The sequence below is a fragment of the Bacillus sp. FSL W7-1354 genome (genome assembly GCF_038002405.1).
GTDB lineage: Bacteria > Bacillota > Bacilli > Bacillales > Bacillaceae > Bacillus > Bacillus paralicheniformis.
The window spans coordinates 3,086,594-3,317,279 of record NZ_JBBOCL010000001.1; the positions used below are offsets into that span (position 1 = coordinate 3,086,594).

The window sequence follows — 230,686 nt, forward strand, 5'->3', positions numbered from 1 at the left end:
ACTCGATCAGCTGTTCTAAATGCGCCATTTTGGCGGCCCGCTGAATCTCTTCATCTGTCGCATCCAGTTTTCCGTAGGCGATGTTTTCGCGGAGCGTCCCCGTAAAAAGAAACACATCCTGCTGGACGATGCCGATTTGCGAACGGAGAGAACGTTTTGTCATGTCGCGAATATCGATGCCGTCAATTGTGATAGACCCGCCGTCTATATCATAAAAACGCGGAATCAGCGAGCTGATCGTCGTTTTGCCCGCTCCCGAAGGGCCGACAAAAGCGACCGTTTCTCCGGCTGTAATTGACAGATCGACGCCTTGCAGAACAGGTTTATGTTTTTCATAGCCGAACGTCACATTCTTGAAGACGATGTTTCCTTCCAACAGCGGAACATCAATCGCATCTTTGCGGTCGACAATCTGCGGCTTTGTATCGATCAACTCCGTAAACCGCTTAAATCCTGCCATTCCTTTCGGATAAAGCTCCAAAATGGCGCTGATTTTATCAATCGGCTTAAACAACACGTTGACATAAAGAACAAACCCGACGAATTCCCCGTAGGACATATTCCCGGAAAAACTGAGCCAAGCTCCGTACACAAGCACTGCCAGAATCATCAGCCGCGTCATCAAAAAGGTCCCCGCAGTCGTGAAAGCCATCGTTTTGTAGCCTTTCAGCTTCGCCTTGCGGAACTTTTGATTGTTCTTTAAAAACCGGGAAATCTCAAAGCGTTCATTCGTAAAAGATTGAACGACGCGAACGCCTGAGACGCTGTCCTCAACCCTGGCGTTAACATCGGCAATTTCGCTGTACATCTGGCGCCAAGCGCGGTTCATCCTGATATTTGAATAAGTGATTAAAATAATCAATAACGGCACAAACAGAACAGCAACCAAGGCAAGCTTCACATTAATCGTCAGCATGATCCAAAATGCACCGAAAAAGGTCATCACGGCGATGAACAAATCCTCCGGTCCGTGATGGGCCAGCTCTCCGATATCAAACAGATCATTTGTGATGCGGCTGATGATATGTCCAGTTTTTGTATTGTCAAAGTATCGGAAAGATTGGCGCTGTACATGTTGGAAAAGCTCCTGGCGCATATCCGTTTCAATATTGATGCCGAGCTTATGCCCGAGATAATTGACAATGTATTGCAGGCCCGTGCTGAGCAAATAAATCAGTAAGAGGCCGATGCTTACCCAGACAATTTCAAGCCAGTCTCCCCCGGGAATCAGCGTATCGATGAACCACTGAACGACTAGGGGAAAAGCCAGCTCAAGCACTGCGACGATGATCGCGCTGCTGAAATCGATGAAGAACAGACGTTTATGAGGTTTATAGTATGAAAAAAAGCGGCGTATCATAAGATGATGTGCACTCCTTTTGAGAATCTTTACGAGATTGATCGTATCACAGTTTGGCATCGGAAGTGCAAAAATTTTGAAAAATAATTGAAAATTATTCTCAAGTAGACTGTTTTATAAAGAAATTCCCGTTTCTTTTGCTCCCTGTGCAACAAGCTTAGCCATTTCATTTGCACCGAAATCGCAAAAATGGGTGTCGTCCCTGGCTCCGTCCGGATAGTTGGGTTGTTCCCCCGGTTCAAGCCATAAAAACAGCTTTTTGGAAGCTTCCGGGCCCAGCGATTCAAGCAATTGACGGCTTTTGGAGGCGAGATCGATGAGCGGCACCCGAAGCTCTTCAGCAAGCTGTATCATCGCATCAGGATAGTCGCCGTGGGTATTTTTGAACCGGCCGTCGCTTTCAAATGATCTTCTCTGGACCGGTGTAATGAGGACCGGATTGGCTTTTTTTAACCGGGCGTCATCTATATACCGGCGCAAGTGCTGCTTGTAAGTCGTATATGGCTCTGTATAGCGATCATCCGGCTTTTGGTCGTTATGACCAAACTGGACAAACAAATAATCGCCGCTTTGGATCTGTGTCATGATTCGCTCCAGCCTGCCTTCTTCAATAAAGCTTTTTGAACTTCTCCCTGATGCCGCTTCATTGCGGATCAAAACACCGTCGCTTAAAAACGCGCCAATTTTCTGTCCCCAGCCTGCACGCGGCGCCCTGTCGCTATCATAATCGCAAACCGTTGAATCCCCGGCCAAAAACCACTGAACGTCTCTCATTATCCATCCCCCTCATTCCTTTTTGTTTTATATTAAAAGGCCCCTCAAAGAACCGCAACCCAACATACATATTTGCCCATTTTGTTCTTTATACGACTCCTTTTTATAAAAAAGGCTATAAATTGATAAAAAACTATCAATTTATACTAATTTTTTTTAGAAATTTATCTAAAAATATTTACTTGGATGGTAAATGGTGATAGATTAAGTAAACAAGAAAAGGAATATAGTTGATCGCGATCTCGTTTCTACCTTTTCTTGAAAATAATAGGACGTCCTCTATTTTTTAACTTTAACATTGCATTTAGGAGGAACTTATCGATGCTTAAACGAAAATTCATTCGCAAAATCAGTGTTGCTCTATTAGCTTCTGCAGCATTGTTTTCATTTATCATTCCTACCCAAGGGGCAAATGCCCAAGAGGTGAAAACAAATCATTTTAGAGGACCGATCTTTTGTCCGCCGCCATTCAAGCCGTGGCCTAAGCCGCAGCCGCCTCAAAAACCGCAGCCGGATTATCCGCAACCGGATAACCCGACTCAGAAGCCTGTGCTTGAGGCAAAAACCATTAACAGCAATAAAGAGTGGTCAACTTCTGACATCTAAATTACTTATAAACCAAACACTTTTGTGGGTTCAAGCTATGTTGAATTTCATTTTCCATACCGTTTTCATGCAAGCACAAGAGATACACTAAATGGAAAAACACTTGACTATACACAAATTTTAAATGATGGACAAACGGTCCGAGTTCCCGTCTATGCTTTAAGCTCTTCTGAGTTCAAATTAGTGATGGTTCGGAAAACGCTCCCAAATGCAGGGACTCACAGAATTACTGCTGAACTTCAACAAAATGGAAAAAACATCAACCATGCTGAAACAACTTTGGAGATTGTTCCTCGTTAAATCAATGTTCGGCCTGCCGGCATCAATTTGCCGGCAGCTGTTCTGCTGTATTTCCCTTTACATATCATGCATTTTTTAAAAGTTTTTAGAATTTTCCTCAAAAAATATTTACTTGAATGGTAAACGGTGATAGATTGATGGGGCAGGAAAAGGAATATAGTAGATGATGAACTTATTTTTTCCTTTTTCATCTTTTTTAACAACATTCATTAGGAGGGGGAAGTACATGTTAAAACGTAAATTTATCGGTAAAATGGGAGTCGGGCTATTAACTTCGGCAGCATTGTTTTCTTTCATTCTTCCGACGGAGGAAGCGAGCGCCACTTTTTTCAGAAATGCTCCGACGCTTCATGTCGAAACGGTTGACAGCAACAAAGAGTGGACAACCTCAGACATTGAAGTCACTTACAAACCGAACTCTTTTGTCGGTGCAAGCTATGTTGAATTTAACTTTCCATACCGCTTCCATGCGAACACAAGAGATTCGCTGAACGGCAGAACACTGAACTATACACAAATTTTAAATGACGGGCAAACCGTCAGAGTGCCGGTTTATGCTTTCAGCTCTTCTGCGTTCAAACTGGTCATGGTTCGGAAAACGCTGCCAAACGCAGGAACCCACAGAGTCACTGCGGAGCTGCAAAAGTTTGGACGAAACTACAACCACGCTGAAGCTACAGTTGATATCCTGCCACGCTAAAACATTTCAGCCTGCCGGCAAAAGAACCGGCAGGCTTTTTTCATTTAAGCGCTGCCCGCCGAACCAGCATGTTAAAACAAGCGAGCGCGCTGATATTGCAAAACAGAATGACGACTGCCATCGGTAAAGCTGTATGGCTTCCGCCAATACCGACGAGCGGCGCCGCGGCAGCTCCTAAAATAAACGGAAGCAGTCCTAAAAGCGCAGATGCGCTTCCGGCCGATTTTCCCTGGCTCTGCATCGCTAAGGATCCGCTGGTCGTCGTCACGATTCCGATGCAGGAAACCACGACAAACAGCGGAATTAAAATCAGAATCAGCGGTGCTTTGAAAAAGACAGAAACAAATAAAACAACGCTTGCGGTAAAAGACAGCAGCAAACCGCTCCGCAAAAGGGAAGCTTCGCCGAACCGACCGGCAAGCCTGCCCGTAATCTGGGCTGCGATAATGATGCCCAAGCCGTTTAATGCGAAACAAAAACTAAAGGCTTGCGCCGACAATTTGTAAATGTCCTGCAAAACAAACGGAGAGGCCGATATATAGCCGAACATCCCCGCTACGATCAGCCCTTGCGCCAAAGCGTATCCCATAAAAGTGCGCTGGCCGAAGAGCCTTCCAAATGATACAAACGTCTCTTTAAACCCGCCTGCCGTGCGGTTTTCCGGAGACAGCGACTCTTTCACCCCGAATATAACGGACAAAATCATCAGCAAGCCAAAAAGGCCGATAATGAAAAATACGCCGTTCCAAGTCGTCCATTTCATCAGCTGGCCGCCCGCTACCGGGGATATGATAGGCGCAATCCCGTTAACCAGCATCAAGAGCGAAAAGAACTTTGTCAATTCTGTACCAGAATATAGATCACGGGCAATCGCGCGTGATATGACAATGCCGCCTGCACCCGCTGCACCTTGAATAAAGCGCATCGCAATCAAGACCCATACAGAGGATGTCATAGCACATAAAAATGAGGCCGCGGCAAAAACGGACAGCGAAACGATCAGCGGGAGCCTTCTTCCAAGGACATCGCTGAAAGGACCGATGACAATTTGGCCGATTGCCAGCCCCAGTAAACACGATGTTAAACTGAGCTGAACGACGGAAGCATTCGTATGTAAATCAGATGCCATCTGTGGAAGGCCGGGCAAATATAAATCGATCACAACCGGACCGATTCCCGATAAAATACCCAATATGACAGCGATCCATACCCTGTTCGGCTTAGCTTTTGACTGAGCCGCAAGATCTGCCTGGCTGTTAAGCGTACCCATTGGATCACTCCTTTTTTATATTTTGAAATACGCCCTCGAAACCTTTCAATGTATTGTACACCTTAAGCTATGAAGATAACAATTAGAAAAACCGGGCAAGCCCGGCTGATTAGTAAGATTCATATCTTTTAAAAACAAAAACGGTGCACATGAACAAAAGAAGCACAATTCCCAAAGACGAAAACACCATCCAGCCGAAAGCATTATCCCATGAACCATGCATGATAAAATAGTCAGCCTGGCTTTTCGCCTTATCAGGCATCCATTCGGTAAAACGGGGAAATAAGGAACCCGCCAGTGAAACGAAGGCGATGGAACTGATGCTCATGCCGGCAATCCCCCCGATATGACGAAACAGGGCACCGAAAAACATCGTGACCGACATGACAAATACAATCCATATACTGTACACGAATAAGCTAAATAAGAACCGGTCAAATTCAACCTTTCCGAATAGAAGGTTTGTATAATAAAAAGCTAACCCGTAGCTCACAGCAAACGAAACCAATACGAGCAGCACCTGCTGAAGCCACTTGCTGCCGATATACTGCAGCGGGCTGACAGGTCTCGCCATCACTAATGAAAGGGATCCTTGGTTTCGTTCGTGGACAATGCTGCCCATCACACTGAAAACGAAAATTGCAGTACCAATCGTGCCGAACTGGGACAAGGTGCTCGCCATCACCTCTTCACTTCCCGGCTTTGGTATGTCGATCACAGCTCCCTCAGGCAAATTCCCGGCCATATCGATAATCTGAGGCATATAATACAGGGTGAGCGGCTGAATCAAGCCCAGAAGGATCAAAATGACTGGCAGCCAAAGCAGCTTTCCGTCCCTCCAGCTTTCCGTCCATTCTTTTTGAAATAACATAAAAAATGAATTCATAGCCCCATCACCTTCAAATACATATCTTCCAAGGACATCGTTTTTTGTTCAAAACGAACAATCGATACTTGCCTGCTCAAGCATTCAGCTAACAGCCGGCGGCTGTCAGACCGATCTGTTAAATAAAATTCAGCTTGTGAAGGCTTATGATACACGACTTTGCTGACATAAGGCAGGTGTTCCAGCCATCCTTCAAGGCTCTCTTCAGCTGTCAGGATATAAGATGGCTTTAAATGCCGGTTCTTCAATCTGTGAAGCGGACCGGACCATTTGACAGCCCCTTCTTTCAGCATGATCACTTGATCGCACACCTCTTCGGCATCATGCAGCACATGAGTCGAAAATAGAATTGTCATCTTCTTTTTTAATTCTTTCATCATATCAAGGACTTCGCGCCGCCCCGCCGGATCGAGCGCAGAAACAGGTTCATCCAAAATCAACAGGCTCGGCTCATGAACCAAAGCCTGCGCAAGCCCGAGCCTTTGCTTCATTCCTCCTGAAAAACCGCTGATTTTCCGGTCTTCTTCCTTTTCCAGACCGACATAGCGCAAAGCGGTTCGACTCTTTTCCAGGGCTTCACGACGTTTCATTTTAGAAAGTCTTGCAGCAAACACCATATATTCCAAAGCTGTCATCCATGAAAAAAACGCAGGATGCTGAGGCAAATATCCGATTTCCAGCCTGTTTATCGATTCCCTCCCCAAAAAGCGGATGCCTCCTGATGTAGGCGCCAATAAACCGGAAAGCATTTGCAATGTCGTCGTTTTTCCCGCTCCGTTCGGCCCGAGAAGGGCAACGCATTGCTGATATTCAAGGTCGAAGCTGACATTTCGGACAGCTTGGTGCTGCTGATACATTTTTGTTAAACCATTGACGGACAGCATCACACCCGCCTCCTCTCATATGTTTTTTTACCGATGATAAAGTAAGAGACGGGACCGACAAAACTGATCCCGAAAATGATCAAAATCCACATCCACTTTGGGCCATTCGTTTTCTCCTGTTTGATACAATTGACCAATGCGGACACTGCTAAAATGAAATACAGAACAATGAAAGGAGCGAGCAGCGCCCAAGGTATATCTGTTTCAGTCATGATGACGGCCTCCTTTTCTTATGAAACGGCCTTACAACAAATAAATAATAGAATAATAAAGGCATCGGTGTTTGGATCAAGCCCCATATGCCCCAAAACCACGCATTGGCTCCTTTTTTCTTCGCATTAAGAAATAGAAAGATACTCTGCGCAAATAAAAGCGGTGAAATGTAAAGCAGCAGCATCAATTTTTCCTGAGTCATATCAAGATTCATTTAATCAGCCTCCCCGTCAGCCGCACGCCGCCTTTTTTCTAATAGGGCGAGCGCCGGCAGAAATATAAGCGCCGCACCCTGCACCATGATAAAAACAGCCGGCACTTGAACGGAAATCGTCAAGTAAGCCGATAAAATCACCAGCGCCATGACGATAAAACAAAGCAATTCCTTTTTGAGCGCCCGCTTGCGTTCTTGCTTAAACCGCGCTAAACGCTGATTCAGTTCAAATACTTGAGGAACCGGCGGCACAAAAGTATCATCCATTCTTTCGAGTTCGCGTTTCAACTGTGTAATCGTTTCTTTTTCGTCTCGGTCGTTCACTGTCCCCACTCCTTTCGAATCTTCTTTAATCCATGATGCACGCGCGATTTGACGGTACCTTCTTTTATTTTCAGCATGTTTGCCACTTCAGAATAAGTAAACCCGTAATAGTGCCTTAACAAGATTGGCATTCTGAACTCTGGCTCAAGAGCAGCAAAAAGCTCCAAGTATTCGCTCCATTCGTGGCCGTGAAGGGCAGACTTCCATTTCATTTTTCGCAAGGCTTCCTCTCCTGCTGCTTGCGTTTTGCGGTTTTCGCGTTTTTTCCGGCGCTGATGGTCGATAAACAGCCGGGAAGCAATTGAAATCAGCCATGTTGAAAATTTCGCGTTGCCTTGAAACTGATGAAGGCTGACATACGCTTTCAGCATCGTTTCCTGGACCAAGTCCTCTGTGAGATCTGGGTTCAGCGTTAATTTCAGAACATATTGATATACAAAAGGATAGTGAAGCTGAAACAGTATCGTAAAAGCCTCATCTTCCCCGTCTTTTGCCCGTATGATCAGTTCTTTTTCATCTGCTTGATCCACTAAAACGCCTACCCCCTTTCTTTTTGTCTCTGTATCTAGGACGACGGCTGCAAGCAAACCGTTCAATTGTATTTCAATAAGATAAAAAATCATCTTGTTTTCCGAGCGGGGTTTATGATGTACTGGAATTTAAAGGGGTGTGAGTAAAAAGGGATGGAACTGCAAAAACAAATCGTCTATGAAGAAAAACAAATTTTAAGGAAAGATCATATCATCTTTTGGGGTGCCGTCTTTTGTTTCTGGTTTGCTACATACATCTATGTCCCTGTTTTCGGATTATATTTAGACAACATCGGATTTTCATATTCAGCGATAGGAATAATACTCGGAAGCTACGGCGTCACCCAGATATTACTGCGGTTTCCGTTCGGCATCCTGTCAGATGTTCTTTCGCCGCTTAGAAAACAGCTGTTGATCAGCGGCTTTGCAATGTCTCTGTTGAGCTGTTGCATATTTCTGTTGTCCGATTCGTTCATCATGGTGATCACGGCCAGGCTGCTCGCCGGTATGACTGCGGCGATGTGGGTGATGGCAACCGTTTTATACTCGCAGTATTTCACAAAAGATCAATCGTCAAAAGCGATGGGCATCCTGCAGTTTTTAACGGTTCTCCCCCAATTTGTCAGCATGGCTGTCAGCGGATACCTCGTCCATTTGTTCGGCTGGATGTTTCCGTTTTGGATCGGTGTTGCCGTTTCGTGCATCGGGCTGATTCTGTCATTTTACATTAAAGATAACGGTCCCCGCCATACGGCCAAGGAGATGGCTTTGTCAGACTATGTTAAACAGACGTTGCGTCTTCCTGATTTAAAAGCGATTACAACATTATCGTTTTTAGCCCATGCCGTGCTATTTATGACCGTGTTCGGGTTCACACCGATTTACGCGGAATCGGTCGGCATTGATGAGAAGCAGCTGATTTGGATTATGTGCGCTTTTTTTGTTCCGCAAACGCTGGCTTCCGTGTGGTGTATCTTTTACAAAGTAAAGGCCGCCGATGCACTGATATGGATATCTTATGTGATAACGGCTGTTTTCTTTTCCTTGCTGCCGTTTGCCGAGAACCTTTTCGCAGTGTGTGTGATCCACGCCGTGACAGGACTGACATTGGGGTTTATTTTTCCGCTTTTGGTCAGCAAAGTCGTCCAGCTTGGTACGCCTCAGCTCAAAATGTCTGTGATGGGTTTCTATCAATCTTTTTATGCGCTCGGTTTTTTTCTCGGACCGGTTGTGGCGGGAAAAACGGCTGAACTGTTCGGGCTGCGGGAGGTTTTTTGGTTTGCCGGGGCTTTGTCATTAGCAGGGGCAGGAGTGATGCTCGTTTCAAAGCAGTTTTCGATACGTACAAAAAGCAGGCGGGGATGATGCCTGCTTTTTGCCTTGCTCAATAAGATATTTTAGCAGAGCCGGCAGGATACCAATTGCCATTCTGCGCTTTTGCCCATCCGTAAACCATATCACCTGAATTGACCTTTTCTCTGATCAGCTCAAGCCTTTCGCTTGAGTTTGCCTCATACCTGCTTCCCGTTTTTGCCGGTATTTTCACAGATAAAATGTTGTCCTTTAATGTATCAGGCTCCTCATCAGTGCTTGTCCATGCGACTCTTTCATAATAAGTCTGATTAAACGGACTCTCCAATCCTTTAATATAAAAGCGGACTGTTTTGCCAACCACCTTGACATCTGTATAGGCCGTGCTGTAGGGATGAATCGATTCCTGAGAAATTGACTTTCCGTATGCCAAAATAGACGTTCCGCCAGCACCGCAAAGCATGATTCCCAACATGAAAACGACCGCTACCAACTTTTTCAACATGAAAACTCCTCCTTTTTTTCAACTCTTTATACATGTTTAATTTTACCATATTTTCCGTTTGCTTCTTTGTTGTGGATTTGTACATTTGTTGAATATAGGGAAATATTGGTTAAAGGGAGTAAGCGGGGATAAGCTTCTTTTGCTCGTTATTTTCTCGACAAATTGGAGCGAACACCCTAAGTCTCTTTCTGTATTCTTCTTTTTCCTCCACTGCTGAACCGATTGTCTCCATTATTCCAAAATAAAAAGGATACGCTGAAGCGCATCCATATCTTAATATCAGTTTGAATAGATAATGAAGATCCTTTAATAAGGATCTTCACTATGGCCTTTTTCTTCCGCCTGTCTCGGCGCATCTTCGGCGCCTTCTGCCCCGATCGGCTCCCGGCTGGATGTATTTTGGCTGGAAGCGTTTTTTAATCCTTCTTCGACCCTGCTGCCATATTCCTTGTCGCATTGCTTGAGCATCTCGATCATTTTCGTTTGAATTCTTTGATCGCAGGGGGCAAGTGTATTGACCAGATTCGTAATCAGCTCGTCCTTTTCCCAGTCTTCGAAATGCCTGTACGTGTCCCCGGCCTGCTTGAAATTATTCTGCCTTTCGATACTTTCGCGCACCAGATTTCCTTCGACATGCGGGGTATATTCTTTGCCGTCCTGCTTCGCTTCTTTCAGCCCGTTGATAGTTGAAGGTTCATAGTTGATGTGCGGGCTTTGATTTTTGCCTAAGTCGACCTTGTACTGCATCTGGCCGCCCCGCTGATTGGTTGCCACCCTTTTTTTCGGCGCATTGATCGGCAGCTGCAGATAGTTGGCCCCTACCCTGTATCGCTGTGTATCAGAGTAGGAAAACGTACGTCCCTGAAGCATTTTGTCATCGGAAAAATCAAGTCCGTCGACAAGAACCCCTGTTCCAAATGCCGCTTGCTCGACTTCTGTAAAGTAGTCTTCGGGATTTTTGTTTAATACCATTTTGCCGACAGGAAGCCAAGGAAATTGCTCCTCAGGCCATAGCTTCGTATCGTCAAGCGGATCAAAATTAAGTTCAGGATGCTCATCATCGCTCATGATTTGAACGAACAACTCCCACTCGGGATAGTCTCCCCGCTCAATCGCTTCGTATAAATCCTGTGTGGCGTGATTGAAGTTCTTCGCCTGAATTTCTTCCGCCTCTTTTTGCGTCAAGTTTTTTATGCCCTGCTTCGGTTCCCAGTGATACTTCACAAGGACGGCTTCTCCTTCTTGGTTTACCCATTTGTACGTGTTGACACCGGACCCCTGCATCTGCCGGTAGTTTGCCGGAATGCCCCAAGGAGAAAACAAAAATGTGATCATGTGCATGGCTTCAGGCGTGTTGGAAATGAAGTCAAAGATTCTTTCGCCATCCTGCAAATTCGTAACCGGGTCCGGCTTAAATGCATGGATTAAATCAGGAAACTTCACCGCATCGCGGATAAAGAAGATCTTCAAGTTGTTTCCGACTAGATCCCAGTTCCCGTCCTCCGTGTAAAACTTAACGGCAAATCCGCGGGGATCGCGAAGCGTTTCCGGTGAAGATATCCCGTGGGTCACCGTCGAAAAACGGACAAACACCGGGGTTCTCTTCCCTTTTTCCTGAAACAGTTTTGCTCTCGTATATTTTGAGACCGGCTCATCGCCTGCTGTTCCATAAGCTTCAAAATAGCCGTGCGCTCCGGCCCCCCTTGCATGGACGACCCGTTCGGGAACCCTCTCCCTGTCAAAGTGGCTGATCTTCTCCAAGAAATCATAGTTCTCCAATGTGGAAGGCCCCCGGTTGCCCACGGTCCTGATATGCTGATTGTTTGTGATCGGGTGGCCCTGCCGGTTCGTTAACGTCTCATCCGTCTCCATGTCAGATTTCTGCTCGTTTGAATGCTGATCCATCTCCGTACCTCCTTTATTTGGAATTAATAATAACTTATCCCAAATGAAGGGAGTTATTCAGTTTTAATATATTTAATCAACGATAATGAATTTTTCTTTATAATTATTATAAATAAATATTGTTTTTTTCTTGAGAAATGTTATCATTGTTTTGTAATTAAAATTTACGCGAGGTGATCCTTTGATGACGACAAATAAAAACAACCTAACAACCAGCTGGGGCGCTCCCGTTGGAGACAACCAAAACTCAATGACAGCTGGTTCACGCGGACCGACGCTGATTCAGGACGTCCACTTGCTCGAAAAGCTCGCCCACTTCAACAGAGAGCGTGTGCCTGAACGAGTTGTGCATGCAAAAGGCGCCGGTGCGCACGGTTACTTTGAAGTCACAAATGACGTTTCCAAATATACAAAAGCCAAATTTTTATCAGAAGTCGGAAAACGCACACCGTTATTCGTCCGTTTTTCCACTGTTGCAGGCGAAAACGGTTCAGCCGATTCCGTCCGCGACCCGCGCGGATTTGCTGTTAAATTTTATACAGAGGAAGGGAACTATGATCTCGTCGGAAACAACACACCTGTTTTCTTTATTCGCGATGCGATTAAATTCCCTGATTTCATTCATACACAAAAGCGCCATCCGGTCACACATTTGAAAAACCCGGATGCCGTATGGGATTTTTGGTCATTGTCTCCAGAGTCCCTTCACCAGGTGACCATCCTGATGTCTGACAGAGGCATTCCCGCCACTTATCGGCACATGCACGGTTTCGGTTCCCACACATTCAAATGGGTGAATGCCGAAGGAGAAGGCGTCTGGATCAAATACCACTTCAAAACAGAACAAGGCATTAAAAACCTGACCGAAGAAGTGGGGACAAAGATTGCAGGTGAAAACCCCGATTATCATACACAGGACTTGTATGAGGCGATTGAAAAAGGAGACTTCCCGGCATGGAAGCTGTACGTTCAAATCATGCCGCTGGAGGATGCGGATACGTACCGTTTTGATCCGTTCGATGTTACAAAAGTATGGTCGCAAAAAGATTATCCGCTGATTGAAGTCGGCCGCATGGTTCTAAACCGCAATCCGGAAAACTATTTCGCAGAGGTTGAACAAGCTACATTCTCCCCTGGAACATTGGTGCCCGGCATTGAACCGTCTCCCGACAAAATGCTCCAGGGACGCCTGTTCGCATATGCGGATGCGCACCGCTACCGCGTCGGCGCAAACCATAACAGCCTGCCGATCAACCGTCCGAAAGCGGACGTCCATAATTATCAAAGAGACGGACAAATGCGCTTTGATTCAAACGGCGGGGGCTCTGTCTACTATGAACCGAACAGCCTCGGAGGCCCTCAGGAATCTCCTGAAAACAAAACAACGGCTTATCCGGTGTCAGGTTCGGCGGACAGCACTTCTTACGACCATAACGACCACTACACACAGGCTGGCGATCTTTACCGCCTCTTGAGCGAAGAAGAGCGGACTCGTCTTGTCAGCAATATCGTAGGTTCGATGAAGCAGGTGACAAAAGACGAAATCAAGCTTCGGCAAATTCAGCATTTCTATAAAGCAGATCCGGAATACGGCACACGAGTTGCCGAAGGATTGGGCTTGCCCGTTCCGCAGGAAGTTTAAGGCTAAATCATTTCAATCATTCTCAATGAATATTCTCATTTTCTCAGGTACAGGCACCCGTCTTCTTAAGCATGCGGGTGCCTGACCTTAATCAAAGAACGACAGGGGATGTTACGTGTGGAAGACGAACAGCTCGTCCCTTTCTTAAAGAAGCGGGGTTTACGAATAACGGCTCAGCGCGTCCTGATTTTAAAAACGATCGCTTCTCTAGGCGGCCACCCATCGGCGGAAGACATTCACCGGGAATTGCCGTACATGAGTCTCCCGACAATCTACAGCAACTTGAAATTATTTGTGAAGCTCGGCATTTTAAAAGAGCTGTCCCACGGAGACGCAAAAAGCAAATATGAATTATTTACATCAGAGCACTATCATGTTGTCTGTAAATCATGCGGAAAAATCGCTGATCTGGACTATCCTCACCTCAAAGAGGTTGAGCATGCAGCAGCACAATTGACGAACTTTAAAGTGAACTCGCATTATTTAGGGATTTACGGAATCTGTACAACATGCCAAGAACAGCAGCAGAGGTGAAGACATATGAACCGAAAAAAAGTCGGCCTGTTAGTCATGGCATACGGAACCCCTTATCAGGAAGAAGATATCATTCCGTATTACACGCATATCCGTCATGGAAAACGGCCGTCCGATGATATGATTGAAGACTTGAAAAAACGCTACAAGCATATCGGCGGAATCTCTCCGCTCGCGGAAATTACGCTCGCTCAGGCAAAAGAGCTGGAAAAAACGTTGAACGAGCGCCAAGATGAGGTCGAATACGTGATGTATCTCGGCTTAAAACACATCTCTCCGTTTATCGAGAATGCGGTTGAACAAATGAAAAAAGACCAAATTGAAGCGGCCGTTTCCGTCGTCTTAGCTCCCCACTATTCCACCTTCAGTACCGAAGTATACAATCGGCGCGCCAAACAGGCCGCAGCAGCAATCGGCGGCCCCCGGATCGCATCGATTGACGAATGGTACCAGGAAGAAGGCTTTATTCGCTATTGGTCTGAAGAAATCGGCAGCATTTTAAACGGCATGTCTGAAAAAGAACGAAAAAAAGCGGTTCTTGTATGCTCAGCACACAGCCTGCCGGAAAAAATCAAGGAGCATGGAGATCCATACCCGGATCAACTCGAGAAAACGGCCCAACTAATCGGAGAACAACTGTCGTTTGACCAGATCGCCGTAGGCTGGCAAAGTGAGGGCAACACACCCGATCCGTGGCTTGGTCCGGATGTCCAAGACTTAACAAAAGAACTGTATCAGGAAGGCTTCCGGTCATTTATTTACGCACCGGTCGGATTTGTCTCTGACCACTTGGAAGTGCTGTATGACAACGACTATGAGTGTAAAGCGGTTACGGACGAGCTTGGCGCAAGCTATCACCGTCCGCCTATGCCGAACACCGATCCGCGCTTCATCGATACGCTTGCCGCAGTCGTTGAGCGAACATACAACAGCACAGAACAGGAGAAAGCGGGACTGTAAATCGCTCCGAAAAATGAAAAACTGAAGAAAACATGATTTAGAAGCAGAATCTATGGCTATTCATTTCCATAGATTCTTTTTTTTTGCACCATTATGATGAAAGACCTTCAACTAAATGCGCTTATTCTCAGATTCGTGTCATTTGGCATAATCACCAGCTTATGCGCAAATCCAACTCACATTATGATTATTCAGATTATTCAGAAACGTATGCTATGCTCTCTCTGATTCCAATAAAAGGGAGGGATCATCAGTGTCCATCACTTGGCATCCGCCGTAATTGTAAGCGCTTCCTATATAGCGGCGGCATGAAAAAAGAATAGGAGGAATGAATGTGAAGAAATTAATCAGCATCATCTTTATCTTTTTATTAGGGGTTATCGGGTCTTTGACAGCGGCGGTTTCGGCAGAAGCAGCTTCTTCGTTAAGCTCGGGCAAAGTAAATCCGCTTGCCGATTTCAGCTTAAAAGGCTTCGCGACACTAAACGGCGGAACAACAGGCGGAGAAGGCGGTCAGACGGTAACCGTAACAACGGGAGATCAGCTCATTGCGGCATTAAAAAATAAGAATGCAAATACGCCATTAAAAATTTATGTCAACGGCACCATTACAACCTCAAATACATCCGCATCAAAGATTGACGTCAAAGACGTGTCAAACGTATCGATTGTCGGGTCAGGGACCAAAGGCGAACTCAAAGGCATCGGCATTAAAGTATGGCGAGCCAACAACATCATCATCCGCAACTTAAAAATTCACGAAGTAGCTTCCGGCGATAAGGACGCGATCGGCATTGAAGGCCCTTCTAAAAACATTTGGGTTGATCATAACGAGCTTTACCACAGCCTGAACGTTGACAAAGATTACTATGACGGATTATTTGACGTCAAAAGAGACGCCGAATATATTACATTCTCTTGGAACTATGTGCACGATGGCTGGAAATCCATGCTGATGGGCTCATCGGACAGCGACAATTACAACCGGACGATTACATTCCACCATAACTGGTTCGAAAATCTGAATTCGCGTGTGCCGTCATTCCGTTTCGGAGAGGGCCACATTTACAACAACTATTTCAATAAGATCATCGACAGCGGAATTAATTCGAGAATGGGCGCACGTATCAAAATTGAGAACAACCTTTTTGAAAACGCCAAAGATCCGATTGTCTCTTGGTACAGCAGTTCACCAGGCTATTGGCATGTATCCAACAACAAATTTGTAAACTCCAGGGGCAGCATGCCGACTACCTCTACTACAACCTATAATCCGCCATACAGCTACTCACTCGACAATGTCGACAATGTAAAATCAATCGTCAAACAAAATGCCGGAGTTGGCAAAGTCAATCCATAAACTTTGAGGTGAAACGTTCGGAGGCATTCCGAGCGTTTCACTCATTTCCATCCTCATACGCTTTCCAAACCGTAGGCAGCAGATCGGAAAGTTCATGTGCGAGAAGCGTATGGGCCGATCTGGTCTTTGTCCATGCGTCCGCACATGCGCCATGCAGGTGGACAGCATTCAACACCGCTTCTCTCGGATTCTCATGACAGCACAGCATTCCGAGAAGCATCCCGGTTAACGTATCTCCGGTTCCTCCCTTTGCCAGCGCCCCGTTTCCCGTTACATTCCTCCAGCACTTGCCATCCGGGAAAGCAATGATCGTTTCATTGCCTTTCAATACAAGAGTAACACCGTGTTCCTCTGCATAATCTCGAGCATAACCGGCCCGGTTCGTCTCAATTTCTTGAATGGACAAGCCTGTCATTTTCGAAAATTCCCCCGGATGCGGCGTTAATATCACCGGTGCTTCCCTTTCTTGATACGTTCGTTTTGAAAGAGCACCCGCATCAAGGACAACCGGACAGTCTTTCGTCAATACATTCCGGACCGCTTGCTCAGTCATTTGCGAAGGCGGCAGCCCCGGCCCGATCGCAATCGCCCGGTAAGATTCGGCAATCTCGCTGGACGCCGCCTTTTCTAAGCCGTCCCGCCAATACGTCGCTTCAGGGAGAACGGGGACGATCAACGGAATGGCACTTCCGCACGTTCCGATGACAAGCTTTCCAAGACCGCTCCGCATCGCCCCAATTCCTGCAAGGAGGGCCGCTCCCGGCATGTCATCGCCTCCCGCGAGCAAAAGGCCGGTTCCATAAGTTCCTTTATGACTTCCATTCCCCCTTTTCGGCAATGAGCCCTTCACACAGTCTTTCGTCCATATCGGCAATTGTTCTGCAGACATCCCGGATCACACCTTTCAATACAAAGTTTAAACAAACGTTTAATTAAATACTAACTGAATATACCCTTCACCGCTCTTTAACATGCAAAATAAAAGCAGTTGATGAGCGGGCATATAAAAAAAGACAGCTTCTCGGCTTGAAGCTGTCTTTTGCGGTTTTCTACTAAGAAAGCCGGCCGACAGGCGCATCCAGACGATAAAGTCTTGAATAGCGCGGATTGTTTTCCAAAAGCTGCTGATGGCTCCCTGCCATTGCAAGCTTCCCTTTGTCTAAAAACAGAATCCGGTCGGCCGCTTCGGCTCCTGCCAAATGGTGTGTAATCCATAGAACCGTCTTTCCATCAAGCACTTGAAACATCGTTGATAGAAGCTCTTTCTCTGTTTTAGGATCAAGACCTATAGTCGGTTCATCCAATACAACGATTGGCGCATTCTGCAGCAGAATCCGCGCCAATGCAATCCGCTGACGTTCTCCGCCTGAAAAACGAATGCCCGTTTCCTGAACAGATGTATGATATCCTTCGGGAAGAGACTGAATATAATCGTGAAGCTTCACCTGGCGCGCCGCCCAATACACGTCCTCATCGCTCGCGTCAGGATTTCCGAGCCTGATATTATTCAAAACCGTCGTATCAAACAGATGCGGCTGCTGATTAAAAACGGAGACTGCGCGTGAGATTTCTCCCTGAAGAGACTGCGCAGAAATGCCGTTCAATGTAATGTTTCCTTTAGAAGGAGCGAGCGCCCCTTGTATTAACGACAAGATCGTCGATTTACCAGCGCCGCTCGGCCCGAGCAAAGCGGTCTTTTCCCCCTGCTTTAATATAAATGAAACACCGTCCAACACCGGATGGCCTTCTTCATAAGAAAAACAAACATCTTCAAAGCGAAGCGTGACATCGTCCAAACCTACAGCCTCCGCCCGTTCCTGCTGAACAGCGCCTCCAATTTCTTCCCTTTTCGGCGGCTCAAGCCCGTCCATTCTTTCTAAAGAATCCTGATACTCAGGGATTGACGCCGCTGCGTCTGAAAGCGGAAAGAAAGCTTCTGTCAAAGGAAACACAACAAGGACAAACGCTGCAATAAACACAGGAGCCAGGGCGCCTTCCGCGCTTTGTCCGCCCGCCCATATTAACATCAGAAGAACAAGTCCTGCCGCCAGGCATTGCATGGCAAAGTCCCTCCAACGACTGAAGCGCATCCGTTTCTTTTCGATCGCCAGCCATTCCTGCTCGGCCGCTTCATACGCATGGACGAAGTCATTTTGCCGGCCGCTGAACACCCAGTCGCTCACGCCCATGACCGCGTCTGTCAGCTGACGGTACAAGAGGCTTCGTCCTCTTTTCAGCACAACATTTTTCGCCCTTGTCACAAGCAGGGAAACAAGCGGAACAAGAAACACGAAAACCGCTGCATAGATCGCGATCAGCCCTGCAAAAGGCCATGAAAAAAAGCCAATAGCAGTGATGAATACGCCATATAAAAGAAGCGCCGACAGCCCGGGAAATACCGTTCTCAAATACATGTCCTGCAAATGCTCAACATCGTCGGCCAAAATGCCGAGCATATCCCCCGTCCGAAAGCGTTCACGCCATTTTAAAGCTTGAGGTTCCAGCATCCTGTAAAGCCTGACGCGCATATCGGATAAAATTTTCAAGATGATATGGTGTCCGGTCAACCGCTCAACATAGCGCGACACCGAGCGCAGAATCCCGAAGGTGCGGACCGCTACGATCGGGACATAAATCATCAAAACATTTTCCGGACGCGTAGCCGCTTTGGATATTAAATAACCGGAGGTAAACATGAGAGCTGCAGCCGAGCATGCCGTCAATCCGCCAAGCAACACGACAATGATCAAAAGCCTTATATTTTTCTTGATATAGGGTAGAATCCACCCGTCTTCATTGTTCATGATGCACCTCCAAACGACTGCGCCTGCACAAGCTCGTAATAAACGCCCCGCTTTTCAATCAATTCTTGATGTGTACCGGTTTCAGCCACCTGTCCATTCTTCAGCACGATAATTTCATCCATATCAAGCATCCAGTGAAGACGATGAGTTGCCATAAAAACCAGTTTGTCTTCAAACAATTTCAGCATCGTTTTTTTCAATTCGTATTCTGTTTCGATATCCAAGTGAGCGGTCGGCTCATCTAAAAGGAGAATCGGACGGTTGCCTAGGAAAGCCCGGGCAACGGCTGTGCGCTGCGCCTGTCCGCCGCTTAATGCCCTCCCGCCTTCACCGATCCGCTCCTCTAAGCCGGACGGAAGCTGATCAATCAGCTCCGTCAGCCCGGCGGCTCTTGCTGCCTGTTCAACTTCTTCGTCAGAAGCGCCGGGATGATAAAAACGGATATTGGCTCCGAGCGTATCCGGAAAGATATAGGGATGCTGCGGAATATACAGGAGCTGATTTTGCCAGCTGTCTGTCTGCAAATGCGTCCTCTCTTTTCCCCCGACTTTGATCACGCCGCTTTTCGTTTCCAAGAAACCGCCAAGCACATCGATAAGCGTAGATTTTCCGGCACCGCTTTCTCCGATGATTCCGATTTTTTTCTTTCCTTTAAACGATAGAGAAATGCCGGATAAAGAGAAGTTTTCCTCCTCATCATGCCGCACCTCTACATCCTTGAACTCGATTTGATCGTCGTCTGACCATCGCTCAAGATCCAAAGGCGCCTCATCCTTGAAACCGGGCGACTCCAATATCGCCTTGATCGCTTTACCGGCTTCCCGTCCGTTCAACGTAGCATGATAGTCATTGCCGACTTCCCGGACAGGGAGAAAAAACTCAGGCGCAAGAATCAGAATGGCTAGCGCCGGCTCCAGTATGATAGTGCCGTCAACAAGACCGAGACCGAGAAAAACGGCTACGGTTGCAACGGACAGCATGGTGAAAAAATCCAGTGCAAACGAAGACAGAAAGGCAATTTTAAGCGTGCCCATCGTCGCTTTCCTGTACCGTTCGCTCACATGAAAAATATTCTTCGTATGTGAACGGCTCATGCCCAGCACTTTCAATGTTTCCAGGCCGCGCAAGGAATCAGTAAAATGATTTGAAAGCATCTCATACGTCTTCCACTGGCTGTCCGCTTTTCTCTTTGCCGCATAGCCGAGAAGGATCATAAATGCGATTAAAATCGGCAGCGTAATCATTAAGACTGCAGCGGAGGATGTGTCTTTAAAAAAGACATAACAGACAACCGCCGGCGGTATAACAGCCATGCTGATCATTTTTGGCAAAAACAGCTCCAAATAGCGGCGAAACTGCGCAATTCCTTCCATCGCGAGTGTGACGACGTGACCTGTTCCTTCTTTTCTCGCCAGTCTGGGGCCGGATTGGAAAAGCTTCTCCAAAAACTTTTTCCGCAGGTCGGCCCCTGTCTTGGCGGCATAATCAAAAATCAGCCTTTGCCTGACAAGGGTCACGGCATGGCGGAATAAAAAAGCGGCGGTAAATAAGATGATCAGCGGAACAAGCGAACCGACCCGCTCGCCGTTAAAAAGGCGGGTCACCGCTTCAGCAAGCCATTCGGCCTGCATGATAATAGCTGCGCCCTGCATGCATGTCAGTACGGTGAGTGCTGCAAGAATTCGCTTCATTCCTTTATATTGCAAAAGATCTTTTCCCATTAATAAATCATTGGCTCCTTACTGCTGACCCGTTTTCGAAAAACATAGTAGCTCCAGATCTGATAGCCCAGCACGAACGGAAGCAGTGACAGCGCGACGATCGTCATCACTTTTAAAGAATAGTCTCCTGATGAAGCATTATAAACCGTTAAATCATATGCGCTTTTGACCGAGCTGATCATGACGCGCGGGAACAGCGCAGTGAAAATCGTCGCCACTGTGAGGGCGATCCCAGCCCCTGTCATAGCAAATGTCCAGCCGTCGCGTTTTTGTTTCATAAATACGATCGACAGCACATAACAAACGACAATCAGAGCCGCAAGAGGTATCGTCACATGTCCCCTGCCCGTGAACAAGTCCGTTTCAAAAATGGATAAAGCAACAAAGGCAACAAGCGCCGCCAAAACGGCGAATACAACTTTTTTAGCCAGCTGTCTTGCCCGGTCGCGCAAATCGGCTTCCGTTCTCAACGTAATAAAGATCAGGCCGTGCAGCAGGCAGAGAAGTGTAACGGTGACTCCCCCTGTTACGGAATAGACGTTCACATAGTCAGTAAAACCGGCGTGCAGATTCATATCGGCATCAATCGGCATACCGCGCAAAATACTGGTAAATAAAACACCGAACAAAAACGGGGGCAGAATGCTGCCGAAAAATACGACCCAATCCCATGTTTTCTTCCATTTTGCGGTTTCGACTTTCCCTCTAAATTCAAACGCGACTCCGCGTCCGATCAATGCAAGAAGAACAAAGACAAACGGAATGTAATATCCGCTGAACATCGTGGCATACCAGTTTGGAAAAGCCGCGAAAATCGCGCCTCCCCCAGTCAGCAGCCAGACTTCATTGGCATCCCAGAAAGGGCCGATCGTATTGATCATCACCCTCCGTTCAAGCTCGTTGCGCCCGAGAAACCGGGTCGCCATTCCGACGCCGAAATCAAAACCTTCAAGAAAGAAAAAACCGATGAACAGCACAGCGACTAATATAAACCAAAGTTCATTAAGAGATACCATGGTAAACCTCCTGATCAAACGGGTCTGTCGATACGGAATCATCATGATGGTGGTCATGGTGTGCAGCCCCTTTTTTAATCTCCCGCACAAACAAGTAGACAAGAACGAGCGCCAGTACAAGATAAATTGCTGTAAACGCGATGACGGAAAACAGCAGCATTCCTGCTGATACGTTCGGCGACACGGACTGCGCCGTTGTCAAAATACCGAACACCGTCCACGGCTGGCGTCCGATTTCAGTCATGATCCACCCCGCCGTATTTGCAATGAATGGAAAGGCGATTAAAGCCACCATCGTCCGCAAAAACCATTTGCTTGTTTCAAGTCTTTTACGGAAGCTGAGATAGAGGCCAGTCAAAGCGGCAACGATCATTAAAAGTCCTGAACCGGCCATGATTCTGAAGCTCCAGAACGTCGTTTTCACCGGCGGAATATAATTTCCTTCTCCGTATTTTTCTTCATATTGCTTTTGCAGCGTCTTCATTCCGGGCACATCGCCGCTGAATTGTTTATAAGCCAAATAGCTGAGCGCATACGGGATGCTGAGCTCTGATTTGTTTTCCTGCTTGTCCGCGTCAATGTTCGCAAGCACCGTCCAAGCTGCAGGATCACCGCTGTCATCCCAAAGCGCTTCGCTGGCAGCCATTTTCATCGGCTGGCTCTTCATCAGATGCTGGGCCTGCTCATGTCCGCTGAACGCTACGCCGATGCCGGAAACAAGCGCCACAATCATCGCGATTTGAAAGGATTTTTTAAAAAAGAGCAATTCCTGTTTTTTCAGCATTTTATACGCGCTGACACCGGCAATGAAAAACGCTCCGGTGGCAAGCGCACCGAAAATGACGTGCGGAAATTCAACCCATAGCTGCGGGTTTTTAATAATCGCAAAGAAATCGGTCATTTCCGCGCGGCCGTTTTTGATCGCGAATCCGACAGGCTCCTGCATAAACGAGTTGGCCGCTAAAATCCAAAACGCCGACATGATCGTTCCAAGCGAAACAAGCCAGATGGACAGCAAATGAATCTTCTTCGGAAGCCGATCCCAGCCAAATATCCACAAACCGATAAACGTCGATTCCATAAAGAAAGCAAGCAGCGCCTCCACCGCGAGCGGAGCGCCGAATACATCACCGACAAAGCGGGAGTACTCCGACCAGTTCATTCCGAACTGAAATTCCTGTAGAATCCCGGTGACCACACCGACTGCAAAATTAATTAAAAATAAGTGCCCCCAAAATTTAGCCATCGTTCTGTAAATGTCTTTTTTCTTTACGACGTATAGAGTTTCCATTAAAGCAACCATAAAGACAAGCCCGATTGACATCGGTACAAAAATAAAGTGAAAGATCGTTGTTGAAGCAAATTGAAATCTTGCCAAAATGAGTTCGTCCACTGTTCCAGTCTCCTCCTCTTTGTTCTAGCCGGACCGTTGCCGAATGGGCATCACCCTTGCTCAAAGTTTCACATGAATCTTATGAATATGATCACAGACAAAAGGGTGACCTTGGCCCACATTGATGTTCCGATATTATCCGGATGGTTATTTATACCTGTACTTTACCGCGAATCCCTTCTTAAATAAAGTACATATTCCCTAATTTATGGATGTCATTGTGACAATTATCCGAAGAAATTATAGCTATTTTGTGACACTGTGGTTAACAAGAACTAAATCAGCATGAGAAAAATGCCCCTCATTCCCGCGGAGTATTTTGTCATTCAACGGTTGCGATTCTCTGCGCAAAGCCTTGCGGATCAAAAGAATACCGTTATATGCAATCAAACAAATTCGGCGCTTTCCTTCAGCTTGAAAACGCCTGACGGAAAGTCCTGCTATTTTGTCCAATCTGTGAAATCTTCCCTCAGCCTTTTGCGCACGTCCTTCATCTATGCCTTCATGCAGCACCTGCTGATTACACTGCGCATTTACCTGCTTGCTGCCGTATCCCTCCCTGTCGAGCTATTTTTGAAACATCGCTCCCTCAGGCTTTTACGAATGGATGGAATATTTATTACTTAAAAATAAACAATAACGATACCCTGTTTATTCTATGAAAATCGAACCATACATTTGTTCAAACAAAATACACAAAATTTGTGAAATGTTTCACAATATCCTGCTATACTTAGTTTGTATTTATGATAGATACTTCTTACGTAAACACTTGATGGTGGTGGAAAACATGGAATCAAAATCACTTGTTCTAGTCGAAGAGCTTGCCTTAAAAAAGCAAAGCATCTTTATGCAAAGCCCGCTTCGTTATCTTTTACGAGCTATGCTGGCCAGTATGTTTATCGGGTTCGGAGTCATTGTAGCGTTTAAAACGGGGAATCTATTTTATGTTGAACATTCTCCGTTCACATATCCAATTGCAGCAATCACATTCGGGGGCGCCATCATTCTGATCGTCTATGGCGGAGGAGATTTATTTACGGGAAATACATTTTATTATACATTGGCTGCGCTTCGTAAAAAAATGCGTTGGCCCGCTGTTATCAAGCTGTGGATGTTCAGCTATGCAGGAAATTTAATGGGCGCCGTGTTTTTCGCAGGCCTCATCTTTGCGACCGGTTTATTTAAGGATCCTTCTTCCACCGGCTTTATACTTAGCGTGGCGGAACATAAAATGAATACGCCGGTGACCGAATTGTTTTTCAAAGCGATTTTGTGTAACTGGCTAGTCTGCCTTGCGTTCTTTGTTCCGATGGCGCAAAAAGGAGACGGAGCGAAAATGTTCTCTATGATGCTGTTTGTTTTTACTTTCTTTATTTCCGGTTATGAACACAGCATCGCGAACATGGCCACTTTTGCCGTCTCTCTGGTCACCGAGCATCCGGATACGATTTCGATTGCAGGCGCAATCCATAACTTGATTCCGGTAACCCTCGGGAACCTGATCGGAGGCGCGTTTATGATGGGCTTCATGTACCACTATGCAAACAAGCCGGGCGGTGAAGAAATCATCAAATAAAAAGATTGTCCATTTTTAAAGGATTCTAAATATGCGGGTTCCCTTCATAAAATCGTGGTAACTTTAAAAATGGAGGTTCAGCAGATGCAAAGTTTTCATTCGCTTTGCCAGCAGTTTGGACATATTTTAAATGGGGAGCCGCACATTGAACACGGTGTCTGTTCTGTCAGCATCAAACGGAATTTGCGCGTCACGATTCAAGGAAGGCCAAGCCGTGGAGTCGGCATGGAAGAAGTCATGTTCGAGTCGCTCGATCAAAACGGAATCGCCTTGAATATGGCCGAAGTTGCCATTTTGCCTGAAGAAATTCCGTTGTTTACAAAAAAGCTTGTCGATCAAGGCATCATCATCAGCGCTCTCCACAATCATTGGATTTTTACAAAACCGAATATTTTATATATTCATTTTCAATCTGTAGAACCGCCGTTAACATTCGCAAGAAAAACAGCTGCCGCTTTATCCGTATTGCGATAAAGCAGCAGCTGTTTTCTTTATCCGTTCATTTTTCCCATTTCTGAAAGTGCGACCCTTTCGACTGCTTTGGCCACAATCTCGTGAACATCAGGATTCAGCGGATCAGGCACAAGATCGCCTTGTTTTGTGCAGGATGCGATCGCTTCGGCGGCCGCGACCAGCATCGGGTGGCTGATCGATTCCGCTCCGGCATTTAACACGCCCCTGAAAATACCGGGGAACCCCAGCACATTGTTGACAGACCGTCCATCCGCAGCGTAGGCTGCCCCGGCCTCGAGCGCATCCTCAGGCTCAATCTCCGGCTTCGGATTGGACAGAGCCAAAATCACTTGGCCTTCCCGAACCCATTTCTTATTGATCAATCCCGGAACGCCGGTTGTCGCGACGATGATATCGCAGCTTTCCATCAATTCTTCGATGCTTTCAGCCGCATGGCCGCCATAGTTCTCTAAACGCGCCATCGCCTCAAGCGATTTATCCGTTCCGATGACACGTTTTACCCCATATGCCATAAACATTCTGCAGATCGCGACCCCTGCCGCACCCAGGCCGATTTGGCCGACATGGGCCTGCTTCAGATCGACCCCTGCACTCTTGGCGGCTGAAATGGCGGCCGCCAGTGTCACCACCGCAGTACCGTGCTGGTCGTCATGCATGACCGGAATATTCAGGTCGTTTTTCAGGCGCTCTTCGATTTCAAAACAATGCGGTGAACCGATGTCTTCAAGCAAAATACCGCTAAATCCGGGCGCAATGTTTTTAACCGTCCGCACGATTTCGTCAGGATCATTCGTATCAAGCAGAATCGGAACTCCGCTGATGTCTGCAAGCTGGTCGAAAAGCGCGGCCTTCCCTTCCATAACAGGCATTCCCGCCACAGGCCCAATGTCTCCCAAGCCTAGGATGGCCGTACCGTCCGTTACAATTGCAACCGAATTGCCGATGCCTGTATAGATATTCGCTTTTTGCGGCTCTTCTTTAATAAGCTCGCACACATTCGCGACACCCGGCGTATACACCCGCCGCAGATCAGCGAGCGAGCGAATCGGCATCTTGCTTTTCACGCGGATTTTGCCGCCTTCATGTGCAGCCAGTACGTCATCTGAAACGGTATGAAGATGGATGCCTTCTTTTAAGTTGCGGATCACTTCAAGAATCTCGGTAAGCTGTTCTTCATGCTCAACTTGAACCGTAATGTTCCGCATCGTATAATTCGGCCCCACCTTGATCGTTTCAACCTCTCCGATATCACCTCCGGCAAGGCCGATTGCCGTTGTCACCTTTCCAAGGTTTCCTGGTGCTGAAGGGATTTCCAGCATCAAATTCCGAATAATATTGTTGCCATTCATAACAGAATACCTCCATCAATTGTTTTAAAATCGGCTACTGAACCGGCGAGTCTTTTTTATCGGTGTACCAAATAAATTTACCTGTGTATCCGTACAAAACCGCAAGGCCGATTGAAACAAAGCTCATCCACATGAACGGCAGATAAGAGAAGGTTGACACGCCGAGAATCCCCGCCATATATATGCCGTTGTCTGACCACGGCACCATGCCTGACGTCATCGTACCCCCGACTTCCGCGTTTCTGGAGAGCACCCTCCGGTCAATTCCGAGCTTGTCATAGCTTTTCTCCATAATTTTCGGTGTTAAAATGAGCGAGACGTACATCGCGCAGCCGAACACATTCGCCAGGAAAGCGACGATAATCGTCGAGAACGTGACGTTGCCGGCAGAAGTCAGCTTATGCTGGAACTTGGACACGATCACTTTTAGAACGCCTAAGTGCTCTAAAAGGCCGCCAAAGCCCAGACCGAGAATGATAACGACGACCGAACCGAGCATGCCTTGAATTCCTCCGCGGTTTAAGAGCTCGTCCATAAATTTGATCCCGGTGTCGATGGAAAAGCCGTTGTATGCCGTGCCAAGTGCATCCGCAAAATTCATGCCTTGGAAGACCGCAGCCCAGATCGCCCCCAAAAGTGCGCCGATCGCGATCGTCGGCACAGACGGCTTTCTCATGGCCAAAAGAACGATAACGATAACAGCCGGAACAAGCATCCAAATATGAATATCAAACGTGTTTTGCAAAGAAGTTTTCAAAAATTCGACTTTCTGCAAATCGACATTTTTACTACCGTAAATAAATCCGGTAATGGTGAACAACACCGCCGTGATCAAATAGGCGGGAACCGACAAATACAACATCGCTCTGACATGGGTAATCACTTCGACCTTTGAAAGGGATGACGCAAGCACTGTACTATCGGAAAGCGGTGATAATTTATCTCCGAAATAGGCGCCGGACAGCACGGCTCCGGCTACAAGCGGAAGCGGTAGCCCCAGCCCTTCACCGATTGCCATCATGGCGATCCCGGCCGTTCCTACAGTACCCCAAGACGTACCTGTGGCCACAGAGGTGATCGAACAAATAATGAGCGTGGCAAGCAGGAATATGCTCGGGTGGATAAACTCAAGCCCGTAATAAATCAAAGTCGGCACAACACCGCCGGCTATCCATGTACCGATCAGAGCGCCGACGGCAATCAGGATCAATATCGCTTCGAGTCCGTTTGAAATTCCGTTTGTAATCGATTTTTGCAAATCTTCATACCGGTGCCCCAGGCGCAGACCGAGCAAAATCACTAAAAACCATGAAATAAACAATGCCAGCTGAATCGGCAGATCAAATTTGACTGTAAATGAACAAACTATCACTAAAAATGCACCTAATACACAAATGATTTCCAACATTGATGGCAACCGTGCTGTTTTCAACCTAAATCCCCCTTATTATTGAAACGCTTTCAAAATAAACTACATAAAAATAGCAATCTGCTTCAATTTTTTCTTAAAAATTTAACTAACAACGAACAGTATACCACGAAAAAGGCTGACGCGGTACCACTTCACCGCTGTTGTCCTTTCTCTTCATAAAGTTATTGAAGGAAAGCGAAAACACTCTGTGTTTCTATCCCGGTAAAATGCTTCAGAGTGTTTTCGCGTACTGTTTTTTCAGCTTAATCCCGATTTAAAAGTTCAGCCCCGGCAATCCCCGGTTTTGTCATTTCATAAGGATTCAAAATCAGATCAAGCTCTTCTTCTGTCAACACATCGTTTTGAAGACAGAGATCGCGGACGGATTGCCCTGTTAAAATCGCTTCTCTTGCAATTCTTGCAGCTGCTTCGTAGCCAAGATGCGGGTTGACCGCAGTAATGACGCCTGCGCTTTTTTCTACATATGCCTTTAAGCGTTTTTCATTCGCTTCGATTCCTGCTACACAGTGATCGGTAAACGAACGGAATCCGTTGTTCATGATGCTGATGGACTGCAGGAGATTAAAGACGAGCACTGGCTCCATCACATTCAGTTCGAGCTGTCCGGCTTCAGAAGCGAGACAAATCGTATTGTCGTTTCCGATGACTTGGAATGCGATTTGGTTGATCAGCTCGGCCATAACCGGATTGACTTTCCCCGGCATGATGGATGAACCCGGCTGTCTTGCCGGAAGAGAAATCTCAGCAAGTCCTGCACGCGGACCTGATGCCATCAACCGAAGGTCGTTGGCGATTTTCGACATGTTCATCATGCATACTTTTAATGCAGCCGAAACTTCAGTGTACGCGTCCGTATTTTGCGTCGCATCCACCAGATGGTCAGCGCCGACTAGCGGAAGACCGCTGATCTCAGCCAAGTGCTTGACAACATTTTCAATATAGCGCGGATCCGCGTTCAATCCCGTTCCAACCGCGGTAGCGCCCATATTGACTTCATACAGATGCTGACGCGATTGTTTAATCCGTTTGATGTCGCGTTCAATCACGCGGCTGTAAGCTTCAAATTCCTGCCCAAGGCGGATCGGCACTGCGTCTTGAAGATGTGTGCGGCCCATTTTAATGACGTGGTCAAAGTCGCGCGCTTTTTTCTTAAACGCGTCAAGCATGTATTCCATTGTGTCCAGCAGCTTTTCCAGCTGCTTGAGCGTTGAAATGTGAATCGCCGTCGGGAAGACGTCGTTTGTCGATTGAGACATGTTGACGTGCGTATTCGGACTCAGGTGAATATATTCGCCTTTGTTGTGGCCGAGCAGTTCAAGTGCACGGTTTCCGATGACTTCGTTCGCGTTCATATTCATTGAAGTTCCTGCGCCGCCTTGAATCGGATCAACGATGAATTGATCGTGCAGCTTTCCTTCAAGGATCTCATCAGCGGCTTGGACAATGGCATCTCCAAGGCCTTTATAAAGACGTTTTGTCTCCATGTTGGCAAGCGCGGCCGCTTTTTTCACCACTGCCAGCGCTTTGATCATTTCTTCGTGGATTTTATATCCTGTAATTGGAAAGTTCTCCGCTGCCCGCAATGTCTGAATACCGTAGTAGACATCGGCCGGAATCTTTTTTTCTCCGAGAAAATCCTTTTCCGTCCGGTATGTCATTTCAGTTTTCATTTTTTAACCCTGCTTTCTTTTTTTAGATGATGATATCGTCTGCAATTGGCGTTTCCATAATCTTTTTGACTTCAGCTTGTTGTCCGGTTTTTCCTAGTGCCCACATCAGCTTCGGAACGATCGCTTCGGTGTTCATATTCCTCGAGCGGATGATGGCATCTTGGTTTACCTTGCGGCCGACCTCGTAAATGCTCATATCCTCTCCTTCTTCAAGGCATTGTGTCGTAATAGCTACGACTACTCCGGAATCGATCAGCTCGTTCACTTTTTCTAAAATGTTTCTTTTCTCAAAAGGAATGCCGCCGCTTCCGTAGCTCTCAATCACAATACCTTTATATGAACCTTTCAGACAATCAAAAAACTCAGGCTTTAATCCGGGATGAAGCTTCACCAGACAAACATCGGTATTTAAGGAGGTATCGAGTTTCAAAGCGCCTGGCTTCACTTCGGGAACCCGTTTGTTATACTCGATCTCCTTGTCATGAATGAAAGCAACGTAAGGATAATTGATGCTTTCAAATGCATCGTAGCTTTTTGTTCTTAATTTGATCGCTCTCGTGCCTAAAATGACGCGGCCGTCAAAGACGACGTAAACTCCACCGATACCGTCGCACGCGAAGCGGACCGCATCTTTAATATTTTTTTTCGCATCCGTTTTCTTAAATGTAATCGGAACTTGGGAACCTGTAATCGCAACAGGCTTATCAATATTCTGCAGCATGTATGAAAGCGCCGCCGAGGTGTAGGCCATCGTATCGGTTCCGTGCGTGATCACAAATCCGTCGTAGCTGCTGTAATTCTCATATACAGCCTCAGCCATCATCACCCAATGTTCAGGCTGCATGTTGGTGCTGTCTATATCCATTAAAGATTGGCAATCTATCGTATAATTAGAATGGTCATCAGATAAATAGTTGAGAAGCTCTTCCGCTTTAACCCCCGGAGCCAGTCCGTTTTCGCCTTCTACTGAAGCGATGGTCCCGCCGGTGGTCAACAGCAGTAACTTTTTCATGTGCTACACCTCTTTAAGAAGTAGTTTTATACAGTATAAAGCATGTTTTGTTTTTACGAAGAAGGCTTGATACATCAGGAATGTATACGCTTTATGCGTACCTTCAATGCAATTATAGTCCTCAAATGTGAAATAATCAAGAAACTTTATTCATTTCGCGTACACTTTTGCTGATAATGTGCTATAATCACTGTGTATTAAAAGGAGCGTAAGATATGAATTTAGATCGATTAACAACACTGAGAAAAAATAAAAAATGGTCATTGCAATATACTGCCGACCGCCTCGGTATTGCGAAAAGCACTTACGCGGGCTATGAATCGGGCTACCGCCGCCCTTCTTTAGAGGCGCTTATCGAAATCGCTGATTTATTCAATACTTCCACTGATTTTTTGCTTGGCAGAGTTGACGATCCCCGGGATGAAAAGGCTAAAAACGAAGCCATTGAACTGACGGAATGGGATAAGCTCAAGCTGGCAGTCGACGGGACGCTTCTTTCCGAAGAAGAAATCAAGCAGATGGTTGCGTTTATCAAGGTCAAAAAAGAGCTGGATGCGGGGTAAAATGACAGCGGTTAACCGCATGCTGCAAGTCTTATAAAAAGAAAAAAACTTGACTGGCCTTTTTAGCCAGTCAAGTTTTTTTGCTTTTATTGATGTAAAAATTTCACACAAACCGCTTCAGGAGCAGGAACTCCGGACTGCAAAAGCGTCAGCCGGCCCGTTGTCCAGTCTCTTTCAAACAATGTCAATGTCCCTGTTTCCTGGTTGGAAGCGATTAAAAATTGCTCTGAAGGATCAATCTCAAAGTCGCGCGGCCATTCCCCTTCAGTTGATACGTGTTCAACCAGGGAAAGTTCGCCCGAATACTCGTTGATGCTGAAGACGGCGATGCTGTCGTGTCCGCGGTTTGAAGCGTATACAAATTTGCCGTCTTTAGTGACATGGATGGCGCCGCCTTGGCTTGCACCGTCAAACCCTTCCGGCAATGCCGAAATGACTTGAATCTCCCTGAATTCACCCAAATCAGGATTGTATTCCAACACGATGACTTCATTGCTCAGCTCCGTTAATACATACGCATACTTTTCCTGCGGATGGAACTCAATATGCCTCGGCCCTGACCCCGGTGCAGTTGCGTGTTTTTTCACCGCTTCAAGCCGGTCCTCTTTCAATTGATACGTAATGATATGATCCGTTCCGAGATCGACGGCTACTGCATACTTCTCATCAGGTGTGAATCCGGAATAATGGGTATGCGCTTTTTCCTGCCTCTCATGCGGTCCTGTTCCCTCATGCTGCACTTTTGCTGAAGGCTCAAGCAAGCCGCGGCTTTCATTTAAAGGGTATGCCATGATCGTCCCGTTGTGGTAATTGGCGGACAAAACATAGCGGTTATTCTGATCGACGCTGACATGGCAAGGCGATGGTCCTTTCCCGGCCTGCTGGTTGACGAAAGTCAGCTCTCCTGTGGAGCCGTCAACACGATATGCGGCAACCCCGCCATTATCGCCGTCTTTGACCACTGCATAGAGCATTTCATTGTCTTTGGCGATATTCAAATATGTCGGACTGCCCAGCTTTGCTGCCGGCTTTGGCGTGCTTAACGCCTTTTTTTCCGTATCAAGCTCAAATGTATAAATCCCTTCGCTGTCTGCTTTTGTATATGTTCCGATATAGCCTCTGTATTTTGCCATTTGATCCTCTCCTTTTTTGACAGTCGTCCATTCCTATTTTAACTCACAGAAACTGAATTATCATGATCTGGTATGCAAAAACCTTAAGCGCTCACATGAAAAAAAATTTTTTATGATATTCTTAACTTAAGAGACCTTCACTGCCGCTTTTATAATGGAATCGCTCATTTTCGGCAGCGGAGACTTGTTCATAGGAGTGTTCAAAATGACGAAAATCATGATTGTCGAGGACAGCGAAGACATTCGGAAGCTTTTATGCGATCATTTAGAAAAATACGGATACGAAACTGTTGCAGCTACTGATTTCACCTCTATCCTTGAAATGTTTCTCCAAGAGAAGCCCGATCTGATATTGCTTGACATCAATCTGCCGGCATACGACGGGTACTACTGGTGCCGGCAAATCCGCCAGCATTCGACTTGTCCGATCATTTTCATTTCAGCGAGAAGCGGAGAAATGGATCAGGTCATGGCGATTGAAAACGGCGGCGATGATTATATAGAAAAGCCTTTTTCCTATGAAGTGGTGCTCGCTAAAATTAAAGGCCAAATTCGCAGGGCATTTGGAGAATACGCCGTTAAGCAAGGAGAAAAAGTGATTGAATTTGAAGGCGTTCAGCTGTTTGTCGAACGATTTGAGCTGCGCTGCCGGGATGAGAAGCTCGAGCTTTCAAAAAAGGAAAGCAAACTCTTGGAAGTGCTGCTTGAAAGAGGAGAAAAAGTGACAAGCAGAGACCGGTTGATGGAGAAGACATGGGAAACCGATACATTTATAGATGAAAACACGTTAAATGTCTATATTACAAGGATTCGCAAAAAATTGCGAAGCATGGACGTGCCCTTCTCAGTTGAATCAGTGCGGGGCGAAGGGTATCAGCTGAGGGCGAAATCATGAAGCTGTTCCTAAAAAACCATGCCGTTCTCATTCTTCTGTTTCTTTTTCAGAGCGGATTCGTGTTTTTTTACTATTGGTTTGCCGGCATGCAGACTTTCACCCACCTTTTTTACATTCTCGGCGTTCAGCTTCTGGCGCTGGCGCTTTATCTTTCGTACAAATGGTATGAAGAACACAGAGTCTACCAGTGGCTCGGCTCAGAACAAAAAGATACAGAAATTCCTTTTTTGGGGACGGCTGAATTTTGCTCAGAGCTCTATGAAAAACATATGGAGCTGAGCCGGCTCCACCACCGCAAAATACATGAGATGGAGTCCAAGCTGGAAGACAGGGTAACCTACATGAATCAATGGGTGCATCAGGTGAAAACACCGCTTTCCGTCATCAATCTGATCATCCAGGAAGAGGACGAACCCGTTTTTAAACAAATCAAAAAAGAAGTCCAGCAGATTGAATACGGACTGGAAACACTCCTCTATTCATCAAGGCTTGACCTGTTTGAAAAGGATTTTAAAATTGAAGCCGTGTCACTTGGCGAGCTGCTTCATTCTCAGATTCAGCGCTATAAACGCTATTTTATACAGCATCGGGTCTATCCAAATAAACAGGTTCCCGCTGAAGACGCCGTTATTTACTCCGATCGCAAATGGCTCAAGTTTGCCGTTGGCCAGGTTATCACCAACGCTGTGAAGTATTCGTCAGGAAAAAGCGAACGCATCGATATGACGCTATTCCGTAATGGCGAACGCATCATCCTGGAAATCAAAGATTACGGAGTCGGAATTCCTTCACAAGATTTGAAAAGGGTATTTGAGCCTTATTACACCGGGGAAAACGGACGACGCTTTCAGGAATCAACGGGCATCGGCCTCTACCTTGTAAAAGAGATTGCGGAAAAGCTCAATCATGATGTGAGCATCGCTTCAGAAGAAGGGAAAGGAACGACTGTGCAATTTTCGTTCCTTACAAAAATGTAAGTCTTCTTTAATAAAACCGCATAGCTCATCCATATCCTCCTTGATATGATTTGTTTACACAAACAAACGTGGCAAGGAGGATTTTTTATTTGCAATCCAAGTTTATGAAAAGAATCGACACAATCGATGATACGCTTTATGCGGAATCATTTTTATGATCGACTTCAGGGCAGGCGGACCCTCAGCCATCTGATCGCCCAAATAAACGTCACTTGTTCAGCGCTTCTACATGATCTTTTCCTTTTTGTTCGTCATTATCGACGCGCTGAACAAAAAACGAGGCCCGCCATACTTTGCTTCTGCACACCGGCCATTCAGCATTCCGAATGGGCACTGGAGTGGATGTGAAGAATCGCAACATATTGGAAGCGGGCACCCCTAAAAAGCACCGCAAAAGGAGGATATCATGACAGACATGCTGATCGTTAAAAACATCAATAAAACATATAAAGGACAAGTCTCTCATCAGGCTTTAAAAGATATTTCATTCAATGTCGAGGGCAGTGAGTTCACGGCGATCATGGGGCCGTCCGGCTCCGGAAAAACGACGCTTCTCAATATCATTTCGACGATTGACCGCCCCGATTCCGGCGACATTTTGATTCGCGGAGAAAATCCGCATCATCTGAAGAGGGCCAAGCTTGCCCACTTTCGCCGCAGACAGCTCGGATTCGTATTCCAGGATTTTAATTTGCTGGATACGCTGACGATCGGTGAAAATATCATGCTGCCCTTAACGCTTGAAAATAAACCGCTTTCCGTCATGGAAGATAAACTTCAGGCGATTGCTGAAAAACTCGGCATCGAACAACTTCTGAATAAACGGACGTTTGAAGTATCCGGCGGACAAAAGCAGCGGGCGGCCATCGCAAGAGCCGTCATTCATCAGCCCGCTCTCATCCTCGCCGACGAACCGACAGGAAACCTCGATTCGAAGGCGTCAAAAGACGTAATGGAAACGATGCAGCATCTTAATGAAAACGACAATGCCACGATATTGATGGTCACGCATGACCCTGTTGCCGCAAGTTATTGCCGGCGCGTCATTTTTATTAAAGACGGAACATTATTCAACGAAATCCACCGCGGCGCCAACCGCCAAATATTTTATGAAGAGATACTGAATGTGCTGTCCATGCTGGGAGGAAACGCCAATGACCTTTCTTCAGTTCGCTTATAAAAACGTCGTCCGGAATAAAAGAGCCTACCTTGCCTTCTTTTTAAGCAGCGCGTTTTCAGTGATGGTTTTTTTCACATTTGCGATGCTTTTGTTCCACCCCGCTTTAGAGAAAGGCTACTTAAACACCATTGCAAAGCGGGGATTATCGGTGGCTGAATGGATGATTTTCGCCTTTTCCATTCTGTTTGTGCTTTATTCCGTCAACGCCTTTCTCAAGTCGAGAAGCAGGGAATTCGGGATCCTCACCATCCAGGGAATCGCTCCGGGTCAATTGAGGAAGCTGATTACCGCAGAAAACATCATCATCGGCGTGCTCTCGATCGTTACAGGGATCATCGGCGGTCTGGTTTTTGCAAAAACATTTTTTACGATCGGCGCTTATATTTTGGAAATGGACGCTTTGCCATTGTATCTGCCTTGGAAAGCGCTGGCTCTCACAGCCGCCTGCTTTCTCATGCTGTTTATTTTGCTGTCGCAATTTACGGTTTTGTTTATTAAATCAAAAACCGTTACCAAGCTGATCAAAGGCACAGGGAAAATAAAACCTGAGCCAAAACCGTCTGTTATCTTTTCGGTCATCGGCATCGGCTGCCTCGGCTCAGGCTACTGGCTCGTATTGTTCGCCGACATCCATTTTCCCCAAGCCGTCACGATCTTAATTCTGACGATCATCGGGACTTATTTCTTCTTTCGCCAAAGCAGCATTTGGCTGCTGCGGCTCTTAAAAAAACGGAAGTCATTTTATTTGCGCGGAAAAAACGTGCTTTGGGTATCCGATCTTGTCTATCGGCTGAACGATAATGCCCGTCTGTTCTTTCTCGTTTGCATCATTTCAGCCGTCGCCTTTACCGCCACTGGCACATTGGTGATTTCCAAGACTTCCATCGGAAAATTGGATTCTCAATATGAGATAGAGTACTTATTATACAGCGGGAACCAAAAGGAACAGACACACGTTAAGCTGATGGAACAAAAGTTGAAGGACGGACATTTTTCATATGAAAAGGAAGTGACAAAAGGAATTTATATGAGCTATAGCCAGGGACCCTGGGTGCTCCTGACCTCTGAAGGCGAATTCCAAAAGCACTTTAAGTCAGATTCCGGCGAACTGAAAGACGGCGAGGCGATGTATTATCCGAACGCCATCGAGGCGAAAGAAAAGCCGGAAATTCCCAAGACCTTGAACATGTTAAACAAAGATTCGAAGCCGGCAAATGAACGCCTAAAAGTGAAAGGTATTAAAAAACCGCTCATTTTGTTAAACAGCGTCGTTGTCGTAAACGGCAAAACCTTCGAAAAGCTGAAAAAACAAGGCGAATTCGTCACATTGTATGGCTATAACTACAACCGCTGGAAAGAGAGCCTTGATATGATCCAATCACTGGAAAAAGATCTTAGAGAAAAAGCTCCCAATATCCGATTTCAATTTGACGCAAAGGCCAGTACTTATTTTGAAACTGTTCAGCTTCCAAGCCTGAGTCTGTTTATCGGCCTTTTTATTGCGGTTCTCTTTTTTACGGCATCCGGAAGTTTTCTCTACTTCCGCCTGTTTACCGATCTTGAAGAAGATCAGCAGCGCTATCGGTCGCTTGCAAAAATCGGCCTGAGCGAAAAGGAAATGTCGCAGAGTGTGACGATTCAATTGGCCATCCTGTTCTTCTTTCCGTTCGCTCTTGCAGCAGTTCATACGTATTTTGCGATGAAGACGCTCGAGGCGCAGAGTCTTGGTCATTTTGCAGCTCCGGTGTTGATGACGATAGGCGGATTTCTGACCTTCCAACTATTATTCTTTATGATCATTCGAAAAAGCTATTTGAAAAAATTAAAAGGATTTTTAAGGTGATAAAACATGAAAAAAACAATTTCTCTGATTACAGCCGGTTTGGCTGTTGTATGCATTGGTGCATTTCTATTAATTCATCATGAGGTGACAGACAGGTTCAATCCACTTGTGAAGAAAGAAAGCGTGTATGTCCAAATCAACAAAGACGGAAAGCACTTGAGTCCGGGCCGCTATGAGTACACGCTGGAAGGATATAATGACACTGGGAAGGAAAAAGAAATTACATTCTCCTCCAGCGCCTCCCTTCGAAAAAACGCCTACCTAAAGGTACACGCGAAGGGAAAATACGTTGAGACATGGGAAGAAGTACAGCCCGGCGATATGCCGAGTGCAGTTCGGACCAAATTGATCAGGCAGTAAAAAAACGGCGTCTAGCCGTTTTTTGTGTTACTATAATTTTACAGATTTCCGAAACTTTTTGGCCCGTTGTTCGTAGTAAAACAGAAGTCATATTGGTTAGGAGGTTTTCATATGATTGTTGGAATGATCGGTTTTATCCTGGTGGGATTCTTCCTCTACGCCGCCATGGCGCCGTCCGACGGAAACAACAGCGGCAGCAGCTCTTCAACTTTCTTTGTCGGGGGTCCTGATTCATCCGGCGACAGCGGAAGTGATTTCGGTGGCGGCGGAGATTGTGGCGGCGGCGGTGATGGCGGCGGCTGTTAAGACCCGCGGGCTGCCTTTCCCTATCTTCTGCTCGGACCCTTAGGCTGTATGCAGTTCTTGCTGCAGTCAGCCGGGTATGTTCCAGCCATCTCACTTCATCATTCATTCACCATCTAACTCCAAATACGCCATCATCAATCCAGTTGTTTAACCAGACTTCCGATTGGGAATGATGTAAAGACAGCAGATTCCCGCTCTTCAAACGATTTAAAAGTCACAATTAATCGATTCTGTTACAAAATATATAAAACTTTGCACCTACTTGTTCGATATTAAAAGAAGACATTCACAATAAGGAGGGTTTTTTCCAGATGATTTTTTTACTGGTTTTATTGGCTCTGTTTATTTTGTATTCATTCTTTTTTGACAAGAGCAACAAAAGATCTTATACAAAAGCGGCACCGAAAAGCAGAATATTGATCCGCCAGGCAGCTGCGCCGACCGGATTTTTGAGGGTCATCGAAACCGCACCCGGGCAGCCGGTAAACCGCCGAACCTCTGAAGGTATGCGTCCAAATCTGCGGCTTGTCATGAGCCCGACGGACCAAAATGAAAAAAAATAAAGAAAGCGGCATCATGATAAATGCCGTCTTTCCTATTGTATGCTGTGTTCCACCATTCTTCCAAAGGCGTCCGGCGACATTCCCGGCGAGATGCGGACCCTGTGCAGCGCATACATCCCCTGATCCCTAGCAGCCGCCCCCGGCTCTGTCGTCACCGCCATTTGATACCCCGCCTTCTCAGCCTGTTTGAGCGTTTCGGCATTATAGCGTCCAACTGGATAACTCAGCATGGTTGTGTTCTGCTGAAGCATGCCGTCAAACAATGTTTTGGAACGAGTCATTTCACTCAGCTGCTGCTCTGGAGCAAGTCCGTTCAATTCGACATGATTGATCGTATGGCTTTCGATAGCAATACCGTGTTCGGCCATTTCTTTCATTTGGCTTTCGGTTAAATGATTTTTTCTGCCGACCGATTTACCGATCATGAAAATTGTCGCCTTCATCTCATAATCTTTCAAAATCGGGTACGCTTTTTCAAAGTTATCTGTATAACCATCATCAAACGTAATCAGCACGCATTTTTCACTCGGCATTTTGTCTTGTGTTAAGACAATATAGGCTTCTTCAGGTGTCAGTGTGTAATAGCCGTTATCCTTCAGCCATTTCATATGTCCGCGGAACTCCGCCTCCGGTACGCGCAGGCTGTTTCCTGTGGAAATGCTGTGATACATGAGAATCGGAATGCGGGCGGGGCCCTTCACTTTGATCCACTTGGAGGATGGATCATGCTCCGCCTGCTGTTTTGATTGTTTTGCCGCTTTTTGAGCCGTATTTGGTTCTGTTTTTTCCTCTCCTTTTGCTTCATGACTGGAACACCCGTACAGCATTCCCATCAACATAAGCAGCAAAATGAGCAGTTTCGTTTTTTTCACAAGTATTCCCGCTTTCTATCTATTGAATCCTTTTTAATATCGGTTTCGGAACGAGCATTTTTCACCGTTCCTGCTTTGATGATGAAAGCCAAGCTTTACGCAGTATGCTGATCCCTTCTTCAATTTCCGCTTCAGAAAGCCCCCCAAATCCCGCCATGACGATGGAAGAGCTGCTTTTATGTGGCTCAAACCAGAAATCTGATACCGGATAAACTTTCACACCGAGTTTTTCCGCTTTATGTATGAGGTCTTGTGCATGTCGGTCTGTCTTCATCAAAATATGGAGCCCCGCTTTTTCGCCGATGATTTCCATGTCATTTCCGAAATGCGTTTTAATGGCCGATATTAATGTTTTGTGCTTTTCTTGATATACTTTTTTCATTTTACGGATGTGTCTTTCGAAAAAACCTTCTTTCATAAATAAAAACATCGCTTTTTGAATGATGGGTGAAGCGGACTGGCTGTAGCGGCCAAGCGTTTCTTTAAATTCATCTGCCGGCAAACCGATGAGAATGAGGGCAATTATTGCGGCGCTTATGTGCTGATAAAAAAAACCTTTTACAGAGTTTCTCTAAAATATTCCTTTACTTCATTCTTTTGCACTCGAATATATTACCACCATTTGACTTCATTTTCTTTAAGAATGATAAAAAAATATATCTTTATTTCTGCTAAACGTAATAACCCTTCACATATATGCCACCTCAAGATTGAATCTTTTGTCGCAGACGTCCTCTGTCTCTTCTGAGACGGGAGCTGAATGTATCAACGGTTCACACAGGAAAAAAGGTCTCTGCTCCTAAATGTTTGATTTATTTTTGACGGATTGACAGCTTTTTTGTGTCGATTTTGATTCCAGTAAAAGGAGATTCGGGAATTACCACATCAAAAAAAGCCTGCACAAGGCCATTAAACAGTGTCCAGACACGTCTTTAACCAAATGAACCCGCTCTAGATCATCATGTGAAAACAGCTAGGTCTTCCTGCACGGTTGTCTGAATTTTGATTTTTTTAGTATACTTAATTTAGTTAAATAACTCAGAGCAAAGGGATAACAAAAAGGATGGGGGAAAGAAAATGGAAGCAAAACCAAAGGTACAACATATACCGATTCAAACAACGAAAGAACCGGATGAAAATTTTTTTGCAAGAGCAATGAATATTAAAATCGGCATCATTCCGCTGCCCGTATACTTGCTGCTCTTCGCTTTGATTGTGACGTTTGTCTATATGCACGATCTGAAAAGCGACATTTTAACAGCTATTGCGGTTACGGGCTTTTTCGGATTCACCTTCGCCCAAATCGGAAAGTCGCTGCCGCTTCTTCGTTCTGTCGGCGGTGCCGCTATACTTGCGACATTTATTCCTTCAGCTATCGTCTATTACCATCTCATTCCCGATGACATTATCAAATCAACAACTGAATTTACAGAAAACTCAAACTTTCTTTATTTGTTTATCTCAGCCATTGTAGTGGGAAGCATTTTAGGGATGAAAAGAGAAACGCTGGTCAGGGCGTTCATTAAAATTTTCATTCCGCTGATCGCAGGGACAATTGCCGCAGCGGCAGTCGGTCTGACAGTTGGTACAATGCTCGGCCTCGGATTTCAGCATACGCTGCTGTACATTGTGATTCCGATCATGGCCGGAGGGGTTGGCGAGGGAGCCATTCCGCTGTCCATCGGCTATTCGGAAATCATGCACATGTCACAAGGGGAAGCTTTTGCACTTGTCATTCCTTCCATTATGTTCGGAAGCTTAAGCGCTGTCATTTTGTCCGGGGTTTTAAATGTAATGGGGAAGAAAAAGCCTGAATGGACAGGCAATGGAAAAGTCGACCGTTTTGAAAGTGGGGACGCACTGCCGCTTGAAAGCCGCGACAAAGACAAAGAAAGCGTTTTTAACCTTTCCCACTTTGCATCGGGAGGCATTCTTGCCGTCTCATTATATTTGGTCGGTATGCTTTCACATGACTTGTTCGGATTTCCAGCACCCGTCATGATGCTTCTCTTGGCTGTTGCCGTGAAACTGTTTCGTTTGGCTCCGGCGAATTTGGAAAACGGCGCCTACGGCGTGTCACGCTTCTTTTCAACTGCTGTGACATATCCGCTGCTTTTTGCCATTGGCGTCTCCATGACACCGTGGGACAAGCTGATCGCTGCTTTTAATATTGCCAATATTATTACGATCGTATCTGTCGTGGTCACGATGATAGCCGTCGGCTTTTTTACAGGAAAGTGGCTGAACATGTACCCGATCGAAACCGCGATTATCAATGCCTGCCATTCAGGTCAGGGCGGAACGGGGGACATCGCCATTCTCAGCGCCGCCGAGCGCCTCGAGCTCATGCCGTTTGCTCAGGTGTCCACAAGAATCGGCGGAGCGATAACCGTTACACTGACATTGCTGCTGTTAGCCCAGTTTTATTGATGAATGAAAAAGCCTGCAGAGCAAACTGCAGGCTTTCTGTTTAGTATCTATCGTACTTTTTTCGGAACATAGTCGGGAAAGTCTGTCACAATCCCGTCCACGCCGGCCTTTAAAAGCGGAGGCACTTCATCGCGGGAGCGGACGGTCCATGGCGTAATTTTCATGCCGAACGCATGGATTCTCGGCACAAGTGTAGGATCAGCGGCAACATTTTTTAAGTTGGCGTTCACATATTTGGCATAGCCGGAAAATGCCTTGAGCTTTGCATCTGTTAAGTCCGCTGTTTTTGACGTTAAGACACCTGTCGGCATTGATGGGAGCAGCTGATGAATTTTGTATACAGAGTTGAAATCAAACGATTGTACAATGATTTTTCCGTTTTTAGGCTTATCCATTCTCCGCTCTTTCAATGCCGCTGATACTTTTTCTTCGATTCCCGGATAGCGTGCAGGTTCTTTCAATTCGATCAGCATTCCGATCTTTCCTTTATACCGGTCAAGCACTTCTTCAAATGTCGGAATGCGTTCCCCGGCGAACTGCGGCCCGAAGTAGCTGCCAGCATCAAGCTTGCGCAGCTCGGCAAGCGTCAAGTCCTTTACGGCGACCGGCAGCACTGAGCCGATGTCTGTCGTACGGTTTACAGTTGTATCATGAATGACGACAAGCTCCCCGTCCTTGGACATTTGAACATCCAGCTCGATATAATCCGCTTTCATCTGATGCGCCTTTTCAAAGGCAGCCATCGTGTTTTCCGGCGCATATCCCGAAGCACCTCTGTGCGCAATGACAGCCACTTTTTTAGGCTTCGCCGCCGGCTCTTGCGCTCCCGCGTCCGGTGCAAACAGTGCTGACCCGATAGAAACCCCGATCAATGAAGATAACATCAATTTCTTTAATAAAGCTGACACATCATCCACTCCCCTTTTGCTCTTCTCTTGCCAAAGTATAGGTTCGCACTGTTAAGATTATGTTTCAGCAGTCTTTAATTTTCATAAATTTCCTGATAAACAAAAAAAGACCCCCTCAGCAAGAGATCTTTTTTTGGATATATCAGCGCTCACAGGCAATTTTGTCTTTATCGCGGTCCAGCTTTTTATTGGCGTCATAAAGCGCTTTTGAAACATACGGCTTGTACTTCGTTTTTCCGCCTTTGTTTTTGACCGACTTCGAACGTGCGACGCCGCCTTTATAGTCTTTGTTTAAAGCTTTGCAGTTTTTGTACGTTTTTACCTTCGTTTTTGCTTCTGCCACATCGCCGGCACCCCAGGAAAAACCGATGATAAGACCGGCAGACAAAAGACCCGCTGCTATTTTTTTCATCCCGTTTGACCCCTTTCGTCTAATTCTTATGTATCTTTTACCATGATAAAATATTTTTCTTATTCACTCATGAAAAATATGACATTTTATTGAATAAAAAGTACGTATTGAACAAAGGACTTTCCACACAAAAAACCGGCCGCGTTATGCGCCGGCTTCATCAACATATTGATGTTCACAAGTCTTTTTCAAAACAGCGTGAATCTCATAGGCCAATTCCTTCGGATGGATGCACAGCATGTCTTCCAAAGGACTGTTCCAGTTCCCGTTCTTAATCAATTTCAGCGCATAATGGCCGGCCGGACTGCACTCGGGATACCACTCTATATCGAGGAGGAGGCATTCTTCCTCATGCCGCAGCTTCAAAAGATCCCGTTTGAAATCTGACCGCCAGGCCTTGCTGTCAGGCGCCAATTCATCGGGGTTTGTATCGGTTAATGAGTGATGCACAACCGTCCAGCCGGCCGGGATTCTAAGCCTCAGCAAATTGCGGGCGCCGCCAGAGGCGCGAATCCTATCTTCCAACCGTTCGACCAGCTGTTCATACGGTGTATCTGAATCTTCACTGACCAGCGTTTGATCAGCATTTAGCATCCTGATAACGTACTTCAGTTCTCCAGCATATTCAACTTGTACCATTTTACCGGAGGTTTCATTCTCCAAGGTGAAGAGCGTACGGCGGGGATCGCGAATCGGCTTTTGATACAAATGATTTTCTTTCACTGTCCAGCCGGCCGGCACCATTAAAGGATGCAATTTAAAAAAATACTGAGATTTGGTCAACGTTCTCACATCCTCTATCCTTGTTCTGTCCTCTTTCCTATCAATCTATGTGCCTGGCCGGCTTCTTAGAACAAACGGCGGACCAGCCTCACAAAAAAAAAACCGCCCGACGCTTCATAAAGCAGTCAGGCGGCTTTTCGTTTTTACTCGCCGGTTTTTTCTTTTCCGTAATGATACGTTGATGGATCAACAGGTTTGAAGTCTGAAATTTCGTGGAACCTTAACAGATCTTTATAGAGTACTTGGTCGGACAGATCCAGCTGTTCGGACACCTGTGATTTGAGGTTTTCCGTTTCCTGGTTGCCTTTGATCTCTTTTCCTGTCTTTGTATCGTATACGGTCGTATCAATCATCGTGTACTTCGGCGTTACATAGTTTCCATTTCTGAAAGCCACGGTTTCGTCGTGGTCTTTAGAAAAGAGGTCTGTACCAAAGTTGATGTATTTTTTGCTGTCAATACCTTGCAGGTGAAGAAGTGTCGGCATGACATCCATTTCGCCGCCATACGTATGATTGACTCCGCCTTTTTTGCCCGGAACGCGGATCATAAGCGGTACGCGCTGATTCATCGCGTTTTGATACGGTGTAATCTCTTTTCCTAATACTTCTTTCATCGCACGGTTGTGGTTCTCTGAGATTCCGTTGTGGTCGCCATAGATGACGATGACGGAATCATCATATAATCCCGATTTTTTCAGCTCTTTAAAGAAATCTTCAAGCGCTTCGTCAAGATAACGCGCCGTCTGGAAGTACCCGTCTACCGTTTTGTCTCCCGTCGTTCCCTTTTCAAGGGTGGCATCCTTTTCATCCAATATGAACGGATAATGGTTTGTCAGCGAGATTAAATGCGCATAGAACGGCTGTTTCAGCGATTTCAGCTTCGGAATTGATTCTTCAAAGAACGGCTTGTCTTTCAAGCCAAGGTTGACGAGATTCTCCTCTGACATGTCATATGTGCTGGCATCGAAGAATTTGTCATAGCCAATTTGTTTATACACCTGGTCGCGGTTCCAGAATGACTTGTAATCCCCGTGGAGCACGGCGCTTGTGTAGCCTTCTTTTTGGTTCAGAATCGCCGGCAGGGACTGGTACGTATTTTGCCCTTTTGTTACAAACGCGCTGCCTTCAGGCAGTCCGTAAAGGCTGTTGTCCATCATCAATTCGGCATCCGCGGTTTTACCTTGACCGGTCTGATGGAAAAAGTTATCGAAATACATCATGTCATTCTGGCCGTGCGCCAGCTTGTTCAAGAACGGCGTGACTTCTTTTCCGTTCAGCTTATAATCGATCAAAAACGTCTGGAAGCTTTCCAAATGAATCTTGATGATGTTCTTACCTTTTGCTGCGCCGAAATACTCGTCATTCGGTTTTGCATAATGCGAATTTGTATAGTTGATGACGCTCGTCAGGTCGTCGCTGCTCGCATATGCCTTTTGGCTCGCGTTTTGGGCAGCCTGAACACCATCATAGATCATGTAATTGTAAGGCCCCAAATACTTGACGATATAATTTCGGTCAAATGTTCTTGTCAAAAGCTCCGGACGGTCTGTCTCAGCAACTGCAAGGTTGATGAAAAACAGCGCCACTCCGCCGATAACGACAGTTGCAGCCCATCTTTTTTTCAGTTGTGACGCCTTCAGTTCAGGCAGCTTCACACATAATGCAATCAGAATGATCAAATCGACGAAATAGATAACGTCATGAAATGCCATGATGTCAAAAACGCCATCCGACATGTTGCCGAGGTTTCCGGCTTGTTTTAAGTTTGCAAACGTCAAAAAGTCATCAAAGAAACGGTAAAACAGGATATTTGCATATAAAGCAAACGTCATCACTGCATCAATGATGATGATCCATATCGCCGACCGACGGCCTTTAGCAAACAAAGCCAAACCGAGTGCAGCAATCGTGAAGCTGAATGGGTTGATAAACAGCAGCATGTGCTGCGTAGACCCTTTCACACCCAAATTAAACTCTAAAAAGTAGGAAGCATAGGTTTTAGCCCATACAAAAACAACAGCTAACACAAAAAAGCTTAGCTTATGAGAGAATATTTTTTTCATGATAACCTCTACCTTTTTAAACTTTTTTCAGACCGCTTTCTGTTTCAGTCAATGAAGCGTGAGGAAACGATAATATATCATTCTACTAAAAGTCTCGGCGGTTATTCAAGCACGTCCACGATGAAAATCCCCCAGCTTCCCTCACTCAAACAGTCCACGTCTGCGTAAAAAAATTCCGCATTTAAGACTACGGCCTCTAATTAAGACGAATGAATTTCCCCAAAGGTTTCAGTTATTTTCATTCATCTCGAAAATTGCTCTTTCCCGGACGATTAAATATCTTTATGAAATTCATTTAAATAAGCTTTTCTTTGCGCTTCTGTGAACCGGCCGATCCAGTCCGCACGCGCTTCCTCCGTCATATAGGGCAGAATGTATAGCTCGACCGCTTTATAAAATGCCGGTTCAGGAAGAATGTTGTACGTCGGAATCCGTACCATGCCGTTCCCGCGCGTCTCTATCAGTATATCCATAAAGAAAATGCCTTTCGGGCTGAAGCGGTGCTGCGCCATTTTAATGCTTTTAATGTCCTTGAACAATACAGATTTCTTCCCTGAGAACAGCCGCCCGCCTTCTCCCTCGATCATGCTGAAGATGATGTTTCCTTTTTTCGTGAATGCCGGAAATATCATTAGAAAAGTAATCAAACCATAGATGATCCCGAAAAGTCCGACTCCCAGGTAAAGCAATGAATATTTCGATTCGAGTTTTATTGCTTCATAAAAGAGCCACAATCCGACCAATCCGAAACCTGCCGTCCCCGCAAAAGCCCATACTCTAAAGAACATTCGGCTTTTCACATCAATTGGCTTTTTTTCTTCCTGTTCCAAAAATAATAGACCTCCTTTACTTCAGCAAGCGGATTTCTATATTAATGATATTCATGCCACAATCTACCTTACCACAGAAACCGGCTTCTGCATAAAACTTGCAGTGTGAATGATCACGTATTCGTCCAGTCAGCAGACGATCTGTCCCTTATCACGACCCGATGAATACAAAAAGGCTCCCGGCCATTTGCCGGCAGCCTTCCCCTATTTTGAAATATCAACAAATCCTTCGCCGAATACATCCCTGACATCGTGGATGATGACAAATGCTTTTTTATCTGTGCTTCTTATAATTTTCTTGAGCATGGACAGCTCTTGTTTATTAATGACAATGTATAGAATTTCTTTGGAATCGCCCGTATAGTGTCCGCGTCCCGTTAATATCGTGACGCCGCGGTCCATCAAGGTATTGACCTGCGCGGCGATCTCGTTTTTATGCTCAGAAATGATCGTGATCGCTTTTTTCGTGTTGAGCCCTTCGATAATGAAATCCATGACCTTTGTGGCGATGTACAGCATGACAATCGTAAACATCAGCTTTTCAGCACCAATGATAAAGTAGGAACTGAACACGACAACTAAATCGATCATCAGCAAGGCATAGCTGATGTTCCAGTCGAAATATTTATTGGCGATTCTCGCGAGAATCGCAGACCCGGCAGTGGTTCCGCCGACACGGATGATCATGCCGATGCCGACGCCGGCAAATACCCCGGCAAAGATCGTGCTGATGATCACTTCATCAGCCGGCACCGTCCAATCTTCAGTAACATGCAGAAAAAATGAATTGGCCGCCACCGCAATGATGGTATAAATCGTCGTTTTTTTATCCAAAAAGCGATAGCCGATAATCAGAAGAATGCCGTTCAGCACAAAGTTTGTGATGCCCGGAGACCATTCAAAAACGTAGTATAAAATCAGCGTGATCCCCGTGACGCCGCCTTCTCCCAAGTCATTCGGGATGGCGAACAGATTCACGGCTAACGCAAAGAAAAATGCGCCTATAACAATCAGGATCATATCCATTGCTTTCTTTTTCATAACTGCATCCCCTTCCTTATTCGTAGTCGATTTCCTGTAAAAAGTAAAAAAGCCCCGGAGAGAAGCTCTTTGATTAAGAGCAAAAACTCCTGGGCTTTTATCCCACCGTGTCATAACGATATTTTCGCTATGTGTTTTCTCTCGGACCAGACCAGCGCGGAACCCACTGCGGAACCCTAGAAAACCACCTTTTCTCTGTTATCAATTTGTCATCTTCAAGCATTATAAGTGAAATTTTGGGGTCTATCAACCCCTTTAACAGCCTGAAAGATTTGTTTTTTTGTAAAATAGCTTCCATCTGCCGACGATAAAACCGTCCTATAATAATAGATATACGTGTTTTGCCTGGGAGGCGCTCTTATGAACAAACAAAAACGGCAATGGCTCATCAAGCAAACCATTCTCGAACATCCGGTAGAAAATCAGGAACAGCTGGCATCCCTGCTGGAAAAACGGGGCATCGCCGTTTCGCAGTCTACCATTTCCCGCGATATTAAAGAAATGTATCTTGTGAAACAGCCCGGTGAAAACGGAAAGCTTGTCTACACGACAAATGCTTCCTTATCCATCAACCCTTCCAAAATATTAAAAGATAAAATCTCCGACGTTGTCCTTCATGTGCATCGGACGGACAACTTGATCATTATTAAAACAATGCCCGGCAACGCCCATGCCATCGGCGTCCTTCTTGATAAGCTGGGAAGCCCGGAAATGCTGGGCTGTATATGCGGGAACGATACATGCCTTGTGATTTCCCAATCGCCTGAGGCAGCCCAATCATTTTGTGATCACTTATGCTGATCCGGCCATCCGGATCAGCTTTTTTTCCCTCAAAAAAATTTTTTCAAAAAATCCCCTTTAAAAATATACACGTTTTATACGTTCTATTCTCTGCTCCTGCAAGGACTCATTTTCGATTTATCATAATTATTCATTTTTGTTTTTGCTTCATCAAAAAACATGTGAAATATATCACGTTTTCGTTGTTATCGCTTTCACATCGCGCTTTTCCTTCCTGTTTTAAGCTGTACATGTAACAAAAAGAGCTTAGGAGGCGGGATGATCATGACAACACCGATACACGTTTACTCTGAAATCGGCCCTTTGAAAACCGTCATGCTGAAGCGGCCCGGTCGGGAACTGGAAAACCTAACACCCGAATATCTGGAAAGGCTTCTCTTTGACGATATTCCCTTTTTGCCAGCGGTGCAAAAAGAGCATGACCAATTTGCAGAAACGTTAAAGAAACAGGGAGTTGAAGTTCTTTATTTAGAAAAGCTGACGGCTGAAGCCCTGGATGACGCTTTCATCCGCGAGCGGTTTATCGATGAGCTGTTAACGGAAAGCAAAGCAGATATCAACGGCGCTTACGACAGACTGAAAGAGTTCTTGCTCACCTTTGACGCCGATTCGATGGTCGAACATGTGATGAGCGGCATTCGAAAAAATGAGCTGGAACGCGAAAAGAAATCGCATCTTCATGAGCTGATGGAAGACCATTATCCATTTTATCTCGATCCGATGCCAAACCTTTACTTCACAAGAGATCCGGCGGCCGCCATCGGAAGCGGACTGACCATCAACAAAATGAAAGAGCCTGCTCGCAGGAGAGAGTCGCTGTTTATGCGCTACATTATCAATCACCACCCGCGTTTTAAAGGGCATGAGATTCCGGTTTGGCTTGACCGTGATTTCAAATTCAATATCGAAGGCGGAGATGAGCTTGTCTTAAATGAAGATACCGTAGCGATCGGGGTATCAGAACGGACAACGGCTCAGGCGATCGAGCGTCTTGTCCGGAACTTATTTCAGCGGCAGAGCCGGATTCGCCGCGTACTGGCCGTCGAAATACCGAAGAGCAGAGCCTTTATGCATTTAGATACCGTCTTCACGATGGTTGACCGAGATCAATTCACGATCCATCCCGCCATCCAGGGGCCTGAAGGAGACATGCGGATCTTCGTTCTTGAGAGAGGGGAAACGGCAGACGACATTCGTACGACTGAAGAACACAATCTGCCGGAAGTGCTAAAAAGAACGCTCGGCCTTTCAGATGTCAACTTGATCTTCTGCGGCGGCGGAGACGAAATCGCTTCAGCCAGAGAGCAGTGGAATGACGGTTCCAATACACTCGCGATCGCTCCTGGTGTCGTCGTCACCTATGACCGGAATTACATTTCTAACGAATGTTTGAGAGAACAGGGCATTAAAGTTATCGAAATCCCGAGCGGGGAGCTTTCAAGAGGACGCGGCGGCCCGCGCTGCATGAGCATGCCGCTCTATCGCGAAGATGTGAAATAGCCAAACCTAAAGAAAAAGGAGAGAGATCCATGAACCAAACGATTGATTTAAAAGGCAGAAGCTACTTAGCTGAAAAAGATTTTTCCGAAGAAGAAATCCTCTATTTGCTCGATCTCGCCCAAAAATTAAAAGAAAAAAAAGCGCAAGGCATCAAGCATCGCTATTTGGAAGGTAAAAACATCGCTTTGCTGTTTGAAAAGCCTTCTACAAGAACGCGCTGCGCTTTCACGACAGCCTGTATCGACCTCGGTGCGCATCCCGAATATTTGGGAAAAGACGACATTCAGCTCGGCAAAAAAGAATCGATCGAAGACACAGCCAAAGTTCTCGGCCGCATGTTCGACGGAATTGAATTCCGCGGATTTGAACATGAAAAAGTGATTTCCCTGGCAGAGCATTCCGGTGTGCCGGTATGGAACGGGCTGACCGATTTATGGCATCCGACGCAGATGCTTGCGGACTTTATGACAGTGAAAGAACATACGGGACGCGTAAAAGGGATCAAACTCACCTATATCGGCGACGGCCGTAACAACGTCGCAAACAGCCTGCTCATCGGCGGCGCCAAAGTCGGCATGGACGTGAGAATCTGCTCGCCTCAAGAGCTGTTCCCTGATCAAGACATCGTTAAAATGGCGGAAGCGTTCGCCGAAGAATCCGGCGGAAAAATCACCGTCACAAGCGATACAGATGAAGCCGTGTCCGGAGCCGACGTTCTGTATACGGACGTCTGGGTATCCATGGGAGAAGAAGACAAGTTCGCTGAAAGGATCAAACTGCTCAAGCCTTATCAAGTGAATATGGATCTCGTCAAGAAAACAGGAAACGATAACGTCATCTTCCTGCACTGTCTGCCTGCCTTCCACGACCTTCATACAACTTACGGACAAAACGTTTACGATCAGCACGGCCTTAAAGAAATGGAAGTGACGGACGAAGTGTTCCGCAGCAAACACTCTAAAGTGTTCGATGAAGCTGAAAACCGCATGCACACAATTAAAGCTGTCATGGCAGCGACACTCGGCGATCTTGACTGACAGGAAAAGGGGCTCATTCCCTTTTCCATTCTAAACCGAATGAGGTGACAAAAATGGCGGAAGAAAAGAAACTTGGGCTGTTTGCACTTATCGCGCTTGTCATCGGATCGATGATCGGCGGGGGCGCCTTCAACCTTGCAAGCGACATGGCTTCAGGAGCGGGGGCGGGAGCCATTTTAATCGGCTGGATCATCACCGGAGTCGGCATGATTGCCCTGGCCTTCTCTTTCCAAAACTTGACCACGAAAAGGCCTGATTTAGACGGCGGTATTTTCACTTATGCGCGGGAAGGATTCGGCCATTTTATGGGGTTTAACAGCGGCTGGGGGTACTGGTTCGCAGCCCTTCTCGGCAATGTCGCATACGGAACGCTGCTGTTCAGCGCAGTCGGATATTTCATCCCTGCGTTTGGAGACGGACAAAACGTCGCATCGATTATCGGTGCAAGCGTAATCCTCTGGTGCGTGCACTTTTTGATCCTGCGCGGGGTACAGTCCGCTGCCATGATCAACTTAATTACGACCATTTCAAAACTGGTACCGATTTTTGCTTTCATTATCGCCATTATCTTTGTGTTTCATCTTGATTTATTTACGAACGATTTCTGGGGAAAAGGGCTGTCGCTCGGTTCCATCGGGACACAGGTCAAGAGCACGATGCTGGTGACCGTCTGGGTGTTTACCGGAATTGAAGGGGCCGTCTTATTCTCAAGCCGTGCCAAAAAATCAAGCGATGTCGGCAAAGCGACTGTCATCGGCTTGATCAGTGTACTTGTGATTTACGTCATGATTACGATGCTGTCGCTCGGCGTCATGAATCAGCAAAACTTGGCCGGACTTCCGAATCCTTCAATGGCCGCGATCATGGAGCATATCGTCGGCAAATGGGGAGCTGTGCTCATCAACTTGGGATTAATCATTTCCGTATTGGGCGCCTGGCTGGCCTGGACATTATTCGCGGGCGAACTCCCGCTGATCGCGGCGCGCGAAGGGGTCTTCCCGAAATGGTTCGGCAAAGAAAATAAAAACGGCGCGCCGACAAATGCGCTGACTTTGACAAACGCCATTATCCAGCTGTTTTTGCTGACGTTTCTCATTTCGGATGCGGCCTATCAGTTTGCATTCTCCTTGGCTTCCTCGGCCATCTTGATCCCGTATCTGTTTTCCGGGCTTTATCAGCTTAAATACAGCTGGCTGCACAAAGAACCTAACCGGGGAAAGAACCTCATCATCGGGATCATCGCAAGCATTTACGGCGTCTGGCTCGTATATGCCGCAGGACTTGATTACCTGCTTTTGACCATGATTTTATACGCTCCCGGCATTCTCGTATTCCGGGCTGTCCGCAAAGGAAAAGAAGGCCCCGTCTTCAATAAGGCCGAGCTTTTGATTGCCGCCGCGATTCTTGTATTGGCTGTCATCGCCGTGATCAGGCTGGCTGCGGGAAGCATTTCAATTTAACAAAACAGAGGTGATGATCAAATGAAAAAAAGAAAAATTGTCGTCGCACTTGGCGGTAATGCCATCCAAACCGGAGATGCCAGTGCAGAAGCGCAAAAGCGCGCGCTTGAAGAAACCGCCATGTATTTGGCGGATATGATCGACAGCGGCGCCGAATTAATCGTCACGCACGGAAACGGCCCGCAGGTCGGAAACCTGATGATTCAGCAAAAAGAGGCGGATTCCCCGAAAACACCGGCCATGCCGCTTGAAACTTGTGTTTCCATGACCCAGGGAATGATCGGCTATTGGCTGCAAAATGCTCTTGACCGGGCGCTACATGCGAAAGGGAAAGGCGGACATGCGGCAACCGTCATCACCCGGGTCGCCGTCCGAGGCGATGATGAAGCATTCCGCAACCCGACAAAACCGATCGGTCCGTTTTACAGCGAAGAAGAAGCGAAAGAACTGATGAACAGCCGCAACGGCGGCCTCGTTTTTAAAGAAGACGCCGGAAGAGGCTGGCGCCGGGTCGTACCGTCTCCGGCTCCGGTATCGATCCTTGAACACGATGTTATCAATGATCTTGTCGAACACGGACATATCGTCATTGCGGCCGGCGGCGGAGGCGTTCCCGTCATTGAAAACGGCGATGCCGTCTCCGGTATTGACGCCGTCATCGACAAAGACTTTGCCGCCTGCAAACTGGCGGAACTTGTGCAGGCTGACGAACTGGTCATTCTAACAGGTGTCGACTATGTTGCCGTCGATTATTTAAAGCCGACAGAACGCGCGCTGAAACGCGTCACCACCGAAGAACTGAAAGGTTATATAAAAGAAAAGCAATTTGCAGAAGGAAGCATGCTGCCAAAAGTCAAAGCAGCCATCCAATTTGCCGAAGCCAAAAAAGGCAATAAAACGGTCATCACATCCCTGAAATTAGCCAAAGACGCTCTCCAAGGAAATGCCGGCACGATTGTCGAACAAGCCTAAAAGCAAAAGGAAGGGCTCGGGGAGGGTTCTTCCTTTTGCCAATCGTCAAAAACAAGTAAAATTTAAACTATATAGCCGCAACATAAGAAAATCGATAAGGGTGGTCCATATGAAGAACAAAGACATCGTACATCAACTGAAAAAGTTTCCTCTTCTCGCTTCCCTGAATAAAAGAGATCTGGAAGATATGAAACAGTTTATCTATTGGCGCACTTACCATAAAGGCCAGATATTATTTATGGAAGACGACCCCCGGGAACGAATGTACCTTCTTCTCGACGGCTTTATCAAACTCGAAAAATCAAACGAAGCTGGATCCATGTTTTATACCGACTATGTACGTCCTCATACCCTCTTTCCATTTGGAGGCTTGTTTCGGGATGAGCATTATCACTATGCCGCCGAAGCCTTAACAGATATTGAACTCTACTATATACCCATGAACATCTTCGAAGATCTCGTCCGGGACAACAAAAACCTGCTTTACGATATTCTCAATCATTTATCAGACATTCTTGCCCTCCACGAGGAAAGGCTGAAGCGCATTACACTCTCCCATGCACACGACAGGGTCACACAAGCCATTTACTATTTAACCGAAAGCCTCGGTCAAAAAGAAAGCAATTCAACCGTCATCAACTGTCCGATCACCGCTGCTGAAATTGCCAAAATCTCAGGGACATCCCGCGAAACCGTCAGCGCCGTCCTGAAAAAGCTCCGCTGCGAAGGCGTGATCAGTCAAATGAACAAGCAGATTATGATCAACCGGCCGGAGTATTTTATGTAGATCATATATGAGAAATCATCCCGACGACAAGCGGGATGATTCCCCCCGCCGCCTTTATTTATACCGGAATTCCTCTGTTTCAAACTGTCTGTTTTTGATGATATCCCGATAAAAGCAAGCCGATTTTTTCAGCGCCCTGCTGCGGTTGTCCTCCAATCGGATCTCAACAAGGCCGTAGCGGTTTTTAAAGGCGTTCATCGGAGAGACGTTGTCCGTGAACGCCCAAAGCATATAGCCTTTGCAGTTTGCGCCGTCTGCGATCCCTTTCATTGCCTCTCGCAAATGGGCCGAAATAAAATCGATTCTGTAGTCATCCTGAATGACACCTTCTTCATTTTTAAAACGCTCCTCATGTTCGACGCCCATCCCGTTTTCCGCAATCAGCCATTCGATATTTCCGTACTCATGTTTGAGTCTCATCGCCATATCATAGACAATTTGGGGATAGATCTCCCATCCTCTGAATGGGTTCATTTTTCTGCCGGGCAGCTCAAAGTATTCATAGTAATAAGCGGGATGAAATGGCGTTGAGTCATTCCACTGTCTTGACGGAGCTTTTACACGGCGGGGGTAATAAAGGTTAATGCCGGCAAAATCTACTGTATGCTGTTTGATGATGTCAAGCTCCGCCTCATCATGGTCAAACAGAATATCGTGTTTAACCAAGAGCTCTATCAATTCATCGGGGTAGGCGCCTTTGATGCTCGGATCCAAAAAAACCCTGTTAAAAAACAAATCATAGATGCGGGCCGCTTTTTGGTCATGAGGCGCGCTTGATCTCGCATAAGTAACCTCCGGATTCAAAATAACGCCGATTTTGGCGCCTTCCAGGCAATCGGACTTGCGGGCGTGAAAAAGCCTGACGCATTTCGCCGTCGCCAATGCCTTATTAAAATTCCATTGCATCCATTTTTTTGTGTTCTGCTCATATGGATATCGAATTGCATCAAGGAAAATCCGGGTTTGCGGGACAATCGGTTCATTAAAAGTAAACCAATATTTCACCCTGTCTCCATATCGTTCAAATACTTTTTTCGCATATGCCGCAAATAAATCTATGACATGTTTAGACCCCCACCCTCCGTATTTCTCCATTAAAACTGCGGGAATCTCATAATGCTCAAGGCAAATCATCGGTTCCACACCTGATGCAATCAGCTCATTGATGACATCGTCGATATAGCCTGCGTACACTTCGTCAACTTCTGCTGTTTCATAATCAATCAGAAAGCGGGACCAGTTAATCGATGTCCGGTAATGTGTCAAGCCGATCTCTTTCATATGATGAATATCCTCTTTATAGCGGTTATAAAAATCGGTTGCCACAGCCGGTCCGTATCCGTTATGCCATACATGCGGGTCATTCTTGTACCACATATCCAAATAAGAATCCTGTGTCGGCCGCTTCCCGGCCCACCCCTCTGTCTGCCACGCCGACGCTGCTGCGCCGAGAATAAAATCGGCGGGAATCTTCCACGTTTGTCTCGCCATTTCGTTCGCCCCTTTCAACGCCTTTACATGGAAACATTGTTTTCAGAATTTACCGTAAGGCTTCGATTCATCAACATCACAAACGGAAGATAAATAAGGGCAGAGACGATGATGCATACGATTTGTGTGACGACGGCGCCGAGGCTTCCTCCTGTCGACAGCCACGCATTGATAATCGGCGGTGTCGTCCACGGCACCATGACAACGGCTTTTCCGGCAAAGCCCGCCGCTGTCGCGATGTAACCGATCGCCCCCGTCACAAGCGGCGTCACAATAAAAGGAATCGCCATTAACGGATTCAGCATGACGGGAACCCCGAAGATCACCGGTTCATTGATATTGAAGATGCCGGGACCAAACGAAATTTTTGTAATGCTGCGCAAATCCTCCCGTTTCCCCGCGATAAAAATCGCGATCAACAGGCCGATCGTGACGCCGGATCCGCCGATGCTCATGTACACATCCCAAAACGGCATCGTAATGATATTCGGAATCGATTCGCCGGCAGCGTATGCATTCATATTGACGGTAATCGAAGCGAGCAGCAAAGGCTCCCTGATCGGCTTCACCATCTGGTTTCCGTGTATGCCGATGACCCAGAAAAACTGTGCGACAAACACTAGCAGCAAAATGCCGGGAAGGCCTTGAATCGCACCCTCAAGCGGTTTTTGCACGACATTGTACACAGCTTCATGAAGGTATACGCCCGTCAGCCGATGAAAAGCAAATCCGAAGCTGGCGATGATCGTGACCGTAATAATCGAAGGAAATAAAGTGCCGAACGAGACAGAGACATTGGCCGGCACGCTGTCCGGCATTTTAATTTTGAGCCGGTCCATGCTCGAAAGCTTGCTGAAGATTTCAACAGACACAATCGAAATAAACATCCCCAAAAACAGTGACTTCGGATCCGTAAATTCCTTGGCCAGCACATTAACCACTTCCTGCATCGAACCGTTCACTTCCAACAGCACCGTCGATGGAATGACAGAGATATAGGACATCAGCGCCATCAAGCCGGGAAAAAATGATTCATGCCCATTCAGCTTCCCGAGCTCAATCCCGATCAAAAACACTGCGCCGATCGTAATAAAGTTCAGCGTCGCATAATTGATCGAGGCCATAATCGGCTCAAGCGCAGACAAGAACCGAAAAGGCTCGAAAACCGCAAGTCCCGTCTCAGGGCTCATCACCATATTCTGCATCAGAACCGCAAACGCCCCGGCAATGATGACCGGCATCAGCGTAACAAACGCCGACTTAATGACCATGATATATTTGAAGCTTGTAATTTTAAAAGCGACCCGCTCAAACATCTCGGTCACCTTCGCCATCCTGCTCATTTACTCTCCCCCTTTTTTTGGTGGTTTGCTTTTACTTTACAATGAAAACGCTTTCTTTTTGGTGCATATTTTTTCCTTTGGGAGAGGAAATTTTTAGGTTGGGAGGCCATCAAAGCAGACAACCCGCCGTTTCACTGAAACAGCGGGTCATATATTTTACTGTGGCAATTGCACTTTGATCGGCTTGAACGGTGTAGAATAAAATGCGCTTAAATAACCAAACTCGACATCAAGCGAATATTGGTCAAGACTGAAGTTTTTCGCTCCAAATTCACCATCTAACGTAAAGTCTGAACGGAATCGTAGTTTTTCAGGATCTAGCACTTTTGTAAAATTACCTTTTACGCTGTGTCCCTCCGGCGCCTCGTCAAAGCCTTTATAAGCCGAATCAACCAGCGACATCGTTTCTAAAAAATTTTGCATGCTGTCCATATCGATCTTAGATTGATCGACATGTTTCAAATGATAGTCGACAGACAGTTTGCTGCCGTTTTGTTTCACCTGATCAACGGCAATCTGGAAATCATGACGGTCAGCGCTCAGCACGGCGGGCGTTTTTGTGAGTGGCAGCGTTTTTTCGGAATCGCCCATACTGCTGCTCGCCTCAATCTTGAGGTATTTTGTTCCTTTATTCACTTTTTCAAGGATCAGCCTTTCTTCGTGACGAACCTTGTTTCCTTTCTTTGTACTGTCTGTCGTCCTCTGCCCGCCACTCAAATAAGGGATTTCGTTTCCTTTATCATCGGTCACTTTTATAATTGATGTACGATCGTTTGGATGTTCCTCTGAATTGGATACTTCATAGTCGATGACAGTCGATTCTTTTCCGAGAATTACCGTTTTTACGGCGAGCTTATGGCCATCAGCCGATTGTGTATTGTTTTTGGTTACGTGGAGCGTTTTATACGGCAGTTTATCAACCGGAATGTCGAACTTCCATTTCCCTCTGATTCCGTTAATATCTGTGATCGTAACCGGGAGTGTCAGTTTATCGGGAATATGTTTGTCTGGATAGCCCATTTGAATGTAGCCGGTATAGCCGTCCTCTGTTTTCTTTATGTCTCCTTGAGAAGCGATCGCCCATTTGCGCTCGCCATTAAATAATGTGAAATGAATCATTCTCGCTCCATCATCCAAATCTTTTCTTGTATCACTTTTCACCTTAAACGTCATACCGATGATTCCGCCGTCAAAATAAACGCTTGTCGCCGTCACGTCTATGTTGTTGCTGGACGCTTTCTCGTTCAGTTCAGTGACAAGCTGGCCCGCCACCAAGTTTTGACCGACATAGTCATGGAATTGTTGATACGCTTTCCCAAACAGCGGGACGTCAGCCAACACGCTTTGCATCGCTGGGGAAACGAAGCCGCTGCCGAGAAGGAGCACAGCGGCCGCGCCTGAAACAAAAATGGTTCGTTTCATGGCGTGCTTCGGCCGAAACCTTTTTTCCCGCTTGGCCCGATTGATGCCTTTATCGATTGATTCGCGGATTTCTTTTGTAGGAACATTGATCTTGTTTACTTCGTTTTTGAACCATTGTTTGTCCATGCGTCTTCTCCCCCAGTCAGTAGTTGTTTTAATTCAAGCTTCGCTCTTTTCAAATAGGTCTTAACGGTTCCTTCGGGAGCATTCATCACCTCGGCGATATCATGTATCGGCAGGTCGTGATAATAAAATAGAATGATGGCGGTTTGATATTCTTTTCGCAACCGCTGAACGGCTTCAAGCATCCCCATTCTGTCGTCCGCATCCATCTCCTGCTCCTGGCCTTCATCCTGCAGCGGCCTGTCCATTAAAACCACTTTCTTTTTCTTGTCTAATAAGGCATATGCATGATGAATGAGGATTTTCGTCAGCCATGTCAAAAAGTATTCGGGATTCCTCAGCTGGGCAATCGATAAAAATGCCTTGTACGCCGTCTCCTGAACGATATCTAACGCGTCCTCCTTATTTCGCACATATATGTAAGCTGTTCTGTAAAGCTGATCGCTGTGCTTTTGAAACAGCGTTTCAAAAGCTTTGGCATTGCCTGCGACAGCTTTCTTAACTAATCTGATTTGCTTCACTGTTGCGCCTCCTTCAAACATTAGAGAAGAGAATGGATGAGAAAAGTTTCAAAAGGACGGAATTTTTTCTCTGCATTAAAAAAATCCGCTATTTCATCGAAAATAGCGGATTCTATTTACTTCTTTGTCAGCGTCACTTTAGAAGTTCCGGTTTGGCCGTGCGGTTCCTGTTCATATTTAAGCTCTTCCCTCAGTTCATTCATACTTGATCGTTTGATTCGATAGACGGCTTCAAGCCGAACCAAATACTCGGCCCTTGTTTTGAAAGCATGAATGATTGAGATGATCCAAACGATAAGCAAGGCTTTCATAGCCAAATCGAAAAGGAACGTTCTGGCTGTAAAAGCAGCGAATAAAACAGCCGCTGCATATCCGATCCCGGCAAATAACCATTTTCTTTGTTTCGTTCGCGCTGCGATATAAATAAATGCAAACCAGCTTAAAAATCCAAAAGGAACCCATGTGAACACAAGCCAGAAAGAATGTGCAAACTCCCATTTTGTTCCTTCATTTGTATAACCTTTAGCCATTGTGATACTCCCTTACAATTGTGATGATCCTTTAGAACTATATTATACTAAATTTTCCTATACAGGAATAAAAGTTTTCGATTCGCCCGCCATGAATGATAAGATAAACATAAAACCAACAATTGGAGATGAAGGAAACATGAAGAACAAACTGATTGAACGTCTCATTTCTTATGCGAAAGTGGATACGCAGTCAAATGAAAACAGTCAGACGACGCCTTCCACTCCCGGGCAGCTGACGCTTGCCAATATGCTTGTTGAAGAGCTGAAAGAGATCGGCATGAAGGACGTCACAATCGATGAAAACGGCTATGTGATGGCGACGCTTCCTTCGAATACGGAAAAAGAGGTGCCGACGATCGGCTTCCTGGCTCATGTGGATACAGCAACAGATTTTACCGGAAAGAACGTCAATCCGCAGGTTATCGAACAATACGACGGAAAGGACATTGTGCTGAATGAATCTCTCAATGTCGTCTTATCGCCCAAGGAATTTCCCGAGCTTGCAGATTATGCGGGACATACATTGATCACTACCGACGGAACGACTTTGCTCGGCGCCGATAATAAAGCGGGAATCTCTGAAATCATGACGGCAATCGAATATTTAATTGCGCACCCCGAAATCAAACACGGGAAGATCAGAGTCGCTTTTACGCCTGATGAAGAGATCGGCAGAGGGCCCCACAAGTTTGACGTAGAGGCGTTCAACGCCACATTCGCGTATACGGTTGACGGCGGACCGCTCGGCGAACTGCAGTACGAAAGCTTCAATGCTGCAGCCGCGAAAATCACTTGTAAAGGAACGAACGTCCACCCCGGCACAGCAAAAGGAAAAATGGTCAATGCCGCCAAAATCGCGATGCAGTTTCACGCCGGACTTCCGGAAAACGAAGCTCCTGAATTTACTGAAGGTTATGAAGGCTTCTACCATCTGCTTTCGATCAAGGGCGATGTCTCTGAAACCACTCTCTCCTATATCATCAGGGATTTTGACAGAGACCGATTTAACGAGAGAAAAGAAACCGTCCAAAAAATTGCAAACGACCTTAAAGCCAAATACGGCGAAAACAGCATCACAATGGACATGAATGATCAATATTACAACATGAGGGAAAAAATCGAACCGGTCAAAGAGATTGTCGACATTGCCTATGAAGCGATGAAAAATCTGGACATCGAGCCGGTTGTGAAACCGATCCGCGGCGGTACAGACGGCTCCCAGCTCTCATACATGGGGCTTCCTTGTCCGAACATTTTTACAGGCGGGGAAAACTTTCACGGAAAATACGAGTATATTTCCGCCGACAATATGGTAAAAGCCGCGAATGTCATCGTGGAAATTGTGAAGCTGTTTGAAGAAAGAGCGTAATACGAAAAAAAGCGGAAAGCGGCTGCAAGACACGACAGCCGCTTTTTTGTCAGATCGATCTTTATCTGCGCTTTGCCGATATAAGAACATGTTTCGGGTTAAAGCCGATTAACGTCTCACCAATGCAAAAAATTCTGCTCATTCGGCTTCATCGCCTTTCCAAATATCTTTCAACGTCCAGTAAGTGAACTCTTCGACCCGTACATTGCCTTTCTCAGAAAACAGCTCAATCCCGACTCTTCCTTCTTTGGGATATATGCGGCTGGTCATTGTCGCTTCACCATGGTTTGCAAATACTTCAATAGACGATCTGTCAAGAAACAGATGCAAAGTGAGCTTCTCCTCCGCTTCAAGCCGTACATTTCTAACACCGTCCCGCGCTTTGCCGGACTTTGAACAGTCGAGCGTCAGCTTTTGATCAACCAAGCTGTACTGGATGATTGTCTCTTCCTGATCAATCCCCCGAATCTTTAAGCCAACCGTTTCGGCACTGCAAATTGTCAAATCAAAAACGGCTACCACTTCAAGAAGCTTTTCGGCTGTCTTGATCAAATAGCTGCCGGAAATCGATTGATTGGCACATTCATGATGTTCCGATTCACGAAGTAATTGAGTCTCCTCAACCGGATTCATTAAAATTTTGTGATCATCCTTCAACGTCAATTCACGCGGCAAAGTTAAAGCCCCGCACCATCCGTCCGCTTTCGTCGGCATCTCTGACTCCCACATATCCATCCAGCCAATCGCAATTCTGCGCCCTTTGTCATCCAACAAAGTTTGCACGGCATAAAAGTCATGGCCATGGTCCAATTCCTTAAAGGAGCCATGTACAAACTCATTCGTGTCTTCATCATAATCTCCAATCAAATAGCCTGTTTGATACAGATTCTGATATGAATCACCATCCGCCTCTATACCCTGAGGGGAAATCAGCAAAATGTGTTTGCCGTCTAATTCAAAGAAATCCGGACATTCCCACATAAAGCCGAGATTCCCGTCGCTTTGGGCGAGGACGCCTGCATATTCCCAATCTACAAAGTTAGGCGAGCGATATAAAATGACCCGACCGACATTTTCTTTTGAGGCGTTTCCGATCACCATATACCAGGTCTCACCATGCCTCCATACTTTCGGATCGCGAAAGTGGCGGGAGCTGTCTTCCGGCGGCTCTGCGATGACAGGGTTTTCTTTCAGTTTTTCAAAGGTGATACCATCTTTGCTGACTGCTATATTCTGATTTTGATAGAAATCGTCTTTCTCTTCATCTATCATATTATGCCCTGTATAGATTAAAGCAAGGTCGCCGTTATATTCGACTGCGCTTCCTGAGAAGCAGCCGCTCTCATCAAATGCATCGCCAGGGGCTAAAGCGATCGGCAAGTGTTCCCAGTGAATAAGATCCCTGCTCTTCAAATGGCCCCAATGCATCGGCCCCCAATTCTCATCATACGGATGATGTTGATAAAAGACATGATACTCCCCTTTATATTGAATCAGTCCGTTTGGATCATTTATCCAGTTTGCCCGGGGCATCATGTGATAGCCCATTCGGTATCGGTGATTCACTTTTTTTCCGGCTTTCTTCAATGCTTCTTCTGCCTGGTGAATTCTATTCATCTGTGACACCCTTTCTATATATGCTTTCTTTGTAGACTTTGAGCAAATTCAACGTCTTTCTTTGAGTCTAGCAAGGTAAAAATCGAAATAATGGTGAAACAAAGGACCATTGCTCCCATGATGAGATAAGTGTGGCGAAATCCGATGCTGTCGTATAAGCCTCCCGCAAGCGGCGAAAAAATCGACGTGCCTACCTGGGATGCGAATTGAAAGCCGACAAGATAAAGTACGGATGAAAGACGATTATCAAAATTAGTCGCCAAATATTTAAACACCGCAATCAGCATAATCGGCAATTCTACAGCATGAATGAGTTTCATCGATGAAATTCCGACCGGTCCGCTGACAAGTCCGGAGCCGATAATGCGGAAAGCCATTAACAGCCCCGCTAAAATCAAACTTTTTTTAGGACCAAGCTTATTGACGATGAAAGGCGCAAGAAACATCATGCCCGCTTCAATGAATACTTGGAATGAGTTAAGGTATCCAAATATTTGGTTCCCCAGAGCCGGAGTCGGAAATAAGGAAGCGTAGTAAAGCGGGAACTGCTGGTCATAGACGCCGTATACGCAAGTTACGCCGATCACGTACAACATCAAAAACCAGAAATCTTTTAAGAGAAAAAGCCCTCCCACGTCTTTTAATCCGACCGAGTCTGCCCTTTCCTTTTCATCATCTGTCATCTCAATTTTTACGGAAACAATAATGGCTACCAATATGACTGCTGAAACGGAAGCAACCCAGAAGTTGATATTCGGGTCGATATTGAACAGCTGACCTGCAAAAAATGTCGCCGCAGCCCAGCCGAGGGATCCCCACATCCTTGTTCTTCCATATTCAAAGTGATATTTGCGGCTGACCTTTTCAATAAAGGTTTCAATCGCGCCTATTCCGGCGAGAAAAGCAGTTCCCAAATAAATTCCGCCGACAATAGCCCCGAGAAAGACATTGTATTGTAAAAGCGGTCCGTAGACGAAAATATAAAAGGGACCCGTAAATACGAGAAGCAAGCTGATCATAAATAATATGTTTTTCTTCAGACCGAGCTTATCAGAGATAAAACCGTACAAAGGCTGCATGCACAAAGTAAAGATAGCGTTTACAGAAAAGATAATGCCTGTCGCGGACCCGTTCAAATTGATTTCTTGCCCTAACCAAATCGCAAATAAAGAATAGCTTGAAGACCAAGTAAAAAAGAAAAAGAAAAAATAAGCGCTTAGTTTCCAATACAGACTGTTTGAGCTTTTCATTTTCATTTGCTCCTTTAACCCGATTTGGATGTATCTATTTGATGCCTGTCCCTGAACCGCCGAGGCCATCTAAAATGTAGCGTTGGGCTACAATGTAGATGAGAATCAGCGGAATCGTGGAAATCGTCAAGACAGCCATTACCTGGTTCGTATAAACCGGCTCGGTGCTGTTGATGGCTGTAATCGCCACCTGGATCGGAAATTTCGACTTATCCGTCAAAACCATCAGCGGCCAAATATAGTCATTCCAGCTGCCGATAAAAGCCAATGTCCCCACAGTAGCAACAGCCGGTTTCGACATCGGCAGCATCACCCGCCAGAAAATCTGCCATGTATTGGCTCCATCCAGCTTGGCCGACTCAATCATCTCCCCCGGGATCGCCATGAAAAAGTTTCGGAACAAATAAATATTGAAAGCCCCGGCAAGCGCCGGCAAAATCACGGCAAGGCGCGTATCAACAAGTCCGAGCTTATGAACAATTGTAAACTGCGAGATTAAAATCGTTTCCATCGGCACGATTAAAAGCGCCAGCAATATGGTAAACAGCACTTTTTTACCTGTGAATTGCAGCTTGGCGAATGCGAAGCCCGCCATTCCGTTGATAATGACCGCTCCCGCTGCCACACACAAACCGTAAAACAGACTGTTACCGATATACATTAGTAAATCAAACCGTGACAGCACTTCCCTGTAGGATTGAAACCATTCCGACGGATGAAAAGACGGGAGAAACGCTTTAATGCTGCTGATATTGTTGTAAATATCGGCTTCCGGTTTCATCGATGAAGCGACCATCCAAATCAGCGGAAATATAAACAGAACCGCCAGCAAAACAAGGCATATATATTCCAGTATCGTTAAAGGCCCGAATTTCCTTCTCATCCGCCTTCATCCTCCTTCACCAGCTTGCGCTGCGCAAGCGTCACCAATCCAATTATCGTGCCAAACAAGAGCGCAATTGAACTTGCATAGCCGACCATCCGATCGGTAAATCCCGTTTGATAAATATAATAGACAACTGTCATCGTTGAATTGACCGGTCCCCCCTGGGTCATGACCATTGGCTGCACGAGGAGCTTAAACGCACTGATCAGCGTTGTAATAAAGATAAAAATCGACGTCGGTTTCAACAAAGGCAATGTAATATAAATAAACCGCTGCCATTTATTCATACCATCCAATTGCGCCGCCTCGTAGACATCTCCGGGAATGTTTTGCAGGCCCGCTAAAAAAATCAGCATCTGAAATCCCGCTCCCTGCCAGACTGAAACGAAAACAATTGTAAAGATCGCCTGTTCAGGACTTGTCAAAAACGGCTGTGGCGGTAAACCGACATGCGTCAGTACGTTATTGATCATTCCTTCATTCGGATTCAGCAAGTACAGCCACAAAACGGAGATGACAACAAGCGACATGACGACGGGGCTAAAGTATGCGACTTTGAAAAACGTATTGGCCTTGCGCTTTTTATTCAACAGAAGGGCCAGCCCGAGAGCGGCCCCGATCTGTAATGGAATCACAAGGACAACAAATTTCAATGTGTTGCTCAAACTTTTCAAGAAAATAGGGTCTTTGAACAATTTGATAAAGTTGTCAAAACCGACAAACTTGCGCAGGTCAGGTGTTAACAAATAATAATCTGTAAATGCGTAGTAAACCGCCATAATCGAAGGAATCACGAGAAACACTGACAAAATCAGCAAGGACGGACCTAAAAATGTATAGGCCAGCACATTGTCCCGCCACCCTATTTTATTGGCAGGGGTTTTTTTCAGCAGAAAGGCCGTCCTTGCTTCTTTCAACGGAATTTTATTCATGGCTCCACCTTCTAGTTAGCCTTATCGATGGCTGATTGCATTTCTTTTGCACGCGTATCCAGCACCGATTGAATATCCTGATGCTGATCAAAGAAGCTGATGTCATCGATCGCTTGCTGAAATGCGCGTGTCACCTGTGGATATGCCGGTGTCACCGGTCGTGCATGCCCCGTTTCTTTCAGCTGCTGCAAGAAGACATTCATTTCATCTGAGAATTCCTTTGCCATCACTTTCTCTGATGAATAGCGCACAGGCAGCGCGGCGATCGAACGGCTCAATTCCAGGTTGGATTCCTTGTTTGTCATCCAATCGACCAATTTTGCCGACCATTCCTTGTTTTCAGACGTCTGTGTCATGGCAAACTGCCAGCTTCCTGAAGGGGACACAAGCTTTTTTGTTTTTGGCGAAACAGGATACGGCATCACCCCATAATCGACATTAGGGAAATTTGTTTCCATGTCGGTTACCGTCCAGACACCGCTCATTTTCATCGGATATTTTTCCGTTTCAAACGCCTGCTTAACCGGAGTCCGGGTCGTGTAACCCTCCTTCAGCATTGTTTGAATAAATGTCATCGCTGCAACGGTCGGTTTGTCGTTAAAAACACCCTCCGACTTCTTGCCGTCTTTTGAAAGGACATCACCGCCAGCCGACCAAACAAATGGCAAAAGCGCATAAGTCAGCATTTCGTCTTTTGACTGCAACTGCATATCGATGGCCGGTTTGTCATATTTATTTTTCAGCTTTTTGCAAAGCTCAAGAAATTCGTCCCACGTCCATGGATTCTCAACCGTTGGCAGCGTTTTCAAGTCAACGCCGGCATCCTTCAGCATTTTTTTGTTATAGTAAATACCGACCGACGATTCGCTGACGCCGATCGCATACAGTTTCCCTTGGTAGGTTCCCTGTTGCTTAATGCTCGGCAATAAATCATCCTGGTCTTTGATATACTCATCCAATGGCGCAATTACGCCAGATTTCGCATAAGCCGCCGTATTCGGTCCGTCCAAAGTGATCACATCCGGCAAGGTGTTCGTTGTCAGCGCCGCGTTCACTTTGTCTTCATATCCGCCGCCGTTTCCGCTTCTGGGGATGAAATCAATTTTTGCCTTGACGTTTTCGGAGGCATACTTTTTATTAAAAGCGTCCACCCGCTTTTGATAGACCTTTCCTTCTTCACTATCATCAGATACGTGCACCCACATCGTAAGCGTTTTCCCATCTTGGCTATTTGCACTTTTGCTATTGCTGCAGCCCCACATCGCAAACATCAGCAACAACGAAAAAATTCCGAAGAGCCACCTTTTCATCTTTGTCACTTCCCCCCATTTTTCATAAATCAACAGATAAAAGCGCTTTCAAGTGAATTGTATGTCAACCGGTTTCACATGTCAACCGGTTGACATATTTTTTCCCCAATTATTCATCCCGGTACATTTCTCAGAATCATGGCATTTTCTTGCACATATCAGTCCGATTCTCTAAAATAAGTGCGTGACGAGAATTGTAAGCCATTTCAGTAAACTAGCAGGGGGAAAAGGGAATGAAGCCTAGCATTCACGACGTTGCAAAAAAAGCGGGAGTTTCACCAACAACCGTATCGCGGGTATTAAATAACCGCGGCTATATTAGTGAAAAAACAAAAGAAAAAGTCTATAAAGCGATGGAAGAAATCAATTACTTTCCAAACGATTTGGCCCGCTCTTTATTTCGTAAACGAACTCATTTAATAGGGCTCATCATCCCTAACTCCAGCAACCCGTTTTTCGGCGAACTGGCCTTTCATATTGAGAGCATCTGCGCTGCCATGGGCTACAAACTGCTGCTTTGCAACAGCTTGAACCGCAAAGACAAAGAAGAAAAATACTTGGAAATGCTGATGCGAAATCAAGTGGACGGCGTCATCGCCGTGACCTACAACAGGGGAATCTTAAACTATCATCGGCAAAACCTGCCGATTGTCGCCATCGATCATTACTTATCGGAAACGATTCCCGTCATCGGCTCCAATAACTATGACGGAGGAAGAAAAGCGACAGAACTGTTAATTGCAAAAGGCTGCCGGCACATCATCCATCTCAACGGACCAATTGAGCTGAAAACACCGGCAAATCTTAGACGAAAAGCATATGAAGATGTGATGCGACAACACGGAAGGCAGCCGATTACATATGAGGTTCCCTTTCATCAAAATTACCGGGAAATCATCTCAAAACTGTTTGATGAACAGCCTGCGGCTGACGGCATTTTTGCCAGCGATGACCTCATGGCCGCTACAGTCATCACCGAAGCAAAAAAACGCGGAAAAGACATTCCCGGGCAATTAAAGGTGATCGGCTACGACGGAACGGAAGCCGTTCAGTCCATCCTCCCGGAATTGACAACCATCCAGCAGCCGATTGAACTCATTTCCAAGAAGGCCATCGAGATTTTGTCCAAAGCCATCGAAGGCGAATTCGATGATTTACCGCTGGAAACCTATTTGCCCGTACAGCTTTTAGAAGGAGAGACGACTTAAATGAATCGCACAAAAAAAGGAGACATTGACGTCTCCTTTTTCCATACATATCCTGATCTATCCAATTGTTAAAAATATAAAATTTACATTACTAACCTAAAATTTAACTTATTTTTCTAGACAAACGCATCTCCACATGATAAATTTAAAGACAAGTTTTCAAAAAATTCTAATTTTGGTACGGGGGTGCCTTTCATTGAGCGTAAGCCACTTTTTTCCTGAAACTCTAGTTGCTCTTGTAAAAGACATGTTAACCAAAACCGATGGTTCAACAACCAAAGCGATTGAAACGCTGATCGGTGGCAAAGCCGAAATCGAAGTTTTTCAGCAAAATAATATTGATTATGACAAGCTGTCACCTGAAGAAGCGAGGCTGTTTCAACGCGATGATGACATCTTGTTTAGAACTTCCTCTTTGAAAACAGGCGATGATTATTTATCTTATAATTATGTCTATGTTAAAACAAACTTACTGCCGCCCGCCATCAAACAAGATTTGCAGGCAGAAAGGCTTCCCATCGGGAAAATCATTGCAGAACTGGAGTCAAGGCGTGAAATTTTCAGTACGGGCGACTGCCTGGGAAAACATTTCACACAACTTGTACCTGTTTCAGCAGACCGGACATATGCTTTTAAAAAATATCAGATTATCAGCGGCCGGCAGTGCATGTTCTATGTCTGCGAGCTATTCGATTTAGAAAAAATCTGCGAACGGACTGCGGGCTGAATCATGCCCGTCAGCTGCCACTTCATGAAAAGGCTTCCATAACCTCCCCATTCCTTCTTCCCTCAAAACAAAAACCCCTGCGAAACAGGGGCTGTTATTTATTGATACACCGTTTTCGGAACGGCAACGACCGGATTTCCGGCAGCATAAGGAGCGACATCGTATTGCTGGAAGACGATCGCAATGCCGTCTTTTGTGTAATAAAAAGCCGTGTTTTTACCAAGGACGATGTCTTTCTTCTTCACATCCGGGAAGAAAATGTCGCTGTGTTTTTGAATATAGTCGTAAATGTATGTTTTTGTCTTATCCATTTTCGATTTTGTATTTAAGATATCTGATAAATACACCCGCTTTTTAGAGGCAAGGTCATAGTTGAAAGAGCGGACTGCCGTATTTCCGTGCGCTCCGCCGGAGTAGACGTAATTACTTGTCAGAATGCTCAGCTTTTGGCCGGTCCGGTATTTCACTTCAAAGGACGTTTGATAATCTGTTTGGTATCCGTGCTGTTGGCCGTCTTTCTTGTTTTTTACATAATCTTTGTAGGACTGCTCAATATAACGTTTAAAATCTTTGTTGATCCTATTTTGGAGAGATTTGGTGCTTACATTTGCAACCTGCGGGTATCTCAAAGCCTTAATGTTTTTGTAAGTATGGCTCGTGACCGTCGGCTTTTTTTCATTTGCCGCGTGTGCAGAAGGAAGTGCGGCCGCACCGTACAGCGCAAAAAACAATACCCCTGTTATCAGCATACCTAACGCTTTAAACACTGTTTTTTTGTTCATAAGAACCCTCCTTAATCTGTCATTGTTTATCATACCCATTTTGAAATCAGGTACACATGATAGACCGGTGAACTCGCGAGAAAGTTTCTATTTTCGGAGATAAAAATTGAAAAATATTCTAATTCACCCTGTTCGTTCAGCACCTTGTTGACCATTTGAAAGACTGTCTTGACAAAAAATTCACACGCTGATTCGATACGCCCTCCGGTTTAACCGCAGAAGAAGAAAATGAAAAACCAAATAGTTTTTTTAAACCCATTGACATTTTTATAAAAAGTATTAATATTAAAATTATTAAAAAATTGCATAAAAAGGTTTTCCTTATCAAGAGTGGTGGAGGGACTGGCCCTGTGAAACCCGGCAACCGCTGTCTATGACAGAATGGTGCTAAATCCTTAAGAGCATGTTCGTGCTCTTGAAGATAAGGAGGAGATTGAATATATCAAGCTCTTCCTTATCGGGAAGAGCTTTTTTATGTCTATAAAGAAAGAGGGATGAAGCATGACACAATCAACCGATGTACTGAAGCAAACGCCTGGGAAAAAAAGCGGACCGTACAGAGCTGATCAGGTGGGGAGTCTTTTAAGGTCTGCGCCCGTAAAAAAAGCGCGTATTCAAAAAGCGAACGGTGAAATTAGCGCTGAACAACTGCGCGAAGTCGAAAACGAAGAGATCAAGCGCATTGTCGAAAAGCAAAAAGAAATTGGCCTTAAAGCCGTTACTGACGGGGAATTCCGCAGGTCATGGTGGCATTTCGATTTTCTTGAAGGGCTTGACGGCGTAGAAGGATATACAGCGGACAAGGGCATTCAATTTCATAATGTTGAAACGAAGCCGCGCGGAATCAAAGTAACAAGCAAAGTCGATTTTACAAACCATCCGATGCTGGAAGATTATAAATTTCTTCATGATATTGCGGGCACACATACGCCGAAAATGACGATTCCGAGCCCGAATATGCTGTTTTTCAGAGGAAAACTTGGAGAAAGCCCGTACGAGGATCTGGATGAGTTCCATCACGATGTCGCGCAGGCTTACAAAAAAGCGATCCGCGCATTTTACGATGCCGGCTGCCGCTATTTGCAACTGGATGACACGGCCTGGTCGGTATTTTTCTCAGACAAAGGACATGAGCAGATCAAAGCCTTCGGCCGCCAGCCTGATGAACTGCGCCAGTCCTTCGCCAACACGATTAATGAAGCAGTTGAAGGACGCCCGGACGATTTGACGGTCACCATGCACATCTGCCGCGGCAACTTCCAGTCAACATGGGTGGCGGAAGGCGGCTACGATGCGGCTGCAGAAACGATTTTCGACGGACTCAATTTAGACGGACTTTTCCTTGAATTTGATGACGAGCGCTCCGGCGGCTTCGAACCGCTTCGCTATGTCAAACGGAAAGACTTGCAGATCGTCCTCGGCCTGATCACATCAAAATTCGGAGAGCTTGAAAACCCGGATGATATTAAGCGGCGCATCGACGAAGCAGCTCGCTTCGTCGACCTGAACCAATTGTGCCTAAGCCCGCAGTGCGGCTTTGCCTCCACAGAAGAAGGCAATCTCCTGACAGAAGAGCAGCAATGGGAAAAACTGCGTCATGTCGTCGAGATCGCAGAAGACGTATGGAAATAACACCTCATATTTGAGACATGCCTCCTGACGGCATGTCTCTTTTTTTGCCCCTCTATACAATTTAAAATTCCTTCTTGATTTGTTCATAGTTTGATCATATTTGGCTTCTATAATGCTCTTTAGTGAGGTGATCGAACAATGATTAAGAAAAGGAAAATCGATATATTCCTGGTCTTCATTCTTGTATTATCTGCAGCTTTAAACTTGTACGGCATCTGGAATAGTGACACAGACAACGCCTACTATACGGCGGCCGTTGAAAGTATGACCCAAAGTTTTCATAACTTTTTTTACGCATCATTTGATCCAGCAGGCTTTGTAACAGTTGATAAACCGCCGGTTGCACTCTGGATTCAGACACTTTTTGCACTTGTGTTCGGCGTGCACGGCTGGAGCGTCGTTCTTCCTGAAGCGATTGCCGAAGTGATTTCCGTAGCACTGTTGTACTTTATTGTAAAACCTACTTTTGGCAAAACGGCGGCCAGAATTTCAGCTCTTATTATGGCGTGTACGCCGATTGCCGTTGCGGTCAGCCATACAAACAACGTCGACAGCATTCTCACCCTTTGTTTGATGATTGCAACCTGGATGTTGTTTAAAGCAGTCCGGAAAGGAAAAATCGGCTGGCTGCTCGGCGCATTCTGTATGGTCGGCGTCGGCTTTAACGTCAAAATGCTGCAAGCATACATGGTATTACCGGCATTCCTGCTGTTTTACATGATTGCAGCAAAAACGACGATTCGCAAAAAAATTGTGTCTCTTATCACAGCCTTGATCGTTCTGGCAGGCGTTTCCGTTTCCTGGGCGGTAGTCGTCGATAGTCAGCCGGAGAGTTCGCGCCCTTATATTGGAAGCAGCCAGACCAACTCTGTCCTTGAGCTGGCGTTTGGCTACAACGGCATCCAGCGTCTCACAGGCCAAAACGGTGCTGGCGGGGGCGGAACCCCCTCATCTGATCAAAATCAAAAGAACCAGCAGCAGGAAATGCCGCAGCAGCAAAGCGGCGATACCGAAAACAACTCAGACTCGACAAATGGACAAATGGCTCCGCCGAGCGGGGGCGAGATGCCTTCAGGCGGACCGGACGGCCAGCAGGGTGATGTTCAAAGCGGCGGCGGAGGTCCCGGCGGCGGCACGAGCGGCATGTTTGGCACAGGAAACCCCGGCCCTCTCAGACTATTCCAATCCGAGCTTTCCGGACAGGCAAGCTGGCTCATCCCGTTTGTACTCTTCGGCATCATCGGTTTGCTGATCACGGGCCTTCGCGGTCAACGCAAATTCAATGAAATAACGACTGAAACGATTTTCTGGATGATGTGGCTTCTGCCAGTCGCTGCATTCTTCAGCGTCGCAGGATTCTTCCACCATTACTATCTGATCATGCTGGCAGCACCGATTGCCGCTTTATCAGGTGCAGGCTGGACAGCGCTCGTTCGCCTCTATCAGGAGGAAAGCGGCTGGAAAAAACAGCTTCTGCCGATCGGAATTTTGCTGACAACCGCATTTGAATTGTATATTTTGAGTCCTTATCTCAGCGAAATCGGCATCGTCTGGAGCATATTGATCGGCGCTTTTGGCATTGTCACAAGCTGCCTTCTCATCTTTTTCAAAAAAGGAAAGTCATTCAGCTACTATGTATCACTTGCAGCGCTGCTCGGCATGCTGATCGGACCTTTCTATTGGACAACAGCAACGCTCGCTGACGGTGTAAACGGCATGATTCCGCAGGCCGGACCTAAATCCGCACAATCATTTGGCGGCGGTGGCGGAGGGAAGATGCAGAATAACAACGGCAGCGGACCTCCCAGATTCGGCAGCCAAGACGGTCAAACAGACAGTGATCAAAACAACAATAACGGACCTGGCTTCGGTCCTGGTTCAAACAGCAATGATTCTTCAACTGATACCGGTTCCGGCCAAAACAGCCAAAATCAGAACGGCGAAGGCGCAAGCGGACGTCAACAAGGCGGACCAAGCGGCGGCAGCCCTGGAAGCGGCGAATCAGTCGATGAAGAACTGTTGAGCTACCTTGAAAAGAACAACACGGGTGAAAAATATTTATTTGCGGTCTCCAGCGCAACGTCTGCTCAATCTTACATCATCAAAACAGGTAAAGCTGTCATGGCGATGGGCGGATTCTCTGGAAGCGACCCGATTTTGACGGTTGAAAAACTTGAGAAGCTCGTCAAAAACGGCGAAGTCAAGTACTTCATGATCGGCGACGGTCGAGGCCAAGACAACTCAGAAATCACTAACTGGATTAAAGAAAACGGAAAAGAAATTTCAAAAAACGAATACAGCAGCTCTTCTTCAGATAACGATTCCCAGTCAGGCGGACCTGGCGGAAATCAGACGCTTTATAAAGTGGAGCTTGATTGATGAAAGGAAAGGTGATGAATATGCAGAGACAAGTCACATTTTCAATCGTAGTCCCTGTCTACAACGAAGCGGAAGTGCTTCAAAGCACCTATGACCGATTAAAAACCGTCATGGACTCGACAGGCGACCCTTATGAACTGATTTTTGTAAACGACGGTTCAAGCGATGACAGCATTCACATGCTGAAGTCGCTTGCTCAGTCAGACCCGGCAGTAAAATGCATCAATTTCTCAAGAAATTTCGGTCATCAGATCGCCATTACGGCCGGTACCGACTATGCTGCCGGCGAAGCGATCGTGGTGATCGATGCCGATTTGCAGGATCCTCCCGAATTGATTTTGGAAATGGCGGAAAAGTGGCGCCAAGGCTTTGACGTTGTATACGCCGTCCGCACAAAGCGGGAAGGAGAAACATTTTTCAAAAAGCAAACGGCCGCCATGTTCTACCGTATTTTAAGAAAACTCACAGACGTTGATATCCCGGTGGATACGGGAGACTTCCGGCTCATGGACCGGAAGGTGGTCAATGAAATGAACAAGCTGAAAGAAAAAAATCCGTTCGTCCGCGGCCTTGTCAGCTGGCTCGGGTTCAAGCAGACCGCCGTCTATTACGAGCGCCACGAACGGCTTGCAGGGGAAACGAAGTACCCTCTCAAAAAAATGCTGAAGCTCTCGCTCGACGGCATCACTTCATTTTCCTTTCAGCCGCTGAAACTGGCAAGCTACTCAGGAATCGCGCTGTCAGCGGTCGGTTTTATATATGCCTTCATCGTCGTCTGCATGAAGCTGTTTACGACAAGCACCATTACCGGGTGGTCTTCGATGATCATTCTGCAATGCTTGTTCAGCGGCTTTATCCTGATCATCCTCGGAGCGATCGGCGAATACATCGGCCGCATTTATGACGAAGTGAAAGACAGGCCGCTATATATCATTGACGGCAAATACGGATTTGAAGAACAGCGGCGGGCGGCAGCTCCGCAGCGCCATATCATGTAGAAGATAAGAGATCCAAAAGGAGGGATTCCGATGAGCATACTAGTTGTCGGGGGAGCCGGTTATATCGGTTCCCACGCCGTTTACACGTTAATTGAGAAAAAAGAAAAAGTCGTCGTTGTGGATTCCCTGGCAACGGGACACGCAGAAGCCGTTCACCCCGAAGCTGCGTTTTATGAAGGGAATATTCGCGACCGGCATTTTCTCAAGCAAGTATTTGAAAATGAGGACATTGAAGCCGTCATGCATTTCGCAGCATCACCTATTCCATTACAGTCGAATCGCGTTTTTTCTTCTTTCAACGAAAACATGACAGGCATGGAAACACTGCTTGACGTGATGAAAGAATACGATGTCGGCCGGATCGTTTTTGCATCAAGCACTGCGGTCTACGGCTGTCCGCAGAACCTCCCTGTCACAGAAAAAACCGAACCAGAACCCGTTCACCCGCACGGGAAGGTCAAATGGATGATGGAGAAAATGCTGATGGAAGCGGAAAAAGCGTACGGCCTGAAATATGTGATCCTCCGCTCATTCAATGCGTGCGGCGCCCACCCATCCGCCATCATCGGCGAAGACCGGGGGAGCGAAACACATCTCATTTCAAATGTTCTGCGAACCGCTCTCGGACACCTTCCTTTTGTTCACATAGATCACCCTGAAAACGGAACAGGCTTCCGCGATTATGTTCACGTTCAGGATTTGGCAGAAGCACACGTGCTCGCCATCAGCCACTTGCGGAAAGGCAAGGATAGCCGAATCTACAATCTCAGCTATGGCGAAAGCTACTCCGCTGAACAAATCATTCTTGCCGCCCAATATGTCACAGGCATTCCTCTCATCACCGCAAAGCTGACAGAAACGGGCATCGATTCACAAGCAACATTTGCCGCTTCTTCTTCCAAGGCCAGAAAAGAACTAGGCTGGACCCCGAAGCACAACAGCCTGATCGCAATCATCCGCGACGCCTGGAACTGGCACTCTGCGAATCCGAATGGATATGCGGCGGAGAAGGTGAAGCAAGGGTGAAAAATGAACTGCACCTCCTATCGTTAGATAGTGTCTAACTATGGAGGTGCGGTTTTTTCTAATGATAAATGGATACTGTAAATCTAATCGACTACCCAATCATCCTAATAATCTATCAAGTAAGCAGTCGGGTGTTTTTTGTCCTGCAGATCAATCAGCATATCAATATATCCCGAGCCATACCAGATGAAATCATATGAAAATTGGATGGCCACATAATTTTTATTAAAAAATTGTGAATGCGTCATCGTCTTTTTCGCAGTGGGTGATCACCAGCAAGCATATTATGAAAATGCCTAAGTATATAAACCATCTTTTTTTCATTGAGTGTTTCTATCGTTTATGTTCCTTTTTATTTGAATTCCAAAAATGACAGAAGGCTTATCCCACTTTTGTGGCCTACCTTTGTCAAATAAGAAAAGGACTGAATAAAAACTCTTCAGTCCCTCTATGATTCGATTCCTAAATCAACTAAATAAGCGGTTGGCTGTTGTTTGTTTTTTTGTAAATCGATTAGTACATTAACAGCTCCTGCTGTCCCAATTGTCTTCCCGTGATAGGAAATATACAAAACTACATAATCTTTATTAAAATAATGAATATTAGCTATCCTTGCATCGCCCGCATTAAAATCCATCTCTTTCGCAATTTGTTTGAAGTCAATCTTAAATTGAGCTTCATATTTGTCATTTCCTTTTAAATAATTATCCACGGTTTGTATCTGTTGAATACCATCAGCCATTACATTTGTTTCTTTTTCTTTTGCTCCGTTAATATAAACATATTTACCGTCTTTGCTTAGAATATCAGTGTCTTTGATTTTCCTAACTTTGTTCGTCTTTTTTTCGAATATATATTTGTCGAATAACTTAAGATATGATCCATCTTCTGTAACTTTTGGAAATACTGATAGATAATTATTTAACTTTCCAGACTCAAGTGTTGCATGTAATTTATCTTCTTTCACAATCAGATGTTGCGAAAGATCTTGTTTTAAAAATAAGTAATATGTTCTTGGAGTCTCTTCACCTGTATGATCGGATACTCCTATAAGCATATTTTCTTTATCAACCGCGTAAAGGCTGAGATAAACTTCTTTAGCACTTGATGGTATCGGTAATTTTATTTTCTTCTCACCAAATGTTGTTTTTACTTTTATAACATTTTTATTGACTATCTTCATCTCAGGAAGACCTTGCCCTATTTTATCATGGACTGTTTCTCCCTCATCTATTAATGAATCTTTCTGCTTTAAGTCAGACAACTTGGCTGAGACATTTTCTTTGGTAGAAAAAATAGGTTTATAACTATTCTTAAGCTGTTTATCCGTATATGTATAATAACGAATTCCATTTTTTTGACTACTCATCATAGTATAAATTGAATCTTGAACTCTCAAAGTAATATCATCAGGAAATCCAAATTCATTTCTCATAAATTCTTTAAATGCCGGGCTGTCTTCTTTCGGCAAGCCTTTTTCATAGTTGACTGCCTGAATATCATCTTTGCCGCAGCCGGTGATCATCAGCAAGAGTATTATTACGCTAAAGCTTATAAACCTTTTTTTTGTCATTGAACTGCTCCTATTCTGCTTCTTTTTTGTTAACTTCTCGAATCAAGTCAACAAATTCAGAGTCTTCAACTTCATAAATATGTCCAGGTTTGGTGACACCGGAACCTTTTACTTCAATTTCTGGTTTTTCATCAATGAGATCGCCTAATATGTCCCCATGTTGACTTTCAACTGAAACGATATCATCACTGTTTATTTTATGTTTTCCACTTGCAGTATAGTAAGGGGAAAAACTCACAGTATCCTCTGTTCTGTATCCCGCCGCAGCGGTAATGTCCATTTTTTGAAGCTTTTGATACACCTCAGGATTGGCAGATTTCAAATGATTAATGTCTTCAGTCATAGCTTCACTGTCCATATCAGTATAGGCATTACTGTAGTCTTTTCCATTATCATTGTTTTTGTTTTCTTTATTAAAATCTAAATAATCACTCGTATTCATAGTATCTCTTCCAGCAGCATTGTCTGCGAGCCAGCGTGCTCTATTAGCCCCGGTAGCTAAGAGATTTTTATCATATGGCGTTCCGATTGTTGTGATGCTTCGCACATGGTCAGGGTAATCCATCGCAAATTGCAGTGATCTTCTTCCACCATAGCTGTGGCCGAACATATCGATCTTTATCTCCTCATTCATCAACCCCATCTCATTTAACTTTTCTGCTAAATCGTCACTTGTTGCTTGCCGATGCTCATTTGGTTCATTTGTGTCATAAACAATATGGAGACGACCGTCTGTGTTGAATCCATCAATCCTAAACAACTTTTTATATTCATCTACTGTTTTTCTATTACCACGCTTGTCAATATAAGTATATTCATAATCATATTTATCACCCTTTTTTTTGATACGAACGATCACATCACCTTTCTGCGCTGCTTTTTCTACACTATTGTTAAATCCATTCCCACTATCCTCAATCCCATGCACATAAACCGAAACATTCTTATAATCCGAAAAATCGCCTTTCACATGATTAACCGAATTATACAAGATTGAGATGTCTGTCAAGGCTTCGCGCATTGGGGCGCGGTGGGTGCGGGCGACATTGCTGAAATCTTGTTCCACCTGATCAAGGCCATTTTTTAGATTCTCGTATTGGCTAATTAAAAGAACGACGTCACTCGTAATATTGTTGCGTTTCTGTATGTCTTCCGGTGAGGGGTCTTCCATAGACTCAAACTTGCGTCTGGCATTCTCCTGACAATCTTTTAAATCCTTTATCCAATCGTTGATTTCCGATTTGATATCCGCCACATTAAAATTCATGACGTTTTTTGATACAAAGTTCGGAAGTTCTTTATTTTCTATCGATACCCATATTTTATTAAAAGCTTCAAGCAAACGGCTGGATTGAGCGTGCTGCAGCATTCGATTTGCTCTTCTTTCATGGCTTTTGATCATGTTTGTGATTTCTGGCTCTCTATTATAATATGCCATAACTCTAGTTCCCTTCCATCATTTCACTCTTTGCAGTTGTTGTGAGATTACGTTATCGACGCGCTTTAATTCCTTAATGATGTTTTTGGCATTTGCTGAAAGTTCTTTGACTCTTTTTTTAAGCTCCGTCATGATCGATTTGATGTGCGACTTTGCATCAGACCAGACGTCATCGAATTTTTCCCACGGAAACTCTGTTTCATACATCATTTCTCTGAGCATTGTGTCAAAATGGTGCAAAACTTCATCTAATGTAGATAGATTTGATTCAAACTTTCCGGTTGCCTGGTGTAACGATTCGCCGTTTACTTTTATTTCACTTTGGACTCTTTCAGCCGAAAATGTATGGTTTCTTTCCGATCTTGACTGCGGCTGAACATTGGCCGGTTTGTCGGATTCGTCCGTTAGTTCGACCGCTTTTGCAAAACACCGCACACTGTCTGCAAAATATAATAAACAGCTGCTCGCTTTACTGAAAAAGTTGATGTTGTCACTCATTTTTTTCTGCAGCGCTGCGGCGGCTTTTCCGCTGTGCCGGTCTAATTCTTCACGAAAAAACACCATGTTCTCAAATACATGGCTAAAAGCGTTTTCCAGCTGACTAATGGTCCCCGCTGCCTTATGTGAAAGTTCTTTGTTGAAGCGAAAATGTCCCATCGTCATTGCTCCTTATTTTCGTTTTTTCCTGCTTCAGCTTCTGTTAGCAACTCATCAAGCTGCAATTCTTTTTGATCTACATATCCGTAATGGTACACAACTTCTATATCTTGTTTATTAAATAAAACTAGCTGCTCTTTCGGATCGGTAAAACCGTTTGGATAGTCGACAGCTGCATAATCTCTGATGACATGGTTTGTCTCAGAAAACATTTGCCGCCCGATGATAAGCAGACGTCTTGAATCATTATGTAAGCCGACAACACTGCCGACAGGAAGATAGTTCTTTTTTAATAGCATAATTGATTATCCCTCTTTTTCTCTGAAATTGGACATATATACAAGTTGTAAAAACATAGGAAAATCATAGCAAAAAGGTATCATTTCATTCAACGAACTAAAGTACCGTGAAATTTTACCTATTCAAATCAAAGACTTTTGATTTAAGGTTCGCTCTTTATGTAAGGTTTGTCGGTGTCATTAGTATGTTACAGTGAGCACTTAGCACTGAAACGATTCATCATACTTACGGAACCTTTCAGATAAAGTTTCACAAAAAAACCGCCATAGTAGGCGGCGGCATCATGAAATATAAAGCGCAATCGCTTACGCTTCTCCTCTAATAAAAAGAATCTTATCACCTTCCATTTTTCGTCTGTTGTTCTGTGCATGGTGACTTCCCGCTTGAAAAGCCGGCTTTCTCTCAGATGATTTGCTGTGCATCTCTCAATATGCAACCTTCTTTAGACGTGACTTTATTTAAAAAATTATTGTGAAAATATATTTTTAGCTTGAATTTCACACAATCTCGAGATAAAATACAGTCAAAATAATAGAAGCTCACTTCTTGTATATAATCAGTAATAGGGTCTGATTGTTTCTACCTGGCAACCGTAAATCGCCAGACTACAAGGAAGTTTGAATAGATTTGATCATGTAAAAAGTGTATTGCGCAAACAATATATCTATTTTTTATTTGCTCTTATTTTTCATGCTTTCTTTATCGGAACCCATGAAAAGTAAGAGCTTTTTTATTTTCAAAAAACATTCGGGAGTTGGCATCATGTATTTTCTCATTAACATTTTAGGCATTTTCATTGTCATGTCCGTGATTTATTTTTGTTCCCCGCGAAAGAAAAGCGTAAAATGGAGGCCGATTCTCTCCCTTTTCATCGTTGAGCTTTTGGTGACTTGGTTTATGTTGGGGACAAAAATCGGCGGATGGGCCATCAACCTGATCGCCTCTTTCTTTTCGTGGCTGATCGCTTGTGCAAGCGACGGTATTGCGTTTGCCTTTCCGTCCGTGATGGGCAATGAAACCGTTGACTTTTTCTTCAGCGCCTTGCTGCCGATTATCTTTGTGGTGACATTTTTTGATATACTGGCTTATTTCGGAATTTTAACATGGATGATTGATAAGATCGGCTGGGTGATTTCGAAAGTCTCGCGCCTTCCTAAATTAGAAAGTTTCTTTTCGATTCAAATGATGTTTCTGGGCAATACTGAAGCGCTCGCCGTGATTCGCGGGCAATTGGCCGTATTAAAGGACAACCGCCTGCTGACGTTCGGCATTATGAGCATGAGCAGTATCAGCGGATCGATTCTCGGTTCTTATTTAACGATGGTTCCTGCAACATACGTATTTACAGCGATTCCATTGAATTGCTTAAATGCGTTGATCTTGGCCAGCATTTTAAACCCGGTAGAAGTCACTAAGGATGAAGACATCATTTACGTACCGCCAAAAGAAGAGAAAAAGGACTTTTTCTCAACGATTTCAAACAGCATGATGGTCGGAATGAACATGGTCATCGTCATTCTCGCCATGGTCATCGGATATGTCGCTTTAACCTCATGTTTGAACGGAATGTTGGGGTTGATCATGGACGGTTTGACGATTCAAAAAATCTTTTCTTACATCTTCAGTCCGTTCGCATTCCTGCTTGGACTGGCGCCGGGTGACGCGATGTATGTCGCACAGCTGATGGGGATGAAACTCGCCACAAACGAATTCGTCGCGATGATGGATTTAAAAACGCAGCTAGATACGATTTCGCCCCATACAGCCGCCGTGGCCACAACATTTTTGACGTCGTTTGCCAACTTCAGTACGATCGGAATGATCTATGGAACGTACAATTCCTTATTTAACGGAGAAAAATCAGCGATTATCGGAAGAAATGTGTGGAAGCTCCTTGTCAGCGGAATAGCGGTGTCGCTGTTGAGCGCGGGGATTGTCGGGCTGTTTGTGTGGTAGAAAAATAGAGTAAAAGGGCAGGCATTTAGCCTGCCTCTTTTTTTATTAAACTTGTCTATCCCAATGGCGGTGCCCGCCGATCGCTTCGACCAGCTTTTTGCCGAAGTCGTCTTTGCTCTTATCATCGCGAGAGGTGATAATGCCCGGCTGTGCTGCCGCGTGGGACCCGGCGGCGGACAGCAGGAGATCGATCCCTTTGCCTGCGGCTCCGATCGCTTTATAATGTCCGAATGCTTCATTGATAAAATCCGATGCGGCTTTATGCAATTGCAGGCGTTCAATGCTTTCTTGGCCGCCCGGAATATAAACGGCATCGTACAGCACGGAATCGACCGTCTGCAAAGTGTTACCGACTTCTATTTCTGTACCGCCGGTCCCTTTGATCACGCCGAGTGCCGAGCTGACGATGTCCGGAATGATGTCGGCTTTTTTGAACTCTTTCAACACCCGGCTGATGTCCTCATCATCAAAACCTTGCTCTGCTAAAATGGCGACGGTCCTCGTCTGCGGCAGTTTGACCGTGTTTTCCTGGCTGAGCGCAGGGGATTTGAACGTCACATTGGAGCCTTCGTCTTTTTCAGGGGGCTCTACGCCTACACCGGCAGCGATTTGCTTGGCAAGCTCCCTGTCAACCCGGTTAAACATATGAACGACTTGGCGGCGGACGTCCTTGCTTTTGACCTTTCCGACTTCAAAGCGGAACGCCGAAATGATATGTTCTTTTTCAACGGGAGACATGCTGTTCCAAAACAGCTTCGCCTGCGAATAGTGATCATTAAAGCTTTCGCTGCGCTGGCGGATTTTTTTGCCCTCGACTTTTTCCTCGTAGTGCACATATCCGCCTTCTTCTTCTGAAGCAGGCGCCGGATCGTTGTTTTGCAGCGAATTTTTATGATAAGCGACAGGCCCTTTGTTAATCGTCATTCTGTGATAGCCGTCATACTGGTTGTTATGGAACGGACAGACCGGCCGGTTGATCGGAATTTCATGAAAGTTCGGACCTCCCAATCGGATCAGCTGTGTGTCCGTATAGGAAAAGAGCCGGCCCTGCAAAAGCGGATCGTTTGTAAAATCGATTCCCGGAACAACGTGGCCCGGATGGAAAGCGGCCTGTTCCGTTTCGGCAAAAACGTTATCCTGGTTTCGATTCAGCGTCATTTTACCGATGATCTTAACAGGAACCATTTCTTCCGGCCAAAGCTTTGTCGGATCAAGGATATCAAAGTCAAACTTGAACTCGTCTTCTTCGTCAATCATTTGCACGCCGAGCTCATACTCCACTTCATCGCCTCTTTCGATCGCTTCCCAAAGATCGCGGCGGTGATAGTCGGGATCTTTCCCGGCGATTGTCTGCGCTTCGTCCCAGACGAGCGAATGGACGCCAAGGACGGGCTTCCAGTGAAATTTAACAAAGCGCGCCTTGCCTTCTTCATTTACAAACCTGAACGTATGAACGCCGAAGCCTTCCATCATCCTGTAGCTTCGCGGAATCGCCCTGTCAGACATCGCCCACATGATCATGTGAGCCGTTTCTTCATTGTTGGCGACAAAGTCCCAAAACGTATCGTGCGCCGTAGAAGCCTGCGGCATTTCGTTATTCGGTTCCGGCTTAAAGGCGTGCACAAGGTCAGGAAACTTGATGGCATCCTGAATGAAGAAAACAGGGATGTTATTGCCAACGAGATCATAGTTCCCTTCTTCTGTATAAAACTTTGTCGCGAATCCTCTGACATCACGGACGGTATCACCCGAGCCCCTGGAACCGGCTACAGTCGAGAACCTGACAAACACCGGTGTTTTCACTGACGGATCTTGAAGAAACTTTGCTTTCGTATATTCCGTCATCGGCTCGTAAACCTGGAAATAGCCATGCGCGCCAAAACCCCTCGCATGGACGACCCGCTCCGGAATCCGTTCATGGTCGAAATGGGTCATTTTTTCACGAAAATGAAAGTCCTCCATCAGCGTCGGACCGCGCACGCCTGCTTTTAAGGAGTGCTCGTCTTCAGATACGCGTAAACCTTGGTTCGTCGTCATTTTTTTGCCCCGGTTGTCAGACCGGTACTGTTCAAGTTGCTGATCCTTGCTGTGCTCATTGACGTTGCGGCGGCCATCATTGTTATTCACTTGTCATCCCTCCCCATTCTTATTCCCTATGTAGTTGATCTGGATTGCTATTTTATGATTTACCCTGTCTATCAGCGAGTTAAACGCAACGCTCGTTAAAGGGAAATGTAATTTTAATAAATTCAAAGTTTGCACAAGAAAATGAATTAAACCGATTTTAAAGGTACACATATTTCACAATACGGGTTGCTCAACATATCCCCCGTGTATTTTTCCATTATTGGTCTATTGTCCAGTTGAAATTCATTGTTTTGCAGAGATGAAAAAATATCAGAATATGCTTTTTGAATATCTTCTGCTGTATGTTTAACATCGTAAATCAGGTATTTTCCGCCGGAAATTTCCCCTTCAAAAACTGAATCATCGACTTGATAATCATGTGGTATCACAATACAAGCATCAAATCTACACTGATCAGGAGATGTTGTTTCCGGGTTATCCTGTGGAATCGCAAACAGAATGGCAGACTCAAGAAGACCTTTTTCCTTAGCCCATTTTTTTAATGCCTCCATTACCTCAATATTGGCAGGACCGTACGGACCAACTCGTCGCATATAAGCAATACGATAGTTTGGAAGTGTTTCAACTTTGAATGTCATAGATTTTTTCTTCCTTTCCTGATTGTTGTTCGTTACGTTTCGAATGTAACATGCTTTAAAAATAATCACATTTTTATTTTTAAAATTTTCTGTAAATTTTAAAATGATCATTTCCACAACAAAAAAGAGGATATTCAGAGATCATCTGAACATCCTCTTTCTTTGTTTAATCTAGTGTTTCGCCGTTTGAAGCAATCAAGTCTTTATACCAGTAAAAGCTTTTTTTGCGAATGCGGCGCAAGTCTTTCAAATCAAATTCGTCGCGGTTCACATAAATAAATCCGTAGCGTTTTGAACAGCCTTGATGGGTTGAAATCAAGTCGATGGCAGACCATGGGGAGTAGCCGAAAACATCGACTCCATCCGTGATCGCCAGCTGAATTTGCTTAATATGTTCCTTTAAATAATCGATGCGGTAGTCGTCATTTACGACATCTCCGTCTTCAAGCTGATCAAACGCGCCGAGGCCGTTCTCAGTGATGATCAGCGGCAGCTGATAGCGGTCATAGATCTCGCGCAGCGTCGAACGGAAACCGACAGGGTCGATCTCCCAGCCAAATGCGTTTTTCTTTAAGTGCGGATTGCTGCTTCCCCTGTATACGCCTTCTTCTCCCGTCTGCAAATGCTGGTCGCCGCCTCGGGCAGCCGTGTCGCTGCCGTCATCCCTGCTCGCTTCAGCCGTTTGCGACGTATAGTAGTTAAACGCGATAAAGTCCGGCTTGGCTGACCGCAGAATATCCATATCTCCTTCGGCGATGACCGGTGTGCAGTCTTTTTCTTTCATATATGCCCATGCCGTTGTATTGTACCGTCCGAATACGGCCATATCCAAGTAAAGCCAGTTGCGGATCGCATTATAGTTAAAAGCCGCCAGCACGTCCTCCGGTTTCGAAGAAGCAGGATAGATGAGCGCGATATTCGGCGCAGGGCCGATTTTCGCTTCCGGCAGCATCTCATGGCAAAGCTTGATCGCTTTTGCCTGTGCGACAAGCATGTGATGGTTTTGCTGATATAGCTCTTTTTTCGGGTTTTCCAAGTTTGGATCAAGTGTGCCGAGTGCAGATCCGTGGAGGATCATCATATTTTGCTCGTTGATGGTCAGCCAGTATTTGACGCGGTCTCCGTAGCTTTCAAAAAGGATTCTCGCATACTTTTCAAAGGCGTCAATCGTGGCCCTGTCCGACCAGCCGCCTTTTTTCTGCAAAGCATTCGGCAGATCAAAGTGGTACATCGTAACAATCGGTTCGATTCCATATTTCAGGAGTTCATCGATCAAACGGCTGTAAAATTCGATGCCCTTCGGATTAATATCGCCGTCCCCGTCCGGAATGATGCGCGTCCAGGCAATCGAAAAACGGTACGCTTTGAAGCCCATTTCCGCAAACAAAGCGATATCTTCTTTATAGCGGTGGTAATGGTCGCTTGCGACTTTAAAATCGGTTGTCCCTTCCGGGTAGCTTTCGCGCGCATCGATGACAGAAGGCCCTTTTCCATCTTCATCCCAAGCGCCCTCCACTTGATAAGCGGAAGTAGACGCGCCCCACAAAAATTCTTCCGGAAATTGAGCTAATGTTTTATATTTCATGATTATTTTCCTCCTATTGTGATGAAATTAAAGTGATGATCGGTTCTTCAGTCTTCACCTGTTTTTGATCCGTTGGAATGATATCCGTGTATTGACCGGAATTTGTAACGATGATTGGTGTTTTCACGTCAAACCCTTCTTCTTTCAAAGCGTCCAGATTGAATTCTGCGAGTATATCACCCCGTTTCACTTTTTGCCCCTGCTCGACCTTGGAATTGAAGTGCCTTCCATCGAGTCTGACCGTGTCCATTCCGATATGAATCAAAATCTCGGCTCCGCTTTCTGACGTTATGCCGTATGCGTGACCCGTCGGAAATGCCGTTGTCACGATGCCGTCCGCAGGGGCGGTGACAACGCCTTTTGACGGAAGCACCGCGATTCCTTTTCCAAGCGCCCCCGATGCGAACACTTTATCTGATACTTCTGTTAACGGCAGGACTTCTCCTTGCAAAGGGCTGCAAATTGGTTCACCGGCGCTTTTTTCAACGGGCTGCTCTTTCGTCTCCTCCACAGGGTCGTCAAAGCCGACAATGTAAGTGAGCAAAATTGATAAAACAAACGAAACTGTAATTCCGATGATAAAGCCGAGAAAGCCCGGTCCGTAAAAAATCGGAATCGTCAACAAGCCCGGAGCGCCGGAAGCGAGGGCGACACTGCCGGAGTATCCGATAATGGCTCCGCCTGCCGCCGCACTGATGACACCGCATACAAACGGCTTTTTCAGCCTGAGTGTCACCCCGTAGACGGCCGGCTCTGTAATCCCGAATATCCCGGTAACGGCAGCAGATCCTGCCAATGCTTTCAACTTCTTGTTTTTCGTCTTCAGCATGACACCAAACGCAGCTCCTGTTTGGGCAAACACGGCGGCTGCCGTCGCCGGTTTGATGTAGTCCTTGCCGTGGACGGCAATGTTGTTCAAAATGACAGGGACGATCCCCCAGTGAATGCCGAAGATGACAAGGATTTGCCATAAGGCCGCGATAATCGCTCCTGCCAGAATCGGGCTGAAATCAAAAACGGACAGAATCGCCGCCGCAATCCCGTTTCCTGTGTAAACACCGAGCGGTCCGAATACGATCAAAGTTAACGGCACCATCACCGTCAGGCATAATAAAGGGGTGATAAAGTTCTTCACGCTTTCATGAATAAAGCGCATACATAATCTTTCAAGATAGCTCATTACAAATACGGCAAGGATAATCGGGATAACGGTCGACGTATAATTCATCAAGACGACCGGAATGCCGAAAAACTCCGTCTGGGCGCCGCTGTTTTTCAGTTCGAGTATCGTTGGATAGATCAGCGCCCCGGCGATCGTCAGCGCTATGAACGGGTTCGCTCCAAATTTTTTGGCGGCCGTAACGGCGAGCAGCAAAGGCAGGAAATAAAACAGGCTGTCGGCTGCCGCGTATAGAATCGTATATGTCGTCTCTTCCGGCGAGAGCCAGCCGGCGTTTGTGCAAATCAAAAGCAGGCCTTTTAAAATCCCCGCTCCTGCCATGACGCCGAGCAGCGGAGTGAAAATGCTAGATACGATATCTACCAATCTACCGGTGAGGCTTCCTTTCTCTTTTTGGCTGTGATCGGCCGCAGAACCTTCCAACAGTTGAGAGATCCGGCCGATTTCTTTATAGACTTCAGGAACGTTATTGCCGATAACGACTTGAAATTGTCCGCCGCTCTCCACCACGGTTACCACACCATCCGTATTTTCAAGCGCTTCTCTGTCTGCTTTGGAACGGTCTTTCAGTTTGAAGCGAAGCCTTGTCGCGCAATGGACAAGCGATACAACGTTCTTCTCCCCGCCTACGCGCTCCAGAATTTCTTTTGCCATTGATTGAACATCCATCGTTGATCATCTCCTGTCTCTCCTAAAGCCCTATTAAGCTGTTAAAAAAAAACCTAAACTAAAGCCAGTACAAAGAAGGCTTAGTTTAGGTTTTGCCTGCCGAACAGTAACAATCCCGTTTTAAGACATCAAGTAAATAAAAAAACCTAAATCACTGTGAAACAAGGGCATAAGAGTGCCGCTTCACAGTCATTTAGGTTTTGCCTGCATGATCAGTAACAATCCTAACAACCTGTATAAGTTGATGTAAGTAAAAAGTAGCATACATTTATCCAATTGTCAACGCTTTCATTTTAGCATCATCCTCTATTTTTGATGAACGACCCGCTCGATATGAATCGTCAAATACAGAAGCTCTTCGTTTGTCAGCTGATGACCGTATTCTTTTTCGATGTACTGCCTGATTTTATTTGTACACACATAAGCGTCGCGGTACTTATTTTTGACGGTTTCAAATAAAAAGTCGTCCCGGCTTTCCATATAGGCTCCGCTGAACAGCCGCTGCGCGAAAAATTTCAAATGGGTAATGAAGCGGTAATAGTGAAGCGATTCTTCGTCAAAATCGATATGAAAGTGATATTTGACGATGCTTAAAATCTCCTGCATGACTTTCGTAATATTGACGATGTTCGGCATTTCTTCATTCAGCTCGGCGTTTACGATATGGAGTGCGATAAAAGCGGCTTCATCCTCCGGAAGAGCTGTCCCCGTCTTCTTTTCAATGATGGCCAGCGCCTCTTTGCCGATGGCGAACTCATCTTTATACAGCCGTTTTGTCTCCCAAAGCAGGGCGTTTTTAATATCCAGACCCTTTTTATGCCGTTCGACGGCGAAATGAATATGGTCGGTCAGCGAGACATAAATGCTGTCATTCAGCTTCTTGCCGAGCTTTAATTTCGCATAGGAGATAATTTCTTCAGACATTTCCATAAATTCGATCGGAATTTCGTCCAACAGCGTCTTAAACCTTTCTGATACATCTTTATTGTCAAGCCTGAAAATCTTCTCGATTCTCGATTCATCCACCGCTTCCCCAGGCTTTTTTTGAAAAGCGATTCCCCTGCCCATGACCACTAATTCCTGACCCTGTTCATTTAAAACACTGATCACATTGTTGTTGATCACTTTGGCAATTTTCACATCGCGCCACTCCCATCTTGTAAGGGGATTTTTTTATATTTCTTTTTTCATATGGTACACATTGATTGTACAACCTTTTTGGCCTAGGTCAATATATTTCAGTCAACGTCCGAAATATTTACATTTTACAGAATGCCCGATTTATAAAAAAAGAGCCGCAGTGCGGCCCTGTAAAAAACCCTCTTAAAAAATGAGCAAAATTCCCGCTGTGACTGACGCCAGACCCGCAAAATAAACGAAGTCTTTTCCGGAGAGCCGCGCTGTTTGATAGTAGGTGCGGTCTTTTGCACCGGTAAACCCTCTCGCTTCCATGGCAACGGCGATTCTTTCCGACTTGCGGATGCCTTGCGAAAACAAAGGCAGCGCATAGCGAATAAACGCCTTCCAGCTGTTTTTTTGCTTATAGCCTCTGATTTTGTGCGCTGCCTTCATTTGCGAAAGCTCAGACTGAAAAAGCGGAACAAAACGGAAGCCGGCCAGCAAGCCATAAGCCCATTTAGGCGACAGCCTGCATTGATGAATCAGGCTCATAATAAACTGCGTCAAATCGGTTGTTGATGTAAACAAAAGACCGTATGTGACAAAGCCGAGCATCCGGAGCGCGATTGTCAGCCCATTGCCGACGCTTTCCTCGGTGACGCGGAACCAGGCCCATTCCCAAATCGTTTCCTCGCCTTTTCCAAAAGCGGCCATCATCCAAAAGACGAGAATAAAAAAGACGAGATAAGGCAACAGCCGCTTACTTAAATAAGACAAAGTCCATCCCCCGAAAAAAATTCCGATGGCAACCGCAAACAGCCAAATGAATAGAGTCGGTTTCGGATTTGAAACAAACATGAGCAAGCACATGACCAGGAGGTGGGAAAAGAGCTTGGCGCTCGGGTTCAATGCCGAAAGAAGTGAACCATTGCTTTTCATACGGGAACCCTCTCCTTTCTTTCATGCATGAACCGGTAATGAAGCGGCGGTATCAATGAAAAGCGGCGGACGAGGCCTTGATCAGAAAATAATCGATACGGCGTTCCTTGAAATGCCGCTTTCCCTTGATGAAACACGATGACACGGCCGGAATGCTCATCTACGATGTCCATGTCGTGCGTCACCATCACAATCGTCGTTCCCCGTTCCTGCCGTTCCTTTAACCGCTTGATTAATTCTTGCGCCGTCCTTTCGTCCTGACCGAATGTCGGCTCGTCAAGCAGCAGCAGATCCTGGTCAAACAAAAGCATTGTCGCAACGCTTAAACGCCGTTTCTGCCCGAGGCTTAATGTAAAGGGGTGCACTTTTTGATGAGCGTCAAGTCCGAATTCCCGCAGCAATTCAGCCGTTTTCTTTTCGACCCGGTCCTCCGGCCATCCCCGCTGCCTCGCCCCGAACGCGATCTCGTCAAACACCGTGTCCCGAATAAATTGAAGCTCGGGATTTTGAAAAACAAAGCCGGCCTTCTCATAGAGCGTACGGTCGGACCATTTCTTCAGCTCCCGATCCTCAAGATAAAGGCGCCCTTTTTTGACGGCTTCAAGCCTGATCAGACTTTTTAAAAACGTACTCTTTCCGCTCCCGTTCTCGCCGATGACCGAAATCCATTCTCCCCTTGGAATCTCAAGGGTGATGCCGTCGGCAACGATCTTTTTCCGATAGCCGATCGCCGCGTCGTCTGCGCGGATCAATATGTCTCTGTCAGCTGCAGGCCTGTTTTTCGCCTCCTCCTCTTTCATTTTCAATGTAGAAGAGAGCTTGACGGCGAGCGGATGATCATCTTGTGTGATGACATCTTCCCATACCGCAGGGTACAGTTTCGGCTGCCAGATGCCCGCCGCTTTCATCTCCGGCTGAAAATGTTTCACGATTTCTTCCGGCTTTCCGTCAGCGATGATCTGTCCCTTTCCATTGAAAAGAATGACGCGGTCCATCCACTCGATACAGCCGTCCAGCACGTGTTCGACGAACACCATCGTCTGTCCGCTTTTTCGTGAAACGTTACGAAGCAAGGCAAAGATGTCTTTCCGGCTGGCCGGGTCCAGCTGCGCCGTCGGCTCGTCAAAAAACAGCACTTCAGGCTCCAGAGCGAGCAGGGACGCTAATGCCAGTCTCTGCTTCATACCGCCTGACAAGGTTTCGATCGGCGTTTTCTGATCTATCTTTAATCCGACTTGCTCCATCAGCTCCGAGATGATGCCGTTCATATCTTTTGGGGAGACGGATCGGTTTTCTAGGCTAAAAGCGATTTCCTCATCAACATGAAGCATGCAGAACTGCGAATCCGGATCCTGAAACATAACGCCGGCGCTCTTTCTGCGATTGACCTCTCCGCTGACTTCAGCTTCGACATGTTCAGGAATGATGCCGGAAAGCACGGACAACAGTGTCGATTTGCCGCTTCCGCTCGGACCGAGTATCAGCACTTTCTCTCCCTGCCCAATCGACAGCGAGACCCGGTCTAGGACTGTTTCAGGACGATGATAAAAACGGACGGAAAGGTTACTGCATCCGAGAAATGAACGCATCGGCATCATCCTTCTTCCGCTGTTCCTTCATGATCTCATACTGATTCAGGACTCCCGTTTTCGCAAGCGCTTCGACAACGGCTTTTGCCAGCCAGCCGCCGAGTACAATGCCGCTGATGATTTGGATGATAAGCGTCATGATCAGCGTTTGCGTCGTATAGTAGGCAAAACCGTTCGCCATCAGGCTGTATGTCATGCTTCCGACCGCGGCAAGCGCACCGGAAAGCATAAGGGTAAACAAGTTGTAACGCTTATAGCGAAAGATCGCAAAAGCGATTTCCGCACCGGCTCCCTGGAACACACCGATTAATAATGCTGACAGTCCAAAGTGGCTTCCGGTCAGCAGTTCGACCGCCGCAGCTGCCGTCTCGGCAATCAGCGCCGCACCCGGTTTACGGATGATATAAGCGACAATCGGGCTGGCGATCACCCAAATGCCGAACATAAAGTTCGCTCCGACAGGCCCGACAATAGCTGAAACAGGGATCCACAAGGTGGACCATCCTAAGTAAATGACGCCGCATGCAACGGACAAGATCACTGCCATCACGACTTCTTTCATGTTCCAATTCATCGTCTCACCGCCTCCATTTCCACAGGCCAATCTTCAACTGTATAAGCCATCTCCCAAAAGCCGTATTCAAGCTGACAGCTTTGCAAAAAAAGCTCCTTCATTTTTTCTTTTTCAGCCTTGCCCGCTGTTTCGGCCCATTCATCCAGGCGGGCGCAAAACTTCGTCGTGATTGAATCGGTTCGGTCTCCGTAAAAACAGATCCAGTCATAAAATGGATGCGACGGGTCAGGCTGAACGTCCATCATCAGTTTTTTTCCGATCTCCCAATATGTCCACGGACAAGGCAGCAAGACGGCTAATATCTCTCCCAGCGTGCCTTCGTGCGCCGCCGTCAGCATATGGCGGATATAATGATGGGCAGAAGGCGCAAGCGGATAGCCCTGCAGAGATTCATACTCCACCCCCGCGGCCCGGCACAGGTTGTTGTGCGGGTGCACTTCGCTGTTTAATACAAATGAAATCTGCTCATGAAACATCTCCATGTCTTTCCGGTTTTGACACTTGGAAATTGCAATTCCGTAGATTTGAATAAAAGCGTTCAAATACTCGTAATCTTGCTTCACATAATGAATAAGCTGCTCCTTTTTCAGCTTGCCGGACGCCAGTCCCAATACAAACGGATGCTCAAAAATGGCTTCAAAAATAGGGTCTGCCTCGCGGCGAAGTTCTGCAGAAAAACTCATGTAGATAGCCTCCTCAGCAATCGGTTTTATAAGGAAGGCACAGGGGGAGCGAGCCGCTTTTTACGCAAAAAAGCCGCCCCAAAATGGAGCGGCCTTTGTATGATGAAATCATAAAGACACCGGCTCCACTTCCCTACGCTAGTATGAACTAGATCAGGTTCAAAGGGTCCAAGATCGCTTCTTGTCTCAGCCGGCTTACGGCTCCCCTAGTGGACTTCCTATTACATTAACTTTTACTCTACACATCAATGATTATGATGTCAACCTGAGTTTTTCAGTTTTATTCTTGTATAGGACCGCCGGGTTTCATCCAGAAGATGCAGCGGGTAAAAATATTTATGGAAAAATGTTAATTTTCTGAAACCTTTTGCAGGCTTGTTCGTCTAATATAGTGAAGACAAAAAATTTGGAGGGGATATTTATGATGATGTTTATCTTGATTTTGACAATGGCTGTGTATTTGTTCTATTCTTTCAGCAAAGACAACCGGCCGGCCAAAAGAAACAACAAGAATCATCAGACACTGACTGTTATTAGGGAAAACCCTTTTACCGCCCCTTCCAATGATGTCAATTGCTAACTTGATAGACAACAAGCAAGCCGCCCCATGACGGGCGGCTTTTTACGTTTTTAGGATTGAAATTGTTCCGCTTCAGTCGATCCCTTCAGTGCAGTGGTTGATGAAGTCCCGCCTGTCACAACCTGGGCGACTTCATCAAAGTAGCTCGTTCCGACTTCGCGCTGATGCCTTGTCGCCGTATAGCCGTGGACTTCGCTGGCAAACTCGGCCTGCTGCAGATCAGAATACGCCGCCATTCCGCGGTGCTTATATTGTCGGGCCAATTCAAACATGCCGTGGTTTAAGGCGTGGAAGCCTGCCAGTGTGACAAATTGAAATTTATAGCCCATTTCACTGAGTTGTTTCTGGAAGTTCAAGATGGTGTTGTCATCCAGTTTGGCCTTCCAGTTGAACGAAGGGGAGCAGTTGTAGGCGAGCAGTTTGCCCGGGAATTTTTCATGGATCGCCTGTGCAAACCGGCGGGCTTCTTCAATATTCGGCTCAGACGTTTCACACCAGATCAAATCGGCATACGGCGCATACGCCAAACCTCTCGCAATCGCCTGATCAAGGCCCGGCTTTGTTTTGAAGAACCCTTCCGCTGTTCGCTCTCCCGTCAAAAACGGCGCATCATATGAATCGACGTCGCTTGTGATCAGGTCGGCCGCATTCGCGTCCGTACGGGCAATAAGAATGGTCGGGACTCCCATCACGTCTGCGGCGAGGCGCGCGGAAATCAAATTACGCACCGCCGTTTGCGTCGGAAGCAGCACTTTCCCGCCCAAATGCCCGCACTTTTTCTCAGACGACAACTGGTCTTCAAAGTGAACTCCCGCGGCGCCGGCTTCAATCATACCTTTCATCAGCTCGAACACATTCAGCTGTCCGCCGAAGCCTGCTTCAGCGTCGGCCACAATCGGGGCAAACCAATCGATGTCTTCTTTCCCTTCCATATGATGGATTTGATCTGCGCGCTGCAGCGTGCGGTTAATTTTTTTGACAACTTCCGGCACGCTGTTTGCCGGATAAAGGCTTTGGTCAGGATACATGCTCCCTGACAAATTGGCATCGGCCGCCACCTGCCAACCGCTTAAATAAATCGCTTTCAATCCGGCTTTTACTTGCTGCATGGCTTGATTTCCGGTCAAAGCGCCCAGCGCCGGCACGAAGTCCTCTGTGTGGAGAAGCTTCCACAGCTTTTCGGCGCCGCGCCTTGCAATCGTGTATTCAATCTCAAGCGTGCCCCTCAACCGAATGACGTCAGCCGCCTGATACGGCCTTGTGATCCCTTTCCAGCGTTCTTCATGCTCCCAGCTTTTTGCGAGTTGTTTTTCTTTCAGCATCGCACATTCCCCCATCATATTTTTTCATAAGCGGGTATCGTTAGAAATTCCGCGAATTCATCATCCAAAATCAGCTGTTCAAATAACTGTCCGGCCTCTTCGAACCGGCCGCTCCGAAAATGTTCTATGCCGGCTTCTTCGAAGATTTTCTGCATTTCTTCCTCTTTCATCATCTTGACCATTTCGGCGTTGACTTTCCGGCCATCGTCAAGAACCCCTTTCGGATGGCGAATCCATTGCCAAAGCTGGGCTCTGGAAATCTCCGCCGTTGCTGCGTCCTCCATTAAGTGGTCGATCGGAGCGGCGCCTCTGCCCGACAGCCATGAAGCTAAATAGCGGATGCCGGCGCTGATATTGGTACGGACGCCTGCTTCTGTAATCCGGCCTTGCGGTACTTCCAGCAAGTCTTTTTCCTCGATCTTTACGTCTTCCCGCTTTCTATGAATCTGGTTCGCCGACGGCATATGCTGATTGAATACATCGAGCGCCGTTTGAATCATGCCGGGATGCGCGATCCATGTTCCGTCATGTCCGTCTTTTACTTCACGTTCCTTATCTTCGCGGATTTTGGCAAATGCGGCTTCATTGATCTCAGGTTTGTCTTTAGCGGGAATTTGCGCCGCCATTCCCCCGATCGCATGGACGTTGCGTTTATGACACGTTTGAATCGCCAAGAGGGAGTACGCTCTCATGTTTGGAACCGTCATCGTCACGGCTGAGCGGTCTGGAAGAATGACTTCTTCCCTGTTCCTGAATTTCTTAATAAAGCTGAAAATATAATCCCACCTGCCGCAGTTAAGTCCGGCTGAATGCTCCTTCAATTCATAGAGGATTTCATCCATTTCAAAAGCCGCCAGGATCGTTTCAACGAGAACCGTCGCTTTAATCATCCCCTGCGGAATGCGCAAGTCGTTTTGCGCATACACAAACACGTCGTTCCACAGCCTTGCTTCCAGATGGTTTTCGATTTTTGGAAGGTAGAAATAAGGGCCGCTTCCTTTTTTGATCAGCTCTTTTGCGTTATGGAAAAAATAAAGGCCAAAATCGAACAGGCTTGCTGACACGGGCTTGCCGCCGATCAGCACATGCTTCTCTTCCAAGTGCCATCCCCTCGGTCTTACAATGATGACAGCGGGGTTTTCTTTCAGCTCATAGCGTTTGCCCTGTTCATTCGTAAAAGAAATCGTCCCGCGAACCGCGTCCCGCAAATTAACCTGGCCTTCAATGCAGTTTTTCCAAGTCGGCGAGTTCGCATCTTCAAAGTCGGCCATAAAGACTTTGGCTCCTGAATTTAAAGCATTGATGACCATTTTTCTGTCGACCGGGCCGGTGATTTCAACCCTGCGGTCCTCCAAATCCCGGGGGAGCGGGGCGACCGTCCAGTCCGCCTCGCGGATGTGCTTCGTTTCCGCCAAAAAACCGGGATTCTTCCCTTGATCAATTTCAGCCTGCCTGATCGTTCGCAAATGCAGCAATTCCCGTCTTCTTCCCCCGAAATGTCGTTCAAGACGTCCGATAAACTCCAGCGCTTCTTTTGTCAAAATCTCTTCATACTGCGGATTCATCGATCCGGTTATCTGAGTTCTCTTCTCCTCTGTTTTCATGTCTCCCTACCCCTTTACATGCATTGTTATAAAACAGTTTGCTTACTCGCCTTTTTTGGAAAGACAGCGCTCACATTCCATAAAGTAAGATTCAGCCTGCTCCTCCATCTTTTCACCGCATTCAGGGCAAGTTTTTTTTGGAAGCGTTCTGAAAAATTCCATCGGACTTTTCAAGCTCATTTGTGTCACTCTCCTTTTTATAGAACAGTTTTATATTTTTTATTTCTGTTGTAGTACAGTATACAGCGCAAAAAGAAAAAAGTACACACCTTTTTCCAAAAAATATTTATTTTTTTCCATTCAAACAAAAATAGATTGTTCTCTTTTTATTCATAACTTGTTCATATTTTTCTTCTAGAATAGGGAACATAAAGAGGTGAAAGTGATGATGAAAATAAAAAACAAACAACTTGATGTCACTCTGATTCTGATTTTGTTGGCAGCTCTTATTCTGAATACATATAACATTTGGCAGGACAATGCCGCCAACCAGTATTACTTGGCGGCGGTCAAAAGCATGACGCAAAGCTTCCACAATTTCTTCTTTGCGTCATTCGACTCTTCCGGATTCGTATCAGTAGATAAGCCGCCCCTCGTTTTATGGATTCAGACCATATTTGCGAAAATCTTCGGCGTGCATACGTGGAGTGTGATTTTGCCGCAGGCGCTTGCAGGTGCGGGTTCCGTCTATCTGCTATACGTACTGATTAAACCGAAATTCGGAAAAGGAGCCGCCCGCATTTCAGCGCTGGTGATGGCGCTAACGCCGATCGCGGTTGCCGTAAGCCGGACGAATAATATCGACAGCATGCTCGTCTTCACGCTCCTTTTTGGTACATGGTGCCTGATGAAGACGGTCAAACAAGGCAGGCTGCTCTGGCTGCTCGCTGCATTTGGCCTCATCGGCCTCGGGTTCAATATGAAGATGCTTCAGGCATTCATGGTGCTTCCCGCGTTCTTGCTGTTTTATCTCATCGCGGCCCATGCGAATTGGAAGAAAAAAATTGTGTCCGCTGTTTTATCGCTTATTGTTCTCACCGGCGTTTCGCTTTCTTGGGCGCTTGCTGTCGACTATACATCGGCCGACAGCCGCCCGTATGTCGGAAGCAGTCAAACCAACTCCGTGCTTGAACTGGCTTTCGGCTACAACGGCACAGAGCGGCTGCTCGGCCAGACGACGGGCAACGCCCGCGGCGATATGAACGGTTTTAGAGGAGACATGCAGCAGCCGAACGGCAATGCGCACACTCAGAACGGAAACAATTCTGCCGACAGCTCCAATGGACAAAATGGCGCGATGCAGCCGCCGGGTGCAAGCAGCGCGACCAACGGCAATGCGCAAACTCAAGACGGAAGCCGTTCATCCGACGGCTCCGATGGACAAAACGGTGCAATGCAGCCGCCGGCTGCGGGCAACGCGACCGATGACGGTTCTCAAGGAGCAAACGGCGGCAGTCAGCCTCCAACCGGAGGCGGACCGGGTGGAGGCAACGGCGGGCCCGGTGGCAATGGCGGACCGGGTGCAGGTCAAGGCAGCGGACAAAGCATGAACATGTTCGGCACCGGTGACGCAGGACCCCTGCGGCTCTTCCAATCTGCTTTATCGGGCCAAATTAGCTGGATGCTTCCATTCGCATTATTCGGACTGCTCGGCATGATCATCAGCTGGCTCCGCAGCCGCCGCGAAAATGCAGGCGAAATGAAAGAAACAATCTTTTGGGCTGCATGGCTCGTTCCTGTTGCCGGGTTCTTTAGCATCGCCGGATTCTTTCACCACTACTACTTGATTATGCTGGCACCGCCGATCGCCGCACTGTCAGGAATTGGATGGTACGCGATGTACGCCCTTTACAAAAATCACAAAGACTGGGCAAGCTATCTGCTGCCGGCTGCCGTTCTGACAACGGCAGCATTCCAAGTGTATATTTTAAACGCATATACAAGCCAAATCGACAGCGCCTGGATGTATGTCATGGGCCTCTTGGGGCTGGGTGTCACCATCGCCTTACTGATGCTGAAGCGAAGTCATCCATTCGGAAAGCAGCTCACCATCATCAGCTTGTGCGTGCTTCTTTTGACACCGGTCTATTGGTCGGCAACACCGATCCTTTACGGAGGAAACAGCGTTCTTCCTGAATCGGGGCCTCAGCTGCAAAGCTCCAACGGAGGCGGAATGTTCAGCTCGGATGTGGACACAGGACTGCTCACATACCTCCGGAAAAATAATACCGGCGAAGAGTACCTGTTCGCGACATTGACAACGGTAACCGCAGCCCCGTATATCATCAATGCCGACGAAAATGTCATGGCGCTCGGAGGCTTCAACGGCACAGATCCGATCTTGTCGGTCAGTGAGCTGAAAAACCTCGTCAAAGAAGGAAAAATAAAATACTTTCTGATCAGTGACAACTCAGGCAACAGTGAGCTTGTCTCCTGGATTAAAGAAAACGGAACCGAAATTTCGTCTGATGAATACACCAGTACCACGAACAATACAGACAGCTCCGCACAACAGGGCGCAAGGGGCGGCCTGGGCGGCGGACAGCAGCAAACACTCTACAAGGTTGAGCTGTAGGAAATGAGGAAGCCCATCGGACTCATCCGATGGGCTTTTGATTATGCTTTTCTAAAAATAACCGGCGGATGATGTTCAATATGGTCAAGAAGTTTTTCTCCATAAACGGTCATCGTTTGCCGCCAAGGGTCGCCAAGCACGCCCCATTCAAAATCCCGCTGGAAAAAGAAATAGTAATCCCCATTTGGAAAGATCGGAACCGGCCGTCTTCTTTAAACCCAGCGGACACATCATAGACAATATACGGTCGCGGCGGCTTCATCCTTGAACATTGAAGGCCGGGTTTCCATTTGACGACCCGATTCACCTTTGTCCAAACTTTATCATTTTCCCGGCTGCTTAAAACGGTCCAGCTCATTTGATATCGTTCTCCTTTACCCATTTGACCTTATAGGTTGGCTTCTGATAGCGCGCTTTCTGCTGGTGTTGATGTTTAACTCTTAATAATTCTCCAATTCGGCCAAAATGTCTTCCAAAAAAATATCGACCGGCAATGTAATCGCGTCTTTTGAATTGAAAAAGATGGACGGCTGAATCCCGTCTTCTTTCATGCCCGGCAGCCACTCATTCACGAATTCTTCGAGATCGATCGGCCTGGCTGTGCATTCCCTCCATTCCTGTTCTGCGCACAATTCGGCGTAGTCCTTTGCCGGCCAGAACGGAATCAATTTGCCGCCTTGATCATCCTCCGTCATCACCCATCCGTCGCCATATAATGACCAGACCTCTTCAAAGTCGGCGATTCTTTTAATAAAATACTCGTACCGCTTCTCTTTCGAAGCCTTTAATAAAGCCTCGACTTCTTTTTTGTTCAGCCTTAGCACGATTCGTTCAATGCGTGAAACATCATATGTATGGCAATAAAATTGGAATGTCCCGTCTTCATAATCTTCAACAACATAATTGATATTCTCCCAGCCGGCGTTTAATTGATCGATTTTGAAACCGCCATGCCGGCCTTCAAAATCGGTTAACCGAACAGAAGAAACCTCCTTAAATGTCAAATCAATATGATAGCTGTCATTCTCATCTTCATAGAGAACCGTCATGTCGATCGAGCTGATGTCTTTTCCTTCATGAAATTCTTTGTAGTATTGAAACCGGATAATTTCTTTAATATGAACCGGTGAAAACTCGGGTATTTCTAGATTAAGCTTTTCGTGTTTAGACAACTCCACTATAGTCACCTCTGTATGGGTATGGTCAAGTCTTCCTGCGGTTTACAATCGAACACAACAATCTCCTGACATTTTCATGCATGGCAACCACATGAAAAGTCTCAGGGTAATTTTCGATTTTGTTCTTTGGATAAACTTCAAAAAACGTTTTTTCTAGTGATTGGCGTTGCACCTTAGGCATTTTTTTATCCGCCAAAACGTAACCTAAACTGCCGGCGACGAGCGCAAAATACTCGTAAAAATCCCCTGACAAGCCGTGCCCGTCTTGTTCAAACGCATCCAAATCTGCCGGAAGCGGTCCTGACAAGCGCTTGTCCATATCCTTCAGTTGATTTACAGTATCAGCATCAAGCCGATAATATCTGTATCTTTTCTTCATTGTCCTTCACCCGCAGATCGTAAAAATTCTGTTTTATCAAAAGAAAAGTGGATCTCAATTATTGCCTACATATTGCTCATCACCTTTTACAATCACATTTATATACCTTTAGCTTCGACTTAGAATACGACATTCCGGAAGAGAGCAAAAAATATGTTTCGCCGAAGAAAAACGCCCCTTTAATGATGCATTATTCCACGACATAGACATCAGTCGCATCAAATTCAAACCAGATGACCTTCTCCTTTGATTCAATATGTACATCAACCTTTTGAGTCACGCTATTAAAATATTTTTTATTGTTAACCGGGTCTGCTACTAAAACAACAAAATCATTGATTGAAGCAAGAAAAGAGAGGTATTCTGTCAGCTTGTGTCTTTCTAGCAGTTCTTCTTTAGTCAACATGCACTCAACGTGGATGAGCCTTTTCGATAGGGCATTTACAGCAAATTGTTTATCTTCAATGAATGGGTTCATTTCATCTATGAAATCGGGCGTTCCCATAATTTCGATAAGAATCTGGTTAAAATCGAGATGTTCAAAAAATGTAATGAGGTCATTGTTTGACAGAAGATCGGATGAGTACAGTGAATGGTAATGCAGAAGGTTGATCACATCCAGATTTCCTATACTCGTCAAAGACTCGGTATTTAATTTACACACGGACCGCACTCCTTCTAGTTACTCCAGGTCAGATATGATAGCTTTTGTCTGCTTTCCTTCATAAAGTCACTATTTGCAGCATTCCGTTCTAACTCAAACAATTCTTGAATGGATATATCCGGAAAGGTTTCGTCTAATAAACGGTTTCTTCGATTTGTATACAATACACGAGCGAGCGGCTCATGATTTGAGCTGATAACCTTAAAGGTATAATCGATAATATAGCTTTCTTGTAAACACACTGCCGCGAAGACATGTTCTTTTAATAAGTCTTTCCCTATTTCTGCTGAAGCCGCCTCGTCCATTCCCTTGTAAACCTTATTGAACAGAATGCAGACCGCACTGCCTTCATACTCATCTATCATCTGCATGATATGAAAGTAAGTGTTATGGCTGTCAGGCACAATGATTTTATCCCCAATTTTATAATTTTGTCCTTTAGGAATCTTATAGTTCGCAATCTCTTCTTTAAAACTGTCGCGCAGTTCTTGAGAAACCATAAAGGAAGGGTTATGCAGTTCATTTATAACCGCGGCCACTTCAAACACTTTTTGGCCATCCCGATAGGAAACTGAGGTTCCATCGGCTTCTGAATCAAAGGCTATCCTACCGAATCCTCTTTGCTTTAATTCTTTTCTAATGAGAGAGACAGCCTGCTCTGTCGTTTCTTGATTCAATAATGCTGCCACATCTGCATAAAACCAATATTTTTTGATGACAGAGTCAGGAAAGTAGATATCTATTTTTCCTAATCGAAACGTTCGTTGGTGCACTTTCTCACCTCATCAATGGGGCCGTTCCAGTATTCTTCTATCCAATCCTTTAGTTCCTCTTTATCATGCAAATATGTTTCAGGTGAATCCTTTAAATCGAATCCGCTTAGTAAAATCAACAAATTCCATACCCTCTCATCTTCTACTTCCGGATCGTCAGCGTATACATAACCCCCTGCCCAATCCGAAAGTTCCTCTCTCGCCAAATCTCCTTTTAACACCTGTTTCATTTTGCAGATACAGTCCGATAATTCAGGTTTTTCCACATCTAACACCTCTTTTGTTATCGAATGTGATTCTCCCCATAGGCTTTCTAAACATGCCTTAGTCGATATCGTAATCTTCCCACTGTTTCCAATCATTATTTGGGACCCCTGCACAAACCGGACCTTGTCCAGTTTCAAGATATTCTGCAAATGATTGAAATGAAACTAATTCACTTGGGCTAGTTAAATAATCGGGATACTCCCAATTCTCTGTTTCATACACTTCTTCATAATCGCATTGTAGTCCTAATTCATTCAGAAGATTTTCGGGTTTTATCCAAAGAGCCTCTCTGAAAGATGGATCTTCAAACAAGTTTCTAAAGTATGTTTTCCACGCTCCTTCTTTTGTCTGTTTTTGGTATCTGTTTCTCTGGTTAGCTTTTATACAGTAAAGAGTCTCCACAATTTCAATTTTGGCTACTTCGCTTAATTGATCCAGATTACTTTCATGATATGTTACCAGCTCACCTGCTTTGGTCGTTAAAGAGAAGTCGTCCATAATGATTAAGCTGTAGTTGTCTGAAAAACTGTTGCTGTATGCATGAATAGACAGAAAAGGCCCTTTATCATCTATTTGAAAGCACTGTATTGAAAGTAACCAATCATCTTTATTTAATCGCATTAACGTACATTTACTGCCGATATAGTTACATTCGCGCCATTCAAAAATCGGTCTGTTTAATTCACTAAATTCACCGTCTAATAAACTAAGAATTTCTCTGCTTTTAATCAATGGATTTCTCCCTTAAATACTTTTTAAAAATAATCGACAGAATCTGTGGATGCCCACATTGGCCACTCTGTATTTCCATTGGCATAGTCTGATAGATATGTTGCTTTTTTGCGGCATATTGCTTCGGCAATTGATTCAAAGAAAGGAGAAAGACTTGGCAAATCCTTTTCTGTTTCTGGATGTATCCACGTTTCTGTTGAATACAATTGGTCATACATTAACGGGAGATCAGCAGTTTGGAGTTGTTCATGTTTTGTCAGCCAGAGAGTGTCGAGAAATAAACGGTTTTTACTCATCTGCCTCAAACAGGTAATCCATTCATTCTCCACATTAATATTTGCTTGCACTTTTTGCTCAATAAAAAAATGAAATACTTTCTCTCTAAGGACAATGCTAAACGGATTTTTTGCAAAGCCGGTTTCCACATCCTCCAACTCTAATTTGTTTCCTTTTTCGTCCAAAAACGCAAACGGCTCATCAACTAAAAAGCTTGCTTCATGATTAATTACTTGATTGCCCATCGCATGAAAATCAATAGCCGGTCCCAATTTTGACAATCCGAACAACTGAAACGTCAAGAGCCAGTTATCCCCTTCAACAAATACCGAAAGTTTGCCTTTTACGAAATCGAAATTTCCGTTATCAAGCAACGGAAACTCTCCCTTTTTGAATGAATCATCAAGCAATGCAAGAATCGCTTCTTTATTTTTGAGCACGATCATCACCCCCGTTTTGCCTTTTGCTAACACTTTTTGGTTTTTTGTGTAATTAAATTGCTATTCGTCTAAAACGCCTTACCACTAATCCAATTTCCGAAAGCTCATGGTGTTTTATGATCGTTTAACAGCTACCATGGCTACTCCTAGTTAATATATCAGGCCACACACTGGATATTTATTTATGTTTCATACTTAATGATATCTTCCATTGAAATGCCGTTAGAATACTTCATTAGAATCGTCTCTATACATAAATGGCCGAATATTCCTATGGGGTTATAAATGGCCTTACCTGTTTTCTGATCTACTTCTGTTAATACATCATCTCCACCTAAAGAGCCTTCTTTTCCTTCACTAATAAAATATTTTCCTTCCTCATAAGTAATAAATCTTAATTTGGATTCATCATATTGTTTCAACAAATCTTGAGTTGCTTTAGAAACAACCTTCCAATCATCCTGCAAAAAACCAGTGTAACTTGTATTTGCTACAAATAGCTTATTTTCTTCTTTTAGTAAATCACGTATCATAGCTTTACTCAGCTTTTGATCTACAAAAATGTCATAATACTGAATTAGCACATCATCATCTTTACGTTTTGCCAAGTTTCCTTCCAAAACCCATGCATAGCTGTATTTATTTATCTCCTCTAAGGGAATCTCAATAATAGCGCCGGGCACAATTTTTGACAGGGACTTAGCTTTTTTTGTTGAAGCTTTTATATCTGTAATTTGTCTTTCGTTTAGCTCAGGAAAAAATGAATCTCCATTTGTGTTCAATACATGAAGCAATGTTACGAAAAATTCGTCTAAAGCCGGTTCCCTATCCAAATGCTCCTTGGACATTTTATAGAATTTCTCTACCGCATCGTGAAGGATATCCAATCCGTCATCACCGATCATAATGTTCTTGTTTTTATGTTCTTCTTCCCAAATGCCCAATAGAAAGCTCCTTTCAACTCTTTCTTCTCTATTGCAACTGACAGCAAGTATTCATAGCGTTTCTTCCGTATGTATACAGCCGCCTGTCCAGTACTATTTTAAATGTTTCTGTACCTGGACAACCGCAAGCTGTGGAATTAACCAAGGTATCGTCAAACAATCGCTCTTTTGTATCAAAATGGTTGAATCACAAACTCATAATCAACGGTATCTCTTTTTCAGCATAGATCACTTTTTCCATCGTTTAGCTTCATTATTATCTATATTTTAACCGATGCATAGAACTGTTACAATATTCCTAAAATATTTAAGGGATTAAAATCCAATAAAAATTACATTTTTTTATATTCATTGAGCGAAGCAAAAAAGGCTGCCCCCACTCGGGAACAACCCTTTCATTCGTCTCTGATGCTGCGGCCGAGATTCCACACGGCTCAGCTACAGCGCCGACTTGATCACTTTCTTACCGTAAAGAACGGACAGCAAACCGAAAATAGAATACAGAACGGTGTACAGCACCATCACGATGATCATTGGCGTCCGCACCTCTGCTCCGAATAAGAACCAGCCGGATTGGACAGCAAAGTAACTGTGAGACAGGCCGATAACCAATGGAATTCCGAAATTATACATTTGCTTGATTCGTATCCCCTTCAGAAGATCCCCGCGCGTGAAACCAAGTTTTCTCAAGATCGTGTAATTCGGTTTCTCATCTTCGCTTTCGTCCATTTGTTTAAAGTAAAGGATGCATCCTGATGTGATCAGAAACGTAAGTCCTAGAAATCCTACGATAAACATGGCAAGTCCGAAAAGCGATTTTTGAGCTGTGCTTGCATCGAGGAGCGATAAATGCTGATCGTTTTGATTCACTGTTGCAAACAATTCATTTGCCTGCTGAATCTGATCTTCATCTTTTAAATTGATCCCGTAAAAAAGACTCGACTTCTGCTGTAATTTTGGATCTTTGTCTTGGCTCAGACGTTTAAACAGCGCATCATCCACAACGGCTACAGGCAATCCGCCGCTGGTAAAGTTGAAGGATAAGAGGGACTCTTTTCTCAGCCCTAAATAGTTTAATGGAATCGTCTCATGCTCGCTCTTTACCTTAATGGCCCCCGTCTCTTTTAAAGCCATAAGTTTCTGGAGAAGGTCGTTATATCCTGAGAAAATGACGTCTCCTTTGTGCACGTCAATCCCGTCAATCTCTGCATCGCTGACTACGGCGAGGGGTAATTTCCCCGGGTCACCAGCCATATTTTCAGGATCCCCTTCGACAACTTGTTCCAGATTGAAAGTCGCCTGAATGACATGAATTTCTTTTTTGCTGTATGAAATGTTGTTTTCATCCAATAGTTGTTCGAACCGTTTTGCATCCTTTTGATTTGTCATAGCGAAATCAGCCGCCACATTTTGTTCGGCGGCTTTCTCTGCAGAGTAGTACGAAATATAGCACAAGGATAACAAACCGATCGCCAGTGCCGTAACAGTGGTGATGATCGTTAATAATAGAGCGTTTGATTTCAGCCGGAACATGATCGATGAAAGGGACAGCACTTCATAAATATTTAAGTAGCCTCCTTTGCTTTTGCGGATGATATTGGAGACAAAGCTGACCGATCCTTTATAAAAGAAGTACGTTCCGATGATAACGGTACCGAGAATAAAGCTCATCGCATAAAACAGCTCATCTATGGTCTTGAATTTTCCGCTGAACAACTCAGTGGAAATGTAATATCCCGACAAAATAAACAAGATGCCCAATAAACCAATGATCATTTGAAAAACGGATATTCTCTTTACCTTATCTTCCGTAGCTGATGTCGCTTTAAATAATGATAAAATGCTTTGCTTTTTGATAAACGTATAATTCATCACCATCACCAGCAGGTAGATTCCGCAGAATACAATGACAGTTTGCACAAGCGCTTCTCCGGAAAAATTCAATTCGGTTTCAGCTTGAACATCTACTATTTTAAATAAAGTCATAAGCACGAGCTTTGAGATCGAAAACCCGGCAAACACCCCTATGACCAAAGAGCCGAAATACAGCATGACATTTTCCAAACTTAAAATGCGGAAGATTTTTTGCTTCCTCATGCCGATTAGCTGGAATAAACCGATTTCTTTGCTGCGCCGCTTAATAAAAATCGTATTGGCATACAAAATAAAAACTGCTACTACTGCCACTAGAAGAATGGAAGCTGCTTTCAAAGCCGCTGCGCCTTTTATCGATGCCTTCACTTCATCGATCGCCGGATCATATTGCAGCGTAACAAACGCAAAATAAAGCGCCACGCTGAAGATTAACGCAAACACATAAAGGTAATAGTTCCGTATATTCTTTTTCAGGTTGCGGAAGATCAGCTGATTAATACTCATGCTGAACCCCGCCTAACACGCCTTGCGTTTTCATGATATCCTGAAAGAACATCTGCCTGTCTTGTCCGCCTTTATTCAGCTGCGTATAAATTTGTCCGTCTTTAATGAAAACCACTCTGCTGCAGAAGCTCGCGGCGACGGGATCATGGGTGACCATAATGATTGTGGCCCGGCGCTTTTGATTTAACTGGCTCAGCTTGTTTAACAAGTCTGATGCGGATTTCGAATCAAGCGCACCGGTCGGTTCGTCAGCGAAAATAATGCTCGGTTCATGAATAAACGCCCTGGCTGCTGATGTGCGCTGTTTTTGCCCGCCGGAAATTTCATTCGGATATTTATTCTTCAGCTCAAAGATGCCTAATTCTTTCGCGACTTCCTCAAATTTTTGATCGGCTTCTTTTTTTGATATTTTCGTAATCGACAGCGGCAGAAGGATATTTTCTTTCACTGTCAGCGTATCGAGCAAATTGTATTCTTGAAAGATAAATCCTAAATGCTGCTTCCTGAATTCAGCAAGCTGTTTTTCCTTCAGATTCGTCATCTCAGCTTGGTTGATGTTAATCGTTCCGCCGCTCACCTGGTCAATAGAGGACAGAACATTGAGCAATGTTGTTTTGCCTGAACCTGACGGGCCCATAATACTGACAAATTCACCCTTTTGGATCTGAATGTCGATTCCCTTTAACACTTCGTGTTTATTGTGCTTATTTCCATAGCTTTTTCGTATTTTTTTCGCTTCTAAAATCATCATTTTTTAAATCTCCTTTTGACTGGATATTTTTATTATAGAAAGGAGGACAGCCGTTTTCCTTCGATTCAGCGAACAAAAAAGAAAAGCGTGTGACACTTTTGTCACACGCCAAGCACACGGGAAAATTCGTTCCGCTTCGGAAAAATCAGCGTAAAGGTTGTCCCCGCTCCTGGTTTAGAATCAACCTCGATATGAATCAGGAGCGGCTTTGCCGCTTTTTTCGCCAAATACAGCCCCATTCCCGTGGCGGCCTGATCATGATGCTCCGTTGTTGATGTGAAACCTTTGTCAAACACACGCGGTATATCTTTTGGATCGATGCCCCGTCCAAAATCTTGAACTGCGAGATGCACCTGGCCATCTTGTTCATAGCTTTTAATCAAAATATCGGATGCTTCGCTGTATTTCACTGCGTTTGTCAGCAGCTGCCTCATGATAAAAGACAGCCATTTCGCATCGCTGAGCACTTCCCCGGCCTCAAGCTGTATATCAAACCCGATCCCTTTTGGAATGCACCATGATTGCAAATCTTTTAGTTCTTTAAAGATTAAAGGTTTGAGCTCTAGAGTTTCAAGAGACAAGTCATTTTCGATAAACGACATCCGCTTTTGATGAAGCTGGCGATCGAGCAGCAGGTGAACACGCAGCCATTCATAGTCGAGTCTCGATTTTAATGATTGATCGTCAATCGTCTCCATGATCAAATGCATGGCGGTAAGCGGCGTTTTGACTTCGTGTATCCAGGCCATGAGCTCATCTTTTTCATTCTCCAATGCCAGGCGATGCTGCGCCGCCTCTTGCTTTAACTGTTTCGTTTGTTCGGCTATGCTTTTTTCAATCATCGTTTCGAAAGGCGTTTCCGCCTCTCGAATGTTTGTCACATCGAGATTGTGATCCCATTCTTCCAGGCTTTTATAAAACTTCGTTTCCCTCCGAAAGCGGACGAGTACAAAAACGATAAAAATAAATGAAGACAAATAGGTCATATATAAAATCGATGCAAAAGGAATGGATGAATCGACATAAGCGATAAACAGAAAGACGATCTGCTGCAAGACAAATATGGCGATCCAGCTTCGCCTCTCGGTCAAAAACGCTTTCAGCATTCTCATCATCCTTCTTCTTTCGCCATATAGCCCTGGCCGACCTTTGTCTCAATATATTGCCCCAAGTTCAAGGTATCCAGTTTTTTTCTCAAACGGTTTACGTTGACCGTCAGCGTGTTATCGCTGACAAAACGCTCATCGTTCCATAAGCTTCTCATCAATTCTTCCCTGCTGACAATTTTGTTTTTTTGGTCGATCAATTGTTTTAAAATGAACATTTCATTCCTCGTCAACTCGATCGACCCCGCCTTATTGCTGACGCGGTTTTGCTCGGGATCAACGGTTGCACCGCACCACGCTTTCTTCAGAATCTCAGGCTCTGTATTATAGTCGTAAACACGGCGGAAAATCGCCTGGATTTTGGCAATCAGCACGTCAAAATGAAACGGTTTCTGAATATAATCATCTGCTCCAAACTGCATGGACATGACCATATCAGCCGGATGGTCGCGCGAAGATAAAAAGAGAATCGGAACGTTGGAACGGGAACGGATCTGCCGGCACCAATGAAACCCGTCATATTTCGGCAGCTGAATATCGATAATGACGCAATCGGGCTTAATCGCCGCAAACTCCTGCATCACTTCGCTGAAATCGTCGATGCCGTACACCTCGTATGACCACCCGGTTAACCGTTCTTTTATTTCCTGAAACAGCGATTCATCGTCTTCGATCAACAGCAGTTTAAACATTTGCCTCACCGCACTTTTTGTCTTTTTTCTAAGTCAAGTGTATAGCAAATCGTTTTCATGCGCTACAGAGAAAAAAGCTGTCCTGTAAAGGACAGCCATTTTAAATATCACAAACTTTCGCCATTCGTTTCGATCACTTTTTTATACCAGTAAAAGCTTTTCTTTCTCGTTCTTGCAAACGTGCCGTTTCCTTCATTGTCACGGTCGACATAAATATAGCCGTAGCGTTTTTTCATTTCGGCGGTGGATGCGCTGACCAAGTCGATCGGGCCCCATGATGTGTAGCCGATTAAGTCGACGCCGTCTGCGATCGCTTCTCTTACTTCTTTTAAGTGATCGCGCAAATAGTTGATTCTGTAGTCATCTTGTATCGAACCGTCTTCTTCGACGACATCGACGGCGCCGAGCCCATTTTCAACAATGAAAAGCGGCTTTTGATAGCGGTCGTACAATGTATTCAGCGTAATGCGGATTCCTTTAGGGTCGATCTGCCAGCCCCATTCGGACGATTCAAGGTACGGGTTTTTAACCCCTCCGAGCAAGTTGCCTCCCGTTTTTGCCAAATCTTCCGGATTCGTGCTCGCAACCATTGACATGTAGTAGCTGAAACCGATATAGTCGACTGTGTTTTCCTTCAGAATGTCTTCATCACCTTCAGCCATCTCAATCGCAATTCCATTTTCCTTAAAGAAGCGCTTCATATAGCCCGGATAAGCTCCGCGTGCCTGTACGTCCGAGAAAAACAGCGTTCTTCTCTCATTTTCCATCGCGGCGAGCACGTCTTCCGGTTTTGGCGTCATCGGGTATGTCGTCGTTGCGGCAATCATACAGCCGATTTTAGCGTCCGGAATAATATCCTTGCCTGCTTTTACCGCAAGGGCGCTTGCAACAAATAGATGATGCGCCGCTTGGTACATCGCATTTAACTGGTTTTCGCCTTCTTCAAATACAAGGCCACCGCCTGTAAATGGCGCATGCAGGACCATGTTGATTTCGTTGAACGTCATCCAATATTTCACTTTGTCTTTATAGCGGGTGAAAACCGTTTTCGCATAATGTTCATAGCACTCGATCACTTTCCGGTTTTTCCAGCCTCCATATTTTTTAATTAAACCGAGCGGCATTTCATAGTGGGATATCGTCACGACTGGCTCAATATTGTATTTTAATAGCTCATCAAAGAGGCGATCGTAAAATTCGAGTCCTTCTTCATTCGGTTCACTTTCATCACCGTTAGGAAAAATCCGCGTCCAGGCAATCGATGTTCGAAACGCTTTAAATCCCATTTCGGCGAAAAGAGCGATGTCTTCTTTGTAGCGGTGGTAAAAATCGATGCCTTTGTGATACAGGTTCAATGACTCCATCGACTCATCGAATGGATACATGACCCCGTTCGGCGACACATCAGCTGTCGAGAGCCCCTTTCCGCCGACATTATAGGCGCCTTCTACTTGGTTTGCGGCAACCGCTCCGCCCCATAAAAAACCATCAGGGAATTTTTTCGTTTGTTCAGTCATATCCTTTCACCTCATCCAAATTTGTCGAGCTTTCCTCTCTCTACGCCAGCGCGATCAGCGCTTCCTCAATGTCAACGCTTTCATCTGTTTTCAAAGGCTTGATCGACTGGTACCGGTCCGTATTTGTGATGATAACCGGCGTGATTAACTGATAGCCCGCATCCTTAATCGCATCCATATCAAATGAGACAAGCTGGTCTCCCGGCTTTACAGCGTCTCCTTTATTGACATGCACGGTAAAGTGCTCACCGTTCAATTTCACCGTATCGATTCCGATATGAATAATAATTTCTGCCCCATTGTCGCTAGTGATGCCGAGGGCGTGCTTCGTTTGAAAAACGGTCGTGATCGTGCCTGATACAGGCGACACCACTTTGCCTTCTTCTGGCTCTATGGCAACACCTTTTCCCATGACTTCTCCTGAAAATGTCGCATCATCCACTTCACTCAATGCTTTGACTTCGCCTTTCAGCGGGCTTTGAATAATTTCACTACCGCCAGTCGTAGAAGAAGCAGCCGCCGGTTCATCGGCTTCATCTGACGGAATGTCTTCAAATCCCAATACAAAAGCAAACGCTGTAGCGGCAAAGAACGCGATGACGATCCCGATCATGGCCTGTATAAAAGTCGGACCGATAAACGTTGTAATTCCCGGCAAACCGACGTTTCCGCCAATAATATATGCTGCTACGCCGGTGATGCCGTAAAATGCACCTCCGACAGCGGCGCCGAGAAGCGCAGAAACAAACGGCTTTTTCAGCCTCATGTTGACACCGTACATCGCTGGCTCTGTAATCCCCATCAAAGCCGTGATGCTTGTCGTCAGCGACAATGATTTGAATTTCTTATTTCTTGATCGCAGGAAGACGGCAAATGACGCGCCAGCCTGCCCCATATTCGCCAAGAACATCGCAGGTATCAAATAATCGTAGCCGTTTTGCGTAATGTTGTTGAACATAACCGGAATGAAAGCATAGTGCATTCCTGTCATGACGATCAAAGAAAACGTTCCGGCTAAAAGAACCATCGTGATTAAACCGGCATTTTCAAATAGACCGTTTACACCGACAGACAGATAGTTCCCTGCAATCGCACCGAGCGGACCGACTGTAATTAATGTGACAGGCACCACAATCAGCAGCGTCAGTGTCGGTACAAAAATCATCTTCAACGAAGTCGGGGTGACTCTGTCAATCCATTTCTCAACGTAAGATGCAATCCAAATCGCGAGCAGGATCGGAATGACTGTCGACGAATAAGTGGCAGCGGTTACAGGCAATCCGACAAAAGAAATGCTTTTCCCTGAACCGAGGAGCGCTGTCAGATCGGGATGCAGAATCGCCGCTCCGATCGCCGCCGCAACATAAGGATTGCTGCCGAATTTTCTCGCGGCGCTGACCGCCAGCAAAATCGGCAGGAAGTAAAATGCTCCGTCGCCGATGGCCGATAAAATGGTGTGGACCTGGCTATTTTCACTCATCCAGCCGAACGTGACGGCGATAGCAATGATCCCCTTGATCATACCCGCTCCAGCAATCGCCGGGAGAATCGGCGTAAATACGCCTGATATCACATCAAAAATGGCGGACAGCACGTTTTTCTTTTTGCCGGCTTGCTGCTCGCCCGCTTTTTCATCGCTGAGCCCGCTGTTGGCAATGATCGCTTTGTACACCTTAGGCACATCATTTCCAACGATAATCTGAAACTGGTCGCCGCTGATGTTGGTGCCCATTACAGCCGAAAGACTTTCCAGTTTCGCGCGGTCTGCCTTCGCATTGTCATAAAGGTTGAAACGCAGTCTTGTCATGCAGTGAATCACGCTCTGTACGTTCTCTTCACCGCCCACGAGTTGTAAAATGTCCTTCGATACTTTATTATAATCCATATGAGTACCTCCTCTTTTGGGGGAATCTGCCGGACTGAAGGTGGCCGCCTTCACCCGGCTTTTTTATTGGCTTGGAACCGCAATGAATCCTCGGAATCTCACATCACCTCCTCATTTTGGGTATAAAAAAAACCTAAATTACGCCGACTTGAATGGGACGATGTCCCAGAAAGCTGTACGCAACTTAGGTTTTGCCTGCAAAAGCAGTAACAATCCTTAAGAAACTTGCTGATATTAGTTTGTAACTATACTGTAGCACCTGTTTTTGTTCATGTCAACGCTTTCATTACAAATGTCTCATAAAAAATAGAATACACGTAAACTAGAAACTAAGACTTTATACCTTTATTTCTATGTTTTCTAGCTTTCGCCGCCTTTTTCATAAGCAATGCAGGGCTTCGCCTTGCTTTCCTTCGCGCTGCCGGCTGTGCAACTGCGTCTTTCGGTTCCTGCTGCTTATGAAGAATGAATCCGGCGGCCATGAACGGAATCCCTGATAAGTTTGTGAAAATGTTTTTAATGCCCATCGCTAAAATAAAAGAGCCCCATGGAGAAAACGGATCTTTTTTGATTTTCACGTAAGCGGTGATTTCCAGGGCAATAAAAATGACCGACTGTACTAAAATTACAATCAACAAGCTCAAAATGAACAAGAGAGCCAAATTAAACAACGTGCCTGAGTAGATCATCAACTTCAGCGCGGCCACGAAAGTCCCAGCCTCCATATATCCGTCCGTGACATTCGGATTCCAAACGGCATAAACGTCAAATTGATGTTTGAAATGAAAAAACAAAAATAATATAAACAACCAATATATGCTATGTAAGCTAATGCCTAATAAAATGAGTCTGTTTGCTGCTTTGTTTTGCAATATTGTTCCTTCTTTCGTTTATGATTGAAGAGAATGAAACGTCTCTTCCTGCTTTGGCGGAAACACCTTTATTTCGTTGCTGTCCAGGTCTTCCTGTAATATGCAAACCTTTTGAATCTGCCTGTTTTGATAATGGTGAAAATAGTAGCTGCACGTCTCGCTGCACATCACCGCCGTATATTGGGTGTAATCGTCTTCGCCATTGTCAGTTATGACAATCCCTTTGGGAATATTCATATGGGAGAGAATATGAAACGCGGCAGAAACGCCTTCTGTTTCATCGGACACGGGCTTCATGTGCTCTTTCAAAACTGCTGCCCTGACAAAACGGGATGGCGGTGTAAAGTCTCCCGGCAATCCGGACAGCCCGGAACCTTGGCCAAAAGCCGACAGCGTCAGGTCTCCCATCTTTTTCGCGGCAAACTGTCCCGGCTGAAGACCGATATAATTGCGCAAATTGGTCAAATGCCAAGGAAAATCCGGACTGTTCGTCAGCACGCCGACCGGATTATCATGAATTTGAATGCCTCCGGCCGCCGGTTCAACAACGATGCTCGCACCGGAGCGGTCCGTTAATAGCCAATGAAGCGGCGTCACCGTACCGAGCAAGCTGACCTCTCTCTCAACAATGTTTACGGAAACAGCCGCTTTTTTCACTTCCTCCAAATCGCCGCATTCCGACAGCACCCATGTCACAAATTCGTGCGGCGCAAGATTGCGGCATTGCTCTTTCGTCTCGCTTTCATACACAGCATAATCCGGGAAATAAAGCGCCGCGCAAGACAATCCTTTTTCATTCACACCATCGGCAAACAGCGCATTATTGAGCCTTCTGCCCATCCCGATAAACGCATACCGGCCGGCATGCTCGCTGCCGTCTGCTTCACTTTTCCATTTGTAGCGACGCGGATGCAACAGCACTTCCCCGTTAAGCTCAAAATCAAAATCCATCGTCCTCGCCAATAAATGCTCCCGACCCGCAGTCGTCAACGTGATACTTGTACACATTGCGTCTCATCCTTTTCGTTTGATATTACACTTCGTGAACAATTTATTTCCATGTTATCGAATTGGAAATGATTCGTCAAAATGAAAGGGATTAAGATAAAAATGACCTCCAGAACAGAGGTCATTTTTAATCACATCATTTACTCCCCCAAACCGCATCTCCCTCATGAGACAACGCACTAAACGTCATCACCTTCCGCTCAGAAGCTGCATCCCACTGGCGCAAAAATACACCGTCATATGTTTTTCCGTCGAGCTTGAGTTCGATTTTGTTGTCTCCCGTGTTCTTCCACGTCCCGGCCGCTGCGCCGGTTATTTTGCCGTTTTGATTTAAGCGGATTTCTTTCGATTCTTTAATATCTGCAGATATGTCTTTTCCATGACGCACCAATTCGTAGGCGCCAATCACATCTGACTTTTTCACCTTGTCGAGCTTCTCTCCGGCATAGCGGTGAGGGGCGGCAACCGGCCAGCCTTGTTTGTTCATCAACAGCTGGTGGACGCGGACTTCGTGCTCCTCGCCCCGTCCCGGGAAGCGGGTGTGGAAGAATAAATACGATTTGCCGCTTTTTTCATCGTAAAAGGCAGAGTTATGGCCCGGCGATACATAGCCGTTTTGATTGCTAAATGAGAAATTCCCCATCAGTTTGACACCGTACGGTTCGATTGAGCGATCGTCAAAAAACGTTCCTTCTTTGCCGCGGACGTCAATCATCGCATGGCCTTCTGCGTCATAATAAGGGCCATCAGGGTTTTTTGAGCGGGCGACGCGAATGTTGTACCCGCCGTCAGCGGCAAGCCCTCCGAAGGACATGTACAGGTAGTAATACTGTGTTTCAGGATTGTAGAGAATGTATGCGCCTTCAATCCGGCTGTGATTGCCGCCGATCAGCTTTTTGCCGTACCCCTGTCCCGGAAGCGGAAGTCCGGTTTTCTTATCCATTTCTAAAATAAAAATTCCCCCGGAATAGGAGCCGTACACCATCCACAGCTTTCCTTTTTGATCAAAGAATGTATGCGGATCGACGACATTTGGGTGCTTTGTCGCGTCATAAGGCGTGCCGTCATTGCTGATCCCGTCCATTCCCGACTTTAGGAAAATGCCTTTATTTTTGTATGGGCCTTCAATGTCGTCCGCGACAGCAAGTCCGAGCGCAGATCTCGGAGAATCCCCGCGGCAGGCGTTGTAATACATATAAAACTTGCCGTCCTCAAGCTGGGTGACATCAGGCGCCCACAACGTATCAGTTTCAGCCCATTCAAAGGCCTCTTTTAATTCTTCATATACGTTCGGAATCAGAGGATTGCCGTCGTGGACACTCGAGGAAATTTGCGTCCATTTCATGAGGTCCGTCGATTTGGCCGAAGCTAAATGGGAGCCGAAGACATAGTACGTGCCATTCGCTTTAATAATGGATGGATCGTGAACCGCCACTTCTGAAAATACAGGTTTTTGAGTTTGTGCAGAAGCTTGGTTTGGCGCGAAACATGCAGCCATGATGAAAAGCAATGCAAGGACTTGGATGAAACACTTTCTCATATTCATTTGTTCTCCTTTCTTTTGAAGCGCTTTCATTTTTTGACAATTCATCATATGCTGCTTATCCAAGGTTTATTACGAACAAAAAAGCTCCCGACAAAGTCGGCAGCCTAAGTTTATTTCCTCGCTTTATGCACTTTCAGCAATTTCCCTTTCACGGTTGTGTTTTTCATCGCTTCTAAGACGAGCGGTCCTTTGCCGTTTAAAATTTCAACGAATGAACCTTGCTCTTGTATCGTGATAATCCCAATATCCTCAGCGGAGACGCCGTCAATTTTAGCAATCGTCCCAACGAAATCAACAGCTCTCAGCTTCTTCTTTTTTCCCCCGTTAAAGTAGAGCCTCATAATTTCTTTATTTAACGATTCGCTCTTGTCCTGTTTAAGCTCAGGCTTCCTATTGATTTTCTTTTGAAACGCCGCTTTTGCCCGTGCAATTTCTCCTTTTAAAGGCGCCTCAATAATAGGAATGGAAAAACCGATATAGTCTTCAATGTCAGCGATCATCCTTTTTTCACGCGGGCTGGCAAGCGTAATCGCTTTTCCCCGGCTGCCGGCTCGGCCTGTTCTGCCGGTACGATGCACATAGCTTTCTTGATCTAATGGCAGCTCATAGTTGATAACATGTGTGATGTTCTCAATATCGATGCCCCTTGCCGCCACATCTGTCGCGATTAAATAGCGGAACGCTCCCCGTCTAAAGCGGTTCATCACGGCAAAACGTTCCTCCTGAGGCATGCCGCCGTGAATTTTCGCGCACGGATAACCCAAACCGGCTAAGCGCCGCTGCAACTCATTCACTTGCTCCTGTGTGCGGCAAAAGACGATGCAGCTGTCCGGATTCTCAACAATGAACAGATCCACTAAAAGCGGAAATGAATCATTTTCATTTACAAAGATCAGTTGATGCTCGATATCTGCAGTTGTCGTACCGCCTGCTTGAATCTCGATTTTCAAAGGATCTTTCATATATTGAAGGGATAGATGCTCCACATCCTCCGGAAAAGTTGCTGAAAACAGCATCGTCAGCCGTTCTTCAGGCAAATGGCGGATGATCGCTCCTACTTGATCGATAAATCCCATATTCAGCATTTCATCGGCCTCATCGATGACAAGGTATTTCAGTTTTTCTAATGGAAAGGTCCCTTTTTCAATGTGATCGAATACGCGTCCAGGTGTCCCGACAACGATATGGCATTTTTGCTTGAGCTCTGTTTTTTGCCGTTCAAAGGACGATTTCCCGTAAACAGCCGCTGCTTTTATTCTTTTATAGCGGCCGATGTTCGTCAAATCCTCCTTAACCTGAGCGGCAAGCTCGCGCGTCGGTGTCAAAACCAAAGCTTGTGGTTTGTTCTCTTCCCATTCTGTCAGCTCACAAAGCGGAATTCCGAACGCGGCCGTCTTCCCGCTCCCCGTTCGCGATTTCACCACAACATCCCGCTTTTTAAGCGCCGCGGGAATCACTTCGCTTTGCACCGCAGTCGGCTGCTTATACCCTAAATGATCGAGCGCTTTCGTAATATCGCCGCTTAATGCATAGTCTGTAAAACTGGCTTTGCTCATGTATGAACTCCTTTTGGTCATATGATTTCCAGTGAATGATGGTGTTATGAATGTGATTATACGCGAATCATGACTGATTTCAAAAGGACATGAAAAAGAGGCTGTAATAGACATAGCCGCAAGAAACACCTACAATATCAATTGTTTTCAAAAATTAATCCGATCATAGTAAGCTCCCACAGCAAAGCAGCGATGAAAATGACGCCCATTAGACGCTGTAATACAAAAGGGAGGCGGGCTAAAACGATTTGGACTTCATAATTTAAAGAGGAAACCAGAATGGCTACATATCGAAAAAAGTCGGTGACTAGCCCATTTGATTCATCATATACATTGGTTTCATATAGCTTAATGATTAATGTTGGTACAAACAAAGAAACAAATGCAAACACCATGTTGATTGTTAAATATATGATAAGCGCAGAATTCGGATACGGTATATCCCCTGACATCGCAAATCCAAAAAATAAACTAAAAATAGAAAAAACAAATATACCTATTGGGATATTGGTCTTTCTTATAGCCCTTGAAGGAGGGCGCGTAACTGTCTTTTTTGTTTGAAAACCATATACCAACGAAAGTAAAATGATAAACAGCTCGGCAGTGAAAACAAACATAAAGAACATAACATTGGCGTCTTTTTCCCAATAAGGTTTATTCAACAACAATAAAGCAGTTAACAACAAAAGAATAAAATTGCTTCTCAGCCAAAGGAATCGGCTTTTTTTAAAAGAGAACATAAATAGAAATCCTTTCTACTATAAATCATAAAATTCATTCATTGTATCCACTATTTTCCCGAAATATTCGTCGACTGCCACTGGTTGAAGATATAGCGAGCCAGTTTTTTTAATATTTTCATAATCTAAATGCCAAATGAAATTATCACTTCTTAATAAAAAAGCAACTTGATCTAATCTTGTTTGATTTTGAATATAGTCACTTTCTACAAAAGAAATATTATCGAGCTCTTGGTTGTTTGCTAAAAAATCAAAAGAAAATTGACTTATAGTTGGATGCGTTTCCGGGTCTTCTGCCATTCTTTTAATAACGGCAGCTTCAACCTCGTGAAACTCGTCAAATGAACCTTCATCCATTTCAAAAATTTCATGTTCTGGTTTTTTATCTATATATGAATGATAAAACATTTTCAGCATTTCTAAAAACAGCTCTCTGCTTCTTAAAATCGAAAAACAATGATTTTGGTTTTCAATCTCCTGGACAATCAGTTCATCTTTTTGGATATGGTGTATTATCATCACCTTTTTTCGATGGATACAGCGAACTTTTCGCTTTGATTGAATGAGTAAGTGAATCAGGTTTTCTAACCCTTTTTGTAAATTAGATTCTGTGTCATCAGCCCAATATCCTCTCTGTTTTAAAAGATTTTCGGCTTGAATTGAAAATGGCTCAATATCTTTTTCATCTTGAATCAACTGCTGATCATTGATAATATCTTCAGCAGCTTTTTCATATCTACACAATAACAATGCAGCAACGAGTTCATTTGTTGTTAATATAATTTTAGAGTCTAACATTATACTCCTCCTTATTACCTGAACCAGCTAGTGACAAATTCCTTTGCACCTGAGAGTCCGTCTGAAATTGTATCTGCCGTTTCAGAGGCCTTTTGACTTAACCATTCACCAGCTTCCTTACCTTTATCTTCTATCCAACCTGCAGCATCTTCTCCCCATTCTTTTACTTGATCTCCCGCAATTATGGATCCAGTTATACCAATACCAGCTCCAATTGCTCCTCCAATAAGAGTGCCAGGACCTGGACATATTAATGAACCCAGTCCAGCTCCGCTAGCGGTCAACGCTCCAACTCCAGCATCCATTCCAATCCCTGCTGAAAATCGGCCAAATTTTTCGAACCAAGATTTATCTTTATTATCATCACTAAAAAACTCAGCTCCATTTGTAGTCAAGGAGAATATTGTTCCAGCATAAGGTATTTTTTTGGCGAGTTTTGTAATACTAGCTTCATCCTTAAACTTCCCAAGAGTCCCTTTCACATCAAGCTTAGTCTTATAACTCTTCAGTTCCTCTGGCTTATGCTTTAGGAAACTTTGGCTTTCTAAAATCTTTTCATATGATATTCTTGTTGTGTTAGGCCCCAACCCAACAATCTTTCTCAAAAGGCCGCTTGGTTTATTTTGAAATTTGCCGAGCCATTTTTTGATTGGTTTGCTTGAGTTTGGATCGCCTTTTTTCAGGATATTGTAAACAAACTGAGCCACCTTGGAATCGTATTTTCCGTTAGCTCCCTGCGTCCATTTCGGAGAGGCTTTCACACGGAAGTTTCCTTTTCCGTCTTTTTCAAGCTCAAGCATTTTCGTCGCCAGTACATTCACGGCTATGACGCCTTTTGTTACAGCCAAAGCGCCGTTTCCTGTACCGATTAAATCGAGCCATTCAGCGATTCTGCCCATCATTGTCGGATCGTCTTGTTTTTCTGCTAAATCAACGGCTTCGTCAATCATTTGTTTAACGACATCTGTTTCAGAAAAGTAGTTTTCAACCTCTTTAATCGTTTTTTTAGATAGGATCGCGCCTCCCTTTGACCAAGTGTTCACTTTTTCAGTGAGCTTGGAAAGCTGAGCGATCGAATTTGACGATTGTTTTAATATAGAATTAGTATCACGATCAAGCTCTTTTAAATCAGACACTGTGTTGTTCACATGTTTTTTTGCTTCGGAAATATGCTCATTAAATGATGCCAAAGAGATAGATCCGCCCCCAATCAACTGGCTGATTTTATCAAATTCGTCATTAATCGAATCAACCGTATCATTCGTTTGACGTTTCAGTTCTGTTAAGCCCTTTTTGACGTCATGCGTCAGAAACTCTTCTTTTACAAAACCCTCTGTTGATTCATAGGTTCTGATTTTTGCTTTAATATCTTTTAAATTCTGTATGTATTGATCAATAAAGTGCTGAAAATAAAGCAGCACGGGAAGATGAAGAACCGAAAAGTGTTCTTTGATCGCATTTCCGCCTTCTCCTTTTAATGCATCATCAAGCTCTGCAATTTTTTGTACACTTTCCCTTATGGCATTGATTTCTTTTTCCTCTTGCTTTTTTTCCTTAATCAATTGGTCTATCGCGTCAATGACTTCAGAGACATCTAAAACTTTCAAGAGAAAACCAGCCCTCCTTATTTCATTTTTTGAGAGATGTTTTTATCAGTATCAATCAGGACTTTAATGTTTGACCATGCGTCCTTTTCAACTGAAGATAGCGCCTCCTTGTATTTTTTTAATAGCTGCTCGTATTCCTTTTCGATTTTTTTTATTTTGTTCACTACATCCATTGAAGAATTAGTGATATCGGCTTTTGAACCTGCTATCGAAAGTGCGCTGATTTTTGTCTGAAGGCTTGAAAACGCCGTTTTGACTTCTTCTGCTTTTACCTTTATTTCTGCCATTCTTTCACCTCAATGATTGACTTGTTTTTTTATATCTGTAAGCTGTTGTTTTTGTATACTTAGAAACATCTCCATATTAGAGATTTGCATTTCAAGATTTTCAATCTCTTGCTCAATATGTGAAATCAGACCATCTGTTTCTCTCTGTATATTTTGATAGCTGTGTGCAATATTTGATCTTATATTGATAAATTGATTTGTATGTCTACCGTTCCATATATGCGAAGTAATATCTGGCTGATTGATGAGATTGGCATTGTTTGAAAGGGTGTGAAGTTCACCGGTAATAGCTGTTTTTGCTTTTTTCAGTTCAGCGAATTTGCTTTGTGTATCCTTTATATTGTGAGATAAAGAAGAAATATCTTTTTCCAAAGAAGCGATTTTAGCAGCATGGTTTGACATATCGGGTTCACCTCGTTTTTCAGAAAATAAACGTCTGCACGTTACTATTCGCTTATTCCACAGTATTTCGGTTAGGTATATTGTTGCTCTCCGATTGAATCCAACGTTCTTATAAATCAGACCTTTTTCATATTACAATATCATCCAAAATAGGTAAATAGGATAATGGACTTGGTTTTCTTGGATTTTCTTGAATTGATCCATTCAAGCTTCTCACAATGTTCTTTGAAATAGCATCAGGTGCTTAGTTCAAATGACCTTCTTCAAATCTTGCCATTAAACAAACAGCACACACCCAAGGTTTTCTCAAAATATCCGTTTTTAAAAACCGCCGGATTTTCCGGCGGTTCCCTTTTAACTGCTCCATTTCTTGAATTTTTTGAAATATATACAAAAGGAAATGATTCCGCCAATTATGCCTGTCAAAATTGCCAATATGAATGAAATAAACAACAAACCCAAATACCCCCATCCCAGCGCTTCATCCTGGGAAGGTTCGCCTGTCACAAAAGATTGCATGTAAAAATGCGACAGTATGGCGTATAGGATAAATGAGCATATACCTATAAGGATAAAGATTAAAACACTAATACCAGAAGATACTAGAATACGTTTGGCCACGTTTAAAAAAACCTCCTATTTATCTATACCTTTCCGTCCATGTAAAAAGATGACACCTAAGACGTATTCATGCTACAAGAAAGATTAAAATAGGTAAATGAGAAAAAAAGCCCATAAAAACAGCACACACCCAAGGGTATGTGCTGTTTCTGCATGTTCTTCTATTCCGTAATCACCGTATGCACGAGCTTCGGCGCTTCGGCTTTTTCAGCGATTTGAATGTTGTCGTAGACTTTTGCGATGACGTCATCGACATTTTCGCGGTTTGCGTATAGGGTAACCAATGGTTCGCCTTTTTCGACTGCGTCGCCGACTTTTTTGCGAAGCATGATACCGACGGCGAGGTCGATTTTGTCTTCTTTTGTTGCGCGGCCAGCGCCCAGCAGCATGGCCGCGACGCCGATTTGATCGGCGACGATTTCAGACACGACGCCCGCTTCTTTGGCAGGAATGTCGATTTTGTAGGCAGCCTGAGGCAGCTTTTCAGGGTTATCCGCGACAGAACTGTCGCCGCCTTGGTTCTGAAGGAAATCCTTGAATTTTTGCAGTGCTTTTCCGTTTTTCATTACATCGATCAGTTTCTCTCTTGCTTCGTCAAGGCTCTCTGCCTTTTTGGCAAGAACGACCATTTGGCTGCCCAATGTTAAGACAAGCTCAGTCAAGTCTTCCGGACCTTCCCCTTTTAATGTATCGATCGCCTCTTTCACCTCAAGGGCATTTCCGATGGCAAACCCCAGCGGCTGGGACATGTCGGAGATGACAGCCATCGTTTGGCGGCCGACATTGTTTCCGATGCGGACCATCGCTTTTGCAAGGTTGACGGCGTCTTCATCCGTTTTCATAAAGGCGCCGGCGCCTGTTTTGACGTCAAGGACAATCGCGTCCGCCCCCGCGGCGATTTTCTTGCTCATAATCGAGCTGGCAATCAGCGGGATCGAATTGACCGTGCCTGTCACATCGCGAAGGGCGTACAGTTTTTTGTCAGCTGGCGTCAAGTTTCCGCTTTGGCCGATGACGGCAACCTTGTCGCGGTTGACAAGTTCGATGAATTCGTCTTTAGAAAGTTCCACGTGAAACCCTTTGATCGCTTCGAGCTTGTCAATTGTTCCCCCTGTGTGTCCAAGGCCGCGGCCCGACATTTTGGCGACCGGGACGTCGAGAGCCGCAACAAGCGGTGCAAGTACGAGCGTCGTCGTGTCGCCGACGCCTCCTGTTGAGTGTTTGTCGACTTTGATGCCTTCAATCGCGGAAAGATCGATCGTTTCGCCTGAGTTGACCATCGCCATCGTGAGATCGGCCCGTTCTCTGTCCGTCATGTCCTGAAAATAGATGGCCATCGCCAGAGCGCTCGCCTGATAGTCAGGAATGCTGCCGTCTGTGTAGCCTTTAATGAAAAATTTAATTTCTTCTGTTGTCAATTCTTCTCCATTTTGTTTTTTAGTGATGATATCAACCATTCTCATTGTGATCACCAGTCCTTTTTTCAATGTTTATCAATAGATCAATCCTACAACGGTCGCTGTCAAGAAACTGACGAGCGTTGCGCCATACAGCAATTTCAAGCCAAAGCGTGCGACGACGTTTCCTTGTTTCTCATTCAGTCCTTTAACAGCGCCGGCGATAATTCCGATCGATGAGAAATTGGCAAATGAGACGAGGAAGACAGAAACAATCGCTTCGGTGCGGCCGCTGAAATGGAAGCTGCCTTGTGCGAGAGACTGCATCGCGACAAATTCATTTGAGACCATCTTGGTTGCCATGATACTTCCAGCATTCACCGCTTCATGCCATGGAATACCCATCAGGAAGGCAAACGGCGCAAAAATAAACCCGAGCAGTTCCTGGAATGATATGCCTAGTGCGGCGCTGAAAATGCCGTTAATCATTGCGATGATCGCGACAAATCCGATCAGCATAGCGGCCACGACGACGGCGACTTTAAAGCCGTCCATAATATATTCGCCCAGCATTTCAAAGAAGGATTGTTTTTCCTCTTCCTGTACCTCTACCATATCATGTTCTCGATCGACTTCATAAGGATTGATAATCGAAGCGATAATAAATCCGCCGAATAAGTTCAATACGAGCGCGGTGACAACGTATTCTGGCTTCAGCATCGTCATATAGGCGCCGACGATAGACATCGAGACAGTTGACATCGCTGAAGCGCACAGCGTGTAAAGTCTGTGCTTAGGCAACAGGCCCAGCTGCTTTTTTAACGAAATGAATACTTCAGATTGCCCCAGTATCGCCGAGGCCACGGCATTGTATGACTCAAGTTTGCCCATCCCGTTGATTTTGCTAAGCGCAAGACCAATATATTTTATAATAAACGGAAGGATTCTCCAATATTGCAAAATACCGATTAAAGCAGAGATAAAAACAATCGGGAGCAGCACGCTGATGAAGAATGTGGATTCATTCACATTCACCAGCCCGCCAAAGACAAAATTTACACCTTCTGCGGCATATTCAAGCAAATACCCGAAGCCTTTGGCAAACCCGCCGACGAGATAGTTTCCGACGCCCGTGTTCAGCAAAACATATCCCAATGCAAATTGCAGCACGATCATGATGATAACCGGACGGTACTTCACTCTTTTTTTTCCGCTGCTGACCAGCCATGCAAGCCCTAAGACGACAAATAAACCGATGAGCCCGATAAGATATTTCATGTTTTGATCCTCCTGGGGATGTATTCGCTTACATTTTTGTATCTGTGCGCAGGAAGCTTTCGCTTCCCGCCGCACTGGATCTTAGTAGTTATCTTCATTTTTCCCTTCTGCTCCGCTGACGATGGAAACGCCTGCGCTTGCACCGATCCGGGTCGCTCCGGCTGAGATCATGCTTTCAACGTCCTCTTTTGTTCGAATGCCTCCGGATGCTTTGACACCGATGTCGGGTCCGACTGTTTTCCGCATGAGGGCAATATCTTCCGCTGTCGCTCCGCCGGTTGAGAACCCGGTTGAAGTTTTGACAAAGTCGGCACCGGCAGCAACAGCCAAGCGGCAAGCCCGCTCTTTTTCCTCGTCTGTCAACAGACACGTTTCAATGATGACTTTAACAAGCGCTTTACCTTTTGCGGTTTCAACGACTCCGCGGATGTCCGCCTCGACAAAGTCATCGTCTCCGTCTTTTAAAGCGGCGATGTTGATGACCATGTCCACCTCTGTCGCGCCTTTTGCGATCGCGTCCTTCGTTTCAAACGCTTTTGTTTCTGTCGTGTTGGCGCCCAGCGGAAAACCGATGACTGTGCAAACATCGATTTCCGTTCCTTTCAGCTCTTTGGCGGCGAATTCAACCCATGTCGGGTTGACGCAAACTGAAGCGAATTGGTGCGTTTTCGCTTCTTCTATTAATTTTTCAATCTCGGATTTTTGTGTATGCGGTTTCAATGCTGTATGATCAATGAGATTTGCAATCGTCATATACTAGCACTTCCTTTATATAAGATAGTTTCAGCATAACCGATTTTTGAACAAATGTAAATTACCATATGAAATTTTGTTCAATAGAAAATAAAGTAAAATCCAGGCTGTTCTTCCTGGACACTTTAATCATCTAGCAGTTCTAGCAGTTCTTTCGCCGTATGCTGATCAATAATCAGCACATTGGCATATTTGCCTTTTAGTGCACCATGAATAGCGGCTTTTTTCCGGCTGCCGCCCGCTACGAGAATCGACCGTTCTTTTTCCCTCAAGTCAGCCAATTCAATGCCGATCGTCCGCGAGTCGATAGCATGGCTGCAAATGTTTCCCTCCGCATCAAAAAAGCGCGAACAAATATCGCCGACTCCACGTTCTTTCAGAAGGGCTTTTTCCTCATCATGAAAATACCCCAGCCTGAACAGCAGGGCTTCATCACGGACTGTGCCGACTGTAAATAACGCAATGTTCGCCTGTTTGCCCATTTCTATGATCCGCTTAATGTGCCTGTCCCGCTCTACCATCTGTTTAACTTCCGGATTGTCAAACACGACCGGAAGCGGTAGATACCTCGGCATCGTTTGAAAGGCTTCGGCAAACAGCTGAATCGTTTCAGACGAATAGGTGTTGACACTTGAGTGGCTGATTCCGCCTTTCAGTTGTACGACCTCTGCGCCCTTCACCTGTTTGAGCTGCATATTTTGGGCGATTTGGTACATTGTCGTTCCCCAGCTGACGCCGACAATGTCGCCGTCCTTGACTGCGCCGTGCATGTATTCAGCTCCGAAGCGGCTGAGATAATGCGTGATGGTCGTATAATCCGCGGTCGGTGAAAAAACAACATGTGCTTCCAGGAGCCCGTATTTTTCCTCAAGCATCGTACCGAGCGCATCCATATCTTCAAACGGATCCATGACGCGGATTTGGACATACCCCTTTTCCTTGGCGAACTGCAGCAGCCTTGATACCGTCGGTCTTGAAATCTGCAGCTGTTCGGCGATTTGCTGCTGGCTGTAGTCAGACTGATAATAGAGCCTCGCAGCTTCAATGCTCAATTGCTGTTTTTCCTTGTCCATCACGTTCCTCCCCTTTAGTAACGCTTTAACCCATATTATATAGGTTCATGCTCCTTCTTATCCAGCTGAATTCCAAAAAGACGGCCAGTATGCCGGCCCATGCGCCACTACATGTGTTCATATCATATCTTTATCCTTTATATATACATCTTTTTCTGCTGTCAGTTCTTCAGCTGCGCTTGTCCGCCGGTAAAACACGTTTTCATCTCATAGCTGAATCAATACCTCACCAAGATTTTTTCTGGTGCTCTGGTCTCACACAGGCTATCCATTCACGTCCTCCGTTTATTTCTTTTGGTATTTTTTTATGAAAATCAATACGAAAATCCTTCTATTGATGGAAAAACATTTTATTATTGGACTTACGTCCTCTTTTTGGATAGTCCAAAAAGATCAAAAAAATCTAGCAATCTCCATTTTTTCATTTATAATAAGTAAGTCAAAATTATTCTCAAAAAAAACATTCGGGGTGATCTATCGTGAAAGCACCCGTGAGGTATATATGGATTGGTATGATCCTGTGCTTTTTATCGGCCAGTCTGGCCGTCGGTTGTATCAAAGCTGAAGATCAGTCAGATGATGACAAAAATGATGAAGCGCTGCAGCCTGCCGAACACTTCGTTTACCATCATTTAATGAGCGATCAGGGACTGATTAAAACCAGCTTTTCTGACCAGCCTGTTTACTTGTCGGAATCGCTTGGCTTGTGGATGGAATTTTTGATCAGTAAAAAAGACGGCGAGCATTTTCATGAGCAATATCAGCACCTGACCGAATCCTTCCTGATGAAAAACAACCTGGTCTCATGGCAAATCCAAAACGGCCAGGCAAGCGGGGTAAACGCCTTGATCGATGATCTCAGAATCATAGTGAGCCTCGATCAAGCGGCAGCTCTATGGGGAAACAGCGAGTATAAACAAACCGCTCTGAACATCGGTTCCGCATTAAAAACGCACAACATGAACAACGGGATATTGACGGACTTTTACGACTCCGCCTCTCAATCCGCATCAAAGGATATCACGCTTTCCTATATCATGCCAGATGCGCTATCCGTCTTGAAAAAAAACGGAGTGATAGATAAGGATACCGAAAGGCGGAACGCCAACATTCTTTACCGCGCCCCTTTGAAAAACGGTTTTCTCCCGAAAGTGTACAGTACAGAAACGAAAGCATACACCTATGACCATGAAGTCAATCTCATTGATCAGCTTTACACAGCTTGGCATTTACCGCCGAAGGATCAAAAAGCCGCTGTATTAGCGGATTGGCTCAAACAGACGTTTCAAACCGGCGGCAAACTGTATGGCCGGTACTCGATCGATACAAAAAAGCCGGCGGTTCAATACGAATCTCCATCCGTCTACGCTTTGGCGATATTATTTTTCATCAACCAAAACGAAGATCAAGACGTCATCAAAGCGCTGTATGATCGAATGAATGATTTTGAAATTCTTGATTCGTCTGAGACGTATTATGGGGGATATATGAGCGGAAATGATACGCATTCTTTTGATAACCTGCTGCCCCTATTAGCCGAAAGGAAGCTTTTAAATGAAAATATCATTCAATGATTCGCAAAAAATGTTCGCTTATATGACGGGAATAGCAGCAGCTCTTGCGTTGTTCATCCATTATGTCTCAGCCCCGCAGTCCGAATCCATTCTCATCATTTGCATCACACTTGCCATCATCGCAGCGGGAATATGGCTCGGATCGATTTACGCACTGGCTGGGACGATCATCGTCCTGTTTGTTCTCGGAACTTTGATGATGTTTCTTCACACAGACGCTTCGTCTGAAACGGAATTGCAAACCCTCGTCATCTGGGGAATAGCGCTTTTGCTGTTCTCCTTCATGTCAGGGAGAATCCATGACATCGCGATCGGACTTCACCGCTCTGTCAAACACCTTCAAGACGAGATCAATAGCTTCGTTGCAATTGACAGGGTGACAGGCTTTGATAATAAACAGAGGATGAAGCTGGAGCTCTCGGAAGAAATCAAGCGGGCAGAGCGGTATGGCAACTCATTTGTTTTTTTACTGCTGCAAATGCATTATTTCAAAGAGTTCAAATCCCTGTACGGAGAAAAAGAAACCGACCGTCTCTTTCAATTTGTCAGCAGTCAAATCAGATCATGTGTCCGGGAAACGGATAAAAAATTCCGGCCTGCCGAAGAGCGGTTTGGCATCCTGCTGACACACACGCCTGCTGAGCATATGCCTGCCGTCCTTGAAAAACTGAAGAAACAGCTGAACACATACCAGCTGAAAAACGGCAAGTATGTCACCTTGACCTTCCACGTGTGCCACTTATCATATCAAAACGATTTAAAGACTGCTGAGCAATTTTTAGAAGAACTAGAAAACGAGATGATGATGAATGAACTGTAAGCGGATATTACTTCTATGCGCGGCTGTCCTTATCCTGGCTGCGGTTTTTCATGTTCCGGACACCGCCGGGGCAAAGCAGCAGGAGCGCGGCATTCTCATCATCTATTCAACATTGGACGGCAAAAAATCAGCCGATGTGAAAATGCTCGACCTTATCGCCGGCCATTTTACATCCCATGTGACCGTTGTAAATGATGCGGATGTCAAAGCTGCGGATCTGGCAGGAAAAGACCGCGTCATCTATTACGGACAAACGAAAAGAAAGCTGAACAAAAAGCTCGCGCAGCTGATCAGCTCCTTCCAAAAACCTGTGACAGCGATCGGCTTTAACGCCGGGCAGTTCAGCCAATTTGCAGATCTTTCGCTGAAAAGCGAAGACAATGTGTATCAGATTCGCAGCACAAATGAGGAACACGATACCTCTTTAGAAAGCGGAATTCGTGTCCTTGAGGTATCAGGCTTGAAGGGAAAAGCGTTGTACACATACAAAGCTGACGACGGAAAAGCTCGCCCATTCGCATGGAAAACCGGCAAAAGTAACGTGTACATCGGTTTAACCGATTTGCTCAACAACAACCTCCTCGCCGCTAAGCAGCTCAGACAGGCATTTGGTGAAACCCCGGACAGCACGCTGTTATATTTGCGGCTTGAGGATATCAGCCCAATGTCGGATGAAAAACTGCTGCTCCAAGCCGGGGCTTATCTGCATAAACGAAATATTCCTTTTATCCTTTCTGTGATTCCGGTATATGTCAATCCTGAAACGGGCGACAAAGTCTATATGTCTGAAAAGCCGAAGCTTGTCAACGTGCTGAGAAAGCTGCAGGATATGGGCGGCAGTGTAATTGTTCACGGGTATACCCATACATACCGCTACAGCGAAACCGGTGAAGGATTCGAGTTTTGGGATGCTAAAGCCGATCAGCCGATCACATCGCAAAATGCGAAAGAGCCCGCGACCCTTTTGCAAAAGGAACAGAACTTTCCGAATGAAGAAGCATATCAAAACTATTTGAAGCCGTTCAGAAAAAATGAGGAAACGTACACGCGGCAGAAGCTGACGAACGCTATTGAAGATCTCACCGCAGAAGGACTGTATCCGCTCGCGTTTGAAGCGCCGCACTATACGATGTCAGAGCACGGCTATCAGATCGCCTCACAGTATTTTACAAGCTTGTTAGGCCAGGTTCAGCTTAGCGATACAACATGGAAAACGTCAGGCGCCGGGCCTTTTGTTACCAAACCGGCAATACTCCATGGGATGACGCTCTATCCTGAGACCATCGGCTATGTTGATCAATCGGATCAAAATCCGCTCGGCAAAGTCGAGGAACGCATCTCTCAAATGATCGATTTTGAAGGCGGAGTAGCCGGCGCATTTTATCATCCTTATCTTGGAATGAAATATCTCCCTGAGCTGGTTGATCAAATGGAACGCATTCCGAACAGCGAATGGCTCGATATTAAAAAGACAAAGCAAACCGTTAAAACAGATAAAGTGGAAATTCACACAAGCGGAGATGGAACGATTCAAGTTAAAAGCAAAGTCAGCGCCATTGAGACGTTTTTCGATCATCACCAGCAAAGCCCGCTGGAAAAGGCGCTTTGGATTCTCTCTCTCATTGTGCTCTTGTTTGTTGTCATGTTTGTGAGCTATACCCTTTACTTGAGAGCCACATTAAAAAAACGAATCTTTAAGGAGAGAAAAAACCGTGGGTAATGTTCTGTTCCTAGTCTCTTTAAGCTTAATATGGGTCATGCTTCTGTATCACATGTTTCTGATGCAGGGCGGATTCCGCCACTATATGACCTTCGAACGGAACATGCCGAAGTGGAAAGAGAACGTGAAGGATCTCCCGAAGGTCAGCGTTCTGATTCCTGCGCATAACGAAGAGGTCGTGATTAGGCAGACGCTGAAGGCAATGGTGAATCTCTATTATCCGAAGGACCGGCTGGAGATTATCGTCATCAACGACAATTCATCTGACCGGACGGGCGACATTGTAGATGAGTTTTCCAGACAATACGACTTTATTAAAATGGTCGTGACCAAACCTCCGCATGCCGGAAAGGGAAAATCGACGGCGCTCAATTGCGGTTTTGCCGAATCAAGCGGAGATGTCATTTGTGTGTATGACGCCGACAACACGCCCGAAAAAATGGCTGTTTATTACCTTGTCCTCGGGCTCATGAATGATCAGAAAGCCGGAGCAGTGGTGGGAAAATTCCGCGTCATCAATGCGGCGAAAACATTGCTCACAAAATTTATCAACATCGAAACGATTTGTTTCCAATGGATGGCACAGGGCGGGAGATGGAAATGGTTCAAAATCGCCACGATCCCCGGCACCAATTTCGCCATCAGGAGAAGCATTATCGAACAGCTGGGCGGCTGGGACGATCAGGCGCTCGCGGAGGATACCGAGCTTACGATCCGGGTCTACAACCTCGGCTACCACATCCGCTTCTTCCCGGCGGCCGTCACTTGGGAACAGGAGCCGGAAACGTGGAAAGTCTGGTGGCGTCAACGGACAAGATGGGCGCGCGGCAACCAGTATGTCGTCCTGAAATTTTTGGCTCAATTTTTCAAGCTGAAGAGGAAACGGATTATTTTTGATTTGTTTTACTTCTTTTTTACGTATTTTTTGTTTTTCTTTGGCGTCATCATGTCAAATGCGCTTTTTGTGATCAATTTATTTTATAATCTGCATCTTTCATTCGGTTTTTTGTCTATCATCTTATGGGTTTTGGCTTTCTTTCTATTTATGACGGAGGTCATGATTACACTGAGCATCGAAAAAACAGAAATGAACAGGCAGAACTTTTTCATCGTTTTTCTGATGTACTTTACATACTCGCAGGCTTGGATTGCGCTCGTGATTTATTCTTTATTCGTCGAAATCAAGCATCGCCTGTTCAAGCAAGAGGTTAAATGGTACAAAACAGAACGATACAATCAAAAGAAAAGCGGGTGACTTTTTTGAAATATATCATCATATGTCTGGCAAGCCTTATGCTGATCACGGCGACGGGACAAGCTGCAGCTGCCAAAGACGTTACAGTAGACGGCTCGATCCTCGGGAAAAACAGCCGGGAACAAGCCAAACAGCAAGTTCTTACAAACGATCTCTTAACCTTGTACGGGGCAAAAGACAGCGCCGAGTTGACGTATCAAATTCCAGCGGGCGCCTCCTCTGCCCATCAGCAGCTCACACTTGAATACGAGGCCTCAGACCTTTTAATTTCACCGTCTTCTTTAACAGCCGAGATTGATGGCGAACCGGTCAAAACGGTTAAGCTTGCAGGGAATGCCGGGAAGAAAACGCTGAAACTCGCACTAAACAAAAGCCAGTCGTCTCCAGGGTTTCACAGCCTATCACTGAAGTTCTACGGTGTGGTTCATGAAGGCGTCTGCGTCAGACAGGACTCTTCCGGGAACTGGATCAAAATTTACCCGGACAGCCGTCTGAATATCGGGGAAAAGAACGAATCTAAAGGAGTGGCGCTCGAACATTATCCTTATCCGTTCGCCCAGTCCGGCAGCTCCGTGGAAAAAACGGCAATCGTCATTCCGGACCATCCAAGTTCGGCTGAAATCGAAGCTGCAGTTAAAACAGAAGCCTACCTCAAAACGGTTGACAATAGCATCAGCACGAAGATCTTTGGTGAATCTGACCTGGCGAAAATCGACAGGCCAACGATTGTGATCGGCGTCCAGCATCACTGGAGCGGCAAAGTGAAAAAGCTGTTGAAACAAGCAAAGCTCGAAGCAAAAGAAGACAAGCTTTTGGTTGCGGAACGGATGCTCAAAGCAAAGGATAAGCAACAGCCTGTATTGTTTGCAGCTGCATCATCTGATGATGTTCTTTCTGAAAAGATCAGCGTCATTACCGACAAAACGTATGCCGCCCAGCTCAGCGGCGACACGCTGGCAATCGGCAAACTTCAGCAGCATAATAAACGGGAAGGCGGCAAGCTGACACTCGAGGATTTCGGGACGGGGGATTTGACAATCGGGTCCGGACAGACATCTTCCGAGCATTTTTATTACCCCGCACCGGCGCTATTAGACAAGAATCAACCTGCAAAGCTTTCGCTTACGATGAAAAAATCGGAGACGATTCAAAAGCAGGCCCGTCAAAGCGACTTAGCTGCGGAACAGGCGGAGCTGAAGGTCATGATCAATGGTCAGCCTCATTCCGTCGGACTTGACGATTTAGGAAAAGAAGACAAAAACGGCTTTTACCATGTTTCTTTAAAAGTCGATCCGAAACTTTTGCAAAAAAACCGTTACATCGATATTCAATTTGCCACTTCAGGGTTGAAAGAGAACAACCCCTGCTATGCGGGGAACGGTGACAAGTGGATTTTCATCGATAAACAGAGTGCATTGTCTTACCATGTCAGCGACACGTCAGCTTCAGCCGATTTTCAAGAGTGGCCGCTTCCCTACGCGGGAGATCAGGACAACAAAACGCTGATGATCCTGCCCGACAAGGCGGATCAGTCAAAGCTTCATGAACTTTCACTTGTGGTCGGCTCCTTCGGCAGCGAAGCCAGGCAGGCATTCACAGTGAAAACATCCGCTGAAGTCAAACCGGATGACATGAAAGGAAGAAACATCATCTTCATCGGAAGTGTCGATCAATTCTCTCTGCTGAAGGAAAAAACATCCGAATTGGCTGTTCCGACGGCGAAAAACGGGGCATTTGATGTGTCATCTTTTCAAATGCTGAATGAAACGACGAAACAAATCGCGTTTACTCAAACATCGCTTTGGGATTCAAATTACTCGATGGCTGTTTTCGCGCCGTTTAAAGGGCAAGGCACAGCTGTCACAAAAGAAATGATCAACTTTTTAAACAGCAATGACTTCGCAGCAACCGTCGTTAATGAAACGGACAGCCATCAGCTGTTTACAAACCATCAGCAGCTAACAGCAAAATCAGCTGAAACCAAGACGGATGATAAACAGGAAAGCAATCAGCAACATGTGATGTACATTGCCATCCTGATCGTGATCATAGCGGCAGCGGTTATTCTGATTTTGACAACCGCCAGGCGAAGAAAAAGAAAGGCCAATGGCGGCGGAAAGATTGACGAATAAAACAGGGGCTTGCTTCTAGCCCCTGTTTTTTTATAAGTATTCAACCTGCTTCTCATATACATCCTTCACAATTTTAGCTAAAATATCGATTCCCCTTATGATATCTTCATCCGCCGCGGTTAGGCTGATTCGTATACACTGGTGCGAATGCGCCATGGGGCGGGATTGGTGGTGAAAGAAAGATGAGCCGGGAACGATGATGACTCCGTCGGCTTTCATATACTCATACAGCGCCGCATCAGTCACCGGCAGGTCTTCAAACCACAGCCATCCGAAAAGCGCCCCTTCCCCTTGATGCAAATACCATTTGATGTCTTCAGGCATCTTGCCTAAAAGCGTATCCTTAAGCAGCTTGAATTTATTGCGGTAATACGGCCTGACTTCATTTAGCGACACGTCGGCGAGGCGCCCGTCATTCAAAACAGATGCCGCCATATACTGCCCCAGCCTCGAAGAATGGATCGCCGCATTAGACTGGAATGCTTCCATTGCCTGAATATACCGGGACGGCCCGATGGCGATTCCGATCCTTTCACCAGGCAGACCTGCTTTTGAAAGGCTCATACAGTGGATAATCTGATCGTTGAAAATCGGTTCCATGTCGATAAAATGAATCGCCGGAAAAGGCGGAGCATATGCGGAATCAATGAACAGCGGAACATTCGCTTCTCGGCAGGCGTCAGAAATGAATGCTACATGTTCGCCAGGCAGGATGTTTCCGCAAGGATTGTTCGGCCGTGAAAGCAAGACAGCGCCAATGCACGGATCGGTCCTCATCCTCTCTAAAAACGCCTCACGGTCGAGCTCATATCGAAACGTATGATCATCCAATACCGAAATGAGAGGAGGTATCCCCTCAATCATCTCCTGCTCCAACGCCGCTCCGCTGTATCCTGAATAGTCGGGAAGCATCGGAATCAAGGCTTTTTTCATCACAGACCCGCTTCCCATTCCGCAAAACGAATTAATCGCCAGAAAAAACAGCTGCTGGCTTCCGGCTGTAATCAGCACATTCTCTTTTCGAATGTCGGCGCGATACCGCTCTGAAAAGAAGCGGACAACACTTTCAATCAGTTCATCGGTTCCATAGCTCGATCCGTATTGGCCGATTACCGAAGAAAACCTGTCATCGTCGAGCAGATTGGCAAGAGCCGACTTCCACATGGCTGACACGCCGGGCAATATCATTGGATTGCCCGCACTTAAATTAATGTATGACCGATCTCCGCCGGCTAGGACTTCCTGAATATCGTTCATCACAGCCCTGACCCCTGTCTTCTCATTCATTTTCTCTCCGATTTTGCTTAATGCCGGCTTCACGCTTCCAGTCTCTCCCGCTCAAACCGAAGACGGGCGGTTTCGATTTTCTTATTGATCTCGTCAATGAAATATTGTTCCGGAACGCTGAACCGCTCGCCTTCGCGCCCGGGAGGCAGGTATTGTCTGACATAGCGTTCCGCCGCCTCTTTGTATGCCGAGTCATCCTCGATCTCTTCCAGCTGTTCGATTTCAGCCACAAGCTTTTTTAAATCGTCCATGCATCGGGAAAGATCAAGCGACACGGGTTTCTCTTCTCCTCTTTGAATGGAATGGCCGTTTTCAATGATCCAGCTGAACAGAAAATAGCCTGTCCCGGAATCAAAATTCCGCGTTGCATTATGCTGGCTTGGATAGCGCAGCAGCCGTTCATACAAAACAAATTCGATTATTTCCTCCCAGCCGTCATATTGCCGCTCCCACAAAGTGAGGATCGCTTGGCAATCGACCTTGACTTCTTCTAAAATGCCTGCGAAAAAATTCATTTTCGCCTGAATATGCAGGTGAAAAGGTTTTTTTCCGCAATGATGAAAATAGTCATGAAGGTAGCCCCACAGCACCCTTGCTTCATATGTGCGGTCGGGGGAAAGCTGAGCCGACTTGAAAGGCGCATGTTCAAAAATGGCCCTCGCTCTTTTCAGCGTATCCTCATGGTAAATGTGATAAAACTTATTAAAATAGAAAATCGCGAATGTCTGTGATGTAATGTTCTCTTTTGTTTTCACATTTTCCGGGAAGAATACGATGCATTTTTCTTCCGTGAACCCCTTTGTTCCGGCGAGAAGCTTGAGGGATTGGCAGCCGTTTTCAGGATGGGGCAGCTCTTCTTCTATCGGCCTCATCATGGCAGGTTCTTCACGAACGGCCAAAAAGGCTTCAAAATAACAGCCTTTCGCATGTGGCCCATTAGGCGTCACGATCGGCGCCGCAAAAAAGGTCGTCTCCTGATCATTCGGAGCCCGGTAAGCCGTCAATAACCGGTCAAAATACGGCGTCTCCTCTAATCCGCGTCCGATCCAATCCAAGACGTCCTGTTTAAACGCCTCTTTTGCAGCCGTTAGGTGAACCGCTTCATAAATGGTTCCAGCGTCTTCTATCAATTGCAGCAGAAGCTGTTCCGCCCTTTCGTGACGCTCTGTAATCTGTCCTTTATCATTTTGGTACGTCTGTAATTCATGAATGTTCGGTACAATCTGCTCGTTGACCAAGTTTACAATGTCCCCTGTCAATGTCGTCATCGGCTTCCTCCTTCGATTGATTTAAGCCCGTGGATCGTAAAACACATCGGCACTTCTCCAAAATCTTGAATGACTTTCAAACGGTGTTCATCAGCTGCTTTAATCGTCGTGATACAGCCGTCAGCCGCGTTTGAAGCGCAGGCCAGGGCCGCTTGTGCATTGCTGGTGACAAATTGGACTTGACTGCTGAACAGCTTCGCCAGATGGGCGGGAGCAGGGTGTGAAGCGACGGTTTGAATGTCAGATGCCATCGTGTGCTGTTTTGCGGCAAAAACCATGTTGTATGTCGGCATCACAAAACTGTCTATGATCTTTAAGTCAGCGAGATTCTCGAATACAATTTGATGCAAAAACGGGTAAACGGCACAGCCTAAAAGAACTGAATTTTCTGTCGATTTAACATGAGGGAGCGCTTCTTCCAACGTTTCATAAAGCCTGACTTCCCCGCGGACCCCTTTGTTTTTGAGCCAAAGCAGGCCGGCTTTTTCGCAGTTCGTGCCTTTGGGACCGAGCGTATGGACAATCATCACGGCTTGTTCTTCCTGCACTTTAGTCGAGATCATCTTAACCTCCTATTGTACCCGTCAAATTATTTTGATATATGATATGAAGCTCATCATCCAGTTCCCGGTAGAAAGCTGCGCATTCTTCATATGAATGATGGCTTGTGAATATAAATCCGGGATAACCGGAAAAATGCGGGTACGGCAGAATTTTCGCGCCTTTTCTAATAAATTGAAACACCCGCTTTACCTCCGGCCTCTGTTTGACTTCCTCCAGTCCGTCGATTTTTTCAAAAGTGCCGGAGCCTTGTACAGGAATGATATAATTGCCGGCTGTCCTTTCAGGCCGGATCTCTTCTTTAAACTCGCTGCTCTCCAGCGGCTTTATTGCGTTTTGCAAGACAAGCTGCATAAAATTGATGCCCGTGCTCTCTTTGACGATGTAATGCGAAACCCCTGAACCGCCGATTCTGGCGCCCACCTCGATAACATAAGGTGTTCCGACCTTGTCCAGCCTCAGCTCCGTATGAGCCGGCCCCTGATGAATGCCCAGCGCTGAAACGGCTCCTGTCACTTCCTTAACAATCGCAAGGCGCGTCTCTTCTTTCAATTGAGCCGGAGCAATATAGACGCCTTCTTCAAAAAACGGACCTTTGCTGTTCCCTTTGTATCCAATCGAAAGAACATGTACGTTTCCTTGAATCGACAGCGTTTCAATCACAAATTCCGGCCCATCGATAAATTGCTCGGCTATGATGCCCGTTTTGCCGTGTACGAATCGATTAAGGTCCGTCTCGTTAACAGCCTCGACTTTCCTGACGGCCTCCTCAAGCTCCTTCCAATCATCAACACGGACGACGCCCTGGCTTGAAAAGCCGTTGACCGGCTTAACAACTAATGGATAAGTCAGTTTCCTGTCTTCGAGATCAGCGAGCGTATGGAACTCGTGGAAAACCGGCGTATTCAGGCCGTTTTGCTGAAGGATGCTGCGGGTTTTATTTTTATTGCGGCAGTTTTCCATTGTTGTGAAAGAAAGCCCCGGCAGATTCAAAGCTTCAGCGGCTTTTGCCGTGAAAGGCAATGCCGGCTCAAACAGTGTCATAACGCCGTCAAACGGAAATTCGACAAATGTCTGTTTGACGATTTCCAGCGCCTCTTCTTCATCTTCAAATAACGGCAGCGGCACACAGCGTTCCACAGCCGGAAGATTGCCCGGGAAATCTTCGGCTGAATTGTAAAAGAACGTGACCTTCAATCCTAAATGCTCAGCTTCTTCAAAAATAAACGGCAAGTGCTTATTTTGACAAATGATGGCCAAGTTTTTGTTTCGTATCGTCAATTTTCGCGATCCTCTCTTCTTTTTTTAAGTTGATGAACATCACACCGAATATGACAAACAGCGTTCCTAAATAAATATTCGCATTCAGTTTTTCATCCAGAAACAGAAATCCGATATAAAGCGCAATGACGGGGGAGATAAACAAGTGGGAAGTCGCTTTTGAGATGTGCCATTTTTTAAGCAGATAAATGTTGATCCAAAAACCCAATATCGAGCCGACAACCGCTAAATAAAGCAGCGCATAAAGGCTCACGCCGGAAAACGTTCTTGTCCCGCTTTCAAAGATGAGGCTGCTGATGAGCAATACCGCTCCGCCGCTCAGCATCGAAAGGGAGTTAAAGCTCAAGATCGGAAGCGAACGAATTCTCTGCTGTACTTTGATTTGAATAAAAGCCGAGCCAAACATCGCACACAAAATCACAATCATGGCGACGATTTCAATAACATCGACTTTGATCAACAGCTGATTGCCAAACACGATTGTAATGCCGAGCAACGCAAGGCAAATGCCCCATTTCTGCAATTTCGTCGCCGGTGTCCCTTTGACAAGGCGGTTGATCATCAGGGCAAAGACTGAAATGCTAGCTGCTAATATAGATACCAACCCGCTCGGCAAATAAAGAGAGGCCCAATAAACAGATCCAAATGGAACGGAAAAATACATGATGCCGTTCAAAAACGACAGCACCAGCAGTTCCTTTGACAGCACAAACTGCCTTCGTATCAAAAGAAACGCCGCGATCAAAATGCTTGCGATCATAAACCGCATGCCCGCGGACCAAAATGGAAGGCTGTCACTCAACCCGGCTTTTTGAAAAGCCCATGTCGTCCCGCCGATCAAACATAATACAATAAATAAAATATGAACCCGATACTTTAAAACGTTTGTCCGCATAGCATTCACCTGATTTTGTTATTGTCTTGCTGTCATTTATTTTCAGAAAATAAAATCTTTTCTGATCAAAATGGATTATGAGGGAAATTATAACTATTATATCAATTACAGTCAATCATTCTTTTGAACCTTTAGAATATCTTTACAAATACTGCGCACAAAAAAACACTCACTTCGATAAGTGAGTGAGGCGATACGGGTCTAGATTATATTTCTATCTTTTGGGTGCATACCGCTTTTCCGGATGACCCGAATTCTCTCATTTTATGTTTGACCGTTTCTTTGACTGCGCTGATCCCTGGCGTCATATAGGCGCGGGGTTCATATAAATCGGGATTGTCTTTAAACATGCTGCGCGTTTTCTCGGTCCAGGCCACCATGCATTCGGTATTAATGTTGATTTTCGCATGGCCCAGACGGATCGTTTTAGCGATTTGATCAGCCGGGATGCCCGAAGCTCCATGAAGAACAAGCGGAATGTCCGTCACCCGTGAGATTTCTTCCATTTCCTTAAATCCTAAATTAGGCTCGCCTTGATATTTTCCATGAACAGAGCCGAGCGCGGCTGCTAAAGCATCGATACCGGTTTCTTTGACAATGCGTTCGCATTCACCGATGTCGGCATACTGCACCCCGCCGATGAGCCCGTCTTCCATGCCCCCTACGGTGCCAACCTCTGCTTCAACCGAAACATTGCGAATTCCGGCGTATGACACGACCTCTTTTGTCATGGCGATGTTTTCATCGATTGGTGAATGCGAGCCGTCGATCATGACTGAGCTAAAACCGGCGTCAATCGCTTGCTTGCAGCGCTCCGGATTTTTGCCATGGTCAAGGTGAAGGACGACGGGAACGGAGATCGACATTTCCTCAATCAAAGCCGCAACCATTGCGGAAACCGTCTTAAATCCGCCTAAATAATCGATGAGCCGGTCTGAGGCGGCCGCGATGACAGGTGACCGTTCTTCTTCCGCCGCCTGTAGAATCGCTTTTGTCCATTGAAGGCCGTTAATATTAAATTGACCGATTGCATAATGATGTTCCTTTGCTTCTTGAAGAAGTTCTTTCATGGAAACGAAAGCCACGTTCACCCCTCCTATCCCGTATTAAATCTTGAAGTATTTTGAAACAACTTCAACTGTTGTTTCTTTGGCCGTTCGAATCGTTTCTTCCGCGCTCAGCTTATAGTATTCAGGTCTGAACAATTCAACTGACACGACATCCGAAAAACCGATGTCTTTCAAAGTTGATAAGTGTGCATCCAAGTCGATGGCCCCCTGTCCCGGCCAAACGCGGTCTTCATCTCTTAAAAAGCCGATTGGGAAGTCTTCCGTATCATCGATATGATAAATGAAAATCTTCTTGCCGTCCGCCTTTTTCAAATCCTCAATGTCCGAACCCATTGCATGGAAGTGGAAGCTGTCAAGAACAAGGCCGACATTATCGCGGTTCACGGTCATGACGATGTCATAGGCCTGGCTGAACGTATTGACTGTACACTCCGGATGACCGACAAACTCGACAGCGATCTTTACACCGTACGGCTCCGCGATGTCTGACAGCTCTGTCAGCACTTCGACGGAGCTCGCTTTAATATCTTCTTTTAAGATTTTTTGTTCGGTGACAAGCGGTACCGCGACCACATATTTCACACCAAGCGTTTTGCATGTTTCCATCATGCCTTTAAATTCTTCGATGATTTCACGGTGCCCTTTTTCATCGCGGTTGTTGAAAAAGACAAGGGCATTCAAGGCCAGCGGCTTAATATGATGCGTTTGAAAATACTCGGCTAACTCTGAGAGAGAATGGTCTTTTAAATATTCGGGCAGCTTATCCATCGTCCGGATTTCGATATAATCGTATCCGTGCTTCTCACAGTATTCGAGGTCTTTTGCTAGGTTTGAATTTTCTAATGTCGTTGCTTCATTAAAGCATAGCTTCATATTAGATTCTCCTTATCTAAATATCCTTGTGAAGAGAGAGTTCGGCGGGGCGCCGAACTCAGGGGCTTATCCTAGTAATTCCTGTTTCAGCTTTTCAAGCATGAATCTGCTTGATTCATCCGCTCTTTCGTCAACCCAGGCAAACACGGCATTCGTCGCTATTCCGTCGAACTTCATCTCTCTCAGCTTTCTGAAAATCGTATCAAAATCAACCTCGCCTTGGCCAATGTCCAAATGCTGGTGAACCGTTACTTTCGCGTCAGGCGGATTGACGATGTAGCGAAGGCCATGAGCCGCTTTATGATTATAAGTATCTGCAAATAAAACATGCGTGAGGCGGTCGCCGGCTTCGTCAAACATTGTCTCGATGTCGCCTTTTCCATCGTCATAGAAGAATGTGTGCGCAGTCGAGTAGACAAGATTGATCCAGTCCTTGTCAAGCGCTCGGATCATATCCATCGCACCTTTGTGTGTTTCGATAAAATCGTATGGATGGGCTTGAAGATTGAGTTTAATGCCTTCTTTTTCAAAGACTGGCAGAAGCTCATCCATGGATTTGATAAATTTTTCTTCACTTGTTAAAGGATCGTATTTTGAACCGCTGAATTCGCTGTTCATCAAATCGACTTCAAGCTCAACCGCAATTTCGATCGCCCTTTTCCAATTGCGCACCGCTGCCTGTCGGCGATCTTCATCAGGACCGGCCCAGTGGTAAAGCGGAAGGAGCGATGAAAGCTTAACACCGGAATCTTTTAAAAGCCGCTTTAATTGTTTGATTTTAGCTGAATCGACTTTCGGATATTTATAGAATGGACAAAAATCTTCGCGCGGCGATAGTTCGATATATTCGTAGCCAAGCTCCGCCGTTTTATAGACCGTTTCCTCCAAAGTTAAATCATCGCGATACATCGATGGATCCAATGCTAATTTCATACTTTTCACTCCTCGGAAAGTTTTTATTTTTGAACAGTTGTAAACGTTTGATAGAATTTCGGTTTCTCTTGAAGCGCCACAGGTTCTTTCTGTCCGGATTCCTGAGCTTTTACGCAGGCATCCGTCGTCACGGCGGCGATATAGCCGTCCCATGCAGTCGGCCCGCTGACCTCGCCTTTCTGTTGGATCGAGTCAATGAAATCTTGGATTTCTACATCATAAGCGTCTACAAAGCGGCGCTGCCAATCCATGAGAATATCCGTCGAGAATTTGCCGTCTTTTCTGAGAGAGATGCTTGATGGTTCAGGAAGCTTCACGATTCCGTCTTCTCCGACGATTTCACACTGGATATCGTAGCCGTATTTGCAGTTGACATAGATTTCCGCATTAATCACGACTCCGCCTTTCGTTTCGATGATGACGATTTGCGGATCACGCAAATGAGGGAGCGCGTTTTTCGATTTTTTCGGATAAATGACCTGAACGGATTCGTAATCGTCATTGATCAGCCAGTGCAGGGCGTCTATTTCATGGACAAGCGTATCGACAACAGCCATATCTGTCGTATAGTTGTCGCCTACAACCGGGTTGCGGTGCGCACAGTGGATCATGAGAGGCTCGCCGATGACCCGGTTGTCGATCGCTTCTTTCAGCTGTACGTAACCGCTGTCATAACGGCGCATAAAGCCGACTTGAACGAGACGTTTGCCCGCTTTGATTTCTTCATTGACGATCCGCATGCATCCTTCCGCAGTCGTCGCCAGAGGCTTTTCGCAAAATACGAATTTGTTCGCTTTAATCGCTTTCAAAACACTTGATTCATGTGCCGGTCCCCAGCTTGTGACTAAGACTGCGTCTACATTTTCGGCTGCGATGAGACTGTCGTCATCCGGATAGACCTTTGCATTCAGGCTGTAGTCTGTTACAACTTGCTGAGCTGCCTCCTGGTTTACATCGGTGACCGCGACAATTTCGCCGCCGGCTAATTTATTCGTGATGCGGTTGATGTGTTCTTTTCCGATTGCTCCTGTACCAATAACACCAATGCGTAATTTCATTGATAGCCACTCCTTCAAAATAATTACATAATTTTTCTTGTTTGCACTTGCCCAGCTTGAGCCGGAGGAGTCCCATACAGCTCTTCCTGAATTTGTTCAAGCGACTTACCGGATGTATTCGGTGCAAAAAAGAGCCCGATGAGCATGCTGGCCGTTACACATCCAAGGAGAATGGCCGCCATAAATGCAATTCCAAAATTCGAGATGATCATTGGAACGAAAAGGCTCCAAGCCCCGATTGAAATACGAACGAGGAAGAACATCAATCCTTGTGCAGATGCGCGATATTCCGTCGGGAAAATTTCACTCGCCCATAATTGATAATTGGCCTGTTGCCCGGCCCCATTGTTTAGGCCGATCATCACGATAAAGAGGATGAGGATCGGCATGCCCTCTGCCGGAAGCAGAAACAATGACCAGCCGATCACCGCTGCAAATGCGGAGATCCCAAACACTGTCTTCCTGTATTTGTCTGCAAACGGCATGAAGATAAAAGCGACGCCAAGCCCGGTGAAAATAAACAGCCCCATCTGCAAAATGTTTGCCATGGTCGCTGACACATCGCCGACCTGCTGATAAATGTAAGGCATAAAAAACCCCATGACACCTGCAGCCAGATTCCAAACCAAGTACACGCCCATTAAAAATAAAATGCTTTTCAAATACTTAGGCTGAAGCAAATCGAGATAAGACGTCTTCGGCTTCCTGACGGCTTGAGCCGATTCGGATTGACCCTGCCAGGCATCGGATTCCGGCAGCCTTTTCCGCAGAACATATGTGATCAGTGCGATAACGAGCAAATGCCCAAACACGATTTTATTGCCCAATAAGCCTATATCACCGAGCAGGACCGACAGCAGCAGGACCACAACCGCTCCCGCCGCCCATGCGACCTGTGCAACCCCGCAATGACGCGCCCTGTTTTTCTTAGGTGCGTTCTCCGCGATGATCGTCCAGGAAGCCGTAATATCAGCTCCTACCGATAAACCGATAATAATGTAACCGCTTAACAAAAAGGGAAAGCTGGTGCCGAACAATACTAAACAAATCCCCAGTGCATAAACCAGCATACTGTTCGTATAGACAGCCTTTCGGCCAATCTTGTCGGCCAAAAAGCCTCCGAGCAGCGCTCCGATTGCCGCTGAGATGGCGTTGGCGCTAAACGCGCCGAGCAGTCCGATCTGTGTATCAGAAAGCTTTAGGTAACTGACCCATAAAGATAATCCTGCCGATCCTGCGACAATGGAGCCTGCATCAATGTAATTTGCCAAAGCTGCTGCGACGGTTCGTTTATTGAATGGTGAGACTGCTGCACTTCCATTGCTCAATTTAGAGCCCCCCTAATTGGTTGCTGGGACATTCAACAAGTGACGATCGATGTACTTTCTGGCGATCAATGCGTATTCAAGCGGGTTGGCAACATCGGGATCCTGCTCGGCTTCCACAACGATCCAGCCGGAATAGCCGTGCTTTAATAGCGTTTGATAGACTTCTCTAAAATCGATGCAGCCATCGCCTGGAACAGTGAACATCCCTTGCAAAAACGCCTGTTGGAACGATTTTCCTTCCTGCTTGCATTTCTCTATGATCTTGAGGCGCGCGTCTTTAAAATGAACGTGCCCAATACGGTCCATATGCTTCTCTAGTATGTTCATATAATTTCCATCTGAAATGTAGGCATGCCCAGTATCATACAGAAGGTGCACGAGTGCCGGGTCAGTTCCCGCCATGAGCCGGTCAACCTCTTCCTCTGTCTGCACGCCTGTGCCGAGGTGATGATGATAGACAAGCTTCAGGCCGTACCGGACGGCGATTTCCCCGAGGTGATTTAACCCTTCAAATAGCCGCTGCCATTCTTCATCGGTGAAATAAGGCTTTTCTTTAAACACGTTTTTATCCAAGCCCTGCACGCTGTACGTCTGTTCTGATACGACCGCAACATCGGCATGGACGTCTTTCAAGTACTGGCAGTGAGCCGCAAATTCCTTGGCTGCTTCTTCAATGCCGTCCCGAATGATATAGCTGCTGAACCACTTGCCGGCAATCCTTAGATTTCGCAGTTCGAGCTCTTTATTGAGAATGGCCGGTTCCGGAAAAAAGCCGCCCACTTCTGTGCCTTGAAAGCCTGCAACAACAATGTCGCTCAACAAATGCTGAAGTGTGTTTCCCGCGCCGATTTCCGGAATATCATCGTTCCGCCACCCTATGGGGGCGATGCCCCATAGAATTTGTGTCTTGCCCATCCTGGTGCCTCCTTTAATACTGCTTTGCAGATTTCAGCATTTTTTCTTTTGCTTCATACGCCTTTTGCACGCTTTCCTGTTCGGAAACCTCTGCAACACCTACGTGCCACCAGCTGTCATAGCCGTCCGTCATCGTCTTCGGCAACACCTTCATTTCGATCAATGTTGAGACATCTTGTTTTTTGGCATCTTCAAGCGCCGCTTTTAATTCTTCGATCGTGTTCGCTTTGTAGGTTTTTGCTCCATACCCTTCGGCCACTTTCGCGTAGTCGACATTGAGAATCTGATTGTCTGCTGTTCTGAATTCGCAGAAGTAGCTGCCGCTTCCATGGTCCATTTGCAGGTTGTTGATACAGCCGAATCCTGAGTTGTCAAAGAGCAGCACGTTGATTTTTTTATTATATTGAATTGCTGTAATGAGCTCTGAGTGGAGCATCAGGAAGCTTCCGTCTCCGACCAGTGAATAAACCTCTCTATCAGGATGAGCCAATTTCAAGCCGAGTGTTCCCGATACTTCATATCCCATGCAGGAATAGCCGTATTCCAAGTGGTACGTATTCGGTTCGTTTGAATGCCACAGCCGCTGCAGATCCCCCGGCAAAGAGCCTGCTGAACAAATGACGACGCTGTCCGGATCAACTGTTTCATTGATGGCGAGCAATGCCGTTGTTTGCGGCAGTTCGGTTTGCAGCACATCCGCGTATTCGTTGAGTATTTCTTGAGAAAAATGATCTTTAATTTCAGGTGTGAAGTTTTCACGCTTAAATGTTACCTTGCTCAAACGGTCACGCTCAGCAAGCCACTCGTCTTTCAGCTCCTTGATGATCGAACCAAATTCGCTCTTATAGCCTTCCAATAAACCGTGCAGCTTGCCGAGTGTTACTTTTGCATCGGCAACGACTTGGAAAGCATCCAGTTTATATGCCTGCATTCTGTTGACATTGATGTTTAAAAACTTTGAGTTGTCAAAGTCAAAAGCGGTTTTTGATGATGTCGCGAAATCGGTATAGCGCGTGCCGATTCCAATGATCAAGTCAGCCTCGCGAGCCGCTTTGTTTGCCGCCAGCGTACCTGTGATGCCCATTCCACCCAAGTTGTTGGCAAAATCAGCTTCCACTGTAGATTTTCCGGCCTGGGTTTCCACCAGCGGAATATTGTACGCTTCAGACATGGCGATCAGTTCGTCGCGCGCTCCGGAATATTTCGCTCCGCCGCCGACCAAGATGAGCGGTTTTTTGCTCGACTTGATCAGCTCTGCCGCTCCCTTCAGTTCACGCTCGCTCGGCTCTTTGCGATCAATATAGTGAACGCGTTTCTCAAAAAAGCTTTCATCGAAATCATAGGCTTCCCCTTCAACATCTTGAGAAATGCAAACCGTTGCAGGACCCGCTTTTGCAGGATCTGTCATCACTTCAAAAGCGCGAATCAGACTGCTCATCAACTGTTCAGGGCGCGTAATCCGGTCCCAATACCTCGAAACAGGCTTCAAAGCATCGTTCGTCGTAATCGCCGCACTGTATTCCTGTTCTACTTGCTGAAGAACAGGATCAGGCTGTCTCGTTGCAAATGTATCAGCCGGAATCAAGAGAACCGGAATATTGTTCGCAAGCGCCGTACCTGCGGCGGCCACAAGGTTAGCTGCTCCCGGTCCGACTGATGTTGATACAGCATAGATCTTCCTCCTCAGCATCTGCTTGCTGTAAGCCATTGCCGCATGTGCCATTCCCTGCTCATTCTTGCCTTGAAACACCTTTAAATGACCCGCATCCTGTTCAAGCGCCTGGCCGATGCCAACGACGTTCCCATGGCCGAAAATCGTAAAGATCCCCTCGACAAACGGTGTTTCTTCACCATCTACATGGATGTACTGCTGATTTAAGAATTTAATTAACGCTTGTGCTGTGGTTAAACGTATTTTCTTGCCCACAAACGATCCCACCTTTATTCATATTCTTCATTTAAGACTGAGCCGCGATAAGCTCTTCAATCTCGGCGACTGTCGGCATCGCTTCAGATGAGCTGTGCTTGGAAACAACAATGGATGCGGAAGCGCTTCCGTATTTCAGCGCAGTTTCAATATCTTTGCCTGAAACGAGTCCGTAGAGGAAAGCGGAAGCGTATGAATCCCCCGCTCCAAACGTTTTTAAGACCTTCGTTTTGTATGCTTTCGCCCGGAAGATGTCTCCGGATTTGCTGTATGCATATGAACCTTCGACACCGTGCTTGATAACGACAAGATCTGCGGAATGTGCAAACAAACGCTGAACAGATTCTTCATTGCTGCCGCCGCTCTTATTTTCCATTACATCAAACTCATCACGCGTTCCGATGACAATGTCTGATTGTTCGGCAACAAGCGTATAGTAAACGGACGTTTCCTCCGCAGATGTCCACGTATATGGACGATAGTCAAGCTCAAAGACCACTTTCACTTGATGCTTTTTCGCCAGCTGCACGGCTTTCAGCACCGCTTCGCGGGAAGGGCTTTTAGCCAGCGCCGTACCTGACACAAGAAGCATCTTCGATTTTGCAATATAGTCTTCGTTCACTTCAGAAGGGGCAAGGTAAAGATCTGCAACATCATCCCTGTACATTAAAATGCTGCATTCTTCAGGGCTTAAAATTTCTGTGAAAGCAAGCCCCGCTTTATGTCCGTCTTTATCGACCGCCATTTGTGACGTATCGACACCCGTATTTCTCATATAGGTTTCGATGAATCTGCCGTGCTGGTCATCCGGAATCTTGCCGATAAAGCCGGTCTTCAATCCTAATTTGGAACTGCCGATTGCAATATTAGCCGGGGAGCCGCCGACATATTTTGAAAATGTCATCGTCTGCTCCATCGGTCTGTTGTATTCGACTGCGTTTAAATCGATGCATGCGCGGCCGATCGCTACAATGTCAAATTCTTTCTCTTCATTAAACGTATACTTCATCTTCAACAGCCTCTCCTTGCCTTATTGTTAGCGTTCCAAAATCCATTCATGGTCAGGGTCGTTATGAAACTTCCATTTCCGCGTCGGCCCTGCCATCACGTTTAAATAATAGGATGTGTATCCGTCAGGCACCCCGACAGGATGGTATCCGGCCGGCACGATGACAACGTTTCCATTTTCAACAGTCATCGTCTCGTCGATAGAACGGTCATCTGTGTAGACGCGCTGAAATACAAAGCCTTGCTGCGGGTCAAGTTCATGGTAGTATGTTTCTTCTAAAAAGGACTCTTCAGGCAGGTTGTCTTGATCATGCTTGTGCGGCGGATAGCTGGACCAGTTTCCGCTTTCAGTGTAGACTTCGACGACTAAAAGGCTGTTCGCTGAAGGATCTGAATCCGGAAGTATGTTATGAACGGTTCGTTTATTGCTGAATTTCCCGCGGTTTTCAATACCGTTGTCTTCAGCTTTGATCAGTTTCGTCGGCAGCTGATTTTCAGAAGGGGAATAGCACAGGGCAACTCTTGCCTCTGTAACCGCGGTAATGCCGAACTTGCGGTCATTTGACACATACACGCTGTCGGTCGGCTTTCTTTCGAAAACGCTTTCTCTCGTGCCGATATTTTCAAATGTCTGTTCATGATCGGTTACGGTAATCTTTCCGGTAAGCGCGACGATGCAGCATTCTTGTTTGCTCAGCGATTCTTCATAGCTGGATCCCGGTGCGAGATCAAGGACTTTAAACTCGACATAACTGAGATCCGAATTCGATTTTTTCACTTCGTGTACAAGCTTCACGCCTTGTGACAGCTCATTCGCCTGCGGCTTGCGCAACAAATGACTCATGGATAAAGCCTCCTTTTCAAACTTGAAACATGATCCGAACAGCGCGGGAACCGCGCCGCTCGTTTTTTTCACAATTAATTGAAGTCAGGCGCCGGATATCTTGCAGTGACGACCTTTTTGCGCGTATAGAAATCGACGCTGTCTTTTCCGTTCGCATGCAATGTGCCAAAGAACGAAGACTTCCATCCTGAGAACGGGAAGAATGCCATCGGAGCCGGTACGCCCAAGTTGATGCCGAGCATTCCCGCATCAATGTTTTCACGGAAATAGCGGATCGCATTCGAATTCGATGTGAACAAACATGCGCCGTTTGCAAATTCGGATTGGTTGGCGATGTCAACCGCTTCTTTCAAGTTCTTCACACGGATGACTGACAATACGGGAGCAAAAATCTCGTCTTTCCAGATCGTCATATCAGTTGTGACATTGTCAAAGATTGTCGGGCCGACGAAATAGCCTTCATCTGTCACATTTTCACGTCCGTCGCAGACAAGTCTCGCACCCTCTTCAACTCCTTTTTGTATATAGCCGAGTGTGCGTTTCTTGTTGTCTTCGCGAATGACAGGTCCGAGGAATACACCGTCGTCTAGTCCGTTTCCGATTTTGACTTCAGATGCTTTCTGAACCAATTTCTCCATGAATTCATCTGCGATCCCTTCTTCAACCGTCACTACTGCACATGCCATACAGCGTTCGCCGGCAGATCCGAAAGCAGCGCCGATAATATTTGTTACCGTGTCTTCAAGATTGGCATCGTTCAGAACGATGGTGTGGTTTTTAGCGCCTGTCAGCGATTGAACGCGTTTCAGGTTTTCGCTTCCTTTTTTATAGACATATTCTCCGACCGGTTTTGAACCGACGAATGAAATCGCTTTAATTTCCGGGTGTTCGAGAATGCCGTTTACTACATCATGAGCACCGTATACGACATTGAAGACCCCTTTAGGAAGTCCGGCTTTTTCAAACAGTTCAACAAGCTTTTCCGTCAGGAGCGGCGTCCGCTCGGAAGGTTTCAGAATAAATGTGTTTCCTAACGCAATGGCCATCGGGAACATCCAGCACGGTACCATCATCGGGAAGTTAAATGGGGCAATTCCGCCGACGACTCCGATCGGGTAACGGTAGTTCGCCGCTTCAACATCGGTTGCAATTGAAGCAAGTGAATCTCCCATCATCAGGGATGGCGCTCCAGCTGCAAACTCGACATTCTCGATGCCGCGTCCAACTTCGCCCAACGCTTCTTTCGTGTTTTTTCCGTTTTCAATCGTGATGAGGTGGGCGAGCTCCTCTTTATGCTGAGTCAAAAGCTGCTGAAAGTTAAATAGAATTCTTGCCCGGCGCGGAACGGCCACTTTTGACCATGTCTTAAACGCTTCAGCCGCTGTTTGCGCTGCGTATTCGATATCCTCGCGCGTCGAAATCGGCACCTGGCAAAGCACTTCTTTCGTCGCAGGATTGACTACATCTTCGTATTTGTCGGTTTTGCTTTCAACCCATTCTCCATTAATATAGTTTCTTAACTTTCTGATTTCTGCCATTCTTATAACCTCCTTGAATATTAAACATCTCCTGGTACAGATGGGGCAGGTTCCAACCATTATGTATGAATGCCGAACGGCTCTTCATTGCATAACGGATTTTCGCAAAAAACAGGAATTAAACGCTTACAAAAGAAATTAATGAATAGAACGATGATTTTATCAAAAGAACCGCAACGCAATAAAACGTTTACACTCAGAAATTTCTCAACTTTATCACGTTTTGGTCACTTCTTGGTTATATTCTAATCCGCTCTTACCCATAAGTCAATCAAAATCATTAAATTTTTCTTTTGTAAGATTTATAGAAAACCTTAAAATGATTTAGAAAAACATTGTATAATAAAAAGGAACAGGACAAATCTTGCAAAAAATAATCACCAATGTTATCATTTTTTAAACAATTATTGGTTAACTTTTGGGTTTATTATATATATTTAGCCAAATATACTAGAAGGAGATACTTGGTATGAAGTTAATGCGGATTAAAGAAATGGAAGAATATATTTTGACCAATGGCACCGTTTCGCTTGATGAGCTTTGCCAGGTCTTTAATGTTTCCAAAAACACGGTCAGACGCGACATTAACAAGCTGACCGAGAAAGGAGTCATAAAAAAAGTCTACGGCGGCGTAACGGCGATCGAAAAAACGGCCTTAATCCCATTTGAAAACAGAACCATTCAAAACAAGGATGCCAAGATGAAAATCGCGCACTACGCTTCACGCTTTATTGAAGACCATGACCTGATCTTTATCGATTCCGGCACAACGACCCAATCCATATTGGAAACTCTTGATCCAAATAAAAATGTAACCGTTTTAACGAACAGCCTCGACATTATCAACGCTGCTGCCGCGATGCAAAATATAAACTTGATCATCATCGGCAGCAACTACAAACGGAAAACGCAGTCCTTCGTCGGCATGGATGATCCGGGAACATTGGATAAATATAATATTAATAAAGCTTTCATGTCGGCAACAGGAGCAACACTTACCCATGGACTGACAAACTCCGATCTGCTTGAATATGAAATTAAAAAGAAAATATCCGAAAAAGCAAAACAAGTATACTTGCTGGCCGATCATTCCAAATTCGGGAAGTCGACCTTGCTGACGTACGCGCCGTTTGACAGATTGCACGCGATCGTCACATCTCAGGCGCTGGATGAGGAATATCACGAGTACTGTAAAGAGCGCAACATTGAAATCCATTTGGCAAAACATGTATAGTTGAATTGGACATCCTTGACCGGCTGTATCCAAGCGGCCGGCCAAGTTTATTGATCAACATATCATTTCAGGAGGGGAATCCAATGAAAAAAGTTAAAGTTGGCAAATCAGATTTGCACGTATTCCCGATTGGTTTGGGAACCAATGCCGTCGGAGGACATAACCTTTATCCGAATCTCAATGAAGAAACGGGAAAAGAATTGGTGCGGGAAGCGATCAGAAACGGCGTCACATTTTTAGATACCGCCTACATATACGGCATCGGCCGTTCCGAAGAATTAATCGGCGAAGTCCTCAAAGAATTCAACCGCGAGGATGTCGTGATTGCGACAAAAGCCGCCCATAAGAAAGAAGGCGACGATTTTGTCTTTGACAACTCCCCTGCATTTTTGAAAAAATCCGTTGAAGAAAGTCTGGAGCGTCTGCAAACTGACTACATCGACCTTTTCTATATCCATTTCCCTGATGAGAACACGCCGAAAGACGAAGCGGTTCAAGCGCTCCATGAACTGAAGCAGGAAGGCAAAATCAGAGCGATCGGGGTATCCAACTTTTCGCTTGAGCAGCTGAAAGAAGCGAACAAAGACGGATTGGTGGATGTGCTCCAAGGCGAATACAACTTGCTGAACAGGGAAGCTGAGGCGACATTCTTCCCGTATACACAGGAGCATAACATCTCATTTGTTCCTTACTTCCCGCTTGTCTCCGGATTGCTCGCCGGAAAATACAGCGAAGATACAACGTTCCCGGAAGGCGACCTGAGAAGAGAAATGGAAAACTTCCAAGGCGAACGCTTCAAAGAAAACATTAGAAAAGTGAACCAGCTTGCGCCGATCGCGGAAAAACACAATGTTGACATCGCACATATCGTGTTGGCCTGGTACTTGGCAAGACCTGAAATCGATGTGTTGATCCCGGGCGCCAAACGCGCAGATCAGCTGATCGACAACCTCAAAACGGCAGAAGTCAATCTGTCTCAAGAGGACATTGATTTCATCGACCGGCTGTTCGCCCGCTAAATAATCAGGAAACCTATCTTAAAAGATAGGTTTCTTTATTTTTAAAATCATATTGACAGCGCTTCCATTTTTGGTATGATAGGAAAGAAGTTAATACAAGTGACGGAGAATGGGAGATTCACAATAAGACCCTCTTGTGCCAGGGGTTTTTTTGTGGATCTCTCTTTTTATTCGTCACTTAAGGAGGCGAAAAAAAACCGGAAACCAACATTCTGCATACCGACTTGAAAGGGGAAATCATTTGATGAAAAAACTTGTCCGCAGCATCTTCCTTATAACAGCTGCAATCGCTGCCGCCGGTTTTGGACTCAGCGGGCATGCGGAGGCCGCAAGCCATTCCCAGCCGCAGCTCAATCCGGGTCAGCTATTAAATGTCGCACACCGCGGCACATCGGGTCATGCTCCCGAACATACGCTTTTGGCTTATAAGCTTGGGCAAAAAATGAAAGGCGATTACATAGAAATCGATCTTCAAATGACAAAAGACGGACATTTGGTCGCCATGCACGATGAGACATTGGATCGCACGACCAATGGTACGGGTTTTGTCAAAGACTATACGCTGAAAGAAATCAAACAGCTTGATGCAGGCTCCTGGTTTAACGAAGCATATCCTGAGCGGGCAAAAACGGAGTACGTTGGGCTGAAAGTGCCTACCCTGGAAGAAATCATCCAAACATTCGGGAGAAGCGCGCGCTACTATATCGAAACAAAATCACCGGAAGACTATGATCATATGGAAGAAAAGCTCCTGGACATTCTGAAGCAATACAAACTGACCGGGGCAAACATTCATTCAAGCAAAGTCATCATTCAATCTTTTAGTCCTGAAAGCTTACAAATCATTCATAACGCTAATCCAAACATTCCGCTTGTGCAATTATTATGGTACGACAAACCGGCTGCCATTACTGACGCCGAATTAAAACAATATCAATCTTACAGCGTCGGACTCGGCATGAACTTTGACCGCATTGACCGGGCATACGTGCAAAAAATTCGAAGCACCGGCATGCTGGTCCATCCTTATACCGTGAATGAAAAAGAAGATATGAAGCGGCTGCTCGATTGGGGAGCGACCGGAATGTTCACCAACTTTCCGGACCGGCTGCGCGATGTTTTACGTGAAAAGAAGTAAATGAATAAAGAAGGGGTATACCATGTTAAAACTGTTTAAACCAGCACCGCCGATTGAGCGGATGCCGGACGATCAAATTGATTCGGAATATAAGAAATTCAGACTGCAAGTTTTTCTCGGCATCTTCATCGGTTATGCGGCATACTATTTAATTCGCAAAAATTTCTCGCTTGCCATGCCTTATTTAATCGAAGAGGGATTTTCAAAGTCGGCGCTCGGCTTTGCCTTATCCGCTCTATCCATCTCTTACGGGCTGAGCAAGTTCGTGATGGCCACGATATCAGACCGGAGCAATCCGCGGATGTTCCTGCCCGCCGGTTTGATCCTTTCCGCTGTCATCAGCTTGTTGATGGGGTTTGTTCCTTTCTTCACCTCATCGATCGCCATTATGTTTATCATGCTGTTCTTAAACGGCTGGTTCCAAGGCATGGGATGGCCGCCGTCAGGACGCGTCCTTGTCCACTGGTTCAGCGTCAGCGAAAGGGGAAATAAAACAGCTATTTGGAATGTCGCCCACAATGTCGGCGGGGGACTGATGGCGCCGATTGCCGTTGCCGGCGTCGCCATCTTCTCAGGCATTACGGGATCTGCTACAGGCTATGAAGGCGTATTTATTTTGCCCGCCTTGGTCGCCATCGCCGTTGCCGTCATTTCTTACTGGCTGATCCGGGATACGCCGCAGTCTGTCGGACTGCCTCCAATCGAGGAATACCGCAACGATTATTCAAGCAAGTCGAAGAAAACATTTGAAACGGAATTATCAACGAAAGAAATCCTCTTTAAATATGTATTAAATAATAAATGGGTGTGGGCGATCGCACTTGCCAACATTTTCGTGTACTTCGTCCGCTACGGCGTTCTGGATTGGGCGCCAACCTATTTAAGCGAAGAAAAAGGCTTTGATATGAGCAAATCAAGTGTCGCTTATTTTCTGTATGAATGGGCGGGGATTCCGGGGACATTGCTTTGCGGCTGGATCTCTGACAAATGGTTTAAAGGGCGCCGCGGACCGGCAGGCTTTGTCTTTATGGTAGGTGTTTTGATCGCGGTGCTTGTATACTGGTTCAATCCAGCCGGCAATCCGATGATCGACATGGCATCATTGATCGCGATCGGATTCCTCATTTACGGTCCAGTTATGCTGATCGGTCTTCAGGCGCTTGACTTTGTTCCGAAAAAAGCGGCAGGTACGGCTGCAGGATTGACGGGTCTGTTCGGATACCTGGGCGGAACCTTGACGGCAAATGCGCTGATGGGTGTTATCGTCGATGCATCCGGCTGGAATGCGGGCTTTACGCTCTTAACCGCTTCATGTGCAATCGCAGCACTCATCTTTGCGATGACATGGAATGTGCGGGGACAGGAAGTTGTGAAACATTAACATCAAAAAAAGATACATCTCGCCTAAAGCTGAGATGTATCTTTTTTATTTTTATGCCATCACTTTGCATATATCATTCGTAAATTCGACGGGGTCTTCGATTGGCAAGCCTTCTATCAGCAGCGCCTGGTTGTACAGGATGCCGGTGTACAGCTTGAATTTATCTTTGTCGTTTTCAAAAGCATCCTGCAGTGTTTTGAAGACTTCATGATTTGTATTGATTTCCAATGCTTTATCAGCCTTTACGTGCTGGTTGTCAGGCATTGCGTTTAAGATTTTCTCCATCTCGATGGTGACTTCTCCGTCAGCGGCTAGGCATACAGAATGTGTCTTCAGCCGTTTTGACGCCCTTACGCTTTTCACTTTTCCATCCAGGGTCTTTTTCATCTCTTCAAAAAGGTCTTTGTATTGGCTGTCGTCCCCGTCTGATTGATTTTGCTCATCATCGTTTTCGATTCCGAGGTCGCCGCTGGATACCGACTTGAATTCTTTTTCTTGATAATTCGCCAGCATTTTGATGGCGAACTCATCGATGTCCTCGGTGAAATAAAGGATTTCATACCCTTTTTCCGAAACCAGCTCGGTTTGAGGAAGCTTTTCAATTCGGTCATACGAGTCGCCTGACGCATAGTAAATGTATTTTTGATCTTCAGGCATTCTGGATACATATTCATCAAGGGTGACCAGCTTTTTCTCTTTTGATGAATAGAAAAGCAGCAGGTCTTTCAGCATATCTTTATGAGCTCCAAAATCATTGTATACCCCAAATTTAAGCTGTCTGCCAAACGATTGATAAAAAGACTCGTATTTTTCTCTGTCATTTTTCAGCAAGCTTTTCAGCTCATTCTTGATTTTTTTGCTGATGTTTTTGGCAATCAGCTTCAGCTGCCTGTCATGCTGGAGCATCTCCCTCGAAATGTTGAGCGATAAGTCTTCTGAATCGACCATTCCTTTGACAAAGCTGAAGTGGTCAGGCAGCAGGTCCGGACACTTTTCCATGATCAGCACACCGTTCGAATACAGTTCAAGACCCTTCTCAAATTCCTTCGTGTAGTAGTTGAACGGAATATTTTCAGGGATGAATAAAATCGCATGATATCTCACTGCGCCGTCCACGCTTGTATGGACGTGAGCGAGCGGCTTGTCAAAACCGTAACGCTTTTCCGTATAAAACGCCTCGTAATCTTCATCTTTCAGTTCGCTTTTGTTTTTTCGCCAAATCGGCACCATGCTGTTGACTGTCTGTTCTTCCTGAACTTCTTCAAATTCATTTTCAGCGTCTTCTTTCGGCTTGTTAACGGTGACATCCATCTTGATCGGATAGCGGATGAAATCAGAATATGTTTTGATGATCGCTTTTAAGCGATGAACATCCAAGTATTCATCATAGTTTTCGTCGTCTGTATTTTCTTTCAGCTTCAAAATGACATCGGTTCCCGCTGATTCTTTCGCAGCCGGTTCGATCGTATAGCCGTCGGCCCCCGCTGATTCCCATTGATACGCTTCATCGCTGCCATGGGCTTTTGTCATGACGGTGACGGTGTCCGCAACCATAAAAGCGGCGTAGAAACCGACGCCGAACTGGCCGATAATATCGTGCCCGTCTTTTAATTCGTTTTCTTGTTTAAACGCAAGCGAGCCGCTCTTGGCAATGGTTCCAAGATGTTCTTCAAGCTCTTCTTTCGTCATGCCGATCCCGGTGTCCGCAATCGTCAGCGTTCTGTTTTCTTTGTCTGCGGAGATTTTTATGTAGTAATCATCTTTGTTAAACGTCAGTGAATCGTCTGTCAGTGCTTTGTAGTAGATTTTATCGATGGCATCGCTCGCATTGGATATCAGCTCCCTTAAAAAGACTTCCTTTTGGGAATAAATCGAGTTGATCATGATGTCCAGCAATCTCTTGGATTCTGCTTTAAATTCTTTTTTAGCCATCTGTCTCTCTCCTCTTTTGCTCATATGATATACATATATCGTTCGATTCTGTTCACAAATTAAATAACACACTGCCTGCACGATGTCAATTCATATGGCAGCGGTTTGACAACCGGCACTCCGCTTCATATAATGTGTTGTGAAGGTAAATTTGACCAAAACGAGGTGGAAAGGAATGAAAATCTTATCAACTGTTCTTAAAAGAGAATTGGCTTAAAGACGGGAGAAGTCTGCCCTTTTTTAGACAAGCCATCTCGGGAACAGTTTGATATGATTTGACATCCTTTCTTGCTGTATTTTAAATATGTAGCGGGTAAGGTGTAGTTTGCCTTACCCGTTTTTTTTTGCCGGACAGGATAGCGAGGCTTCACGCTGTTCTCTTTTGATGGCTTGTTTTTTCAAAAAAAATAAGCCTGAAGGAGAGAATCACCATGAGTATTGTTCATGTCACGAATCTGACCCATATATATGGAGACCGTATTATCTTTCAAGACGCCGGGTTCCGCCTGCTGAAAGGCGAACACGCCGGCCTTGTCGGTGCAAACGGAGCCGGAAAATCGACATTGCTGCGGATTTTGACAGGCAGCCTTCTGCCCGATCACGGAAACATTGAATGGCAGCCAAACATTCGGGCCGGCTTTCTTGAACAGCATGCCAAGCTGACGAAAGGCACAACCATCCTTCAGTACATGGAGCAAGCGTACGACCGGCTGTTTGAAATCGAAAAGCAACTGAATCGGCTTGCCGAAAAAATGGCCGACGCCGAAGACAATTTGGAGGCCATTTTGAAAAGATACGGAGAGCTCCAATCCGAACTGGAGAGTTCAGGATTTTACCAAATCGGAACGAAAATTGAGGATGCCGCTCAAGGCCTCGGCTTTACGGAAATCGGGCTTGATCAGGATGTCGCGGCTTTAAGCGGCGGGCAGCGTACGAAGCTCCTGTTGGCCAAACTGCTGCTTGAAGAACCTGATGTGCTCCTGTTGGATGAGCCGACCAACTATTTGGATGCGGCCCATATTGAGTGGCTGACGGGGTATTTGAAAAACTATAAGCACGCCTTTCTCGTGATCTCACATGACGAACACTTCTTAAATGAGATCACGACGGTGACATTCCATCTGGAGCATCAAACGATCAAACGGTACTCCGGCAGCTATCAATATTTTCTGAAGGAATATGTGCAAAGCAGGGCACAGGCTGAAGCCGCATATGCCAAACAACACAGGGAAATTAAAAAGCTAGAGGCGTTTATCGACCGGAACAGGGTCCGAAAGGCGAAGCAGGCCAAAAGCAGGGAGAAAGCATTAAGCAAAATCAAGCGAATCGAAAAACCGACAGATTCTTATGTCCCCAGCTTTTCATTTAAAACGGGGCGAAATCCGGCGATGACCGTACTCAAAACGGAAAATCTTGAGGCGGGCTACACCGTTCCATTATTTAAGCCTCTTTCTCTGACCGTAAAACGGGGCGATAAAATCGCCATTACCGGAGAAAACGGCGCCGGAAAATCGACGCTCATTAAAACGCTGCTCGGTGATCTCAAGCCTCTTAGCGGCACCGTCACAGCAGGACAGCATTTACAGGCGGCCTATTTCAGACAGGAAAGTCCGGCTTCTCATCATACACCGCTTGAAAAATTGCGGGCGTTCTTTCCTGATCTATCGGAAAAAGACATCAGGCAGACGCTCGCGATATCCGGTTTGACGCCAAAGCATATCAGCCAGCCCCTTGCTACGCTAAGCGGCGGTGAACAGGCAAAGGTCCGGCTGGCGGAACTGATGCTTTCAAACAGCAATCTGCTTGTTCTTGATGAACCGACAAACCATCTTGACACATCAGCAAAGCGTGCGTTAAAGCAAGCGCTCTGCGACTACAAGGGAACGATTTTGCTCGTTTCCCATGAACCGTCTTTTTATGAAGACTGGGTGACTCATATTTGGCGGATTGAAGCATGGCGCCGCAAATAGGTAAAAGCCGGCCTTTCGAAGGGCCGGCTTTTTCATTTGGACAATACAAGCTCATGAATGGCGTGAGCAACGCCGTTTTCGTTATTCGTACGCGTTTCATAATCGGCCGAAGCTTTTACCTCAGGGATCGCATTCCCCATGGCGACTCCGCATCCCGCCCATTCGATCATCGACATGTCGTTTCCGTTGTCTCCAATACAGATCACTTCTTCTTGCGCGATGCCTAATATGTCGGCAAGCTGCTGAACGGCATTTCCTTTACTTGCCGCAGGGTGAAGAATTTCATAAAAGAACGGCGAGCTTTTCACCATTGTATAACGTTCCTTGACGTCTTCCGGTATTGCTGCGATCGTCCGATCCAGCTTTTCCGGTTCATCAATGTACATCGCCTTTGGCGCGAGAAGGTCTTTCGGGATTTCTTCGATCGTCCGGAACCGGAGCGGCACTTTGGTGACGTATGATTCGTGAACAGTATACGGGCTGATTTCCCGGTTTGGCGTATATAAATAAGCAGAATCAAAAAAATGCATCGGCGTATCAAGCTTTTGGCTAAGCTCATATAACGATTTCACATCATCATAGCCCAGTGTCAGCTCTGACACGACTTCTTGAGTGTGCGTATTTTGAACGAGCGCTCCGTTATAGGCGATGACATAATCGCCGTCTTCATTTAGATTCAGTTCTTCCAGATAGCGGCTTACACCGCCGAGAGGACGGCCCGTGCAGAGAACGATTTTGACGCCTTGCTTTTTTGCAGCATACAGGGCATTCCGAACTTCCTCTGTTACTTCATGAAGATCATTCAACAATGTTCCATCCATATCTATCGCGATTAGTTTGTACATTTTACACTCTCCCTGATCAGAATCGAGCCCTAACATCGTACTTATGACCCATACCTTCTTTATTGTATCACAGCTTTTCCCCGTCATTTTCGTCTGATGCCCACGGAAAAAACGCCTTACAGCAAATAAGGCGTTTTTCGAGCCGTTTGGCCTGCTTAAAATATTTCCTGCAGAATCGGATCTTCATCAAGGATGCGAAGCGCTTTTTCGCGATAGCCGGCTTCATGCAAGTACGTATAGCGGTTCGGCTTGACAGTGTGCGACAAATTGATCGCTTCGCGAAACTCATCTTTGTTCAGATTCAGCGTTTTCACATATTGAAAAAAGCCTGTTCTCGTAAACACCTTTTCAATCCGCTCAGCCCGATGATCCTGTACATGAGCCATGATGTAGGTGGCTACCCCGACTTGAATGCCGTGCATCTGCGGTTTTTCCGCAATTTTGTCCAACGCATGGGAAATCAGGTGCTCAGAACCGCTGATCGGCGCGCTGTTTCCGCTGATTTCCGTGGCGATGCCTCCCATTGTCAAAGAGCTGACAAGCTCTTTTAAAAAGATCGGCTGTTTAATATCCTGCATCGGTGTACGGACAAAGCTGTTGACCGCTTTCTTGCTGAGCATCGACGCAAACGCATTTACATCGCTGACCCCTTGCCGCTCTTCAAACTCCCAATCATAAAGTGCCGTAATATTGGACATCAAATCGCCGATCCCCGCCAAAATAAAGTGCTCCGGCGCTTTTTGAATGATACTCAAATCAGCTATGATTCCATACGGAACCCTTGCCGGCACAGTTGTTTTTTTTCCTTCGACTTGAAGCGAGCAATTGCTGCTCGCAAACCCGTCATTGGATGCCGACGTCGGAATGCTGATGAACGGGGTCCGCTTGGAAAAAGCGATGTATTTTCCGCAATCGACAACATACCCGCCGCCCATGGCAATGATGACATCGTAATTCCCGATTGAAAATGCCTGCTTTAAAAGCTCCTGTATGTCCAGGTTGGACGGCAGCAAAACAGCTTCTACTTTGACATGTTGAAAGGCGGCTTTTAATGAGTGTTCATACTGCTGATAGGAAAAATCGTCAAAAAACATGATCGCCTTGTCAAACTGATGTTTTCTCAATATCTCATCCAATCGGTCAAGCACGCCTTCACTAATGTCCAAAACCGCGGGAATGGCTATGCTGGTAACCTGGCGCGGCATTAGACGATCCGCCCTTTTTCTTTAAGATACTGTTCAATGTCTTCAAATGTTTCAACGGCTACAAATGGCACCCCCTGCTGACGAAGCAAATCCTGGAGCGCATCCTTTGCAAATGTTACATCCGCAAATTTAGCCGGGTGGGAATCCGGTTCACTGTCACCTGCAAAATAAATCGTCTCGTACTCTTCTTTCAGCTTCTGAATGACCTTTGATTTATCAATCCCATAGCGCTCAGAGTAATGCCAATGATTCTCATCAATGTCCAAATGAACATTGTCTTCTTTAAAAAAGCCTTTATTTGAAAAGACCTCAACGTCTGTAATCCCGTATTTCTTTAAAATATAATGAATGTAATAATTCGTGCCGGCGCTTAAAATGTAGAAATCGCCGCCGTTTTTCTGGACATGCTGAATGAAGTCTGGCACATATTCATCAATTGGTATGGAATGAATGTCATCAATGATTTTTTGCTCGCTTTGATGAATTGAAGCAAAAACAGTTCCCAAAAACTCGATATCTTTTAATTCTCCGGCCTTCCACTTCTTGAACAATTCACGGCCTTCCGGAAAATATTTATCAATGACCATCCAGTAAAAATCCTGTTTGGAAATCGTCCCATCAAAGTCTGATACAAATGCCCATTTCTTCATACTGCATACCTCTTTTCTATGGTATTTTAAAAGATTAGATTCATTATACAAAAAGTTTGTGAAACATTGAACATAATATTATTTCTTTTTTGTGTACTTTCGTTCACAAGCTGAATCATCTGCCTCTCTGAAAAGAGACATATATGATCATTCTTGATCTGTACGCTGTTTACCTTTTTCCGTCACGGCAAATTTGCGCTTCATCGTTTTAATGTTTTCCGTCTTGCGAAATCTGAGCGCAGACCAATCTTCATCTATTGCAATTTGCCGAACCGGTTCATAGCCTTGGTCCGCAAGCAGTCCGGCTACTGTGTCGCGGCTGCAGTCCGATCCTTTGTAGACTTTCGAAGATTTTTTCGGGTAGCAAAGCCAAAACAGTCCGTCTTCCGCCAGATGACGCTCAGCCTCTTTAGCTAAAGCCTGCAACTTTGCGTTGGTCGCTGCGAATACCTGAACAAAATCGTACCGGTCAGCTTCGGCCTGATGATCGACATGGCCTTGAAATTCAGCCATGATGCCGCTGTATGCCTCTGGCGGATTCACGATCAGTACAGGCTGTCCATTATCCTTGAACTGCAGTTTTTTGATCACCGGGTTCGTTTCTGCCATACTTCATCAATCCTTTTTCTGTTTATAGTAACAAATTAACCAAAACAGCACTAATCATACTTAGCAAAAAAAGTGATAGACGAAAGAGGGATTCATTTGCTATATTTACATTGATAATGCGAATCATTATCACTTAGATAATTTCATATGCTTTATATCAACAGGAGGGTCAAGTGAAAAAGAACTTATTGATAATCGGTTTAGTTATGCTGTTGTGTATCGTGGTCAGCGCCTGCGGAAGCGGCAATGCGTCAAACGGCAACAAAGAAAAAGCGGCTGAAGAAACGACAAGAACATATCAATCAACGCGTGGAAAAGTAGACATTCCAACACATCCAAAGCGCATCGTGACAGACTTTTATGCCGGTGAACTGTTCACGGTCGGCGCCAATGTCGTCGGCTCCGGCTCGTGGTCTTTCTCCAATCCGTTTTTAAAAGACCGCATGAAAGATGTGACAGATTTAGGCGACCCAATTAATGTGGAAAAAGTCATGAAACTGAAGCCTGATTTAATTGTTGTCATGAACGATGAAAATTACGACAAACTGTCCAAAATCGCACCGACCGTTGTGATTCCTTATAATACGGCGAAAAATGTTCAGGAAACCGTTAAGATGTTTGGCGACATTGCAGGAGCTAAAGAAGAAGCTGAACAATTCCTCGCCGATTTCGAACAGAAATCGAAATCAGCAAGGAAAAAAATCGCTCAAGTCGTCGACAAAAAGGCTACTTTCGGTATTTATGAAAACACAGAAAAAGGACAATTCTGGGTGTTCAATGACAACGGCGGCCGCGGAGGCCAAGCCGTGTACAACGCGCTCGGCTTAAAAGCGCCTGAAAAGATTCAAAAGGACATCTTCAAAAAAGGCGACATCAAAGAACTATCCTTGGAAGTCGTACCTGAATATGCTGCCGACTACATGTTTGTAACAGACTATAACCCGAACGGCGACAGCAAGACGCTGGACAAGCTCAAGCAGTCTTCCATTTGGAAAAACCTTGACGCCGTCAAAAACAATCGTGTCTTTATCAACGACTTTGACACGTTCTACCCATACGATCCGATCTCTGTCAGCAAACAGGTTGATTTGATTACGGAAATGCTGGTGAAGCGTGAGAAAGAGAATAAGTAAAAAAGCTGGAATTTCCAGCTTTTTTTATTGTTTTCTTTCTTGAATGTTTGAAATCTTAAAAGCAAATTGAAAGATAAAAAAGAAAGGAATGTAGAAAAGAAAAAACATCAATATTTGAAATGATAACCCTTCCAAAGTAAATGGATAAGAAATGTCATGAAACAGAAAAGATAATGCCATCCAAACGACAAAGGCAAACAACCCGGCTTTAAAGCCAAGTCCCCTCTTTTTTCTCAACAGACCTTTGCTCACAAGCCTAATAGAATAATAGCCGCTGCCAATGAAAAAAAGAATGATCAGTAACAGATTGCTCGGTATCTCGTATGAGGTCGTGATAAAGATGGAAATAAAGATGAGTGAAAGAAGAAGCACAAACCCTTCATATCCAACTTTTCTTTCCTGCTCAGCCTTTTGATTTTCACTCATTACGTTCGCCTCCTCTCTACTATTTCCATTTAAACCAACAGAAACCATGTTAATAAACATCCATGAAAACAATGATTTAACACGCATGCCCCCCGCTGTTTCACGTGAAACAAAAAACACAGCGAAAAATAGATATTTTGGAATCAATTGCGCAAAATGAAAATAATGACAAAAAAGGGAGGGATCATGATGGGAATCAAAAAGGTTGGACAAATTGGGGTACCGGTTCAAGACCTGGAACGGGCTGTGGCATTTTATCAGGATGTATTAGGCTTGTCCCTTTTATTTCAGACAGATCGTATGGCTTTCTTTGAGTGCGGCGGGCTGCGGCTTCTTCTCAGTCTCCCGGAAAAAGATGAATTTGCTCATGCAAGCTCCGTCATCTATTTTCAAGTTGAAGATTTGCCGGCAGTATATAATGAAATCGCTACAAAAGGCGTTTCTTTTCCAATAGAGCCGCATGTGGCGGCGAAAATCGAGCAAACGGAAACCTGGATGGCCTTCTTTAAAGATACCGAAGGAAATACCCTCGCTTTGATGAGTGAAATGCAAGTCTAAAAAACAGCTGAGCACCTCAGCTGTTTTTCACATCATCACAAGCCGATTGACACGTACGATTTAATTCACAGGCGGCGCATTTTCCTTTCCGGCTTCGTCTGACAAATTTAATAAGCGTCCATGCCGCATAACCGAAGATGAGCGCTCCGATCGTGATATTAAACAACATGCCCTCACATCCTTCCTATGATAACCCAAGCAATCTTCCGCCCTGATAAATCAAGAACGCGATCGCATACGCAATGGCCAGTCCGTAAACAATGGACAGGAACATCCACTTTTTCGAGTTTGTTTCTTTTTTAATCACCGCGACTGTCGCGAGGCATGGTACGTATAAAAGAACGAAAGCCATAAATCCGTAAGCGGCCAGCGGTGTAAATTGCTCAGCCATCATGCCTTGCAGCTGGGCTTCAGGTACGAAATAGATGATGCTCATCGAAGCAACGACAACTTCCTTCGCCAGAAAACCGGTTAATAGTGATGCCGCTGCCTGCCATGTGCCGAACCCCAGCGGCATCAACAACGGTGCGAGCACTCCGCCAATCATTGCTAAAAAGCTGTCATCCATCTCAACGCCCGTTCCACCGGGCCCTGTATACGATAAAAGCCAAATGAGGACAGAACCGCCAAAAATGTAAGTCCCGGCTTTGCGGACGAAACCTTTGCCCTTTTCCCATGTTGCCCGCCACAATGTACGCGCTTGAGGCAAACGATAAGGCGGCAGTTCAATCACGAAAAACGACTTTTCTTCTTTGAGCTTGGATGAGGATAAAAACTTCGCCAGCACCAGCGCCGCAGCAATGCCCAGCACATACAAGGTCAGGACGACGAAAGCCTGATGAGCCGCAAAAAAAGCCCCTGCAAACAAAGCATAAACCGGAAGTCTTGCCGAACAGGACATAAATGGCGTCAGCATAATCGTCAAAAGTCTTTCCTTAGGCTGCTCTACAGTTCGTGCAGCCATGACGCCCGGAACATTGCAGCCGAAGCCGATGATCAGCGGTATAAAGGCTTTACCGTTTAAACCGATCGCCTCCATCAGACGGTCCATCACCATGGCCACACGCGCCATGTACCCGGAATCTTCGAGCACCGAAATGAAGAAAAACAGAATAAAAATCTGCGGGACGAAAACGAGGACACCGCCGACACCGGCAATGATCCCATCGAGAATGAGCGCCTCGATAAACGGGCTGGCTCCCATTGCCGACAGTGCCGAAGCCGTCCATTCCGTCAGCGGTCCGCCGATGAAACCGTCCAGTGTATCAGACAATGGAACACCAAGCCAGTCAAACGTCAGCATGAACATGAGATACATGAACAACAAAAAAATCGGAATGCCAAGCACCGGATGCGTAACGATCTGATCCACGCGTTCAGTCAGCGTCTGTTTTCGATCTGACTGATATTCAACAGAGGATGACATGATGCGGTCAATCCATCGTTCTCTCTCATTGTAAATATGCTGATGCAGCGATTTTGCGGATTGTTCCTGAAGAAGGCGTTTTTCTGTCTCCTCGTAAATTTCCTTTAACCGTTCGCTGTCGGCCGCGTCTTCCAGCTGCTCTTTCATTTTCGAGTTGCCTTCCAAATATTGAAGAGCCATCCACCGTTTTAAAACGCCGGGACGTTCCGGTATGATCGACTCGATCCTGCCAATCGCTTCTTCTACTGTGCTTCCGTAATTGATGACGAGCGGCTTTGTTCTCTTTTCTTTTTCAAGAAGCAAATGCCGGCTCAGTTCATCACACCCTTTGCCGCTGCGAGCAATCACAGGAATCACCGGAACATCTAGCGCTGCAGACAACTTTTGATGATCAATGAAGACGCCTCGCTGTCCTGCGACATCGATCATATTTAAACCGATTGTGAGCGGATGACCAAATTCGAGGAGCTGCACAGTTAAGTGCAAATTCCGCTTTAATTGGGATGCATCGACAATATTCAATATGTCTGAAAATGATTCGTTGAGCAGGAAGTCAGTGACGACCCCTTCATCGCGGGACAGCGGGCTCAATGTATAAACGCCCGGGAGATCGACCATCATTCCTTGTTTATGGCGGAGCAGTCCCACCTTTTTCTCAACGGTCACCCCACTCCAGTTGCCGACATACTCATAGGAGCCTGTCAGCGCGTTAAACAATGACGTTTTCCCCGTATTCGGATTTCCGAAAAGGGCAATCTGCCGGCTGTTCATAGCTTTTCAATCCTGATCTTTTTTGCTTCTTCAAGCCGTATGCCGAGGCACTGTCCGCCTGACTCAAACATGAACGGTCCGCCAAACGGCAATTTCCGCTGCACGCAAATTTCAGCTTCTTCTTTCATCCCGAGCTGTATGAGCCTGCGCTGAACAAGTTCATTCACTTCTGAAAAATCTATGATTCTTGCTCTCTCTTTTTGTTTTAATTCAGCTAAAACCATTGTTGAGGCCTCCACCTTATGAAAATGATAATCGTTATCATAATATGATTATAGGCAATAAGCCACCTTCCATTTAAAAGAAGATGTGTCAAAACCGGAACATTTTTGCGAGAATATAAAAAAGCGAAAAGCTCCGGCGGTGCAACCTGCCGTTCTGGCTTTTCGCTCTATCAATCTAAGTCGTTAACCGGCATGATGGCTCACTTTTTGCTCGATTCTCCTCTTTTTCGGCACGTAAATTTTTCCGACAAACATATAGCCATACTTCAATTTATTGACGGTCCAAGATATGAAAACCGCAACGCCTGTAGAGATTGAAAACAAGAGCAAAACAGCCGAAACCGTACCGATGCTTTCAAAGCTCGTTAAAATGACCAACCCGAAAATCAGGATAAAAGCGTGCAATAAATAAATAGAAAAAGAATAGTTGCTGATCATCATGATCAGCTTCGGCACCGACTTCAGTTTTGAAAACAGGTGAAAGCATAAGAAAATGATGCTTGTTGAATAAAGCAGGATATCCGGACGCTTTGACGTCACTGCGATGTCTTGTCCGAAGTAGGAAACCGCTACAATGAAACATCCGGTCACAGCAGCCGCTGCATATACCGCATGCCTGTATCGTTCCAGCAATGCCAAAAAGCGCTCGTAATTTTTGCCGCAATAATAGGCCAAACAAAAATAAAAGAGCCAGCCGGGAAACGGCACCCATGAAAAAGGAAACGGCGCCTCTTCCTGTACAACCGGAGGTTGAATGAACGTGAAATAGCTCAAATAAGCCGCTGTGACCGCAAAAGAAATCGTAAGCACCCATTTAGGCGACGCCTTTTGCAAAAATGAATGGAAGCACATGTGCAACAAGTAAAATTGAAAAATGACGAGGATGAAATAACCGATGAAATTCCCCAGGAAAATATTCGCCAACAGTTTTTTTAAAATGACCGATGCATGAAATTGCTGCATCATCAGACCAGCGGTCATAAAAGCATCCAAAACAGCGATAAATAGAAAAGGGATGAAAATCGTTTTAAACCGCTTTTTTAAAAACCCTTCCGGAACGCCGCCAGGGTAAGCATGCGCGAGCAAAAATTCGGAAATAAAAATAAACGCAGGCGTACTGAACATCAGAAGCGTCCTGAAAGATTCAACAACCCGGAAAACCGTATCTCCAAGCATGTCCGCCCGCACCATGAGCACCATCGATATCGCATGAAGCAAAACAACGCTTAAGCAGGAAATAAAGCGAATAACAAATATTTCTTTTACCTGCAAATCGATCACTCCTCTTTCAAATTTGAAATAATATCAAATTAACATAATCATCCAAATGAAGAAAGAGGCAAAATACATAGGTATGTTTATCCCAAATTTTCCGGCTGCAAGTATAAAAAAAGATTAGACACGTAGTCTAATCTTTTTTAAATCGCCGCTTTTATCTGTTTTGTATAGTAGAAGCGGACAATGAAGTAATATATAACCTGGATGGCGAAGAACACGCCGAGCACCATTGCAGATTCCTTGAAGAGGTTGTACTGAAAGGCATGCGATAAAGCGGTCAGCGCCACAGCTCCATGGACAAGGGCAACAGCGATAGGCGCGAAGAACAGAATGCCGATCTGCCTGTTCAGCACTTTATGCAGTTCCCGGTCTGTTAAGCCCATTTTGGCAATCGATTTGAATTTCTGCTTATCATCGTCCAAATCAGTGTACAAGCGGAAGTAGAGAAAACTCCCTGCTGAAACGAAGAAGACGATTCCGATAAACAGTCCAACAAATAATACCGGGCCATACCCTTTGCTTATATCATATACCTCATAATCTACAGCCGCGAAATAAATCCGATCCAGTTTCTTTTGCAGAACCTCCCCGGCTTTCACTAAAGCCATGCCGTCAGATTCTTTTGCCTGCCAGGCATAAAACCGGTTTTCGCTTTTCGGTTTTTTCAACTGTGCGAAATCTTTGTCTGTCACAATATAATAACTGTTTTCAGATAACGCTTTTGAACGGACCGTTTTGTCAGCCTGCAGCTTTTGTCCAGTTGCAAGAGGGATTGATGAAGGGAGCGGCTGGTCGTCTTCTCCCTCTAGGCCAACCTTGACATCATACTCGGCAGCTGCGGCTTTCCCTTCTTCAAGCTTGACGTGGTCGGCCCCGACCAGATCGGCAAACTTGTTATAGTCAGATTCTTTCACAATCAGCATGTCATGGCCATCGACATCGAAATATTGAAGGACAGCTGATGCTTTGTCTGTTTTGATATTTCGTTCTTTTAGCGTGTCGTTGATGAAAGCCACGTCTTGTTCGGTGTCTTTGTTTGTTTTCGGCGGTTTATACGAGAACGTATGCGGGTTCATATCTTTAATTCCGTTTGTCAGCAGAGTTTGGAAACCATACAGCGTCCCAATCGCACTGAACGCGACAGTAGAGATAATGGCCACCATAAAAAACGTCCGCGCATTGTCTTTCATCCGGTAAGACAGATCAGAAAACAAAATCATATTCGTTTTCCGCCAAAACAGGCTTTCCCGTTTTTTGAGCCTGCGGATCACATAAACACTCAGCTGCGTAAACAGCAGATATGTGCCGATAATGACAACAATCGTCACCGGAACCATCGCCACAAGAACGCCTATTTTCTTGACAATCAAAGCGGTGTAATAGCCTCCGGTAAGCAGAACAGCTGCAACCACTGTAAGCAAGGCAGATGCTTTCGGCTCCCCTTTGGAGATTTTGTTTCCTTTTAGCAGAACAATCAGCTTCTCGCTCCTGAGCACAAATGACACAAGAAAAGAAATAAATAAGAACAGGCCGTTAAAAGAAATAAACGTCACAATGATCGCCATCAACGGAAAATAAAAATCGAGCTTGTTATCAATAATCAGCACATTTTCCGCTGTGAGCAGTATCAATTTGGCGAAGACAAGTCCGAGCACAATCCCGCCGATTGTCGCAAAAAGCCCAATCAGCATATTTTCAAGAAATACCATCATGCGAATTTGGCGCATAGACATCCCTTGGATCATTAAAACGCCGAATTCCTTTTTTCTCGATTGAAGAAACGAACTCATTGAGTACAGCACAAAGAAGAAAGAAAAGACAAAGATAATGCCGCTGGAGACTAACAGGCCAATGGAAACATGCTGCCCGATGCCGGAGGTCAAAGAATCACTTGTCATCACCGGGTGGAAAGCAAAGATCGCGAATGCGAAAAAAACCATCACTGTAAACATGCTGCTGAGAAAATAAGCGGCATACAGCCTTTTGTTGCGAATGACGTTGTTAAACGCGAACTGACGAAAGGTCATTTGCATCCCCTCCCAACAAAGACAGTGTATCGAGAATCTTTTGGAAAAACGCTTGGCGGTTATCGCCGCGGTTGATCTCCGAATACAGCTTTCCATCCTTAATAAAGACGACCCGGTTGCAATAGCTTGCCGCCTGAGGGTCATGCGTGACAAGCATCATGGTCGCTTTTTCGTTGCGGTTGATCGATTCAAGCATTTCCATCACATCTTTGGATGACTTTGAATCAAGGTTGCCTGTCGGCTCATCGGCAAGCAGAAGCTTCGGCGAATGAATCATCGCTCTCGCTACAGCGGCGCGCTGGGCCTGACCGCCCGAAATCTCATATGTGCGCTTTTTCATAATGTGGGTAATTCCAAGCTTTTCAGCTAAATCGTTTGCCCTCCGCTTCATTTCCCTGACCTTTTCACCGTCAAGCGTCAAAGGAAGTACGATATTTTCTTCAACGGTTAATGTCGGCAGAAGATTAAAGTCCTGAAACACAAATCCCAGCTCTCTGCGGCGAAATTTAGCCAATTTTTCTTTTTTGAGAACATGCGGGTTTTGGCCGCTGATCAATATTTCGCCCGTCGTCGGTTCATCGATCGTTGCAATCATATTTAATAGGGTCGTTTTTCCGCTTCCGGACGGCCCCATGATGCCGACGAATTCACCTTTATCAATCGTTAGGTTAATATCCGTTAACGCGCGATACGCAATTTTTCCTTCGTAAATCTTACTGGCTTGTTTGACCTGAAGCATCACAAGATCCCCTTTCACCTTTAACTTTTGATCTGTGATCAGTTTACCTAAATTTCTTGTTGATGAACTATCGATTCTTCTTTCACTTTCATTACATCGATGTAAGGTTTTGTGTAGCCGTGAAAATCAGCCGGATTGTCGTGCCTTGCCCTTCTTGTGAGTCAAGTTCGATTCGGTGTCCAAGCTGGTCAGCCGCCGCTTTTGCCAAATAGAGACCCATTCCGGTTGATTCTCTGAAACGGCGTCCGTTTTCTCCTGTGAAAAACGGGTCGAATACCCGCTTTTGATCTGTATCCGGGATGCCGGCGCCGAAATCTGTCACTTCCAATACCGCTTCCGAATCGTTTTCACCAATAGAAATAATAACCGTATTGCTTTTTCCCGCTGAGTATTTGACCGCATTGTTGACAAATTGGGAAATGATGAAAAACAGCCACTTTTCATCTGTTTCGACTGTGATGCCTTTTTTGACTTCCTTGAACTTAGGATAAACTTGACTGCGAATATAGAAGCGCTTGTTTTCACGATTGACCTCGTGAACGATATCCGCCAATGCGACCGGTTTTATCCGGAAATCCTGCTCGATCGTCCGCAATCTGGCCATATAGAGAATCGTATTGAGGCCCGTTTTCATCCGTTCGGTCTCCTCGCGGATGCTTGATGATTCCGGTTCATCCAAATTTTGAGCCGTCAGTTCGATGACCGACAGCGGCGTCTTCATTTGGTGCACCCATTGATCCATGAAGGTCAAATGCTCTTTTTGTCCAAGCTCCAGCTTCTTTAATTCTTGACGGTATTGCCTGTACTGGCTTTTCAGCAGCTGTTCAAGCGCTTCTGAAAGAGGGGATTGGGGCTGATTCGATTGCCTGAAGGTGTCATCCAATGATTCCAGCCCGCTCGTCATCCGTTTGTAGAACTTCCGGCGCGTATAGTAATGGTAGAAAAGATAGCAGACAAGAAAGAAAAAGCCGAGAAAAACGGCATAAAAAGCCGGCCTGATGTGCTGATACCCATCAAGCCAGTACACCGACAGCATCGTGATAAACTGCAGCACTTGCACGGCAATCAACAAATAGTGTTCTTTGAAAAAAAGCTTCATTCCTCTCCCGCCTTCACCCAGGATATATTCAAGCGGTAGCCTGCGCCCCGCACTGTTTCTACCGCATCTTCAATTCCGAGCTCCTGAAACTTTTTTCTGACGCGTGTAATGTTGACATTAAGCGTGTTTTCATCCACATAGGCCTGATCATCCCACAGTTTGGCCAGCAAATCTTCCCGGCCGGAAATCCTCGGGTGGCGTTCCATTAAGCTTTCGATAATATCGGCTTCTTTTTTCGTCAAAGCAGCCGTTTGACCGCCGAATGTCAGTTCAAGTCTTTCCGGATACAGCCGCAGTCCTTCTTTTTCGAGAAGCCGTTCCTCCGCTTTTGCTGCATACTCCCCGTAAGCTCTGCGAAGCTGGCTGCGTATTTTTGCCATCACGATTTCGGCGTGAAACGGCTTGGTGATAAAGTCATCCCCGCCGTTTTCCAATGCCATGACCTGATCCATTTCGCCCGTCCGCGCCGAAATAAACAAGACAGGGCAAATCGATTCCTGGCGGATTTGCCGGCACCAGTAATAGCCGTCAAAGCTCGGCAAATTAATATCAAGCAGAACAAGATCAGGCGCCGTGCTTCTGAACTCATCGATGACACGGTCAAAGTCTTTCACGACATGAACGTTGTATCCATATTTGACAATATGCGATTTTAACAGATCGGCAATCTTCGGGTCGTCTTCTACAATCATCACTTTTTGCATCTCGGTCTCTCCTTTTGTTTGGATATATTATGACACGAAGCGGTCTGATAAACAAAAGCCGCCGTGCTTCGTCCTACCTTACAATCATGTAATTGTACTGTAATATGAATCAATTTCTTCTCCTTGCGCCTTTTTTATAAAATAATACCATTCACAAACTGAATGAAAGAGGAGAAGGTATATGAAGACACGGGCAGGCGGCCTGATTGCCGCGGTTCTGATCGCCGTTGCCGGCGTTTTTATCCTGCAGAAAGCGACAGGGGGCCTTGTGCCGCTGGCCGATCATTTCATACAAGGCCAGGGAAAGCCTGAGGCTTATTATCTCAAAGCCGAAGATCATGCAGAAAAGCTGAATAACGGAAAGTACAACTACACATTAACCGGATATGACGCGAGCGGACACAAACAGCAGATTGAAGCAGAGGCGGACGAAAAACTGCGTCCCGGCGCTTTCATCAAAGTATGGGCGTACGGAACGAAAGCCGGAAGCTTGACTGAAGTACACGAAGAGGAAATCCCCGAGGGCGCTATAGCCGCCATGAAAACCAATTAAAACCCCATCGCCTGATGGGGTTTTCTGCTTAATATTTAAATCGATTGATGACGGTTTGAAGTTCTTCAGCCAATTGAGACAGCGATTCTGCTGCATAAGAGATTTCTTCCATCGAAGCCAGCTGCTCCTGAGTTGAGGAAGCAACCGCTTTTGTGCCAGCCGACGTTTCCTGTGATCCGGAAGCTAATGTTTGAATGGTGTTTTGAACCATTTCGACACCTGATGTCAGCTGCTGAGTAGAAGCTGCGACTTCTTGGATTTGAGAAGCAACCTGTTCCACCAAGTTCAAAATTTCGTTGAAATTGCCGGTTGTCTCCTGGGACAGAGCGATTCCGGAGCTGACATTTTCTTGAACGACTTTAATATTATTCACCGTTTCTACCGATTCATTTTGGATCGTTGTGACCAATGATTGAATATGGTTCGCCGATTTATTCGTTTCGTCCGCCAATTTCCGGACCTCTTCCGCCACGACGGCAAACCCTTTTCCTTGTTCTCCCGCTCTTGCTGCTTCAATTGCCGCGTTCAGCGCCAGCAAATTCGTCTGCTCCGAAATATCGGTGATAAGCGAAGAAATGTTGCTGATTTCCGCCGTGCTGGACACGAGCGCCTCGAGGCCGCTGCCGGCTGAGTCGACGGATTTATCAATGAAGTTCATTTGCTCGAGCATTTTATGAACGGATTCGGAGCCGATTTCGGCTTTGTCTCTCATCGAAGACGACAGATCCGCTATGCTGCCTGTATTGGAGGCAACGGATGATAAACGGTCCAGCAATTCATGAATCGATTCCGAGCTCTTTTCTGTCATTTCGCTTTGCGTCATATTGCTGTCGGCAATCGCCTGCATCTCTTCCGAAATCAGTTCGGAGGTCGATTTCGATTCCTCCGCGCTTGCCGACAACTGTTCAGAGGATGCGGCGACTTGCTCAGACGAACTGCTGATCTGCTTCACAATTTGCGTCAGCGACTGAACAAAAGCATTGAAAGAATTTGCAAGCTGGCCGAACTCGTCTTTATTTTTGACGATCACTTTCTTGGTTAAGTCCGCCTCACCGTGGGCGATGTCCCCAAGCTGCTGATTCAGGCTTCTCAACGGTACCAGAATAGACTTCAAGAGCAGCAGACTCAAGACAATTCCAACTATGGCTGATACTGCTGTGACAGTGATGATGACCCATTCGCTCATCGTCCCGTTGGCGCTGATCTCTGCTTTCAGATCTTCCACCTCTTGTTCCAGGCTTTCGACCAGCTGGTTGACAGACGGATCGAGGACTTCTTTTCTTAATGTTCTTTCCTCTCCGAAATGAATCGATTCAGCTTTTTTAGAGCTTGAAGCGTAAGACTGTATAACTTGTTGATTTAAACCCCAATAAGCCTTAAAATTTTCTTTAATTTCTTCGACGTTCGCTTTGTATGTGTCTTCCCGGATCAGTTTTCCTGCACGGTCAAGACTCATTAAAACATCGTCGGCCTTGTCCTTCATTCCTTCACTGTATTCATTATCTCCGGTCATAATAAGGCCTCTTTCGTCATTCGACAAACCGGTCAGACGATATTGAATATGCTTAATCTCTTTTTGAAATTCCATCTTGTCCTTAAGTTCTTCATTCTTTTTCACCGTAGAAGAAATCATAAAAACAGAGGAACCTCCGATTCCAATAATGGAAACGACTAAAATTGATATAATTCCCAGCAGTTTTGTTTTTACTTTCATGATGGTGATCCTTTCTCCTTTATGTCATCAATGATAAAATGCAATTTTCAAATTAAAGATCTTCTTCATTTCATAGTATCGACATTTTTCGTCAAAATTTGAGATCTTGTATGATTGTAAACAAAGAAAAAGCTCTGCCTGGAAGGCAGAGCTTCAGACCGTTGACAAAATAGGTCGGATTTTTATAATCCGACCTATTTTTGTCCAATTTATTCTGTTTTTTCGATGAGAATGCTGGCGAATTGGACTTTTCCAAGTCCAATTCGCCAGCTTTTTGAGATTCATGGCAGCGAAAACAAGCATCGCCTGCATGGACAATTTTTTCTTTCCCCGCAGGGTTGTCCAGCGCAGGCCATGCTTGTGTTTTAAATCCGCAAAAACTCGTTCGATCGTTTCTTTGCGTTTGGCGTAGATTCGCCTATTCTCATCCGTGTGGCGAAGATGGTCGGCTTCATCCAAATGATCCTGCCAGAGATGCCTGTGAATCATCTTTCGATGATTTCGACTTTCCGTACATTGCTTCAGAAAAGAACAGTGTTCACATCGGTTTGGATCTGATGCATAAATCCGATAGCCTTCACGGTTGGTTGTGCGATATGTCAGAACGTGATCGTCAGGGCAAATATAAGCATCGTAATATTCATCGTATACATATTCATGTTTTCTCATGAACCCTTTTTTAGTTTGTGGTCGAGTGTAAGGCATGACGGGACGGACATTTTGATCACTTAGAAACTTTGCGATAAACGGCGTTTTATATCCGGCATCAACTGCGACTGTATGAGGCTTAGCGACGTGCTCTTTCACCTGTTGAAACAGGGTCGTGAACACTTGGCTGTCATGAATATTGGCAGGCTCAACAACCGCCCCCAGCACAAATCCATTCCGGTCACAAGCTGTATGAAAACCATAAGCAAAAAGACGTTCCCGTTCACCTTTTACAAAATAACCGCTCTCAGGATCTGTCGTACTTTCTTTTATTTCCCGTTCTTCTGAGCATTGCCTGGGCTTTAAGGGCTTTTTGCCGTTGGCTTCGCGATCGGCATTAATTTCTCGATCTAATTGTTCCTGATAAGCTCTTGTTTCTTTTCTCACAATCTTCTTCACAAACTTTTTCTTATTCGCATTGGCTTTGACATGGGTTCCATCGATAAAGGCGACCGACGGGTCGACAAGACCGAGATCCATGGCCTGACGCAAGATTTTATAGAAGATTGTTTCAAATAGGTCCGTATCATGAAAACGGCGCTCATAGTTTTTACTGAAGGTTGAAAAATGAGGGATTTTTTCAGAAAATCCATATCCAATAAACCAGCGATAAGCGACATCGGTTTCGATCCGTTTAATGGTTTCGCGCATCGAGCGGTGGCCAAACACGTACTGAATCAGAACCATTTTGATCAATACAACGGGATCAATGCTTGGGCGCCCTTTTGAAGAATAAAGGGGAGCAACTTTTTCATAAATAAAAGAAAAGTCCATGGCTTCTTCTATTTTCCTGACCAGATGGTCTTCCGGGACAAGTTCACTTAAGGCAAAGACTTCAAGCTGTTCGCGCTGATCTTTAGAGTGCTTAGACAACATGGAAAAACCTCCAAAAACTAGATTTCACTCACATTTTAACAAAAAAAGCTTGTCGATCAAGCCACTTTTTGTGGCTTTGTCGACAAGCTGAAGCTCTGCCTGGAAGGCAGAGCTTTTAATTGATTAATGAATTGGTTTACTTGGCGGACCCGCCGATTTGGTATGTTCATAGAAGTGATGAAAATAATCATTTGTCTCTGCTTTGATAACTTTCCAAAGCAGCAGGATGGCGATCAGGTTTGGAATCATCATCAGTGCATTCGCCATATCGGCAAATGCCCAGACGGTGACGAGGTTGGCGACCGTCCCGATGCCGCAAGCGAGGATGTAGACCAGCCTGTAGCTCGCAATTCCTTTGGAACCGGCCAAATACTCGAAGCATTTTTCTCCGTAAACATACCAGCCGACAATTGTAGAGAACCCAAAGAAAATCACCGACAGCGACACAATATATTCGCCTGCCGCGCCGAGTACTGAGGCAAATGCCGCGCTCGTCAATGCCCCGCCTTCAAGGCTGGCATTATGGGCCACGCCGGATATCAAGCCGCCAGACGGATCCCAGAAACCGGTAATAATAAGGGTTAAACCGGTCATCGTACACACCACGATCGTAACGATAAATGTCCCGGTCATTGCGACGAGCGCCTGTTTTACCGGATGATCTGCACGCGCATTTCCGGCGATTAGCGCAGCCGTCCCAAGGCCTGCTTCGTTTGAAAAAATGCCGCGGGACACCCCGTTCCGAACGGCTTCAGATACGGCAATTCCAAGGAAACCGCCGGCTGCTGCCACAGGGTGGAAAGCATAATAGAAAATCAGCTCAAAAGCCGGAATAATCTTGTCATAATTCAAAATCAGAATCAAGATCGCCCCGCCCATGTAAAGAAAAGCCATGATCGGCACAAAGAAGCTGGCAACCGTGCTGATCCGCTGGATGCCGCCGAAGATGATGACGCTGACAAGAATGACGAGAATCAGCCCTGTCACCCAGTTTTCGATACCGAAGCTGTTCTTTGTAATATCGGCAATCGTATTGGATTGGACGCTGTTGCCTATCCCCAAAGCGGCAAAAGCTCCAAACAGCGCAAAAGCGATGGCGAGTCCTTTAAATCTGCGTCCGAGTCCGCGTTCGATATAATACATCGGCCCGCTTGAATATTCCCCTTTTTCATTTTTTACGCGGAATTTAACAGCAAGCAAGGCTTCCGCGTATTTCGTTGCCATGCCCAACAGCCCGACAACCCACATCCAGAAGATCGAACCCGGTCCGCCGAGTGTCAATGCCGTCGCGACACCTGCGATATTTCCGTTTCCGATCGTGGCGGCAAGCGCTGTCATTAAAGCTTTAAAATGGCTCACATCCCCTTCGGCAGCTGCGTCTTTGCTGTCTTCCTTGCCAAATCCGATCTTAAACGCATAGATCAGGCGGCGAAATTGCAGTCCTTTTAAAACAAACGTTAAAAATAAGCCTGTCCCAAATAATAAAATTAAACTGGGCGGCCCCCATAATACCTTATTAATCTTGCCTAGTATTTCTAAGATATCCATATGACTCACTCCCAACAAAGATAACGCTTTCATAGCTGCAAGAGATATTCTATCACAACGAAATATGGTTATGTTTGTGAAACGACACAAAATGTAATCGCTTACATTTGTTTTTTTAACAAAACTATTTTTTAAAGAAAAAAATTTTAATAGATAACTCCTCATATCAATCCTTTCACTTCATTCAACGTTCACCAATTTGTTAAATTTCACAAAAAAGCGCTTACATTTTTAATTTTACACACGATGCTCTTGCCGGTTCAGAGATTTATACTAGCGGTAGAATCATATTTCATTTGAGGGGGACGACATCATGATCATTGGAATTCCGAAAGAAATTAAAAACAATGAGAACCGTGTAGCCATTACGCCGGCCGGAGTAGTCGCGCTTAAAAAAAGCGGTCATCAAGTTTTAATCGAACAGGGAGCCGGACTTGGAAGCGGCTTTGAGGATGCTGACTACAAAGCAGCCGGGGCAGACATTTTGGTTGAAGCGAAGGATGTATGGGCAAAAGCGGATATGGTCATGAAGGTGAAAGAGCCGATCAGCTCTGAATACGGCTATTTCCGAAAAGGACTTGTTTTATTTACGTATCTGCACTTAGCAGCTGAGCCTGAGCTTGCGAAAGCGCTTGTGGACAGCGGCGTCACAGCCATCGCCTACGAAACGGTCGAAGTGAACCGGACGCTTCCGCTCCTGACTCCAATGAGTGAAGTCGCCGGACGCATGGCTTCACAGATCGGCGCGCAATTTCTTGAGAAATCAAAAGGCGGCAAAGGCATCCTGTTATCAGGCGTACCCGGCGTAAAACGCGGCAAGGTTACGATCATCGGCGGCGGAGTGGTCGGTACGAACGCTGCCAAAATCGCAGTCGGACTTGGCGCTGACGTCACTTTGATCGATTTGAGCGCTGAGCGCCTCCGCCAGCTCGATGACCAGTTCGGCAAAGACATTCAAACGCTTATGTCCAACCCGCTCAACATTGCGGAAGCCGTAAAAGACTCTGACCTTGTCATCGGCGCCGTCTTAATCCCTGGTGCAAAAGCGCCGAAACTTGTCACAGAAGAGATGATTCAGTCGATGTCCCCAGGCTCAGTTGTTGTAGACGTGGCGATTGACCAGGGCGGCATTATTGAAACGGTTGATAAGATCACTACGCATGACGATCCGACTTATACGAAGCACGGCGTTGTCCATTATGCAGTCGCCAATATGCCGGGAGCCGTTCCCCGTACTTCAACGATCGGCTTAACAAACGTCACTATGCCTTACGCTTTGCAAATCGCAAATAAAGGCGTTGAACAAGCAGTCGCCGAAAATCAGGCGCTCGCTCTCGGCGTCAACGTTGCAAACGGAAGCATTACCTACAAGGCCGTCGCGCGCGACCTTGGATATGAATACGTATCTGTAGAAGATGCATTTCAAACGGTAACCGCTGGTTAAGCGGACCCTATCTTTCTGTCAATTGAATGAAAACATTTTAATTACGCTTTCTGACTGTCCTTTCACGAAAAAAAGCCGGATATCATCCGGCCTTTTTTCATTCTGCTTTAAACCGCTTTCCGGCAAACGGCGTTCGCCTTCATCCAAGAATTCAGCTGCAAGTCAATTTTTGAATGGTGTTCCCGTATCAACATACTTAAATACATTCAGAGACGGCAATGGACGTCCTTTAAAATCAAACAATGCCTGATTGTCTACGGCGCTGCCGCCAAACCACTTTCCTGCGTCTTCCGGGTCGTATTCAGCGGCATAGCTTGTGGCCCAGCCTGATCCGTATGTCTCCCAAAGCGCTTTATTTTTCTCAAGCTGGCGTGCCGGTCCTACTGGAATCCATGCCGGTTCCCAATAGAAAACGCCGATTCCGGCTTCTCCTACATCGCTGACCGCTTGAATCACATCACGGACCGCGTTCGCCTGTCCTTGAACGGTGACCGGGTAATTGAGCGTTTGACCGTTTTTAGGGGCTGTATTTTCGTGTCCGTCTCCGTCTTCAGCCGTATACGTATAAGATGTCTCGGCTACCATGACCTTTTTGCCGTACGTATCCGCGACGGATGTCAGGACGGATGTTAGATTCTTCAGTGTGCCATGCCAAAATGGATAATATGAGCTTGCAAATACATCATAGTCGACATGGTGCCGGTGAAGCGTCTCGGCAATCCAAGCGTACCTGCCGGACGTCTCCGGATTGGTAAAATGCAAGGCGACTAAAATATTCGAATCCGTCTCCCGGACCGCTTGGCTCCCCGCATTGAATAATTGGCTCATCTTCGCCCAGTCCGTTTCACCGGCAAGACCCCCGTTTGTTTCGTTTCCGACCTGCACCATGCCGACGTTGATGCCCGCTGCTTTCATCGCTTCAAGGCTTTGTTTTGTATATTGGTAAAGCGCCGTTTTTTTATCTTCAAAGTTTAGGTTTGCCCATGCTTTTGGCGCTTTCTGTTTCGCCGGGTCCGCCCAGAAATCGGAATAGTGGAAATCCGCCAGCAGCTTCATTCCGTTGGCAGTGGCCCGTTTTCCGATCTGAATCGCTTTTTTCAGATCATTATTGCCCCCTCCATAGCCATTGCCGTTAGCATCATAGGGATCATTCCAGATGCGCACCCGGACATAATTGACGCCTGCTTCCTTCAGCGTTTTGAATATATCCTGTTTCTTTCCGGATTCATTGTAAAAGGCGACGCCGCTCTCTTCCAAAGCGATGATACTCGAAACATCAACCCCTTTTATAAAATCCTTGTGAAGCCCTGAAACCTTTTCGACAAAAAGGCCGCTTTCTGCCGCCTTGGAACCTCTGACGGCTTCCGCCGGACCGCCGGTTCCAAGTGCGCCCAAAACAACAATCAGCACCACAAAAACAGCCACCACGTTTTTCATGAATCTCGCTTCTCCCCTTTCATAATTGACACACGCCAAAACGAAAACGCTTTCATTTTTTTAAGAGAAACACCCACATTAAAGCGGATGTCCCCCGGGCTTATTTTTTTGTTTTTACCGCTATTCTGGCTTCATATTTTTCCAATGTGATTTCGCCGGTCAGCGTTTCTCCGGTCAGCATATCTTTAACGGCCGACTCCAACACGACGGGCTGGCGTTTTTCTGTGAAATTCATGATGAAAATATAATCATTTTCTTCATCCTGTCTGACTTGAACGGAGACGCCAGGCTGATGTTTCACATCAAAAGCCGGTTGAATCGATAGCTCTTTGATCAATGTTTCATAAAAATCCCGATGAAATTGACTGCTTAAGCGCGCACCGATATAGTACGTCTTCCCCTGTTTGTATGAATGGCATGTAACAGCCGGCGTGTCCGCATAAAAATCGTCCTCATAGAATCCCACGGGATCTGCCGTATCCAGCTTCAGCACGGTCGCATAATCTTTCAGCTCATAGGACCGGTTTTGATAACGGACCCTATTTTTGTCGCCCGGATAGAGCGTATCGGTTTCAACAGGTTCCATGCCAAACATCTCTTGCAGATCTTGCGGCCATCCGCCTAAATAGGTCAGGTCAGATTCGTTGACGATTCCGCTAATATACGTCATCACCAATGTGCCCCCGTTTGCTGCAAAGGCTTTTAAACGCGCGATTGTTTCTTCACTTGCTAAGTAAAGCATCGGAACGATCAGCAGCCGGTACGGCGAAAAATCCTGTTCCTTCGTAATCACGTCGACTGGAATATCACGCTCCCAAAACGCGCGGTAGTGCTCGTGCAAGGTTTGGGGATACCGCTTGGTTTTCATCCCGAATCCTTGTGCATCTTCGAGCGCCCAATGGGTTTCCCAATCATAGAGGATCGCGACATTCGCGGGCCGGGTCGTTCCGACGACTTCAGACAGTTCATCAAGGGTTTGCCCCACTTTTGCCACTTCTTTAAATACGCGGTTCTCGGAACAATTGTCATGGCCGACAACCGCACCGTGAAATTTTTCCGATGAGCCGCGGGATTTCCGCCATTGAAAATAGAGAATGCTGTCAGATCCGTGGGCGATCATCTGCATAGAAGACAAGAGATGCATCCCCGGCCGTTTCGCTTTATTAAAATTGTGCCAATTGACAGCGCTTGGCGTCGATTCCATTAAAAGAAACGGCTGCTGTTTCAGGCTGCGGTACAAATCATTGATAAAGCCGACTTTCATGGCCAAATCAGCTGTGCTTTCCCAATCATTGTGCCAGGCGGGATACGCGTCCCAGCTGATCACGTCCAGATGCTTGGCAAACTTGCTGTAGTCCAGCCCTTGAAATGGAATGAGATCATGCGTGTCAGCCATAAAGTTGGTCGTAATCGGAATATTCGGCGTGATTTCCTTCAACGGAACGATTTCATTTTGAAAGAAAGAGATCGTCTGATCAGTGACGAAGCGGCGCCAGTCCAAACTCAAGCCGTGCACCGCATTTTCACCGATCGGAGACGGCGATTCAATCTGTGACCAATCGTTGAAGGTATGGCTCCAAAAAGGCGTCCACCATGCATCATTCAAAGATTTAAGATCATTGTTGTACTTCTTTTTCAGCCAGTCTCTAAAAGCGTGCTGGCATTGATGACAATGGCATTCTCCTCCGTATTCGTTGGAGACATGCCACATCAAAAGGGCAGGATGGCTGCCGTACCTTTCAGCCAGCAAGCGGTTGATCTTTCTCGTTTTTTCACGGTATACGTATGAAGTGAAGCAATGATTGTGCCTTCCGCCATGCAGCTGTTTGACACGTTCCGCATTGACGCGCAGCACTTCCGGATATTTTTGCGACAGCCAAGCAGGACGGGCGCCGCTCGGTGTCGCCATTATAATCCGTCCGCCGTTCCGGTGAATGTTCTCAAACATATCATCCAGCCATTCAAACGTATAGACGCCTTCCTCCGGCTCAAGAGCGCTCCATGAAAAAATCCCCACTGAAAATGTATTCGTATGGGCAAGCTTCATCAGCTTGATATCATCTGCAAGAATATCCGGACGGTCAAGCCATTGATCCGGATTGTAGTCTCCCCCGTGAAGCATGTATTTTGCTTGTGTCGTATAAATTTTTGGCATAATACTCTCCTTTTTTAGACCATATTCTTCTCGGACTATCCTTTCGTTCCGCCTGCCGTCAACCCTGATACAAAGTTCTTTTGCAGCATGATAAAGATGACGGCTACCGGAATGCTGATCAAAATGGCGCCGGCGGCAAACGTCGTATAGCTGGCTCCCATGACTTCATTGACTAAATTGTATAAACCGATCGGCAATGTATACGACTCCGGCGTCCGCAATATGGTCGAAGACAAAACGAAATCCCCGAGCGGTCCGGTGAATCCGTTCATGGCGACGACCGCGATCATCGGTTTGGATAGCGGCATAATAATCTGCAGAAAAATCCTTGTATTGCTAGCGCCGTCAATCTTAGCGCTCTCATCCAAATCGATGGGAATGGAATCCATATACCCCTTCATCAAATACGTGTTCATCGGTATAAGTCCGCCGATGTACAGCAAAATCAGCAGCCAATGGCTGTTCATCATTCCGAGCATCTGCGCTAAAACGAAGAGCGCAACCAAAGCCGAAAATTGAGGAATCATTTGCAGCAGCATGAATAAAACTAAAGCGTTTTTTCTACCTTTAAAACGAAAACGTGAAAAAGCATAAGCTGTAAAAGAAACACTGATAATTGATCCGATCATCGTAAAGATGCTGATTTTAAGCGAGTTTATATACCATTGCCCGTATTGAAGGCTCTCTTTTCCTGCAAATAATTCTCTATAGTGATCCAATGTCGGATTTGCCGGAATGATAGAAGTACTGACCAAACTGTTGCCGGGATTAAAGCTGGCTCCCACCGTCCAAAGCAGAGGATATATGATAACGGCTGTCATAAAAACCAACAGAGAATAGGTCAGAAGGAGCCGAAAGAATCTTCTTTTCTTCATATGTTAAGCCCCCTCTTTGAAAGAATTTGTCCGTCTGAACTGCCACAGCGCGATCGAGATGACAAAGACCGACAGCAGGATCGTCAATGCGGCGGCTAAAGAGTACTGGCTCGACTGCATCGTCAATTTGTAAATCCAGGACACCAGAATGTCGGTTCCTCCCGCTGTTGACCCGGGAACAGCCGGACCGCCTCCATTGAATAGATAGATAATGTTGAAGTTATTAAAGTTAAAAGTGAATTGCGTGATGATAATCGGCGCCATTGCGATTAAAATCAGCGGCATTGTGATATGCCTGAATTTCGAAAACGCGGACGCGCCGTCAATTGTCGCCGCTTCATACAGGTCGTCCGGAATCGACTGCAGAACACCGGTCGTCACAATGAACACATAAGGAAAACCGAGCCACCCCTGCATGAGGATAAGCGCCAGCTTCGTCCAATTGGCATTCGTCATCCAGGGAATCGGATCGATGCCGAATGCGGCGAGGATTTGATGATTGAATGCACCGAAGCTGTCATTAAAGAGGCCGGCAAACACAAGAATGGTAACAAAGCCGGGCACGGCCCAAGGCAAAACCAGAATCGTCCGGAAAAATTTCTTGAAGCGGACTTCCTTCTGATTGACGACAACCGCCAACAAAATTCCCAACCCGACTTGGAGCGTGGAAGCGACAAGCGTCCAGACAATGGTCCAAGCTAAAACATCCAAAAAGGTCGACCGCCAAATATCAACGGTGAAAATTTCGGAAAACGTTTTAAGCCCTACCCAATCGACAAGGTGGGCAGGCGGAGAATGGTAGAGGTTATAATTTGTAAAAGCTAATGCAAAGCTGAACAAAATCGGAAAAACAACGGCGAAAATCAAAATGAACAGTGATGGTCCGCTGATGAGATACGGATAACCCTGAGCCATTAAATTATGATATTGTTCCTTGAGTGAACTGAGCTCCTTTTGTTCATCGCGCCGCTTTCCGTTTTGGTAGGCATCCCGCAAATTGGCGTAATAGACAGCCAGCCCAAAACCGGTGACAATCACGGCGATGATGCCTTCTGCCAATAGAAAAATCGAGTTATCGCGCGGCACTTCGGTTCCAAGCGTAAACAGGCCCCACAGCCCCATATTCAGCAAATCGCCAAAAACCGCAAAGAACGAGACGCCTAAAAGAAGGAATAACAGACCCTTTATCCATTGTTTATTGTAGAATTGGCCCAAACCGGGAATGATTGATAATAGTAAAGCTTTTTTGCGATGCTGCACCTTCTCTTTCACCTCTTTATATGGACGTCCTGATCATAAATGGCGCCAAACTTAAGACAAGTTTGACACCAATGCTGCGGCTTATTTGCTGCCGCTGTGCTTCGCTTTGATCTGTCCTTGTATCGTTTCCGCGGCTTGATCAAGCGCTTTTTTCGGTTCCGCTTTTCCGGTTGCGATCGTTTGCAGAGCCGCATCCGCCGGCGTCCATACTTCATTCATCTCAGGAATATTCGGCGTCAACTCTGAGTACTGAGATTGCTCGGCAACAGCTTGAGCCGCTTCGCTTTTTGTGACGGCAGGATCATCCGCCAGTTCTTTGACAGCGGGAACTTCTTTTGTGATCTCATATCTCTTCTTTGAGTTTTCTTTATTGGCGAGAAAGACGGCTAATTCTTCCGCTAGATCGGCATTCTTCGAATAAGCGCTTACATTGTAGCTCTTCACGCCGACAAAAGAACTCATATGTTTGCCGTTGGACAGCTTAGGTAGCTTGGCAACCCCGTAGTCGATGCCCGCTTTTTTGAACGGTTCCAGATTCCACGGACCAGAAATGATCGCTGCTGCTTTTCCTTCCGTAAACAGCGATTCCAGCACATTGATGCCTTGCTCCCCAATAATTCCGGCAGGGAACAGCCCTTCTTGATAAAACTTCTGAATGTACTCGGCTCCTTCAACTGCACCTTTGTTATTCAAGCCGAGATCAGCCGGATCATAAGTGCCGTCTGCATGGCTCTTAAAAATGTAGCCGCCGTATCCTCCCATGACGCTCTGTGCATAATAAATCTGGTCAAACAACGCCAGGAAGCCGAATTTTTTGCCGTCAGCCGTTTTTTTCGAATACTCATACCATTCATCCAGCGTTTTCGGCAGTTCTTTTTCAGAAATCAAATCTTTATTATAGTAGAGCATCGTCGTTTCGACCGCTTTCGGCAGGCCGTAGACCTTACCGTTTGTCACCTGGGATCTCATTGCTGGTTCCGTATAGATCGATTGGATCTCTTTGTCCACCTTTAATTCCTTGATCAAACCTTCCGTTACCGCTGTTCCGATTTGATCTCCAGGCATCGTTAACACATCAGGCCCCGTTCCTGCCGGTCCATCCATCCGCAAATCTTCGATCTGCTTTGCGTAAGGCTTTTCCACGACTTTGACAGATACGCCGTGCTCTTTTTCAAACTGGGCAACGGCATCTTTAATGCCTTCGCTTTTTTCTTTATCTTCCCAGACCACGAGTTCCTTTTGCTTCGAGCCTGATGCTTCATTGCTGCTCTCTTTAGGTCCGCAGGCAGTTAAAGACAAACTGAGAGCAATCACACTGCTGATTCCAACATATTTTTTCATATTCATCATTTGTCTCATTCCTTTTATTGGATTGAAAGCGCTTCGCAAAAACAATATAGCATGTCTAAGAAAAAGTGTAAACAATTATTTTACTGACTATAGTAAAATGTTTTACGAAAAAGGCGCAGCTTATGAACAGCCTGCGCCTTTTTTTAATTGGTGCTTTTCCTGACCACCAGTTCTGCACCGATATATAGCGTTTTTACAGCTTTTCTCTTTTCAAGTATTTGTTCAAGAAGCAATTCAATGGCGTTTTTGCAAAGTTCTTTAATATCGATATGGAATGTCGTCAGCGGCGGAGATACGTATTTCGCCACACTGATGTTGTTGATGCTGATGACGCTCACCCTGCCCGGGATGGCGACCCCTTTTTCATTTAAAGCCTGAAGGCAGCCTACGGCGATCGGATCCGCCGCTGTAAAGAAGGCCGTCGGCAGCTTTTCGCCCAATGTTTCAACCGCTTTATCCATCAGATGGTAGCCGTTTTCCACAGAAAATCCCCTGCGGCAAAAAATAAAGCCTTCCTCCAAGAGCCCTTTTTCCCTCATATAATCGCGAAACGTTCGTTCCCTTACGTCCATTTCGTCTTCATCGGTATTGGGATTGTGGTACGTGCCTCCGATAAAGCCGATCTTTTCATGCCCTTTTTCGATAAGAAAGTCCACCGTTTTCCTCGTCATCTGCTTTAAGTCCGGCCTGACTGAATCAAAATGATTCGGATCCGGCGTCGAATCGATAAATACTCCGTGAGGCGTCATCTGCCTTAACCGGGTTAATTCATCATCTGAAAATGATCCGACCGCAATGAATCCTTCAATGTTTTCGGGGATGGCGTCAATTCCCCCCGAAATTTTATACGTCGTCAGTTCAACGTTGAATTGCTTTGCGAGCTTCTCGATTTCCAGCCTCATCGTTTTAAAATACACGTCTTCGAGTTCCTCTTTATCCGTCAGCCAGTACAGAAACGCGATGTTTTTTACCAGTGTTCTGATCGTTTTTTTGCGGTAGTTCAGGCTTTCCGCCACTTCAAATATTTTCTCCCGCGTCTCATCGGGTACGGACAGGCTTTCGTCGTTATTTAATACGCGGGAAACCGTCGAGATGGAATACCCCGCCTTTTCTGCAACATCTTTTATCGTCGCCACGATTGCAAAACCTCCATGAACATCTTTCATATTTTTTAGTAAAATATTTTACTAATTTAACGTTGATTTTTGTAAAAGTCAAGTGCTGATTGCCCTATCCCCGCCAATAAGGATTTTACATGAAAACGTTTCATTTGAAAAAACACTTTTTATTGCACCAATTGAAAACCCGTAGTAAACTGGGGTTAAACTTAATTAAATTAATTTATTAAGTCTGCACGTCAAACGAATGGGAGGATATATGAATACTGCAGCCGCTTTATCAAACGACTTTCGCTCTATTTTTAAGACAGAACAGACACCGCGAACCTTTTTTGCTCCGGGAAGAATCAACTTAATCGGCGAACACACGGATTATAATGGAGGGCATGTTTTCCCCGCTTCGATTTCATTTGGCACCTATGCCCTTGGCGTGAAACGAGATGATCAACTGATCCGTTTCTATTCAAAGAACTTCCCTGACAAAGGCATAATTGAATGCAGCTTGAGCGATTTAGCCTTTGACCGGTCTGACGGCTGGGCCAACTATCCGAAAGGAATGTTCCTTTTGATGAAAGCGGCAGGCCACCAAATCGTTCACGGCGCCGATATTTTGTATTACGGAAATATTCCGCACGGGGCGGGCCTCTCTTCTTCCGCATCGATTGAACTTGCGACAGGCGTTCTTTTAAAAGGGCTTTATGGTTTGCAGACAGACACGATCTCCATGGTTAAGCTCGGACAAAAAGTCGAAAACGAATACATCGGCGTAGGCAGCGGCATTATGGACCAATTTGCGATCGGCATGGGGAAAAAGGATCACGCGATTTTGTTAGACTGCCAAACACTTCATTACACATACGCTCCCTTCGTATTGAAGGAACACGATGTGATCATCATCAATACAAACAAACAGCGGACGCTGGCCGGATCTAAATATAATGAAAGGCGGGCCCAATGCGAAGAGGCGCTCCGCGATCTGCAGCAGGAGTTATCGATTGCAAGCCTGGGCGAAATGACGGCGGAAGCATTTGAAGCTCATCAGCACCTCATCCGAGATGAAATTAATCGAAAACGCGCCAAGCATGCGGTGTACGAAAATGCCCGGACGCTGAAAGCGCTGGAAAAACTTCGCGGGGACGACCTCGCCGGGTTCGGCAAGCTGATGAATGAATCTCATATGTCTTTAAGGGATGATTATGAAGTGACAGGGCTGGAGCTTGATACCATTGTCCAGGCGGCTTGGGAACAAGACGGCGTCCTGGGTGCACGCATGACAGGCGCCGGGTTCGGCGGCTGTGCGATTGCGATTGTAGAAAAAGACCGGACAGACAGCTTTAAAGAACGCGTGAATGCCGTCTACCGCGAAACGGTTGGCTATGATGCCGCATTTTATACTGCGGCGATAGGCGACGGCGCCAAAGAAATATAGAAAGGGGAATTGGATATGAGTGTGTTGGTTTTGGGCGGTGCCGGCTATATCGGTTCACACGCCGTGTATCAATTATTGGACAGGGGCGAAACCGTCGTTGTCGTTGACAACCTTGAGACCGGCCAAAGACAGGCCGTACATCCTGAGGCAGTCTTTTATGAAGGGGATGTGCGCGATCGCGACTTCCTCCGCACTGTTTTCGAAAAGGAACGTATTGAAGAAGTGATCCACTTCGCCGCCAGTTCACTTGTCGGCGAATCAATGAAAGATCCGCTTAAATACTACGACAACAATGTATCCGGGACACAGGTTTTGCTTCAGACGATGCTTGAGCACGATGTGAAAAAAATCGTATTCTCCTCGACGGCGGCCGTCTACGGAGAGCCTGAATCGGTGCCGATCACAGAAGACATGCCGACGCGGCCGACAAGCACCTACGGGGAAACGAAACTGATCATGGAGAAGCTCATGAAGCGGACTGAAGAAGCCCATGGAGTCAGCTTTGTGTCTCTCAGGTACTTTAATGTCGCAGGAGCAAGGGAAACGGGAGAGATCGGAGAAGACCATCATCCGGAAACACACCTGGTCCCCATCATCCTGCAAACCGCTCTCGGACAAAGACCGCATATTACGATTTTTGGGGATGACTATGATACGCCCGACGGCACGTGCATCCGCGACTATGTTCATGTCGAAGACCTGATTGACGCTCATCTGTCGGCTTTGGACTATTTAAGAGAAGGCGGCAAAAGCGATATATTCAACCTCGGCAGCAGCGAAGGATTTTCGGTGAAAGAAATGATTGATGCGGCGAGAAAGGTCACCGGCAAAGACATTCCCGCCGAGATCGGCAAGCGCAGAGCCGGCGACCCGAGCATCCTGATTGCCGGCTCTGACAAAGCAAAGCAGGTCCTGGGCTGGAGGCCTTCGCGCACTTCTGTAGCAAAGATCATTGAAGACGCCTGGAAGTGGCATTCATCACATCCAAACGGGTACAGGAAGGAAGTGTCAACATGATTGAACAAGACATAGCCGGACTCATTCAAAAAGCGCTTGAAACAGGGTTAATCGAACCGGATGACGTGAACTACGCACGCAACCAAGTGATGAACCTGCTGGGTCTGGACTCGTTTCCCGAAGAAGCCCCTGCGGCTTCCGGCGACTCCATCCCCGACCTTTTGGAAAGACTCGCCGCTTATGCAATTGAACACGGCGTCATAACCGACGACGCAGACGCGAAAGACATGCTGGCGGCAAATGTGATGAATTGCTTTGTTGCAAGACCTTCTGTCATCAATGCCGTGTTTCAGCAAAAATACGAGCAATCGCCGCTGGAGGCGACCGCCTATTTTTATCAGCTCAGCAAAAACAGCAACTATATCCAGACAAAACGAATTGAAAGAAATATTTCGTATCAGGCGGATACACCTTACGGCACAATGGATATTACGATCAATTTGTCAAAGCCGGAAAAAGACCCTGAGCAAATCAAACGGGAGCGCGCCGCTGCAAAACGAGCACGCAGCTATCCGACGTGCCTGCTGTGCAAAGAAAACGAAGGGTATGCAGGACGAATCGGGTATCCCGCCCGGGCGAACCACAGGATTATTAAAGTCCCGCTCGCCGGAGAAAACTGGTATTTTCAATATTCTCCATATGCTTACTATAACGAGCACAGCATTTTATTTTCTGAGCAGCATCGGCCGATGAAAATTGATAAGCTTGCCTTTCACAGGCTGCTTGTTTTTACAGAGCTGTTTCCGCATTATTTTATCGGATCGAATGCCGATTTGCCGATCGTCGGCGGGTCTATTTTAAGCCATGACCATTATCAAGCCGGACGATATGAGTTTGCGATGACGCGGGCAGAAGACGCGTTCTCATTTCAAATCAAACAGCATCCGGACATCGAAGCCTCTGTTTTAAAATGGCCGATGTCTGTCATCCGCTTGAAAGGAACGGCGATCAACAGCCTTGTCGATGCGGCGGATCATATTTTTCAGACTTGGAAAAACTACTCGGATCAACAAGCGGATATTACGGCTTTTACTGATGAAACGCCTCATAACACGATTACGCCTATTGCAAGAAACGTGAGCGGTGTTTTTGAAATCGACCTTGTGCTCAGAAACAACCGGACATCTGCCGAGCATCCATACGGCATATTCCACCCGCATGCTGACGTTCACCATATTAAGAAAGAAAATATCGGCTTAATCGAAGTGATGGGCCTGGCCGTTCTTCCTCCCCGCTTAAAGACCGAACTGGCAGGTGTCCAAGAATTCCTGCTCGGTCAGTCAGATGCCGTTGAAGCGCATCACCGGGAATGGGCCGAACAGCTCAAAACCGAATACGGAGAGCTGTCCGGGCCGAAGCATGCTGAATCAATTGTACGAAAAGAACTTGGCCGGAAATTTGTTAAAGCCCTTGAGGATGCCGGGGTATTCAAAAACCGCGAAGCTTTCATGCGCTTCATCCACACGGTCAATCGTCAGGGGTAAGGCTTCACCGGTGTTAAAACAGGCGAAAAAAAGGCTTATTTTAACACCGGATCAAACAGCTCCGCCAACAGCAATGAAACGGCTCCGTAAAGCGTCGCTTCATCGCCGAGCTTCGTTATCGTCACCTCTGTCTGCCTCGCTTCGGCTGTTAAGGCTTTCTGCTGTATCGTTTCTCGTATCGCCGGCAATATGAACCTCCCGCCTTTCATCACTCCGCCGCCCAGCACGATTTTGCCCGGATTGACAAGATGAATGAAGTTGGTCAGCCCGATTCCGATGATCACACCGGTTTCCCGAAAGAGTTCGATACACGTTTGGCAGCCGTTCTCGGCCATTTCAAACAAATCTTTGGCTGTCAGGCTGTCCGGACTTTCTTTTAACCGTTTGTTTCCCCGCTTGGCAATCGCTTTACCGCTCACAATCGTCTGCAGGCAGCCCCGGTTGCCGCACTCGCACTTTTCTCCATTAATATCAATGATCATATGGCCCAGTTCCCCTGCGATTCCTTCCGCTCCATGGTACAGTTTTCCGTTGATGACAATCCCCGCACCGACACCGTGGCCGACGTTTACGGCCGCCATACTGCCTACATCATCGCGGCCGCCGAACCACGATTCGCCAAGCGCCATCGCCCTGGCATCGTTTTCAACTCTGACCGTTAAGTTGAATTCTTGTTCCAGCACATCTTTAATGGGAATATTGGTTAGGTTTAAAATCGGGGCGATGCGTGACATTCCCGTTTCAGCATCGACGACCCCGTGCATTGCGATGCCGATCCCGATGATCTTTTCCTGATTGACATCGGCCCGTCCCAAAATCGCATAAACATTTTCTTTTAAAACATCAATGAACGTCTCGTTTGTCAGCGGTTTTTTCAGCAGGCTGGATGTCCGCTGCAGTATCCCTCCGGCTAAATCGGTTAAGATGCACTCCACCGTCTCAGGCCCGGCATCAATGCCAATGACATAATAGGCACCTGTGTTGATGTGCAGCATTGTCGGCTTCCTTCCGCCGCTCGAATGGCCGAGCGTGCTTTCTTTCACGAGCCCTTGTTCGATCAGCTCTTTGACAATGCTTGAGACCGTGGGAGGGGTAATCTTTGTTTCCTTGGCGATCTCGGCTCTCGAAATCGGCTCTGAAGTTCTGATTTTATTAAGAATGATCGATTTGTTCACCGATTTCATTAATTGAAATGTACCACGCTGCATGTGAAATCCTCCATTTACACCATATCGTAGGTTTTATTGTACCACGGTTAATTAATTAAATTAACAAACGAAAACAAGAAGGCTTGCGTTCAAAAATATAATCAGTTATACTGACTATATTGTTTGGTGATTATTTTAGGTGGTGATGATTTTTGAAACAGTTAAGTCAATTTTACGGATTTTTGCTAGGAAAGGTTCTTCAGCAAATGGAGGATCAATTTGCTGATGTTCTCGCTCCGTATAGCTTGAATGCCAGGCAATTCGGAGTACTTGTATTTATTGAAGAAAACCCTTTTTCTTCTCAAAAACTGATTTCTGAACAACTGCAGATCGACCGTACGACAATGGTGAGCCATGTTGACCATTTAGAAGCTTCAGGCTTTGTGGAAAGGACAAAAAACGCAAGTGATCGCAGGGCATACAGCCTAATCCTTACTGAAAAAGGCAGCGATGTACTGTCATCATGCAAACAGGTTTTAGTACAGACAGAATATGAGGTTTTATCCCCTCTGACTGACAATGAAAAAAAATTATTTAAAGATTTGCTTTTAAAAGTATGGAAAAAGTATAAAAACTAGGAGGCATACCCTATGAATTCACTCGATTTTTTTAATGCACGTTTAGAAGCCACCATTAGCCCAATGGATTATTTTAAATCTTCAAAGAATCACCCTGAAAAATATTTTTTAATAGATGTAAGAAACGGGCCAAGCGAAGTCAGAAGTTTGACGATAAAAGGTGCTCAAGCGATACCTGAACACGATCTCCCTCATCGATTAGAGGATATTCCAAAAGATAAAGAAATCATTGTGTACTGCTGGGATGTCTGGTGCAATACGGCAGCTAAAGCAGCTAAATTTTTATTAGAAAAAGGCTATCAAGTGAAAGAGCTGACCGGAGGGATCGCGGCATGGAGAGAAATGAATTTTCCTGTGTCAGCATGCACCGAAGGGGATACTGACAAGGATGCTTGCGGATGCTGAATGGAATGAAAAGAAGGTATTGGATCGGCGTAGCTTCGCGCGATCACGTCTTGAAAGGTGTATCCGGAGGCTTTGCTCAACTTTGCCACGGAAAAGAGGCGCCTTTAAAAAGAATGAATCCCGATGATTGGATCATTTATTACTCGCCAAAACAAAATCTCAAAGATGATGCGCCCTATCAAAAGTTTACAGCTGTAGGGGAAGTGAGTGATAACAGAGTTTACAAGGTTCATGCGGGAGAAGGATTCTCACCTTACAGAAGGAAGATCAACTTTTTAAAATGCCGGGAAACGCCGATCCACCCATTCATTCCCAACCTCTCTTTCATCAAAAACAAACGGCACTGGGGTTATTCCTTTCGATTTGGGCACATAGAAATTAGCGAACATGACTTCAAACTCATCGTTAAACAAATGGTCAAAATATAAAGGGCAGCTGCTCCCTTTATATTTTTTTGCTTTAGTGGAGTATTTCGAGCGCATTGGCAAAACAAATCGTTTTATAAATGGAAAAAATTTTTCGGAAAATTTGAAATGAAAGTGTTTGCATAATCAAAATAATCGCGTTATCATACTTGTATACAAGTATACTCGTATAACTAGGAAGGTGAGTGTATGAGCCAATCTAAAAATCTTTTATATCCGGAGAAGTGGCTTTCAAGAGCTTCAACAGGTGTTCGCGTCGCATCCGAGCTGAGAATGCGCATTATTTCCGGCTTGATTGAAAGCGGTACCATTTTATCTGAAAATAAATTGGCTGCGGAATTCTCGGTGAGCCGGTCTCCCATCCGCGAGGCTTTAAAAATACTGGCATCGGAAAAAATCATCCGTTTGGAACGGATGGGCGCCGTTGTCATCGGTTTAACCGAAAAAGAAATTGGAGAAATTTATGATGTGCGTCTGGTGATGGAAACATTCGTATTCGAACGGCTTGGACGGGCCAATGTCGACGAACTGGTAACAGACCTCAGCAAAATATTGGAGATGATGAAAGTCTCCATCAAATACAAAGATGCCGACGAGTTCTCATTTCAAGACGTCTTATTTCACGAAACGATTGTCCGCTCCATCAATCATTCTTACATTTTGATGATATGGAACAATCTCAAACCTGTGATGGAAAGCTTTATTCTTTTATCCATGCGGGCCCGCTTAAAAGAAAAATACGAAGACTTTGAACGAATTCTCGATAACCATGAACTTTATATCAAAGCGATCAAAACAAAAGACAGGGATCTGATGCTTAAATCCCTACATCAAAATTTCGATGACGTGCAAGGTAAAGTTGAAGATCTGTGGCTGTCGCAACAAATGCTGGCGAAAGGGGCCGAACAAGAAAATGACTAGTTATATGTTAGGCATAGATATCGGTACGACAAGCACGAAAGCGGTTTTATTCAGTGAAAAAGGGGACGTGATCCAAAAGGAAAGCATCGGCTACGCGCTTTACACCCCGGACATCTCGACCGCTGAACAAAACCCGGATGAGATTTTTCAGGCCTTCATCCAGTCAACGGCGAAAATCATGCAGCAGCATCCTGACAAACAGCCGTCATTCATTTCATTCAGCAGCGCGATGCACAGCGTGATTGCGATGGACGAAAACGACAAGCCGCTCACCTCCTGCATCACTTGGGCAGACAACAGAAGCGAAGGCTGGGCTCATAAAATCAAAGAAGAAATGAACGGGCACAATGTCTATAAACGGACGGGAACGCCGATTCATCCGATGGCGCCGCTAAGCAAAATCACATGGATTGTAAACGAGCATCCTGAAATCGCTGTCAAAGCAAAAAAATATATCGGAATCAAAGAATATATTTTTAAAAAGTTATTTGATCAATATGTCGTCGATTACTCCTTAGCTTCGGCGATGGGAATGATGAATCTCAAAACATTGGCCTGGGACGAAGAAGCACTGGCCATTGCAGGCATCACACCTGACCACCTATCAAAGCTCGTTCCGACAACAGCCATTTTCCATCACTGCAATCCGGAACTGGCGGCGATGATGGGAATTGATCCGCAAACGCCATTTGTCATCGGTGCCAGCGACGGCGTGCTTTCCAACCTCGGCGTCAACGCGATTAAAAAAGGCGAAATCGCCGTCACTATTGGGACAAGCGGTGCGATTCGCACGATTATCGATAAACCACAAACCGATGAAAAAGGCAGAATCTTTTGCTATGCCTTAACTGAGAATCATTGGGTCATCGGCGGGCCAGTCAACAACGGCGGGATCGTCCTTCGCTGGATTAGAGATGAATTTGCATCATCAGAAATCGAAACGGCAAAACGTCTCGGCATTGATCCGTACGATGTCTTGACCAAAATTGCCGAACGCGTCAGGCCGGGTGCCGACGGACTGCTGTTCCATCCATACCTCGCAGGCGAACGGGCGCCGCTCTGGAATCCGGATGTGCGCGGTTCATTCTTCGGCCTCACCATGTCGCATAAAAAAGAACACATGATTCGCGCGGCATTGGAAGGGGTTATTTACAATCTGTACACCGTCTTCCTGGCGTTGACAGAATGCATGGACGGTCCAGTTGCCCGAATTCAGGCGACCGGAGGTTTCGCAAGGTCTGACGTATGGAGGCAAATGATGGCCGATATTTTCGAATCGGAAGTCGTCGTGCCGGAAAGCTATGAAAGCTCTTGTCTCGGAGCCTGCATTTTGGGGCTGTACGCGACAGGGAAAATCGATTCATTCGATGTCGTCTCCGACATGATCGGAAGCACGCACAGACACGCGCCGAAAGAAGAATCGGCCAAAGAATACAGAAAATTAATGCCGCTTTTTATCAACTTATCTCGAGCACTTGAAAACGAATATACACAAATTGCAAATTATCAAAGAAGCTTATCCAGCAAAAAATAGGGGAGAATTGGAGGCGTTATCATGCCATTACTGATCGTAGCAATCGGGATTGTCGCATTATTGCTTTTGATTATGGGGTTAAAACTGAATACGTTTGTTTCCTTGATTATCGTATCGTTCGGGGTTGCATTGGCGCTTGGAATGCCGCTTGACGACATCGTCAAAACGATTGAAGAAGGCCTTGGCGGAACGCTCGGCCATATCGCATTGATCTTCGGGCTCGGCGCCATGCTGGGCAGGCTGATCGCGGATTCAGGGGGCGCTCAGCGCATTGCGATGACCCTCGTCAACAAATTCGGAGAGAAAAACATCCAATGGGCGGTCGTCATCGCCTCCTTTATCATCGGGGTTGCATTATTCTTCGAAGTCGGATTGGTATTATTGATTCCAATTGTATTCGCCATTTCAAGAGAATTGAAGATATCTATTTTATACCTTGGAATTCCAATGACGGCGGCCTTATCCGTCACACACGGCTTCCTGCCCCCGCATCCGGGACCGACGGCTATCGCGGGAGAGCTCGGCGCCAATATCGGGGAAGTGCTGCTCTACGGTATCATTGTTGCAATTCCAACCGTTCTTTTGGCCGGACCTTTATTTACGAAACTGGCGAAAAAAATCGTCCCGCAATCATTTGAGAAAATGGGCAGCATCGCTTCACTCGGTGAGCAGAAAACATTCAAGCTTGAAGAGACGCCCGGCTTCGGCATCAGCGTCTTCACAGCTATGCTTCCGGTCATTATCATGTCTATTTCGACTGTTATTACGCTTATTCAAGAAACGATGGGCCTTGCAGACAACAGCCTGCTGGCAGCGGTTCGCTTAATCGGGAATGCCTCGACTTCGATGGTCATCTCCCTGTTGGTCGCGATCTATACGATGGGGATGGCCAGAAAGATCCCGATCAAACAAGTGATGGATTCCTGTTCAACCGCCATTACACAAATCGGAATGATGCTCTTGATCATCGGGGGCGGCGGCGCCTTCAAACAAGTCTTGATCAATGGCGGAGTAGGCGACTATGTAGCTGAATTATTCAAAGGAACAGCCATGTCGCCGATCTTGCTCGCCTGGGTCATCGCCGCAATTCTGCGCATCTCCTTAGGATCCGCGACAGTTGCTGCATTAAGCACAACCGGACTCGTTCTTCCGATGCTCGGACAAAGCGATGTCAATCTTGCGCTGGTTGTGCTTGCAACAGGGGCCGGAAGTGTAATCGCTTCCCATGTCAATGACGCAGGCTTCTGGATGTTCAAAGAGTATTTCGGACTAAGCATGAAAGAAACATTTGCCACCTGGACACTGCTTGAAACCATTATCGCGGTGGCCGGATTAGGATTTACTTTATTGTTAAGCCTATTTGTATAAAAAAGTCTTAAATGAAGGAGCAGGTATTACATGCGCAATACAATCGGTGTCATAGGTTTGGGAGTCATGGGGAGCAATATCGCCCTGAACATGGCAAGCAAAGGCGAACAAGTCGCCGTCTATAACTACACAAGGGATTTAACCGATCAACTCGTCCAAAAAACGGGAGGCCAAACAGTCAAGCCGTACTATGAACTTGAAGATTTCGTACAGTCTTTAGAAAAACCGAGAAAAATCTTTCTTATGGTCACAGCAGGCAAACCGGTTGATTCTGTTATCGACTCGCTCGTTCCTCTGCTTGAAGAAGGGGATGTCATCATGGACGGCGGCAACTCCCACTACGAAGATACGGAACGAAGATATGACAGTTTGAAAGCGAAAGGTATCGGCTACTTGGGAATCGGCATTTCCGGCGGCGAAGTCGGCGCTTTAAAAGGCCCATCCATTATGCCCGGCGGAGATCGGGACGTCTACGAAAAAGCAGCTCCGATTCTCACAAAAATCGCCGCCCAAGTAGAAGGATATCCATGCTGTGTCTACATCGGTCCAAAAGGCGCGGGGCATTTTGTCAAAATGGTGCACAACGGCATCGAATACGCAGACATGCAGCTTATCGCTGAAGCGTATACATTTTTAAGAGAAAAGCTTCTTTTGCCGATAGATGAAATCGCTGACATTTTCGACACGTGGAATCAAGGAGAGCTGAAAAGCTATTTAATCGAAATCACGGCAGAGATCCTGAGGAAAAAGGATGAGCGAACGGGCGCTCCGCTCATCGACGTCATCCTCGACAAAACCGGCCAAAAAGGCACGGGCAAATGGACGAGCCTGCAGGCCATCGACAACGGCATTCCATCATCGATTATCACGGAATCCCTGTTTGCCCGTTACCTGTCATCATTAAAAGACGAACGGACAGCTGCCGAAAACGTATTGGCCGGCCCTGAAACAGAAGAACGGCCCCTGGATCAGAACGTGTGGATCGACCGCGTCAGACAGGCGTTATACATGGGGAAAGTCTGCGCCTATGCCCAAGGCTTCGCTCAATATAAAATGACGTCTGACCTGAACGGATGGAACCTGCCGTTAAAGGACATCGCCCTCATCTTCCGCGGCGGCTGCATCATCCGCGCACAATTTTTAAATCTCATCAGCGAAGCTTTCGACAAACAGCCGGACCTGTCCAACCTGCTGGTCGCACCTGACTTCGCTGAAAAACTAAAAGAATACCAGTCCGGCTTGCGAAAGGTCGTCTGCGAAGGCATCAGCTCAGGCATCTCATTCCCGTGCCTGAGCACCGCCCTCTCCTATTACGACGGCTACCGGACGGGCCGCTCAAACGCAAACCTGCTGCAGGCGCAGCGCGATTATTTCGGCGCTCACACGTATGAGCGGACGGATATGGAAGGCGTGTTTCATACGGACTGGTATTAAAAGCTGCACCCCAGACCTCGGGGTGCATTCTTATTTTACTCAAGAATGAATTTCATACTTTGTTCAACATTTCACAAACTCATACTTCAAATTCGTGATATGATAAATTCAGCCACAGAAAAGGAGGACTGATACCAAAATAAACCAGATATCCGCTTCAGGGATAAAATTTTTTAACTCCACTTGTGAAATGTTTCACAAACAATGTCCGCATCATTCATCCCTGAACATCCTGTTGTAATCAAATTCCTATTCATTCACTGGAGGGTTTACAATGGCAATCGAAGAAAAGGAAATGAAACAAAAGCAAAATGCTTCAACCATGGTTGATCAGCTAGTCGAAAAAGGCCTAAAGGCATTGGAAGAATTCCGCAGCTTTGATCAGGAGCAGATTGATGAGATCGTCAAACAGATGGCGCTTGCCGGCCTTGATCAGCACATGCCTCTCGCCAAACTTGCCGTCGAAGAAACGAAGCGCGGCGTTTATGAAGATAAAATCATTAAAAACATGTTTGCCACAGAGTATGTCTACCATCATATCAAATACGATAAAACAGTGGGCATCATCAATGAAAACGAACACGACGGAGTCATTGAAATCGCGGAGCCTGTCGGTGTCATCGCCGGCGTGACGCCGGTGACCAACCCTACTTCCACTACAATGTTCAAGTCCCTGATAGCGATCAAAACAAGAAACCCTATCGTGTTTGCTTTCCATCCATCGGCCCAAAAATGCAGCCGCGAAGCGGCGAGAATCCTTCGGAACGCAGCCGTCAAAGCAGGAGCACCAGACAACTGTATCCAATGGATTGAAACGCCTTCGCTGAATGCAACTCAAGCCTTAATGACCCACCCGAACGTTTCCCTGATCCTCGCAACAGGGGGCGCCGGCATGGTGAAATCAGCGTACAGCTCCGGAAAACCGGCCCTTGGCGTCGGACCTGGAAACGTTCCGTGCTACATCGAGAAGTCTGCCAACCTGAAGCAAGCCGTCAATGATCTGATCTTATCCAAAACATTTGACAACGGCATGATTTGCGCATCAGAGCAGGCCGTCATCATAGACAAAGACATCTACTCAGACGTCAAAGTCGAAATGACAAGAAACAACTGCTATTTCTTAAATGAAACCGAAAAATCAAAGGTCGAGAAATTGGTCATCAATGAAAATACTTGCGCGGTAAACGCTGATATCGTCGGCATGCCGGCATTCAAAATCGCTGAAATGGCCGGTGTCAAAGTGCCTCAAGATACAAAAATCCTCATCGCCGAATTAGAAGGCGTAGGTCCGGATTACCCGCTTTCCAGGGAAAAACTGAGCCCTGTTTTAGCGTGCTACAAAGTCAGCGGAATTCAAGAGGGATTAAAACGCGCCGAAGACATGCTCGCGTTCGGTGGAACCGGCCACTCGGCGGTAATTCATACGAACGATCAAGAAGCCGTTAAAGAATTCGGATTACGGATGAAAGCCGGACGGATCATCGTCAATGCACCGTCGTCACAAGGGGCGATCGGCGACATTTACAACGCCTATATGCCTTCTTTAACACTCGGATGCGGCACATATGGCGGAAACTCCGTCTCGTCAAACGTTGGAGCTGTTCATTTAATCAACACGAAAAAAGTGGCGAAAAGGAATGTCAATATGCAGTGGTTTAAAGTTCCTCCAAAAATCTATTTTGAAAAACACGCAACCCAATATTTAGCGAAAATGCCTGACATCTCAAAAGCGTTGATTGTGACTGATCCGGGGATGGTGAAACTCGGATATGTAGACCGCGTCCTACACTACTTAAGAAGGCGCCCGGATTACGTTCATTGTGAAATTTTTTCTGATGTCGAGCCTGATCCTTCAATCGAAACGGTGATGAACGGCGTCGACATGATGGCCAAATTCCAGCCGGATGTCATCATCGCCCTCGGCGGAGGTTCTGCAATGGATGCCGCAAAAGGAATGTGGTTGTTCTATGAGCACCCAGATGCTGAATTCTTTGGATTAAAGCAAAAATTCCTGGACATCCGCAAGCGCATTGTCAAATACCCGAAACTAGGCGAAAAAGCAAAATTCGTCGCGATCCCGACGACATCAGGCACAGGCTCTGAAGTCACTTCATTCTCTGTCATTACAGACAAAGAAACGAATACGAAGTATCCGCTAGCCGATTATGAATTAACGCCGGACGTCGCGATCATTGACCCGCAATTTGTCATGACAGTGCCGAAACATATTACGGCTGACACAGGAATGGACGTATTAACACACGCAATTGAATCATACGTATCGTGCATGGCTAACGACTATACAGACGGCTTGGCCATGAAGGCCATCCAGCTGATCTTCGAATACCTGCCTAGAGCATACAAAAACGGCAGCGACGAGCTGGCCCGCGAAAAAGTGCATAATGCATCAACGATTGCCGGAATGGCGTTTTCCAATGCCTTCCTTGGCATCAACCACAGCTTAGCCCATAAGCTTGGCGCGGAGTTTCACATCGCTCATGGACGGGCAAACGCCATCCTTCTGCCGCACGTGATCCGCTATAATGCAGAAAAGCCGAAAAAGTTCACGGCATTTCCTAAATACAGCCACTTCATAGCCGATCAGCGCTACGCGGAGATTGCCAGAACGCTCGGCCTGCCTGCAAAAACAACTGCAGAAGGCGTTGAAAGCCTGATCCAGGAGATTATCTCGCTCGCCAAAGAGCTTAAAATTCCGATGAGCATTAAACAAAACGGCGTGGATGCTGCCGTATTCGAAAGCAAAGTGGATCTCATGGCCGAACGCGCCTTTGAAGATCAGTGTACGACAGCCAATCCGAAGCTGCCGCTCGTTTCGGAGCTTGCTGAGATTTACCGTTCCGCATATAAAGGAGTTTAGCCAAAGAAGCCGTCATTCCGACGGCTTTTCGTTTTCAATTAGGACTCTTCATTCTCACTACTCTACCGTTTGTGCCAATCATACTATATGAAAGTTACGAAACTCCAACTCTTTTCTTTAGCTGAAATACTTAACAAAAAATTAATGGGCTTTCCCCTTGACAAAAAATATTTATTACTTGATAATTTGTATATAATTATAATAATTACAGAGAAATAAAGTTTACAATTTTTATTTCTCTTAAACTACATTCAGGAGGACGATATTATGTCTCTAATCGGAAAAGAAGTACAACCATTCGCAGCGAAAGCTTACAAAAACGGTGAGTTTATCGATGTTACACACGAAGATCTAAAAGGCCAATGGAGCATTTTCTGCTTCTATCCAGCAGATTTCTCATTTGTTTGCCCGACTGAGCTTGAAGACCTTCAAAACGAATATGCTGCCCTAAAAGAACTTGGTGTCGAAGTATACTCTGTTTCTACAGACACTCACTTCGTACATAAAGGATGGCATGACAGCTCTGAGAAAATCGGCAAAATCACTTACGCGATGATCGGCGACCCGTCTCAAACGATCTCCCGCAACTTTGAAGTGCTGAACGAAGAAGAAGGTCTTGCTGACCGCGGAACATTCATCATCGATCCGGACGGTGTGATCCAAGCTGTTGAAATCAACGCAGGCGGTATCGGCCGTGATGCAAGCACCCTGATCAACAAAGTAAAAGCGGCTCAATACGTCCGCCAAAACCCAGGCGAAGTTTGCCCGGCTAAATGGGAAGAAGGTTCTGAAACACTGACACCAAGCCTTGACCTAGTAGGCAAAATCTAAGGAGTGCATTCAATTGGTACTTGAAGCAAATATCAAAGCACAATTAAACCAATACATGCAGATGATTGAAAATGACATCGTCCTTAAAGTCAGTACAGGCGATGACAGTGTCTCTAAGGATATGCTGGCTCTTGTAGAAGAGCTGGCTTCCATGTCATCAAAAATCACTGTTGAAAAGGCGCAGCTCGACAGAACGCCAAGCTTCAGCGTCAATCGTGCCGGAGAAGAAACAGGCGTCACATTCGCCGGAGTTCCGCTCGGTCACGAATTCACATCTTTGGTGCTGGCACTCTTGCAAGTAAGCGGCCGACCGCCGAAAGTCGATCAAAAAATCATCGATCAAATCAAGAACATCAGCGGCGAATACCGCTTCGAATCTTATATCAGCCTCACATGCCACAACTGCCCGGACGTTGTGCAGGCATTGAACATGATGAGCGTGCTCAACCCGAACATCACGCACACGATGATCGATGGTGCGGCATACAAGTCAGAAGTCGAAAGCAAAAACATTATGGCTGTGCCGACCGTATACTTAAACGGCGAATCCTTTGGAAGCGGCCGAATGACGCTTGAAGAAATTCTTGCGAAAATGGGCAGCGGCACAGATGCATCTGAGCTTTCTGATAAAGATCCGTTCGATGTACTCGTTGTCGGAGGCGGACCTGCCGGTGCAAGCGCAGCAATCTATGCGGCGCGCAAAGGCATCCGCACAGGAATCGTTGCCGAACGCTTCGGCGGCCAAGTCCTTGACACGATGAGCATCGAGAACTTCATCAGCGTGAAGCGCACCGAAGGGCCGAAGCTTGCGGCAAGCCTTGAAGAACACGTGAAGGATTACGAGATCGACGTCATGAACCTGCAACGCGCAAAAGGTCTCGAGAAAAAAGATCTTTTCCATCTTGAACTCGAAAACGGAGCTGTTCTGAAAAGCAAAACCGTCATTCTGTCAACTGGCGCACGCTGGCGCAATATCGGCGTACCTGGCGAACAAGAGTTCAAAAACAAAGGTGTCGCATACTGCCCTCACTGTGACGGACCGTTGTTTGAAGGCAAAGACGTCGCCGTCATCGGCGGCGGAAACTCCGGTATCGAAGCAGCGATTGACCTTGCAGGTATCGTCAACCACGTGACTGTTCTTGAGTTCGCACCGGAGCTGAAAGCAGACGAAGTTCTGCAAAAACGTCTCTACAGTCTCCCTAACGTGACTGTCGTGAAAAACGCCCAAACAAAAGAAATCACGGGTGATGAAAACGTAAACGGCATCACTTACGTTGACCGTGAAACAGGAGAAGAAAAACACGTCGAGCTCCAAGGCGTCTTCGTCCAAATCGGTCTTGTGCCGAACACGGAATGGCTCCCTGAAACCGTCGAACGCAACCGCATCGGCGAAATTGCAGTCGACAAACGCGGCGAAACAACCATCCCTGGCCTATTCGCTGCCGGCGACTGCACAGACGGACCATATAACCAAATCATTATTTCAATGGGATCGGGGGCAAATGCCGCATTAGGGGCGTTTGATTATTTGATCCGGAACTAACATGAAAGGCGCTATGCTGCTTAAACGGCAGTATGGCGCTTTTTTATGTTATAACCCATATAAATAGGACTTCACATCATGGCCAACAAACGCTTTCCATATGATCAAATTGTACGGATAGGACCAAGCGGGATATTGCGATTGTCCATTCATGTATGAATTGTATTCCATGACTCCATTCCTCTCGTTCTCATGTCTACATTAAATATAAACCTATAAAAGGAAACGGTTAATCAAAAATAAAGACGGCATACTGCATGCAGTACACCGTCTTTTTCAAGAGATTTAATTTGACTCATCATGTTCTTTTTGTCCTGTTTTTTTTCATCCAAAATAAAATAAACAATACAATAAACCATAGAGGAGTCAGCAGCAAGGCCGGGCGAGTCGCATCCGCATACAGCATAATCATGAGAATGACCGCAAACATCGCCAGGACAACATAATTGATAAACGGCGCGAATGGCGCTTTGAATGTTGATGCTGCGTGTAAGTGCGGACGGGTTTTCCTGTATCTGATATGGCTGACAAGAATCACACCCCACACCCATATGAAACAAATCGCGCTGATGGTTGTCACGATCCCAAAGGCTTGTTCCGGTATCAGTTTGCTTAATAGCGCCCCTGCTGACAGGACAATGGTTGATACCCATAACGCGTGACTCGGCACATGGTTTTTATTCAGCTTCGCAAAATTGGCCGGGCCCTGTTTCGTTTTACTTAAATTGTACAGAATCCGGCTTGTTGAAAACATCCCGCTGTTACAAGCAGACGCGGCTGACGTTAATACAACAAAATTAATGATTCCCGCGGCAAGCGGGATGCCGACTAAGCTGAAGGTTTTCACAAAAGGACTTTCTGCTGCATTCAGTTCCATCCAAGGGTTAATACATAATAAGACGATAAGCGCGCCGACGTAGAAAAATAAAATCCGTAAAGGAATTTTATTAATAGCCGATGGAATATTTTTTTTCGGGTTCGACGTTTCCGCCGCCGATACACCTACTAATTCCACACCGACATATGCAAAGATCACCATTTGGAAAGAAAGCAAAAAGCCTGAAAATCCGTTTGGAAACAAACCGCCATGCTCCCAAAGGTTGGTAACCGAAACCGTTCCTGTATGCGTCTTAAACCCGATCACCAGCAAAATAACACCGATGACAATTAACGCAAGAATCGTGATCACCTTTATTAAAGCGAACCAAAATTCCAATTCTCCAAAAAGCTTGACAGTCAACAGATTGAGCCCTAATAAAATGAGTAAACAGATAAGTGCAGGGACCCACTGCGGAATATCAAACCAATATTTCACATAGACACCGACGGCAATCACATCCGCCATAGCCGTCATAATCCAGCAAAACCAATAGGTCCACCCGGTGACAAACGCCGCACGCGGCCCCAGATACTCCTCGGCAATATCGGTTAACGATTGATAACCCACTTTAGATAACAGCAATTCTCCCAGCGCCCGCATCACGAAAAAAAGCGCAATACCTACAATGAAATACGCAAAGATGATAGAAGGACCCGCCAATTGAATCGCCTTACCGGAGCCTAAAAACAACCCGGTGCCAATCGTCCCGCCAATAGCGATAAGCTGTACGTGCCGATTGGATAAGTCCCTCTTTAATTCCCGCTGTTCCACATCAAACTCCTCCTTACCTCTCTAGTGAACGACGAGCAGTAAAAAAGCCCATAAAAAAAGAGATTGGATGTCCTCCAATCTCGCGGTCATAAGAATATCAAAATATATTTGTGCCGCTGACAATCATCAGCACGACAAATACATATTCGGTACTCTTCTGTCCTTTTGCCTGAGATTGTGAACCCTTCGGCGCCGCAGAATTCCGCGGTCTCTCCAGAAGCTGCTCCTGCTGTAGTGCGACCCACAGCAATCATAGCTTGCATGTATTGAGTTTTTCGATAGAGATAATTACTATCGGATAACTTTTAATTTTAATAGAGGTTGAGTGATTTGTCAATGGTCCTATTTATAGTTAACGCTAGTATTCTTAAACTCACCTATACTAGCGACAATATTTTCCTCCCATTTCTGAGAACGAGACAATGCTGGGATAGAAAGAAATCAATTCCATGAAAGTGACCAAGCCAAAGCCGGGGTACTCTGAAATGCGGTGTCCGATTAATGTTAAAGAAGCCTTCTCAAGCTTTCTCTCCGCTCATCTCAGCGCCTCTTTCCCTCGTTTTGATTGTCTCAAAAAGGAGTTATGCGGTACTATCATATAAAGGTCAATTATTTAAAAATAATGTCATACTTTTAAAATCACCTTATCATGCAAATGCTCGTACATAGGGGGACAGCTCCTATTCTAAAAAGGGGATGGACGATTTTGGAAACCAAATATTTAGATTTACTCGCACAAAAATACGATTGTGAAGCAAAAGTGGTAACGGAAATCATTAATTTGAAAGCGATACTGAACCTGCCGAAAGGCACCGAGCATTTTGTCAGTGATTTGCACGGGGAATACCAGGCATTCCAGCACGTGCTGCGGAATGGTTCAGGAAGAGTAAAAGAGAAGATACGCGATATTTTCAGCGGTGTCATTTATGATAGAGAAATTGATGAATTAGCAGCATTAGTGTATTATCCGGAAGACAAACTGAAGTTAATAAAACATAATTACGATACGAAAGCATTGTTAAACGATTGGTATAAAGAAACGATTAATCGAATGATTAAGCTCGTATCTTATTGCTCTTCCAAGTATACCCGCTCCAAATTACGCAAAGCACTGCCCTCTCAGTTTGCTTATATTACGGAGGAGCTGCTGTATAAAACAGAAGAAGCTGCCAACAAAGAACAGTATTACTCCAAAATCGTAGATCAGATCATTGCGCTTGGCCAAGCTGATAAGCTGATCACCGGTCTTGCATATAGCACGCAGCGATTGGTTGTGGACCATCTGCATGTTGTCGGCGATATTTACGACCGCGGACCGCAGCCGGATCAGATTATGGAAGAACTAATCAACTATCATTCAGTCGATATTCAGTGGGGAAATCACGATGTCCTTTGGATAGGCGCTTATTCAGGCTCTAAAGTATGCCTGGCAAATATTATCCGCATCTGTGCCCGCTATGACAACTTGGATATTATTGAAGACGTGTACGGCATCAATCTGAGACCGCTCTTGAACCTTGCCGAAAAATATTACGATGATAACCCATCTTTCCGTCCGAAAGCAGACGAAAACAGACCGGAAGATGAGATTAAGCAAATCACAAAAATTCATCAAGCGATTGCGATGATCCAATTCAAGCTTGAAAGCCCGATTATCAAGAGACGGCCGAACTTTAATATGGAAGAGCGGCTGTTATTAGAGAAAATAGATTACGACAAAAACGAAATCACGCTGCACGGAAAAACATATCAGCTGGAAAACACCTGCTTTGCGACAGTGAATCCGGAGCAGCCAGATCAGCTATTAGAAGAAGAAGCAGAAGTCATAGACAAGCTGCTATTCTCTGTCCAGCATTCCGAAAAGCTGGGCCGCCATATGAATTTTATGATGAAAAAAGGCAGCCTTTATTTAAAATATAACGGCAACCTGTTGATTCACGGCTGTATTCCAGTTGATGAAAACGGCAATATGGAAACGATGATGATTGAGGATAAACCGTATGCGGGCCGTGAGCTGCTTGATGTATTTGAACGATTCTTGCGGGAAGCGTTTGCCCACCCGGAAGAAACCGATGATCTGGCGACAGATATGGTCTGGTATTTATGGACAGGCGAGCACTCCTCCCTTTTTGGAAAACGCGCTATGACGACCTTTGAGCGGTATTTCATTAAAGAGAAGGAAACACATAAAGAGAAGAAAAACCCGTATTACTATTTGCGTGAAGACGAGGCAACCTGCCGAAACATCCTGAAAGAATTCGGCCTCAACCCGGATCATGGCCATATCATCAACGGCCATACACCGGTAAAAGAAATCGAAGGAGAAGATCCGATCAAAGCAAACGGAAAAATGATCGTCATTGACGGCGGCTTCTCCAAAGCCTACCAATCGACAACAGGTATCGCCGGCTACACGCTGTTATACAACTCCTACGGCATGCAGCTCGTCGCCCATAAACACTTTAATTCCAAGGCGGAAGTGCTGAGCACCGGAACTGATGTCTTAACGGTGAAGCGATTAGTGGATAAAGAGCTTGAGCGTAAGAAAGTAAAGGAAACGAATGTTGGTGAGGAACTCTTGAAGGAAGTAGCTATTTTGGAGAGATTGCGGGAGTATCGGTATATGAAGTGAGGAAATGTGGAGTTCAGGGATCATTCTCTGGGCTCTTTTTTACGGTTTTCCACTTCGTACAGCAAATTGCTAACAAGGTCTGGTTTTCTGCTCGTTCATAGAAAAGTAAGCGGCGATTGATCTCGCAGGCATCGTCAACCATGTCACTGTTCTTGAGTTCGCACCGGAGCTGAAAGCGGAGGAAGTCCTGCAAAAACGCCTCTACAGCCTGTCAAACGCGACTGTAGTGAAACATGTACAAACGAAAGAAATTACAGGTAACCTAAACGTAAACGGCATCACTTACGTGGATCGTGAAACAGGCGAAGAACAACACGTTGAACTCCAAGCTGTCTTCGTCAAAATCGGTCTTGTGCCAAACACAGAGTGGTTAGACGGATCAGTCGAGTGCAACCGCATCGGCGAAATCGCAGTCGATAAAGGCGGCCAAACAAGCACCCACGGCCTGTTGACTCATCACCGTTCACTTCCAAACATCATTCGTAATTGATTATCAATGATAAGTTATTAAACTTGTTTTCATCATAATTAATTTTTTCTTTCTAAAAGTTTTCACTTTCATGAGGGTACTATGATAAGGACACAATTTCTGTATTGACATATTGAAAAATGAAATATATATTTATTGTTGATATTGATAATCATTATCGTTTATTTATTTTCATTCTGCGGTTCATACAGCTATTTACTGAAGAATTAAATACTGGCTCCGGAGAACGTTTAATTGTAAAAAATCTCTGTGTAACGATTCCAGATAAAAAGGAACGACCATATCCTGAGGTCAGCGCCAATGTGTTTGAATTGCTATGGCTCTTGTACGGGAGACGGACATGATTTACATCGAGCTGCTCGTTTTTTTCGGATTATATCATTGCATTAAAGACGGCGAAGTCGTGAAGCTGGGCTTGTGAAGAGGCGAGTACTGCGGGAAGTCTTTCAAATTGGCCCGAGAACAAATAAACCGAAGTGTGTTACTTACAATTTATAAAGAGGTGAAAATGAGCATGAAGAAACTATTAATCCCGTTTTTGCTACTGCTGACGCTTATGATTAGTGCATGCGGCAATGAAGAGTCAGCAACAAAGAATAGCGGCTCAACAAAAAAAGAATCTAAAACGATTACATACCAAGCGGAAACAGGACCAATTGAAGTTCCAGCCGATCCACAAAGAGTCGTTATGCTTTCAGGGTACACCGGAAATGTGTTAGATTTAGGAGTCAACGTTGTCGGTGTAGACACTTGGTCTAAAAACAATCCAACCTTTAAAGAAAAGTTAAAAGATGTTCAAGAAGTTTCAGAAGATGACCTAGAAAAAATTATTGAATTAGAGCCAGATTTAATCATCGCGTTATCAACGGTTAAAAATTTAGACAAATTAAATGAGATAGCACCTACTGTTACTTATACATGGGGGAAAGTAGATTATTTAACTCAACACGTGGAAATTGGCAAGCTACTAAACAAAGAAAAAGAAGCCCAAGCATGGGTTGACGACTTTAAGCAGCGGGCAGAAGAAATCGGTGAAGATATTCGCACAAAAATCGGCAAGGATTCAACTGTATCTGTTATTGAAGCATATGGGAAAGATCTTTATGTTTACGGTAATAACTGGGCGCGCGGTACAGAAATCTTATATCAAACGATGAAACTAAATATGCCTGAAAAAGTAAAGAAAGACGCATTAAAAGCAGGGTATTATACGTTATCAGCTGAAGTGCTTCCAAAATATGCGGGAGATTATGTCATTTTAAGTAAGTACTCTGATGCGAATACATCTTTCCAAGAAACAGACACATACAAGAACATTCCTGCTGTCAAAAATGGACATGTCATTGAAATGCAAGGTGAAGGCGCATCATTCACTGACCCAATCACACTTGAAAAACAACTAGCATTCTTTAAAAAAGCGTTTCTAGGAAACTAAGACTAGAAAAGCAGAGGTCTATTGAAAGGGGTTGGCCAAAGGGCAGCCCCTTTCCCATTCTAAGAAAGGAAAATGATGAGCTTTATGATAAGAAAAACTCAATCTTTTACCTCATTTGCCTTCAAACCCATCTTAGGAATTCTAGTGTTTATTGGTATGTTTTTTATGGCAATGGTATTTGGAGCTGCATCTGTTTCAGTTGAAGATGTATGGTTGGCTCTTTCGTCTTCTGCAACCGGCGATCATATTTCGATTATCCGTGATATTCGGTTACCTCGTGAAATAGCTGCCATTTTTGTTGGCGCAGCTCTTGCTGTCTCTGGTGCAATCATGCAAGGTATAACAAGAAACCCACTTGCTGATCCAGGTTTACTAGGATTATCTGCCGGGGCTTATGCAGCATTGGCTGTTACGATCGCTTTCATTCCATCAGCCAATTACTTTTTGACGATGGTTGCCTGTTTTATTGGAGCCGCACTCGGTGCCTTGTTGGTTTTTGGAATCGGTTCGATGAAAAAAGGCGGATTCTCTCCTTTCCGTATTGTATTAGCGGGTTCTGCTGTTTCCGCCTTTTTATACGCCATTGCTGAAGGGATTGGCCTTTATTTTAAAATCTCTAAAGATATCTCGATGTGGACAGCAGGAGGGATGGTTGGAACAACTTGGAATCAACTGCGAATCATCGTACCTTTTATTATCATTGGAATTGTTGTTTCCTTTTTCCTCTCGAGACAACTTACCATTCTCAGCTTAAATGAAGAAGTTGCCGTTGGCTTAGGTCAAAATATCATCAGAATTAAAATCCTTCTATTTATTATCATTATCATTCTCGCGGGAGCATCTGTTGCTCTGGTTGGCAATATGACCTTTATCGGTCTTATGATTCCTCATATTGTTCGGGCAATTGTTGGAACCGATTATCGTTTTATTTTACCAATGTCTGCAACTTGCGGAGCTACTTTTATGCTATTTGCTGATACACTTGGCCGTACCTTAAATGCACCATATGAAACACCTGTTATAGCCATTGTCGCTATGCTTGGTTTACCGTTCTTCCTGATCATTGTCCGAAAGGGAGGAAAAACACTCTCATGATACATTCAGCATTAATCAAAAAACAGCGAATTATTTTATCGATTTCTCTCATACTCATCATAGCTACAGCTATTATTGGGATGGGAATAGGGTCTGCTAGTTTATCTTTTGACAGACTCATCCACACTCTATTAGGTCAAGGAACCTTTAAAGAGGAATTTATATTATATTCTATTCGATTGCCTCGAATATTGATTACTTTATTAGCTGGGATGGCACTTGCTATATCAGGTGCTATTTTGCAAGGAATCACAAAAAATGATTTAGCTGATCCAGGCATTATTGGGATTAATTCCGGTGCTGGGGTTGCCATTGCCGTTTTCTTTTTATTTTTCCCGACTGAAGCTGGATCATTTGTTTATATGATTCCAATTGTTGGCTTTATAGGAGCGATTATAACGGGCTTCTTCATTTATCTGTTAGCCTATAACAAAAATAGTGGTATGCAGCCTATAGGCTTAGTCCTCATCGGAGTCGGATTCTCAACTGCACTTTCCGGAGCTATGATTGTCATTATTTCTTCTGCTGAACGGACAAAAGTTGATTTCATCGCCAAATGGCTGGCAGGGAATATTTGGGGTACAGATTGGCCATTCGTTGGGGCGCTCCTGCCTTGGTTAGTCATCTTGATTCCGTTTACTTTGTACAAAGCAAATCGACTAAATCTATTAGGATTAAGCGAGCCTGTAACCATTGGCGTTGGGGTTTCCATTGAAAGGGAGCGGATCGTTTTACTTTTAACAGCTGTCGCATTAGCGGCTGCTGCCGTTTCTGTCACAGGAGGTATTTCCTTTATCGGATTAATGGCCCCACATATCGCCAAAACTTTAGTAGGACCCAGAAATCAACTATTTATCCCTGTTGCTATTCTACTTGGCGGTTGGTTCTTATTATTCGCCGACACAATCGGACGTAATATCATTGAAACCACTATACCGGCTGGAATCATGGTCTCATTAATCGGGGCACCTTATTTTATTTATTTGCTATTGAAAAAGTAAAATCCATAAAAACGAGGCTGTTCCAATGAGTCTCCAAAAATTCATTTCAAAATGTACCCATTAAATCAAACCCTTTGGTAGTCCATTTTGCAGAGGTGGTATGAAAGGAAGGCGTTTTCTCTTTTCAGACGACCTCTTTTATCTATTAGAGTGAAAATCTAAAAAAACCTCATTTACTTATGATACGCTCCCCACCTGATTTCTCCATATCATGATAAATTGTTCTAGCAACACTTCTTCCGCAGCTCACGGTCATGTTTAATTCTTTGATCCAATGCCGTTCTGATCTGATTAACAGCCACCTTCTATCGAGGCTTGGCTACTAAGTTTTATTTCAACAAAAAAACGCTTTGTTATAGCTGCTTCCTTGTCATCATAGAGTCCGTGACAACCGCACGCCGCTTTTTCTGACTCTTTCTCCGGAAAATATTTGCATACTTATATCAATAGGCTGCCATAAATATGGTACTATTATTTTAAAAAAAGAGATTCAGAGGCTGAAACAATGAATGAACTTGTGTTTGAAAAAAGAGAATTTACTTCAGATCATGTCAATGTTGTAAAAACACTGCATTTAAATAACTATCCGATTGTGTACATCCTTTATAATGAGAAAAAGAAACCGACTGCATATATTGGGCAAACGGTTCAAGCTGCACGGCGTTTGAAGAATCATATAGATGATGAAAAGCGAAAGAAATTGAATCGCTTTATATTAATCGGGCATGAGAAATTTCATCAGTCTGCGACATACAATATTGAATCAAATTTAATTAACTATTTTATCGCCGATAACCGCTATCAGCTGCAAAATGTGAGCCAGACCAGGTCTAGGGAAATGCACAATTACTATCAGAAACCCTTTTATAATGAAAATATCTTTCAAGTCATTTGGGAGAAGCTGAGAAAAGAGAAAATTGTGAGCGATTCTCTTGAAAACCTTAGGAATAAAGACATTTATAAGTTATCTCCTTATAAAGAGCTCTCGCCTCAGCAGCTTGATATTAAAAAGAAGATCCTTGATTTCTGTAAAAAACATATACAAAAAGAAGGAAATCATGTCATTGTTATTGAAGGAGACGCCGGCACAGGGAAAAGTGTCCTCTTAAGCTCTCTGTTTAATACAATTCAAGATTTAGCTAAGAGCGAAGACTCTTTTTTGGAAGAAACAGATAATTACTTGCTGGTGAATCACAGCGAAATGCTGAAAACCTATAAAAGCATCGCCAACAGCTTACCGAATTTAAAGAAAAAGAGTTTCATGAAGCCGACAACATTTATTAATGAGAAAACCAAGACGGGAGCAACAGCGGATATCGTATTAGTAGACGAAGCTCATCTGCTTCTGACAAAGGAAGATTCCTATAACAATTTCCGCTACCAAAACCAGCTGGATGAGATCATTAAGCGAAGTAAAATCACTGTTGTGATCTTTGATCCAAAACAAGTCTTAAAGATTAAAAGTTATTGGAACGATAGATTGCTCGAAGAAATCATCAATCAGTATGATGCGAAAACTGTGAAACTTACAGACCAAATGAGAATGAATGCCAATCCAGAAACGATGAAGTGGATTGACAGCTTTGTTGAAAAGAAAATTCTTTCTTTGCCGACTGAAGACTCCTCCTTCGAGCTAAAAATATTCGATGATGCTGCTGCGTTTAAGAAAGCCATTGAAAGTAAAAACAACAAAGACGGGCTCTCTCGGATTGTCTCGACATTTGATTATTTACATAAAAAAGATAAAAAGACGTACATCGTTGATGAAGAAGGGATTAACATGCCCTGGAACAGCACCCAGGATAAAGTGACATGGGCCGAAAATCCGACTTCAATTAAAGAAGTCGGCTCCATTTATACTGTTCAAGGGTTTGATTTAAATTACGTCGGCGTCGTTCTCGGCCCTTCCGTAAGCTATGATGAAGACAACGACGAACTGGTAATTGATACTTCCAAATACAAAGATACAGGGGCATTCATTTCTCGTACAGATTTGTCGCCAGAACAGAATGAACAAGTTAAAGAACAAATTATCTTAAATTCAATAAATGTCCTGATGAAACGGGGCATTCACGGCCTCTATATTTATGCGACAGACCCTAAATTAAGAAAAAGACTACTCGAGTTAGAAAGGGGAAAATCATCATGAGTGATATCCAAAACCTAATCAACGCAATCAACGAATTCAGAGATGAACGAAACTGGAGACAATACCATAACCCAAAAGACCTCGCCATCTCAATCTCCATCGAAGCAGCCGAGCTGCTCGAAGACTTCCAATGGATCAGCAGTGAAGAAGCACTCAAAGCCAATAAAGAAAATATCCGTGAAGAAATCGCAGATGTTTTAATCTACTCATTCATGTTATGTAACGATCTTGGACTGGATGTAAAAGAGATTGTGGAAGAGAAGATTGTGAAGAATGGGAGGAAGTATCCGGTTAATCATAATGGTTGAGACTCTCCTTTTAAGTAGAGAGAGCTTCTTTCCCAATTGAAGACCGCTCTCTCTATCTCCATGATGCGTTGATTATGATGGCGCTCTGCTCGTTTACTTACCGTAATCCCCCCTACTTCATTTGCTTTACACCTTCGATTCCTTCTGCACATTGTTTAAAAAAATGACATTTGTCACCCGATTTTCATGACATCACTTACTAAAATCCGCCTCCCTCAGCTTATACAATGAAATGAGTAAATCAGGAGGTGGTCTGTAAGCCATGACCGATGTTGTGAGCTTGACGAATGTGACAAAGACATTCCGCCAAAAAACGGCGGTTAATCAGATAGATTTTTCAATTAAAAAAGGAGAAATTATAGCCATTCTAGGGCCAAACGGCGCCGGGAAAACAACAACGATTTCTATGATATTGGGGCTGTTAAAACCGACGGCAGGCAACATCACATTATTCGGTTCCATGCCGCATGAAAAACGGGTGCGTGAAAAAATCGGCACGATGCTGCAGGAAGTCAGCGTCATGCCTGGTTTGCGTGCAGGTGAAATCATCGAACTCGTTAGGAGCTACTACCCAAAGCCTCTATCCTTTCAAAAGCTTAGAGCGTTGACAGGTTTGACAGACAAGGATTTAAAAACACAGGCGGAAAAGTTGTCAGGCGGGCAAAAGCGGCGTCTCGGCTTTGCCTTGGCGCTTGCCGGTGATCCAGATTTGATGATCTTCGACGAACCCACGGTCGGAATGGATATCACTTCAAGAAACCGTTTTTGGCGAACGGTTCAAACGCTCGCAGAGCAAGGAAAAACGATCATTTTTTCTACACACTACTTACAGGAAGCAGATGATGCCGCGCAACGAATCTTGCTGTTTAAAGACGGCAGCATAGTAGCTGACGGGACGCCGCTCCAAATAAAATCAAGAATATCGAAGCATTCAGTTTCATTTATAGTCGATCCCGAACAGTCGCTTGAAAAGCTGTATCAGCACCCGGAAATCAAACAGATTTTTCGTAAAAACAACCGGGTTTACATCGACACGGCCAATACTGACAAAATATTGGAACTCATTTTCGCAGAAAAGATCGGCGCTTATGATATTCAAATTAAACGCGGAAACCTTGAAGAGGCGTTTCGCCAGCTGACAGGCAAAGGAGACGATGTAAAATGAATGTATTTCAGATGCAATGCAGAATGGAAATCAAAAGAATGCTTCGAAACCGCTATTTTGTCTTTTGGTCATTGGCCATGCCGATTGCTTTTTATTATATTTTTACAAATGTCGTCAATACGAATGCTCCGGATCCTGCGGCTTGGAATGCGCATTATTTAATGTCAATGACAACATTCAGCGTCATGGGCTCTTCGATCATGACGCTTGGCATCCGCATGGTTCAAGAACGGACACAAGGATGGTCGACGTTCATACGTGTAACGCCTCTTCCCGACCATATTTATTTTATCGCTCAAATGGCGGGGCAAAGCGTCATTCATATTCTTTCGATTACAGTCATCTTCTTAGCCGGCGCCTTGATTAACGGCGTTTCTTTATCCCCGTTGGAATGGTTCCTGTGCGGATTGTGGGCCCTGCTTGGCTCGCTCCCCTTCCTGGCGATTGGGACATTGATCGGGATGATGAAAAAAGTGGATACAGCAGCCGGAATCAGCAATGTGCTGTATATGGGGCTCGCCGTATGCGGAGGGATGTGGATGCCGCTTGAAATTATGCCAAAAATGATGCAGAATATCGGCCATTGGCTGCCGTCTTATCATTATGGCAACGGCGCCTGGGAAATCGCTCAAGGTCAAATGCCAAACTGGAAAAGTATTCTCTTTCTATTAGTCTATTCAATCGTTGTTATGCTACTATCTAAATATATAAGAAGAAAACAAGAAGCGGTGTGAGTAAGAATGAAAAAAAACTTCAGCATGTTTCCAAAACGGTACGGCTTTTTTCCCTATATCTTTTTAATCTATTTACTGCTGCCTATTTCTTATTTGACGAATCAGACCTCGGGGATCAAACAGCTGATCGGTTTTGGACTCGTGCTGCTTTTCTTAGTGACGTACCGCCAGCTTTTTTTTATTTCGCCGCAAAAAAAATTATTTACTTACTGGCTGGCCATCCAGCTTTCGATCATTTTGATCTACACTGTATTTTATGATATCAATTTAGTCTTTTTAGGCTTTTTTTCAGCGAACTTCATCGGCTATTACAGGGAAAAAAAGATATTTCGGCGCGGGCTTGCCAGCCTGGTTGTTGTATTGGTCGCCCCTTTTATCTATCATCTGCTGAAAGATCCATCCCTGCTTAATCGGCTCTTTTATTTTCTGCCCTTTCTTGTGATTATGCTCATTTCACCATACGGCATCCGCTCCATGAACCGCCGCATGGAACTGGAACAAGAGCTTGATGAGGCAAATCAGCAAATTAAGGAACTGGTCAAACGCGAGGAGCGTGTACGAATTGCCCGTGATCTGCATGATACACTTGGCCATACTCTCTCACTGCTGACATTAAAAAGCCAGCTTGTCCAGCGTACCATCGCCAGCGACCCCGAACGGGCGCGAAAAGAAGCAAGAGAAATGGAAACCACATCAAGAGCAGCTTTAAAACAAGTCCGGGAACTCGTGTCTGATATGAAAACGGCAACGATCGCAGAAGAGCTCATCCACATCCAGCAAATCCTGCGGGCTGCAGACATCACATTCGAATACATGGGAGGTTCCGATTTTTCAAATATCTCTCCTGTCACACAAAACATTGTCAGCATGTGTATTCGCGAAGCCGCCACAAATATCGTCAAACACAGCCGCGCCACCCATTGCACCATTTCCATCTCTCAAACAGATGATAAAATAAGCATTACCATCAAAGACGACGGAATGGGGATGGATCAGCAAACACCATTTGGTAACGGCTTGCGCGGAATGAAAGAAAGACTTGCATTAATTGACGGCGCTCTCGACGTTTCAACCCATAACGGTACAGTTTTAAACATTACCGTTCCGATTGTAAAGAAAGCTGAACGAAAGGAAACAATCCAATGATTCGTTTATTTATTGCCGAAGACCAAAGAATGCTGTTAAGCGCGCTGGGGGCCTTGCTTGATCTTGAAGAAGACATGGAAGTGATCGGCCAGGCGACAAACGGCGAAGAAGCGCTCACCGCCATTCTGAAGCTAGAACCGGACGTCTGCCTCATGGATATCGAAATGCCCGTCAAAAGCGGCTTAGAAGTGGCAGAAGAGCTGATGAAACGGGGCTCAAAAAGTAAGGTTATCATATTAACAACATTTGCCCGCCCCGGCTACTTCGAGCGCGCCGTCAAAAGCAATGTCCACGGCTACCTGCTCAAAGACGGAGAAATCGACGACCTCGCAGACGCCATTCGAAAATGCACGGAAGGCAAGCGAATCTTCAGCCCGGAACTCAGCTTTGATGCCATCCGCAAGGTAAACCCGCTATCCGAACGGGAGCGGGAAATCCTGCGATTGGCGGCTTTAGGAATGACGACGAAAGAAATTGCCGCCGAGTTATTTTTGTCAGCAGGCACCGTCCGGAACTATATTTCTGAAATTATGAATAAGCTGGGTGCGAAGAATCGGACGGAGGCGGCGAAGGTTGCTGAGGGGGAGGGGTGGATTTGAGCCTGACCCACTCTTTACCTTGAAATCAAATATTCAACCTTGATTAAACAGTCTGCTTGTTTATAATTAAGCTCACCGTAACCTTTAATAACGTAAGTTAAATATAAAAGGTAGAGATTTGATGCCTCTCTACCTTTTCTTTTATATTTTCTCAACTGTTAAAACCGTATTTTTTCTCTCTTTGAGAGAAAGCATCTTCTCCGCCCTCAAGAATTTCACAAACATGAGATTTAATACCCTTATCACTTATTTTCACACTACCTTGTGTATAATAGTCACACTCAAGTGCACCATTGATGTATTCAAACCTATGTTGTTCGTTTTCAAATAATCGTGGGTCTTGGTTAGCGACAATAACATTTTCACTGTCAGTTAAGACTACAAGATTTGCATTATGAGTAACAATTATTATTTGGCGATTCAAACTTTTATTACGAATGAAATTTACTAAATCAGTAGTTATAGTTCTATTATCTAAATTATCCTCTGGTTGATCGATAAGAATTGGATGAGTTTCATTACTTATATTTAAGAATAATTCTAATAAAACTAATCCTCTTTTTCCAGGTGACATTACAGATAATGCATCACTATCTTTTATTAAATCAAATATAACTTCTGTATAGTTTTCAAATAATGCTTGAATAACTTGTTTCTTAGAAAATCCTTTTTTAATTTTACTTTCGTCATTCTCTAATATGGACTTAAATAAGAACTTAATCTTATTAACAAAATTATTTTCATCAAAAATAAATTCAACATCATCCGTGAAAACATTATATTCATCACATCCAGGGAATATATTAGTTATTTTTCCTCTTCTTACAAACTTACTTAAAAAGTTATCCTCAAAGGATTTATCCTTGAAAAAGATTTTCGCATTAACCATTATATCATTTAAATAGTTTGAGTTATTAAAGTGTTTTACTATACTTCTATTTATCTCTAAGAATTCCTCCTCAAGTTCAATTATATTATCAATAATTAACTCTATTTTTCTTTCTATATTTAGTAGTTCTTCGTTTTTATTCTCAAGTTGTGTTAAAGATAGTTTTTGTTTATCCAGTTTACCTTTTAATTGTTGTATTTCTTCTCTATTTTTGGCCTTTTGAATTAATGGGTTTAATAATTCTTGTAATTGAGCTAATTTTCCCTCGACTTCTTCTTTAATACCCTCGAGTCTACTTACTCTTGTCTGAATATTTAACTGTGCTTCAACAAATGCTTCACTTATATCTTGACGTAACTTTTCCAAAATAACTACTTCATTTTCCTCTTTACTGTCAATTTTCTTTATACTCTCGTTAACCTCATCATAAATTACCTCTAGTTTTTTTGATGTATTTTGGATATTTGATCCTTTTGTTTTAACCGACTCTAAATCTGATTTAAATTTACTTTTTAGTTCTTCTTTTCCTTCTATTGCACGTTCTTCTTCCTCACTCAATTCCGATAAAGTTAACTTTTCTTTTATCTCAATCTCTAGCTTATTTATCTCAATTTGAATTGAATGTTCATTTCCTATATTCTCAATTTCCGATAACAAAATATTTTTTTTATCTAGGTACTCAAATAAGTTAGTAATTTGTTCTGTTTTTTTTCGTTTATTCTGATTTAATTCTTCTGTTTTTTCATCAAAAAATTTTTTGTTTTCTGGTATTTGCAACAAAATAGATTTAATTTTATCCTGTAAAACATCATTAGCTGTATCTTCTGATAAAGCATTAATATACATTTGTGGTATGTATGTAACTTTTCCTATCTGCTCTTCTGAGTTATTACTAGTAGTGGATCCATTTCTCCACTTCACTTCAAATTGAACATCTTCAATAAAAGTGTTTGTATATGGAGGGATCCACAATTCTTCTTTTTCCCTAATTTTAATTTCATTTTTGGAGATTGATTGGGCAATTTTATATAATAGTAGGGATTTCCCCGATGATTTCCCTCCAATAATTGTGTTTAATCCTGGGTTTAGTTGTATTTCTCTATTACTAAACGAATTATTGTCGGTTTGAAATTTAATAGATGAAATTACATCATAATCATTCTTTTGATCGGGATTATGGGGTTGTATAACAACTCTATTTTTAGGTTCAAATATTATTTGTTTTAATCCTTCAAAAGTTGGCTCTGCTTTGATCCAAGTATATCTGTCATTATCAGGTTTCCCTATTTTCTTAAATGAATGTGCATCTGAGCCATGAATACAAGGCATTACTTTTCCACATTGTTCAATTGTTTTTTCTTTATCAATAATACCAAGGAAAAATTCCCGGTCTTTTGGATTGCTACTGAATATAAAATGGGAAAAATGATATATTTTCCTTCTAACTGCTAAAAACGAATTATCTCTAAGTCCTGAATTACCATCTACATTACTATTTGGAACTCCAATTAAATATTTATTATGGAATTTGGTTTTATATTTTTCTAGTACCTTGTTTATCATTTCTATTGAGACTTTGAATTGTGTCATTCCTAATTTAAGAGCTTTTTCCTCAGAGTACGATTCTTTTAAAAAATTTTCTCCTAATTGTATTAAATCTCTCTCTATACATTTATATGGTACATCTTTATATGTAAATTCTAGTTCCCTAAGAAAACTATTTTCTATATCCTCCGGGCTTATTGCTGGATCGAACAGAATATGAATGTTAATTGGTTTTCCCCTATATGTTGTTTTATCTAATCTTAATTCAATATTTGGTATAATCAAATCAATATTTGGAACTCTACCTTCATCTCTATATTTTGTTATTTTTTTAAAACCTTCTATAGAAAAGTAGTCAGTTATTCCAATTACACTAACATCAGAGAGACTTTCAAGAGTCTCAAGAAACAAATCCCATTGCCCTGAATATTCATTATGTAAAACAGATTCGGGTGAATGTATGTGTAAATCCCATTTTCTCCACATCGATCCTTTTGTATTTAACAAACTTCTCATGTTACACCCCTATTAATTATTTTTATATTACTTACTTTATTTCACCAGTAAATCTATTTAAAGGAATAACCTAAGTACATATTTTAGTAAAACTAAATAGGCTTAAACTTGTCTGTATTGCATTGAAGTAATATCAGCTTGCTTCTTTTTTGAGTTTTACTTATAATCAGTTTACCGCAATAAATCGGAATAAGTTTTTCGAAATCTAATTATAGATACTAAAATAACCTTTTTAGGTCGATTGTGGTACTTGATCATTTTGGACGTCTTCTACTAATTCATCTCTACGAGCTTTAAGCCATTTTTTTAAAGGCGCTATATAGTGCTCCCACTTTTCATGTTGACTTGCAACATCAATAATTTTACTTAATCCTACTTCTTTACTCTGATAATTCATTCTTTCAATTATATCGTCCACATATTTATGTGTATTATCTACTTTTTGAATGTCTTTTGCGGTTTCAACTATTTGATTGAGGGTTGAAAGTTCCTTCAAAAGACTATGAATAAAATGTTCAGGCGCAACACTATCCGGTAAGTTAAACTGCGTTATATGCTTTAAAAGCTTGTCTCTCATTTCATAATTTTCTTGTGTTGTACCAGTTAGTGCTTTTTTTATTCTTTTCATTTTATCCTCTTCACTGACAAACATGTCTCCATCAAGAATAAATAGACATTCTGTAGTCAATTTATTAGATAGCAACATTCCTGCTGCTGTCGTAAAGCAATTTTCTGCAGCACCAAAACGTGCAACATTCACATATTTAGACATATTTAATGATTCAATTATGTGATTAACAATTGTAAAAGCTAAATCATCTTCCACAAATAATTCAATAGGGCGAGTACTCTCTCCTGTTATGCGGTAAATAGTATCTGGTTTTGTATTCGTTAAACAAATTGTTTTTTCAGAAGTACTATATAAGTGGCGTATATTAATGAATTTGCTATAGCTTAAAATATCTATTGAATGCGTTGTAAATACAATTTGTAGTTTCTTCTCTTCTGCTCTTTCATGGAGAGTCTCAATTAATTTTTTAAATGCAAATGCATGTAGAAGCAAGTCAATTTCATCAATTAAAATTAGTGAATTATTGGGAGCATTATAAACTTCGGCTAATATTTTAAAGATCCTTTGTTCACCAGCAGACATACTCAAAGAAGAATATTTAGCTTGATTATACTCAACACCTATATACTTCCCTTTTGGATCACTGTGCAAATTATAAGAGCTATAATCACGATTCATTATATAACCAGCTTTTTCTTTAATAATTCTAGAGGTAGTGTCATTCAAAGTAGTAGTGCTATATCTTATGAAACTTTGCCTTTTCTCTTCTTCAATTTTAGGAACGCCTGAGCTTATACCAATAAAAAAAACATCTCGAGGAATTCTTCGGTCGTATTTGGGTGACCATCTATCAGTGTTTTTAGCATAAATGGTTTCTTCATTTTCGTAAAATCGGCTACCAAATCTATAGTCATGGTAAAGGGTAAAACGACTACCTTGCCAAAGAGAATCTATAGTAGGGGTAAAGAATTGGCTGAATTTATAATTTACAGTTTTGTTTTCGTCTGCAGGTTTATAACAACAGGCTAAGGCATGTAAAATCGTAGATTTTCCTGAACCATTTATACCTATTAAAGCAGTTAGTCTACTTTCTGAGAAATCAATTTCTACTTCTTTCAGGTTCTTTAATAGATTAATATTGATTTTCTTAATTTTTTGTTGCGAGTATTGTCCCATTTTTGTTCACCCTAATAATTTTTTATCACTCAAGCGTAATTAACACAAACAAGAAAAACTCTTTTAATACTTAGAAATTATCTTCTTGACACGAATTCGACATTTTTGTTCAACATGATGTTTCTTTTACAAGCTTTTTTGTTACGATATTTAAAAGTTTACTTTAAAAAGTTACCAAATAAAGACTATTCTTTTAATGGTCAAATAATTATCGGAATGATGCTATGTCTATATTAAGCACTCACTTATGATAAGGCTCCCCCCGATTAATCCGAAACGCCCGATAAACCTGTTCCAGCAAAATCAGCCTCATCAGCTGATGCGGGAACGTCATCCTTGAAAACGACAGCTTTTCATCTGCGCGCTTCAGGACGGCGTCGCTCAAGCCGAGTGAGCCGCCGATGACGAAGGTTACCTTGCTCTTTCCATATGTGGCGAGTCTATCCATATTATCGGCTAATTCTTCCGAACTTTTCATTTTTCCTTCGATTGCCAAAGCGATGACGTGGGCGTCGGGGCTGATTTTTGAGAGAATTCGTTCGCCTTCTTTGTCTTTGACGATTTTCATGTCCTGGTCGCTTAGGTTTTCCGGTGCTTTTTCGTCCGGCAGTTCGATGATGTCGACTTTTGCGTATGCCGAAAGCCGTTTGATGTATTCGTCGATTCCTTGTTTTAAATATTTTTCTTTTAGTTTTCCGATTGCTACGATTGATATATTCACAGGTCATCCCCACTTTAAGAACAAGTTATTCAGAAGCATTATCCACAATTGTGGATAAAGGTTGTGTATTTAGTGTCCGATCATTCGTTCCCCACTATATATACTGCAGGTTTATCGCACAATTCACAGGTTGTGGATAAACTGTGTGTATGTTCGATTTTTCTGATTTCAGGGGCCAATTCTACTTCATCCACATACATGTCAATGACGGTTTCAATATGCTCTTCGCAAGACTTCATAAAAGTCCCTCCAATATCTGTATCATTGGGCTCTTTTATAAAAAAGCTCCTTATTCAATATACCCTATTTATGCACATGTTAGTAGGTTTTAGCATGACTTCGCGCGGTTATCCACAAGCTTTTTATATTCCTCTGGATAACTCTGTTTTCCCTAAATAAAAAACACCAGCTACCCTCGCTGATGCTCTAATCTTTTTCTATACTGCTTCTCTTTTTTCCTGAACAACTAAAGAATGCTGATTCGTGATATGCTGCAAATATGAAACGTTAAGAATGAAAGTCCAAAACCCGTTAACCGGCTTTTTAGAGAACCTCATAAACGATTTTCTAACCTTAAATGCACTAACTAGATTTATCGTCCAAAAAAGGAGAAATGAGAGCTGCGGGAGGAAGCTGTGTCCGGGGCGCAGCGGGAGAAGCAAAATGCTGTTGCTGTATGGCAGCAAATCTTCTCTTTGAAATGTGATTGAGTAAAAAGTCCAAAAAGGCTCCAAAATTGAAAAGACGCTTAACAGCAGCGTCACTTTAATGGCGACATACGGGAGCTTAATTTGGCATCGTTCTAAATTCTTTCTTCTTGAAAGAAACCAGTACGGGATGTATATGCCAGACGTTATGATTGTTAATAACACCGCAAATATGGCTTTTATTTTCGGAAATTCTTCTAATTCCTTACTCATGCTGAAACACTTCTTTCCTTAAAACTTTTCTTCCAGGTCTTTTTATCCTTGTCATCTATACTTTTCCACTTTCCTTATCAAAATGTACTATATTGAATGCAATAAATCAAAATCCATTGAAGTGTCAAATTGGGATTTTCTTAGGTATATGGATTCTTTTTTTTGACCGAAATAAAAAAACTATACCATTTTACCCAATCCTTATTTCGTATTCATCTGCAGAAATTCGACAATCAATAGGACATTATTCGTCATATTTTTACCTTTGTAATATGCAATCTGTCATTGCGTAATATAAAGGAGTTCATTCGAATCATTTTGTCTTTTTTTCGTTATGTTTCATGTCTCTCAACTAGGAATAATGACACGCTTTGTTTCATGTGGAACATTGGACATGAAAAAAGACCAAAGCTTCACAGCTTTGATCTTACAGCCTCTTGCTCATATGCAAATCCGTCGTCTCAAAATTCATTTTTTCATAAAGCCGCTTCGCCTTTTTATTATGGGCGAATACATGCAGGGACAGCTTTTGGACTCCTAATTGCTTTGCCTCTTCTTCTAAGACGGCTAAAGCCTGCTGGCCGATTCCCTGCCCGCGATACGCTTCATAAAGCCCGAAATCGTAAATAAATGCTTCCTTCTGAGGATGGTGCGGGTCAGCGTAGAGCCAAAGCCAGCCTGCGGCATCCTCGCTGTCGTCCATGATTGACCATAGATGATGGTTGTTCGTTTCAATGCCGTTTGGCAAAAGAGCTGCAAATTGCTCTTCTGCTTTCTCCATCGCTTCCGCCACTGTCCATGTGCCCGCTTTTACTTTCTCCATGGCGTAATGCTGGATGGAATAGGCATGGTATGTCTTAAAGTCTTCTTCCGTCATTGGCATTAAACGGATTGCCGGTTTTTTTCTCGGTTTGTTTAAGTCAATTTTAATTTTTGATTTCAACATCAAATTGTGCTTCACTTCCTTGTTTATTGATCATGATGCTTTGCTCAGCCATTCGCTTTTCGGCTCGGAAAGTTTATTGATTCTGTGCTGAATGTAAATGACATTCAAAAGAAACGCAAAAATGGATCCATTCGCAGGTTCTTTGCCTGAGAGCTTGTTTAATGAAGCGGTCACCACCAGTGCGCAGTAAATCAAAACACCTGCGGACAGAATCAAAATCACGCGGTCGAGCAGCATATAAAGGCTGTAATGCATGTCAGGAAAAGCGATTTTTGCTGATATTCTAATTGGAATCGAAAATAAATGATAAAATATGATAGCTTTTAACGTGGTGTAGGGAATATCATGATAAGGCAGCAAATCGAAGCTTTTTTTCCTGGATAGAAACCAGTATGGTATGTAAACCCCCAGTGTGATCAGACATAGCACAAAAACGGACACGATACTTCTGCTCTTTACATTAGACAGCGTTTTCAACGCAGTCTGCACATTGTCGTTCATATCATTCCTCCGGACACTCGTTTTCCAAACAAATGAATTGAATGAATTTTTTCATAGCAGCGGCACACCCCCTCAATATATTCTTTTCTCTGCTTTTAGACAATATGACTTAGGTACCAATATGACAAATGTACTATTTTTAAAAAGGATTGCCTCCTTCTCGATTAGCTGAAAAATGTGTGACAACCGTTTTTATGTCATAAGAATGAAACAAAAAACAAAGAGCCTGATTGGAATTCAGGCTCTTTTGTTTACCGCTGTATACTTTTTTGAAGAGAAATCTGCCAGTGGATGCCGGTGCCAATATGGTGTGTTTTGGCAAAGGATCCTTGATTGAGGGCAATACCCAGGCGGTCTAATGAATTGATATAAACAACCGGCTTACCGACCGGCATATCAGCAAACGACCGTCCAAAAGCCATCGTTTGCTGATAGACTTTGGTGTCCTCGTGTTTGATGACCACTTCCACAGGATCTTCGTATTGAACGTCAAGTGACTTGAACAGTTTACGGCTGATATTTGTCCAAAGGTTTCCAAACCGGATATCTAAAATGTCGATCGTTCCGGTTATCCAATCATTTTCGATATAAGCTTCCATGACCGGAAGTTTGACGATGGAATCTGTTGAAACTTCCGGACCAATCCGGTCGAAGCTGAGAATCCCGGCTGCCAGTCTTGCCCCGGTGTAAGCGTAAATGTCGCGTCCATGGAAAGTATGTGATTCGCCTGATCTCGGAAGCCTGTTTTGCGCTTCATCAAGATAGCGCACTTCGACAATCCCATTCTGCCGGCTGATATGGGTGAGTGTTCCGTTGTCCGGTGTGATGATATATTGATCGGAAGAGGTTCTGACTGCGACGCTGCGGCGTTCCGAGCCGACACCTGGATCGACGACAGAGACGAAGACAGTGCCTTCAGGCCAATAAGAAACGGACTGCAGCAGCCGATAGGAAGCCTCCCAAATGTGAAAAACGGGAATGTTGTGCGTCAAATCAAAAATCCGGAGTGAACTGTCAACTGAATAAGCCACGCCGTACATCGCATTTACCGCCCCGTCATCAAGGCCAAAATCAGATTGTAATACAAGTGCATGCTGACTCATCCTATCTCCCTTTCCGCCCTGATTTTCGCAGTGAATCTGCCTTTGCCAAAATGTTTAAATCATCATATCGTACGCGAAATTGAAACGCAATATGATGTTTTGTCCATTTTTTAGAAACTCTCATTTTTATTGAAGCAAAAACTTCGATTTCACACCCTAAAAACCCGATTATTCATCCGGAAAGTCTTATTTTCCTCTCTAACTATCCCATTTTTGATTTTTGACGATCATTCCTCAGACTTGGCATAATAAAAAAACAGCCCGGCCGTACCGGCCAGACTGTCTTTATCAGCTTCCCAATTTGGATCGGGACAGCTTTACTTCTGTTGTTCTTTCTTTTCCGCCCCGCAGGTATTTGATTTTCACCTTATCGCCGACGTTTTTGGTGTAAAGCTTTTTACGCAGATCAACGATATCGTAAACGCGGTCACCGTTGAATTCGACGATGACATCAAGCTCTTTCAAACCGGCTCTGCCTGCAGGAGACACCGGCTGAACGCCCATTACAACAACCCCTGATGTTACGTCTTTCGGCAGTTTAAGCGTTTCCTGCCAGTGGTAGCTTGCAATATCGCCAAGTGATTTCATCTCAATTCCGAAATACGGCCTTCTTACTTCTCCGTACGTTTCCAAATCTTCGATAACCGGAATGGCAAGGTTGGCAGGGATGCTCAGACCGATGCCTTCGACGGCTGATTCAGCGATTTTCATCGAATTAATGCCGATGACTTTTCCATCAATATTAAACAGTCCGCCTCCGCTGTTGCCCGGGTTAATGGCAGCATCCGTCTGCAATACTTCGGCATTCCAGTCCGGCTGTCCGTCTCCGTTTGAATCGACCGGAACAGCGCGTTCGGTTCCTGAGATGATTCCTTGTGTAACAGACCCTGAAAACTGCAGGCCGAGCGGGTTTCCAATCGCGATGACAGGCTCGCCTGTCTTCACTTTATCAGAATCTCCGAATTCAGCAGCCGCTTTTATTTTATTGCTGCTGACTTGCAGGACGGCCAGATCCATCAGTTTATCACTGCCGATCAGTTTTGCCGGAATCCGCGTTCCGTCATTCAGACTGACTTCGATTTGGGATGCCCCTTCAATGACATGGTGGTTGGTCACAATGTGGGATGTTTTGCCTTCCTTTTTATAAATAACGCCCGAGCCTGTTCCCGCTTCGCTGTCTCCATCCCATACACCGGTTTTTTGGATGTTGATAACGCCGACAACAGAATCAGAAACCTTAGAGACCACTTGTGTGACTTCATTGTTCACGTTGACGGATACATTGCGGACCGCACCGCCCTGCTGAGCTTCTTGACCTCCGCGCGCTTCAATGACTTGCAGATTGTAAGGCAGCCATCCCTGCTGCGAGAGATACGGCAGGGCAAACACTGTTAAAAGAGCGCCGATAACGGCGCCGACCAGGCTTGAAAACAAAAAGCTTCTCCAATTTCTCACCGGCTTTTCCCGAACGAATTTTTCCTCATCATGATTAAACTCCACTATATTCAAATCCTTTCAAGGAACGATATATGTATATAGTGTGGATCATCTGCCCGCAGATTAATCATTCAATCAGTAAAATTTACACCGCTACAAGAGGTGTCGGTTTCTTAGGATCGGTATCATATAAGTCAAACGTTTCTCCCGCCGCAAATCCTTTGG

203 protein-coding genes, 3 pseudogenes and 5 riboswitches (2 of these 211 cut by a window edge) are annotated in these 230,686 nt (G+C 45.1%); of the genes and pseudogenes, 72 read left to right on the forward strand and 134 right to left on the reverse strand.

The window, feature by feature from the left end; translation table 11 throughout:
* Window positions 1-1,360, reverse strand: partial view of an ABC transporter ATP-binding protein gene (locus tag MKZ04_RS15735; protein WP_026580303.1) — the 5' portion only. Its footprint begins 356 nt before the window's first position; only the first 1,360 of its 1,716 coding nucleotides appear in the window; its start codon is at window positions 1,358-1,360; its stop codon lies off the left edge, out of view.
* 114 nt (window positions 1,361-1,474) lie between these two features.
* Window positions 1,475-2,137 (reverse strand): rhamnogalacturonan acetylesterase, encoded by a 663-nt coding sequence (locus MKZ04_RS15740; RefSeq protein ID WP_341047167.1) that lies wholly within the window; start codon window positions 2,135-2,137, stop codon window positions 1,475-1,477.
* Window positions 2,138-2,455: 318 nt separating this feature from the next.
* Here MKZ04_RS15740 and bslB (MKZ04_RS15745) point away from each other — a divergent pair.
* Together bslB (MKZ04_RS15745) and bslB (MKZ04_RS15750) are read left to right on the forward strand one after the other, a co-directional pair.
* A pseudogene (bslB, locus tag MKZ04_RS15745) lies at window positions 2,456-3,040 on the forward strand (biofilm surface layer hydrophobin BslB).
* Window positions 3,041-3,266: 226 nt separating this feature from the next.
* Window positions 3,267-3,740 (forward strand): biofilm surface layer hydrophobin BslB, encoded by a 474-nt coding sequence (gene bslB / locus MKZ04_RS15750; RefSeq protein WP_023856950.1) that lies wholly within the window; start codon window positions 3,267-3,269, stop codon window positions 3,738-3,740.
* A 40-nt stretch (window positions 3,741-3,780) separates the two neighbouring features.
* On the opposite strand, the gene MKZ04_RS15755 is transcribed toward bslB (MKZ04_RS15750), so the two are convergent.
* The 7 genes from MKZ04_RS15755 to sigY form a co-directional block, all read right to left on the reverse strand.
* A complete protein-coding gene (locus MKZ04_RS15755; protein ID WP_020453417.1) occupies window positions 3,781-5,010 on the reverse strand; it encodes a multidrug effflux MFS transporter in 1,230 nt (409 codons plus the stop codon).
* Window positions 5,011-5,119: 109 nt separating this feature from the next.
* Window positions 5,120-5,896 (reverse strand): ABC transporter permease, encoded by a 777-nt coding sequence (locus tag MKZ04_RS15760; RefSeq protein ID WP_020453418.1) that lies wholly within the window; start codon window positions 5,894-5,896, stop codon window positions 5,120-5,122.
* The gene (locus tag MKZ04_RS15765; RefSeq protein ID WP_020453419.1) at window positions 5,893-6,780 is read right to left on the reverse strand and encodes an ABC transporter ATP-binding protein; all 888 of its coding nucleotides are present in this window, start codon (window positions 6,778-6,780) and stop codon (window positions 5,893-5,895) included. Before MKZ04_RS15765 ends, MKZ04_RS15760 begins: the two co-directional genes overlap by 4 nt.
* A complete protein-coding gene (locus tag MKZ04_RS15770) occupies window positions 6,780-6,992 on the reverse strand; it encodes a PLD nuclease N-terminal domain-containing protein (protein WP_020453420.1) in 213 nt (70 codons plus the stop codon). Before MKZ04_RS15770 ends, MKZ04_RS15765 begins: the two co-directional genes overlap by 1 nt.
* Window positions 6,989-7,207, reverse strand: a complete 219-nt coding sequence (locus tag MKZ04_RS15775; RefSeq protein ID WP_020453421.1) for a hypothetical protein — start codon at window positions 7,205-7,207, stop codon at window positions 6,989-6,991. The genes MKZ04_RS15770 and MKZ04_RS15775 overlap by 4 nt, the downstream gene beginning before the upstream one ends.
* Window positions 7,208-7,531, reverse strand: coding sequence for a YxlC family protein (locus MKZ04_RS15780; protein ID WP_020453422.1), 324 nt, complete (start codon window positions 7,529-7,531; stop codon window positions 7,208-7,210). It abuts the gene before it with no gap.
* Window positions 7,528-8,061 (reverse strand): RNA polymerase sigma factor SigY, encoded by a 534-nt coding sequence (gene sigY, locus MKZ04_RS15785; RefSeq protein WP_341046298.1) that lies wholly within the window; start codon window positions 8,059-8,061, stop codon window positions 7,528-7,530. The genes MKZ04_RS15780 and sigY overlap by 4 nt, the downstream gene beginning before the upstream one ends.
* Window positions 8,062-8,214: 153 nt before the next feature.
* Here sigY and MKZ04_RS15790 point away from each other — a divergent pair, with 153 nt between their 5' ends.
* On the forward strand, window positions 8,215-9,426 hold the full coding sequence (locus MKZ04_RS15790) for an MFS transporter (protein ID WP_341046299.1): 1,212 nt from the start codon (window positions 8,215-8,217) through the stop codon (window positions 9,424-9,426).
* A gap of 19 nt (window positions 9,427-9,445) precedes the next feature.
* Here the strand turns inward: MKZ04_RS15790 and MKZ04_RS15795 are convergent, their stop codons facing one another.
* Window positions 9,446-9,877 carry an enoyl-CoA hydratase gene (locus MKZ04_RS15795; RefSeq protein ID WP_326250654.1) on the reverse strand — a complete coding sequence of 144 codons (432 nt, stop codon included), beginning with the start codon at window positions 9,875-9,877 and terminating at the stop codon, window positions 9,446-9,448.
* A gap of 306 nt (window positions 9,878-10,183) precedes the next feature.
* Window positions 10,184-11,782 carry a catalase gene (locus MKZ04_RS15800; protein ID WP_149169732.1) on the reverse strand — a complete coding sequence of 533 codons (1,599 nt, stop codon included), beginning with the start codon at window positions 11,780-11,782 and terminating at the stop codon, window positions 10,184-10,186.
* A 184-nt stretch (window positions 11,783-11,966) separates the two neighbouring features.
* Here MKZ04_RS15800 and katA point away from each other — a divergent pair, with 184 nt between their 5' ends.
* From katA to MKZ04_RS15820, 4 genes are all read left to right on the forward strand, one after another.
* Window positions 11,967-13,424: a catalase KatA gene (gene katA / locus MKZ04_RS15805; protein WP_341046302.1), complete on the forward strand. Its 1,458-nt coding sequence runs from the start codon at window positions 11,967-11,969 to the stop codon at window positions 13,422-13,424.
* A 117-nt stretch (window positions 13,425-13,541) separates the two neighbouring features.
* On the forward strand, window positions 13,542-13,958 hold the full coding sequence (locus MKZ04_RS15810) for a Fur family transcriptional regulator (RefSeq protein WP_020453429.1): 417 nt from the start codon (window positions 13,542-13,544) through the stop codon (window positions 13,956-13,958).
* Between the two features lie 6 nt (window positions 13,959-13,964).
* The gene (hemH, locus tag MKZ04_RS15815; RefSeq protein WP_341046305.1) at window positions 13,965-14,918 is read left to right on the forward strand and encodes a ferrochelatase; all 954 of its coding nucleotides are present in this window, start codon (window positions 13,965-13,967) and stop codon (window positions 14,916-14,918) included.
* A 334-nt stretch (window positions 14,919-15,252) separates the two neighbouring features.
* Window positions 15,253-16,278, forward strand: coding sequence for a pectate lyase family protein (locus MKZ04_RS15820; RefSeq protein ID WP_341046307.1), 1,026 nt, complete (start codon window positions 15,253-15,255; stop codon window positions 16,276-16,278).
* A gap of 37 nt (window positions 16,279-16,315) precedes the next feature.
* On the opposite strand, the gene MKZ04_RS15825 is transcribed toward MKZ04_RS15820, so the two are convergent.
* From MKZ04_RS15825 to MKZ04_RS15845, 5 genes are all read right to left on the reverse strand, one after another.
* On the reverse strand, window positions 16,316-17,167 hold the full coding sequence (locus tag MKZ04_RS15825; RefSeq protein ID WP_149169729.1) for an NAD(P)H-hydrate dehydratase: 852 nt from the start codon (window positions 17,165-17,167) through the stop codon (window positions 16,316-16,318).
* Between the two features lie 163 nt (window positions 17,168-17,330).
* Window positions 17,331-19,082: a thiol reductant ABC exporter subunit CydC gene (gene cydC, locus MKZ04_RS15830; protein ID WP_039073067.1), complete on the reverse strand. Its 1,752-nt coding sequence runs from the start codon at window positions 19,080-19,082 to the stop codon at window positions 17,331-17,333.
* Complete coding sequence (cydD, locus tag MKZ04_RS15835; protein WP_103749433.1) at window positions 19,079-20,803, reverse strand: thiol reductant ABC exporter subunit CydD; 1,725 nt, start codon at window positions 20,801-20,803, stop codon at window positions 19,079-19,081. Before cydD ends, cydC begins: the two co-directional genes overlap by 4 nt.
* Window positions 20,803-21,819 carry a cytochrome d ubiquinol oxidase subunit II gene (gene cydB, locus MKZ04_RS15840; RefSeq protein ID WP_020453435.1) on the reverse strand — a complete coding sequence of 339 codons (1,017 nt, stop codon included), beginning with the start codon at window positions 21,817-21,819 and terminating at the stop codon, window positions 20,803-20,805. The genes cydD and cydB overlap by 1 nt, the downstream gene beginning before the upstream one ends.
* Window positions 21,806-23,212: a cytochrome ubiquinol oxidase subunit I gene (locus tag MKZ04_RS15845; protein ID WP_020453436.1), complete on the reverse strand. Its 1,407-nt coding sequence runs from the start codon at window positions 23,210-23,212 to the stop codon at window positions 21,806-21,808. The genes cydB and MKZ04_RS15845 overlap by 14 nt, the downstream gene beginning before the upstream one ends.
* Before the next feature lie 790 nt (window positions 23,213-24,002).
* Here MKZ04_RS15845 and MKZ04_RS15850 point away from each other — a divergent pair.
* On the forward strand, window positions 24,003-24,791 hold the full coding sequence (locus MKZ04_RS15850; protein WP_020453437.1) for a formate/nitrite transporter family protein: 789 nt from the start codon (window positions 24,003-24,005) through the stop codon (window positions 24,789-24,791).
* A gap of 84 nt (window positions 24,792-24,875) precedes the next feature.
* The gene (locus tag MKZ04_RS15855; protein ID WP_020453438.1) at window positions 24,876-25,265 is read left to right on the forward strand and encodes a DUF1259 domain-containing protein; all 390 of its coding nucleotides are present in this window, start codon (window positions 24,876-24,878) and stop codon (window positions 25,263-25,265) included.
* A 17-nt stretch (window positions 25,266-25,282) separates the two neighbouring features.
* Here the strand turns inward: MKZ04_RS15855 and MKZ04_RS15860 are convergent, their stop codons facing one another.
* From MKZ04_RS15860 to MKZ04_RS15875, 4 genes are all read right to left on the reverse strand, one after another.
* Window positions 25,283-26,614, reverse strand: a complete 1,332-nt coding sequence (locus MKZ04_RS15860) for an NAD-dependent malic enzyme (RefSeq protein ID WP_020453439.1) — start codon at window positions 26,612-26,614, stop codon at window positions 25,283-25,285.
* Window positions 26,615-26,648: 34 nt separating this feature from the next.
* Window positions 26,649-28,046 (reverse strand): Na+/H+ antiporter NhaC, encoded by a 1,398-nt coding sequence (nhaC, locus tag MKZ04_RS15865; RefSeq protein WP_341046310.1) that lies wholly within the window; start codon window positions 28,044-28,046, stop codon window positions 26,649-26,651.
* A 242-nt stretch (window positions 28,047-28,288) separates the two neighbouring features.
* A complete protein-coding gene (aspA, locus tag MKZ04_RS15870; protein WP_020453441.1) occupies window positions 28,289-29,716 on the reverse strand; it encodes an aspartate ammonia-lyase in 1,428 nt (475 codons plus the stop codon).
* 22 nt (window positions 29,717-29,738) lie between these two features.
* Window positions 29,739-30,728 carry an asparaginase gene (locus tag MKZ04_RS15875; RefSeq protein WP_020453442.1) on the reverse strand — a complete coding sequence of 330 codons (990 nt, stop codon included), beginning with the start codon at window positions 30,726-30,728 and terminating at the stop codon, window positions 29,739-29,741.
* 215 nt (window positions 30,729-30,943) lie between these two features.
* Between MKZ04_RS15875 and MKZ04_RS15880 the strand changes: the two genes are divergently transcribed.
* Entirely contained in the window at window positions 30,944-31,291 is a 348-nt protein-coding gene (locus tag MKZ04_RS15880) for a helix-turn-helix domain-containing protein (RefSeq protein ID WP_020453443.1), read from the forward strand.
* 86 nt (window positions 31,292-31,377) lie between these two features.
* Here MKZ04_RS15880 and MKZ04_RS15885 read toward each other — a convergent pair whose 3' ends face one another.
* Entirely contained in the window at window positions 31,378-32,424 is a 1,047-nt protein-coding gene (locus MKZ04_RS15885; protein ID WP_144499067.1) for a lactonase family protein, read from the reverse strand.
* Window positions 32,425-32,629: 205 nt separating this feature from the next.
* Between MKZ04_RS15885 and MKZ04_RS15890 the strand changes: the two genes are divergently transcribed.
* The 7 genes from MKZ04_RS15890 (at window position 32,630) to MKZ04_RS15920 (ending at window position 38,548) form a co-directional block, all read left to right on the forward strand.
* The gene (locus MKZ04_RS15890) at window positions 32,630-33,319 is read left to right on the forward strand and encodes a response regulator transcription factor (protein WP_020453445.1); all 690 of its coding nucleotides are present in this window, start codon (window positions 32,630-32,632) and stop codon (window positions 33,317-33,319) included.
* Window positions 33,316-34,296, forward strand: a complete 981-nt coding sequence (locus tag MKZ04_RS15895; RefSeq protein ID WP_341046312.1) for a sensor histidine kinase — start codon at window positions 33,316-33,318, stop codon at window positions 34,294-34,296. Before MKZ04_RS15890 ends, MKZ04_RS15895 begins: the two co-directional genes overlap by 4 nt.
* 406 nt (window positions 34,297-34,702) lie before the next feature.
* Window positions 34,703-35,476 carry an ABC transporter ATP-binding protein gene (locus MKZ04_RS15900; RefSeq protein ID WP_020453447.1) on the forward strand — a complete coding sequence of 258 codons (774 nt, stop codon included), beginning with the start codon at window positions 34,703-34,705 and terminating at the stop codon, window positions 35,474-35,476.
* Entirely contained in the window at window positions 35,451-37,319 is a 1,869-nt protein-coding gene (locus MKZ04_RS15905; RefSeq protein WP_020453448.1) for an FtsX-like permease family protein, read from the forward strand. Before MKZ04_RS15900 ends, MKZ04_RS15905 begins: the two co-directional genes overlap by 26 nt.
* Before the next feature lie 6 nt (window positions 37,320-37,325).
* The gene (locus MKZ04_RS15910; protein WP_023856937.1) at window positions 37,326-37,679 is read left to right on the forward strand and encodes a YxeA family protein; all 354 of its coding nucleotides are present in this window, start codon (window positions 37,326-37,328) and stop codon (window positions 37,677-37,679) included.
* A 111-nt stretch (window positions 37,680-37,790) separates the two neighbouring features.
* Window positions 37,791-37,985, forward strand: coding sequence for a hypothetical protein (locus MKZ04_RS15915; protein ID WP_020453450.1), 195 nt, complete (start codon window positions 37,791-37,793; stop codon window positions 37,983-37,985).
* Window positions 37,986-38,296: 311 nt separating this feature from the next.
* Window positions 38,297-38,548: a hypothetical protein gene (locus MKZ04_RS15920; protein ID WP_020453451.1), complete on the forward strand. Its 252-nt coding sequence runs from the start codon at window positions 38,297-38,299 to the stop codon at window positions 38,546-38,548.
* Between the two features lie 32 nt (window positions 38,549-38,580).
* Here MKZ04_RS15920 and MKZ04_RS15925 read toward each other — a convergent pair whose 3' ends face one another.
* Both MKZ04_RS15925 and MKZ04_RS15930 read right to left on the reverse strand, forming a co-directional pair.
* Window positions 38,581-39,387: a polysaccharide deacetylase family protein gene (locus MKZ04_RS15925; protein ID WP_173636669.1), complete on the reverse strand. Its 807-nt coding sequence runs from the start codon at window positions 39,385-39,387 to the stop codon at window positions 38,581-38,583.
* A gap of 94 nt (window positions 39,388-39,481) precedes the next feature.
* Complete coding sequence (locus MKZ04_RS15930; RefSeq protein ID WP_341046313.1) at window positions 39,482-39,922, reverse strand: hypothetical protein; 441 nt, start codon at window positions 39,920-39,922, stop codon at window positions 39,482-39,484.
* A 575-nt stretch (window positions 39,923-40,497) separates the two neighbouring features.
* On the opposite strand from MKZ04_RS15930, the gene MKZ04_RS15935 reads away from it, so the two are divergent.
* Entirely contained in the window at window positions 40,498-41,850 is a 1,353-nt protein-coding gene (locus MKZ04_RS15935) for a 2-hydroxycarboxylate transporter family protein (protein WP_212791756.1), read from the forward strand.
* Between the two features lie 47 nt (window positions 41,851-41,897).
* Here the strand turns inward: MKZ04_RS15935 and MKZ04_RS15940 are convergent, their stop codons facing one another.
* From MKZ04_RS15940 to MKZ04_RS15965, 6 genes are all read right to left on the reverse strand, one after another.
* Window positions 41,898-42,758: a glycerophosphodiester phosphodiesterase gene (locus tag MKZ04_RS15940; RefSeq protein ID WP_023856934.1), complete on the reverse strand. Its 861-nt coding sequence runs from the start codon at window positions 42,756-42,758 to the stop codon at window positions 41,898-41,900.
* Between the two features lie 142 nt (window positions 42,759-42,900).
* Window positions 42,901-43,170 carry an excalibur calcium-binding domain-containing protein gene (locus tag MKZ04_RS15945; protein WP_020453458.1) on the reverse strand — a complete coding sequence of 90 codons (270 nt, stop codon included), beginning with the start codon at window positions 43,168-43,170 and terminating at the stop codon, window positions 42,901-42,903.
* Window positions 43,171-43,314: 144 nt separating this feature from the next.
* Window positions 43,315-43,962, reverse strand: a complete 648-nt coding sequence (locus tag MKZ04_RS15950; protein WP_020453459.1) for a hypothetical protein — start codon at window positions 43,960-43,962, stop codon at window positions 43,315-43,317.
* Between the two features lie 134 nt (window positions 43,963-44,096).
* Window positions 44,097-46,016: an LTA synthase family protein gene (locus tag MKZ04_RS15955; RefSeq protein WP_020453460.1), complete on the reverse strand. Its 1,920-nt coding sequence runs from the start codon at window positions 46,014-46,016 to the stop codon at window positions 44,097-44,099.
* Window positions 46,017-46,288: 272 nt separating this feature from the next.
* Window positions 46,289-46,846, reverse strand: coding sequence for a YfjD family protein (locus tag MKZ04_RS15960; RefSeq protein ID WP_020453461.1), 558 nt, complete (start codon window positions 46,844-46,846; stop codon window positions 46,289-46,291).
* A 204-nt stretch (window positions 46,847-47,050) separates the two neighbouring features.
* Window positions 47,051-47,887, reverse strand: a complete 837-nt coding sequence (locus tag MKZ04_RS15965) for a YitT family protein (protein WP_020453462.1) — start codon at window positions 47,885-47,887, stop codon at window positions 47,051-47,053.
* Window positions 47,888-47,971: 84 nt separating this feature from the next.
* A riboswitch (guanidine-I (ykkC/yxkD leader) is annotated at window positions 47,972-48,078 on the reverse strand.
* 169 nt (window positions 48,079-48,247) lie between these two features.
* Between MKZ04_RS15965 and argR the strand changes: the two genes are divergently transcribed.
* From argR to MKZ04_RS15995, 6 genes are all read left to right on the forward strand, one after another.
* Window positions 48,248-48,688, forward strand: a complete 441-nt coding sequence (argR, locus tag MKZ04_RS15970; RefSeq protein WP_020453463.1) for an arginine repressor — start codon at window positions 48,248-48,250, stop codon at window positions 48,686-48,688.
* Window positions 48,689-48,952: 264 nt separating this feature from the next.
* Window positions 48,953-50,188, forward strand: a complete 1,236-nt coding sequence (arcA, locus tag MKZ04_RS15975; RefSeq protein WP_023856930.1) for an arginine deiminase — start codon at window positions 48,953-48,955, stop codon at window positions 50,186-50,188.
* Window positions 50,189-50,217: 29 nt separating this feature from the next.
* Window positions 50,218-51,225 carry an ornithine carbamoyltransferase gene (gene argF, locus MKZ04_RS15980; protein WP_020453465.1) on the forward strand — a complete coding sequence of 336 codons (1,008 nt, stop codon included), beginning with the start codon at window positions 50,218-50,220 and terminating at the stop codon, window positions 51,223-51,225.
* 53 nt (window positions 51,226-51,278) lie between these two features.
* The gene (arcD, locus tag MKZ04_RS15985; protein WP_020453466.1) at window positions 51,279-52,685 is read left to right on the forward strand and encodes an arginine-ornithine antiporter; all 1,407 of its coding nucleotides are present in this window, start codon (window positions 51,279-51,281) and stop codon (window positions 52,683-52,685) included.
* Window positions 52,686-52,706: 21 nt separating this feature from the next.
* Window positions 52,707-53,657, forward strand: a complete 951-nt coding sequence (gene arcC, locus MKZ04_RS15990; RefSeq protein ID WP_020453467.1) for a carbamate kinase — start codon at window positions 52,707-52,709, stop codon at window positions 53,655-53,657.
* Window positions 53,658-53,766: 109 nt separating this feature from the next.
* Window positions 53,767-54,444 (forward strand): Crp/Fnr family transcriptional regulator, encoded by a 678-nt coding sequence (locus MKZ04_RS15995; protein ID WP_020453468.1) that lies wholly within the window; start codon window positions 53,767-53,769, stop codon window positions 54,442-54,444.
* Between the two features lie 54 nt (window positions 54,445-54,498).
* On the opposite strand, the gene MKZ04_RS16000 is transcribed toward MKZ04_RS15995, so the two are convergent.
* From MKZ04_RS16000 to MKZ04_RS16020, 5 genes are all read right to left on the reverse strand, one after another.
* Window positions 54,499-55,935 (reverse strand): glycoside hydrolase family 1 protein, encoded by a 1,437-nt coding sequence (locus MKZ04_RS16000; protein ID WP_023856929.1) that lies wholly within the window; start codon window positions 55,933-55,935, stop codon window positions 54,499-54,501.
* 23 nt (window positions 55,936-55,958) lie between these two features.
* Window positions 55,959-57,278 carry a PTS sugar transporter subunit IIC gene (locus MKZ04_RS16005; protein ID WP_025810572.1) on the reverse strand — a complete coding sequence of 440 codons (1,320 nt, stop codon included), beginning with the start codon at window positions 57,276-57,278 and terminating at the stop codon, window positions 55,959-55,961.
* A gap of 156 nt (window positions 57,279-57,434) precedes the next feature.
* Window positions 57,435-58,826 (reverse strand): DUF4179 domain-containing protein, encoded by a 1,392-nt coding sequence (locus MKZ04_RS16010; protein WP_025810571.1) that lies wholly within the window; start codon window positions 58,824-58,826, stop codon window positions 57,435-57,437.
* A complete protein-coding gene (locus MKZ04_RS16015) occupies window positions 58,796-59,365 on the reverse strand; it encodes a sigma-70 family RNA polymerase sigma factor (RefSeq protein ID WP_035338016.1) in 570 nt (189 codons plus the stop codon). Before MKZ04_RS16015 ends, MKZ04_RS16010 begins: the two co-directional genes overlap by 31 nt.
* Before the next feature lie 95 nt (window positions 59,366-59,460).
* Window positions 59,461-59,874: a hypothetical protein gene (locus MKZ04_RS16020; RefSeq protein WP_020453473.1), complete on the reverse strand. Its 414-nt coding sequence runs from the start codon at window positions 59,872-59,874 to the stop codon at window positions 59,461-59,463.
* 139 nt (window positions 59,875-60,013) lie between these two features.
* On the opposite strand from MKZ04_RS16020, the gene pepT reads away from it, so the two are divergent.
* A complete protein-coding gene (pepT, locus tag MKZ04_RS16025; RefSeq protein WP_025810568.1) occupies window positions 60,014-61,246 on the forward strand; it encodes a peptidase T in 1,233 nt (410 codons plus the stop codon).
* Between the two features lie 138 nt (window positions 61,247-61,384).
* Here pepT and MKZ04_RS16030 read toward each other — a convergent pair whose 3' ends face one another.
* Genes MKZ04_RS16030 through MKZ04_RS16050 form a run of 5 tightly spaced genes read right to left on the reverse strand, consistent with a single transcriptional unit; the run spans window position 61,385 to window position 67,241 of the window.
* A complete protein-coding gene (locus tag MKZ04_RS16030) occupies window positions 61,385-62,863 on the reverse strand; it encodes a glycoside hydrolase family 32 protein (protein ID WP_195536769.1) in 1,479 nt (492 codons plus the stop codon).
* Window positions 62,864-62,877: 14 nt separating this feature from the next.
* Window positions 62,878-64,113 (reverse strand): MFS transporter, encoded by a 1,236-nt coding sequence (locus MKZ04_RS16035; protein ID WP_023856924.1) that lies wholly within the window; start codon window positions 64,111-64,113, stop codon window positions 62,878-62,880.
* Between the two features lie 34 nt (window positions 64,114-64,147).
* Window positions 64,148-64,996 carry a carbohydrate ABC transporter permease gene (locus MKZ04_RS16040; RefSeq protein WP_023856923.1) on the reverse strand — a complete coding sequence of 283 codons (849 nt, stop codon included), beginning with the start codon at window positions 64,994-64,996 and terminating at the stop codon, window positions 64,148-64,150.
* Window positions 64,993-65,931 carry a carbohydrate ABC transporter permease gene (locus MKZ04_RS16045; protein WP_049937651.1) on the reverse strand — a complete coding sequence of 313 codons (939 nt, stop codon included), beginning with the start codon at window positions 65,929-65,931 and terminating at the stop codon, window positions 64,993-64,995. Before MKZ04_RS16045 ends, MKZ04_RS16040 begins: the two co-directional genes overlap by 4 nt.
* Window positions 65,932-65,942: 11 nt before the next feature.
* On the reverse strand, window positions 65,943-67,241 hold the full coding sequence (locus MKZ04_RS16050; protein WP_023856921.1) for an ABC transporter substrate-binding protein: 1,299 nt from the start codon (window positions 67,239-67,241) through the stop codon (window positions 65,943-65,945).
* Window positions 67,242-67,474: 233 nt separating this feature from the next.
* On the opposite strand from MKZ04_RS16050, the gene MKZ04_RS16055 reads away from it, so the two are divergent.
* Window positions 67,475-68,449, forward strand: coding sequence for a LacI family DNA-binding transcriptional regulator (locus MKZ04_RS16055; RefSeq protein ID WP_075212860.1), 975 nt, complete (start codon window positions 67,475-67,477; stop codon window positions 68,447-68,449).
* A 196-nt stretch (window positions 68,450-68,645) separates the two neighbouring features.
* Window positions 68,646-69,176, forward strand: a complete 531-nt coding sequence (locus MKZ04_RS16060; protein WP_020453481.1) for a chorismate--pyruvate lyase family protein — start codon at window positions 68,646-68,648, stop codon at window positions 69,174-69,176.
* Window positions 69,177-69,274: 98 nt separating this feature from the next.
* Here MKZ04_RS16060 and MKZ04_RS16065 read toward each other — a convergent pair whose 3' ends face one another.
* Window positions 69,275-69,958, reverse strand: a complete 684-nt coding sequence (locus MKZ04_RS16065) for a DUF3298 and DUF4163 domain-containing protein (protein ID WP_341046321.1) — start codon at window positions 69,956-69,958, stop codon at window positions 69,275-69,277.
* Window positions 69,959-70,276: 318 nt separating this feature from the next.
* Window positions 70,277-70,386: riboswitch (SAM riboswitch) on the forward strand.
* A 73-nt stretch (window positions 70,387-70,459) separates the two neighbouring features.
* Between MKZ04_RS16065 and MKZ04_RS16070 the strand changes: the two genes are divergently transcribed.
* From MKZ04_RS16070 to galE (MKZ04_RS16085), 4 genes are all read left to right on the forward strand, one after another.
* On the forward strand, window positions 70,460-71,590 hold the full coding sequence (locus MKZ04_RS16070) for a 5-methyltetrahydropteroyltriglutamate--homocysteine S-methyltransferase (protein ID WP_195536768.1): 1,131 nt from the start codon (window positions 70,460-70,462) through the stop codon (window positions 71,588-71,590).
* A 138-nt stretch (window positions 71,591-71,728) separates the two neighbouring features.
* Window positions 71,729-73,969 (forward strand): glycosyltransferase family 39 protein, encoded by a 2,241-nt coding sequence (locus tag MKZ04_RS16075; protein ID WP_341046324.1) that lies wholly within the window; start codon window positions 71,729-71,731, stop codon window positions 73,967-73,969.
* Window positions 73,969-74,967, forward strand: a complete 999-nt coding sequence (locus tag MKZ04_RS16080; RefSeq protein ID WP_020453486.1) for a glycosyltransferase family 2 protein — start codon at window positions 73,969-73,971, stop codon at window positions 74,965-74,967. The genes MKZ04_RS16075 and MKZ04_RS16080 overlap by 1 nt, the downstream gene beginning before the upstream one ends.
* A 30-nt stretch (window positions 74,968-74,997) precedes the next feature.
* Window positions 74,998-75,993 carry a UDP-glucose 4-epimerase GalE gene (galE, locus tag MKZ04_RS16085; protein WP_145625395.1) on the forward strand — a complete coding sequence of 332 codons (996 nt, stop codon included), beginning with the start codon at window positions 74,998-75,000 and terminating at the stop codon, window positions 75,991-75,993.
* Window positions 75,994-76,441: 448 nt separating this feature from the next.
* Here galE (MKZ04_RS16085) and MKZ04_RS16090 read toward each other — a convergent pair whose 3' ends face one another.
* From MKZ04_RS16090 to MKZ04_RS16105, 4 genes are read right to left on the reverse strand one after another with little or no spacing between them, the layout of a single operon-like run.
* Window positions 76,442-77,566, reverse strand: a complete 1,125-nt coding sequence (locus tag MKZ04_RS16090; RefSeq protein ID WP_144499077.1) for a hypothetical protein — start codon at window positions 77,564-77,566, stop codon at window positions 76,442-76,444.
* 10 nt (window positions 77,567-77,576) lie between these two features.
* On the reverse strand, window positions 77,577-79,004 hold the full coding sequence (locus MKZ04_RS16095) for an alpha/beta fold hydrolase (protein WP_035338033.1): 1,428 nt from the start codon (window positions 79,002-79,004) through the stop codon (window positions 77,577-77,579).
* 18 nt (window positions 79,005-79,022) lie between these two features.
* Window positions 79,023-79,661 (reverse strand): hypothetical protein, encoded by a 639-nt coding sequence (locus tag MKZ04_RS16100; RefSeq protein WP_020453490.1) that lies wholly within the window; start codon window positions 79,659-79,661, stop codon window positions 79,023-79,025.
* A 2-nt stretch (window positions 79,662-79,663) separates the two neighbouring features.
* A complete protein-coding gene (locus MKZ04_RS16105; RefSeq protein WP_020453491.1) occupies window positions 79,664-79,960 on the reverse strand; it encodes a DUF4176 domain-containing protein in 297 nt (98 codons plus the stop codon).
* A 527-nt stretch (window positions 79,961-80,487) separates the two neighbouring features.
* Window positions 80,488-80,589: riboswitch (purine riboswitch) on the forward strand.
* Window positions 80,590-80,723: 134 nt separating this feature from the next.
* Between MKZ04_RS16105 and MKZ04_RS16110 the strand changes: the two genes are divergently transcribed.
* On the forward strand, window positions 80,724-81,917 hold the full coding sequence (locus tag MKZ04_RS16110) for a nucleoside transporter C-terminal domain-containing protein (protein ID WP_020453492.1): 1,194 nt from the start codon (window positions 80,724-80,726) through the stop codon (window positions 81,915-81,917).
* Window positions 81,918-81,962: 45 nt separating this feature from the next.
* On the opposite strand, the gene MKZ04_RS16115 is transcribed toward MKZ04_RS16110, so the two are convergent.
* From MKZ04_RS16115 to tenA, 9 genes are all read right to left on the reverse strand, one after another.
* Window positions 81,963-84,044, reverse strand: coding sequence for a catalase (locus MKZ04_RS16115; protein WP_123032423.1), 2,082 nt, complete (start codon window positions 84,042-84,044; stop codon window positions 81,963-81,965).
* A gap of 146 nt (window positions 84,045-84,190) precedes the next feature.
* Window positions 84,191-84,643, reverse strand: a complete 453-nt coding sequence (locus tag MKZ04_RS16120; RefSeq protein ID WP_020453495.1) for an AraC family transcriptional regulator — start codon at window positions 84,641-84,643, stop codon at window positions 84,191-84,193.
* A gap of 166 nt (window positions 84,644-84,809) precedes the next feature.
* Window positions 84,810-86,228, reverse strand: a complete 1,419-nt coding sequence (locus MKZ04_RS16125; protein WP_020453496.1) for a glycoside hydrolase family 1 protein — start codon at window positions 86,226-86,228, stop codon at window positions 84,810-84,812.
* 13 nt (window positions 86,229-86,241) lie between these two features.
* Window positions 86,242-88,077, reverse strand: a complete 1,836-nt coding sequence (locus MKZ04_RS16130) for a PTS beta-glucoside transporter subunit IIBCA (RefSeq protein WP_123032422.1) — start codon at window positions 88,075-88,077, stop codon at window positions 86,242-86,244.
* A gap of 306 nt (window positions 88,078-88,383) precedes the next feature.
* Complete coding sequence (gene licT, locus MKZ04_RS16135; RefSeq protein WP_020453498.1) at window positions 88,384-89,217, reverse strand: BglG family transcription antiterminator LicT; 834 nt, start codon at window positions 89,215-89,217, stop codon at window positions 88,384-88,386.
* 183 nt (window positions 89,218-89,400) lie between these two features.
* Window positions 89,401-90,135: an energy-coupling factor transporter transmembrane component T family protein gene (locus MKZ04_RS16140; RefSeq protein ID WP_145608545.1), complete on the reverse strand. Its 735-nt coding sequence runs from the start codon at window positions 90,133-90,135 to the stop codon at window positions 89,401-89,403.
* A complete protein-coding gene (locus MKZ04_RS16145; RefSeq protein ID WP_101561299.1) occupies window positions 90,132-91,724 on the reverse strand; it encodes an ABC transporter ATP-binding protein in 1,593 nt (530 codons plus the stop codon). The genes MKZ04_RS16140 and MKZ04_RS16145 overlap by 4 nt, the downstream gene beginning before the upstream one ends.
* The gene (locus tag MKZ04_RS16150) at window positions 91,699-92,298 is read right to left on the reverse strand and encodes an ECF transporter S component (protein ID WP_020453501.1); all 600 of its coding nucleotides are present in this window, start codon (window positions 92,296-92,298) and stop codon (window positions 91,699-91,701) included. Before MKZ04_RS16150 ends, MKZ04_RS16145 begins: the two co-directional genes overlap by 26 nt.
* Window positions 92,295-92,981 carry a thiaminase II gene (gene tenA, locus MKZ04_RS16155; RefSeq protein WP_020453502.1) on the reverse strand — a complete coding sequence of 229 codons (687 nt, stop codon included), beginning with the start codon at window positions 92,979-92,981 and terminating at the stop codon, window positions 92,295-92,297. The genes MKZ04_RS16150 and tenA overlap by 4 nt, the downstream gene beginning before the upstream one ends.
* A gap of 113 nt (window positions 92,982-93,094) precedes the next feature.
* A riboswitch (TPP riboswitch) is annotated at window positions 93,095-93,199 on the reverse strand.
* 203 nt (window positions 93,200-93,402) lie between these two features.
* Here tenA and MKZ04_RS16160 point away from each other — a divergent pair.
* The gene (locus tag MKZ04_RS16160; protein ID WP_020453503.1) at window positions 93,403-93,561 is read left to right on the forward strand and encodes a hypothetical protein; all 159 of its coding nucleotides are present in this window, start codon (window positions 93,403-93,405) and stop codon (window positions 93,559-93,561) included.
* A gap of 50 nt (window positions 93,562-93,611) precedes the next feature.
* Here the strand turns inward: MKZ04_RS16160 and aceA are convergent, their stop codons facing one another.
* Genes aceA through yhfH form a run of 3 tightly spaced genes read right to left on the reverse strand, consistent with a single transcriptional unit; the run spans window position 93,612 to window position 96,667 of the window.
* On the reverse strand, window positions 93,612-94,883 hold the full coding sequence (gene aceA, locus MKZ04_RS16165; protein ID WP_341046333.1) for an isocitrate lyase: 1,272 nt from the start codon (window positions 94,881-94,883) through the stop codon (window positions 93,612-93,614).
* Window positions 94,884-94,897: 14 nt separating this feature from the next.
* On the reverse strand, window positions 94,898-96,487 hold the full coding sequence (aceB, locus tag MKZ04_RS16170; protein ID WP_341046335.1) for a malate synthase A: 1,590 nt from the start codon (window positions 96,485-96,487) through the stop codon (window positions 94,898-94,900).
* Between the two features lie 42 nt (window positions 96,488-96,529).
* Entirely contained in the window at window positions 96,530-96,667 is a 138-nt protein-coding gene (yhfH, locus tag MKZ04_RS16175) for a protein YhfH (RefSeq protein ID WP_023856901.1), read from the reverse strand.
* Between the two features lie 214 nt (window positions 96,668-96,881).
* On the opposite strand from yhfH, the gene MKZ04_RS16180 reads away from it, so the two are divergent.
* Window positions 96,882-99,062: an ArnT family glycosyltransferase gene (locus MKZ04_RS16180; protein WP_341047171.1), complete on the forward strand. Its 2,181-nt coding sequence runs from the start codon at window positions 96,882-96,884 to the stop codon at window positions 99,060-99,062.
* Between the two features lie 41 nt (window positions 99,063-99,103).
* Here the strand turns inward: MKZ04_RS16180 and MKZ04_RS16185 are convergent.
* The 28 genes and pseudogenes from MKZ04_RS16185 to MKZ04_RS16320 form a co-directional block, all read right to left on the reverse strand.
* Window positions 99,104-99,420, reverse strand: a pseudogene (locus tag MKZ04_RS16185) (DUF2716 domain-containing protein).
* An 82-nt stretch (window positions 99,421-99,502) separates the two neighbouring features.
* On the reverse strand, window positions 99,503-100,240 hold the full coding sequence (locus tag MKZ04_RS16190; protein WP_341046337.1) for a DUF2750 domain-containing protein: 738 nt from the start codon (window positions 100,238-100,240) through the stop codon (window positions 99,503-99,505).
* 25 nt (window positions 100,241-100,265) lie between these two features.
* On the reverse strand, window positions 100,266-100,619 hold the full coding sequence (locus tag MKZ04_RS16195; protein ID WP_026580354.1) for a YxiJ family protein: 354 nt from the start codon (window positions 100,617-100,619) through the stop codon (window positions 100,266-100,268).
* 190 nt (window positions 100,620-100,809) lie between these two features.
* Window positions 100,810-101,283, reverse strand: a complete 474-nt coding sequence (locus MKZ04_RS16200; RefSeq protein WP_230368297.1) for a hypothetical protein — start codon at window positions 101,281-101,283, stop codon at window positions 100,810-100,812.
* A 14-nt stretch (window positions 101,284-101,297) separates the two neighbouring features.
* A complete protein-coding gene (locus tag MKZ04_RS16205; protein ID WP_101561294.1) occupies window positions 101,298-102,056 on the reverse strand; it encodes a hypothetical protein in 759 nt (252 codons plus the stop codon).
* Window positions 102,032-102,418 (reverse strand): hypothetical protein, encoded by a 387-nt coding sequence (locus MKZ04_RS16210; RefSeq protein WP_306738993.1) that lies wholly within the window; start codon window positions 102,416-102,418, stop codon window positions 102,032-102,034. The genes MKZ04_RS16205 and MKZ04_RS16210 overlap by 25 nt, the downstream gene beginning before the upstream one ends.
* Window positions 102,381-103,055: a DUF7003 family protein gene (locus tag MKZ04_RS16215; protein WP_051967027.1), complete on the reverse strand. Its 675-nt coding sequence runs from the start codon at window positions 103,053-103,055 to the stop codon at window positions 102,381-102,383. Before MKZ04_RS16215 ends, MKZ04_RS16210 begins: the two co-directional genes overlap by 38 nt.
* Window positions 103,056-103,078: 23 nt before the next feature.
* Complete coding sequence (locus tag MKZ04_RS16220; RefSeq protein ID WP_096748407.1) at window positions 103,079-103,771, reverse strand: DUF7003 family protein; 693 nt, start codon at window positions 103,769-103,771, stop codon at window positions 103,079-103,081.
* A gap of 182 nt (window positions 103,772-103,953) precedes the next feature.
* The gene (locus tag MKZ04_RS16225) at window positions 103,954-104,715 is read right to left on the reverse strand and encodes a hypothetical protein (protein WP_026580359.1); all 762 of its coding nucleotides are present in this window, start codon (window positions 104,713-104,715) and stop codon (window positions 103,954-103,956) included.
* Window positions 104,716-105,153: 438 nt separating this feature from the next.
* Window positions 105,154-107,094, reverse strand: a complete 1,941-nt coding sequence (locus MKZ04_RS16230; protein ID WP_341046342.1) for an ABC transporter permease — start codon at window positions 107,092-107,094, stop codon at window positions 105,154-105,156.
* Window positions 107,084-107,845: an ABC transporter ATP-binding protein gene (locus MKZ04_RS16235; RefSeq protein ID WP_023856897.1), complete on the reverse strand. Its 762-nt coding sequence runs from the start codon at window positions 107,843-107,845 to the stop codon at window positions 107,084-107,086. Before MKZ04_RS16235 ends, MKZ04_RS16230 begins: the two co-directional genes overlap by 11 nt.
* Window positions 107,846-107,946: 101 nt before the next feature.
* Window positions 107,947-108,951 carry a sensor histidine kinase gene (locus MKZ04_RS16240; RefSeq protein WP_341046344.1) on the reverse strand — a complete coding sequence of 335 codons (1,005 nt, stop codon included), beginning with the start codon at window positions 108,949-108,951 and terminating at the stop codon, window positions 107,947-107,949.
* 5 nt (window positions 108,952-108,956) lie between these two features.
* Window positions 108,957-109,643: a response regulator transcription factor gene (locus tag MKZ04_RS16245; RefSeq protein WP_020453510.1), complete on the reverse strand. Its 687-nt coding sequence runs from the start codon at window positions 109,641-109,643 to the stop codon at window positions 108,957-108,959.
* A gap of 107 nt (window positions 109,644-109,750) precedes the next feature.
* Complete coding sequence (locus MKZ04_RS16250; protein ID WP_095291262.1) at window positions 109,751-111,160, reverse strand: glycoside hydrolase family 1 protein; 1,410 nt, start codon at window positions 111,158-111,160, stop codon at window positions 109,751-109,753.
* A 40-nt stretch (window positions 111,161-111,200) separates the two neighbouring features.
* Window positions 111,201-113,045 (reverse strand): beta-glucoside-specific PTS transporter subunit IIABC, encoded by a 1,845-nt coding sequence (locus MKZ04_RS16255; protein ID WP_341046346.1) that lies wholly within the window; start codon window positions 113,043-113,045, stop codon window positions 111,201-111,203.
* A gap of 329 nt (window positions 113,046-113,374) precedes the next feature.
* The gene (locus MKZ04_RS16260; protein ID WP_229129191.1) at window positions 113,375-113,854 is read right to left on the reverse strand and encodes a hypothetical protein; all 480 of its coding nucleotides are present in this window, start codon (window positions 113,852-113,854) and stop codon (window positions 113,375-113,377) included.
* An 81-nt stretch (window positions 113,855-113,935) separates the two neighbouring features.
* Window positions 113,936-114,925 (reverse strand): choloylglycine hydrolase family protein, encoded by a 990-nt coding sequence (locus MKZ04_RS16265; protein ID WP_149169706.1) that lies wholly within the window; start codon window positions 114,923-114,925, stop codon window positions 113,936-113,938.
* A 136-nt stretch (window positions 114,926-115,061) separates the two neighbouring features.
* Complete coding sequence (locus MKZ04_RS16270) at window positions 115,062-116,471, reverse strand: glycoside hydrolase family 43 protein (protein WP_445662249.1); 1,410 nt, start codon at window positions 116,469-116,471, stop codon at window positions 115,062-115,064.
* A gap of 110 nt (window positions 116,472-116,581) precedes the next feature.
* The gene (locus MKZ04_RS16275; protein WP_341046349.1) at window positions 116,582-118,027 is read right to left on the reverse strand and encodes a DEAD/DEAH box helicase; all 1,446 of its coding nucleotides are present in this window, start codon (window positions 118,025-118,027) and stop codon (window positions 116,582-116,584) included.
* A 137-nt stretch (window positions 118,028-118,164) separates the two neighbouring features.
* On the reverse strand, window positions 118,165-118,767 hold the full coding sequence (locus tag MKZ04_RS16280) for a hypothetical protein (RefSeq protein WP_023856889.1): 603 nt from the start codon (window positions 118,765-118,767) through the stop codon (window positions 118,165-118,167).
* 18 nt (window positions 118,768-118,785) lie between these two features.
* Window positions 118,786-119,565: a hypothetical protein gene (locus MKZ04_RS16285; protein ID WP_006639697.1), complete on the reverse strand. Its 780-nt coding sequence runs from the start codon at window positions 119,563-119,565 to the stop codon at window positions 118,786-118,788.
* Between the two features lie 14 nt (window positions 119,566-119,579).
* Window positions 119,580-121,172: a ribonuclease YeeF family protein gene (locus MKZ04_RS16290; RefSeq protein ID WP_023856888.1), complete on the reverse strand. Its 1,593-nt coding sequence runs from the start codon at window positions 121,170-121,172 to the stop codon at window positions 119,580-119,582.
* Window positions 121,173-121,189: 17 nt separating this feature from the next.
* Window positions 121,190-121,459: a YwqI/YxiC family protein gene (locus MKZ04_RS16295; RefSeq protein WP_020453522.1), complete on the reverse strand. Its 270-nt coding sequence runs from the start codon at window positions 121,457-121,459 to the stop codon at window positions 121,190-121,192.
* A 9-nt stretch (window positions 121,460-121,468) separates the two neighbouring features.
* Window positions 121,469-121,861 (reverse strand): DUF5082 domain-containing protein, encoded by a 393-nt coding sequence (locus MKZ04_RS16300; protein ID WP_341046351.1) that lies wholly within the window; start codon window positions 121,859-121,861, stop codon window positions 121,469-121,471.
* A gap of 782 nt (window positions 121,862-122,643) precedes the next feature.
* Complete coding sequence (locus MKZ04_RS16305; RefSeq protein ID WP_341046353.1) at window positions 122,644-123,945, reverse strand: pyrimidine-nucleoside phosphorylase; 1,302 nt, start codon at window positions 123,943-123,945, stop codon at window positions 122,644-122,646.
* Window positions 123,946-123,975: 30 nt separating this feature from the next.
* Window positions 123,976-125,157: a NupC/NupG family nucleoside CNT transporter gene (locus tag MKZ04_RS16310; protein WP_023856885.1), complete on the reverse strand. Its 1,182-nt coding sequence runs from the start codon at window positions 125,155-125,157 to the stop codon at window positions 123,976-123,978.
* An 81-nt stretch (window positions 125,158-125,238) separates the two neighbouring features.
* Window positions 125,239-125,910 carry a deoxyribose-phosphate aldolase gene (gene deoC / locus MKZ04_RS16315; protein ID WP_341046355.1) on the reverse strand — a complete coding sequence of 224 codons (672 nt, stop codon included), beginning with the start codon at window positions 125,908-125,910 and terminating at the stop codon, window positions 125,239-125,241.
* Between the two features lie 125 nt (window positions 125,911-126,035).
* Window positions 126,036-126,983 (reverse strand): sugar-binding transcriptional regulator, encoded by a 948-nt coding sequence (locus MKZ04_RS16320; protein ID WP_341046357.1) that lies wholly within the window; start codon window positions 126,981-126,983, stop codon window positions 126,036-126,038.
* A gap of 512 nt (window positions 126,984-127,495) precedes the next feature.
* Here MKZ04_RS16320 and MKZ04_RS16325 point away from each other — a divergent pair.
* The 5 genes from MKZ04_RS16325 to MKZ04_RS16345 are packed head-to-tail and all read left to right on the forward strand — an operon-like array spanning window position 127,496 to window position 134,484.
* A complete protein-coding gene (locus MKZ04_RS16325; RefSeq protein WP_410553425.1) occupies window positions 127,496-128,557 on the forward strand; it encodes a lipoprotein YdaJ in 1,062 nt (353 codons plus the stop codon).
* Entirely contained in the window at window positions 128,538-129,377 is an 840-nt protein-coding gene (locus tag MKZ04_RS16330; RefSeq protein WP_025810544.1) for a diguanylate cyclase domain-containing protein, read from the forward strand. The genes MKZ04_RS16325 and MKZ04_RS16330 overlap by 20 nt, the downstream gene beginning before the upstream one ends.
* Window positions 129,367-131,097 carry a DUF2334 domain-containing protein gene (locus MKZ04_RS16335; RefSeq protein WP_145654623.1) on the forward strand — a complete coding sequence of 577 codons (1,731 nt, stop codon included), beginning with the start codon at window positions 129,367-129,369 and terminating at the stop codon, window positions 131,095-131,097. Before MKZ04_RS16330 ends, MKZ04_RS16335 begins: the two co-directional genes overlap by 11 nt.
* On the forward strand, window positions 131,090-132,352 hold the full coding sequence (locus MKZ04_RS16340) for a glycosyltransferase family 2 protein (protein ID WP_106071159.1): 1,263 nt from the start codon (window positions 131,090-131,092) through the stop codon (window positions 132,350-132,352). The genes MKZ04_RS16335 and MKZ04_RS16340 overlap by 8 nt, the downstream gene beginning before the upstream one ends.
* Before the next feature lie 5 nt (window positions 132,353-132,357).
* Window positions 132,358-134,484, forward strand: a complete 2,127-nt coding sequence (locus MKZ04_RS16345; protein ID WP_128822215.1) for a cellulose biosynthesis cyclic di-GMP-binding regulatory protein BcsB — start codon at window positions 132,358-132,360, stop codon at window positions 134,482-134,484.
* A gap of 30 nt (window positions 134,485-134,514) precedes the next feature.
* Here the strand turns inward: MKZ04_RS16345 and MKZ04_RS16350 are convergent, their stop codons facing one another.
* The 15 genes from MKZ04_RS16350 to iolA form a co-directional block, all read right to left on the reverse strand.
* Window positions 134,515-135,804 (reverse strand): valine--pyruvate transaminase, encoded by a 1,290-nt coding sequence (locus tag MKZ04_RS16350; protein ID WP_341046362.1) that lies wholly within the window; start codon window positions 135,802-135,804, stop codon window positions 134,515-134,517.
* Window positions 135,801-137,039, reverse strand: coding sequence for a DUF6421 family protein (locus MKZ04_RS16355; RefSeq protein WP_043054515.1), 1,239 nt, complete (start codon window positions 137,037-137,039; stop codon window positions 135,801-135,803). Before MKZ04_RS16355 ends, MKZ04_RS16350 begins: the two co-directional genes overlap by 4 nt.
* On the reverse strand, window positions 137,036-137,602 hold the full coding sequence (locus MKZ04_RS16360) for a prephenate dehydratase domain-containing protein (RefSeq protein WP_020453535.1): 567 nt from the start codon (window positions 137,600-137,602) through the stop codon (window positions 137,036-137,038). Before MKZ04_RS16360 ends, MKZ04_RS16355 begins: the two co-directional genes overlap by 4 nt.
* A 1-nt stretch (window position 137,603) precedes the next feature.
* The gene (locus tag MKZ04_RS16365) at window positions 137,604-138,881 is read right to left on the reverse strand and encodes an ATP-grasp domain-containing protein (protein ID WP_035338063.1); all 1,278 of its coding nucleotides are present in this window, start codon (window positions 138,879-138,881) and stop codon (window positions 137,604-137,606) included.
* Window positions 138,838-139,776 carry a DMT family transporter gene (locus MKZ04_RS16370; RefSeq protein ID WP_020453537.1) on the reverse strand — a complete coding sequence of 313 codons (939 nt, stop codon included), beginning with the start codon at window positions 139,774-139,776 and terminating at the stop codon, window positions 138,838-138,840. Before MKZ04_RS16370 ends, MKZ04_RS16365 begins: the two co-directional genes overlap by 44 nt.
* Before the next feature lie 206 nt (window positions 139,777-139,982).
* Window positions 139,983-140,861 carry a class II fructose-1,6-bisphosphate aldolase gene (fba, locus tag MKZ04_RS16375; protein ID WP_023856876.1) on the reverse strand — a complete coding sequence of 293 codons (879 nt, stop codon included), beginning with the start codon at window positions 140,859-140,861 and terminating at the stop codon, window positions 139,983-139,985.
* A 21-nt stretch (window positions 140,862-140,882) separates the two neighbouring features.
* On the reverse strand, window positions 140,883-141,719 hold the full coding sequence (iolI, locus tag MKZ04_RS16380) for a 2-keto-myo-inositol isomerase (protein ID WP_023856875.1): 837 nt from the start codon (window positions 141,717-141,719) through the stop codon (window positions 140,883-140,885).
* A gap of 66 nt (window positions 141,720-141,785) precedes the next feature.
* Window positions 141,786-142,652: a sugar phosphate isomerase/epimerase family protein gene (locus tag MKZ04_RS16385; protein ID WP_020453540.1), complete on the reverse strand. Its 867-nt coding sequence runs from the start codon at window positions 142,650-142,652 to the stop codon at window positions 141,786-141,788.
* A 23-nt stretch (window positions 142,653-142,675) separates the two neighbouring features.
* On the reverse strand, window positions 142,676-143,710 hold the full coding sequence (locus MKZ04_RS16390) for a Gfo/Idh/MocA family protein (protein ID WP_020453541.1): 1,035 nt from the start codon (window positions 143,708-143,710) through the stop codon (window positions 142,676-142,678).
* Window positions 143,711-143,733: 23 nt separating this feature from the next.
* Window positions 143,734-145,038, reverse strand: coding sequence for an MFS transporter (locus MKZ04_RS16395; RefSeq protein ID WP_341046369.1), 1,305 nt, complete (start codon window positions 145,036-145,038; stop codon window positions 143,734-143,736).
* 12 nt (window positions 145,039-145,050) lie between these two features.
* Window positions 145,051-145,953 (reverse strand): myo-inosose-2 dehydratase, encoded by a 903-nt coding sequence (iolE, locus tag MKZ04_RS16400; protein WP_039073075.1) that lies wholly within the window; start codon window positions 145,951-145,953, stop codon window positions 145,051-145,053.
* Window positions 145,954-145,966: 13 nt separating this feature from the next.
* Entirely contained in the window at window positions 145,967-147,880 is a 1,914-nt protein-coding gene (gene iolD, locus MKZ04_RS16405) for a 3D-(3,5/4)-trihydroxycyclohexane-1,2-dione acylhydrolase (decyclizing) (protein ID WP_025810536.1), read from the reverse strand.
* A 31-nt stretch (window positions 147,881-147,911) separates the two neighbouring features.
* Complete coding sequence (iolC, locus tag MKZ04_RS16410; RefSeq protein WP_224146428.1) at window positions 147,912-148,889, reverse strand: 5-dehydro-2-deoxygluconokinase; 978 nt, start codon at window positions 148,887-148,889, stop codon at window positions 147,912-147,914.
* A 27-nt stretch (window positions 148,890-148,916) separates the two neighbouring features.
* Window positions 148,917-149,732, reverse strand: coding sequence for a 5-deoxy-glucuronate isomerase (iolB, locus tag MKZ04_RS16415; RefSeq protein ID WP_020453546.1), 816 nt, complete (start codon window positions 149,730-149,732; stop codon window positions 148,917-148,919).
* 74 nt (window positions 149,733-149,806) lie between these two features.
* On the reverse strand, window positions 149,807-151,270 hold the full coding sequence (iolA, locus tag MKZ04_RS16420) for a methylmalonate-semialdehyde dehydrogenase (protein ID WP_020453547.1): 1,464 nt from the start codon (window positions 151,268-151,270) through the stop codon (window positions 149,807-149,809).
* Between the two features lie 469 nt (window positions 151,271-151,739).
* On the opposite strand from iolA, the gene MKZ04_RS16425 reads away from it, so the two are divergent.
* The 4 genes from MKZ04_RS16425 to glpT all read left to right on the forward strand — a co-directional run bounded on the left by MKZ04_RS16425 (window position 151,740) and on the right by glpT (window position 156,042).
* A complete protein-coding gene (locus tag MKZ04_RS16425; protein ID WP_025810534.1) occupies window positions 151,740-152,504 on the forward strand; it encodes a DeoR/GlpR family DNA-binding transcription regulator in 765 nt (254 codons plus the stop codon).
* Window positions 152,505-152,587: 83 nt separating this feature from the next.
* Window positions 152,588-153,523, forward strand: coding sequence for an aldo/keto reductase (locus tag MKZ04_RS16430; RefSeq protein ID WP_020453549.1), 936 nt, complete (start codon window positions 152,588-152,590; stop codon window positions 153,521-153,523).
* 244 nt (window positions 153,524-153,767) lie between these two features.
* On the forward strand, window positions 153,768-154,661 hold the full coding sequence (locus tag MKZ04_RS16435; RefSeq protein WP_341046372.1) for a glycerophosphodiester phosphodiesterase: 894 nt from the start codon (window positions 153,768-153,770) through the stop codon (window positions 154,659-154,661).
* 22 nt (window positions 154,662-154,683) lie between these two features.
* Entirely contained in the window at window positions 154,684-156,042 is a 1,359-nt protein-coding gene (glpT, locus tag MKZ04_RS16440; RefSeq protein ID WP_020453551.1) for a glycerol-3-phosphate transporter, read from the forward strand.
* 51 nt (window positions 156,043-156,093) lie between these two features.
* On the opposite strand, the gene htpG is transcribed toward glpT, so the two are convergent.
* Window positions 156,094-157,974, reverse strand: a complete 1,881-nt coding sequence (gene htpG, locus MKZ04_RS16445; protein ID WP_023856871.1) for a molecular chaperone HtpG — start codon at window positions 157,972-157,974, stop codon at window positions 156,094-156,096.
* Between the two features lie 431 nt (window positions 157,975-158,405).
* Here htpG and MKZ04_RS16450 point away from each other — a divergent pair, with 431 nt between their 5' ends.
* The gene (locus MKZ04_RS16450; protein WP_025810532.1) at window positions 158,406-159,944 is read left to right on the forward strand and encodes an ABC-F family ATP-binding cassette domain-containing protein; all 1,539 of its coding nucleotides are present in this window, start codon (window positions 158,406-158,408) and stop codon (window positions 159,942-159,944) included.
* Between the two features lie 32 nt (window positions 159,945-159,976).
* On the opposite strand, the gene yidA is transcribed toward MKZ04_RS16450, so the two are convergent.
* The 4 genes from yidA to MKZ04_RS16470 form a co-directional block, all read right to left on the reverse strand.
* Complete coding sequence (gene yidA / locus MKZ04_RS16455) at window positions 159,977-160,789, reverse strand: sugar-phosphatase (RefSeq protein WP_145654627.1); 813 nt, start codon at window positions 160,787-160,789, stop codon at window positions 159,977-159,979.
* Window positions 160,790-160,944: 155 nt separating this feature from the next.
* Window positions 160,945-161,994, reverse strand: a complete 1,050-nt coding sequence (locus tag MKZ04_RS16460) for an iron-containing alcohol dehydrogenase family protein (RefSeq protein ID WP_341046377.1) — start codon at window positions 161,992-161,994, stop codon at window positions 160,945-160,947.
* Window positions 161,994-162,644 carry an MtnX-like HAD-IB family phosphatase gene (locus MKZ04_RS16465; protein WP_020453556.1) on the reverse strand — a complete coding sequence of 217 codons (651 nt, stop codon included), beginning with the start codon at window positions 162,642-162,644 and terminating at the stop codon, window positions 161,994-161,996. Before MKZ04_RS16465 ends, MKZ04_RS16460 begins: the two co-directional genes overlap by 1 nt.
* A 147-nt stretch (window positions 162,645-162,791) precedes the next feature.
* Complete coding sequence (locus MKZ04_RS16470) at window positions 162,792-163,253, reverse strand: hypothetical protein (protein WP_026580382.1); 462 nt, start codon at window positions 163,251-163,253, stop codon at window positions 162,792-162,794.
* Window positions 163,254-163,426: 173 nt separating this feature from the next.
* On the opposite strand from MKZ04_RS16470, the gene MKZ04_RS16475 reads away from it, so the two are divergent.
* On the forward strand, window positions 163,427-164,386 hold the full coding sequence (locus MKZ04_RS16475) for an iron-hydroxamate ABC transporter substrate-binding protein (RefSeq protein WP_020453558.1): 960 nt from the start codon (window positions 163,427-163,429) through the stop codon (window positions 164,384-164,386).
* A 24-nt stretch (window positions 164,387-164,410) separates the two neighbouring features.
* On the opposite strand, the gene MKZ04_RS16480 is transcribed toward MKZ04_RS16475, so the two are convergent.
* Window positions 164,411-164,812, reverse strand: coding sequence for a hypothetical protein (locus MKZ04_RS16480; protein WP_026580384.1), 402 nt, complete (start codon window positions 164,810-164,812; stop codon window positions 164,411-164,413).
* Between the two features lie 189 nt (window positions 164,813-165,001).
* Here MKZ04_RS16480 and MKZ04_RS16485 point away from each other — a divergent pair, with 189 nt between their 5' ends.
* Complete coding sequence (locus tag MKZ04_RS16485; protein ID WP_101561280.1) at window positions 165,002-165,370, forward strand: VOC family protein; 369 nt, start codon at window positions 165,002-165,004, stop codon at window positions 165,368-165,370.
* A gap of 16 nt (window positions 165,371-165,386) precedes the next feature.
* On the opposite strand, the gene MKZ04_RS16490 is transcribed toward MKZ04_RS16485, so the two are convergent.
* From MKZ04_RS16490 to MKZ04_RS16525, 8 genes are all read right to left on the reverse strand, one after another.
* On the reverse strand, window positions 165,387-165,539 hold the full coding sequence (locus MKZ04_RS16490; RefSeq protein WP_026580385.1) for a FeoB-associated Cys-rich membrane protein: 153 nt from the start codon (window positions 165,537-165,539) through the stop codon (window positions 165,387-165,389).
* Between the two features lie 15 nt (window positions 165,540-165,554).
* The gene (feoB, locus tag MKZ04_RS16495) at window positions 165,555-167,567 is read right to left on the reverse strand and encodes a ferrous iron transport protein B (RefSeq protein ID WP_020453561.1); all 2,013 of its coding nucleotides are present in this window, start codon (window positions 167,565-167,567) and stop codon (window positions 165,555-165,557) included.
* Entirely contained in the window at window positions 167,564-167,791 is a 228-nt protein-coding gene (locus MKZ04_RS16500) for a FeoA family protein (protein WP_020453562.1), read from the reverse strand. The genes feoB and MKZ04_RS16500 overlap by 4 nt, the downstream gene beginning before the upstream one ends.
* A gap of 183 nt (window positions 167,792-167,974) precedes the next feature.
* Window positions 167,975-169,063, reverse strand: a complete 1,089-nt coding sequence (locus tag MKZ04_RS16505) for an acyltransferase family protein (RefSeq protein WP_341046384.1) — start codon at window positions 169,061-169,063, stop codon at window positions 167,975-167,977.
* 146 nt (window positions 169,064-169,209) lie between these two features.
* Entirely contained in the window at window positions 169,210-171,096 is a 1,887-nt protein-coding gene (locus tag MKZ04_RS16510; protein ID WP_020453564.1) for an FtsX-like permease family protein, read from the reverse strand.
* Window positions 171,071-171,835 (reverse strand): ABC transporter ATP-binding protein, encoded by a 765-nt coding sequence (locus tag MKZ04_RS16515; protein ID WP_020453565.1) that lies wholly within the window; start codon window positions 171,833-171,835, stop codon window positions 171,071-171,073. Before MKZ04_RS16515 ends, MKZ04_RS16510 begins: the two co-directional genes overlap by 26 nt.
* Before the next feature lie 91 nt (window positions 171,836-171,926).
* Window positions 171,927-172,934 carry a sensor histidine kinase gene (locus tag MKZ04_RS16520; protein WP_020453566.1) on the reverse strand — a complete coding sequence of 336 codons (1,008 nt, stop codon included), beginning with the start codon at window positions 172,932-172,934 and terminating at the stop codon, window positions 171,927-171,929.
* Window positions 172,931-173,638, reverse strand: coding sequence for a response regulator transcription factor (locus MKZ04_RS16525; RefSeq protein ID WP_020453567.1), 708 nt, complete (start codon window positions 173,636-173,638; stop codon window positions 172,931-172,933). Before MKZ04_RS16525 ends, MKZ04_RS16520 begins: the two co-directional genes overlap by 4 nt.
* 181 nt (window positions 173,639-173,819) lie before the next feature.
* Between MKZ04_RS16525 and MKZ04_RS16530 the strand changes: the two genes are divergently transcribed.
* Window positions 173,820-174,191 (forward strand): YxeA family protein, encoded by a 372-nt coding sequence (locus MKZ04_RS16530; RefSeq protein ID WP_144497500.1) that lies wholly within the window; start codon window positions 173,820-173,822, stop codon window positions 174,189-174,191.
* 28 nt (window positions 174,192-174,219) lie between these two features.
* Here the strand turns inward: MKZ04_RS16530 and MKZ04_RS16535 are convergent, their stop codons facing one another.
* The 3 genes from MKZ04_RS16535 to MKZ04_RS16545 form a co-directional block, all read right to left on the reverse strand.
* Window positions 174,220-175,905, reverse strand: coding sequence for a methyl-accepting chemotaxis protein (locus MKZ04_RS16535; RefSeq protein WP_341046391.1), 1,686 nt, complete (start codon window positions 175,903-175,905; stop codon window positions 174,220-174,222).
* Window positions 175,906-176,058: 153 nt separating this feature from the next.
* Entirely contained in the window at window positions 176,059-177,489 is a 1,431-nt protein-coding gene (locus MKZ04_RS16540) for an IS1182 family transposase (RefSeq protein WP_035338155.1), read from the reverse strand.
* A 123-nt stretch (window positions 177,490-177,612) separates the two neighbouring features.
* On the reverse strand, window positions 177,613-179,037 hold the full coding sequence (locus MKZ04_RS16545) for an alanine/glycine:cation symporter family protein (protein ID WP_023856858.1): 1,425 nt from the start codon (window positions 179,035-179,037) through the stop codon (window positions 177,613-177,615).
* Window positions 179,038-179,350: 313 nt separating this feature from the next.
* Here MKZ04_RS16545 and ald point away from each other — a divergent pair, with 313 nt between their 5' ends.
* On the forward strand, window positions 179,351-180,481 hold the full coding sequence (gene ald / locus MKZ04_RS16550; protein WP_020453571.1) for an alanine dehydrogenase: 1,131 nt from the start codon (window positions 179,351-179,353) through the stop codon (window positions 180,479-180,481).
* Window positions 180,482-180,643: 162 nt separating this feature from the next.
* On the opposite strand, the gene MKZ04_RS16555 is transcribed toward ald, so the two are convergent.
* The 6 genes from MKZ04_RS16555 to MKZ04_RS16580 form a co-directional block, all read right to left on the reverse strand.
* The gene (locus tag MKZ04_RS16555; protein WP_128822237.1) at window positions 180,644-181,918 is read right to left on the reverse strand and encodes an arabinogalactan endo-1,4-beta-galactosidase; all 1,275 of its coding nucleotides are present in this window, start codon (window positions 181,916-181,918) and stop codon (window positions 180,644-180,646) included.
* Between the two features lie 100 nt (window positions 181,919-182,018).
* Window positions 182,019-184,073, reverse strand: a complete 2,055-nt coding sequence (locus MKZ04_RS16560; protein ID WP_341046394.1) for a beta-galactosidase — start codon at window positions 184,071-184,073, stop codon at window positions 182,019-182,021.
* 35 nt (window positions 184,074-184,108) lie between these two features.
* Complete coding sequence (locus MKZ04_RS16565; protein WP_020453574.1) at window positions 184,109-184,948, reverse strand: sugar ABC transporter permease; 840 nt, start codon at window positions 184,946-184,948, stop codon at window positions 184,109-184,111.
* A 3-nt stretch (window positions 184,949-184,951) separates the two neighbouring features.
* A complete protein-coding gene (locus MKZ04_RS16570) occupies window positions 184,952-186,208 on the reverse strand; it encodes a carbohydrate ABC transporter permease (RefSeq protein WP_025810524.1) in 1,257 nt (418 codons plus the stop codon).
* Window positions 186,209-186,289: 81 nt separating this feature from the next.
* On the reverse strand, window positions 186,290-187,558 hold the full coding sequence (locus MKZ04_RS16575) for a sugar ABC transporter substrate-binding protein (protein WP_035400404.1): 1,269 nt from the start codon (window positions 187,556-187,558) through the stop codon (window positions 186,290-186,292).
* 143 nt (window positions 187,559-187,701) lie between these two features.
* Window positions 187,702-188,694 (reverse strand): LacI family DNA-binding transcriptional regulator, encoded by a 993-nt coding sequence (locus MKZ04_RS16580; protein ID WP_020453577.1) that lies wholly within the window; start codon window positions 188,692-188,694, stop codon window positions 187,702-187,704.
* 241 nt (window positions 188,695-188,935) lie between these two features.
* On the opposite strand from MKZ04_RS16580, the gene MKZ04_RS16585 reads away from it, so the two are divergent.
* The 3 genes from MKZ04_RS16585 to galT are packed head-to-tail and all read left to right on the forward strand — an operon-like array spanning window position 188,936 to window position 192,606.
* The gene (locus MKZ04_RS16585) at window positions 188,936-190,105 is read left to right on the forward strand and encodes a galactokinase (protein ID WP_341046399.1); all 1,170 of its coding nucleotides are present in this window, start codon (window positions 188,936-188,938) and stop codon (window positions 190,103-190,105) included.
* 15 nt (window positions 190,106-190,120) lie between these two features.
* Window positions 190,121-191,122 (forward strand): UDP-glucose 4-epimerase GalE, encoded by a 1,002-nt coding sequence (galE, locus tag MKZ04_RS16590; protein WP_095291223.1) that lies wholly within the window; start codon window positions 190,121-190,123, stop codon window positions 191,120-191,122.
* Entirely contained in the window at window positions 191,119-192,606 is a 1,488-nt protein-coding gene (gene galT / locus MKZ04_RS16595) for a UDP-glucose--hexose-1-phosphate uridylyltransferase (protein ID WP_095291221.1), read from the forward strand. Before galE (MKZ04_RS16590) ends, galT begins: the two co-directional genes overlap by 4 nt.
* A 35-nt stretch (window positions 192,607-192,641) precedes the next feature.
* Here the strand turns inward: galT and MKZ04_RS16600 are convergent, their stop codons facing one another.
* Window positions 192,642-193,814 carry an ROK family transcriptional regulator gene (locus tag MKZ04_RS16600; RefSeq protein WP_341046401.1) on the reverse strand — a complete coding sequence of 391 codons (1,173 nt, stop codon included), beginning with the start codon at window positions 193,812-193,814 and terminating at the stop codon, window positions 192,642-192,644.
* Window positions 193,815-193,966: 152 nt separating this feature from the next.
* On the opposite strand from MKZ04_RS16600, the gene MKZ04_RS16605 reads away from it, so the two are divergent.
* From MKZ04_RS16605 to ahpF, 10 genes are all read left to right on the forward strand, one after another.
* On the forward strand, window positions 193,967-194,392 hold the full coding sequence (locus MKZ04_RS16605) for a MarR family winged helix-turn-helix transcriptional regulator (RefSeq protein ID WP_020453582.1): 426 nt from the start codon (window positions 193,967-193,969) through the stop codon (window positions 194,390-194,392).
* Window positions 194,393-194,404: 12 nt separating this feature from the next.
* Entirely contained in the window at window positions 194,405-194,797 is a 393-nt protein-coding gene (locus MKZ04_RS16610) for a rhodanese-like domain-containing protein (protein WP_020453583.1), read from the forward strand.
* Window positions 194,791-195,225: an EVE domain-containing protein gene (locus tag MKZ04_RS16615; protein ID WP_020453584.1), complete on the forward strand. Its 435-nt coding sequence runs from the start codon at window positions 194,791-194,793 to the stop codon at window positions 195,223-195,225. The genes MKZ04_RS16610 and MKZ04_RS16615 overlap by 7 nt, the downstream gene beginning before the upstream one ends.
* Window positions 195,226-195,411: 186 nt before the next feature.
* Entirely contained in the window at window positions 195,412-196,143 is a 732-nt protein-coding gene (locus MKZ04_RS16620; RefSeq protein WP_149169162.1) for a GntR family transcriptional regulator, read from the forward strand.
* Window positions 196,136-197,677, forward strand: a complete 1,542-nt coding sequence (gene gntK / locus MKZ04_RS16625) for a gluconokinase (protein WP_130569291.1) — start codon at window positions 196,136-196,138, stop codon at window positions 197,675-197,677. The genes MKZ04_RS16620 and gntK overlap by 8 nt, the downstream gene beginning before the upstream one ends.
* Window positions 197,678-197,698: 21 nt before the next feature.
* Window positions 197,699-199,045, forward strand: a complete 1,347-nt coding sequence (locus MKZ04_RS16630; RefSeq protein WP_065643474.1) for a GntP family permease — start codon at window positions 197,699-197,701, stop codon at window positions 199,043-199,045.
* A gap of 30 nt (window positions 199,046-199,075) precedes the next feature.
* Window positions 199,076-200,479, forward strand: a complete 1,404-nt coding sequence (gene gnd / locus MKZ04_RS16635; protein ID WP_035338094.1) for a decarboxylating NADP(+)-dependent phosphogluconate dehydrogenase — start codon at window positions 199,076-199,078, stop codon at window positions 200,477-200,479.
* 274 nt (window positions 200,480-200,753) lie between these two features.
* Entirely contained in the window at window positions 200,754-203,357 is a 2,604-nt protein-coding gene (gene adhE, locus MKZ04_RS16640; protein WP_341046407.1) for a bifunctional acetaldehyde-CoA/alcohol dehydrogenase, read from the forward strand.
* A 267-nt stretch (window positions 203,358-203,624) separates the two neighbouring features.
* On the forward strand, window positions 203,625-204,188 hold the full coding sequence (gene ahpC / locus MKZ04_RS16645) for an alkyl hydroperoxide reductase subunit C (protein ID WP_020453590.1): 564 nt from the start codon (window positions 203,625-203,627) through the stop codon (window positions 204,186-204,188).
* Between the two features lie 13 nt (window positions 204,189-204,201).
* Window positions 204,202-205,731 carry an alkyl hydroperoxide reductase subunit F gene (gene ahpF / locus MKZ04_RS16650; RefSeq protein WP_020453591.1) on the forward strand — a complete coding sequence of 510 codons (1,530 nt, stop codon included), beginning with the start codon at window positions 204,202-204,204 and terminating at the stop codon, window positions 205,729-205,731.
* A gap of 298 nt (window positions 205,732-206,029) precedes the next feature.
* Here the strand turns inward: ahpF and MKZ04_RS16655 are convergent, their stop codons facing one another.
* A complete protein-coding gene (locus tag MKZ04_RS16655; protein ID WP_341046408.1) occupies window positions 206,030-207,382 on the reverse strand; it encodes an amino acid permease in 1,353 nt (450 codons plus the stop codon).
* A gap of 147 nt (window positions 207,383-207,529) precedes the next feature.
* Window positions 207,530-207,609, reverse strand: a riboswitch (glycine riboswitch).
* 479 nt (window positions 207,610-208,088) lie between these two features.
* Here MKZ04_RS16655 and fbp point away from each other — a divergent pair.
* The 11 genes and pseudogenes from fbp (at window position 208,089) to MKZ04_RS16710 (ending at window position 220,136) form a co-directional block, all read left to right on the forward strand.
* Window positions 208,089-210,014 carry a fructose-1,6-bisphosphatase gene (fbp, locus tag MKZ04_RS16660; protein WP_128822247.1) on the forward strand — a complete coding sequence of 642 codons (1,926 nt, stop codon included), beginning with the start codon at window positions 208,089-208,091 and terminating at the stop codon, window positions 210,012-210,014.
* Window positions 210,015-210,123: 109 nt separating this feature from the next.
* Window positions 210,124-210,462 (forward strand): annotated as a pseudogene (locus tag MKZ04_RS16665) (FAD-dependent oxidoreductase); the annotation flags it as partial.
* Between the two features lie 556 nt (window positions 210,463-211,018).
* Entirely contained in the window at window positions 211,019-211,939 is a 921-nt protein-coding gene (locus MKZ04_RS16670; RefSeq protein ID WP_341046409.1) for an iron-hydroxamate ABC transporter substrate-binding protein, read from the forward strand.
* Window positions 211,940-212,023: 84 nt separating this feature from the next.
* Window positions 212,024-213,034 carry a FecCD family ABC transporter permease gene (locus MKZ04_RS16675; protein ID WP_026580401.1) on the forward strand — a complete coding sequence of 337 codons (1,011 nt, stop codon included), beginning with the start codon at window positions 212,024-212,026 and terminating at the stop codon, window positions 213,032-213,034.
* On the forward strand, window positions 213,031-214,035 hold the full coding sequence (locus MKZ04_RS16680; RefSeq protein ID WP_341046410.1) for a FecCD family ABC transporter permease: 1,005 nt from the start codon (window positions 213,031-213,033) through the stop codon (window positions 214,033-214,035). Before MKZ04_RS16675 ends, MKZ04_RS16680 begins: the two co-directional genes overlap by 4 nt.
* 505 nt (window positions 214,036-214,540) lie before the next feature.
* A complete protein-coding gene (locus tag MKZ04_RS16685) occupies window positions 214,541-216,184 on the forward strand; it encodes a DUF2075 domain-containing protein (protein ID WP_341046415.1) in 1,644 nt (547 codons plus the stop codon).
* Window positions 216,181-216,492 carry a nucleotide pyrophosphohydrolase gene (locus MKZ04_RS16690; protein ID WP_023856830.1) on the forward strand — a complete coding sequence of 104 codons (312 nt, stop codon included), beginning with the start codon at window positions 216,181-216,183 and terminating at the stop codon, window positions 216,490-216,492. Before MKZ04_RS16685 ends, MKZ04_RS16690 begins: the two co-directional genes overlap by 4 nt.
* A gap of 262 nt (window positions 216,493-216,754) precedes the next feature.
* On the forward strand, window positions 216,755-217,657 hold the full coding sequence (locus tag MKZ04_RS16695; RefSeq protein WP_341046419.1) for an ABC transporter ATP-binding protein: 903 nt from the start codon (window positions 216,755-216,757) through the stop codon (window positions 217,655-217,657).
* Complete coding sequence (locus MKZ04_RS16700) at window positions 217,654-218,391, forward strand: ABC transporter permease (RefSeq protein WP_341046421.1); 738 nt, start codon at window positions 217,654-217,656, stop codon at window positions 218,389-218,391. The genes MKZ04_RS16695 and MKZ04_RS16700 overlap by 4 nt, the downstream gene beginning before the upstream one ends.
* A gap of 6 nt (window positions 218,392-218,397) precedes the next feature.
* The gene (locus MKZ04_RS16705; RefSeq protein ID WP_020453607.1) at window positions 218,398-219,537 is read left to right on the forward strand and encodes a sensor histidine kinase; all 1,140 of its coding nucleotides are present in this window, start codon (window positions 218,398-218,400) and stop codon (window positions 219,535-219,537) included.
* A complete protein-coding gene (locus tag MKZ04_RS16710; protein ID WP_146873677.1) occupies window positions 219,534-220,136 on the forward strand; it encodes a response regulator transcription factor in 603 nt (200 codons plus the stop codon). Before MKZ04_RS16705 ends, MKZ04_RS16710 begins: the two co-directional genes overlap by 4 nt.
* A 151-nt stretch (window positions 220,137-220,287) precedes the next feature.
* Here the strand turns inward: MKZ04_RS16710 and MKZ04_RS16715 are convergent, their stop codons facing one another.
* From MKZ04_RS16715 to MKZ04_RS16760, 10 genes are all read right to left on the reverse strand, one after another.
* The gene (locus MKZ04_RS16715) at window positions 220,288-223,086 is read right to left on the reverse strand and encodes a TrlF family AAA-like ATPase (protein WP_146873675.1); all 2,799 of its coding nucleotides are present in this window, start codon (window positions 223,084-223,086) and stop codon (window positions 220,288-220,290) included.
* A 232-nt stretch (window positions 223,087-223,318) separates the two neighbouring features.
* A complete protein-coding gene (locus tag MKZ04_RS16720) occupies window positions 223,319-224,833 on the reverse strand; it encodes an ATP-dependent nuclease (protein WP_328066914.1) in 1,515 nt (504 codons plus the stop codon).
* A 241-nt stretch (window positions 224,834-225,074) separates the two neighbouring features.
* Window positions 225,075-225,554: a 23S rRNA (pseudouridine(1915)-N(3))-methyltransferase RlmH gene (gene rlmH / locus MKZ04_RS16725; protein WP_003177946.1), complete on the reverse strand. Its 480-nt coding sequence runs from the start codon at window positions 225,552-225,554 to the stop codon at window positions 225,075-225,077.
* A gap of 80 nt (window positions 225,555-225,634) precedes the next feature.
* Window positions 225,635-225,793, reverse strand: coding sequence for a CxxH/CxxC protein (locus MKZ04_RS16730; RefSeq protein WP_326455370.1), 159 nt, complete (start codon window positions 225,791-225,793; stop codon window positions 225,635-225,637).
* A gap of 198 nt (window positions 225,794-225,991) precedes the next feature.
* Window positions 225,992-226,474 (reverse strand): hypothetical protein, encoded by a 483-nt coding sequence (locus tag MKZ04_RS16735; RefSeq protein ID WP_341046427.1) that lies wholly within the window; start codon window positions 226,472-226,474, stop codon window positions 225,992-225,994.
* 427 nt (window positions 226,475-226,901) lie between these two features.
* A complete protein-coding gene (locus tag MKZ04_RS16740) occupies window positions 226,902-227,420 on the reverse strand; it encodes a GNAT family N-acetyltransferase (RefSeq protein ID WP_035338110.1) in 519 nt (172 codons plus the stop codon).
* A gap of 30 nt (window positions 227,421-227,450) precedes the next feature.
* Window positions 227,451-227,921: a hypothetical protein gene (locus tag MKZ04_RS16745; protein WP_020453614.1), complete on the reverse strand. Its 471-nt coding sequence runs from the start codon at window positions 227,919-227,921 to the stop codon at window positions 227,451-227,453.
* 251 nt (window positions 227,922-228,172) lie between these two features.
* Window positions 228,173-229,024 (reverse strand): SAM hydrolase/SAM-dependent halogenase family protein, encoded by an 852-nt coding sequence (locus MKZ04_RS16750; protein ID WP_341046429.1) that lies wholly within the window; start codon window positions 229,022-229,024, stop codon window positions 228,173-228,175.
* A 288-nt stretch (window positions 229,025-229,312) separates the two neighbouring features.
* Complete coding sequence (locus MKZ04_RS16755; protein WP_341046431.1) at window positions 229,313-230,524, reverse strand: S1C family serine protease; 1,212 nt, start codon at window positions 230,522-230,524, stop codon at window positions 229,313-229,315.
* Between the two features lie 82 nt (window positions 230,525-230,606).
* Window positions 230,607-230,686: the 3' end of an MBL fold metallo-hydrolase gene (locus MKZ04_RS16760; protein WP_341046433.1), read on the reverse strand. 715 nt of this gene lie beyond the right edge of the window; 80 of the gene's 795 nt are visible here — the last part of the coding sequence; its start codon lies off the right edge, out of view; it ends in the stop codon at window positions 230,607-230,609.

Coding starts and splice junctions, on each gene's coding strand:
- MKZ04_RS15855 (WP_020453438.1), top strand. CDS start 24,876: ATGCAAAGTTTTCATTCGCTTTGCCAGCAGTTTGGACATATTTTAAAT.
- cydB (WP_020453435.1), bottom strand. CDS start 21,819: ATGGTATCTCTTAATGAACTTTGGTTTATATTAGTCGCTGTGCTGTTC.
- MKZ04_RS16600 (WP_341046401.1), bottom strand. CDS start 193,814: ATGCAGCGTGGTACATTTCAATTAATGAAATCGGTGAACAAATCGATC.
- bslB (WP_023856950.1), top strand. CDS start 3,267: ATGTTAAAACGTAAATTTATCGGTAAAATGGGAGTCGGGCTATTAACT.
- MKZ04_RS16585 (WP_341046399.1), top strand. CDS start 188,936: ATGAATACTGCAGCCGCTTTATCAAACGACTTTCGCTCTATTTTTAAG.
- MKZ04_RS16310 (WP_023856885.1), bottom strand. CDS start 125,157: ATGAAATATCTTATCGGGCTCATCGGTTTATTTGTCGTCTTAGGGCTT.
- MKZ04_RS16355 (WP_043054515.1), bottom strand. CDS start 137,039: ATGACGACATTGACAGGGGACATTGTAAACTTGGTCAACGAGCAGATT.
- MKZ04_RS16385 (WP_020453540.1), bottom strand. CDS start 142,652: ATGAAATTAGCATTGGATCCATCGATGTATCGCGATGATTTAACTTTG.
- MKZ04_RS15925 (WP_173636669.1), bottom strand. CDS start 39,387: ATGTTGATGGGAATGCTGTACGGGTGTTCCAGTCATGAAGCAAAAGGA.
- MKZ04_RS16715 (WP_146873675.1), bottom strand. CDS start 223,086: ATGAGAAGTTTGTTAAATACAAAAGGATCGATGTGGAGAAAATGGGAT.
- yhfH (WP_023856901.1), bottom strand. CDS start 96,667: ATGAGCTTGAAAAGTCCGATGGAATTTTTCAGAACGCTTCCAAAAAAA.
- katA (WP_341046302.1), top strand. CDS start 11,967: ATGACGACAAATAAAAACAACCTAACAACCAGCTGGGGCGCTCCCGTT.
- MKZ04_RS16110 (WP_020453492.1), top strand. CDS start 80,724: ATGTATTTTCTCATTAACATTTTAGGCATTTTCATTGTCATGTCCGTG.
- MKZ04_RS16325 (WP_410553425.1), top strand. CDS start 127,496: ATGATCCTGTGCTTTTTATCGGCCAGTCTGGCCGTCGGTTGTATCAAA.
- MKZ04_RS16470 (WP_026580382.1), bottom strand. CDS start 163,253: ATGGCAGAAACGAACCCGGTGATCAAAAAACTGCAGTTCAAGGATAAT.
- MKZ04_RS16280 (WP_023856889.1), bottom strand. CDS start 118,767: ATGTTCTCTTTTAAAAAAAGCCGATTCCTTTGGCTGAGAAGCAATTTT.
- MKZ04_RS16750 (WP_341046429.1), bottom strand. CDS start 229,024: ATGAGTCAGCATGCACTTGTATTACAATCTGATTTTGGCCTTGATGAC.
- MKZ04_RS16305 (WP_341046353.1), bottom strand. CDS start 123,945: ATGAGAATGGTTGATATCATCACTAAAAAACAAAATGGAGAAGAATTG.
- MKZ04_RS15850 (WP_020453437.1), top strand. CDS start 24,003: ATGGAATCAAAATCACTTGTTCTAGTCGAAGAGCTTGCCTTAAAAAAG.
- MKZ04_RS15795 (WP_326250654.1), bottom strand. CDS start 9,877: ATGTTGAAAAAGTTGGTAGCGGTCGTTTTCATGTTGGGAATCATGCTT.
- hemH (WP_341046305.1), top strand. CDS start 13,965: ATGAACCGAAAAAAAGTCGGCCTGTTAGTCATGGCATACGGAACCCCT.
- MKZ04_RS15755 (WP_020453417.1), bottom strand. CDS start 5,010: ATGGGTACGCTTAACAGCCAGGCAGATCTTGCGGCTCAGTCAAAAGCT.
- MKZ04_RS16460 (WP_341046377.1), bottom strand. CDS start 161,994: ATGCCGCGCCAGGTTACCAGCATAGCCATTCCCGCGGTTTTGGACATT.
- iolA (WP_020453547.1), bottom strand. CDS start 151,270: ATGGCAGAAATCAGAAAGTTAAGAAACTATATTAATGGAGAATGGGTT.
- adhE (WP_341046407.1), top strand. CDS start 200,754: ATGGCAATCGAAGAAAAGGAAATGAAACAAAAGCAAAATGCTTCAACC.
- tenA (WP_020453502.1), bottom strand. CDS start 92,981: ATGAGTTTTTCTGCAGAACTTCGCCGCGAGGCAGACCCTATTTTTGAA.
- ahpC (WP_020453590.1), top strand. CDS start 203,625: ATGTCTCTAATCGGAAAAGAAGTACAACCATTCGCAGCGAAAGCTTAC.
- MKZ04_RS15935 (WP_212791756.1), top strand. CDS start 40,498: ATGGAAGCAAAACCAAAGGTACAACATATACCGATTCAAACAACGAAA.
- arcD (WP_020453466.1), top strand. CDS start 51,279: ATGGCGGAAGAAAAGAAACTTGGGCTGTTTGCACTTATCGCGCTTGTC.
- MKZ04_RS16735 (WP_341046427.1), bottom strand. CDS start 226,474: ATGAGTAAGGAATTAGAAGAATTTCCGAAAATAAAAGCCATATTTGCG.
- MKZ04_RS15825 (WP_149169729.1), bottom strand. CDS start 17,167: ATGTCTGCAGAACAATTGCCGATATGGACGAAAGACTGTGTGAAGGGC.
- MKZ04_RS16130 (WP_123032422.1), bottom strand. CDS start 88,077: ATGGATGTTCAATCAATGGCAAAAGAAATTCTGGAGCGCGTAGGCGGG.
- MKZ04_RS16330 (WP_025810544.1), top strand. CDS start 128,538: ATGAAAATATCATTCAATGATTCGCAAAAAATGTTCGCTTATATGACG.
- MKZ04_RS15860 (WP_020453439.1), bottom strand. CDS start 26,614: ATGAATGGCAACAATATTATTCGGAATTTGATGCTGGAAATCCCTTCA.
- MKZ04_RS16195 (WP_026580354.1), bottom strand. CDS start 100,619: ATGAAGAAAAGATACAGATATTATCGGCTTGATGCTGATACTGTAAAT.
- MKZ04_RS15920 (WP_020453451.1), top strand. CDS start 38,297: ATGATTTTTTTACTGGTTTTATTGGCTCTGTTTATTTTGTATTCATTC.
- MKZ04_RS16055 (WP_075212860.1), top strand. CDS start 67,475: ATGAAGCCTAGCATTCACGACGTTGCAAAAAAAGCGGGAGTTTCACCA.
- MKZ04_RS16720 (WP_328066914.1), bottom strand. CDS start 224,833: ATGGGACAATACTCGCAACAAAAAATTAAGAAAATCAATATTAATCTA.
- MKZ04_RS16490 (WP_026580385.1), bottom strand. CDS start 165,539: ATGTTGTTTAATATCACGATCGGAGCGCTCATCTTCGGTTATGCGGCA.
- galT (WP_095291221.1), top strand. CDS start 191,119: ATGATTGAACAAGACATAGCCGGACTCATTCAAAAAGCGCTTGAAACA.
- MKZ04_RS16390 (WP_020453541.1), bottom strand. CDS start 143,710: ATGAAATTACGCATTGGTGTTATTGGTACAGGAGCAATCGGAAAAGAA.
- MKZ04_RS16035 (WP_023856924.1), bottom strand. CDS start 64,113: ATGAAAAGCTCAAACAGTCTGTATTGGAAACTAAGCGCTTATTTTTTC.
- MKZ04_RS16090 (WP_144499077.1), bottom strand. CDS start 77,566: ATGACAAAAAAAAGGTTTATAAGCTTTAGCGTAATAATACTCTTGCTG.
- MKZ04_RS16230 (WP_341046342.1), bottom strand. CDS start 107,094: ATGAGTATTAATCAGCTGATCTTCCGCAACCTGAAAAAGAATATACGG.
- MKZ04_RS16485 (WP_101561280.1), top strand. CDS start 165,002: ATGGGAATCAAAAAGGTTGGACAAATTGGGGTACCGGTTCAAGACCTG.
- MKZ04_RS16140 (WP_145608545.1), bottom strand. CDS start 90,135: ATGAAAAGCAATGGTTCACTTCTTTCGGCATTGAACCCGAGCGCCAAG.
- MKZ04_RS15760 (WP_020453418.1), bottom strand. CDS start 5,896: ATGAATTCATTTTTTATGTTATTTCAAAAAGAATGGACGGAAAGCTGG.
- deoC (WP_341046355.1), bottom strand. CDS start 125,910: ATGACGATTGCAAATCTCATTGATCATACAGCATTGAAACCGCATACA.
- MKZ04_RS16685 (WP_341046415.1), top strand. CDS start 214,541: ATGAATGAACTTGTGTTTGAAAAAAGAGAATTTACTTCAGATCATGTC.
- MKZ04_RS16160 (WP_020453503.1), top strand. CDS start 93,403: ATGATGATGTTTATCTTGATTTTGACAATGGCTGTGTATTTGTTCTAT.
- MKZ04_RS16270 (WP_445662249.1), bottom strand. CDS start 116,471: ATGAATATGAGAAAGTGTTTCATCCAAGTCCTTGCATTGCTTTTCATC.
- MKZ04_RS16100 (WP_020453490.1), bottom strand. CDS start 79,661: ATGGGACATTTTCGCTTCAACAAAGAACTTTCACATAAGGCAGCGGGG.
- iolI (WP_023856875.1), bottom strand. CDS start 141,719: ATGAAGCTATGCTTTAATGAAGCAACGACATTAGAAAATTCAAACCTA.
- MKZ04_RS15955 (WP_020453460.1), bottom strand. CDS start 46,016: ATGAAAAAAATATTCTCTCATAAGCTAAGCTTTTTTGTGTTAGCTGTT.
- arcA (WP_023856930.1), top strand. CDS start 48,953: ATGACAACACCGATACACGTTTACTCTGAAATCGGCCCTTTGAAAACC.
- MKZ04_RS16565 (WP_020453574.1), bottom strand. CDS start 184,948: ATGAAGAAAAGAAGATTCTTTCGGCTCCTTCTGACCTATTCTCTGTTG.
- MKZ04_RS16335 (WP_145654623.1), top strand. CDS start 129,367: ATGAACTGTAAGCGGATATTACTTCTATGCGCGGCTGTCCTTATCCTG.
- gnd (WP_035338094.1), top strand. CDS start 199,076: ATGCGCAATACAATCGGTGTCATAGGTTTGGGAGTCATGGGGAGCAAT.
- MKZ04_RS16030 (WP_195536769.1), bottom strand. CDS start 62,863: ATGAATAGAATTCACCAGGCAGAAGAAGCATTGAAGAAAGCCGGAAAA.
- cydC (WP_039073067.1), bottom strand. CDS start 19,082: ATGAACAATGAAGACGGGTGGATTCTACCCTATATCAAGAAAAATATA.
- MKZ04_RS16045 (WP_049937651.1), bottom strand. CDS start 65,931: ATGAATAAAATTCCGTTGAAAGAAGCAAGGACGGCCTTTCTGCTGAAA.
- MKZ04_RS15910 (WP_023856937.1), top strand. CDS start 37,326: ATGAAAAAAACAATTTCTCTGATTACAGCCGGTTTGGCTGTTGTATGC.
- MKZ04_RS15875 (WP_020453442.1), bottom strand. CDS start 30,728: ATGAAAAAGTTACTGCTGTTGACCACCGGCGGGACCATCGCTTCAGTA.
- MKZ04_RS15995 (WP_020453468.1), top strand. CDS start 53,767: ATGAAGAACAAAGACATCGTACATCAACTGAAAAAGTTTCCTCTTCTC.
- MKZ04_RS16680 (WP_341046410.1), top strand. CDS start 213,031: ATGATACATTCAGCATTAATCAAAAAACAGCGAATTATTTTATCGATT.
- MKZ04_RS15790 (WP_341046299.1), top strand. CDS start 8,215: ATGGAACTGCAAAAACAAATCGTCTATGAAGAAAAACAAATTTTAAGG.
- htpG (WP_023856871.1), bottom strand. CDS start 157,974: ATGGCTAAAAAAGAATTTAAAGCAGAATCCAAGAGATTGCTGGACATC.
- MKZ04_RS16235 (WP_023856897.1), bottom strand. CDS start 107,845: ATGATGATTTTAGAAGCGAAAAAAATACGAAAAAGCTATGGAAATAAG.
- MKZ04_RS16105 (WP_020453491.1), bottom strand. CDS start 79,960: ATGCTATTAAAAAAGAACTATCTTCCTGTCGGCAGTGTTGTCGGCTTA.
- yidA (WP_145654627.1), bottom strand. CDS start 160,789: ATGTACAAACTAATCGCGATAGATATGGATGGAACATTGTTGAATGAT.
- MKZ04_RS16275 (WP_341046349.1), bottom strand. CDS start 118,027: ATGAGCAAAGCCAGTTTTACAGACTATGCATTAAGCGGCGATATTACG.
- MKZ04_RS16555 (WP_128822237.1), bottom strand. CDS start 181,918: ATGAAAAACGTGGTGGCTGTTTTTGTGGTGCTGATTGTTGTTTTGGGC.
- MKZ04_RS16120 (WP_020453495.1), bottom strand. CDS start 84,643: ATGACATTCAAAGTTGAAACACTTCCAAACTATCGTATTGCTTATATG.
- MKZ04_RS16285 (WP_006639697.1), bottom strand. CDS start 119,565: ATGTTAGACTCTAAAATTATATTAACAACAAATGAACTCGTTGCTGCA.
- MKZ04_RS16465 (WP_020453556.1), bottom strand. CDS start 162,644: ATGAAGAAATGGGCATTTGTATCAGACTTTGATGGGACGATTTCCAAA.
- MKZ04_RS16150 (WP_020453501.1), bottom strand. CDS start 92,298: ATGAATTGGAACATGAAAGAAGTCGTGATGGCAGTGATCTTGTCCGTT.
- MKZ04_RS16320 (WP_341046357.1), bottom strand. CDS start 126,983: ATGGACAAGGAAAAACAGCAATTGAGCATTGAAGCTGCGAGGCTCTAT.
- MKZ04_RS16295 (WP_020453522.1), bottom strand. CDS start 121,459: ATGGCAGAAATAAAGGTAAAAGCAGAAGAAGTCAAAACGGCGTTTTCA.
- MKZ04_RS16620 (WP_149169162.1), top strand. CDS start 195,412: ATGAGCCAATCTAAAAATCTTTTATATCCGGAGAAGTGGCTTTCAAGA.
- MKZ04_RS16065 (WP_341046321.1), bottom strand. CDS start 69,958: ATGAACAAAAAAACAGTGTTTAAAGCGTTAGGTATGCTGATAACAGGG.
- glpT (WP_020453551.1), top strand. CDS start 154,684: ATGTTAAAACTGTTTAAACCAGCACCGCCGATTGAGCGGATGCCGGAC.
- MKZ04_RS16040 (WP_023856923.1), bottom strand. CDS start 64,996: ATGAGAAGGAAATTCGGGCCTTTAACGATACTGGAATATATATGCCTT.
- MKZ04_RS16425 (WP_025810534.1), top strand. CDS start 151,740: ATGAAGTTAATGCGGATTAAAGAAATGGAAGAATATATTTTGACCAAT.
- MKZ04_RS16255 (WP_341046346.1), bottom strand. CDS start 113,045: ATGGATTATAATAAAGTATCGAAGGACATTTTACAACTCGTGGGCGGT.
- iolB (WP_020453546.1), bottom strand. CDS start 149,732: ATGAGTCATTTGTTGCGCAAGCCGCAGGCGAATGAGCTGTCACAAGGC.
- feoB (WP_020453561.1), bottom strand. CDS start 167,567: ATGAACAGCCGGCAGATTGCCCTTTTCGGAAATCCGAATACGGGGAAA.
- MKZ04_RS16480 (WP_026580384.1), bottom strand. CDS start 164,812: ATGAGTGAAAATCAAAAGGCTGAGCAGGAAAGAAAAGTTGGATATGAA.
- MKZ04_RS16080 (WP_020453486.1), top strand. CDS start 73,969: ATGAAAGGAAAGGTGATGAATATGCAGAGACAAGTCACATTTTCAATC.
- MKZ04_RS16575 (WP_035400404.1), bottom strand. CDS start 187,558: ATGATGAATATGAAAAAATATGTTGGAATCAGCAGTGTGATTGCTCTC.
- MKZ04_RS16010 (WP_025810571.1), bottom strand. CDS start 58,826: ATGGACAAACAATGGTTCAAAAACGAAGTAAACAAGATCAATGTTCCT.
- MKZ04_RS15775 (WP_020453421.1), bottom strand. CDS start 7,207: ATGAATCTTGATATGACTCAGGAAAAATTGATGCTGCTGCTTTACATT.
- MKZ04_RS16125 (WP_020453496.1), bottom strand. CDS start 86,228: ATGAAATATAAAACATTAGCTCAATTTCCGGAAGAATTTTTGTGGGGC.
- MKZ04_RS15765 (WP_020453419.1), bottom strand. CDS start 6,780: ATGCTGTCCGTCAATGGTTTAACAAAAATGTATCAGCAGCACCAAGCT.
- MKZ04_RS16075 (WP_341046324.1), top strand. CDS start 71,729: ATGATTAAGAAAAGGAAAATCGATATATTCCTGGTCTTCATTCTTGTA.
- gntK (WP_130569291.1), top strand. CDS start 196,136: ATGACTAGTTATATGTTAGGCATAGATATCGGTACGACAAGCACGAAA.
- iolC (WP_224146428.1), bottom strand. CDS start 148,889: ATGAAGTATACGTTTAATGAAGAGAAAGAATTTGACATTGTAGCGATC.
- MKZ04_RS15905 (WP_020453448.1), top strand. CDS start 35,451: ATGACCTTTCTTCAGTTCGCTTATAAAAACGTCGTCCGGAATAAAAGA.
- MKZ04_RS15895 (WP_341046312.1), top strand. CDS start 33,316: ATGAAGCTGTTCCTAAAAAACCATGCCGTTCTCATTCTTCTGTTTCTT.
- MKZ04_RS16300 (WP_341046351.1), bottom strand. CDS start 121,861: ATGTCAAACCATGCTGCTAAAATCGCTTCTTTGGAAAAAGATATTTCT.
- MKZ04_RS16370 (WP_020453537.1), bottom strand. CDS start 139,776: ATGCGGACAAACGTTTTAAAGTATCGGGTTCATATTTTATTTATTGTA.
- MKZ04_RS15800 (WP_149169732.1), bottom strand. CDS start 11,782: ATGGATCAGCATTCAAACGAGCAGAAATCTGACATGGAGACGGATGAG.
- MKZ04_RS16710 (WP_146873677.1), top strand. CDS start 219,534: ATGATTCGTTTATTTATTGCCGAAGACCAAAGAATGCTGTTAAGCGCG.
- MKZ04_RS16000 (WP_023856929.1), bottom strand. CDS start 55,935: ATGGCGAGACAAACGTGGAAGATTCCCGCCGATTTTATTCTCGGCGCA.
- MKZ04_RS16050 (WP_023856921.1), bottom strand. CDS start 67,241: ATGAAAAGGTGGCTCTTCGGAATTTTTTCGTTGTTGCTGATGTTTGCG.
- MKZ04_RS16520 (WP_020453566.1), bottom strand. CDS start 172,934: ATGAAGCTTTTTTTCAAAGAACACTATTTGTTGATTGCCGTGCAAGTG.
- MKZ04_RS16610 (WP_020453583.1), top strand. CDS start 194,405: ATGAATTCACTCGATTTTTTTAATGCACGTTTAGAAGCCACCATTAGC.
- MKZ04_RS16525 (WP_020453567.1), bottom strand. CDS start 173,638: ATGCAAAAAGTGATGATTGTAGAAGACGACCCGAAGATTGCCGATCTG.
- MKZ04_RS16705 (WP_020453607.1), top strand. CDS start 218,398: ATGAAAAAAAACTTCAGCATGTTTCCAAAACGGTACGGCTTTTTTCCC.
- MKZ04_RS16145 (WP_101561299.1), bottom strand. CDS start 91,724: ATGCGTTCATTTCTCGGATGCAGTAACCTTTCCGTCCGTTTTTATCAT.
- MKZ04_RS15945 (WP_020453458.1), bottom strand. CDS start 43,170: ATGAAAAAAATAGCAGCGGGTCTTTTGTCTGCCGGTCTTATCATCGGT.
- MKZ04_RS16240 (WP_341046344.1), bottom strand. CDS start 108,951: ATGCTGAAAGCGTTTTTGACCGAGAGGCGAAGCTGGATCGCCATATTT.
- MKZ04_RS16540 (WP_035338155.1), bottom strand. CDS start 177,489: ATGTTGTCTAAGCACTCTAAAGATCAGCGCGAACAGCTTGAAGTCTTT.
- MKZ04_RS16265 (WP_149169706.1), bottom strand. CDS start 114,925: ATGTGTACAAGTATCACGTTGACGACTGCGGGTCGGGAGCATTTATTG.
- MKZ04_RS15965 (WP_020453462.1), bottom strand. CDS start 47,887: ATGAAAAAGAAAGCAATGGATATGATCCTGATTGTTATAGGCGCATTT.
- MKZ04_RS16360 (WP_020453535.1), bottom strand. CDS start 137,602: ATGATCTCGACTAAAGTGCAGGAAGAACAAGCCGTGATGATTGTCCAT.
- MKZ04_RS15770 (WP_020453420.1), bottom strand. CDS start 6,992: ATGACTGAAACAGATATACCTTGGGCGCTGCTCGCTCCTTTCATTGTT.
- cydD (WP_103749433.1), bottom strand. CDS start 20,803: ATGGGAAAAGATCTTTTGCAATATAAAGGAATGAAGCGAATTCTTGCA.
- MKZ04_RS16245 (WP_020453510.1), bottom strand. CDS start 109,643: ATGTTTAAACTGCTGTTGATCGAAGACGATGAATCGCTGTTTCAGGAA.
- MKZ04_RS16095 (WP_035338033.1), bottom strand. CDS start 79,004: ATGGCATATTATAATAGAGAGCCAGAAATCACAAACATGATCAAAAGC.
- MKZ04_RS16015 (WP_035338016.1), bottom strand. CDS start 59,365: ATGTTTGAAGGAGGCGCAACAGTGAAGCAAATCAGATTAGTTAAGAAA.
- MKZ04_RS16500 (WP_020453562.1), bottom strand. CDS start 167,791: ATGGTTTTAGCTGAATTAAAACAAAAAGAGAGAGCAAGAATCATAGAT.
- MKZ04_RS16545 (WP_023856858.1), bottom strand. CDS start 179,037: ATGGATATCTTAGAAATACTAGGCAAGATTAATAAGGTATTATGGGGG.
- aceB (WP_341046335.1), bottom strand. CDS start 96,487: ATGAAAACAGAGGAGAAGAGAACTCAGATAACCGGATCGATGAATCCG.
- MKZ04_RS16690 (WP_023856830.1), top strand. CDS start 216,181: ATGAGTGATATCCAAAACCTAATCAACGCAATCAACGAATTCAGAGAT.
- MKZ04_RS16615 (WP_020453584.1), top strand. CDS start 194,791: ATGCTGAATGGAATGAAAAGAAGGTATTGGATCGGCGTAGCTTCGCGC.
- MKZ04_RS15880 (WP_020453443.1), top strand. CDS start 30,944: ATGAATTTAGATCGATTAACAACACTGAGAAAAAATAAAAAATGGTCA.
- arcC (WP_020453467.1), top strand. CDS start 52,707: ATGAAAAAAAGAAAAATTGTCGTCGCACTTGGCGGTAATGCCATCCAA.
- MKZ04_RS16530 (WP_144497500.1), top strand. CDS start 173,820: ATGAAGACACGGGCAGGCGGCCTGATTGCCGCGGTTCTGATCGCCGTT.
- MKZ04_RS16740 (WP_035338110.1), bottom strand. CDS start 227,420: ATGTTGAAATCAAAAATTAAAATTGACTTAAACAAACCGAGAAAAAAA.
- MKZ04_RS16005 (WP_025810572.1), bottom strand. CDS start 57,278: ATGAGCAGGATGGCGAAGGTGACCGAGATGTTTGAGCGGGTCGCTTTT.
- MKZ04_RS16700 (WP_341046421.1), top strand. CDS start 217,654: ATGAATGTATTTCAGATGCAATGCAGAATGGAAATCAAAAGAATGCTT.
- aspA (WP_020453441.1), bottom strand. CDS start 29,716: ATGAAAACTGAAATGACATACCGGACGGAAAAGGATTTTCTCGGAGAA.
- MKZ04_RS16435 (WP_341046372.1), top strand. CDS start 153,768: ATGAAAAAACTTGTCCGCAGCATCTTCCTTATAACAGCTGCAATCGCT.
- MKZ04_RS16675 (WP_026580401.1), top strand. CDS start 212,024: ATGATAAGAAAAACTCAATCTTTTACCTCATTTGCCTTCAAACCCATC.
- MKZ04_RS16560 (WP_341046394.1), bottom strand. CDS start 184,073: ATGCCAAAAATTTATACGACACAAGCAAAATACATGCTTCACGGGGGA.
- MKZ04_RS16695 (WP_341046419.1), top strand. CDS start 216,755: ATGACCGATGTTGTGAGCTTGACGAATGTGACAAAGACATTCCGCCAA.
- MKZ04_RS16630 (WP_065643474.1), top strand. CDS start 197,699: ATGCCATTACTGATCGTAGCAATCGGGATTGTCGCATTATTGCTTTTG.
- MKZ04_RS16450 (WP_025810532.1), top strand. CDS start 158,406: ATGAGTATTGTTCATGTCACGAATCTGACCCATATATATGGAGACCGT.
- MKZ04_RS16745 (WP_020453614.1), bottom strand. CDS start 227,921: ATGAACGACAATGTGCAGACTGCGTTGAAAACGCTGTCTAATGTAAAG.
- ald (WP_020453571.1), top strand. CDS start 179,351: ATGATCATTGGAATTCCGAAAGAAATTAAAAACAATGAGAACCGTGTA.
- MKZ04_RS16510 (WP_020453564.1), bottom strand. CDS start 171,096: ATGACCTTTCGTCAGTTCGCGTTTAACAACGTCATTCGCAACAAAAGG.
- pepT (WP_025810568.1), top strand. CDS start 60,014: ATGAAGAACAAACTGATTGAACGTCTCATTTCTTATGCGAAAGTGGAT.
- MKZ04_RS16250 (WP_095291262.1), bottom strand. CDS start 111,160: ATGACTGAACAAACGAAAAAATTCCCTGATGGTTTTTTATGGGGCGGA.
- MKZ04_RS15890 (WP_020453445.1), top strand. CDS start 32,630: ATGACGAAAATCATGATTGTCGAGGACAGCGAAGACATTCGGAAGCTT.
- MKZ04_RS16535 (WP_341046391.1), bottom strand. CDS start 175,905: ATGAAAGTAAAAACAAAACTGCTGGGAATTATATCAATTTTAGTCGTT.
- argF (WP_020453465.1), top strand. CDS start 50,218: ATGAACCAAACGATTGATTTAAAAGGCAGAAGCTACTTAGCTGAAAAA.
- MKZ04_RS16020 (WP_020453473.1), bottom strand. CDS start 59,874: ATGGCTAAAGGTTATACAAATGAAGGAACAAAATGGGAGTTTGCACAT.
- MKZ04_RS16515 (WP_020453565.1), bottom strand. CDS start 171,835: ATGCTTCAGGTCAAACAAGCCAGTAAGATTTACGAAGGAAAAATTGCG.
- galE (WP_145625395.1), top strand. CDS start 74,998: ATGAGCATACTAGTTGTCGGGGGAGCCGGTTATATCGGTTCCCACGCC.
- aceA (WP_341046333.1), bottom strand. CDS start 94,883: ATGCTGAAAGAAAAACAACTCGCAAAAAGCTGGGAGCATGAAGAACGC.
- MKZ04_RS16210 (WP_306738993.1), bottom strand. CDS start 102,418: ATGATTGGAAACAGTGGGAAGATTACGATATCGACTAAGGCATGTTTA.
- MKZ04_RS16670 (WP_341046409.1), top strand. CDS start 211,019: ATGAAGAAACTATTAATCCCGTTTTTGCTACTGCTGACGCTTATGATT.
- MKZ04_RS15915 (WP_020453450.1), top strand. CDS start 37,791: ATGATTGTTGGAATGATCGGTTTTATCCTGGTGGGATTCTTCCTCTAC.
- MKZ04_RS15885 (WP_144499067.1), bottom strand. CDS start 32,424: ATGGCAAAATACAGAGGCTATATCGGAACATATACAAAAGCAGACAGC.
- iolE (WP_039073075.1), bottom strand. CDS start 145,953: ATGGGCAAGACACAAATTCTATGGGGCATCGCCCCCATAGGGTGGCGG.
- argR (WP_020453463.1), top strand. CDS start 48,248: ATGAACAAACAAAAACGGCAATGGCTCATCAAGCAAACCATTCTCGAA.
- MKZ04_RS16730 (WP_326455370.1), bottom strand. CDS start 225,793: ATGAAGTCTTGCGAAGAGCATATTGAAACCGTCATTGACATGTATGTG.
- galE (WP_095291223.1), top strand. CDS start 190,121: ATGAGTGTGTTGGTTTTGGGCGGTGCCGGCTATATCGGTTCACACGCC.
- MKZ04_RS16430 (WP_020453549.1), top strand. CDS start 152,588: ATGAAAAAAGTTAAAGTTGGCAAATCAGATTTGCACGTATTCCCGATT.
- MKZ04_RS16070 (WP_195536768.1), top strand. CDS start 70,460: ATGACACAATCAACCGATGTACTGAAGCAAACGCCTGGGAAAAAAAGC.
- MKZ04_RS15900 (WP_020453447.1), top strand. CDS start 34,703: ATGACAGACATGCTGATCGTTAAAAACATCAATAAAACATATAAAGGA.